Genomic DNA, 223,406 nt, shown 5'->3' with positions numbered 1-223,406 from the left:
CCGCCCGACGCCTTGGCATTGTGCATGGCCGTATCGGCATCGCGCATCAGGGCATGGAAATCCGCCCCGTCGCCGGGGAACAGCGCAATACCGATGGATGTCGTCACGAACAGCTGCTGCCCGTCAATGCCGAAGGGGCGCGACAGGCTGACCAGGATGGTCTCCGCCACGCGCGCCGCCATCTGCGGATCGGGCAGATCCTCCGCCACGATCAGGAATTCATCCGCACCTAAGCGCCCCACCGTGTCGGCGGCGCGCACGCAGGAACTGAGGCGCTGGGCGAGCGCGCGCAACAGCTTGTCGCCCGCCTGATGGCCCAGACTGTCATTGACCAGTTTGAACCGGTCGATATCCAGCAGCAGCACGGCCACGGTCGTGCCCTTGCGGCCGGCATGGGCCAGCGCATGCTGCAACCGGTCCTGCACCAGGGTGCGGTTGGGCAGGCCGGTCAGGGGGTCATGGGTGCTGACATACATCAGCTGTTCTTCGAACCGCTTGCGGTCCGACACGTCGGTCATGGTGCCGGTGAAGCGCAGCGGGCGACCGCTATCGTCACGGATGGCCTGGCCGCGGGCTTCGATCCAGACCCAGGACCCGTCGCGGTGACGCAGGCGGTAAAGCGACAGGTAATCGCCCACCTCCCCGTTCAGGTAACGCTCGATCTGGTTCTGGGCCATGTCCTTGTCATCGGGATGCAGCAGGCCGTCGAACAGCTTGTTGGCATACATCGCGTCGACCGCGTCATAGCCCAGCATCTCGATGAATTCAGGCGACCACCAATAGGTGCCCTTCGTATAGGAATTGTCGAATACGCCCGAACGGGTGGCGCGTACGGCCAGCTTCAGCCGCTCCTCGCTCTCGCGCAGCGCCTGTTCGCCGCGCTTGCGCTGGGTGATGTCCTGCACCACGCAGATCGCCGTGCGCCGGTCGCCCAGGCGCATCTGGCTGACGCCGAAGGCCATGGCGAACATTTCGCCGTTACGGCGGCGCCCTTGGATCTCGGCTCGGTTGTCGGGGCGCTGCTCCTCCTCCGATCGGCGCAGGCAGGCCATCAGGGCCACGGCCACGCGCGTCCAGTCCCGCTCCTCGATCAGCGTCACGAACGGCTGGCCCACCGCTTCCCCGTCGGCATAGCCGAACAGGTCCTCGGCGGCCTGGTTCATCGTCTCGATCCGCAGATCCTCGTCCAGCGTGATGATACCGTCGGCGACATTGTCCATGATGCCGGAGAGACGGGTTTCGCGCTCGCGCAGCGCCTGCTCGGCCCGCACCCGCTCCACCAGCGAATGATCGAACTGGACCAGCACCTCGTTGATGGTCTTGGCCAGCAGGCCCAGTTCATCATCCTCGTGCCGCTTGGGCACGGACAACAGCTTGTCGGCCGGGCGCATCGGGTTGATCTCCGCGATCACCGACGACATGCGCAGGAACGGCTTGGTCAGGGTGGAATAGAACATCACCACCAGGATCAGGGCCAGCGCCACCGTCCAGATGATGCCTGTGGACAGCACCACGCCCGAGCGGCGGAAGAATTCCTGGGCGATCAGGAACCGGTCAATGGAAACCCGCAGCTCCCCCACATTCTGGTTGTGGCGCTCGATCACCAGGGGAATCGAGAAGGTCTTCTCCACCGGCAGCAGCATCTCTGCCAGCCATTTCAGCTGTCCTTCTGCCTGGGGGCGTTCACGGGCGGCCAGCTGGTTGCCGAAATCCTCCAGAATGACGGCGCGATAGATGGGCTTATATTCGAACAGACCGGTGACGACGCGGTCGGCCAGCGCCTGGTCGAAGGAATAGGCGGACTCTGCCGCCGCCTCGCGCATGATCGACAGGACCTGGCGAACCAGCTGGTCGGACTGCCGCTCCATGTCCAGAAGGTCGATGGTGATCTGTGCCGTGGACAGGACCATGCCCAGCATCAAGGTAACGAGCGCAGTGTTGCGCGCCTGCTTGAAGGACAGGCGTTTGCGCAGCGGCACGCGCGCCACCGCAGCCGTCCCCGTGATCCCGCTTTCCGGCAGGATGTCCGTCTCGGCCTGTTCAGGCGGTAACGTCGCTTTCATCCACACCTTGCGCCCAACATCCCTGGCCAGGCCCCGCCGCCCTGCCCCGGATACCCCATCCGTGCGCCGGGATCGGCCATTGCCATCGGTCCCCGCACGTCTTGAAAGATAGTCTGCCTCTATGTGATTGGATATGACAATCCCTTTAGCTTGAGTGAGTTCAGAAGTGTAGGTCTGTGCGCTGGCAGCGTAAGGTCGGCATTATTCGCCCTTGCCGAAAATGGAGCAGACCCTGGCCTTGACGCTGATTTTGCGGGCTTCATGGTCGAATCGACGGGAGACGGACAATGCGCATCTTATTCCTGGGGGCCGGCGGGGTCGGCGGCTATTTCGGCGGCAGGTTGATGGAAGGTGGGGCCAACGTCACCTTTCTGGTGCGCCCCCGCCGCCAGGCGCAGCTGATGGAAAACTGGCTGCGGGTGGAAAGCCCGCACGGCAATATCCGCATCCCCGCCCAGACCGTGACCAGGCCGCGCAAGCCCTATGATCTGGTCGTCATGGCCTGCAAGGCCTGGGACCTGGACGCCGCGATCGAGAGCGTGATGCCCGCCATGGGGCCGGACAGCATCCTGATGCCGCTGCTGAACGGCGTGCGGCATTACCAGCGGCTGGATACCGCCTTCGGGGCGGAGCGCGTGCTGGGCGGGCTGTGCCACATTCCCATCACGCTGGACGACCAGGGGGTGGTCCGCCACCTGTCGACCATTCACAAGCTGGTGTTCGGCGCCCGTCATGAAAGCCAGCAGTCGATGGTAGATGCCCTGGCCGACGCTTTCCGCCCCACGGTCGTGGATTGGCATCGCTCCGACGACATCATGCTGGACCTGTGGGAGAAGTTCTTCTTCCTGGCCAGCCTGGCGGGCAGTACCTGCCTGATGCGCGGATCGATCGGGGCCATCAACCGCCAACCGGGCGGCACGGCGTTCATGCGGGCCCTGTTCGCCGAATGCGCCGCCGTGGCGACAGCCGAGGGTTACGCCCCGCGCACAGCATTGCTGGATGAATATGGCGGGCAGCTGACGGATAGGGCCAGCACCGTCAATGCCTCCATGGCTCGCGATGTGGGCCGCGGCGGGCGGACGGAGGCCGAACATATCCTGGGTGACATGGCGGCCCGCGCCCGTTCGCACGGGCTTTCCACCCCATTGCTGGACCTGGGTTTGCTGCACCTGCGCGTGCATGAGGAAGCCGTGGCGGCAAAAGGATAATTCCCGCACCCGTGCCGGGTTTTGCGGGCTTGCTGCCCCCCGCCCCCATCCGTTACGGTGGCGCACCTTCGCCGGCGTCAAGCCCTCCCGAAACAGAATGGGGGCCGCCGGCCAATTCGGACTGGGGGCACATGGACGCGTCAGCGCTGGGGACGTTTCTCCAATACCTCATCAATGGCCTCGCCCTGGGCGCCATTTATGGGTTGATCGCCATCGGATACACGATGGTGTACGGCATCATCCGCATGATTAATTTCGCCCATGGCGAGATCTACATGATCGGCGCCTTCGTGGCGGTCACCACCTTCTCCATCCTGTCGGCCGCCGGCGTAACCTCGGTGCCGCTGGCGCTGCTGCTGGTGCTGGTGATGGCCATCGCCTTTACCGCCGCCTATGGCTGGACGGTGGAGCGGGTGGCCTACCGCCCCCTGCGTGGCGCGCCGAAGCTGGCGCCGCTGATCAGCGCCATCGGCATGTCGATCCTTTTACAGAACTACGTCATGCAGACGCAGGGCGCGCGGCCCAAGCCGCTGGCACCCGTCATGAATGGCGGCGTGACGCTGTGGCAGGGCGACGGGTTCGCCGTCAATGTCTCCTATATCCAGCTATTCATCATCCTGTTGACCCTGGCCCTGATGGTCGGGTTCACCCAGTTGATCAACCGCACGGCACTCGGGCGGGCGCAGCGGGCGTGCGAGCAGGACCGGACCATGGCCGGTCTGCTGGGCATCAATGTCGATCGCACCATCAGCCTGACCTTCGTGATGGGCGCCGCCTTGGCCGCCGTGGCCGGCGTGCTGGTCACCATGTATTACGGCGTGATCGACTTCTATATCGGCTTCCTGGCGGGGATGAAGGCCTTCACCGCCGCCGTGCTGGGCGGTATCGGCAGCCTGCCGGGCGCCATGCTGGGCGGGTTGCTGATCGGGCTGATCGAGGCGTTTTTCACCGGGTACGTGTCCGGCGCCTACAAGGATGTCGCCTCCTTCTCCGTGCTGATCCTGGTGCTGGTCTTCCGGCCCACGGGCCTGCTGGGCCGCCCCGATATCGAGAAGGTGTGAGAATGGCGACGCCCATCCAAAACCATATCAAGGCGAGCCTCATCGCCGCCTTGGTCGCCATGGTGCTGGCCGTGCCCTTCATCGGCCTGCACACGATCTCCACCGACCAGGGGCTGGTGGTCCATACCCGCTGGGAATGGGTCTTCTGGTCCGGCCTGATCGTGCTGGCCGGCAGCCTGGTTCTGGCCATCGCGCGTGATGCGCTGGCCGCCCGCCGGGCTGCCAAGCCCAAGCTGGCCGCCGGGACCAAGCCCAAGCGCGACGACGCCCTGACGGCCAAACTGTCCAAGGGCTTCGCGATCGGCATCACGCTGTTCGCCGTCACCCTGCCCTTCATGCCGTTTTCCGACCGCTACATCATGGATGTCGGCACCACCGTGCTGATCTATGTGCTGCTGGGGATGGGGCTGAACGTCACGGTCGGGCTGGCCGGTCTGCTGGACCTTGGCTTCGTCGCCTTCTACGCCATCGGCGCCTACAGCTTCGCCATCCTGTCCACGACGCTTGGCTGGGGCTTCTGGGTCTGCCTGCCGCTGTCCGGTTTGATCGCGGCCCTGTTCGGCGCCCTGCTATCGATGCCCATCCTGCGCCTGCGCGGAGATTACCTGGCTATCGTCACCCTGGGCTTTGGGGAGATCACCCGCATCGTCATCCTGAACTGGCAGAGCTTCACCGGCGGCCCTGCCGGCATCAGCGGCGTTCCGCGCCCGTCGCTGTTCGGCCTCTCTTTCGACCGGCGTCCGCCGGAAGGCTTGACCAGCTTCCATGAAGTAACGGGGATTGCGTTCGCCACCGAACACCGGCTGATGTTCCTCTACCTGATCGCGCTGGCCCTGGTGCTGGTTGCTGCCTGGGTGATCAAGCGCCTGCGCGCCCTGCCCGTCGGCCGGGCGTGGGAGGCGCTGCGCGAGGATGAGATCGCCTGCCGGTCCCTGGGCATCAATCCGGTGGCCTCCAAGGTGTCGGCCTATGCCGTGGGCGGCATGATGGGCGGGTTTGCCGGCTGCTTCTTCGCTGCACGCCAGGGCTTCGTCTCGCCGGAAAGCTTCGGCTTCATCGAAAGCGCCCTGATCCTGGCCATCGTGGTGCTGGGCGGTATGGGCAGCCAGATCGGCGTGGTCATCGCCGCCTTGTTCATCGTGCTGCTGCCGGAAGTGGGTCGGGAATTCGCCGATTTCCGCATGATCGTGTTCGGCATCGCCATGATCGCCATCATGGTCTGGCGGCCGGGCGGACTGCTGTCCCAACGCGTGCCGACCATCCGCCTCTCCAGCCAGAAGGGAGAAGCGGCATGACCGACCAACCCCTGCTGTCCGTCACGGGCCTGACCATGCGGTTCGGCGGTCTGGTGGCCGTCGATGGCGTCAACCTGACGGCCGAAACCAACCAGATCACCGCCCTGATCGGCCCCAATGGGGCCGGCAAGACCACCATCTTCAACTGCCTGACCGGCTTTTATAAGCCGACCTCGGGTGAATTGTCCCTGAACCGGCCGGGCCACGCGCCGGTGTCGCTCCAGACCCTGGCCGGATATCAGGTGTCGCGCCATGGCGTGGTGCGCACCTTCCAGAATATCCGCCTGTTCCCGCGCATGACCGTGCTGGAGAACCTGCTGGTCGCCCAGCATGTGGGGCTTATGAAGAAGTCGGCCTTCGGTGTCGCCGGCCTGATCGGCCTGAAGGGCTGGCGCGCGGCCGAGAAGGAAGCCATCGACCGGGCCCGTTTCTGGATCGAACGCCTGGACCTGACATCGGTGGCGGATGAGGAGGCGGGCAACCTCTCCTACGGCGTGCAGCGCCGGGTGGAGATTGCGCGGGCCATGAACACCAACCCGCTGCTGCTTTGCCTGGATGAACCGGCCGCCGGCCTGAACCCGAAGGAGACCGGGGCGCTGGGTGACCTGCTGCGCGGCATCCGCGAACAGTTCGGCATCGGCATCCTGCTGATTGAGCATGATATGGGTCTGGTCATGGGCATCTCCGACCGCATCCATGTGGTCGAGTACGGCCGCAAGATCGCTGAGGGCACGCCAGAGCAGATCCGCAACGACGAGCGCGTGATCAAGGCCTATCTGGGCGAACCGGACGAGGAGGAATTGCCGCCCGTCGTGGCCCAGGACATCGCCGCTGGCGAAGGAGACCGGGCATGAGCCTGCTGCAACTGACGGGGGTCCGCACGAACTACGGCCCCATCGAGGCGCTGCGCGGCGTCGATGTGCGGGTGGAACAAGGCGAGATCGTCACCCTGATCGGCGCCAATGGTGCGGGCAAATCCACCCTGCTGATGACCATCTGCGGCCAGCCCAAGCCCGCATCCGGCACCATCACGTTCGACGGACAGGTCATCAACGACCTGCCCCCGCACGAGACGGCGAAGCTGGGCATCGCCCAGGTGCCGGAGGGGCGGCGCATCTTCCCACGCATGACGGTGTTCGAAAACCTGCAACTGGGTGCCACCCTGGGCAATCCGGCGCATTTCGACGAAGACGCCGCCTGGTGCCTGGACCTGTTCCCCATTCTGGCCAAGCGCCGGGACCAGCGGGCGGGCACCTTGTCGGGCGGGGAACAGCAGATGCTGGCCATCTCCCGCGCGCTGATGAGCCGGCCGCGCCTGCTGCTGCTGGATGAGCCGTCGCTGGGCCTGGCGCCCTTGATCATCCGCCGCATTTTCGATGTCATCGCCGAGTTGAACAGGACGCGCGGCATGACCATCCTGCTGGTCGAACAGAACGCCTATCACGCCCTGAAACTGGCCCACCGCGCCTATGTGCTGGCCCAGGGACAGGTGGTGCTGGAAGGCGGCGGGGCGGAGCTGCTGGCCAATCCGGAAGTACGGGCCGCGTATCTGGAGGGCGGATCGCACTGACGGGGGCGAACCAACAGCAATGCCACACACAAAAACCCGGCCATCCGTAAGGATGACCGGGCAAGGTCGGGAGTTGCCTCACAAGGGAGCGAGTAACCAGGAGGGCCTCGAAATCCTGAGGCCCCCCGTCACCCACACTCAGTAGCTGAACCGCACACCACCGAAGAAGCGGCGGCCGTTCTTATAAACAGCATAAGGAATGTCGGGATTGCCGACATACTGGTACTGCGTCTCGTCCAGCAGGTTCTGGGCCTGGGCGGTCAGCGCGATCTGGTCCGTCACATTCACGGTCAGCGACGCATCGAGCTGGTTATAGCTGTCATTGATCACCGACGTGGCGCGGTTGACCTCACGGAAATACTTGGAGCGGTAGGAGTAGGTCACCCGCGCGCTGAACATGTCGTCTTCATAGTACGGCGTCAGCGCGAAGGAATGTTTGGAGCTGAAGGGCAGGGCCACCGACGCGTCGGCCGTCTCGCTGTCGGCGAAGGTGTACGAGGCTTCGATACCGAAATTCTCGTAGAGATCACCGCGATAGGCCAGTTCGAAGCCCTTGATTTCCGCCGAGCCGCCATTGCGCGGACGGCTGACCTCGAAGGCCTGCGGGATGGTTGTGCCGCCGGGGTTGGTCAGCGGGTTGGTATCGGTGTTGATCAGCATCTCCGTGCCGGTGGCGCGATAGATGTAGGAGCCGATATCCTTGTAGAACAGCGTGGCCGACACCAGCGACACCTTGTCGAGATAATATTCGAGCGAGGCATCGAAGCTGTTGGCGCGGTACGGATCCAGGTCCGGGTTGCCGCCGCTGGCCGTGTGCAGGGTGTTGTTGGTCTCCAGGAAGGTCGACAGGTCGGCATAGTTGGCACGCGCCATGACGCGCGAACCGGACAGGCGCAGGATGGTCTTGTCATCCAGATCGAAGGTCAGGTTGATGCTGGGCAGGAAATCGTCATAGCTCTTGTTGAGCTTGATCGCCTGAATCTGGGAGGCCGGGACGATAGGCGGGCCGAACTGGCCACCCATCGTGTCGCGGCGACCTTCCGAGGTCTGGTCGGTATGGACATAGCGGACGCCGACATTGCCACGGAAGCCTTCCGTCTCGAAGCCCAGCTGGCCATAACCGGCCCAGATGTCTTCGGATACGGAGAATTGCGAGGGCAGATAATCGAAATAGGCGGCATCGACGAAGCCCGTGGCCGGGCGCGACAGGAACCATTCCTTCAGCTTCGACGCGCTGACGGTGTTCCAGTTCTTCATCGTGTCATTGACATTGATGCCACCCAGATAGCCCGACGGGGTCGAACCATCGACGAAGCCATCAACCGGCGTCGCCGCTCCATTGACGCGGCGCAGCTTGGCGTCCTGCGTGGTCTCATGCGTGCGATACTTGACGCCAAACTTCACCTCCGACAGCAGACCCCATTCCACGTCACGGGCGAAGTCGGCCTGGGCATAGGTCTCCTCGTCCGAGGTCGGCTGCTGGCGAAGCTGGGCAAAGCCCAGTGTGGTGCCGGCATTGCTGGTCGAGGGGATCTGCGGCGTCACGGACGCCAGGCCGTTGGTCCCGGAAATGTCGAAGCTGTAACCGACCAGCTGTTCGAACTCGCCAAAGTACTGCTGCTTGGTGCCGCCGGTGGACTTGGTGTAGCCGCCCTGGAAGCTGGCCTTGAACGCGTCGCCCGTATAGTCGAGCTTCAGGTCGGTGGCATAGGTCTCGATGGTGCTTTCACGCGCGATGGCGTCCAGCAGCATCAGGCCCGCCGTCGGCGTGCCGGCATTGGTATAGGAGCCGGAAACGACCACCCCGTCCTTGACCACGGCGTTGTTCGGCGTGCCCCGGAAATTGTTGAAGTAATAGCGGCTCTGGTTGAGATTATCGTAGGTGCCCTTGACATACAGGCCGGTGGCGTTGATTTCCAGATTGTCGCTGGGCTTGGCCTGGATGGCCAGGGTGCCGCCGGTACGCTCGCGCTTCTGTTCGAACAGGGCGGAGTTGATGACGTTGGGCATGATGGCCTTCTGGCCATTGGCCAGCGTCACCGTGGGATAGCCCAGGCTCTCGAACCCGTCGCGGCGGATATCCTGCTCCTGATGCGTGACCGAGGCCAGGACGCCGAAAGTGGAGCTGTCGTTGGACCAGGAGAACAAGCCCGAGGCGTTGGGCGACCCCTTGTCCGACCGGTCATTATAGGCATATTCCAGCGAAGCATTCAGCGTCAGCGGGTCCAGGTCCAGCGGACGGCGGGTGTGCAGGATCACGGTGCCGCCGATGGAGCCTTCGTCGATGCGGGCTTCCGGCGACTTGTAGACCTCCAACTGTCCGACCACTTCCGGCGCCAGCATGGCATAGTTGAAGGTGCGGCCCGGCGCATCCAGGATGAACCAGTCGGTCGACGCCACGGTCTGGCCGTTCAGCAGCGTGCGGTTCAGCGCCGGGTCGGTGCCGCGGATGGCCACGCGCTCGCCTTCACCAAAATCGCGATCGACCTGCACGCCCGGCAGGTGGGACAGGCTTTCCGCCACGTTCTTGTCCGGGAACTTGCCGATATCCTCGGCGGAGATGGCATCGACGATGGCGTCGGCAAAGCGCTTGGTGTTCAGCGACTGCACCAGGCTGGCGCGGATGCCGGTAACCACGATCTCTTCAATCTCACCGCCGCTGCTGCCGGCGGCCGGCGCGCCCTGCGCATGGGCCGTCGCGGCGATGGCCATCATGGCGATCGCGCTGGCGGTGCCGCGCATGAGCATCTTTTTGAACTGCATGACCTGTGCCTCCTCGAGTAAAGCCCTGTTCGCGTCGTGCCTTCGCGGTGTCGCTGGCACGGATCTCCGTTGCGGGTGGCCCGAAAATGTCGGGTTGGTCCCGGCTGGTGGGCTTCAGGAAAGCGGAATGCGGGATTTCCGAAAGGTCGGTTCCGGCAGAACGCCGAAAATGACGGAAAAAGACGGAATTTTGTTTCCGATTTCTGGTTGGAACTGTAACATTACATTGTCTCTGCTGGAGTCGCGGATCGATGAGGATGGTCAAATCCTTGTCGCGACGCGGCGGGCGGCACCTTGGCTCAGATCGGCTTGGTGAAGATGAACTTGCCCTTATAGTGCTGCCCCGGCACCTTGATGATGCTGGCGAATTCGGTGACAGCCCTGATGACCCCCGGCCAGGTGGCGACAAAATCGTCCCCCATCAGCGCACCACCGGGATTGAGCAATTCCCAATAGGCATGCAGTTCCCGTAGCACTTCCTCATAGGAATGGCCGGCGTCGAGATAGATCAGGTCGGCCTGGATCTGCTTCTTGATGAAATAACGCGCCGCATGCTCGCTGCTGATCGGAAAGGGCGTGATGGTATTCTGGAAGCCGGCATGGCAGACATTGGCCAGGAACTGGTAATACAGCGTCGGATATCCGTGCCTGTGGCCCAGATGGGGATAGTAATCCTCATTGATCCAATGTTCGGTGGACCCCAGGAACGTGTCGACGCAGACGATCTCCGCCTCGATCTCCAGCGGCTTCAACAGATTTGCCATGACGATGGCGGAACGGCCCTTCCAGGTCCCCACCTCCACGATGGTCTTCGGACGGTATGTCACGATGGCATGGGCGAAGATCTCATGATCGGAGCCCCAGCCCTGGACGTCCGATGGATAGGCCTGATAGTCGAATCCTTCATAGGGATCGACCGCATGGATCATCCGGGAAACGCGGGGACGGGACATGTCACACTCTTTCAGCCTGGCGTAGATGCTGCTTCATGCGGCCCAGCGCGACCGACAGCGCGTCGCGCTCCGCCGGGGGATCGCCGCAATGGCGCAACACATATTCGGCCGTGCGCACCACGTCGCGCCAACGCGGGTTGCGGGGCAGCGTTTCCACCAGCAGATATTTGTCCAGCGTGCGGGTCTGGAGCGAGGAACGGTCCATATAGACCCGCCACAGGCCGCTTTCCTCCGCCAGCTCGATCTTGCCCTTGCGCTTGGCCTTCTGCCAGTAATCCAGCGCCAGGGTCATCACGTCCACGATGCAGCGGCGGTACCCTTCATCGGCATCCAATGCCGCGGCATGGTCGCCCTCCTCACCATGGTCGTGATGCTCCGCCTCCTCCGCCACCGGGGCGGGGGTGGGAATCGGGGCCGGCTCCACCCGTTCGGGTAGGGTGGCTGGAACCGCCAAGGGCGGGGCCACATCCAACGGCGCCGAGGGGCCGATGGGCAGGGAGGCCGCATCCACGGGGGTGGGTGCAGGGTCACGCAAGGCGCGCATGAACAGGGCGATGGCACCGGCACCGGCCAATAGCAGCAGCCACTTTATATAAGAGAGGCCGCCCGCCAGCGTGCCCCCATCCGACAGCACCATATAGCGCCAGCCGCCATCCGCCAGCATGCTGGCATCCTGCTTTGTCCAGCCTTTCAGCCGGTCGGCGGCCGGCGCGCTGGCCACCATGTTGCCGGCGGGGTCCAGCAGGGCGAAGCCGATGCCGTCCTGGGCGATGCCGGCAAGCCGTTCCTGCACCGCGGCGATGGGCAGACGGAAGGCCACCACCCCTTCCACCGTGCCGTGGCGGACCACGGGCCGGCCCAGCAGCATGCCGTGGCTCTGGTCCAGCGGCAGCGGCTGGGTCAGCACCATCACCTGTTCGGGGCTTTGTGCCTGCGGAATGCGGCCCATCACCTCGCGGAACAGGCCGCCCAGGGCCGAATCCCGCTGCCGCGCGGCGGCCAGATCGGCGCCGAAGGCGGCATCCTTGCGCAAGGAATAGACGACGCGGCCGAACCGGTCGATCAGGTAGAGATCGTCGAAGACGGTGGAGGCCAGCAGGTCGCGGAAGCTGGCATGGAACCGGTCATGCACGGCGGCATAGGCGGTGAGTGCCGCGGGGATATCGGCCGGTGCCGCGTCGCCCGGCGGATATGCGGCGCGCAGGATGGCGGCCGCCCGCTCCGGATCGGGCGATATCTGCTGAAAGGCCGACGCGAACCCGTAATAGCGGCCCACGGAATAGCCGATGAAGCTGGTCGAGGCAAAGGCGGAGCTTTGGCTGCGGGCATTCTGGACCAGGGTGCCCAGTTCACGGTCCACGGTGCGGCTGGCATTGACGATCTGAATATCGACCTTGTCATCAACCGCCAGGGCCATGAAAAACAGCGACGCCACCAGCACAGCGACAAGGGGTCCGCCAAGTTTCAGGGCCGCCTTTACATCCAGTCTGGACAATCCCACCTTGCATGCCCCCTGGCGTCTTTTGTGCGCCTTGTGCTGTTCCATGGTTTTGGTGTGTTCACCAGGGACAATCGATGACATCCCCCGCACATGCACGCCACCATACCGTCAATTTCGTTGATCCGGCAAGGAGGGCTTGATCGGATCGGCGGGGCGGATCAAGGCTTTGCGCGAGCGTCGGGCATTCGCGCAACAGTCGCTGCCCCGCCCCCTTCCCCGACAATCCGTGCAAGGCAGGCATCATGGCTTCCCCCGCTTCGTCGCGGCCGCTGGCCGTCATCTTCGGCGCCCCCGACCCGGTGCTGAGTGCTGATCAGAAGGCCTTCTATCGCGATGCCGACCCGCTGGGCCTGATCCTGTTCAAGCGCAATTGCGAGAGCCCGGATCAGGTGCGCCGCCTGTGCGATGATTTCCGCACCGCCGTGGGCCGCGCCGATGCGCCCATCCTGATCGATTTCGAAGGGGGCGAGCATCAGCGCATGGAGCCGCCGGTCTGGCCCGCCTTCCCGGCGCCGGCCGCCTTCGGTCGCCTGTATGCAAAGGATGCGCTGGCCGGATTGCGGGCCACCCGCCTGAATGGCGCTGCCATCGGCAGCCTGCTGCGCCAGCACGGCGTGACGGTCGATTGCGCGCCGCTGGCCGACGTGCCGGTGGCCGGGGCCGACCCGGTGATCGGCGAACGCGCCTTCGGGACCGATCCGGAGACCGTGACGGTGTTGGCCCGGGCCTTCATGGATGGCATGGCGTCTGTCGGCGTCACGCCCATCATCAAGCACATCCCCGGCCACGGGCGGGCGCTCGTGGACAGCCATAAGGACCGGCCGTTCGTCGATACCGACTTGGGTGAGTTGGACCGCACGGATTTCCTGCCCTTTGCCCGACTGAACCGCACCGCGCCGTGGGCCATGGTCGCCCATGTCGTCTATACTGGCGTCGATGCGGACAACCCGGCAACCATCTCCAGAGACGCGGTTCAGAAGATCATCCGCGACCGCATCGGCTTCGACGGCGTCCTGATCTCCGACTGCATCTATATGGAAAGCCTGGGCGGCACGCTGGCCGAGCGTGCGGCCGCCGTGCAAGCGGCGGGCGTGGATATCGTGCTGTCCAGCCATGGCGATGTCGATGAATGGACGCCCATCGCCGCCGCGGTGAAGCCGCTGACCGACGCCGCGGCCTCCCGCCTGGCCCGGCCGTTGCCGCCGGCGGGGGCGCTGGTTGATGTGGATGCGGCGTTGACAGAAATCGCCGCCTTGCTGGCACTGGTGTGAAGCGTTTGAACAATTGGATGGGTTGTCGGGTAACAATCCATCCAATTGCTGTCAAAACCCCGCCGATAATGGCGGTGAACGACGAAATCAACGAAGTTGCGTGCTAGCCCTGTCGGGTCTGTCTGCCCGACAGTCGGTGCCAACGGAACAGGCTCGAAACAATGGGCCGGCCGGCAAACAGGGATTTACGGGATGAAGTTCTTGCGCACTCTGGCCGCACTCGCGGCCCTGCTGCCGGCGACGGCGGTTTCTACACAGGCGCTGGCCCAGGCAGCACCTGTGTTGAACCCGTCCACCGTCACCGTGGTGGCCAATTTCTCCACCGGCTGGGTGCGCAACTTCAATCCCTATAACGAGACGACGCGGCTCTATTCCGCGCGGGAATTCGCGTATGAGCCACTGATCATCTTCAACACCCTGCATAATGGCCGCCCGCATTACCGGCTGGCCACGGGGTACGATTTCTCCAAGGACCTGCTGAAGCTGACCTTCACCCTGCGCGACGGCGTGCAATGGTCTGACGGGCAGCCTTTCACGGCCAACGATGTCGTCTTCACCTATGAGATGCTGAAGCGGTACCGGGGCCTGGACACGCTCGACATCTGGGAACGCCTGGCGGCCGTGGAGGTGCTAGATGCCCATACGGTGGTCTTCACCCTGAAGCGGGTGAACGCCAACAGCCTGTTCGAGTTGGCGCGCATCCCGGTGGTGCCCAAACATATCTGGTCGAAGGTGGCGGACCCCGTCACCTTCACCAACCCCGATCCTGTGGGCACCGGCCCGATGACGGAGGTGCGGCGCTTCACCAACCAGCTTTATGTCCAGTGCCGCAACCCGCATTACTGGGACGCCGCCAGCCTGAAGGTCGATTGCCTTTCCTTCCCGCAGATCGGCAATAACGAACAGCTGCTGGCCGCCGCCCGCAATGGCAAGTTGGACTGGTTCGGCGCCTTCATGCCGGATATCGAGCGCACCTATGTTGCCGCCGATCCGGTGCATCACCGCTACTGGTTCCCGCCCGGCGGCACGGTGGCCGTGAACTTCAATTTCGACAGTCCGAATGTTGGCAATCGTGCCGCCTTCCGGAACGTGAATTTCCGCCGGGCCGTTTCCATGGCCATGGACCGCCGCGCCATCGTCGATATCGCCGGCTATGGCTATCCCATCGTTAATGAGTATGCCTCGGGCCTGGGCCGTCTCTATCAGGACTGGATGAACCAGGATGCCGAGCGCCAGTTCGGCAAGTTCGCCAAGTATGACAAGGATGGTGCCCGCGCGCTGCTGGCCGAAAGCGGCTTCCGCGATGTGGATGGCGACGGCTATGTCGACAATCCCGACGGCAAGCCCATCCGCTTCGACATATTGGCGCCCAATGGCTGGACCGACTGGGTCAACACCACGCAGTTGGTGGTCGAAGGGCTGAACGCCATCGGCATCAATGCGCGGGTATCGACGCCGGAGCCGGCCAGCTGGGCGCAGAAGCTGATCCAGGGCGATTATGACATGGCCATCAATGGCTATTTCACCGGTGAGACGCCGCACCGGTCCTACGATACCGGCTTCCATTCCCGCTTCAGCGGCAAGACCCGGTCCGCCCCCACCCGCTTCAACGATCCGGAACTGAACGCCGCCCTGGACGCGTTTGTCGCCACCATCGATCCCACTGAACAGCGCAAGGCGATGGACAAGGTGCAGATGATCCTGGCGGCCAACAGCCCCTATGTGCCGCTATTCAGCAATCCGATCTGGTACGAATACAACACCAAGCGCTTCAAGGGCTGGTTCAACGCCGATAATCCGGTGGCCCGGCCCGACGTGTTCGACGGCACGCCGGAGCGGCTTCTCCATCTGCTGGCCCTGGAGCCTGTGGATGGCGGCTGACCCATAGCGGCCGTCCGGCCCGCCATCGAACCCACATTCCCCGTCTTTTCAGCAGATCTTCGGTTTCGGGAGAGGACCCAACATGGCCTTTCTTCTCCGCCGGATCGGATTTTACATCGCCGCCTTCATCGTGGCCGCGACGTTCAATTTCCTGATCCCGCGCCTTATGCCCGGCAATCCGGTGGACATCATGTTCGCCCAGGCGGGCGGTACCCTGCCGCCCGAAGCTCTGGCCGCGCTGAAGGAGACCTTCGGCTTCATCGACCAGCCCTGGCCAGCGCAGTTCGCGACATACCTGAGGAGCGTCTTCACCTGGGACCTGGGCCTGTCGGTGAAGTTCCATCCGCTGACGGTGAATGAGGTGCTGTGGCGGGCCCTGCCCTGGACCTTGATGCTGGTCCTGACCTCATCACTGATTGCGTTCGCCATCGGCAGCTTGGCCGGTATCCTGGCCGCCTGGCGCCGGGGTGGGGCATTCGACAGTATCGGCGCGCCCATCGCGCTGATGATGCAGGCCATGCCGCCGCTGGTCACCTCCCTGTTGGCGCTCTTCATCTTCGCCATCCACTGGCAGGTATTCCCCACGGGGTATGCGTACGCGCCGGAGATCGATCCCGGCTTCAGCCTGGAATTCTTCTGTTCCGTCTTCGAACATGCCTTCCTGCCCATCGTCACCATGGCGCTGGCCCAGGTCGGCGGCTACCTGATCACCATGCGCAACAGCATGATTAACCTGCTGGGCGAGGATTATATCGTGCTGGGCACGGCCAAGGGCCTGTCCGACCGGCGCCTGCGCATGGCCTATGCCGCCCGCAACGCGCTCTTGCCCACGGTCACCAGCTTCGCCATGACGCTGGGCGCGGCGTTCGGCGGGGCGCTGGTGACGGAGGTGGTCTTCAACTATCCGGGCCTGGGCTACACCCTGTTCCAGGGGATCACGGCGCGCGATTATCCGCTGATCCAGGGCCAGTTGCTGATCATGACTCTGGCCATGCTGACCGCCAATTTCATCGCCGACGTGCTTTACGTCGCCCTCGACCCCCGTCTGCGGAAGGGCTGATCCATGCGCGGCCTGCTCAACACCCTGCTCGCCAACCGCAAGGCCGCCATCGGCGCCGCCATCGTGGGCATCTTCATCCTGATCGCCCTGGCCGCTCCCCTGGTGGCCCCGTTCGACATCAACCAGCGCGTGGCCAGCCCGCATGAAGCCCCATCGGTGGACCATGTCATGGGCGCCACCCGCATGGGCCGGGACGTGCTGTCCCAGACCATTCATGGCACGCAGACCAGTCTGATGGTGGGTTTCGCGGCCGGCCTGCTGGTCACGGTCATCGGCACGGCGGTGGGCGTCACCGCCGGATATTTCGGCGGCAAGGTGGATGAGGTGCTGAACCTGTTCACCAACATATCGCTCGTCATCCCCAACCTGCCGCTGATGCTGGTTCTGGCCGCCTTCATCGGCCAGACGGGACCCTTCGTCATCGCCCTGATCATTGGGCTGACCAGTTGGGGATGGGGGGCCCGCGTCACCCGCGCCCAGACGCTGAGCCTGCGCCAGCGCGACTATATCCTGGCCGCCGAAATGCTGGGGGAGCCGGCCTGGCGGGTGATCGCGTTCGAGCTGCTGCCCAACCTGATCTCCATCATCGGCTTCAACTTCATTGGCTCCATCCTCTATTCGGTGATTACCGAGGCGACGATGGAGTTCTTAGGCCTGGGCGATCCCATGGTCGTGTCCTGGGGCACCATGCTCTATCACGCGCAATCGACCTCGGCGCTGCAGGTGGGGGCGTGGTGGGAGATGGCAGCCCCCTGTCTGGCGCTGGTGATCTTCGGGTCGGGCCTGTCGCTGGTGAATTTCGCGGTGGACGAGATCGCCAATCCCCGACTGCGGACCTTGCGGGTACCGGCCAAGGTACTGGCGGCCCTGACCCGCACCAATACCAGCCAAGGGGGTCCGGCATGAGCGCGCCCATCCTGTCCGTCCGCGACCTCAGCGTCGATTACGCCACGCCCAACGGCCTGACCCGCGCCGTCAAAAACGTCACTTTCGACATTGGCGCCGGTGAAGTGCTTGGTTTGGCTGGAGAGTCCGGTTCCGGCAAAAGCACGGTCGCCTTTGCCATCGCCCGCCTGCACCGGCCGCCCGCCTTCATCACCGGCGGGTCGATCAGCCTGGCCGGCACCGATGTCCTGGCCCTGAATGACCGCGAATTGCGCTCCTGGCGCTGGCGCGACCTGTCGGTGGTGCTGCAAAGCGCCATGAACGCCCTGAACCCCGTGCTGCGCGTGTCAGCCCAGTTCGCCGACATGTTCAAGGCGCACGGGGTGAGGGACAGGGCGGAGATCCGAGCCCGCACCGCCGACCTGTTGACCATGGTCGGCATCAAGCCCGACCGTATGGCGGATTATCCGCACCAGTTCAGCGGCGGCATGCGCCAGCGCATCGTCATCGCCATGGCCCTGGCCTTGAAGCCCAAGCTGGTGGTGATGGATGAGCCGACCACGGCGCTGGACGTGGTGGTGCAACGGGAGTTGCTGGAGGAGGTGGCGTCGCTGCGCCACCGGCTGGGCTTCTCCGTCCTGTTCATCACCCATGATCTGGCGTTGATGAGCCAGTTCTGCGACCGGGTGGGGGTAATGCTGCGCGGGGAGTTGATCGAGCTGTCCACCCCCGACGCGATGATATCCTCCCCGCAGCAGGATTACACGCGCCGCCTTTGGGCCTCCATCCCGCCGCTGCATCCAAGACCCGGTGAGACGCTGGTGCGCATGAAGGAGACGCCGCAATGAACGGATTGCCGGAACCGGGCACCCGCCCCGTGCTGGAGGCCCGCGGCCTGACCATGCGCTTCGGGTCGTTCTGCGCGCTGGACAGCGCCGATTTCAGCCTCTATCCCGGCCGCGCTCTGGCGCTGGTGGGGGAAAGCGGATCGGGCAAGAGCACCTGCGCCAAGCTGCTGACCCATGTGCTGACCGCCACGTCCGGCCATATCTTCCATGCCGGTCGCGACGTGACCAGCCTGTCGGGCCGCAAGGCGCTGCTGGCCTATCGCTCGGCCGTGCAGATGGTATTTCAGGACCCGTTTGCCGCATTGAACCCCGCCCACAATGTCGAACACCATCTGACAAGGCCCCTGGCCCTGCACCGGCCCGACCTGTCCCCCGCCCAGCGTCGCGAGGCGGTGGCCGACCTGCTGCGCGCCGTGGACCTGGACCCGGCGGTGGCCGGCCCCAAATTCCCGCATGAGATGAGCGGCGGCCAGCGCCAGCGCGTCAACCTGGCCCGGGCGCTGGCCGTCAACCCGTCGGTGATCATCGCGGATGAGCCGACATCGATGCTGGACGTGTCCATCCGCCTGTCGGTGCTGGACACGTTCCGGGAGCTTAAACGCGAGCGCGGCATCGCCATGCTCTACATCACCCATGACATCGCCACCGCCCGGTATGTGGCGGAGGAGACGGCGGTGATCTTCCGCGGCCGCATCGTCGAACGCGGCCCCACGGCACAGGTGATCGACAGCCCCCGCCATCCCTACACCCGCCTGCTGCTGGCCGCCGTACCGGAAGTGGGCAGCCCGTTCGGCGCCGGCAACAGCCTGGCCCCGCTGGCCGCCCAGGTCCGCGAAAGCTGCGACAAGCCGGGGGAGTTGCGGGAGGTGGCGCCGGGCCATTGGGTGCGCGAGGCGGTATGATCGGTTAGAATGGGTGATCCAATCAGGAGACCATTCGATGTCGCTGGTGATCTATGGCCACCCCTTCTCCTCCTACACGCAGAAGGTGCTGATAGCGCTATATGAGAATGACACTCCGTTCGAGTTCCGCTGCCTCGGCCCCGACCATCCCGATATCGCGGCGGAATGGCGGAAGCGCTGGCCGATCGCCAAATTCCCGCTGCTGGTCGATGGCGAGCGGCAGTTGGCGGAAACCAGTGTCATCATCGAGTATCTGCACCTGAACCATCCCGGCCCTGTCCGCCTGCTACCCACCGATCCGATGGCAGCCCTGGATGTGCGTTTCATGGACCGGTTCTTCGACCAGCATGTGATGAACGCGGCCCAGCATGCCGTGGATGGCGCCCTGACCGGCGACCCGACCAAACGCCGCGACGGCATGGCCCTGGCGGTGGAAAAGCTGGACCGGGCCTATCCCTGGCTGGAGAAATACCTGGCCGGCCGCACCTGGGCCGTGGGCGAAACGTTCAGCATGGCCGATTGCGCCGCCGCCCCATCGCTGTTCTATGCCGACTGGACACACAAGATCGCAAAGGATTTCCCCAACCTGCTTGCCTATCGCGCCCGCCTGCTGGCCCGCCCATCCGTGGCCAAGGCGGTGGATGGTGGCCGTCCCTACCGCCACCTGTTCCCGCTGGGTGCACCGGACCGGGATTAGGGATCGGTATAGCTGTCCGGGAAATGCCGGCGCCAGAGATCGACCAGCCGCGGATCATGGTCCACCCGCTCCGCCACGGCGACAATGCCAGGCGCCACCTTGCGAATCTCATCCCGCCGGGGCCGCCAGCGGGTCATCATGGAGATGTAGAGGTCAAGCGCCGTCAGTTCGGGCGTGCCCAGCAGCCAGGACCCGGCCACCGGCCTCAACGCGGTCTCCATGGTCGCCCAGCAGAACAGGGTACGGTCGATGGTCGACTGCTTCAGTTCGGCCGCCGCCTTCTCCCCCTGGACCCAGCGGTCGGCGACATCGCCCACCGTGTACATGGGATAGATCGCGGCCGGCAGATAGACCAGCCAGCGCAGGAAGGTGGGCCGCAGCGGGTCACCCGGCCCCGGCCCCAGCAGGCCCGGATGCCGTTCCATCAGCCACAGCAGAATGGCCACCGATTCCGTCATCACCGTGCCGTCGGGCAGCACCAGGGTCGGCACCTGGGCCAGCGGATTGACCGCCTTCAGCGCGTCCACGGCGGGAGAGGCGGCCCAATATTCGGCTTCCACATATTCGTAATCTTCGCGCGCTAGGGTGAAGGCCGCTTCCACCACCGACGAACCGCAGCCCGCCGCACCGTACAGCACCGTTTTCCCCGCCATGATCGCCCCCATTCGGCACAGGATGCTAGATGGGAACATATCACGAACAATCCCGCAAGCACGCAGTGGGGCTACCCCGTGGATTAGCGCATTGCCCGATGCCGCCCCAGGTGTTAGACACGACGCCGTTTGCCCGTCACAATCCCTGGCCCTGAAGCCCCCGACCGGAGCCCCCGCCCATGACCGTTACCGTCACCCCGACGCTGACCCGCGAGGAATGGCTCGCCAAGGCCCAGACCCTGTCGGAGGCGCTGCCCTATATGCGCCGCTATGACGGCAAGATCATCGTGGTCAAGTATGGCGGCCACGCCATGGGCAACCCGGAACTGGCCCGCCAGTTCGCCAACGACATCGTGCTTTTGAAGCAGGTCGGCGCCTATCCGATCGTGGTGCATGGCGGCGGCCCGCAGATCGGCAAGCTGCTGGACCGGCTGCAGATCAAGTCGGAATTCATCGACGGCCTGCGCGTCACCGACAAGGAGACGATGGAGATCGCCGAGATGGTGCTGTCAGGCAGCATCAACAAGGAGATCGTGGCCCTGATCAACGATGCCGGCGGCGATGCCATCGGCCTGTCGGGTAAGGATGACGACCTGATCGAGGCGCGCAAGGCCACCCGCACCAAGCGCGACCCCGACAGCAATATCGAACGGGTGGTCGATCTGGGCTTCGTGGGCGAGCCGTTCCGCATCAACCCGCAGATCCTGCACAAGCTGCGCCATGCCGGCTTCATCCCCGTCATCGCCCCCATCGGCATCGGCGAGGATGGCCAGACCTATAATATCAACGCCGACACCGCCGCCGGCGCCATCGCCGCCGCCATCGACGCCTCGCGCCTGCTGCTGCTGACCGATGTGGCCGGCTTCCTGAACAAGCAGAAGGAACTGGTGCCGGAACTGTCGGTGTCGGAGGCGCGCACCGCCATCAATGATGGTACGGCCCTGGGCGGCATGATCCCCAAGCTGGAAACCTGCATCGACGCCGTGGTCGGCGGGGTGGAGGGCGCGGTGATCCTTGACGGGCGCGTCCCGCATGCCATCCTGCTGGAGATCTTCACCGAGGGCGGTGCCGGCACCCTGGTCGGCAAGAAGTAGCCCTTTGCCAACTTACCGACAGGTCGGGCTGATGGCGCGCATGCACCTGATCCATGGGCCGCAAGGGGCCGCCAAATCCGCCTATGCAAGGCAACTGGCGGCGGATCTGCCGGCCGTGCGCTTTTCCATCGATGAATGGATGTCGGCGCTGTTCGTGCCGGACATGGTGCCGCCGCTCGATATGGGCTGGCTGAACGAGCGGCTGGCGCGCTGCGAAACGCTGATCTGGGACATGGCGGGCGCCACCCTGCGCGCTGGTGGCGACGTGGTCATGGATCTGGGTTTCCTGCGCCGGGAACAGCGGGACACGGCCCGGCGGCGGGCGACCCTGCTGGGCTGCGACCTGCTGTTCCACATGCCCGACGGTCCGCGTGACGCGCGCTGGAGCCGTGTGGTGAAGCAGGCGGATTTCCCAGGCGACGAGGTGCCGGGACATGAGGGCCCGGCACCTGAGTTCGATCCGCCGAGTGCACACGAAATGGGCTGCGCGCATGCGGTCACCTTGTAGGTCAGGTCGAGCCGACGGCGAGCCCTGACCTACAACGGCGCCGCCGCCATCGCCGCCTTGTAGGCATCCACATAATGCCGAGCGCTGGCCGCCCAGGACACGTCGCGCGCCATGGCGGTCCGCTGAACCGCACGCCAGCGGTCCGTCTGCGGATGCAAAGCCAGCGCCCGGTCGATGGCGTTGATGAAAGACGGCACCGTGACGGGGCCGAAGGTGAAGCCGGTGGCGGTGCCATCGGACAGGGCGTCGTCGGTGCAGTCAGTCACCGTATCGGCCAGCCCGCCGACGCGCGACACCAGCGGCAGGGTGCCGTAGCGCAGGGCATACATCTGGGTCAGGCCGCAAGGTTCGAACCGCGACGGCACCATCAGCACGTCCACGCCCGCCTGCAACCGGTGCGACAACGCCTCGTCATAGCCCAGCACCAGCCCGACCCGCCCCGGATAATGCCGGGCCGCCCCGGCCAGCGCCTGTTCCAGCGCCGCCCCACCCGTGCCCAGCACGGCCAGTTGCGCCCCGCGCGCCACCAGATGCGGGATGGCCTGCACCACCAGGTCGATGCCCTTCTGGTCGGTCAGGCGGCTGACGATGCCGAACAAGGGGGCATGGATGTCGGGCGACAGGCCGAAGGCGCGCTGGATGTCGGCCTTGTTCGCCTCCTTGGCGGGCAGGGTGGCGGCATCGTACCGGGAACTGATCTGCGGGTCGCGGGCGGGGTCCCAGGCGGCTGTGTCGATACCGTTCAGAATGCCGTGCAGCACGTCGGCGCGGGCGCGCAGCAGCCCATCCATGCCGAAGCCGAAAATCTCCCCCTGGATTTCCGTGGCATAGGTCGGGCTGACCGTGGTCAGGCGGTCGGAATAGACGAGCGCCGCCTTCAGGAAGGACAGCTGGCTGTAGAATTCGAAGCCCTGCGGCGTGAACCCGTCCCAGGGCAGGCCCAGTGTCGGCACCGTTTCCGCCGGGTACAGGCCCTGGAAGGCCAGATTATGGATGGTGAACACCATGCCCGGCCGCTTGGCCCCCGCCAGCGGCCAGAGCGGGAAATGCAGATGGGCGGCGGCCAGACCGGCCTGCCAGTCATGGCCGTGCAGCACGTCGGGCTTCCACGCCCCCCGCCCCATGGCCCCATCGCCATCCAGCCCGATCAGCGCCGCCACCCGGCCCAAGGCGGCAAAGCGCAGATGATTGTCGGACCAATCCTTGCCGTCCGGCCCCAGGTATGGATTACCCTTGCGCCCGAAGAAGCTGGGGATGTCCAGGGCATAGACGGTGCCACCATCGACGCCGCGCCCCGAGACCAACCGCGCCGGGGCGGCGGATGGCAGACCGGGCAGGCCACGCAGGTCGCGCAGCAGCTTGATATTCTCCAGCCGCTCCAGCACGCCCGGATATCCGGGGATCAGCATGCGGACATCCACGCCCTCCGCCCGGAGTGCTGCCGGCAGGGCGCCGGCCACATCCCCCAGGCCACCGGTCTTCACATAGGGCAAGCATTCCGACGTGACGAAAAGAACGCGCATGATGGGGTCCGGGCTGTTGATCGGGGCGGCAACCGCCAGCTATGAGTGAACGTATCGCGGGCTTTCAGCAAGCGTGTCTTGATCGCCGCCGCAGACCTCACGCACGATCCCGCGCAGCCAGCGATGGGCCGGGTCGGCGTCCAGCCTTGGATGCCAGAGCAGCGACACGGTGACGGCCGCAATCTCGAATGGCAACGCGAACCCCACCATGCCGGTGCGCAGCACTGCCGTGTGCCGGGCCGATACGGTGGCCACCAGATCGCTGCCCCGCGCCACGGCCAATGCCCCTGCATAGCCCGCGACATAGGCCGCGATCCGCCGCTCCCGGCCCAGCGCCTCCAGCGCGGTATCGATCGGTCCCTTGTCCGGCCGGGCGCGGGTGACGGCGACATGTGCCGCCGCCGCATAATCCTGCACCGTCACGACACTGCCGGCCAGCGGATGGCCAGCCCGCACCACACCGATGAACCGGTCGCGGAACAGGGCATGGGCGCGCAGCTCCGGCCCCGTCTCCCGCCCGATGACGCCGGTTTCCAGATCGACGGTGCCGTCGCGTAGCGAGGCCGCATCCCGGTCGGGCTTGGCCATGAAACGCAGGCGGGCGCCGGGTGCGGCCCGGGCCACACGTGTGACCAGATCGGCGCCGAACGTCTCCACGAACCCGTCGCTGGCCCGCAGGGTGAACACCCGGTCCAGGCGGGCCAGGTCCAGCGACGCGGCCGGCCGCAGGGCGGCGTGGGCCTGTTCGACCAGGGGCCCGACCTGCCCCCGCAATTCCAGGGCGCGCGGCGTCGGCACCAGCCCCCTGCCCGCGCGCACCAGCAGCGGATCACCCGTCGCGTCGCGCAGCCGCGCCAGCGCCCGGCTCATGGCCGACGGGCTGAGACGCAGGCGGCGGGCAGCCCTGGCCACGCTGCCCTCCTCCAGCAGCACATCCAGGGTCACCAGCAGGTTCAGGTCGGGCGTGATCATGGGTGCCAAGCCTAACATAGATGGCGTTCGATGCACTATTTGAATGCAACCACTGCGTCTTCCGCCATGTCACCCGATGCCATAGCGTCGGCCAGGTGGATGACAGGGCGACGGAGCGGGCGATGGCAATGGACAATGATAGTGACAAGGGCGGCCGATGGGCCCTGCCCAGCCTGTCCCTTTCCATCCTGCTGTCAGCACTGGGCACCAGCATCGCCAATGTCGGCCTGCCCGCCATCGCCGATGGTCTGGATGTGCCGTTCGGGCAGGTGCAATGGGTGGTGCTCTCCTATCTGCTGGCCGTCACCACCCTGATCGTCGGGGCCGGCAAGCTGGGCGACCTGCTGGGGCGCCGTCGGCTGCTGCTGTCCGGCATGGGGCTGTTCACGATCGCCTCCGCCCTGTGCGGCATGGCGCCGTCGCTGAGCCTGCTGGTGGCCGCCCGCGGGCTGCAGGGGATGGGGGCGGCGATCATGATGGCCATGTCCATGGCCCTGGTTGGCGGCACGGTGGATCGGGCGCGGACGGGCCGCGCCATGGGGATGCTGGGGTCGATGTCCGCGGTCGGCACCGCGCTGGGCCCGTCGCTGGGCGGGATGATCATTGCGGTGACCGGCTGGCACGGGCTGTTCCTGGTCAATGTACCGCTGGGCCTGGCCGCCTTGGTGCTGATCCGCCGGCATGTGCCGGATGATGGGCGGGGCGCTGGCGGCGCGAAGGGCTTCGACCTCGCCGGCACGCTGCTGCTGGCGGCGGCCCTGGCTTCCTATGCGCTGGCCATGAGTGTGGGGAATGGAATGGGCGGATCGGGCGCGGCACTACTGACCGCATCGGTGCTGCTGGCCGGGCTGTTCGTGCTGTGGCAAAGGCGGGCGACAGTCCCGCTGCTGCACCTGTCGCTGTTTCGCGACGGGGGCCTGTGCGCAGGCCTGGCCGCCAATCTGCTGGTTTCCGCCGTGATGATGGCGATGCTGGTGGCGGGGCCCTTCTATCTGATGCGCGCCCTGGGGCTGTCACCGGCGGCGGCTGGATTGGCCCTGACCCTGGGGCCCTGCATCTCTGCCCTGGCCGGCATCCTGTCCGGCCGGGCCGTGGACCGGTTCGGCCCGGCGCGCATGGTACCAACGGGGCTGGCGGGGGTGGGCGCAGGCGGGCTGCTGCTGGCCGCCATTGGCACGCGCTGGGGGCTGCCGGGCTATCTGGCGCCCATCGCCGTGATGACCAGCGGTTACGCCCTGTTCCAGGCCGCCAACAATACCGACGTGATGGGCGGCCTTGCACCGGAGGGGCGCGGGCTGGTCTCCGGCCTGCTGAATCTGTCGCGCAATCTGGGCCTGATCACCGGGGCCGCAGCGCTGGGCCCCGTGTTCGCCCTGGCCACCGGCACACCCGACATGGCCGCGGCGGCACCGGATGTCGTGGAGACGGGGATCCGGGCGGCATTCCTGGTCTCGGGCGTGCTGGTCAGTGGGGCCATCGTTCCGGTCATCCTCATGCGGCGATGAAACGGATCACATCCTCCCATCGCCCGGCAATGGCGGTTCATTCGCCGCATTGCGCAGAAAGGGCAGCATGTCTTCCGGCTGTGATCCATGACCACGACGAGCCAGCAACTCCACCGCCATCTCGACAGCGCCAATCTTCTCCGCCACCGCGACGGCGATCCACTGGTTCAGTGATACACCATCTTCCTTCGCCAAACGCTGTGCGGCCGTCTTAACAGAGGCCGGCAACTTAAGCAGGTAAGAGGACTTGCTCATTGCATATGCTCCTTGATGACCAATCCAGGCGGAACAACCCGCAGGCCGAATCTTTCAGTCACGCCGGCAAAGTCGCGGACATTGTGGGTGATCAGCGCATCCGCCCGCCCATTAACCGCTGCCTCCAGCACCATTTCGTCGCCTGGATCACCCAGTTGCGGACGCCAGCGGAACCGCAACTCCACAGGCTCCGCCGCTGATGCAAAAGCGTTCAGGAACCGATCAACAGCATCCATATCGAAGCCGTGAACATGGCGCTGTTCGGGCCGCTTCAAGACTTCCTCATATTCGTAGAACAAGGCCGACGTCACCAAAGGCACCAATCGCCTCGTTGCCACGAGCGTAAGGACGGCGTTGCTGGCCCCGCTGGCGCTGCGCAGGGCAGCCGCCACCACATTAGTATCCAGCACCACCCGTCTTAGCATCATTCTATATATCTCCGGCGATATATCAAACCTTCTTGAACCATCACATTCGCGCCACCGGACAATCCATCCCCGCCGGGGAACGGGTGAAGATTTCCACGCCCTCCTCCGTCACGCCGACCGTATGTTCGAACTGCGCCGACAGCGACAGGTCGCGGGTGATGGTGGTCCAGCCATCGGGCAGGGTGCGTACGCCGGGACCACCCTGGTTGAACATCGGCTCGATGGTGAAGACCATGCCGGGCACCAGCATCATGCCTTTGCCGGGCTTGCCGAAATGCATCACGTCGGGCGCGTCGTGGAAGATGCGGCCGATGCCGTGGCCGACATAGTCGCGCACCGTGGAATAGCCGACAGCCTTTCCCACCTTCTCGATGGCGTTGCCGACATCGCCCAGGTGCCGGCCGGGCGCCACCTGCGCGATGCCGGCCATCATGGCGTCATAAGTGGTACAGACCAGATGGGCGGGTTTAGGCCCGACCTCCCCCACCAGATACATGCGGGACGTATCGCCGTACCAGCCATCGACGATGGCGGTGACATCGACATTGACGATGTCACCCGCCCTCAGCCGCATCCGGTCGGACGGGATGCCATGGTTGACGACATGGTTGGGCGAAATGCAGCAGGATGCCGGAAAGCCGTGATAGCCCAGCGTGGCCGGCACCGCCCCTTCCGCCCGCAGAAAAGCCTCCACCGCCGCATCGACCGCCGCCGTGGTGACACCGGGCTGCATCAAGGGCGCGATATGATCCAGGCAAGCCGCCGCCACGGCACCTGCACGATGCAGGGCCGCGAAGGCCGCCCTGCCATGCAGGGGGACCCGCCTGCCCAGCGGGTCCAGCACGAAACTGCCCGGATAGGTCTTCATCGCTTTTGCCCTACCTCAGTCGCCGGTGCCCCCATCCGGGGTCTTGGCTACGCCGCACGGGTGGCGCGGCGGCAGTCGCCGCCGACCCGGGTCCGGGCAATGAGGCTTGCCCGGACCCGGGGAGCATCACCCGATCAGCCCTTCAGCCGGTCCAGCATCTCCTGCGTGATCAGGACCACGCCATTTTCCGACCGGTAGAAGCGGCGCGCATCCTCATCCGCATTCTCACCCACCACCAGACCGGCGGGGATCAGGCAGCCACGATCGATGACCACCTTGGTCAGGCGCGCGTTCCGGTTGATCTCCACCTCCGGCAGGATGACGGCATCCGTCACCTCGCAATAGGAATGGACCCGCACCTTGTTGAACAGGATGGAACGGCGGATGACGGAACCCGACGTGATGCAGCCGGCTGACACCATGCTGTCCACCGCCATGCCGCGTCGTCCATCATCGTCGAACACGAACTTCGCAGGCGGCAGTTGTTCCTGATAGGTAAAGATCGGCCATTCCCGGTCATAGAGATCCAGGTCGGGTGAGACCTTGCACAGGTCCATGTTGGCTTCCCAATAGGCATCGACGGTGCCCACGTCACGCCAATAGGCCACGCCCGGCTGGGCGCGGTTGCGCACGCAGCTTTCGCTGAAATGATGGGCCATGACCTTGGCCGTCTTCACCAGATAGGGGATGATGTCCTTGCCGAAATCGCGCGAGGACGTCTGGTCCTTCGCGTCGCGTTCCAGATGGCTGTAGAGGAAATCGGCATTGAAGATGTAGATGCCCATGGAAGCCAGCGCCATGTCGGGCTTGCCCGGCATGGCGGGGGGATCGGCCGGCTTTTCCAGGAAGCTGACGATACGGTTGTCGCCATCGACATGCATGACGCCGAAGCCCGTCGCCTCCATCCTGGGCACCTCGATGCAGCCCACGGTCACGTCCGCGCCGGTGCGGATATGGCTGGCCAGCATGTTGGCGTAATCCATCTTGTAAATATGGTCGCCGGCCAGGATCAGCACGAACTCCGCCTTGTGCGAGCGCAGGATGTCCAGGTTCTGAAAAACGGCGTCGGCCGTGCCTTGGTACCAGCTCGTCTCATCAATACGCTGCTGGGCGGGCAGCAGGTCGATGAATTCCCCGATCTCACCACGCAGGAAATTCCAGCCGCGCTGCAGGTGGCGCAGCAGGGAATGCGACTTGTACTGGGTGATGACGGAGATGCGGCGGAAGCCGGAATTGATGCAGTTCGACAGGGCGAAATCGATGATGCGGAACTTGCCCCCGAAATGCACCGCCGGCTTGGCGCGGCGGTCGGTCAGCTGCTTCAGCCGGCTGCCGCGACCGCCCGCCAGGACCAGGGCAAGTGCATGTCGCGGCGCCTGCCGCAGGTCGCGGTCCAGACGCTGTTCGGACTGACTGGTCACCAATTCCCCATCCTCCCCGGATCTCGCATTGTGCCGGCCGCTTCGACCGGCGGCTATGTTGCATGGTGATGGTGTCATATGCGGAGCATCGGGTCACGCCTGGATACGTATGGAACGCCACCGATCCCGGGCAGGGCAGACAACGAAAAGGCGAAGGGGATGCACGCTATCCGTTCGGGCCTGGGTTACCGCATGCACCCGAATGTCTGCCTATTTTTTAATCTGTCACATTTTTAGCCGCTGAATCGGGGTGCCCCGAATGGTGCACCACCCAGCATTGCATTGTAAGTGAACGGTTTTTCCAGGAAAGTCGCCGGCAGAAACAGCACAATTTTTGTGCAAACAAGGTGATTCCGACCGGAGTCGCAGGGTGACTGCGTGGATTCCGGTCAGGCGCCTCTTCCCCTCTAATGTAGGGATTCCGCCGGATTTCGCAACGGCACGGACTTTGAATAAGGGATGCCCGGCGTGTGCGGCGGCCGGTCGGCCCCGTGCCCACAAGAATGGGGAGCCAGATGAATCGTATGTTGAAGACCCTTTTCGCGGCGTGCCTGGCATTGGTTCCGGGCGTGGCCCTCGCTCAGGACGCGGCACCGACCCCGACGCTGGACAGCGGCAATACCGCATGGCTGCTGACGTCGACGGCGCTGGTGCTGTTCATGACCATCCCTGGTCTGGCGCTGTTCTATGGCGGCATGGTCCGCAAGCTGAACGTCCTGACCATGGCGATGCAGAGCTTCGCCATCGCGGCCCTGGTCTCGGTGCTGTGGGTTGTTGTCGGTTTCAGCCTGGCCTTCGGTCCCGGCAATGCCTATATCGGTGACCTGAGCCGGGCCTTCCTGTCCGGCCTGGAAGTTGGCAGCCTTTCCGGCACCATTCCGGAATCGGTGTTCATCGCTTTCCAGATGACCTTTGCCATCATCACCCCGGCGCTGATCACCGGCGCCTTCGCTGACCGTATGAAGTTCTCGGCCCTGCTGCTGTTCACGGCACTGTGGTCCCTGCTCGTCTACAGCCCGGTCTGCCACTGGGTGTGGGGCGGCGGCTTCCTGATGGGCGATGGTGTGCTGGATTATGCCGGCGGCACCGTCGTTCACATCAATGCTGGCGTCGCCGGTCTGGTGGCCGCCATCATTCTGGGCAAGCGCAAGGGCTATGGCACGTCGGACATGAAGCCTCACAACCTGGTCCTGTCGCTGATCGGTGCCGCCATGCTGTGGGTGGGCTGGTTCGGCTTCAACGCCGGTTCCGCGGTTGCCGCTGATGGCCGTGCGGGTATGGCCTTGCTGGTGACGCAGGTCGCCGCCGCCACGGCTACGCTGGCCTGGGTGTTCGTGGAATGGGGTGTGAAGGGCAAGCCCTCCGTGCTGGGGGCTGTCTCTGGTGCTGTGGCCGGTCTGGTCGCCATCACCCCGGCTGCCGGCTTCGTCGGTGTTGATGGTGCACTGGGCATCGGCGTCGCCGCCGGCATCATCTGCTACTTCGCCTCCACGACGCTGAAGCATGCCTTGAAGTATGATGACAGCCTGGATGTCTGGGGTGTGCATGGTGTTGGCGGTATCGTCGGCGCCATCCTGACCGGTGTCTTCGCCAAGGCCGCCATCGGCGGGACCGCTGGCGCGCTGGAAGGCAATATCGGCCAGGTGTGGACGCAGCTCTGGGGCATCCTGGCCACTGTCGTCTGGTCCGCCGTTGCCACCGCCATCATCCTCTACGTCGTCAAGGCCATCACCGGCCTGCGCGTTGATGAGGATGCGGAACGTGACGGTCTGGATCTGGCTCTGCATGGCGAGAGCATCCAGTAAGGTCCTTCGGGCGAAAGCCTGAACATAAGACCGCCGCATCGGGCAACCGGTGCGGCGGTTTTGCTTTTGGGGGATGGATTGAAGCCCCTACGACTCCGTCATCCCGGCGAAAGGCGGGACCCAGGGGCCGCAGGATCAAACCTCGACGCTGCCTCTATCAACGCTGCTGAGAGGTCGGGCGCTTGGCCCCTGGGTCCCGGCTTTCGCCGGGATGACGGGAGAGGTGGTTCTCAACCCCTACCCCAACGTCAACACCACCTTGCCCGTCGCCTTGCGTCCCGACAAAAGGTGAAATGCCGTGGCATAGTCGGTCAGCGGCAAGGCGTGCGACACGTGGGGGCGCAGCTTGCCCTGCCCCCACAGGGCCAGCAACTCCATCAGGCTCTGGCCCAGGCGCTGCGGGTTGTGCTTGCGATAGGCCCCCCAGAACAGGCCCAGTACCGCACAGTTTTTGACCAGCAGCAGGTTGGCCGGCACCTGCGGGATGCGGCCCGCCGCATAGCCGATGGTGATGATGCGCCCGCACCAGGCCATGTTGCGCAGGGCGGCGTCGAAATAATCCCCGCCGACGGGATCGAACACCACATCCACACCCTTGGGCGCCAGTTCCTTCAACCGGGCCTTCAGGTCCTCGGCCGTGTAATCAATCACCTCATCCGCGCCATGCGCCTTCGCCACGGCCAGCTTCTCCGGTGAAGACGCGGCGGCGATGACCCGCGCGCCCATGGCCTTGCCGATCTCCACCGCCGTCAGCCCGACCCCGCCCGACGCACCCAGCACCAGCAGCGTCTCCCCCGCTTTCAGCTGCGCCCGGTCGGTCAACGCCAGATGGGAGGTGCCATAGGCCACGGGGAAGGCGGCAGCGGTGGTGAAGTCCATTTGGTCGGGAATGGGCAGGACGCCCGCCGTCTCCACCACCGTTTCCTCCCGGAAGGCGCCCTTGGCCGACAGGGCCATGACCCGCTGGCCGACCCTCAGGTGCCGCACCCCTTCGCCCAGTTCCGTCACGATACCGGCGCATTCCATGCCCGGCGTAAAGGGAAAGGGCGGCTTTTCCTGGTACTTGCCCTCGATGATCAGCGTGTCGGCGAAGTTCAGCGCCGCCGCCTTGACCGCGATCCGTACCTCCCCCGCCGAAAGATGCAGCGACGGCACATCCTCGATCGACAGCGTTTCCGGCGGGCCGAATGCTTTGCATTGCAGGGCCTTGGGCATGTCCATATTCCTCCCGTTGGTTCGTTCAAACAATTGTTTGAACTCTGGATCGGAAGGGGGATGCGGTCAAGGTCCGTCCTGCGTCATCTGCACCTGGATCGAAACAGGTTACCGCTTGATCCCCTCATCGGTCAGCACGACAACCGGATAGCCCCGATATTCCGCCGGGGCGCCATGGTCGGGCCCGGCCACGCGCAGGAAGATCTGCCCTTCGCCGATGCCGGTGCCCACGACCGGGCGGCCCGCGTCCGTCAGTTCCTTGAACAGGGTGCGGGCGGCGTCGGCCAGGGGATGCTTTTCGGGGGGCTGCGGATCGGTCATGGGGCTTTTGGGGTCCGGTCAAGTCGGCCGACACTCTGCCCCACCCTCATTGCCGGGTCCAGTCCCGCATTCCGGCCCCATGCGGCGCCGGCGGCCAAGGGCGTGATGCAACCGTACCCCAACCTCACCGCATAACAACCGTTCCATGCGTCCATGGCAAAACCATTGCGGCTGGCAAGGACGACTTTGGTCGCCGGTCCAAATCCTGTAACGGCGTTACGCGAGTTATGGTAACCGGTTACCATAAAAATGCTGATATCTTAACGGCTTATTCCCTGGGGCGATTCTGACGATCGGAAACGGAATTACCGGATTGCCGTTACAAAACCCGCTTTCCATGGCCTCGATCGATCCTTTCGCCCGATCAGGCACTTCCTTTCCATCCAGTGGGAATTGGCTTTGCGACCATGACGTGGTGGCCCTGGAAAGCTTCACAAAGATTACCGGATGCGTCATCGTGCGGCGGCATAATGATAGCCGGCATAATCCTGAAATGGAGCGCCGGCACCCTGGGTCGCCTGCCGAGACTTTAGGAACTTTCAAGAGGGGGAATCGGATCGAATGAAAATCGCCATTCCGAAGGAACGCCGGGCGCATGAGCTGCGGGTCGCAGCCACGCCCGACACTGTCCGCAAATATATCGGGCTCGGATTCGAGGTCGTGGTCGAGGCCGGGGCCGGCCTGGGGTCCGCCATCACCGACGAGGCCTTTACCGCCGCCGGCGCCAGCGTGGCACCGGATGTGACCAGCACGCTGTCGGGTGCCGACATCGTCCTGAAGGTGCAGCGTCCGCTGGCCGCCGGCGAAGGGGCCGTGGACGAGCTGGCCCTTATCAAGCCGGGTGCCATCCTGATCGCCGCGCTGTCGCCCTATGGCGTGCCGGAGACGGTGGCCGCCTATGCCAGCGCCAAGATCGACGCGTTTGCCATGGAGTTCATGCCGCGCATCACCCGCGCGCAGAGCATGGACATCCTGTCGAGCCAGTCGAACCTGGCCGGCTATCGCGCCGTGATCGAGGCCGCGAACGAGTTTGGTCGCGCCTTTCCGATGATGATGACTGCCGCCGGCACCGTCCCCCCCGCCCGCGCCCTGGTCATGGGCGCCGGCGTGGCGGGGCTGCAGGCCATCGCCACCGCCAAGCGCTTGGGCGCGGTGGTGTCGGCCACCGACGTGCGCCCGGCCACCAAGGAACAGGTGGAAAGCCTGGGCGGCACCTTCGTCGCGGTGATGGACGAGGAATTCCAGCAGGCCCAGACGGCCGGTGGCTATGCCAAGGAAATGTCCAAGGAGTATCAGGCCAAGCAGGCGGCCCTGATCGCCGAGACCATCAAGAAGCAGGACATCGTCATCACGACGGCCCTGATTCCCGGCCGCAAGGCGCCGGTGCTGATCACCGACGACATGCTGAAGACCATGAAGCAGGGGGCGATCCTGGTGGATCTGGCCTGCGAACAGGGGGGCAATGTCGAGGGTGCGGTGGCCGGCGAGGTGGTGGAGAAATATGGCGTGAAGATCGTGGGCCGCATCAACATGCCGGGCCGCATCGCCGTCGACGCCTCCGCCCTGTATGCCAAGAACCTGCTCAACTTCATCACACCGTTCGTCGACAAGGACGCCAAGGTGCTGAAGATGAACTGGGAGGATGACGTGGTGAAGGGCACGGGCCTGACCCGTGACGGCGCCGTGGTCCATCCGGCCTTCAACAAGCCCGCCGCCTGAGGAGCCACAAGATGATCCTTGCCAATGCGGACAGCGGCGCGGAGCTGCTGAACAACCTGGATGCCGCGCGCGACCAAGCGGTCCAGATGGCCAACAAGATTTCCATGCTGGAGGCGCAGCTGGCCAATGCCGGCGGCATGCCCTTCATCGTCATCGGCCTGACCGTCTTCGTCCTGGCCTGCTTCGTCGGCTATTATGTCGTCTGGAAGGTGACGCCGGCCCTACATTCCCCCCTGATGGCCGTGACCAACGCCGTGTCGTCGGTGATCATCGTCGGCGCCCTGATCGCCACGGGTGCCGCCGATAACGGCTTTTCCGCCCTGATGGGTTTCCTGGCCATCGTGCTGGCCAGCGTCAACATCTTCGGCGGCTTCATGGTCACGCAGCGCATGCTGGCCATGTACAAGAAGAAGGCGCCATCCGGCGCCGCCAAGAAGTGACCGGGGAGGAACCATACATGCTCGTCACCGCATCGCTTCTCTATCTCGTCTCCGGTGTGCTGTTCATCCTCGCCCTGCGTGGCCTGTCCAGCCCGGAAACCGCCCAGACCGGCAACCGCTTCGGCATGATCGGCATGGCGCTGGCCATCGTCACCACCCTGGTGGCGCTGCCGGCATTGACCGGCAAGTCGCTGGAGTTCACGCGTCTGCTGATGATCGTGGCCGGTATCGCCATCGGCGGTGCCGCCGGCATGGTCATCGCCAAGCGCATCCAGATGACGCAGCTGCCGCAGCTGGTCGCCGCCTTCCACAGCCTCGTTGGTCTGGCCGCCGTGTTCGTGGCCGGTGCCGCCTTCCATTCCCCGGAAAGCTTCAATATCGGTACGGCCGGCGACATCCATGTCGGCTCGCTGGTGGAGATGAGCCTGGGCGTGGCCATCGGCGCCATCACCTTCACCGGCTCCATCGTCGCCTTCCTGAAGCTGGATGGGCGGGTCAGCGGCAAGCCGCTGGTATTCTCCGGCCAGCACACGCTGAATGCCGGCCTGGGCATCGCGCTGGTCGTGCTGATCGTGCTGCTGTGCTTCACCCAGTCGCCGCTGCTGTTCTGGGTCATCGTCGCCCTGGCCTTGGCACTGGGCTTCCTGCTGATCCTGCCGATCGGCGGGGCCGACATGCCCGTGGTCGTGTCGATGCTGAACAGCTATTCCGGCTGGGCAGCGGCGGGCATCGGCTTCACGCTGCAGAATAATCTGCTGATCATCACCGGTTCGCTGGTCGGTGCCTCGGGCGCCATCCTGTCCTACATCATGTGTAAGGGCATGAACCGGTCGATCATCAACGTCATCCTGGGTGGCTTTGGCGGTGACGCCACCGCCGGTGCCGCCGCCGGTGGTGCCGCCATCGACCGCAGCTTCAAGGCCGGTTCCGCCGACGACGCCGCCTTTATCATGAAGAACGCGTCCAAGGTCATCGTGGTCCCCGGCTATGGCATGGCCGTGGCCCAGGCCCAGCACGCGCTGCGTGAAATGGGCGACCTGCTGAAGAAGGAAGGGGTGGAGGTGAAGTACGCCATCCATCCCGTCGCAGGCCGCATGCCCGGCCACATGAACGTGCTGCTGGCCGAAGCCAACGTGCCCTATGATGAAGTGTTCGAACTGGACGAGATCAACCGCGATTTCGGCCAGGCAGACGTGGCCTATGTCATCGGCGCCAACGACGTGACCAACCCCGCCGCCAAGACCGACACGGCCAGCCCGATCTATGGCATGCCGATCCTGGATGTGGAAAAGGCCAAGACCGTGCTGTTCATCAAGCGGTCGATGGGTGCCGGTTATGCCGGCGTGGAGAACGAACTGTTCTTCCGCCCCAACACCATGATGCTGCTGGGCGACGCCAAGAAGGTCACCGAGGAGATCGTGAAGAACCTGTCGGGCAGCGGGCACTGAGCCGCTGATTGACTGGGATTGAGGGAAGGGCCGCTCCGGTGACGGGGCGGCCCTTTTTGTTTGTCACCCCCCAAATGACATCGATAACAATTTTCATGCCAGAATCGGGCATCTGCCTCCGCCGCACGCGAATGACAGCAATCCATTTCCATAAAATGCCAGATAATTGACCTTAACCTTCCATTAAGGTAAACACCTCCTCAACACGAAGGTAGCGCTATCAGGGTCGTGCTCCGGCACCCGGCCCTCACGCGGCTTTCGCCATCCGGGGAAACAAATCGAAACAGGCATGTCACCGGCCCGATGCCGACGACTGTCCGCGCCCATCGGCAAGCCTGCCGGTGATGTGCTTTGCCTTGGCTTGCCCACCCATCGTCTTTTCAAATCCCGGCAGCCGGCAGCTGATTCCGGGGCTTGATCCGTTTGTCACAGGACCCTGCATGCTTTGCCTGAAAGTGGGCGCCACCTGCGCCGCCGACCCGCCAAGTTTCCATCTCAAGGACATGTTGGCCGGGCTGATCGGAAATCGCCAGCCGGGCGAAATCATCCTGGCCATTGACCCGGCCTTGCCGGCATTCCTGGCCGGGCCGGCGGCGGCGTTCGAACAGCTCCTGGCCGGGCTGCTGGACCGGAGCCTCAAGCAGGCTGGCGACGGGCCTGTACGGATCGTCGTCGAACAGATTGTCGCCCCTGTCATCAACATCCTTATGCATGTGAAGGCCGATACCGCCCTGCCGTCCGGTGATGGAGGAGAGGCCATGGCTCCTTTCCGCTCGATCGCTGCCGAACTGGGCGGTGTGCTGGGCATTTCGGTGCAGGAGGCCGGCACGACCCTGTGGGTTTCCCTGCCTCTGGGCGGCTCCGCCACCCCCTCGCCATCCTCTCCAGCCGACTGGGGAATGCCGGACTGGCGCCAGGATGTCTGGCCCGACATCGATCCGGCCATCCTGAATGTCAGCCGCTTGCTGGCTCCCTTCGGAGGTGCCGCGGACGAGGCCGGGAAGCTTTTGCAGCAGTTCCTGGCCGCCGTTCCGGCCCGCATCCTGGCCATCGACGCCGCCATGGCGCGGGCCCACTGGGCGGAAGCGGCGCAGATCGCCCAGCGTCTGAAGCACCGTGCCCAGGCGCTGGGCGCGGGCCGCCTGGCCATGGTTGCCGCCAATCTGGCGGACATGCTGGAGGATGGCCACCCGGAGATCGCCGCCATGCTGTTCCGCCTGCTGGACCCGATGCTGGCGGAGTTGCGGGAGGGGCTCAGCGGCTGGCTGGATGAAGACGGCGTGGACCGAGCCTGCGGCAAGGCGAAGTAATATCGTCAGTTGCGCTGATTTCCTGCAACACCGACAGTAAAACTGTCGCCAATTGACCTTGCACGCACGCCAACGTAAAATATTAACGACTGATGGATAGCGGCATCACAACCAGAAGGGGACATCCCTGTCCCGGATGCTGCCATGCCCAGTCACTGAACGGGAAGAAACAGATGAAAACCAAGTGGATTGCCGAGTTCATCGGCACATTGACCCTGGTCCTGTTCGGCTGCGGTGCCGCCGTGCTGGGCGGTGCCCATGTCGGCCAGTTGGGCATCGCGCTGGCCTTCGGCTTCGCCATCGTCGCCATGGCCTATGGCATCGGCCCGGTTTCCGGCTGCCATGTCAATCCGGCCGTCAGCCTGGGTGCCTTCGTCGCGGGCCGCATGGACCTGCGTTCCATGCTGATCTACTGGACGGCCCAGTTCGCGGGTGCCCTGGCTGGCGCAGCCATCCTGGCCACCATCGCCGGCAGCAGCGCCAGCCTGGGCCAGAATGGCTGGGGCGAAGGCTATCTGGGTGGTTTTCCCCTACAGGCCGCCGCCTTGTTCGAGGTGGTGATGACGGCCCTGTTCGTGATCGTCATCCTGGGCTCCACCGGCAAGGGTGCCGCCCCCGGCTTCGCGGGGCTCGCCATCGGCATCACGCTGGCCGTCATCCATATCGTCGGCATCCAGGTGACAGGCGTTTCTGTCAACCCGGCCCGCAGCGCTGGCCCGGCCCTGCTGGCCGGCGGGCAGGCCTTGGCCCAGCTCTGGCTGTTCCTGATTGCTCCGCTCGTGGGCGCCGTCATCGGGGCATTGGCATTCCGCTTGCGGGCGCTGGAGGATTGATCTGACAGGCGGGGAGGCGGCACCAGCCGCCCCCCACCCCAAACCTCAATGCCGGAAGTGCCGCATTCCGGTGAACACCATCGCCAGCCCACGCTCGTCCGCTGCCGCGATCACCTCCGCGTCGCGCATCGACCCACCCGGCTGGATCACTGCCGTCACGCCAGCGTCGGCGGCGGCCAGCAGGCCGTCGGCAAACGGGAAGAAGGCATCCGACGCCACGACCGACCCCTGGGTGCCGGCCTCGCTCAGGCCGGCGGCCTTGGCGGCGTCGGCGGATTTCCAGGCGGCGATGCGACTGCTGTCGACGCGGCTCATCTGACCGGCCCCGATGCCGACGGTGGCGCCGGCCTTGGCATAGACGATGGCGTTCGACTTCACATGCTTGCCCACGCGGAAGGCGAACAGCAGGTCGGCCAGTTCGGCCTCGGTCGGGGCGCGCTTGGTCACCACCTTCAGGTCGGTCTGGGTGATGCGGCCATTGTCGCGCGTCTGGACCAGATAGCCGCCGGAAACCGACTTCACGAACAGGCCCGGCTCAGCCGGGTTGGGCATGGAGCCGGTCAGCAGCACGCGCAGGTTCTTCTTGGTGGCCAGAAAGGCCTTGGCCGCGTCATCGGCGTCGGGCGCGATCACCACTTCGGCGAACAGCTTGGCAATCTGTTCGGCGGTCTCGGCGTCCAGGATGCGGTTCATGGCGATGATGCCGCCAAAGGCCGACACGGGGTCACAGGCCAGCGCACGCGTATAGGCATCCAGCAGATTGTCGCCCTCGGCCACACCGCAGGGATTGGCGTGCTTGATGATGGCGATGGCCGGACGCTCGAATTCCGACACCAGCTCAAACGCCGCATCCGTGTCGTTCAGGTTGTTGTAGGACAGTTCCTTGCCCTGCAGCTGCGTGGCCGTGGCGATGCCGGGACGCTGGTCGCCCGTCGTGTAGAACGCCGCCGACTGGTGCGGGTTCTCGCCATAGCGCAGGGTCTGACGCAGCTCACCGCCGAAGGTCAGGCGCTGGGGATAGTCCTGGCCCAGCTGGCCCGCGAACCAGCGGGAGATGGCGGCGTCATAGGCGCCGGTGCGGGCATAGGCCTTGGCGGCCAGGGTGCGGCGGAAAGCCAGGGCCGTCTGGCCGTCATTGGCCTCCAACTGGCTCAGCAACTCGGCATAGTCGGACGCGTCGGTGACCACGGCCACAAAATCATGGTTCTTGGCCGCACCGCGGATCAGGGACGGGCCGCCAATATCGATATTCTCGATACAGGTCTCGAAATCCGCGCCCTTGGCCACCGTCGCCTCGAACGGGTAGAGGTTCACGACGACCAGGTCGATGCCGGGGATGTCATGGGCCGACATGGCGTCCGTATGCGTGGGAAAGTCGCGGCGGGCCAGGATGCCGCCATGGATCTTGGGATGCAGGGTCTTCACCCGCCCGTCCATCATCTCCGGAAAGCCGGTATGGTCGGACACTTCCGTCACGGCAATCCCGGCATCGGCCAGCGCCTTGGCGGAGCCGCCCGTGGACAGGATATGCACGCCGCGCGCAGCCAGTGCCTTGCCCAGATCGATCAGGCCCGTCTTGTCGGAGATGGAGATGATGGCGCGGCGGATGGGGACGAGATCGATGCTCATGATGTTCTGATCCTGGCGGATGATGCGGGTGGATGTAAAAGAGCCGGGCCGATCCATCTGGACCGGCCCGGGGTGAAATGCCGATCTGGTCGGCCTAACTATCGATGTCGCTGCCTTCCCGGCGGAATCCCCATTTCACCAGGGTTTCGCCCAGTTGGGTCACGCCGCGCAGCACGATCTGGGTGGTCGGCCGCGGATCGGCGCCCTGGCCCAGATAGATGCTGTCGGTGGTTTCAATCTCCGCGCCCGTGGCCCGGAACTTCCACAGCGCACCGGACGGCAGCCGCAGCAGCAACGCCGCCTCATCCTCCAGCGTCGCCATGCGCACGCCGGGATGCAGGTGGAAGCGCACGGCGAATTCATGGCCCGGCGTGCCGGTCAGCTTGTCCTGTCCGCGCAGATCCTCGCCGCTTTCGGCCAGGAACAGGCGGCGGTGGTGGACGATGCCACCCCGGTCGAAATAGCCGTCATGATGGGCATCGACCAGCGTGCCCTCATCCCCGTCCTGGCGCAGGCATTGCACATCGCCGGGCCGGCGGGTCAGGCCGCCCTCCTCATTGATGCCGCTGGAATTGGTATCGTCGATGGCAAGGGTCGAATGCGCGGCCGTGGCGGCCAATGCCGCCCGCCACATACCCTGGTCGCCCGGATGGGCACCGCAATTCACCACCAGCCGTTCGCGCCCGATGCTCATCTCGAACGACAGGGTGCCGGCATGGGCATGCTCGTCCAGGCCCGGCATCGGCGGCACGCCGACATCCATCAGCACGCAGGTACGGCCGGCCGTAATGCGCTCAAACCCGATATGGGGCGTGGATTTCAGCGGCCGGCCGCGCGCATCCGCCTGGCCCAGCACCGTATCGATCAGCACCGCCTCGCCTTCCTGTGAGCCATTGAACAGGGCCAGGCTGCCATCGCCATGACGGAAGAAACGCAGGGTCGGGGTCATGCGGTCGATGGCATGCTGCAGCGCTTCCGGCACCTCCTCCCGCACCGCGCGAAAACAGCCGCGCATATCGATCAGGTGGCGCAGGACCAGCAGCTGGCTGGCTGGCGAATGTTCCACATGCCCGCCATCGGGCAGGATCTGCCGGGGCAATTCCCGGTTCAGCAGGACGCGGGCGCGGTCGGTGACACGGCCCAGGCCCGACAGGCACAGGCCGCCATAGACCATGCCCTTCAGCGCCCCCACCAGGGCAACACCCTTCAGGCGGCCGGGCACCGTATGTTCCAGATAGCGGACCTGGCGGGCCAGGCTGTCGAAGACACGGGCACGCAACTGGTCGTCGGCGCTGGCCAGGAAGAAATCATGCTGGCCGATCCAGGCGGCGACCCGGGTGGCCAGCACATCGGGCGCCCAGGCCACGGGATGCCAGCGCTTGCCGAACAGGTCCAGCCAATGGCTGACCAGAACGCGGGCCTGCCGGCGAGCCCCGTCGCCGCCCGTGGCGCGCAGATGGCGCAGCCAGTCGAAGCCATGCATTTCCGCCAGCCAGGGGGCGGACGCCCCCTCCTCCAGCCAGGGCGGCAATTCGCCGGAGAAGCTTTGGCCCGCGAAGCGGAAGCGGTTGTTCAGCAAGTCCTGGCCAAGATGGGCATCGCCCGGCCAGGGGTCAGGCGGGACCAGGGAAAGCTGCTGCGGCGCGGGGCCGGACAGGGCCATCATCTGGTACAGCCCGGTCGTGCGGTACCAGCCGCCACCACCCGGCTTGAACCTTTTATGCGCCATGCCCCCGGTCATACGGCGGGTCAACCGTTCTGGCCGCGCAGGGCGCGCATGTTGGTACCATAGGCGGACGGTCCGCCCACGAAGGTGGCCGTACCGGCCACCAGCACATCGGCACCAGCGGCGATGCACTGCTTCGCCGTCTCCACATTCACGCCGCCATCGACCTCCAGATCGATCTGCCGGCCGCCCTGGGCTTGCGACACGGCATTGATGCGGCGGCGCAACTCCGCGATCTTGTCCAGCTGCGAGGCGATGAAGCTCTGCCCACCGAAGCCGGGATTGACCGACATCACCAGCACCAGATCCAGGTCGCCCAGCAGGTAATCGACCATGGACAAGGGCGTGTGCGGGTTCAGCACGATGCCGGGTTTCTTGCCCAAGCTGCGGATCAGCTGCACCGTGCGATGCGGGTGGGCACCGGCTTCGGGATGGAAGCTGATGATGTCCGCACCGGCATCGGCGAAGCCCTGGATGAAGTTATCGACGGGCGCGATCATCAGATGCACGTCGAAGATCTTCTTCGTGTGCGGGCGCAGCGCCTTCACCACGGCCGGGCCGATGGTGATGTTGGGCACGAAATGACCGTCCATCACGTCGATATGGATGTAATCGGCACCCGCCTCATCGATGGCGCGCACCTCCTCACCCAGGCGGGCGAAATCGGCGGACAGGATGGACGGGGCGATCTTGATATGGTGCGTCATCATGACGGGTTGGTATCAACAAGCAGGCCCGCCGACAAGCCGGGTTCGGCGCATGAATGGCCGGTTCCGGGGACATGGCGCCATATGGACCCCTTGGCTATAATGATGGTTGACCCGCCATCACGTGGATCCACGGTTTCAGGCATGATGGACACCGGACCCGATAGAACTGCCATAGAGGCCCATGGCATCGCGAACATGGCCATCAGCCTTATCCAGACCGGGCGCGGGGACGAGGGGGTGCGGCTCTATTGCCGGCTTTTCACCACGCAGCGGCAGTTCGACATACCGGTGGGATTGCATGCGCGCATGTTGCGTGAGGCCGGGCACGACGTGGCGGCCACCGCCGTGCTGAACGGCGCGCTGTGTGCGGGGTGGGATATCGGCACCGGCCTGGGCCCGCTGTCGGCCCGCCGGCAGGAATATGAGACGCTGTTCGCTGCCGGCCTCGGCAATGCCGGCATGGTGAACAATTACCTGCTGCTGCTGGACCAGATGGGCGACAGTGGGGCGATCGCACCATGGACGGCGCATGATCCGCTGTTGCAATGTCATCATCTGCCCGGCGGCCGGCCGGATCTGGCACAGGCGTGCGCCGATCTGCTGGTCACGGCCGCGGAAGGCAGCGGGCATGAGGCCCAGCATAAATCCATCCGTGGCCTGCGCCGTATCCGCGATACGCATCGCCTGTCCGATCCGGTCCTCATCGACCTGCATGCCGCCCTGTCGGCCATGGCCCGGACCTATGCGCGATCGCTGGAAGACGCGGACCATCCCTATGCCCGCCTCTCGGCACCCGCTTTCTCCACCTATTCCTGGGGTGTCGTCTCCGACGGGGCGGGGCGCAATGTGCCGCATCACCATGGGGCGTGCTTCGTTGTGGCTGTCGCCTATCTGCGGATACCCCCCCAAACGGGGCGGGGAACCGGGGATTGCTGCCTGCATGTCGGAGCACCGGAGGGTGTGGCGGACCCGTCCGCCTGGCCCGCCACCGCCATCGCGCCCGAACCGGGCCTCGTCGTCCTGATGCCGGGCTATTTCTGCCACTGGACCCACCCCTATCCGGGCGGCGGTGCACGTGTGTCGCTCGCATGCAATTTCTGGGCGCCGCACCCGGCCGCGACCGGCTTTGTGCCTACCGACTGATGTAAAGCCATTGCAGCCCCTGGATCAGGCCCACGGGGAATGTGGTTTCGTGATAGGTGCCGGGGCTGATCTCCGACACCACCTCCAGCCCCGGATATTTGCGCCCGCGCAGGCGCTTTGCCATCTCCTGCTGGTCGGCCACCATGTCGCGATTGCTGTTGTACCTTGCATCACCGGTCTTCGCCGCCTCGAACGATCCCGTCGCCATATAGAGCTTGGCCTTCAAATCCTTGTTGGATTTGGCGAAATCGGCCTCCAGCTTCAGCAGGCGGTAATCCTGGAACCAGATGGATGGGCTGGTCAGGATGTAGCTGCTGAAATGCTGCGGCCGGGTGAACAGCACCCACAGGCCGAACAGCCCGCCATAGGACTGGCCCACCAGGGTGCGGCGGGCGGGGTCGATGCGGTAGGTCTTCTCGATCACCGGCATCGCTTCGGTCACCAGGAAATCCAGATAGGCGGGCGCCCCGCCCGACCCCGGCTGGCTGTCGCTGGCCCAAGGCGTCAGGTCGCGGCGGCGGGCATCGGCCGGCGGCTCGCCCGTGGCATTGGCGATGGCGACGATGATGAATTCCTCCAGCCGCTTCTGGCTGTGGCCCAGGGCGCTGATCCCGGTCGCGACGGGGAAGGTGTAGCCGCCATCGGTCATGTAGAGGACGGGATAGCGCTTGCCGGCATTCCTGGCATCGGCATAGCCGGGCGGCACCCGGACATAAAGGTCGAAGGACCGGCCCATTTTGGCACGGACCGTATGGACCGTGCTGCGTTCCATCTGATAGGCGGGCAGCGCATCCTGTGCCGGGCTGGGCGGGGCAGCGAACAACAGAGCGACGGCCAGAAACCAGATGAAACGCATACGCAATGTCCCCTTCGGGTTAGAACGCCACCGCCTGTCTACGAATTCCCCGGTTGCGCGGTCAAGGACCGATGGCGGCGGTTGGCAATGACGGCTGTGACGCCCAACCTCTGGCAATGACGCCGCATCGACGGTTGGCGCGGCGCCGGGGGTTTCTCTTTCAGCGGTTATCCAGTTGTGCCCGCACGGCCGCCAGACCGTAACGGGTGATGCGATAGGGGCCGCTGTTGGTGGAGCCGATCAGGCGCCGTCTCTTCAGCCTGGCGAAGACGGCCATGGTACAGTCCATCAGCAGCCAGCCGTCGCGCGTCAGGCATTCCACGCCCTGGATGTCGCGGTAGTCGGCTTCATTGCGGATCAGGTTGATGCGGCCACCCTGGGCCAATGCGTGCAGCGTCCGCTGCTCCGGCTTCGAGATATTCATGATCGGGATGTCGTCTTCCATTCAGCAACAAGGGCTGACGCGGCCATGCATGGCCACCGCAACGCGCGCGGCGAGCATGGGCTTCTGCGCAGACTGACCGGCCAAGGCGGCGGGTCAGCGGATGACGACAATCCCGGACATATACACTCCTGTCGAAGCGGGACCTAAAACCTATCCGAGGTCGGATTGGATATCAAGCCCCCAGCAGGCCCAGCGGCAGGATGCGCAGCGCATCACCCGGTCGCACCTGTGTCACCTCCTCCCCCAATTCCGCCAGCGCATCGGCCAGGGACAGGCGGCGCAGCATGGCCGCACCATCATCGGGATCGGCACGGGCCACGCCATCGGGCCCGATGGTGACGCGCAGATATTCCCGCCGCCCGCCCTTCTTGGCGTGGGCGAAGCCGGATGGGGCGGTCAGCCGCGGCAAGGGCTCCACCCCCATGCCCGACAGACGCTGGATCAGCGGCTGCACCAGCGCCAGGAAACTGACCAGCATGGCCACGGGATTGCCCGGCAATCCGGCGAAGGCGGCCGGGCCGACATGGCCCAGGGCCAGCGGCTTGCCAGGTTTCAGCGCCAATTTCCAGAATTCCAGCCCGCCCAGCCCCGCCACCACCGCCTTTACATGGTCGGCATCGCCGGACGACACGCCGCCGGAAGTGAGGATCAGGTCATGGGTGCAGGCCGCCCCATCCAGCCCGTCGCGGATGGCATCGGCATTATCGGCCAGGATGCCCAGGTCAGTGACCACGCAGCCCAGCCGGGCCAGCAGCCCGCGTAGCAGGGCACGGTTGCTGTCATAGATGCCGCCGGACGTCAGGGGTCTACCCGGCTCTGTCACCTCGTCCCCGGTGGAGAACAGGGCCACGCGCAGCGGCCGGTGCACGGTCAGGCGGTCCAGGCCCAGGCCCGCCGCCAGCGCCAGGTCGCGGGGGCCAAGGCGGCGACCAGCCTTCAGCGCCACTTGGCCCACCGCCACATCCTCTCCCTTGCGGCGCAGGTTGGCGCCGGCAGGCAGGCCGGCGGGCAGGCGGACAAGGGCGCCATCCACCACCGCATCCTCCTGCATCACCACCAGATCCAGATCGGGTGGCACCGGTGCGCCGGTGAAGATGCGCACGGCCGTGCCGGGCGGCGGGGCGGTGACATCGACGGCACCCGCGAACACCGGGCCGGCAACCGGCAGCACCCGGCCCAGATCTGACAGGCGCACCGCATAGCCATCCATGGCGCTGTTATCAAAGGGCGGCAGGTCCAGCGTGCTGACCACATCCGCCGCCAGCACCCGGTCCAGGGCCGTCACCAGCGAAATTTGTTCCGGTTCCGTAACGGATTTGAAGCGCGCCTCGATCAGCCGCAATGCCGCGTCCACGGTCAGCATTTTGAATTCGGCATCGAAACAATCGCCTTGGGCACTCATCCCCGGGCCCCCGTTATCCGCAGGATCAGGTCGGCGACGGCGTCGACATCATCCAGATCCAGAACGGGTAGCGAGCAATCGGGCAGGGCCGCATCACTGGCCACCGCCACGATGCGCGGGTCGTCAGGCCACAGCGGCGGCTTGCCGTTGGACGGGCGATGAACCTCCAGCTTGGGATGCGCGTCGCGCTTGAACCCTTCGACCAGCACCAGATCGACGGGCGACAGCTTGGTCAGCAGCTCGGCCAGCGTCGGCTCCGGCCCGCCCCGGTTCTCATGCATCAGCGCCCAGCGGTTGGCGGAGGCCACCAGCACCTCCTGCGCGCCGGCCATGCGGTGCACGTAACTGTCCTTGCCCGGCTGGTCGATGTCGAAGGCGTGATGGGCATGCTTGACGGTGGCCACGCTCAACCCGCGCGCCGACAAAGCCGGGATCAACCGGGCCATCAGGGTGGTCTTGCCGCTGCCGCTCCACCCGGCCAGACCGAACACATTGCGGGCAAGCTTCATGAACGCCTTCCCTGCGTTTCCTCCACATGCCGACCCTAGGCCGCCGGCACGCCCGGCGCAACCCCATGCGGCACAATGAAAAAGGGGCCGCCGAAGACCGGCGACCCCTTCTACCATTCCTTACAACACGTTGCGCTTACGGCGCCGCCCCTTCCAGCGACAGGGCCAGGAAGGTCTGCTCCCCACGCCGTTCGACCAGCAGCAGCACGGCCTTCTGGCCGGCCTGCTTGGCCTTGGCGACGCGGTCCTGCACATCGGTGGGGCTGGAAACGGGTTGCTGGCTGACCTCCAGCACCACGTCGCCGGGGCGCAGCTGGCGCGATTGCGGCGGGGCATTGGGGTTCACCTTGGTGATGACCACGCCCTTCACGCCCTCGGCCAGTTCGAACTGCTTGCGCAGGTCGGCGGTGATGGCGGAGACGGACAGGCCCAGCGCGTCCACCTGCTGCTGGGCAGCATCGGGGCCCTTCTGCTCCTCCTCCTGCCCTTCCTCCTCGGCCGCCGCAGCCTGATCCTCGGGGAACTCGGCGAGCGTCACGGCCACATTCTGCGCCGCCCCCTTGCGCGAGATGCCGACATTGACCTTGGTGCCCACCGGCGTGCCCGCCACCATGCGGGGCAGGGTGCGGTTGTTGGTCACTTCCTTGCCGTCGAAGGTCAGGATTACGTCGCCCGGCTTCAGGCCGGCGGCGGCGGCCGGGCTGCCATCGGTGACGGTGCCGACCAAAGCCCCCTTGTGATGGGCCAGGCCCATGCTCTCGGCGATTTCCGGCGTCACCGACTGGATCTGCACGCCCAGCCAGCCGCGGCGCACCTTGCCGGCCTTGCGGATTTCCTCGATCACCGTGCGGGCCATGCCGGACGGGATGGCAAAGCCGATACCGACGGAACCGCCGGTGCGGCTATAGATGGCGGAATTGATACCGACCACGTCGCCGGTCAGGTTGACCAGCGGACCACCGGAATTGCCCTGGTTGATGGCGGCATCGGTCTGGATGAAATCATCGAAGCGGCCGGCGCCGATGTCACGGGCCCGCGCCGACACGATGCCGGCCGTCACGGTGCCGCCCAGACCGAACGGATTGCCGATGGCCACAACCCAGTCGCCGACCTTGAGTGTATCGCTGTCACCCCATTTCAGGGCCGTCAGCTTGGCCTTGGTCTCCACCTTCAACAGGGCCAGGTCGGTTTCCTTGTCGGTACCGATCAGCTTGGCCTTCAACTCCGTCTGGTCGGCATCCTGGAAGATGACGGTGATCTCGTCCGCGCCTTCGATGACGTGATTGTTGGTGACGATATAGCCGGTGGCATCGATGATGAAGCCCGACCCCAGCGACTGCGCCTTGCGCGGGGCACCCTGCTGGCCCTGCTGCTGGCGCTCCAGGAAGTCGCGGAAGAACTCTTCCATCGGCGATCCGGGCGGGAAGTCCGGCATGGGCACGGCGCCGCGACCGCCCGGCTTGTTCTGGATGGTCTGGCTGGTCGAGATATTGACCACGGCCGGCAGGGTCTTCTCCGCCAGGGCCGAAAAGCTCTCCGGCGCGCCACGCTGGGCCAGCGCCGGGGGTGCGAATATCAGGGCGGCGGTCACCGCCAGCGCCGACAGCAGGCCGGCAACCCGGCTTTCCCGGACACTTTCCCGGACAGTGGCCACGGCAAGCACGCGGGCGGGACGGGAACGGAAGGCGTCGATCACGTCAATCTCCAGGGGCCGGTCATCCGCGCCACACCCGGGGCGCGTACCGGCGCACCGGCCCGGAGGGGCGCGCCGACAGCAGGGAATATAGGCTGTGAAACCCCGCCTTGCGAAGCATTCCTTCGTAACAGGCGGATGGTAGGGGGCGGAGAAGCGGTTCTACCCCCGGATCGCCGTCAGGGCGATGACACCCAGGATGGCCGCCCCCAGCCCGATCCGGCGCAGCAGGGCCGGTTCCATGCCGGTGATGCGGATCGCCATGTCACGCATGGAAGCGGGCGCGATGGCATAAAGCAGGCCCTCGATCACGAACACCAGGGCAAGTGCTGTCAGAAAGTCGGTCAAGATAGCGGCTTTCAGGAACCTGAACTCTTTTCGTCATCCCGGCGCAAGCCGGGACCCAGGGGCCGCAGGAACCTCCCTGTCAACAGCGTCGATCAACGCAGCTGGAAGGTCGGGCGTTTTGCCCCTGGGTCCCGGCTTTCGCCGGGATGACGAGGATGGTCAAAGGACGATCACGGGAAATATCAGCGCCGCGTCACACCGGCCGTGCCGTTGAAATAGCGGAAGAACTCGCTGTCCGGCGACAGGACCATCTGCGTGCTGTCGCCCTTCACCGCGGCCCGATAGGCTTCCAGCGAACGGTAGAACCCGTAGAATTCGGGGTTCTTGCCCGCGGATTCGGCCAGGATGCGGATGGCCTGGTTGTCGCCCTCGCCCCGCAGCACCTGGCTGTCGCGCTGGGCTTCGGCCAGGATGACGGTACGTTCGCGCTCGGCCCGGCTGCGGATCTGCTGGGCCTGCTCGTTACCCTGGGCGCGGGCCTCGCGGGCTTCGCGCTCACGCTCCGACCGCATGCGATCATACACCGCCTGGGAGGTGGCGTCGGGCAGGTCGGCGCGGCGGATGCGGACATCCACGATCTCCACGCCGAAGCGGGCGGCCTCCTGGTTCACCTGCGCCTTGATGTCCGACATCACCTTCACGCGCTCCTTGGAGAGCACGTTCAGCAAGGTGGAATTGCCCAGCACGCGGCGCAGGGCCGAATTCACCGTGGCGGCCAGACGCTGTTCGGCCACCACATCATTGCCGACCGACTGATAGAACTGCAACGGCGCGGTGATGCGATAGCGGGCGAAGGCATCGACCTCCAGCCGCTTCTGATCGGCCAGGATCACCTGTTCGACCGGCGGATCGACGTTCAGGACGCGGGCATCCAGCAGGATCACGTTCTGCACGAAGGGAATCTTCGCATGCAGGCCGGGTTCCTGGATGGTGCGTTTCCATTCACCGAACTGCAGCACCAGCGCCTGCTGCGTCTGCTTGACGGTGAACAGCGAGGCCGAGGCCAGGATGACGGTCGCGGCGGCGACGACGCCCAAGGCGACAAGTTTACGGTTCATATCCCGTCCCCCCTTACTGGCGTGGCGCCGCCGGCGTGGCCGGCGTCTGTTGGCGAAGCTGGTTGGTCAACTCGTTCAGCGGCAGGAACGGCACGACGCCGCCGCCCTTGCCCTGATCGATGATGATCTTGTTGGACCCGCCCAGCACTTCCTGCATCGTTTCCAGATACATGCGCCGCGCAGTAACCTCCGGCGACACGGTATAGGCCGACAGGACCTGGGAGAAGCGCTGCGCATCACCCTGGGCCAGGCTGACCACCTGCTCGCGATAGGCCGAAGCCTGCTGGATCAGCTGCTCCGCCTCGCCGCGGGCGCGGGGGATGATGTCGTTGCGATAGGCCTCGGCCTCGTTGCGCAGACGCTCGCGATCCTGACGGGCGCGCTGCACATCGTTGAACGCGTCCACTACGGGGGCGGGCGGATCGACCTTCTGCAACTGCACCTGGCTGATCTCGATACCCGACTGGTATTCGTCCAGCATGGTCTGCAGCAGCAGTTTGGTCTGCTGCTCGATATCCTGGCGGGCCTCGGTCAGCGCCGGCTGGATGTCGGTGCGGCCGATCACCTCGCGCATGGCGCTTTCGGCGGCCAATTGCACGGTCAGTTGCGGCTCGCGGATCTTGAACAGGAAGTTACCGGCATCCTTGATCACCCACAGGACGGTGAAGTCGATGTCGATGATATTCTCGTCACCGGTCAACATCAGACTTTCATCGACCACATCGCCACCCTGGCGGCGATTGTCGATGGCGGAGCGATAGCCGATCTCCAGCCGGTTGACGAGCGTCACCTTGGGCGTGTCCACCGTTTCGAACGGTGCGGGCAGGTGATAGCGCAGACCCGGCTGTTCGGTGCGCACATATTTGCCGAATCGCTGCACGACGCCCTGTTCGTCCGGCTCGATACGATAGATGCCCGACAGGCCCCACAGCACCGCCAGCGCCAGGACGCCCAGCATGATGCCCTTGCCGCCGCCCAGGCCGCCGGGCGTCATGCTCTTGAACCGCTCCTGGCCCTTGCGCAGCAAATCCTCCAGGTCCGGGCCGCCGGGCTGTTGCCCGCCGCCGCCCGGCGGACGACCCCACGGGTTGTTACCGCCGCCGTTGCCGCCGCCGCCCGGGGGCGAGCCCCACGGTCCGCCGCCATTGCCGCCGCCTTGATTGTTCCAGGGCATATTTCCGACCCTTTGGTGATTGGACGAACACGAAACTGCCAAACCGACAGGCCTGCCCGCAAGGACAGGACGCTTTCTAAGCACGCCACGCCACCCTATATATCGCGGCGCACGGTAGACAAGGCCCTTGGGCCCGCGGTCACCGCAGATATTGGGAATGAGACGGGGTTTTCAACCATGCCGATGGTCACAGAGGAACAGGTTCTGGCGGCACTGCGTTGCGTGAAGGACCCCGACAGGGGCGCCGACATCGTGACGCTGGGCATGATTTCAGGCCTGACCGTGAAAGGCGGCAACATCGCGTTCGCCGTGGAAGTGGACCCCGCCAGGGGTGCCGCCCTGGAACCGCTGCGCCAGGCGGCGGAAAAGGCCGTGGACACGCTGCCCGGCGTCACCTCGGTCACCGCCATGCTGACCGCCCACCGCGCGCCGCCCAAGCTGGGCGGCGGCGGGCATGATCATAAGGCTCATGATCATAAGGGCCACAGCCACGCCGCCCCGGCGGCGGCCCCGCCACCCCGCCCGGCCAAGATCGGCATTCCCGGCGTGCGCGCCATCATCGCGGTGGCATCGGGCAAGGGTGGGGTGGGCAAGTCCACCACCGCCGTCAACCTGGCCGTGGGCATGGCGGCCAATGGCCTGCGCGTGGGCCTGCTGGACGCCGACATCTACGGCCCGTCCCTGCCCCGCATGCTGGGCCTGTCGGGAAAGCCGGAGACGGTGGACGGCAAGGTGCTGAAGCCGCTGGTCGGCCATGGCGTCAAGGTCATGTCCATGGGCTTCCTGGTGGCGGAGGAGACGCCGATGGTCTGGCGCGGCCCCATGGTGATGGGCGCCATCCAGCAGATGCTGCGCGACGTGGCCTGGGGCGAGCTGGATGTGCTGGTGGTCGACATGCCGCCGGGCACCGGCGACGCGCAGCTGTCCCTGTCACAGAACGTGCCGCTGGCGGGGGCGGTCATCGTCTCCACGCCGCAGGACATCGCCTTGCTGGACGCGCGCAAGGGGCTGAACATGTTCCGGCGCGTGGACGTGCCCGTGCTGGGCATCGTGGAGAACATGTCCTATTTCTGCTGCCCCAATTGCGGCCACCGCAGCGACATTTTCAGCCATGGTGGCGCGCATGCCGAGGCGGACAAGTTGGGCGTGGATTTCCTGGGCGAGGTGCCGCTGGACATCGCCATCCGCGAGACCAGCGACGGCGGCACCCCCATCGTCACGGCACAGCCCGACAGCGAACACGCCAGGGTCTATCGCACCATCGCCGCCAAAGTCTGGGACAAGGTCAGCCTGGGCGGGGCGCGACCAGCGCCGCGGATCGTGATCGAGTAGCGATCAGCCTCGACATCACCGTTTGAAACACCCTGTCGCGCCAAGCTCGCCAAAAGACGGATTGCTGCACTGCGTATCGTGCAATGGATTTTTCCTTTCCGTCCGGGCGGGTATTTGGTACATAAACTGCGTGCTCCGGCGGAGGGCGGACAGGATGTATCAAGACGAACCAATCCGAGTTGCATATGCGTTTCGTGACGGCGCCCACTCCTTTCGGGCTGCCGATCCTCGCACGGGTGACGTCCAGGTTGCGCACGGCCTACCGGAAGTCGCCTATGATGAGGTAACGCGGACGCTGAGCGAGCGGGTTGCGGGTCGTGTTGGTGCCTATGCCCAGGCCCGTCCCCAGCTGGCGTTCAAGGAATTCTGGACATGGCTGCAGATGAACCCCATCGCGGCCATGCCGAACACCCCTTGCCATGTCGAGTTCGCTTGGGAAGTCCGACCCTGAACCCGACATGGTGAGTCGCCATGTAGGCGGTATGTGTATGGATTGCTGAACAACTGGCGCCCGGCCCCAATCCGGGCGCCATTTTTTTATTTCGGGCCTGGAGATCACTCCGGCCAGAAGCCATCATCGATCATCTGATCGTAGCTGTAGGGGCAGGTGGCCGGGAAGGTCTGACCGGAGAGACCCGTTTCGCGCTCCGCCGCGATCACGGCGTCGCCATAAGCCTCTTCGATCGATTCCGTCAGGCTGCCTTTCAGACTGGGGTTATCCTTCATGTGCCGTAGTAACTGCCGACGCTGTTCCTTGACGGTTAGTGTCCAGCTTCTACCGCGCAAACCCGGCTGGAACTGCCATTTCAGCAGATGGAACAGCAGAACGGCCAGCCGGTTGACCAACTCACGCTTTTCCGTGCGCCCCATGCTCTCGATCTCCTCGGCAATGTGGGCGATATCGGCGGCTGCCAATTTGCCGGCGCGCAGCAAGGCCGCCTGCTGGTTGGCCCAGGCATAGAAGTCGGTATCGTAGAGGCTCATGGTTCCCTCCCTGGCGACAGACCAGATTTGGGCAAGGTGGGGTTGCAGGGCAAGCGGAATCACCTGCCCCGCCGCCGTTATCTCTACCGCAGCGCCTGTTCCAGATCGGCGATCAGGTCGGCCACATCCTCCACCCCCACCGACAGGCGCACCAGGCCGTCATCGATGCCGATGGCGGCGCGCTGGTCGGCGGGGATGCTGGCATGGGTCATGATGGCCGGGTGTTCGATCAGGCTTTCCACCCCGCCCAGGCTTTCGGCCAGACTGAACAGCTCCGTCCGCTCCAGCATGCGGCGTGCCGGCTCCAGCCCGCCCTTCAGATGGATGGTCACCATGCCGCCGCCGGCCCGCATCTGGCGCCGGGCCAGATCATGCTGGGCATGGCTGGGCAGGTAGGGGTAGCGGACCTTGGCCACCGACGGATGCTTTTCCAGCCATTCGGCGATCTGGACGCCGTTCTGACTATGGCGCTCCATGCGCAGCGCCAAGGTCTTCAGGCTGCGCATCACCAGGAAACTGTCGAACGGCCCTTGGATGGCGCCGACAGCATTGTGCAGGAAGGCCAGACGGTCGGCGATCTCACCGGCTTCGCGCACCACGGCCACGCCGCCCACCATGTCGGAATGGCCGTTCAGATATTTGGTGGCCGAATGCACCACCACATCGAAGCCCAGTTCCAGCGGCCGCTGGATCCACGGGCTGGCAAAGGTATTGTCGGCGACGGAGATCAGGCCGCGCTTCCTGGCCAGCTGGGCCAAGGCCTCCAGATCCGCCAGCTTCAGCAGCGGGTTGGTCGGCGTCTCCACCCAGAGCATCCTGGTTTCCGGCCGGATGGCGGCTTCCACCGCCGCCAGGTCCGACAGATCGACCGTGCTCACCGTCAAACCGGCCGTGCGCGAGCGTACCCGGTGCAGCAGGCGGTAGGTGCCGCCATAGAGGTCGTCCGACGCGATGACATGCGCGCCAGCATCCAGCAGTTCCAGAATCGTCGCCTCCGCCGCCAGACCGGACGCAAAGGCATAGCCGCGATGGCCCGATTCCAGATCGGCGATGCAGGCCTCATACGCCATGCGCGTCGGGTTCTGGCTGCGGGCATATTCATAGCCCTTATGAACGCCGGGGCTTTCCTGCACGAAGGTGCTGGTGGCGTAGATCGGTACCATGATGGCACCGGTGGTGGGGTCGGGTTGCTGGCCGGCATGGATGGCGCGGGTGGCAAATCCCTGACGGTTAGGGCGGTCCTTCATGCTGAACATCCTCATGTTGTAAGCGCCCCACCTCTATCGGGTCGGGTCGTTGACAGCCTCGGCCAGCACTTCCTCCAGCCGGGCGATGAACTGGGCGATATGCAGCCCGTCGACCAGGCCGTGATGGGCCTGAACCGCGACGGGAAAATCCACACGGCCATCGGCATGGCGGAACTTGCCGATGGCGATATTGGGGATGGAGCAATCCCCGAACCGGGCCATGGGATGCTGGATCGATGTGAAGCGCAGCCAGGGCAGGCAAGTGCCGAAAATGTAATCCCGGCTGGTCAACGGCTTGATCCGCAGTTCCACGGCGTTGCGGGCCAGTTCCCGGTCGGCCAGATAATCCGTCAGGAAGGAATGGAAATCCGGCTGATAGGGGATGGTGGAGAAATTCAGGTTCTGGTCGCGGCCCAGCACCGTATAGGACAGGGTCAGGTCCTTGACCTCATTCAGCCGCCCTTCCATCAGGCGCAGGCGGAATTGCGGGATGTCCAGGCTGGCCCGGCCGATGGCATGCAGCACGCGAGCGAATGGCGGCACGCCGGCATCCTTCGCCGGGGCCACGAAATCCGGGCAATCAGCGACGGCGGCGATATTCACCGCCGGCTGGTCATAGCGGTCAAAAAGGGCGATCTGGCGGCTGCGGTCGATCAATGCCAAGGGCTCCCATGACGGGTTCCCGACCCGATCCGGGGCACTTAGTTTTCGGGGCTTGCGCCCGTCGGCTCCGCCAGAGCCCGGTTTGGATAACCGCGATGGGGTTCCGGGTCAAGCCGGCAGCAGCACCAGGCATGCCAGCGGCGGCAACGTGATCTCGGCACTGCAGGGCTGGCCGTCCCAAGGCAGGTTGTCGGCCTGGATCAGGCCGTCATTGCCGATACCGCTGCCGGCATAGGCGCCGGCATCGCTGTTCAGCGCCTCCCGCCACGCCCCGCCGAAGGGCAGGCCGACACGATAACGCTGGCGCGGCACAGGCGTGAAATTCAACACCGACACGGCCACCGCCCCCTCGCCAAAGCCATGCCGGCTATAGGCCAGCACGCTTTCATCGGCCGACCCGCCCTTGATCCAGCGGAAGCCTTCCGCCTCGCAGTCACGCTCATGCAGGGCCGGTGTGTCGCGGTAGAGCCGGTTCAGGTCGCGCACCAGATCGCGCACGCCGCGGTGCCAATGGCCGCCGGCATGGTCGTCCAGCAGATGCCAGTCCAGCTGCCCATCATGGTTCCATTCCCGCCCTTGCGCGAATTCCCCGCCCATGAACAGCAGCTTCTTGCCGGGATGGGTCCACATGAAGCCGAAATAGGCGCGCAGATTGGCGAATTTCTGCCAATCATCGCCCGGCATGCGGGCCAGCAGCGACCCCTTGCCATGCACGACCTCATCATGGCTGAGCGGCAGGATGAAATTTTCGGAAAACGCGTAGAGCAGGCCGAAGGTCAGGTCATTATGGTGATGACGGCGATGGATGGGATCCAGCTGCATATATTTCAACGTGTCATGCATCCAGCCCATGTTCCATTTGTACCCGAAGCCCAGGCCGCCGGCATGGGCCGGCTGCGACACGCCGGGCCAGGCGGTTGATTCCTCCGCGATGGTGATGGCGCCGCCGCCCTGCCCTTCCTCGGTCCCATAGACCAAGGCGTTCATGCGGCGCATGAAATCGATGGCTTCCAGGTTCTCCCGCCCGCCATGGCGGTTGGGAATCCATTCACCCTCCTTGCGGCTGTAATCCAGGTACAGCATGGAGGCGACGGCATCCACGCGCAGCCCGTCGACATGATAATGCCGCAGCCAGAACAGGGCATTGGCGATCAGGAAATTCGTCACCTCGTTGCGACCGAAATTATAGATCGCCGTGTTCCAGTCGGGGTGATAGCCCTGGCGTGGATCGGCATGATCGTAGAGATGCGATCCGTCGAACTGGTAGAGCCCGTGGGCATCGGTAGGGAAATGGCCGGGCACCCAATCGATGATCAGGCCGATATCCGCCTTGTGGCAGGCATCGACGAAGGCCTGGAAATCGGTGGGCGTGCCGAACCGCGACGTGGGCGCGAACAGGCCCAGCGCCTGATAGCCCCAGGATCCGTCGAACGGATGTTCATGCACCGGCATCACCTCGATATGGGTGAAGCCCATCTCCTGCACATAGGGCACCAGTTGTGCGGCCAGATCGCGCCAGCCGAGATAGCCGTCCTTGTCCGGCCGCCGCCAGGAACCGGGATGCACCTCATAGATCGAGATCGGCGCCGACCGTGCATTGCGGGCCGCGCGTTTGGCCAGCCAGTCGCCATCCTGCCAGGCATGATGGTCGATGCGGGCGACGATGGAGGCGGTGGAAGGCCGGAACTCCGCCGCCAGCGCATGCGGATCGGCCTTCAGTGGCAGCAAATGGCCATGGGCATCCAGCAATTCATACTTGTAATGCGCGCCCTCACCCACACCGGGGATGAATATCTCCCAGATGCCCGCGCCCATCCGCAGGCGCATCACATGGATGCGGCCATCCCAGCCATTGAAGTCACCCACGACGGAGACGCGCCGCGCGCTGGGCGCCCAGACGGCGAAGCGCACGCCGGCCACGCCGTCAATCACGTCCAGATGCGCGCCCAGCTTCTCATAGGACCGCCAATGCCTTCCCTCGCCCAGCAGATACTGGTCCATCTCCCCCAGCAGGGGCGGGAAGCGGTAGGGATCGTCGATGTCCCAGCTGTCCATCCCGCGCGTCAGGCGCAGGCGGTAACCGGCCGCCTGATCGGCATTCAGGGTGCCGGCGAAGAAGCCGTGGGAATCGAGCCTGGCCAGGTCCAGCCGCTCCAGCCCGTCGGGGCCGATTACCGTGACGCGGGTTGCATCGGGCCGGAATACCCGTAGCGCCACCCGCCCTGATCCATCATGCAGCGCATGCGGCCCCAGGATGGCGAAGACGTCGCCATGCGTCGCATGGGTGATGGCGGCGATCTCGGCGGCGGACGGGGTATGGGGCATGATGGGCCTGGGCTAGGGTGGAAGGCGTGAATTTACCATAGGTTGCCCATCCAGGCTTGGGAAGCGGGCAGCAGTATCAGCCGCCACCCCGCGTCCCCAACCGGCGATCGCGGATGGTCTTCTTCGACCGCGCCAGACTTTCGGCCAGGGTCACGCCCCGGCGCAGCGCGACCGCCACCTGCAGCACATCCAGCATGGCCAGATGCGCCAGGCGGCTGACCATGGGCGTATACATGCTGGTATCCTCCACCACGTCGACCAGCAGCGATACGGTGGCCTTTTCCGCCAGCGGCGAGCCGCCGGAGGTCAGCGCCACCACCTTGGCCCCGCTATCCAGCGCCAGATCGACAGACCGCAGCAATTCGCGCGTGCGGCCGGTATGGGAGATGACCAGGGCCGCGGCATTGGGGCCCAGCAGGGTGGCCGACATGGCCTGCACATGGAAATCGGTATAGGCGACGCAGGGAATGCCCAGACGGAAGAACTTGTTCTGCGCATCCATGGCCACCACGCCGGACGCGCCGAAGCCGTAGAATTCCATACGCTGCGCCTCGGTCAAAATACGCACCGCCTCTTCCAGCGCTTCCGGGTTGGTGTGGTTGCGCACGCGGGTCAAGGACGCGATGGAACGGTTCAGCACCTTGGCCGCCACATCCACCACGGCATCGTCGGGCCGCACCTCCTCATGCACATAGGGCGTGCCCGTGGCCAGATCCTGGGCCAGGCGCAGCTTGAAATCCTGAAAGCCGGCACAGCCGATGGACCGGCAGAAGCGCACCACCGTGGGCTGGCTGACCTGCGCCTCGCGCGCCACCTCCGCCACCGAGGCGTTGACCACGGAATGCGGGCGCTTCAGCACCACTTCGGCGATCTTCTGTTCGGACCGGCGCAAACCGGCCTGCATGCCGCGGATACGTTCAAGCACGTCGCGCGCTCCCCAAACCAGTTTACCTAAGTCTCGGTGATCGCAACCGATCACCGACCTCAATCGCCGGCGCCGCCGAACCAGTTCCCGATGAGGCAAACGCATCGGGAATTGGTATCAGCCGGTCGACAGGCCGTGTAAGGGAATTACACGAAATCCGCATGCTTTTGGCAAGGCTGCCATATCGGCGGTAACAGCGGGGCACCATTGCCCGCAGACCCTGGCCCGTTGCGTCACCGAAATGCTTCTTAAAGGGCAAAAGGCGTAGTAAAGTTACGCCGCAGCGCAGCATGCGGGTCAGAAACATGCGCGCCAATGCCGGAAATGCGGACAGTGTGCGTAGTCGCCCCTTGCCCTGATCGGTAATTCTGCTACATTCAAGGCAGAAGACGGCGCGGGACGCGCGCCGCCTGGGCCGGGAAACGGCCGGAAATCAAGGGACGGGCGGGCCGGGTGCCATGGCTGATGTGATGCAGGTGAACCCCTTCGACTATGTGGTGTTCGGCGGCACGGGCGATCTGGCCCTGCGCAAGCTGATGCCAGCACTCTATTACCGGGAGCGCGATCACCAGCTGACCGACGACAGCCGCATCATCGGCGTGTCGCGCACCGACCAGAACACGCCAGCCTTCCGCGCCCAGATCACCAAGGCGCTGGAACAGTTCGTCCCCGCCGAGGATATCGATACCGCCATCCTGGACCGGTTCCTGGGCCGCATCGCCTATGTGGCGCTGGACGCCACCAAGCCGGGCGGCAACTGGCCGCATCTGGCCGACGCGCTGAAGGATGGCGGGGACAAGGCCCGCGTCTTCTATCTGGCCACCTCTCCGGCCCTGTTCGGCGCCATCTGCCGCAACATCAAGGATGCCGGCCTGATCTGCCCCAAGACGCGCGTCGTGCTGGAAAAGCCCATCGGCAAGGATCAGGCCTCGGCCAATACGGTCAATAACGAGGTTGGGGCCATCTTCCAGGAAGAGCAGATCTTCCGCATCGATCATTATCTGGGCAAGGAATCGGTGCAGAACCTGATGGTGCTGCGCTTCGGCAATGCCCTGTTCGAACCGCTCTGGTCCGCCAACTATATCGACCATGTGCAGATCACGGTGGCGGAGAAGGTCGGCGTGGAAGGCCGCGCCGACTATTACGACAAGGCCGGCGCCCTGCGCGACATGGTGCAGAACCATTTCCTGCAGCTGCTCTGCCTTGTGGCGATGGAGCCGCCGTCGTCGCTGACGGAGGACATGATCCGCAATGAGAAGATCAAGGTGCTGCGCGCACTGCGCCCCATCACGTCGCAGGATGTGAAGTCGCGCACCGTGCGCGGCCAGTACCGCCAGGGTGCGATCGAGGGCAAGACGGTCCCCGGTTACGCCGAGGAACTGGGCAGCGCCTCCAACAACGAAACCTTCGTGGCCATCAAGGCAGAGGTGGATAATTGGCGCTGGGGCGGGGTTCCCTTCTATCTGCGCACCGGCAAGCGCATGCCCACCCGCTATTCGGAAATCGTCATCCAGTTCAAGGCCGTGCCGCACAATGTGTTCGGGCGTGGTGCGGGGGAGTTGACGGCCAACCGTCTGGTCATCCGCTTGCAGCCGGACGAGGGCGTGAACCTGTCGATCATGACCAAGGTGCCCGGCCCCGGCGGCCTGCGCCTGCGGTCGGTACCCCTCAACCTGTCCTATGCGGAGACGTTCAAGGACCGCTATCCGGATGCCTATGAACGGCTGCTGATGGACACGGTGCGCGGCAACCCGTCTTTGTTCATGCGCCGGGACGAGGTGGATGCCGCCTGGGCCTGGATCGACACCATCCAGAAGGGCTGGAAGGACACCGACCAGCCGGCCGAACCCTATCCCGCCGGAAGTTGGGGCCCCCTGTCGGCCGCCTTGCTGCTGGCCCGTGATGATCGGCGGTGGAACGATGCCGACTATTAACGAACATGCCGACAAGGCGGATCTGGTCACGGCGCTGGCCGACCATGTCGCGGGCGTGATCCGCGATGCGGTGGCAACCCATGGCCGCGCCTCGCTGGTCCTGTCCGGCGGCACGACGCCGGCCGACCTGTTCGCCCGGCTGGACACGCTCGACCTGCCCTGGGACAAGGTCTATCTGACCTTGTCGGATGAGCGCTGGGTGGATCTGGACGACCCGGCCAGCAACGAGGCCATGGTGCGCCGCACCCTGTCGGGAGCGGTGGCCAAGGGCGCCACGGTGGTGGGCCTGAAAAGCGTCGGTGCCACGCCCGCCGATGGCCTGGCCCGTACCAGCAGCCGGCTGGCCACCATGCCGCGCCCCTATGATCTGGTGCTGCTGGGCATGGGGGAAGATGCACATACGGCCAGCTTCTTCCCCGGTGCCACGGGCTTGTCCGAGGCGTTGAGCGGTGTGCTGGGACTGGCCGTGGTCGCCGTTACCCCGGCAGGGGCCGTGCCGGCGCGCATCACCCTGACACTGCCGGAATTGCTGCGCTCGCGTGCCATCGCCCTGCTGATCACGGGCGCGAAGAAGAAATCCGTCCTGGAGGCTGCGTTGCAGCCCGGCCCGGTCGAAGCGGCCCCCGTCCGCTCCGTCCTGCACCAGGACAAGGTACCCGTTTCCATCTGGTGGGCGCCCTGATCCCCGCAAGGGGCCCCCGAAAGAGGAAGTTTCGACCATGACACAGGACGCCATCCGCCGCGTCACCGACCGGATCATCGCCCGCAGCGAAGCCACACGGTCCAAATATCTGGAGCAGACCCGCGCCGCCCGTGGCAGCGGTCCGCGCCGCGGCACGCTGGCCTGTGGCAATCTGGCCCATGGCTTCGCCGCCTGCGGCCCGGACGACAAGGCCAAGCTGAAGTCGGGCACTGAGCCGAACATCGCCATCGTGTCGGCCTATAATGACATGCTGTCGGCGCATCAGCCGCTGGAACGCTATCCGGCCCTGATCAAGGATGCCGTGCGCAAGGTGGGGGCCGTGGCGCAGTTCGCCGGGGCCGTGCCCGCCATGTGCGACGGCGTCACCCAGGGTCAGGCCGGCATGGAACTGTCGCTGTTCTCCCGCGATGTCATCGCCATGTCGACGGCCATCGCCCTGTCGCACAACATGTTCGACTCAGCACTTTATCTGGGTGTCTGCGACAAGATCGTGCCGGGCCTGTTCATCGGCGCCCTGTCCTTCGGCCATCTGCCGGCGATCTTCGTACCGGCCGGGCCGATGACGTCGGGCCTGTCCAACCCGGAAAAGGCCAAGGTCCGGCAGCTCTATGCCGAGGGCAAGCTGGGCCGCGACGCGCTGCTGGAGGCGGAGTCGCAGAGCTACCATGGCCCCGGCACCTGCACCTTCTACGGCACCGCCAATTCCAACCAGATGCTGATGGAGATCATGGGCCTGCATCTGCCCGGCTCCAGCTTCATCAATCCCAACACGCCGCTACGCGACGCGCTGACCGTGGCGGCGGCCGAACGGGCCGTGAAGATTTCCGCGCTGGGCGATGAATATACCCCCATCTGCGACGTGATCGACGAGAAGGCCATCGTCAACGCCATCATCGGCCTGATGGCCACCGGCGGGTCCACCAACCATGCCATCCATCTGGTCGCCATGGCGGCGGCGGCGGGGATCAGCATCGACTGGCAGGATGTCAGCGACCTGTCATCCGCCGTGCCGCTGCTGGCCCGCGTCTATCCCAACGGCGTGGCCGATGTGAACCATTTCCACGCGGCCGGCGGCATGCAGTTCGTGATTTCCGAACTGCTGGACAATGGCCTGCTGCATGGCGACGTGAAGACCGTGGCCGGCGATGGCGGGCTGGAGCCCTATCGTCAGGACGCGTTCCTGGACAATTACGGTGTCGCCACCTGGCGCCCCGGCGTGAAGGAAAGTGCCGATACCAAGGTGCTGCGCCCCGCGACCGAACCGTTCGACAGCACGGGCGGCATGCGCCTGCTGTCGGGCAATCTGGGGCGCGGTGTCATCAAGGTGTCGGCGGTAAAGCCGGAACACCGGATCATCGAGGCGCCGGCCGCCGTGTTCGACAGCCAGGATGATCTGCAGGCCGCCTTCAAGGCTGGCAAGCTGAACCGCGACGTGATTGCCGTCGTCCGCTTCCAGGGCCCGCGCGCCAACGGCATGCCGGAACTGCACAAGCTGACCCCCGGCCTGGGCGTGTTGCAGGACAAGGGGTTCAAGGTGGCCCTGGTCACCGATGGCCGCATGTCGGGTGCCTCGGGCAAGGTGCCGGCCGCCATCCATATCACGCCGGAATGCCTGGCCGGCGGCCCGCTGGCCCGCGTGCAGGACGGCGACATCATCCGCCTGGATGCCGAAACCGGGGAATTGAACGTGCTGGTCGACGCGGCGGAATTCGCCGCCCGCACCGTCACCGTCCCCGACCTGTCCGGCAATGAATGGGGCATGGGCCGCAACCTGTTCGGGGCCTTCCGGGCATCCGCCCTGGGCGCCGAACAGGGCGGTTCCTGCTTCGCCGCACCCATCACCAACACCTGACCGGAACGACATGATGAGCATGGATATCGCCCAAATCGCCAGCCTGGCCCCGGTCATCCCGGTGATCATCATCGACCGGCTGGAAGATGCGCAGCCCCTGGCGGAGGCGCTGGTCGCCGGTGGCCTGCCCGTGCTGGAGGTGACCCTGCGATCGCCGGCAGCCCTGGAAGCCATCGCCATCATGGCCAAGGTGCCGGGTGCGGTGGTGGGTGCGGGCACGGTGATCGAGCCGTCGCAGGTGAAGCAGGTAGCCGATGCGGGTGCCAAGTTCATCGTCAGCCCCGGCACCTATCCGGCCCTGGTCGATGCGGTGCTGGATAGCGGCATCCCCTATCTGCCCGGCGTGGCGACGCCGGCGGAGATGATGTACCTGCTGTCGCGCGGCATCCGGCACCAGAAACTGTTCCCGGCCACCGTGGTGGGCGGCATCGACATGCTGAAGGCCGTGTCCTCGCCGCTGTCCCAGATCAAGTTCTGCCCCACGGGCGGTGTCGGTGCCGCCACGGCACCCGATTTCCTGGCCCTGCCCAACGTCATGTGCGTGGGCGGGTCGTGGGTGACGCCGGGCCATCTGGTCAAGGCCGGCGACTGGGCCGGCATCACCGCCCTGGCACGCGAGGCGGCGGCTCTGCCGCGCCGCGCCTGATCCCTTTACGGTCCTCTACGATCGCCGTTGTCCGGTCATTTCACGGCGATCGACCTTGTGGGCGGTTGGAGCAATCCAACCGCCCTCTTTTTTGGGCGACATCGACAGGGTAGTATTTCCCACTCCAAATACAGACCGACAGGTGATCTATGACCCCGTCGCTTTCCACCGGCACGATCGCCATCCGCTGCCGCGACATGGCAGCCTGCGTGCCCTTCTACCGCCATCTGCTGGGCAATGAGATCGCGTCGTTCAGCGACCATGACGCCGCCGGGCAGCCCTATCATATGGCCTGGTTTGCGCTGGCCGCCGGGGGACGCCTGGTCCTGACCGACGGACGGGATGGACTGCCGGAAGCGGGCCGGCAGGCAGCCCATCTGCTGACAACCGACCCGGCGGGGGAAGAGACACGGCTGCGTGGTCTGGGCATCCTGCCCGACCTGGCCACCCATGAGACGAAGGGCGGCCATGCCCTGGTCCTGACCGATCCGGAAGGCAACGAGATCATCATCGGCACGCCGGAGCGCCTGCCCGGAGAGGGCACGCGCCTGCCATTCTGACAATCCTTACGGATGCGGCAGGGGGATCCCATGCCGCACGGCCAGCGCCTTCATGATCGCAGCCCTTGTGCCGGCGAAGCGCAAGCCCCCATGCCGGCCCGTCTCCAGCCCATCATCGGCATCATCGCCGAAGATCAGCAACGGCAGGCCCTGGTTCTCCGCCCCCACCAGCGCCACGACCTCAGCCCTGGGACGCGGGAAATCGTGGCGGCGCAGCTCGATCTTCTCCAGCAGTTCCGGGAACCGGGCCAGCAGCCCCTCCATGAACATGCAGTCGGCGCAATAGAAGCGCTGGCCGGGATATTTCTCGTCGGGGAAATCGGGCGGCAGCAGATAGAGGATGTCGCGGGGCATGGGGCATCTCCGTTGGTCGTTGCCGGTTTCTATCATGGGACAAGCCTTGCCAACCACCCGCACCCGGTCCACATTGTTGCGAATGATTTGCGATTGGTGACAGGCGGCGGGATGAGTGAGCCGACGAGCAACCGCCGCTGGCGGCCCTTCTATATGGCGCTGGGCTATGTCTGCGTAGGCTTGGCCATGGCGGGTGCCGTGCTGCCCGTGCTGCCGACCACGCCGTTCCTGCTGGTGGCTTTGTGGGCCTATTTTCGCTCACATCCGGAGAAGGCGCAGAAGCTGCTGGACCATCCGCGCTGGGGGCCGCCCTTGCGCGACTGGCGCGAACAGGGCGCCATCCCCACGCGGGCGAAGATCGCCGCCGTTTCGGTGATGGCGCTGTCCTGGCTGATCGTGTTCTTCACGGCGACGAAGCCTTGGGTGCCCATCGTCGTGGGATTGACGCTGTGCTGCACCGCCACCTTCGTGGCGACGCGGCCGGCGCCGAAACGGGGAACGGGGGCGGCCTGAACCGCCCCCGCCATATTTATCCCGCCAGCAACCCGCGCAGCTGACGTCCGGCCACCGCCAGCATAGCGATGTCCAGCGCCGCGACACCGCGCAGGTCGGCCAGCAGGCTGTTGATCCGCTCCAGCGGGCCCTGACGCTGGGCTGCCCAGGCATCGAACGGGTCGCCGCCCGGATTCTGGGTCAGGACGCGCGCCGTCAGGCGGGCCTGCAGGTTGAACAGATCGTCCAGCGAGGCCGCAACCGCCTGGCGCTGCCAGTGATTGTCGGTCTTCACCTCCGCCGTGCGCGCCCGCAGATATTCCAGGCCCAGGCGGTCACCCAGGTCGAAATACAGGCTGGCCACGTCGGACGGGTCACGCCCCGCCTCCACCGCGATCTGGGCGATGTCGGTGGCGGCGGCCAGCAGCGGCAGGGCCGCCACGCGGCGGGCCAGATCGCCCGGCACCCCATCCTTGGACCAGTTGCCCGCCGTCTCCGCCAGCCATTTCAGGGCCGCCGGCGACAGCACGTCGGGCAAGTGACCCGTCAAATCATCCACCACCGGCGCCAGACGGGCGCATTCGGCCGCGATGTCCAGCGGATAGGAACCGTTGGCCAGGACCCAGGGCACCGCCCGGCGCATCAGCCGGCCGGTGAACAGCATCATCGCCGTCTGCACGGCGGCCGGCACCTTGGTATCCAGATCCTCCACCGCGTCCCACAGCCGGCGCAGGCCGAAGGCGTCGCGGACAATCAGATAGGCGCGAGCCACGTCGCCCTCGCTGCGGCCGGTCTGTTCCACCATCTCCCAGGTGAAGGTGGGGCCGACGCGGTTGACCATGCCGTTGGTGACGGCGGTGCAGATGATCTCCCGGCGCAGCTGGTGACGGCCCACGGCGTCGGGGAACTTCTCCTGCAAGGCCTTGGGGAAGTACCGCATCAGGTCGCGGCCGACGACGGGATCGTCGGGCAGGTCGGATGCCAGCAGCCGGTCATAGAGGTCGATCTTGGCATAGGCCAGCAGCACCGCCGTTTCCGGCCGCGTCAGGCCGCGCTTGGCATTGGCGCGGGACGCGATCTCCTCATCATCGGGCAGATACTCGATGGTGCGGGACAGCTTGCCGGCCTTTTCCATGGTGCGGGCGAAGCGGGCCTGATCCTCCAGCGTCTCCACGGAAATCGCCTGGGCGATGGTCAGGGCCTGGGTCTGCTTGTAATTGTCGGCCAGGACCAGTTCCGCCACCTCGTCCGTCATCTGGGCCAGCAGCACGTCGCGCTGTTCGCGCGTCATGCCGCCGCCATCCATGACGTCGCGCAGCAGAATCTTGATATTCACCTCATGGTCCGACGTGTCCACGCCGGCCGAATTGTCGATGGCGTCGGTATTGATCGACACGCCGGCCGTTGCTGCCTCGATACGGCCGCGCTGGGTGAAGCCCAGGTTCGCCCCCTCGCCCACCACCTTGGCCCGCAATTCGCGGCCCGACAGGCGGATAGCGTCGTTGGCCTTGTCGCCGGCATCGGCGTTGGTCTCATCCGACGACTTCACATAGGTGCCGATGCCGCCCAGCCACAGCAGTTCCACCTTGGCCTTCAGGATGGCGCGCATCAGTTCGGCCGGGGTCGCCCGCTCGCCCTGGATGTCCAGGATGGCGCGGATTTCCGTGGTCAGCGGGATGGACTTCGCCCCACGATCGAAGATGCCGCCACCAGCGGAGATCTTGGTGGCATCATAATCAGCCCAGGAGGAACGGGGCAGGTCGAACAGGCGCTTGCGCTCCGCCCAGCCCACGGCCGCATCCGGGGCGGGATCCACGAAGATGTGGCGATGGTCGAAGGCGGCGATCAGGCGGATATGTTTGGACAGCAGCATGCCGTTGCCGAACACGTCGCCCGACATGTCGCCCACACCGACGGTCGTGAAATCTTCGTTCTGGATATCCTTGCCCAGTTCGCGGAAATGGCGCTTCACCGCCTCCCACGCGCCGCGCGCGGTGATGCCCATGCCCTTGTGATCGTAACCGGCCGAGCCGCCCGAGGCGAAGGCATCGTCCAGCCAGAAGCCGTAATCGCGCGACACGCCGTTGGCGATGTCGCTGAACGTGGCCGTGCCCTTGTCGGCGGCGACGACCAGGTAAGGATCGTCACTGTCCAGCCGCACCACGTCGGCAGGCGGGATCACCGCGCCATTCTTCAGATTGTCGGTGATGTCCAGCAGGCCGCGCATCATCGTCTTGTAGCATTCGATGACTTCGGCCATCACCGCGTCGCGCCCGGCAGAGGCCGGCACGGGGTTCTTGACAATGAAGCCGCCCTTGCTGCCCACCGGCACGATCACCGCGTTCTTGACGATCTGCGCCTTGATCAGGCCCAGGATCTCGGTGCGGAAATCCTCCTTGCGGTCGGACCAGCGGATGCCGCCACGGGCCACCTTGCCGCCGCGCAGATGGATGGCCTCCACCCGCGGGCTATAGACCCAGATCTCCCGCCACGGGCGCGGCAGCGGCAGATCGTCGATGGACCCGCTGTCCAGCTTGAAGGAGACGTAGGACTTGGCCTTTCCGTCCGCACCCTTCTGGAAGAAGTTGGTGCGCAGGGTGGCGCGGATGATGTTCAGCATCCGGCGCAGGATGCGATCCTCATCCAGGTTGGTGACGGCGTCCAGCGCGTGGTCGATCTCCAGGATCAGGCCCTTGCGCTTGGTATCCACCTCATCCCGGCCCAGCTTGGCCAGCAATGCCGGATCATGGCTGGTGCGGAACAGGTCCAGCAGCAGGCGGGCGATCCTGGCGTGGGTGGCCAGGGTATTCTCGATATATTCCTGGCTGAAATCGAACTTGGCCTGCTTCAGGTACTTGGCATAGGCGCGGAACACCGTGACCTCGCGCCAATCCATGCCGGCCAGCAGGACCAGGCGGTTGAAGGCGTCGCTTTGCGCTTCCCCCGTCCAGACGCGCTGGAACGCATCCTCGAACGCCGCCTTCACCCGGTCCAGTTCCACGGCGCGGCCGTCGGCCGTGCGCATGTCGAAATCCTGCATGAAGATGTTGGCGGTCTCGCCGGGGAACTCCACCTCGAACGGCCCACCCTCGGCCAGGATGCGCAGGCCCAGATGTTCCAGCATGGGCAGGACGCGCGACAGCTCCACCGGGCCGCCGATCTGATAGACCTTGAAGAACAGCTGATGGGCTTCGGCCTCCACCGACCGGTGCAGGTTCAGCGCGATGCCGCCTTGGGCGATGATCTGTTCGATCCGGGCGATATCGACCACCGCCTCGTCCGGGCTATAGGCTTCCTGGTACGAGGCGGGCAAGGCGGCGTTGTATTTGCGGGCGAGCGCCAGGCCGGCAGCCTCCCCCTTATCCTCCACCAATGCCTGGGTCAGGCGGTCGCGCCAGCCGCGCGCCGCCTCGATCAACTGGCTTTCCAGCTCGCCCACATCCACTTCCGGCACCTTGCCGGGGGTCGTCTGCACGATCAGGTGGACGCGGGCCAGCACGCTTTCCGACAGCGAGACATTCACCTGGACGGAGGTGCCGTTATAGGCCTTCTCGATCAGGCCCTGCAGGCGCTTGCGCAGGTCGGTGTCGTACCGGTCGCGCGGCACATGGATCAGGGCGGAAACAAAGCGTTCGAACGGGTCCTTGCGCACGAACAGGGCCACGCGCTGGCGTTCCTGCAAATGCAGCACGCCCATGGCGATGTCGAACAGCTCGTCATCGCCGATCTGGAACAGCTCGTCGCGGGGATAGGTCTCCAGGATATGGACCAGCGCCTTGCCGTCATGGCCGCGATGGTCGAAGCCGGAACGTTCGATGACGCGGTTGACCTTCTGGCGCAGGAACGGGATATCGCGGGATGAGCGGTTATAGGCGGTGCTGGTGAACAGGCCGACGAACAGCCGCTCCCCGATCTCCTCCCCCGCCTCGTTGAACAGCTTGACCATGACCGCGTCCAGCGGCGCGCGGCGATGGACGGTGCTGTCCTTGTTGGCCTTGGTCACCATCATGAAGCGCGGCTGGCGCACGAAGGCCTTCACCTCCGGCGGCAGGGTGGAGAAATAGCGCAAACCGTCAAAGACGCTGACCTCGTCATTGCGCAGCAGGCCCAGCCCCTGCCCATGCTGGATATCCAGCGTCTCCTCATCCTTGTCGCGGCCCAGGCGGTATTCGCGGATACCAAGGAAGATGAAATGGTCCTCGTCCATCCAGCGCAGGAAGGCCAGTCCTTCCTCCCGCTCCTCTTCCGCCACCGGCCCGTACTGGCCATCGATGGTGTCGGTCAGGCGGGTGCGCATGGCCTGGAAATCGGTGACCGACGCCCGCACATCGGCCAGGACCCCGGCGATGCCGGCGCGGATGGCCTCCAGCTCATCGGCGCCGGTGCGCTGGTCGACCTCGATATGCATCACGGATTCCGCGATGGCATCGGCCGGCGCGTCGCCATTCTGCCAGATGGCGGTCAGGCGGCCATTGGCATCGCGGCTGACGCGGATTACCGGATGCACGATCAGGTGCACCGTCAGGCCGTGGCGGTTCAGCTCGGCCGAAACGCTGTCCACCAGGAAGGGCATGTCGTCATTGACGATCTCCACCACCGTATGATGGGCATGCCAGCCATCGGCATCGACACGCGGGTTCAGCACGCGGACCAGGGCCTCGCCCTTCTGCCGGGTGCCGCCGAACTGCAGGATGGCAATGGCCGCGCCATACAGCTCATCCGCGGTGGAGCGCAGCATGTCGTCGGGCGACACGTTGCGATAGAAGGCCCTGACGAAACCCTCGGCCAGGCCGGCCTTGTCCTTGGAAAGGCGTCCGCGCAGCTTGGCGACGACCTGTTCCACCAGCTCGGACTTACGCTGTTCGAGCTTGAACGCCATGGTGTATCTCCCGCAATGGACCGCATCTTGTCGGGGCGGTTGTGTGGCTGGATTTGCCCCGGCACGGTTTGCGGACCGTACCTTGCTCCTTTTATGTGACGGGAAAAAGGGGGGCGGGCAGTTCATTTGGACATCTGAAACTCTTATGCCGCCGACGGGCTGGCATACGGCATTCCATTGCTTTACAAGCGACTACGGCTTTGTTTTCGAAGCCGACCGCCCAAGACCGACCGACAGAGAGGACGAGAGCCCGCCCGTGCCCGTACCCGACTCGACAGTGCTGGGTCTGACCGCCGTCATCGTCGCCGTGACGGATGAGGTGCCGCGCGTGCTGGTGGTGCGGCGCATGACCCACAACCTGGCGACGCCGGAACAGCGCGATGCCACCGCCGGCCAGGACGCCCTACCCTTCGGTCCCTTCACCGCCGACCGCGACCGCACGCTGGAACAGGGTCTGCGCCGCTGGGTGGAGGAACAGACGGGCCTGCCGCTGCGCTATGTCGAACAGCTTTACACGTTCGGCGACAAGTACCGCGACCCGCGCGAGTTGGAGGGCGGGGCCCGCGTCGTCTCCGTCGGCTATATGGCGCTGGTGCAGGAAGCGCCGCTGTCGGGCAGCGGGGCGGCGGAATGGCACGACTGGTACGATTATTTCCCGTGGGAGGATTGGCGCGATGGCCGCCCGGCCCTGCTGACCCGCACCATCCTGCCCGCCCTGTCCCGCTGGATTGCGGCGGCGCCAGACCCCGCCATCGCCGCCGCCCGCGCCGAACGCGTCTCCACCACGTTTGCGGAGGAGGAGCTGTGGGACACCGAACGCGTGCTGGAACGCTATGAGCTGCTCTACAGCGCCGGGCTGGTGGAAGAGGCGCTGCGCGACCGCGCCATCCGCCAGCGCCTGGGCCTCAGTCTCGACAATGGCCATCTGAACGAACCCGATCTGGCGGCCCAGATGGGCACACCCATGGCCCAGGATAACCGCCGCATCCTGGCCGTGGCGCTGGGCCGGCTGCGGGGTAAGTTGAAATACCGCCCCCTGGTCTTCGACCTGCTGCCCCAGCTTTTCACCCTGTTCCGGTTGCAGCGGACGGTGGAGGCGCTGTCGGGCGTGCAACTGCACAAGCAGAATTTCCGCCGCCTGGTCCTGGCCGGCGGGCTGGTGGAGGCCACCGGATCGCAGGAGGCCCACACGGGCGGCCGCCCGGCGGAGCTGCACCGCTTCCGCCGCGACGTGCTGCGCGAACGTGTGGCGGCGGGCATCGGGCTGCCGCAGGTGCGGATGGTGGATTGATGATCGAGACCGACCGCCTGCTCCTGCGCCCCTGGCGCGACAGCGATCTGGATGTTCTCGCCGCCATCAATGGCGACCCGGCGGTCCATCAATGGCTGGGCGGCCCGATCAGCCGGGAAATGACCCAGGCCAGCATCGACCGGCAGCGCGGATACGAGCAGGCGCACGGATTCTGCTTCTGGGCCGCTTGTCTACGTGACAGCGGCACCCTGGTCGGCATGATCGGGTTACAGCCGGTGCGGTTCGAAGAACGGTTCACCCCGGCCGTGGATATCGGCTGGCGGCTGGGCTCTGCCTGGCACGGGCAGGGTCTGGCCAGCGAAGGGGCGAAGGCGGCGCTGGATTATGGGCTGCATGTCCTGCGCCTGCCCAACATCGTCTCCTTCACCGCCATTGGCAACAAGGCCAGCCGTGCCGTGATGGAACGGATCGGCATGGTCCATGATCCGGAAGGCGATTTCGACCACCTGTCCCTGGCGGCGGGCCATCCGCTGCGCCGGCATGTGCTGTACCGGGTGAAATAAACAACGCCCGGCAGCAGGTCACCCCGCTGCCGGGCGTTGGTTCCCAGCCAGGTCCTGGAACGGGGACCCCAATTTCAACACCATGCTACCCGCCTGTCGCCAACCGGTGGGGTTACCCAATATCCCCATGCATGTGCGATGAAATCTTTGCGAATCGCGTGCCAAGTGTAAAAACGGCCTCTGACAACGCTTTCCGACCACCCCGCCTCCCGGCATCTGCCCAATCAGGCGGCAGTGCCGTGCAAATGGGCAGCAGGATCAGCGCACCACGGGTACACGCGCGTCAGACTGCCAGAAGGACCAGCGCACACCCATGCCGACGCTGTAATTGGTCTTGTCGCGGAACAGGGGGCTGTCCTCATTGGCCGACCCGCCATAATAGCCGACCTGGGCAGCACCAAACACCAACAGCCGGTCATTGACCGGATAGGCCAGGCCCAGCGTGCTCTTGGTGCCGATATAGCCGTCATCGGCCTTGTAGGTACTGCGCGTCGCCGTGGCATAGGCGGCATCCACGCCATAGAAATAGTCGTTCACCCCGTCGAACCCGAAGACCGGCCCGATGGAGGCATAGCCCCGCAGCTTAGTCCCGCCCAGGGAGCGGTCGGACCAACTCAATTCCGGATTGATGCTGATGCCTTCATAATCGAACCCGATCAGACGGGTGGCGATGACGGCGCGCAGTTCCACGCCCAGATCGACCTGCACATCATCCTGCTTGGATCGGAAATGCCAGGTGGCCTTTGGCCCGGCTTCGATCAGCAGGTCCAGGTCGGGCATGCCCCGGCGGGCCTTGTTGTCCTTGCTGTCCACATCGAACGACCCATCCAGCCCGATATCCAGTTCCAGCCGCCCGCCCGCGAATTCCTGGCGGGCACGGATGAAACCGTCATCGCCGATGCGCAGATTGTCGCCGCGATAGATCAGGAAGGGCACGGGCAGCGCCTTGAACTGCCCTTCCGAGGCAGCAGGGTAATGGGCGACGTAGCCGCCGGCGGCCAGCACGCTGGCTTCCCACAACGGCGCCGTGTCGTTCGTCGTCTCCATCCCGAACAGGGCGGACTGGGCCATGGCGGGGCCGGACAGGGCCAGCAGGGTGGCGGCACAAACGGCAAGGCGACGGATCATCAGGGGTCAGCACCGGTCATGTTGCAGGGCGGCATAGCTCTATCGCATCGCCGCCCCCGCCGCCACTCCCACCAAGGGGCTATGTGCTGTCACCCACTGTATAGTGGTTATCGCCTCCCGGCGAAGGCCGGGGCCCAGGGCTCACAGGCTCACCCCGTTCCGCTCGCCCCCCAACCTTTACTTCTTGCCCTTGGTCATGAAGGCCTGGAAGGCGGCCATGGCTTCGGGCGAGCGCAGGCAGGCGCCGAAGATCTGGGCCTCCTTCTGCATGGTGGCCAGGATTTCCGCCTGACCGGGGCGCATCAGGGCCTTGGTCTGGCGCATGGCATTGACGGGCTTGGCGGCCAGTGCCTTGGCCTTGGCCAGCGCATGCGCCGCCAGGTCGGCAGAGGGCACGATGCCCGACAGGATGCCGGTGGCCAGCGCCTCATCGGCGCCCAGCGGTTCACCCAGCATCAGCATGCGGGCGGCCTGGGCATGGCCCATGGTGCGCGGCATCAGGATGGAACTGGCCGCTTCCGGCACCAGGCCCAGATCGACGAAGGGCACATGCAGGCGGGCGTCGGGTGCGGCATAGACCAGGTCGCAATGCAGCAGCATGGTGGTGCCCACACCCACCGCCATGCCCTCCACCGCGGCCACCAGCGGCAGCGGCGTGGTGGCGATGGCGAACAGGAACTGGAACACCGGCGCGTCATTGCTCGAGGGAGGGTTGGCCAGGAAATCGCCGATATCATTGCCACCCGTGAAGAACCCCCCCGCCCCCTGGAACAGTACGGCGCGGATGCCGGCATCCGGTGCGGTCTTCAGCGCCACGGCCATCGCCGAATACATGGCGGCGGTCAGGGCGTTGCGCTTATCGGCGCGGTTCAGGGTGATCGTGCGCACGCCATCAGCGTCGCTCACCAGCACATGATCGGTCATTCCGGGGTCCCCCTTGCCTGGATTATCGTTGGCCGACAGGACGCCCGAAGCGGCCGGTGCCGTCAAGGAAGAAAGCACGACCGTGCGGAAAGTAGGAGGGGGTTACTTCTTCTTGCCCTTGCGCGGTGCGCGCAACGCCGCCTCGAACGCGGCGCGGGCCCAGGGCAGCAGACTGTCCGCATCCTCCAGCGCCTCGGCCGGGGGCATGTGATAGTTCATCTTCCTGTCGGGCTGGTCGGCATAGGGGGCAAAAGCCGGCAGGCCCTGCGCCTCAAAGGTGGGACGGTTTTGCTCGTCGGTCTTCAGATACAGTTCCTCGCCCGCGATCAGGGCGAAATTCATCCCGTCGATCGACAGGCCCCAGCCGCCGAACATCGACCGCGCCACCACCGGCCCCAACGGTTCCATCAGCTCCAAGATATGGGCGACGAAAGGGGGTTGGGGGCGCGGTGCCATGGGCGGATCACTTCTTGCGGAAGGCGTCCAGGGCCACCACGGTGCCGCTGGGCTTGGGCTGGTCGTCACCGTCCCCGTCGGCCACCGGCGCATCGTCCGCCTGTTCCAACTCCGCCTCGACCTCCTCATCGACCAGCAGGTCGGGCATGTCGTCTGGCTGGAACTGCAGGACGAAATTCACCGACGGATCGGCGAAGGTGACAATGGTGATGAACGGCACCAGCAGCCGGCGCAGCACACCGCCAAAGCTGAGCGTCACGGAGAACCGGTCGTTTTCCACCGTCAGGTCATAGAATTGGTACTGCAGGACGATGGTCATCTCCGTCGGGTATTTGGCGCGGAGATAGTCGGGAATATCCACCCCATCGGCATCGGTGCGGAAGGTGATGTAGAAATGATGCTCACCGGGCAGCTGTCCGCCACGGTTCAAAACCTCACGCAGGGCCTGTCTGACGACGCCGCGCTTGGCGGCCTCGACCATGCGGTCATAGCGGAGCATTTCCTGCGACATCGGTACTCGAACCCCTGGCAACGAACATGACGGCACGACCCGTCCCCCATCGGCCCCACACAAGCCTATTACGAACGGAGAATCAAGCGTCGGGCGTAATTGGCAGCATTCCCGCATGCAGCCATGCGGGAAAAGGGGCCGTTCACGCAACAGCCCGCACAGGGGACATAATGAGCCGCATGGGAGCCGTTTCAGGCCGGCGACCGCCGGCCCGCCGCACGTGCGGCGTAAGCCCAAGCGGGCGGATGGCCGCGCCCGGCGCCTGAGGGATCAGAAATAAGGTGGGGGGATTCTGTTGCCCAGCTCCCCCCGGGCTGCGAACTAAGCTAACTGACTAACGCCCTTTAGGGGGAATTAGGCAGCCATGCGAAGGTCAGACGCCGAGTTATCGTTGGCATCTATAAGGTTTGACCCGATAACGGCGGTATCATGCCGAGGGAAGACTATGCCTTTATTACGCGCGTCGATCCTGTTTCGCCCCCATGAACCTTCAGCCGTCAGGCCGGAGGTGAATGGTGGAGGCGCCGGGTACCGCCCCCGGGTCCGCAACGTCTATTCCACACCGCGTTTATCCCCATAGTCGGGCGAACCCGACAAGGCACTATATAGGCGGTCGCGCGTCTGGTTTAAAGGGGTTTGTCACCCGGGCGTCAGGGAGCCCCCGCCGTACCGTTGGACCGCGGGTCGGCCCCGCCGCGCCATTGGCCAGTCATCTTGTCGATACCGTTCAGCTTGCCGCCGAAATCATCGACCTGCACCTGATGGCCCATGGCGCGCAGCGTGTCGGCCATGGCGCCTACCGACGTGCCTGCCTCTATACGCAGCACGTCGCCATTGCCCATGAAGGTGGGCAGGGCGATGGCCGCGCGTACATCCAGCTTCCAGTCCAGTACGCCGACGATGGCCTTGGCCGTCTGGGCGATGATGGTCGGCCCGCCGGCCGCCCCAATGGCCAGCACCGCCTGCCCGTTCTGGTCATAGACGATGGTGGGCGACATGGAACTGCGCGGGCGCTTGCCCGGCTCCACCCGGTTGGCGGTGGGCACCCCGTCCACATCGGGGATGAAGTTGAAATCCGTCAGCTCATTATTCAGGACATAGCCGTCGACGATGATGCCGGAGCCATAGATATCCTCGATGGTGGAGGTCATGGAGGCGACATTGCCCCATTCATCGGCGACCGAGAAATGGGTGGTGCCGGGGATCTCGTTATCCGGGATGTCCGACACGCGTGGCGCATCCTTGGGCGTGCCGGGCAGCGCCTTGGGCATGGCCTTCTTGCGCTCGATCAGCTTTGCCCGGTCCTTGATATAGGCGGGGTCGGTCAGCCCATCGACCGGCACCTTCACATGGTCGGGGTCGGCCAGCCATTTGGCCCGGTCGGCATAGGCCAGCCGCATCGATTCGCCCAGGATATGCCAGGCTTCCACGCTGTCCTTGCCCATGGCGGGAATGTCATAGCCTTCCATCTGCTTCAGGATGGTCAGCACCGCAATGCCACCGGAGGAGGGCGGACCCATGCCGCAGACGGTATAGACGCGATAGGTGCCGCAGACCGGCGGGCGCGATACGGCGCGATAGGCAGTCATGTCGTTGGCGGTTATCGCACTCGGATGACGGGGCGAGTTGGCCACCGCTGCGCGCAGCCGGTCGGCCGCCGGCCCCGTGTAGAAGGCATCCGCCCCCTGCTCCGCCACCAGGGTCAGCAGATCGGCCAGCTTGGGGTTCCTGATCACCGATCCCGCCGGCTTGGGCGTGCCGTCGGGCTGGTAGTAGAGTTCCTGCGCCTCTTTGGAGACCTTCAGCAGCGGCGTCTGTTCCGCTAGATACTTGACCATGCGCGGGGTCACGACATAGCCATCGCGCGCCAGCCGGATCGCCGGCTGGAACAAAGCCGTCCAGGGCAGCTTGCCATGGCGTTGATGGGCCAGTTCGATCAGGCGGATATTGCCCGGCACCCCGACGGAGAGGCCGCCCGAGCGGGCATCCTCATACTCCATCTCCTGGCCATTCTTCATGAACCGGTCGGGCCTGGCGGCGGCCGGCGCCTCCTCCCGCCCATCATAGCTGAACGTGTCCTTGCTGCCTGCCGGGTGGTACAGCATGAAGCCGCCGCCGCCGATGCCCGACGATTCCGGCTCCACCACCGTCAAGGCCAGCATCAGCGCCGCCGCCGCGTCCGCCGCCGATCCACCCTGGCGCAGGATTTCCCGTCCCGCATCGGTGGCGCGCGGATCGGCGGACGACACCATGGCCTTGCCCACGGGCAGCGCCGTGATCACCGCACTTTCCTTCTGCGCCCAGGCCCCCGTGGCGGGCAGGGTGGACAGGGCACTGGCAAGGCAGAGCGACAGGGCAAGGCAACGCAGGCGGGTCATCGCGGGTCATCTCCGGCCGGTCGAAAGGGTCGCCAGCTTCCCACGAAAATTACCGTCATCATACTGTAAAATATTGATTATTTGGTAGGCAGACTGCCATTGGAATGAGCGTACCTTCAGGCAGACGCCCCGGCAAAACGCTGCAATGCGGCCAACGCCTTGGGCCGTTCGGGCAGCACGATGTCCTTATGGATGCGGCCGACCACGGACTTGATCAGATCCGTCCTATTGAGCGCCGTAACCGCCATCAGCCTGTCGATCTCCTGTGACAGCGACGGGGAAATCTTCATGGACAGGCGCTTGCGGGGCGATTGCCCTTCAGCGGCGGGAAAGGCGTCGAGGAAGGATTGCCAGTCGGCCAACAGACCCGCCGCCCCTTCCTTCTCCGTGGCCGCACCATGAAGATAGTAGGTCAGCAGTGCCTTGCGGAAATCCGTCGATAGCAGCGGATTGATGCGGTAGGCGGCAAGATCGAGCGTTTCCAGATAGATGGCGGGCAACTGCGCCTCCAGCGGCACCGTGGAGCGTTCCCGTGCCGCCCGAATGGCGGGCGTGGATTGTGGCGGGACGGTCACCACGTCCCCGCACCGGTCGCACACCCCGACCAGAATATCGGGCACGCTGCCCTTGCCATCATCGAAGGGCACATCGCGATAATGGAAGCTGGTGGTGACCAGCCCATCACGCTGGCAAACCGCCCTGCCCCTCTCGCCCTCGACATAAAGCTTCACTGCCGCCTGCCTTCAGCGATGGACGCTGATGAATGTGGTATCCGGGTCAAGGAAGTAGAACTTTATGTACCGGCCGTTGCGCACAACCGTGTGGACCTGGATTTCCGCATGGGCATGGTGAGGGCTGGTGCGATGGTGGTTGCCGGTGGCGCCGGCAATCAGGTCATGCACGAAGCCCGCCGACACCTCGCCCATCGCCAGCTGGTTCTTGACCTCGATGCTGTTGCGCGCCTCATGCAGGAACCGGCCTTCGCGCAGATCACGCAAAACCCGGGCCTTGACCACGCGCCATCCCATCTTGGCTCCTATTATACGAGAATTATCGTATAATGCAAGACCATCACACCGCCACATCCGCCTTGATCGGCGGGTGTGGGTCGTACCCTTCGACCACAAAATCCTCGATCCGATAGCCGTCGATGCTGTCCGGCCGGCGGGCCAGGGTCAGGCGCGGCAGGGGGCGGGGGGCACGGGACAGTTGTTCGCGCGCCGCGTCCAGGTGGTTCATATAGAGATGCACGTCGCCGCCCATCCACACGAACTCACCCAGCCGCAGCCCCGCCTGCTGGGCCAGCATGGCCTGCAGCGCCACGGCCCCGGTCAGGTTGAAGGGCAGGCCCAGCAGCACGTCGCAACTGCGCTGATACATCAGCCCGTTCAGGCGGCCGTCGCTGGTCACATGGTACTGATAGACCATGTGGCAGGGCGGCAGGGCCATGCCGCCCAGTTCCGGCACGTTCCAGGCATGGAACAGCAGGCGGCGGCTGGCGGGCGTTTCCCGCAACCCCTTGATCAGGGTGGCGATCTGGTCATGTTCGCGCCCGTCGGGGCCCAGCCAGCGGCGCCATTGCTTGCCATAGACGGGGCCCAGCTCACCCCAGCGGGCGGCGAAGGCATCATCCTCGACAATGCGTTGTTCGAACGCGGCCTGGCTGATCTCCTCCCCCGTCTCCCGGCGGTATGTCGCCAGCGGCCAGTCGGTCCAGATGGTGACCTTGTCCTTCAGCAGCGGCTGGATATTGGTGCCGCCGGTCAGGAACCACAGCATCTCCTTGACCGCCATCTTCCAATAGACGCGCTTGGTGGTCAGGATCGGCACCGTTCCGTCCGACAGGTCGAAGCGCATCATCGACCCGAACAGCGACCGGGTACCGACACCGGTACGGTCCACGCGGGCATCGCCACGGGCCAGGATGTCGGCCATCAGGTCCAGATATTGCTGTTCGGGATGGCGCATCGACCGTCGGCTCCGGTTTCTCGGATATGCTGTGCAGGGCTGTTTTCATTAGCCCGCCCGGCGGTTAATGTCATCCACCCAACCGACCGGAGAGTTCCGTCTTGTTCATTTCCCTGATCGCCGCCGTCGCCCGTAACGGGGTCATCGGCCATGAAGGCCGCATGCCCTGGAAGCTGCCCAACGATCTGCGTTTCTTCAAGCAGGTGACCATGGGCAAGCCGGTGATCCTGGGCCGCAAGACGTGGGAGAGCTTCGGGTCGAAACCCCTGCCCGGCCGCCCGCACATCGTGCTGACCACCAACCGCGACTTCACGGCCGACGGCGCCATCGTGGTCCATGATCTGGACAGCGCCATCGAGACCGGCAAGCGCCTGGCGGAAGAGGCCGGGGTGGAGGAGGTGATGGTGATCGGCGGGGCGCAGATCTATGCCATGACCCTGGCCCTGGCCGACCGCGTCTATCTGACGGAAATCGCGGCCAGCCCGCCGGGCGACACCCATTTCCCCGATTTCGACCGCACCGCCTTCCTGGGCGAGGAGCTGGCGCTGCAGATGCCGGAAGGGCCCGACCGGCCGGCCTATCGCGTCACCCTGTTCCATCGGCGGTGATCCATGACGGACCTGCATCCCTGGCAGCAACAGACGCTGGATAGTGGATTGATGCTGGCGGCAGCGTCCGACATTGCCGTCGACGACCAGGAGCTGGTCCGCCAGACCCTGGCCACCATCGACAGCGTGCCGGTGGCGGAACGCGGGCATTACGGCAGCAATGACGGCAGCTGGACCGCCATCACGCTGATCGACATGCCCACCAGCTATGCCATACCGGCCGGCACCCCGACCCCTACCCTGGCCCATTTGCCGGTGCTGGATGGGATCATGGCCGGTTTGGGCGGAACCGCGCATGGTGCCTATATCCTGCGCCAGCCGCCCCACGGCATGCTGAAATGGCATTTCGACAATCAGGCCCTGCATCTGCCGTTCTGCCGGCTGTTGCTGACCGTTCAGGCCGCACCCGACGCCTTCACCTGGATCGGGCATGAGAAGGTGGCCTTCCCGCCCGGCACATTGTGGACCGGCGACTTTGCCTTCCCGCACCAGGTGGAAAATGCCACCGATCAGGACCGGTTGGTGATCGCGCTGGATTACATACCCACCGACACCGTCCGTGCCCATTTCCCGGCAGAACTTTATGCCGATCCGGATCGGCGTGCGGACCTAGCCGGCGAGGCCTGTGCTCATCTGACCCATTGGCGCTTTGCCCGGGCCTCCTGAACGACCCGCCGGCTCACGGAACCTTCTTGACCGATCGTTCGCTTTTCGCTTAATGTCTCCATCGGAGACTTCAAGACATGCTGAAAACCGTTCTTCCCCTGCTGTTCAAGGTGAGGCCCAAGATGGTCTATGACATGATCCGCCAGCAGATGGTGGGTTCCCTTCCCTTCGTGCGCCATTGCGGCATCGATCTGGTCAGTATTGGCGATGGCATCGCCGAGGCCAGGGTGACCGACCGGGCGGAGGTGGGGAACCATCTGGGCACACCCCATGCCGGCGTCATCTTCACGCTGGCCGAAACCGCCAGCGGTGGGGCGATGGCGGGGGCCATGGCGCCCGTGCTGATGAATGTGCGCCCCGTGGCGGCCCAGGCCACGATCCAGTTCCTGACCCTGGCCAAGGGTGATCTGCGGGCCACCGCCCGCACCGGCCGTCCTGGCGCGGAACTGCGGGCGGAGTTGGAGGCCGAGGGCAAGGTGCGCTTCCCCGTGGAGGTGGAGATCACCGACGCGGCCGGCAATCCGGTGTCGACGATGGTGGTGGAATGGTACGTCAGTCCCAAGCGGCCCTGACCACCACCCCGCCACGACGGGACAGCTTCCACCATGGCGACCTGCGGGCCGCATCCCTGGCGGCGGCATTGGTGATGGTGGAGGCGGACGGCCCCGACGCCCTGTCCTTGCGCGCCGTGGCGGCGGCCACGGGCGTGAACCACCGGGCGCTATATCGTCATTTCGCCGACAAGCACGAACTGACCCTGGCCCTGGCGGCGCAGGGATTCGATCGGCTGGCGATCGGCATTCAGGAGGGCTTCGATGCCGACGGCCGGCCCGGTGCGGGTCCGCTTTACCGTGCCTATGTCGATTTCGCGCTGGAGCGCCCGTCACTCTATGCCCTGATGTATGGCATCCCCGGCCAGGATTACCTGACCCAACCGACCCTGGCACCCTCGGTCGCCAAGGTGACGCGGCTGGCCGCACGCGCCTTCCGCCAGCCCGACGACCCGCCCGGCTTCAGCATCGCGCTGCGCGACCGGGTGATGCGGGCTTGGGGGGAGGTGCACGGGCTGTGCGACCTCTGGCGGCGGGGCGCGCTGCGGGCCCGCAATGCCGATGCGGCCAAGGACTATATCCTTGCTTTGCTGGCGCAATGATGCGCCCGCCACCTCTGCGCCAGGGGATAAGCCGACGCGACGGTTTGGCACTTCACGCCGGGCCGGTACCGGCTATCCTCCCCGCCCATGCAGCTGACGACCATCCCCGATGAAACCCTGCCCCAGGCGCTGAACAGCGTGGCCGCGAACTTGGCGCCCGGCAGCCTGACGGCCAAGGTGCTGGCCCGTATCGCCGCCACGCGCGATCTGGTGGCACTTGGCGTGGACACGGAAGAACACCGCGCAGCGGCCGTCGATCTGGCCCGCGCCTTCGGCATCGGCGTGATCGACGAGGCGCCGCAGGATGCCTTCTCCTATGATGGTCGGGCCATCCGCACCCGGTCGGAAGCCTATGTGCTGATCCATGAGGTGGCGCATTGGCTGGTCGCCCCGCCGGAACGGCGCGGGCTGATCGATTTCGGCCTGGGTGCCGGCCCGGAATCGGGCCGCGTCAACGAGGCCAACAGCGCCATCGCCGTGGACCAGCAGGCCCAGATCCGGGAAGAGGCGCTGGCCTCGCTTCTGGGCATCCTGTGGGAGGTGGAGTTGGGCCAGCCGGCCATCCTCGCCTTCCTGGAACAGAACTGGCTGGAAGGCTGGGATCGCCCGGCCTGCGCGCAGAATCTGGCCGACAATGTCGAACAGCTTTTCCAGGCGGGTTTGATCGCTGCGGATGGGCGGCCGTTTGCGCCGGAATCGTGCGTTGCGGGCGCCCGCGCCGCAGCTTGATGTCGTAATTCCACAAGCCCTTGCGGGGAAATCCAGGATGCGGTTCCCTGGTGGCAAAATCAATTGCCCCAGGGGGGATACCCATGTCCGCGACGCCCGCTTCGGCGCCTGCCATCCTGTCCATGATCGGCAACACCCCGATCGTCCGCATCACCCGTTTCGATACCGGCCCGTGCGAGCTGTATCTGAAGCTGGAGAACCAGAATCCCGGCGGCTCCATCAAGGACCGCATCGCGCTGAAGATGATCGAGGCGGCGGAGGCCGATGGCACGCTGGCCCCCGGCGGCACCGTGATCGAGGCGACGGCCGGCAATACCGGCCTGGGCTTGGCCCTGGTCTGCGCCGCCAAGGGCTATCGCCTGATCCTGGTCATCCCCGACAAGATGGCGACGGAGAAGATCAACAATCTCCGTGCCCTGGGTGCGCAGATCCATATCACCCGGTCGGACGTGGGAAAGGGGCACCCCGCCTATTACCAGGACATTGCCGAGCGCCTGTCGAATGAGATCCCCGGCAGCTTCTATGTCAACCAGTTCGCCAACCCGGCCAATCCCCGCGCGCATGAGGAATGGACGGGGCCGGAAATGTTCGCACAGATGGATGGCGATATCGATGCGGTGGTCTCCGGCATCGGGTCCGGCGGCACCTTCACCGGCCTGGGTGCCTTCTTCGCCAAGGCCAGCCCCAAGACGGAAATGGTGATCGGCGATCCCGCCGGCTCCATCATCGCCGATCTGGTGAACAAGGGCACGCATGACGAGCCCGGTTCCTGGGTGGTGGAAGGGGTGGGTGAGGATTTCGTGCCGCCCATCTGCGATCTCCAGTACGCCAAGGCCGCCTATTACGTCACCGATACCGAAAGCCTGAACGCCGCGCGCGACCTGCTGCGGCGGGAGGGCATCCTGGCCGGGTCGTCGTCGGGCACCCTGTTCGCCGCCGCCTTGAAATATTGCCGCGCCCAGACCACGAAGAAGCGCGTCGTCACCTTCGTCTGCGATACGGGCAACAAATACCTGTCGAAGATGTTCAATGACGCCTGGATGGAAGATCACGGCTTCACCCCGCGCGACCGGCACAACGACCTGCGCGACCTGATGACCCGCCGCTTCGACAAGGGCCAGGTGGTCACCGTCGGGCCGGAGGACACGCTGCTGACGGCGTACAAGCGCATGCGGATCAGCGACGTATCGCAGTTGCCCGTGATGGAGGGGGAGCGGGTGATCGGCATCCTGGATGAAAGCGACCTGCTGCTGCATGTCGAAAAGGACCCGGCCCGGTTCCGCGACAAGGTCTATACGGCCATGGTCAACCGGCTGGAAACCCTGCCCGTCACGGCGACCATGGCCGATCTGCGCGCCCTGTTCGACCGCAACATGGTGGCCATCATCATGGACGGCACTCTGTTCCTGGGCCTGCTGACCCGCACCGACGTGCTGAACCATCTGCGCCGGCAGTTGGGGTGATATCCGCTCGTAATGCTCTCCCCGTCATCCCAGCGAAAGCCGGGACGCAGGGGCCACAAGACAAACCTCGACGCTGCGTCGATCGAAGCTGCCGACAGGTCGGGTGCCTGGCCCCTGGGTCCCGGCTTTCGCCGGGATGACGAAACAGGGCTTATCTGCGAAACAATAACGGGCGCGGCCAACGGCAGCGCCCGTTATTGTTTCAACGCTCCCCAACACTCACATCGTCGTCTTGGTATCCAGCGCGTATCCCGCCGACCGGACGGTGCGGATCACGTCCTGCTCTTCCGTCTCGTTCAGCGCCTTGCGCAGGCGGCGGATATGCACGTCGACCGTCCGCAGCTCGACATAGACATCGTGGCCCCAGACGATGTCCAGCAGCTGCTCGCGCGAGAACACCCGGCCGGGATGCTGCATGAAATGGCGCAGCAGGGCGAATTCCTTGGGTCCCAGATGGATGTCGCGGCCGCCTCGGCGCACGCGGTGGGCGGCCAGATCCATGGAGATGTCGGAAAAGCGCAGCAGTTCCTCCGCCAGACCCGGCGAGGCGCGGCGCAGTACGGCGCGGATGCGGGCCACCAGTTCGGTGGGGCTGAACGGCTTGGACAGGTAATCGTCGGCACCGCTGTTCAGGCCACGCACCTTGTCCGCCTCCTCGCCCCGCGCCGTCAGCATGATGACCGGGGTCTCGCGGGTCTTGGGATTGCGGCGCAGCTGGCGGCAGACCTCCAGCCCGCTCATCAGCGGCAGCATCCAGTCCAGCAGGATCAGGTGCGGGCTGCGCTCGTCGGCCTGTAGCAGCGCTTCTTCCCCGTCACCGGCGGTGATGACCCGGAACCCTTCACGCTCCAGATTGTAGGTCAAAAGAGTGACGAGATCGGCTTCGTCTTCGACAACCAGGATCAGCGGCTTCAAGGCGGCGTTCATCGGTATCCCTGGGGGCTAGGCGGTTGCGGGCGGGGGCGATCAGCCCTCGCCCTCGGCCGGTTCGATGATGGTGAAGCTGGAATTATCGCCCTTGGGACGGGCACCGGTCAGCGGCTGGCCCTTGACCAGGAAATGCACCGTCTCGGCAATGTTGGTGGCATGGTCGCCGGCGCGTTCCAGGTTCTTGGCGATGAACAGCAGGTGCGTGCAGGGCGTGATGTTGCGCGGGTCTTCCATCATATAGGTCAGAACCTCGCGGAACAGGCTGGTATAGAGATCGTCCAGCTCCTCGTCCCGGTGCCAGGCGGCCACGGCCTTGTCGACATCGCGGTCGATATAGGCATCCAGCACATCCTTCAGCATCTCCTGCACCAGGCGGCCCATGCGCGGGATGGTCCCGGCGGGGCGCATGACCGGCAGCTGGGCCAGCGCGATGGAGCGCTTGGCGATATTGGCGGCATAATCGCCCGTGCGTTCCAGATCGGCGGAGATCTTCAGGGCGGCCAGCACCTCGCGCAGATCGACGCCCACCGGTGCACGCAGCGCCAGCATGCGGATGGCATCATGTTCGATCTGGCGCTCGAACTCGTCCAGCCGGGCGTCGCCCTGCATGACTTTGGTGGCGCCCTCAACATCGCGGCGGCCCACGGCCTGCACGGCCGCTTCCACCTGCGCCTCCACCACGCCGCCCATCTGGGCGATCTGGTTGGACAGGCGCTGCAATTCCGCCTCGAAGGACTTGACGGTATGTTCGGTCGGCGACATGGACGTGGGTCCTCGGATTGTGGGGCGGGTCGGCGATCACCCGCAGGTCAGGTCGAGCGGAGCGAGCCCTGACCTGCGGTGATAGGCATCAGCCATACCGACCGGTGATATAGCCCTGGGTGCGCTCGTCACGCGGGTTGGTGAAAATCTCTTCCGTGTCGCCCACTTCCACCAGGTCGCCCAGGTGGAAGAAGGCCGTGCGCTGGGAGACGCGGGCGGCCTGCTGCATGTTGTGGGTGACGATGGCGATGGTGAAGCTTTCGCGCAACTCGTCGATCAGCTCTTCGATATGCGCGGTGGCGATGGGGTCCAGGGCCGAGCAGGGCTCGTCCATCAGGATCACTTCCGGGCTGACGGCCACGGCGCGGGCGATGCACAGGCGCTGCTGCTGACCACCCGACAGGCCGGTACCCGGCTCCTGCAGGCGGTCCTTCACCTCGTTCCACAGGCCGGCGCGCTTCAGCGAGGTCTCGACGATTGCGTCGAACTCGTCCTTGCGGGTGGCCAGGCCGTGCAACTTGGGTCCGTAGGTGACATTCTCATAGATCGATTTCGGGAACGGGTTCGGCTTCTGGAACACCATCCCGACCCGGGCGCGCAGCTGCACCACGTCCAGCTTCGGATCATAGATGTCCTGACCATCCAGCAGGATCTGGCCTTCGACGCGGCAGATGTCGATCGTGTCGTTCATGCGGTTCAGGGTCCGCAGGAAGGTCGATTTGCCACAGCCCGAGGGGCCGATCATGGCCAGCACCTCGTTGCGGTAGATATCGACATTGACGCCGTGCAGGGCGCGCTTGGCGCCGTAATACACCTTCACGTCGCGGGCTGACACCTTCACCGTCTGGGTGGAGGCGGCTTGCACGGGCTTGTTCAAGGTCATGCTGTCCATTCTTACCACCGACGTTCGAATTTCTTGCGCAGCCAGATGGCGGCGCCGTTCATCATGATCAGGAAGGCCAGCAGCACGAGGATGGCGGCCGAGGTCAGTTCGACGAAGCCGCGCTCTGGCTTGTCCGACCACATGAAGATCTGCACGGGCATGACGGACGAGCTGTCCAGCAGGCTGTCCGGGGCCGAGGTGATGAAGGCGTTCATGCCGATCATCAGCAGCGGTGCCGTCTCACCCACGGCATGGGCCATGCCGATGATGGTGCCGGTCATGATGCCCGGCATGGCCAGCGGCAGCACATGGTGCAACACGGCCTGAAGCTTCGACGCGCCCATGCCCAGCGCCGCCTCCCGGATTGAGGGCGGAACGCCCTTCAGCGACGCGCGGCTGGCGATGATGATGGTGGGCAGCACCAGCAGGCCCAGCACCAGGCCGCCGACCAGCGGGGCCGAGCGCGGCATGCCGAAGAAGTTCAGGAACACCGCCAGACCCAGGAGACCGAACACGATGGAGGGCACGGCCGCCAGATTGTTGATATTGACCTCGATGATCTCGGTGAAGCGGTTCTTCGGCGCGAACTCTTCCAGATAGACCGCCGCCGCGACACCGATGGGCAGGGCCGTGAACAGGGTCACCGCCATGGTCAGCAAGGTACCGACGGCCGCCCCCAGCAGACCCGCCAGTTCGGGATAGTTGCTGTCGCTGGCCGTGAAGAAGGTGGTGTTGAAGGCCGTCCGCACGTCGCCGCGCTGTTCCAGCGTATCGAACCAGACCAGTTGCTTGTCGTTGATCGGCCGCTGCACCTCCGGCAGATCACGGTCGATGCCGCCCTTCATGATCTGGTTGATGCCGTCCGAGGCCGGCAGCCAGATCTCCACCGTCTGGCCGACCAGGGCCGGGTCCTTATCCAGCATCTTGCCAAGGCGCACGCCAGCCACCGGGCTGATCAGCCCGCGCACGTCGCGCTTCTCGATACGGCCGGTGACCTCGGGGAACTCCTTGTACAGGGCTTCGCTCACCAGGGTCTGGAAGGCACCGCGATCCCATTCGGCCGGGTTGCCGGTGCCCTGCGGATCGATGACGCTGGCATCGATGCTAACGGCCAGCTTCACTTCCGTCTGGAAGAAGGCCGAAGTGCCTTCCTTCAGCAGGGTGGACAAGAGGATGACCAGCATGGCGCAGGCGAAGACGATCGCCAGGATGCCATACAAGCGGAAGCGTCGTTCGGCGGCATAGCGCGCCTTCAGTCGCCTGGTTGCAATGTCGCCAGTGTGGAAGGACACGGGGAGGGCTGCCTGCATCGGCTCTGCGATCTCAGTCATATTTTTCCCGGTATTTCTGGACGATACGGAGGGCGACGACGTTCAGCGCCAGGGTCACCAGGAACAGGACCAGACCCAGGGCGAAGACCGACAGCGTCTTGGCACTGTCGAACTCCTGGTCGCCGACCAGAATGGACTTGATCTGCACGGTGACGGTGGTGACGCTGGCCAGCGGGTTCAACGTCAGGCTGGCCTGCAGACCGGCGGCCATCACCACGATCATCGTCTCGCCGATGGCGCGGCTGACGGCCAGTAGCAAGGCACCGACGACACCGGGCAGGGCCGCGGGCAGCACCACCTGTTTGATCGTCTCCGACTTGGTCGCCCCCAGGCCGTAGGACCCGTCGCGCAGCGACTGCGGCACGGCATTAATCACGTCGTCGGCCAGGGAGGAGACGAAGGGCACGATCATCACGCCCATCACGATGCCGGCGGCCAGCGCGCTCTGCGAGGAGATGGGGATGCCGAAGAAGGCGCCCAGGTCGCGGATGAACGGCGCCACGGTCAGGATGGCGAAGAAACCATAGACCACGGTGGGCACGCCGGCCAGGATCTCCAGTACCGGCTTCACCAGGCCGCGCACCCGCCGGGGGGCGTATTCGGACAGGTAGATGGCTGACATCAGGCCGACCGGGGCCGCCACCAGCATGGCGATGGTGGCGATCAGCAGCGTGCCGGTGAACAGTGGAATGGCACCGAAGGCCCCGGACGAGCCCGCCTGGTCGGCACGCATCGCCGTCTGCGGCGACCATTGCAGGCCGAACAGGAACTCCGTGATCGGCACCTTGGTGAAGAACCGGATGCTTTCGAACAGCAGCGACAGCACGATGCCAACCGTGGTCAGCACCGCGATGGTGGAGCAGATCACCAGCAGCGTGGTGACGATGCGTTCCACATTGTTGCGCGCCCGGAAAGCGGGGCTGATCTTCGACCAGGTGTAGGCCAGGGCGCCGCCGGCCAGCGCCACGACGGCACCGAACAGGGTCCAGTCCGACAGGCCGCGCAGCTGCGTCATATGCGACGCCGCCGGCTGGATGGCGTCGATGACGGCCGGATTCACATATTGCGCCTGCCCGATGGCCAGATTGCCGACATTGATCAGCAGCAACTGGCGGTGCGTCTGGGTCAGGGCAGAGGCGCCATCGGCGATGGAGGTCAGCAGCGTCTCCAGCTCGGCCGGCGCCAGCATGACGCGCGCCCAGGCCTCCAGCTGTTCCGGCGACATCGACGACAGCACGATCCAGTCCATGACGGCGCCACGCAACGCCACCCAGGCCAGGATCAGCACCAGGGCCGGAAGACCGGCCCAGAGCGCCATGTAGGAACCATAATAACTGGGGACGGAGTGCAGATTGGCGATGCGCCCGCCGGCAATTGCCACGGCCCTGTTGCGTCCCAGCCAGAATCCAGCCAGCGACAGGAACAACAGGACGGCAACGGTCAAAGTGACTGACATAGGTTTTAATCCGCCGCTGTCAGGGGGATCCGGTTGCACGGCAAACCGGCGGCATCAGGTCTGACACCGCCGGTTCCGCCATCTGCTTATACACCGGGTCGGCACGAGAGTCCGCGCCGACCCGGCTGCACATCACGACGCCGGCTTGGCCATCGGGGTCAGCTTCTGCGCGGCGGCTTCGGACATCTTGCGCTTGTCGGCCGGCAGCGGCACCAGGCCCTTGTCGGCCAGATAGCCTTCGTCGCCCATCGCACGCTCCGACGCGTACTCGGCCAGGAATTCCTTCAGGCCGGGGATCACGCCGAAATGCTGGTTCTTGAAGTAGACGAACAGCGGGCGGGAGATCGGGTACTGACCATTGGCGATGGTCTCGTACTTCGGCTCGATGCCGTTGACCGTCAGGCCGTGCAGCTTGTCCTGGTTCTCTTCCAGGTAGCTGTAGCCGAAGATGCCGAAGGCGTTCGGGTTGGCACCCAGACGCTGCACGATCACGTTATCGTTCTCGCCGGCTTCGACATAGGCGCCATCCTCACGGACGGTCTTGCAGACGGCGGCGTGACGGGTGGCGTCCAGGGCCTTGATGGCCGGGAATTCCTTGCAGCCCGGCTCCATCACCAGCTCGACCCAGGCGTCGCGGGTGCCGGACGTCGGCGGCGGGCCCAGAACTTCGATCTCGATCGCCGGCAGGGAGGCGTCGACATCCTTCCAGGTCTTGAAGGGGTTGGCGACGACCTGACCGTTGACTTCCACTTCCTTGGCCAGTGCGGCGAACAGCTGGGCCTTGGTCACGTTGAAGGGCTTGCCCTTCTTGGACTGGACGAAGCCGATACCGTCATAGCCGATCACCAGCTCGGTGATCTGCTCGACGCCGTTCTTCTGGCAGGTGTCGTACTCGCTGGCCTTCATGGCGCGCGAGGCACCGGTGGCGTCCGGGAAATCGGCGCCGATGCCGGAGCAGAACAGCTTCATGCCGCCGCCGGTGCCGGTGGACTCCAGGATCGGAGCGCCGAACTTCGTGGTCTGGCCGAAGCGCTCGACAACCGTGGAGGTGAAGGGGAACACCGTGGAGGAACCGACGATGCGGATCTGGTCGCGGGCGGCAGCGGCGCCGGCCAGGCCGACGAAGGAAACGGCGCCAAGGACGGCGGCGAGGACGAGCTTCTTGGTGGTCACGACAAGGGCCTCCGGTTATCTGGGCGGCACACCGAAGGGCGTGCGTCCTGTGACGCCGACCTTCATCATGTGTCCATGTCCCTGCTGGGTGCCGGGACCATAGCTGTGCTGAGAGACGCAAATACTACACCTGCGTTACAGTTCGATGACACCGCCCCCGGAAGATCACAGCGCGGGCTTGCGATACAGTCGCGTAACACATTGGCCGTTGGCAGCAGCCCCGGTGTCCTTCACCATTGAAATCACAGGATTATTTCACTTCTGCAAGGAGATGGACATGGGTTTTCCGGACAGGGGCCGGCGCAAGGCCGGAACGATTTCGCGGGCATTCGGTGCGCTGACCTGCGCAACAATCATGACAATGCCGGTGATGGGGCCGGTAATGGCCCAAAGCCATCCCGCCCAGACCGTGATGGAGGCGGACCGCGCCTTTGCCGCCCGCGCCAAACAGGTGGGGGCCGGCCAGGCCTTCATGGAATATGCCGAGGCGCGCGTGTCGATGCTGAACGACCCCGTACCGGGCACCGACAATGCCGACCTGGCCAGGATCTTCACCTCCGATCTGGAGATCGACTGGGCCCCGGTGGATGGTGCGGTGTCAGATGACGGCACCCTGGGCTATACCTGGGGCAAGGCCCGCTATTTCAAGGTAAAGTCCGATGGCACGAAGGAGGAGCTGCCGCCCTCACGCTATGTCACCATCTGGCGCAAGCAGAAGGACGGGTCGTGGAAGTTCCTGGCCGATGGCGGGCTGCATGCACCCGAGGCCAAGGCGTTCGCCGAGAAGAAGAGGGCCGCGGAGAGTAAATGAGGCTCAACCCGCCTCGCGCTTGCCCTCGACCGCCTTTACCGCCGGCAGGATGACGGTGAAGGTGCTGCCCTTGCCCACCTCGCTGTCGATGATCAGGCGGCCGCGGTGGCGGTTGACGATATGCTTCACGATGGCGAGCCCCAACCCGGTACCACCCAGCGCGCGCGACCGGGCCGGGTCCACGCGGTAGAATCGCTCCGTCAGGCGCGGCAGATGGGTGCGGGCGATGCCATCGCCGCGGTCGGTGACAGCCACCATGATGGCGGGCCCCCGCACGGCACCGGCCTTGCTGTTGACGGGGGCGGTGATCGCCACGGTCACTTCCGTCTGTTCCTTGCCATACTTGATGGCATTGTCGATCAGGTTCTGGAACACCTGGCTCAGCTGATCCTCATCCCCCACCACGGGCGGCAGGATATCCGGCTGTTCCAGGCGCAGCTTCACCTTGCGCGACGCCGCGCGCAGTTCCAGCGTCGCGGCCACATTGCGCACGATCTTGCCCACGTCCACTTCCATCGTGGGCGGACTGTGCTCATCCATCTCGATCCGCGAGAGGGACAGCAGATCGTTGACCAGCCGCGACATGCGGTTGGACTGGTCGAACATGATACCCAGGAAGCGCTCATGCGCTGCCGCGTCATCCTTGGCGGGACCGCGCAGCGTCTCAATGAAGCCGATCAGGGCCGCAAGCGGCGTGCGCAGCTCATGACTGGCATTGGCCACGAAATCGGCGCGCATCTGTTCGGACCGTTTCAGCAGGGTGATGTCATGCAGGGTCAGGAGCACCAGCGGCGGCCCGTCGCTGCCCGGCGGACGGAAGGGCTTCACCCGCGCCTGGAGCGTGCGCTCCACCGGCACCGGCAACAGCACCTCCACCGTCCGCGACGCGCCACCGGCCAGCACGGCATCGGCGGCTTCCAGCAGGCTGGGCGTGCGTACCGAACTGGCCAGGTCGCGGTCCAGCAGCCGGTCACCGAACAGATGGCAGGCGGCCTGATTGACGCGCCGCACCTCACGCCCCGGCCCCAGCAGGATGACGGGATCGTGCAACTGATCGATCACCGCCTCGAACAGGCCGGCGCGTCCCGCATCCCGGCTTTCCCGGTCCAGCCAGCCCTGATGGGCACGCGCCATGGCCGACGCGATGAATTCCGCCGTGATGCTGTCCAGGGCCGGCGGTGGCACGGGCGCGGCCGCCTCGCCCAGCAATTCGGCATAGTCGGTGAGACGGCGGGTGTCGGACTGGATCATGCGCAGGATGGCGACGGCCAGGACAACATTGACCAGCAGCGCCGGCAGCGCCACGATGGCATCGACATGGCCGGCCAGCAGCAAGGCCAGCAGGATCGACGCCGTTGGCCCCACCAGCGCCACCCCGATGATCACGAACCGGACCGGCCGCACCTCATACCAACGCATCGCAAACCACCGCCCGTTTTTTATCTTTCCCCTACCCGCCGCGGGGCGGGATCGGAGGAGATAACATTGCCGCAGGGCCGGGGTAACAGCATCACGGAAACTTAATAATTGAGCCCGACTGTGACGATTTCGCGTAGGTCAGGTCGAGCGCGATGCGCGAGCCCTGACAGAAAAGGCCTTCGACCCTTTACTGTCAGGGCCCAGGGCTGACGCCCTTCGACCTGACCTACGCCAACCCCTTACCGCGTCAGGCTGTCATGCGCCGCCATGATGGCCGCCGTGGTCAGCTCGCTCACCGTGGCGCCCATCTGGACCACCTGTACGGGCTTGTCCATGCCGATCAGCAGCGGGCCGATCAGGTTGCCGCCGCCGAACTTGTGCAGCAGCTTGGCGCCGATATTGGCGGCGTGCAGTGCGGGCATGATCAGCACATTGGCCGACCCCGACAGGCGCGCGAACGGGTAGAGCCGCTTCATCAATTCATAATCAAGGGCGGTGTCGGCCGACATCTCCCCGTCATATTCGAAATCGACCTTGCGCTTGTCCATCAGGGCCACGGCCTCACGCACATGGGCAGCGCGATCCCGCAAAGGCTGGCCGAAATTGCTGAAGGACAGGAAGGCCACGCGCGGTTCATGGCCCATCAGCCGGGCCATACGCGCCGACTGGATGGCGATATCGGCCAGCTGCTCCGGGCTGGGCCGCTCATGCACCGTGGTGTCGGAGATGAACACCGTGCGCTTACGGGTGGCCAGCACCGACAGGCCGAAGACGATATGGTCGGGCTGGGGATCGATGACCCGCTCGATATCCTCGTAACTGACCGCAAACGACCGGGTCAGGCCCGTCACCATGGCGTCGGCATCGCCCGTGGCCACCATGCAGGCGGCAAACACGTTGCGGTTCTGGTTGACCCAGCGCTGGCAGTCGCGATGCAGGCTGCCGCGGCGTTGCAGGCGGCGATAGAGGAAGTCGGTATAGCGCTCGATATTCGGCGCACCGAACTTGGCGTTCTGGATATCCAGCCCTTCCACCCCGGCCAGACCCAGGCTGGCCAGCTTCTCCTTCACCACATGCTCCCGCCCGATCAGGATCGGCTGACCGAACCCGCCGGTGCGATAGGCGATGGCCGCACGGATCGACCGCTCCTCCTCACCCTCCGCGAATACCACGCGGCGCGGGCTGCTGCGCAGCTTGTCGGCGATCAGCTGCAGGCTGTCAGCCGTGGGGTCCAGGCGCAGGCGCAGGGAGTGGCGGTATTCCTCCATATCGACGATGGGCTTGCGCGCCACACCGGTATCCATGGCCGCCTGGGCCACGGCGGCGGGGATGGTGGAGATCAGGCGCGGGTCGAAGGGCACGGGGATGATATATTCAGGGCCATAGCGCAGACGCCGGCCGGCATAGGCGGCATCCACCTCATCGGGCACATCCTCACGCGCCAAGGCTGCCAGCGCGCGGGCAGCGGCGATCTTCATCGTGTCGTTGATGGTGCTGGCCCGCACGTCCAGGGCACCGCGGAAGATATAGGGGAAGCCCAGGACATTGTTGACCTGGTTGGGATAATCCGACCGGCCGGTCGCCACGATGGCATCGTCGCGCACCTGGCGCACCTCCTCCGGGGTGATTTCCGGATCGGGATTGGCCAGGGCGAAGATGATGGGGTTCGCCGCCATGGACTTGACCATGGCGGGCGTCATCGCCCCCTTGGCCGACAGGCCCACGAACACGTCGGAGCCGGCGACCGCATCAGCCAGCGTGCGGGCATCGGTCACCACCGCGTGGGCCGATTTCCACTGGTTCATGCCCTCCGCCCGGCCCTTCCAGACCACACCCTTGGTATCGCACAGCGTGATGTTGCCATGGGGGATGCCCATGGATTTGAACAGTTCGGCGCACGCAATGGCCGCCGCACCGGCACCATTGATGACCAGCCTGGTCTCCTTGATATCGCGGCCGGTCATTTCCAGCGCGTTGAACAGGCCGGCGGCGGCGATGATGGCCGTGCCATGCTGATCATCATGGAAGACGGGGATGTCCATCAACTCGCGCAGGCGCTGTTCGATGATGAAGCAGTCCGGGGCCTTGATATCCTCCAGATTGATGCCGCCGAAGCTGGGACCCAGATAGCGGACGGAATTGATGAATTCCTCCACATCTCTTGTATCGACCTCCAGATCGATACCGTCCACGTCGGCGAAGCGCTTGAACAGGACGGCCTTGCCCTCCATCACCGGCTTCGACGCCAGGGCGCCCAGGTCACCCAGGCCCAGCACGGCGGTGCCGTTGGAGATGACGGCGACGATATTGCCCTTGGCCGTGTAATCATAGGCCGTGGACGGGTCGGCATGGATGCGCAGGCAGGGGATGGCCACGCCCGGCGAATAGGCCAGCGCCAGATCGCGCTGCGTCGCCATCGGCTTGGTGGGGGTGATTTCCAACTTGCCGGGGCGCCCGCTGCTGTGCAGCAACAGGGCTTCTTCCTCGGTAATGCGCTTGTCGATGCCGGCCATATCCCAACAATCCTCTTTATGTCCCGCCCAGCGCCCCCGCCGGTGCGGATTTTTACGTTGGGACGCATCGTAACGACCGAATGCTACCGTTTCCAGACCCATGACATTGCGAAAATGACGCAACAGCCGTCGGCGCGGGCTGTGACTTGCCTAGGACTGCACCGGGTGCGATAGTCGCGGTCATGGAACAGGCGGGCTCCATCTTCGATGACGTGGACGAGGTGCGTAAGGCCCGCGCCATCGAAGAGGCACGCGCCGACGTGGCCGCCGGGCGGGTTGTGCCGCACGCGGTGGTGGGCCCCTGGCTGCTGAAACTGGCCGATGCCCTGGAACGGGGCGAACCTTTGCCACCCACACCCCGATCCGGTGTGCCAAGGTGACCCTGGTCACCTGGACCTAAACCGCCATCGACGACCTGCAGGCCCATGCGGCCCATATCGCGCAGTTCAATCCCTATGCCGCCAGCCGCATCGTCCGGCCCTCTTCACCGCCGGCAACAGCCTCCCCCCCTTTCCCAAGCGTGGCAAGGCGCGGCCCGATGGCACACGGGAACTGGCGGTCGTGCATCCCTATATCCTGGTCAACGATGCGGCAGACGGCGAGGATGTCCGCATTCTGCGCGTCTGGCACGGGGCGCAGGATCGGGGATAGCGCAGACAAAAGCGCGCCCTCAAACCAGGATATTCAACACCGTGCCGCGCACGCCCGTGGCCAGGGGCTGGTTCACGCCCAGCGGCTGTGCCGTCAGACCGGCCTTGGCAGCCTCCTCCTGCGCCCGCTCAAAGGGCGATTGGTTGCCCTTGGCGGGGTCCAGGCCGCGCTTGGCCAGCGCCACGTCGGCGCAGCTTTCGCAGCGATATCCGTTGACCATTTCCATGGGTCCAGCATGACACGGAAGGGCGCTTTTGTCATGAACACCCCCTCGCCCGGTCTGCCCGCATGCACTATCTTCGCCAGCGACGTCCGATAAACGGGCGCATCGCAAAAGAGGCAAAAATGGCAGTTTCGGACATTGAGGCAAAAGCGGGCGGCGGCATTCTGGGGGTGATTGAACGGGTGGGGAACCGGTTGCCGGACCCGGCGACCCTGTTCCTGATCGCCATCATTATTCTTGTGGCGCTGTCGGCCATCCTGTCGGGCATGGGCGTGTCGGCCATCCATCCCGGTACCGGCAAGGAACTGGCGGCCACCAATCTTCTGTCGGCGGATTATATCCGCCGCTTCCTGACCGACCTGCCCACCATCTTCGCCAGCTTCCCGCCGCTGGCGGTGGTGCTGCTGTGCGTGATGGGCGTGGGCGTGGCGGAAAAGACCGGGTTGATTGGCGTCTCGCTGGGGGCCCTGGTGCGCGCCGTGCCGAAAAGCCTGCTGACCCTGATCGTGGTCTTTGCCGGGGTGCAGTCCAGCATGGCCACCGATGCCGGCTATGTCGTGCTGATCCCGCTGGCCGGCATGCTGTTCCACACATCCGGCCGCCATCCCATCGCCGGCATCGCGGCGGCCTTTGCCGGGGTGTCAGGGGGCTTTTCCTCCAACCTGCTGGTCACCTCGCTGGACCCGCTGTTGAGCGGGATCAGCCAGGCCGCCGCCCGCCTGGTCGATCCGAATTACGAGGTTCTCGCCACTTCCAACTGGTACCTGATGGCAGCCTTCGTGCCGCTGTTCACCCTCATTGGTACCATTGTCACCGAATGGCTGATCGAACCGCGTCTGATGCGCACGGCCCCGGTCGCTGCCGGCCTGACCGTCAATGTCGACACCATCAGCGCCGAACAGCAGACGAACGAGAAGCGTGGCCTGCGCTTCGCCGGTCTGGCGCTGCTGGCCATCGCGGGTCTGTTCGGCGTGGCCGTGGTGCCGGACGGCGCCATCCTGCGCGATGCCAATGGCACCGTGGAACCGTTCCTGCGCGGCATTGTGGCGGTTTTGTTCATCAGCTTCCTGACCATCGGCATCGCCTATGGCATCGGCGCGCGCATCATCCGCAATGACCGCGACGTGGTGAAGATGATGAGCCAGTCCATGTCCGACATGGGTGGCTATATCGTGCTGGCCTTCTGCTGTGCCGTCTTCATCGCCCTGTTCGGCTGGTCCAACCTGGGCGGCATCCTGGCCGTGAATGGGGCGGCCTTCCTGAAGGAGGCGGGGTTCACCGGCCTGCCGCTGCTGGTGGCCATCATCATCGTCTCGGCCCTGATCAATATCCTGATCGGCAGTGCATCGGCCAAATGGGCCATCCTGGGGCCGGTGATGGTGCCGATGCTGATGCTGCTGGGCATCACGCCGGAGGCGACGCAGGCCGCCTATCGCGTGGGGGACAGTTTCACTAACCCGATCACGCCGCTGCTGCCCTATTTCCCGCTGATCCTGATCATGTGCAAACGTTATGTGCCGACCTTCGGCATCGGGTCGCTGCTGGCCACCATGCTGCCGCTGGCCGTCTGGATGGGTGTCGGTGCGGTCGCCCTGTTCAGTGGCTGGTATATGCTGGGGCTGCCGCTGGGGCCGGGGTCCTTCGTCCATATGCCGGCGGGGTCCTGATGATCCCCGCACCCGACAGCTGGGTCACCCCCTGCCCGCCCGAACGCGGCGGTGGTCTGTGGGTGGAACCGGGCGGCTTCCATGTCGATCCGACCCGGCCTGTCGATCGCGCGGTGATCACCCATGGCCATTCCGACCATGCACGGCCAGGGCATGCACATGTCTTGGCCACGTCCGGCACGCTCGCCATCATGCGGGCGCGCTTGGGTGACGGGGCGGGGCTGTCGCAGCAGCCTTTGCCCTACCGCCAGCCGATCCGTATCGGGGAGGTGACGGTGAGGCTCGTTCCCGCCGGTCATGTCCTGGGGTCCGCACAGGTGGTGATGGAATGGCGGGGTAGCCGAATGGTGGTGTCGGGCGATTACAAGCGCCGCTTTGATCCCACCTGCGATCCCTTTGAGCCCGTGACCTGCGACGCCTTCATCACCGAGGCCACCTTTGGCCTGCCCGTCTTCCGGCATCCGCCGGTGGAAGGAGAGATCGCCCGCCTGCTGCACACGCTGTCGGTGTTTCCCGAACGCACCATCGTTGTCGGCTGCTATGCCCTGGGCAAGTGCCAGCGGCTGATCGCTGAACTGCGCCGGGCCGGTTATGACCAGCCGCTCTATCTGCATGGCGCGCACCTGCCGCTGTGCGCATTGTATGAGGAGCAAGGCGTGGCGCTGGGCGACTTGCGCCCCGCGACCGTCACCGATGCCTCTGCAATGCGCGGCGGCATCGTGCTGGCCCCGCCATCGGCCATGGCCGACAAATGGCTGCGCCGGATGCCGGACCCGTTGCCGGCCTATGCGTCGGGCTGGATGCGGGTTCGCGCCCGCGCCCGCCAGCATGGCATCGAATTGCCGCTGATCGTGTCCGACCATGCCGATTGGGACGAGTTGTGCCAGACGGTGAAGGACGTGGCACCGAGTGAGCTGTGGGTCACCCATGGCAGTGAGGAGGCGCTGGTCCATTGGGCCACGACGCAGGGGGTGAAGGCCAAGCCCCTGCATCTGGTCGGTTTCGGGGAGGAGGAGTGATGCAGCGTTTCGCCGCCCTGCTCGACGCCCTGGCCTATATGCCGTCGCGCAATGGCAAGCTGCGCCTGATCGCCGATTACCTGGACCATGCGCCCGATCCCGATCGGGGCTATGGGCTGGCCGCCCTGACCGGCGACCTGTCCTTCACGGCCGCCAAAGCCGGGATGATCAAGGAACTGGTGGCGACCCGCGTGGACCCGGCCCTGTTCGGCTGGTCCTATGATTTTGTCGGCGATCTGGCCGAAACCGTGGCCCTGATCTGGCCTGCCCCGCCCGGTATCAACCACCCGCCGCCGGGTTTGGCAGAGGTGGTGGAGGGCCTCGCCACCGCCAGGCGTGGCGCTGTACCCACCCTGCTGGAAGGTTGGCTAGACACACTGGACGCCACGGGCCGCTGGGCCCTGCTGAAACTGATCACCGGCGGCTTGCGCATCGGCGTGTCGGCCCGCATGGCCAAGACCGCCCTGGTCGACTGGGCCACGGCCCGGGGCGCTGAGGCCAGCGTCGAACAGGTGGAGGAGCTGTGGCACGGCCTCACCCCGCCCTATGCCCCCCTGTTCGACTGGCTGACGGGCAGGGCGGAGAAGCCGGGCGTGGCCAATACGGGCGGTTTCCGCCCCATGATGCTGGCCCACCCGCTGGAAGAAAGCGACATCCAGGCCCTGAACCAAGCCGATTACCGGGCTGAATGGAAATGGGACGGTATCCGGGTGCAACTGGTGGCGCGCGGCACACCCGACAATGCGCGTATCTACAGCCGCACCGGGGATGAAATCGCGGGCACCTTCCCCGATGTGGCGGCCCATATGGGCTTCCACGCTGTGCTGGACGGGGAGTTGCTGGTGGCCCGTGAGGGCCGCGTCGCCCCCTTCAATGATTTGCAGCAGCGCCTGAACCGCAAGCGGGTCACCGCCCCCATGCTGCGCGACTTCCCCGCCTGGGTGCGGCTTTACGATATGCTGTTCGACGGGGATGAGGATCTGCGGCCCTTGCCCTTCGATGAACGCCGCCGCCGGCTGGAGGACTGGTTCGCCCGTACGCGGCCGCCCTGCATGGACCTGTCCCCCCTGGTCGCCTTCACCGACTGGGACCATCTGACCCACCTGCGCCTGTCGGCCCGCGACGCGGGGGTGGAGGATGGGGCCATTGAGGGGCTGATGCTGAAGCGCGGCGACAGCCCCTATATTGGCGGCCGGCCCAAGGGTCCCTGGTTCAAATGGAAACGCGGACCGTTGACGGCGGATTGCGTGCTGATGTACGCCCAGCGCGGGCATGGCAAGCGGTCCAGCTTCTACAGCGATTACACGTTCGGCGCTTGGCGTGGGGAGCCGAATGCGGGCGGGGAGCTTGTGCCGGTCGGCAAGGCCTATTTCGGCTTCACCGACGTGGAACTGGTGGAGATCGACCGCTGGGTGCGCAACCATACCACCAACCGTTTCGGTCCCGTGCGGGAGGTGGCGCCCGGCCTGGTGTTCGAGGTGGCGTTCGACAGCGTCCACCGCTCCACCCGGCATAAGAGCGGCATCGCCATGCGCTTTCCCCGCATCGCGCGGCTGCGCTGGGACAAGCCGGCGGCAGAGGCCGACCGGCTGGAGATTTTGGAAAGGATGATGGGGACATGAAGCTGAAACGGGCCTATTCGGCCGAGCCCATATCGGATGAAACGGGCCGCCGCCTGAAGATGGGGCGCAACCGCACCCGCCTGATCGGCTTCATCGCCGCCTGTGCCGGCGCGCTGACGATCCCTCTGTGGATCGCCGGCATCGGCATGGGCTATTTCAAGCTAGAAGACAAGACCGTCACCGTCTTCCCCAAGCTGATGAGCGAGGAGGACGCCAAGGCCGACGCCAAGCGGATCGAAGAGGAACGCGCTGCCTTCCGCGAGAAGAAGGCGGCTGACGAAGCCGCAAAGAATTAGGGCGGGTCCGTTTTCCGAACCCGCCCTGCTTTGCTTACTTCAAAAACCCGCTGTCATAATCCGGCGAGGGGATTTCCAGATAGCGCAGGCGCTTCATCTCCCGCCGGCCCCGCGTTACCGTGTCCAGGATCAGGCCGCAGGTCAGCGACAGGAAGGACAGCAGGCCCAGGCCCGTGGCCAGCACGGCCGTGGGCAGGCGCGGCACCTGCCCCGTCTCGTAATAGGTGATGAACAGCGGCACGGCGATGATGATGGAAACCAGCGCCAGCAGCACCGACACCAGCCCGAAGGACTGCATCGGCCGCTCCTCCTTGATCAGCTTGCCGATCATCCACAGGATGCGGAACCCGTCGCGGAAGGTGGACAGCTTGGAGACCGAACCCGGGGCCCGGTCCTTGTAGGGCGTTTCCACCTCGCCCAGCGGCATGCTCATTTCCAGCGCATGCACCACCAGTTCCGTCTCGATCTCGAACCCGCCGGCCAGGACCGGGAAGCTTTTCACGAAACGGCGGGAGAAGACGCGGTAGCCGGACAGCAGATCATCGGTACGCTTGCCGAACACCATGGTGACCAGGGTGGTCAGCATGACATTGCCCAGCCGGTGGCCAGCACGGTAGGTCTCCCAGTCGGTGACGCGCGCGCCATTCACCATGTCCAGCTTCTCATCCAGAAGCTTGGCCACCAGCTTGCCGGCACTGGGCGCGTGATAGGTGTCGTCGCCATCGACCATCACATAGACGTCAGCTTCGATGTCGGCGAACATGCGGCGCACGACATTGCCCTTACCCTGCAACGGCTCCCGCCGGACCACGGCCCCGGCGGCCAGGGCGATCTCCGAGGTGCGATCCTTGGAGTTGTTGTCATAGACATAGATGGTGGCCGTGGGAAGGGCGGCCTTGAAGTCGCGCACGACGGCTTCAATGGACGCTTCCTCGTTATAGCAAGGCACCAGCACGGCAATGCGCGGGGCGGCCTGGATCACGTTTTCGGTCAGGGACATGGGATGATCGGGTCCGATTGGACAAAGGTTGGATGACAGACAGATAACACGAACAATCCGCGAAAGCTGCGGCGGAAACGCGGCGCTTTCATGTCCGTCGGTCTGGCGGGAATGTCAGAGCAGCTTGACCAGGGCGGCGGTCAGCGCGACCTGGCCGATCATCATCGGCAACAGCCACTTCAGCAGATCAGCCTTGAACTCCGCCAGTTCGGCCTTCAGGAAATTCTTGGTCACCAGATCGTCACGATCCGTCTCCCGACTGTCGCGCAGGACGTCGGTCACCACTTCGGCCTGTATGTCGGTGAAGCCGGCCTCTTTCAGCCGCTTCACCACGCGATGCGTATCCATGACCATCTGCATAGAATGCCACCCGACCTGCACTCTGACAATGTAGCGCAGGTGGGCGCTGCATCCAAGTGCAGGATCACTTATTGGTTGGCATAACCGTGATCTTTTGCAACCGACACAGCATAATCGGTTCATCCAGGTTGGACGTCACCAGCCCGCAATCGTCCATGTCGGCGGCCAGCCCGTAATGGGGAAGGATATGGTCGGCCGTCCAGACCTCCCAATGCGCCACCAGCCAGAAGATGTCGCCCTGGTGCGCGTCGATGCGGCCATGCATGGCGCGGTTCAGCAGGATGTCGCCATGGTCGGGATGGATGAAATAGCTGTGGATGCGCAGGAACGGCACATTCTTCGGGAAGCCGTAGGCCAGGAAGCTGGTCGGCGCATAGCCGGTCTGGATCACGATGGTATTGTCGGGATTGGGCAGATCGGGGATCGACACCTCCACGAACTTTTCCGAAAACGGCATGCGGGCCCAGGTGCCGGGCCGGGCGGTCACGGTGACCAAGGCCAGCAGGGCCAGGATGGCGATTCCCGCCACCCGGCGCGGCACGGGCCATAGGGCGATGGCGGCCACCACCACCAGCGGCGCCATCATCTCCAGCGGGATCAGGTAGCGATAGATGGCGAACAGCTTCAGCCAGGCCAGATAGGTCAGCGCACCTGCCGCCAGCAGATACAGAGCCGGGCGGAACGGCACCAGCGCGTCGCGCCTGGCGCCAAACCGCCCGGCCAGTGCCAGAACCGGGGTCAGCAGCAGGACCACGACCATCACCGGCACGCGCAGGTCGGTGAAGATGATCTCCCCCACCTTCTTGGGATCGACGGTCCAGGTGTAGGGAAAGATCAGGTTCTCCCAGAACCCGTGAGGCAGGAACTTGTCGTCGCGATAGGCCTCCGGCACGCCCCAGGGCGATTTGAAGACATCGTTGAAATAGGGGAACAGCGGGTTCTGGTACGTCGTCCACAGATGCCACATCCAATGGCCGGAGAAGATCGCCATGCCGGCGATGACGCCGATACCAAAGAAAAACGACAGGAACATCCGCCGCCAGAAGGTCCCCGCCACCGCCAGGAAGGCAAAGCACAGGCCCACCGCATAGGGCAGCGTCGGCTGCTTCAGCCCCACGGCGGACCCCACCAGCAGCCCGGCGATGAACACAATGGGAAAGGCCACCTTGGGCGCCCCACCCCAGACATCATCGGCGCGCGCCATGACCAGCCAGGCACTGCCCAGCACGAACAGGCTGATGACATTGTCATAGAAGGTGGTGCCCAACAGACCCATCTGGCCGGCGCCTGAGAAGCAGACCAGCGCCAGGGCCACCGCCGCCAGGGCCCGTGCACGGGCCCCCAGCACCGGCAGCAACAGCCAGGCGATCCCCGTCAGCGGCACCAGGTTCATCCCCTGCACCCAGGACAGGATGAAGGACACCGCGCGGGCCGGCAGGAACTGCGCCAGCCAATAGACCGGCAGGTCGAGGGTGGGGTTGTAGAAGCTGGCCACCTGCGCCGGCGCCACATCCTGCACCAGCTCCCTTCCTTCCAGGAAGGCCATGGCATTGTACCAATGGTAATTGCGCAGGTCCCAGTTCCCATCCTGGCCCAGGGTCAGCGAGTAGAAGGCGACCAGCAGCGGCAGGACGGCCAGCAGCGCCACGATCAGGGTACGGGAAGACAGACTTCGGGACATGGCGGGCCGGGATGGTGGTTAAGCTGTCCCGGTGATAAGCCCGCATCCGGGCGCAATCAAGGCGGGTTACGCAGCCCTTTCCTGAACGCGGGCTGAACAGCCCCTTCAGATCGCGTTCAGGTTCGCCGCGCTAGGGTCGCGAATGACGGCGGGCCCCCTTCATCGGGCCGGCCGCTTACCGACCCTGACAGGAGTTTTTTTCATGGCCCGCATCCAAGCGACCAGCCCGTTCGACGGCGGCTATCGTTTCACCCAGACCAATGGCGCCATCACCGCCATCCAGGAGATGGAGAAGGGTCGCTGGCAGAACGAGAAGATCGGCCGCCATGAAAGCTGGTCGGTCACCCAGGACGGCATCGTCAAGACCGAGACGGACCGAGACGGCACCGAGGTCACGCTCTATACCGACAGCAATGGCGATGGCGTGTTCTTCGAGGCCTATAGCTGGAGCCGCCCCATCGCCGGGTCGCCGGACGATGTCTACCGCTTCGGCTTCGCCAGAGACGGCCGCGTCACATCGATCCAGGAATGGGACGATGGCCGGTGGGAGACGGAGCGTCCCGACCGCAACGAGACCTGGCAGTTGCAGGATGGTCTGGTGGTGAAGACGGAGGTGGAGAAGGGCCGCGTCGAATGGACCGTCTTTGCCGACAGCAACAATGACGGCACCTGGACCGAACTGGCCGAGGGCCAGGGCAATCTGGACCTGGTGGGCATCAAGGGGCTACTGGCCGGGCTGACCGCCGACGGCCTGGCATATTGACCCCCGCACCCCGGCGACGGCATGTCGTCGCCGGGGTTTTCCCGCCCGCGGCCGCGCGGTACCATCCGTTCCCCACCATCGGAGCCCTCCCCCGCCCATGCGCCTGTTTCTGCTGTTGCCCCTTTGCCTGATGCTGGCGCTGGCCGGCACGCCGCATGTCTGGGCGGATGATGACGACGACGATGATGATGACCGCACCGACCATGAGCGCGCCCGCGCCGCGCTGGAGCGGGGCGAGATCATGTCGCTGCGCGACATCATGGGAATGGCGGAAGCGGCGTTCCCCGGCCGGCTGCTGGAGGTGGAACTGGAGACCAAGCATGGGCGCTTCGTCTATGATATCGAAATCCTGGCCGCCGACGGGCGGCTGATCGAACTTCTATATGACGCTGCCGACGGCAAGCTGCTGAAGGCCAAGGGGGCCGGCAAGGACCTGCTGAAGGGGGAGACGCGCTGATGCGCATCCTGGTGGCCGAAGATGACGCCAACCTGCGCCGACAGCTGATCCAGGCGCTGAACGAAGCCGGCTATGTGGCCGATGCCGCGCCCGACGGGGTGGAGGCCGCCTTCCTGGGGGAGACCGAGCCTTATGACGCCATCATCCTGGATCTGGGCCTACCCGGCCGCGATGGGCTGTCCGTGCTACGCGGCTGGCGGGTGGCGGGCAGGACCATGCCCGTCCTGATCCTGACAGCACGCGGCACTTGGCAGGAAAAGGTGGAGGGCATGGATGCCGGGGCCGACGATTACCTGGCCAAGCCATTCCGGATGGAGGAATTGCTGGCAAGGCTCCGCGCCCTGATCCGCCGGGCCGGCGGGCAGGCATCCCCGGCCCTGACCTGCGGCCCCGTCAGCCTGGACACGCGCACCGGCCGCGTCACCGTATCGGGACAGCCCATCACCCTGACCGCCCATGAACAGCGGGTCATGTCCTATCTGATGCACCATCAGGGCCGCGTCATCTCCCGCACGGAACTGACCGAGCATGTCTATGCCCAGGATTTCGACCGCGACAGCAACACGATCGAAGTGTTCATCGGCCGGCTGCGGCGCAAGCTGGGGGTGGGCGTGATCCATACCGAGCGGGGCCTGGGTTACCGGATGGACTCCGTCTGATGCGGCGCGGGTCACTGGGGCTGCGCCTGCTGGCCCTGGCCGCCATCTGGGTGACGCTGGCCCTGGCGGCTGCCGGCTGGCTGCTGACCGACATTTTCCGCAAGCATGCGGAGGCCGAAATGGCCCGCCATGCCGAATTGCATCTGGACGAGCTGACCGTGGCGCTGCGGCCGGGCCCCGATGGCCGTGTGGAGATGCCGCGCGACCTGTCCGATCCGCGATTCCAGCGCCCCCTGTCGGGCCTTTACTGGCAGGTCGGGGATGAACGCGGCGTGGCCTTGCGCTCCCGCTCGCTCTGGGATCAGCAGTTGCGTCCCGAAGGCCCGCTTCCCGATGATGGGGCCCTGCACCGGCGCATGGCCACGGGACCGGAGGGGGAGCCGCTGCTGGTCTGGTCGCGCCGCGTGCGCCTGCCGGATTCGGAAAGCCCTGTGGATGTCTCAGTCGCCGCCACGACAGCGGAGCTGGCGGCTTCCACCCGGCGGTTCGCCGAAGTGCTGGCTTTGTCGCTGGGCATCCTGGCGCTGGGCCTGCTGACGGCGGCCCTGGCGCAGGTACGGCTGGGCCTGGTGCCGCTGGACCGGCTGCGCCGGGCGCTGGCCGATCTACGCGCCGGCCGATCCACCCGCCTGCTCGGCGCCTTCCCGTCGGAGATACAGCCGCTGGCCGATGATCTGAACCAGCTTCTGGCCGACAATGCGGACATGGTGGAACGCGCCCGCACCCAGGCCGGCAACCTGGCCCATGCCCTGAAGACCCCGCTGACCATCATCGCCAACAGCGCCGGCAGCCTGTCGGACGTCACCGAATCGGCCCTGATCCAGGCGGAGGCGCAGCGCATGCGCCGGCAGATCGACCGCCACCTGACCCGTGCCCGTGCCGCCGCCATGGCCAAGGGGGCCGGCCTGCGCACGCCGGTACTGGGCACCTTGAACCCGCTGGCCCGCACCATCGCCCGCCTGCACCCCGACCGCGACATCACGGTGGTGCTGGATGGCGACGAAGCCCTGGCCTTCCGGGGGGAGGCGCAGGACCTGGCGGAGATGGCGGGGAACCTGCTGGACAATGCCGCCAAATGGTGTCGCAGCCAAGTGAAGGTGGCCGTGAACATGAAGGGACCCGATCACGTACGCATCGCGATAAGCGATGACGGGCCGGGCATCCCGGCAGCCGAACGCGCCGCCGCCCTGTCGCGGGGCGTACGCCTGGACGAAGCGGTGCCGGGTACCGGCCTGGGCCTAGCCATCGTCGACGATCTGGCCCGGCTCTATGGCGGGGAACTGGTGCTGGAGGAAGCGCCAGGGGGCGGGCTGCTGGCGGTGCTGCTGCTGCCCCGAGGTTGATCAGGCCAGCGGCACCGGCTCCGCCAGACGCGTCAGGAACGCGCGCAGTTCGGGGATGCCCAGGCCGGTTTCCGATGAGGTGGCCAGCACCTCCGGATGGGCGGCACCGTGGGTCTTCAGGGCCCCCGCCACCTGCTCGCGGATCTTCTCCACGGCACCGGGCCGCAGCGTGTCGGCCTTGGTCAGCACGATCTGATAGCCGACGGCTGTCTGGTCCATCATCTTCATGATGTCGATATCGTGCGGCTTCAGGCCATGGCGGGCATCGACCAGCACCAGCGAGCGCTTCAGGGTGACGCGGCCGCGCAGGTAGGCCTTGATGAAATCGACCCAGGCGGCCGACCGCTCCTTCGACACCTGGGCATAGCCGTAACCCGGCATATCCACCATGACCAGCCGCTGGCCCAGGTTGAAGAAATTCAGCTGCTGGGTGCGGCCCGGCGTCTGGCTGGTACGGGCCAGGGTCTTGCGGCCGGTCAGGGCATTGACCAGCGACGACTTGCCCACGTTCGACCGGCCGGCGAAGCACACTTCCGGCAGCACGGCCTCCGGCAGGGTGGTCGCGGCCTCAGCGCCCCAGAAGAAGTCGCATTCCTTGGCAAACAGCAGGCGCCCGGCCTCGATCTCCGCTTCGGACAGGTCGCCCATGAGGGAGGGGGTGATGGTCAGCGGCTTGGCCATGGGAACAACTCCTTACTTATACCTCGCGCCCTCAAGCGCCGGGCGCCGCCATCCGGCGGCTTGGCTCACGCCGCATGTGCGGCGGGCCGGCAGTCGCCGGCCTCTAACGGCAAGATGCCGTTGGTATGAAACGAAGGAACGCCCCCGGACCTTAGCCGGGGGCGTTCCTTCCAAACAAAACACAGACCGACTTTAAACCTGCCCCCAGGCCGGCGACCGCCGGCCCGCGGGCTCGTGCCCGCGTGAGCCAAGGCGGCGGAGCCGCCGCCCGGCGCCTGAGGGAACAAGCATCAAGTGGCCTTCACACCCATGCGGCGCATGATGAACCATTGCTGGGCGATGGACAGCAGGTTCGACCAGGTCCAGTAGATCACCAGGCCGGCCGGGAAGCTGGCCATCATGTAGGTGAAGACGAACGGCAGCAACATCATCACCCGCTGCTGCACCGGGTCCGGATTGGCCGGGTTCATCTTCTGCTGCAAATACATGGTCACGCCCATCAGCAGCGGCCAGACGCCGATATGCAGGAAGGTGGGCGGCGCCCAGGGGATCAGGCCGAACAGGTTGAACAGGTTCGTCGGATCGACGGCCGACAGGTCATGGATCCAGCCATAGAACGGCGCGTGGCGCATTTCGATGGTGACGTACAGCACCTTGTACAAGGCGAAGAACACGGGGATCTGCAAAAGGATGGGCAGGCAGCCGGCCAGCGGATTGGCCTTTTCCTCCCGGTACAGCTTCATGGTTTCCATGGACAGCTGTTCGCGGTTGTCGCCATACTTCTTCTTCAGCTCCTCCATCTTCGGCTGCAGCTTCTTCATCTTCGCAAATGCTTCGTACTGCTTGTTCGCGATGGGGAAGAAGGCCAGGCGCAGGAAGACGGTGAAGACCAGGATGGCGATGCCGAAATTGCCGATGGTGCGGCCCAGCCAGTCCAGGCCGTGGAAGAACGGCTTGGTCAGGAAATAGAACCAGCCCCAGTCCACGGCGTAGTCCAGGCTGTCGATTCCCAGCTTGTCGTTATAATCATTCAGCAGGCCGACGATCTTGGCGCCCGCGAACAGGCGATGGCTGGTCTCCGAGGACGCGCCCGCCGCGACGGTCACGGCCGGGGCCTTGTAATCGATCTGATAGACGTCGGTGGCGCCGCTATGCTGATGCAGGACGCGCATGTCGGTCTTCAGCGACTGATCCGGGATCAGGCCGACCAGCCAGTATTTGTCGGTGATGCCGATCCAGCCGCCGGTGCTGGACAGGTCGATGATTTTCCCGTCTTCCTTGAGGTCGGCGTACTTGTATTCCTTCAAGGTGCCATCGACGATGGCCAGCGGGCCTTCATGCAGGACGTAGGTGCCCTCCACCTTCGGCATGCCACGGCGCTGCACGAAGCCATAGGGGCTGAGTGCGACGGGTGCCCCCGTCTCGTTGCGCACGCGCTGCGTCACCGTGAACATGTAATTGGTATCGATAGCGAAGGTGCGCTCGAACACCAGGCCGGCGCCATTGTTCCAGGACAGGGTCACCGGGCTGTCGGGCGTCAGCGGGCCGCCGCTGGCCGCCCAGACCGTATCAGCCTTGGGCACGGCGACACTGTCGCCGGCATTGGCGGCAACCCAGCCGAACTCGGCGTAATAGGGATGCTCGGTGCCCACCGGCGCCAGCAGCACGACCTCCGGACTGTTCCAGTCCGGGGTGGTCTTGTACTTGGCGAGCGTCAGGTCATCGACACGGCCGCCGCGCAGGTTGATGGAACCGTGCAGGCTGGGGGTGGTGATGGCCACGCGGCCCGTCTCCGCCAGCACCGCGGTGCGGTCGCGCACCGCGGGCACGCCGCCGTCGGCGCCGATGCCGGGCGTGGCGCCGGGGATGGCCGGCGGCGCCTGCGTCACCTGCAGCGCCTGCTGGCGCTGGGCTTCCGCCTGCAGGGCCATCTGGCGCGGGCGTTCGTAGAAATAGTGGAACCCGAACAGGATCGCGATGGAGATCACGATGGTCAGGACAAGGTTCTTCTGATCGGTCATGGGTGCTTGGTCCAGGTTCCGCCGAATTCAATGGCCCGTTACATACCGGGGAGCGCCCGGTTGGTCACATGAAAACGGCGGGCGTTCAATGCCCGCCGCAACATTTCTCATTGCGCGCATGACCATGACGCGCGGGCGGCACGGGATCATACCCGTCCCCGCCCCAGGGATGGCAGCGCCCCAGGCGCCGCAATATCAGCCATCCGCCCCGCAAAGCTCCATGCGCCGCCAGGGCTTCCAGCGCGTAATGTGAGCATGAGGGGTGAAATCGGCACCGCGGCGGTCCCATCATCGGCCGCACGACCCACCGGTAGAAAAGCACAAGAGCCCGGAGCAGCCAGGCCGCCGGGCTCATGCTTCGTCAACCTTGACCGGGGGATTGACCGGGGGCGATAACGGCACCGATTCGGCCGCCGCCGGCTTTGCGGCCTTCCAGACCTTCAGTCGCTTCAGCGCCTGGGTCAGGTCGGCCTTCAGGTCGGCATAGGGCCGGCGCACCGTTTCCGCCCGCGCAATCAGCACCAGATCGTGCCCGGGGGCGGCATTGGGCGCCAGCACCTCGGCCAACGCCGCGCGCAGACGACGGCGGGCGCGGTTGCGTTCAACAGCCCCCCCCACCTTCTTGCTGGCTGTCAGGCCGATTCGGACCGCCGGCTCCCCGGCGTTGGGGTGCTGCCGCTCATCATGGGCGCGGACCTGAACGATCAGGCCCGGCGTGGCCCATTTGCGACGGGCGCCCGCGACAGCCAGGAATTCCGGCCGTCTGGTCAGGCGCCCCACCTTCGCTTTGGGGGGCGCCATGCCGGTATCCTCAGGCGCTCAGCTTCTTCCGGCCCTGGGCGCGGCGGCTGTTGATGATGTTACGGCCGGCAGCAGTGGCCATGCGGGCGCGGAAACCATGACGGCGGGCGCGCACGATCTTGGAGGGCTGAAAAGGACGCTTCACGGTACTTACTCCGGGATTGGATACTGAATTCGAAAACGAAGCGTGGCTTATAGTGGCGATGGGCCGATGAGTCAACCACGCTCGGGGACGCAGCCTGCAACCCAGGCACGCCGTCAGGGATGCAGCACCAGGCCCTTGGTGGCCTTCTCCACGCCCTTCCTGGGGCCGCGCAACCCGATGCCGACCCAGTCGGGCGCCGCCGGATCTTCGGCCAGGAAGCAGGCGCGGTTGTCCGCATCGTTGCCGGTGCGGAACATGCCCGCCACATAGGGTACCGTCAACAGCCCGCGTTCGCGTGCCACCCTTGCCGCCTGCGCCAGCCCTTCGCTGCCCGCCTGGAACACCAGCATGGGCTGGCCCAGCATGCGGCCATATTCCAGGCCGGCTGCATCAAGATAAGGCTCGCCCAGCGCGTCGGGCGCGCCGGCCGCGATGCCGCTGGCCAGGAAGGCGGCCACGTTCAGGCGCTGCCAGGGCAGAAGATCGTCGCGGATGATCAGGGCGACCTTGGTGTCGAACATCATGTCCCTCCGGTGATGGAGGGTCATGATGCGGACGCCACCCCGTCGCCGTCTGGAACATTTGTGCAGATCTGGCGGTATGCCGCTGGTGTGGTGCCATAGGCGCGGCGGAACCAGCGGCCCAGATGGCTCTGATCGGCAAACCCCACCGATGCCGCCACGTCGGCCGGCGCCTGCCCCGCCGCCAGCAGCGCCTTGGCCCGCTTCAGCCGCAATTGCACCAGATAGGCGTGCGGGGAGCGGCCGAACGCCTCGCGGAACTGCCGGTGCAGGCGGAACCGGTCGGTGCCGGCCAGACCTGCCAGTTCCTCCAGTCCGATATCATCGGCCATATGCTCATGCAGTGCGTCGCGCGCCACCCGTGCCGCCCGATGCGGGCGTAAGGTGGGATGTGGTTCCTGCCGCCACAACTCGGGCTGCCACAGCCGGCCCAGCAGCCGGTCCAGCGCCAGATCACGCGCCAGCCGCCCCTCCCGCCCATGCAGGGCGCGGAAGGCGGCGGCGATGTCGTGGCAAAGCCCCGCATCCGCCCATAGCGTCTGGCGGAAGCCCAGGGGTGCCAACGGCCCGGACAAGGCATCGCGGCGCGCCTGCACCCAGGGCAGCGGCAGATACAGCATCTGATAGGTGAAGCCCGTCGGCTCCGGACTGTGGCCATCATGGGGCTGGCCGGGTTCGATCAGGATGGCGCGGCCCGGGGTGCTGACCACCTGCTGGCGGCCACAGCGAAAGGACTGCACGCCCTGTTCGGTGACGCCCAGCAGCAATTCGTCATGGTCGTGCATGTCATAGGCATGGCCCGTGAAATGGGCCCGGATGCTCTCGATCCCCGTGCCGGAATCCCGCCGCAACTGGGCCCAGTCGCGGCCATGGGCGGGGGATGGGGCATTCATGTCGCCATCCCCCGCCCGGCACGCATCAGAAATCAGCCGGCGCTGCGATGCCGCTCTTGGCGAGCTGGCCCTTGATGGTGGCCTTCAGGCGTTCCAGCCCATCGGGGCTGAAGGCCTCGGCGCGGGCCACCAGTACGTCCTGGGTGTTGGACGCGCGCAGCAGCCACCAGCCATCGGCATTCTTCACGCGCACGCCGTCGATATCGTTGACCTCCGCCCCTTCGGCTGCGGCGTCTTCCTTGGCGCGGGCCTTGATCTCGTCCACGGCGGCGAACTTGCGCTCCTCGCTGACCTGGAAACGGATTTCCGGGGTGTTCAGCACCTCGGGCAGCTCGTCACGCAAGACCGACAGCTTGCCATGACGCGACACCAGTCCCAGCAGGCGGACACCGCAATAGAGCGCATCGTCGAAACCGTAATATTTGTCGGCGAAGAAGATGTGGCCCGACATCTCGCCGGCCAGCGGGCTGTTGGTCTCCGCCATCTTGGCCTTCAGCAGCGAATGGCCGGTCTTCCACATCAGCGGCTTGCCGCCCAGCTTGGCGATCTGGTCGAACAGCGTCTGGCTGGCCTTGACGTCGGCGATGATGGTGGCACCCGGATGTTCCTTCAGCACATCCTTGGAATAGATGGCCACCAGCTGGTCGCCCCAGACGATGCGGCCCTTCTCATCCACGGCACCGATACGGTCGGCGTCGCCGTCAAACGCGATGCCCAGGTCGGCCTTGAGTTCGGCGACCTTGTGGATGATGTCCTCAAGGTTCTCCGGGATGGTCGGGTCGGGATGGTGGTTGGGGAAATTGCCGTCGATATCATCGAACAGCAGCGTGTGCTTGCCCGGCAGCTTCTTGACCAGACGGCGCAGGATCTCGCCGGCGGCACCATTGCCATTGTCCCAGACGACGTTCAGGTCGTTCGTGCCGTCATAATCCTGGGCCAGCCGGTCGACATATTCGTCCTGGATATCCAGCGTCTCCTCGCTGCCCGTACCGGTGGCGAAATCGCCGGCCGCCGCGATCTTGCCGATCTCCAGGATCTGGCTGCCATAGAACGGCGCCTTGCCCAGCATCATCTTGAAGCCGTTATAGTCGGGCGGGTTGTGCGAGCCGGTGATCATCACGCCGCCATCCAGCTTCAGATGGCGAGTGGTGAAATACAGCATGGGCGTCGGGCCCAGGCCGATGCGCACCACATGCAGGCCGGTGGATTTCAGCCCCTCGACGGCGGCTGCCTCCAGGTCGGGCGAGGACAGGCGGCCATCATAGCCGATGGCCACCTTCTTGCCCCCGGCGCGCACCACCATGGTGCCGAATCCGCGGCCGATGGCGCGCGCATCGTCGGTGGTCAGCGTCTTTCCGATGATGCCGCGGATATCGTATTCGCGCAGGACCGTGGGGTGGAAATTATGCGCCAGGGTCATGATTCCGTCACCTGAACAAGGGTTGGTTAAGAGGTTTATGGGCGCAGCAAAGCACAAGCCGCGACCGCCCGCCAGCTTGTTGAACGGCCCGGACGGGGTAGCCTGGATCAACACGCACAGGTAGTGGCGCTCCCGGCATTACCGACCGCAGCCCAGCTCCCAAAACGCTTTATGCTGCGACCATGTTCCTTACCACCTCCGTTTCCCGTGCCGGCGGCAGACCGAACATGCGGCGATATTCACGCGTGAACTGCGACACGCTTTCATAGCCCACGGCAAAGGCGGCACTGCTGACCGTCACGCCATCGGCCAGCATGCGCCGCCGCGCCTCGATCAGGCGCAACTGCTTCTGGAACTGCAGGGGCGACAGCGAGGTGACGGTGCGGAAATGCTGATGGAACGACGAAGGGCTCATCCCCGCCACCGCCGCCAGCCTTTCCACCCGCAGCGGCTGGGCATAGTCGGCCCGCAGCAGCGCCACCGCACGGGCCACGCGGCCGGCATGGCTGTCGGGCCAGCCCAGGCGGCGGATCGCCTCCCCATGCCGGCTGGACAACAGCCAGTAATGCAGCTCCCGCACCAGGGGTGCATGCAGCACGGGCACCGACGCCGGCCGGTCCAGCAGCCGCATCAGGCGCAGGGCCACCTCCGCCACCTCGCCATCCGTGGGGTCGACACGAACGGGTCCGCCGTCCCCCTCCCCCGCTTCCCCCATCTGCGCCGCCAGTTCGGCGATGATGGCCATGTCCAGGTCCAGGACCAGGGACATGTAGGGCGCTGCCGCACTGGCCGTCGTGATCTGGCTGACGATGGGCACATCGGCAGTGATGAGTAAACTGTCGCCGGCACCGAAACTGAAGGTTTGCGCGCCCATCGTCACCTGCTTGGTCCCCTGCAGGACCAGACAGACGATCGGATGCTGGACGGCATGGACCAGCCCGCTGGGCGTGGTGGACCGGATGGTGGTCAGGCCGGCGATGGGGGTTCGGGCGATGCCGGTCTGATCGGCATGCGCCTCCACATAGCGCCGGACGGTCTGGAGAAGGGCGTCACTCATGGCCCGATCCTGCGCCATTCATCCCGATCGCGCAATTTCAGATTTGGAGGATTAGGCAAATAACACCCAGGTTCCGGCAACGACGCGAACCGGGGTGCGGGCTTATAAAGCCTTCATCGGCAACCGGGGCGGACCACAGCAGAAAGCCCCACGAAATGAAGGAGTTGCATCATGATCACGTTGATCACCGGCGCCAGCCGCGGCCTGGGCCGCAATACCGCGCTCGCCATCGCCGGCCAGGGCGGCGACGTCATCATCACCTATCACAGCCGCGGCGATGAGGCGGAAAAGGTTGTTGCGGAGATCGAAGCACTGGGCCGCAAGGCCGTCGCCCTGCAGCTCGATGTCGGGGCCGCCGCCACCTTCCCCGCCTTCGCCGAACGGCTGCGCGGGGCACTGCGCGAGACCTGGGGCCGGGACAGTTTCGACCATCTGGTCAACAATGCCGGCCATGGCGACCATGCCCTGATCGCGGAGACCACCGAGGCGCAGTTTGACAAGCTGGTCGATGTGCATTTCAAGGGCCCGTTCTTCCTGACCCAGGCGTTGCTGGGCCTGATCGCCGATGGCGGGCGCATCGTCAACCTGTCGTCGGGCCTGACGCGGGTGTCGGCGCCCGGCTGGGGCGCCTATGCCGCCGTGAAGGGGGCGATGGAGACGCTGACACTCTACATGGCCAAGGAACTGGGCGGCCGCGGCATCGCCGTCAACATCGTGGCCCCGGGCGCCATCGAGACCGATTTCTTCGGCGGGGCCGTGCGCGACACGCCGGAATTCAACAAGTTCTTCGCCGACATGACGGCGCTGGGCCGGGTTGGTGTGCCCGACGATATCGGCCCGATGATCGCGTCCCTGCTCTCCCCCGCCAACCGCTGGGTCACCGCACAGCGGATCGAGGTGTCGGGCGGTCAGGGGATTTGAGGGGGCGATGCCCCCTCAATGCGCCTCGCCCTTGGTCTTCTTCACCCGGCCCGGCCGGCCGACGCTGTGATAGGCGAAGCCGGCCATCTCCGCATCCTCCGGATTGAAAATGTTGCGCAAATCGACCAGCACCGGCGCCTTCATCAGTTTCAGCACGCGGGACAGGTTCAGCATGCGGAATTCGTTCCATTCCGTCAGGACCAGGGCGCAGTCGGCCCCATCCAGGGCGGCATAGGTATCCGCCGCCCATTCCACACCCGGCAGCAGCCGGCCCGCCTCATGCATGCCGGCCGGATCATAGGCCGCCACCGTGGCACCGGCCGCCTGCAAAGCCGGGATGATGTCCAGCGCCGGGGCGTCGCGCATATCGTCGGTATTGGGCTTGAAGGTCACGCCCAGCACACCGATGCGCTTGCCCGTCACCGACCCGCCGCAGGCGGCGACCACACGGGTTGCCATGGCTTTCTTGCGCTTGTCGTTGATGTCGACGACGGTTTCGATGATGCGCAGGGGGGAACCGTGATCCTGTGCCGTCTTCACCAGGGCGAGTGTGTCCTTGGGGAAGCAGGAGCCGCCATAGCCGGGACCGGGATGCAGGAACTTCTTGCCGATGCGGTTATCCAGGCCGATGCCCTTGGCCACGTCATGCACATCGGCCCCCACCTTCTCGCACAGGTCCGCCACCTCGTTGATGAAGGTGATCTTGGCGGCCAGGAAGGTGTTGGCGGCGTACTTGATCAGTTCCGACGTCTCCAGGCTGGTGAAGACCATCGGCGTCTCGATCAGGAACAGCGGGCGATACAGCGCCCGCATCACCTGGCGCGCCCGGTCGCTGTCGGTGCCGATCACCACGCGGTCGGGGCGCATGAAATCCTCGATGGCCGAACCCTCGCGCAGGAATTCCGGGTTGGACGCCACGTCGAAATCCGCCTCGGGCCTTGTCTTGCGGATGATGCGCGCCACCTCGCGGCCGGTACCCACCGGCACCGTGCTCTTGGTGACGATGACGGTGTAATCGTCGGGGTCGAGTGCCGCCGCGATCTCCGCCGCCGCCGCATAGACATAGGACAGGTCGGCATGGCCGTCGCCGCGCCTAGAGGGCGTACCCACCGCGATGAACACGGCGTCTGCCCCGGCCACGGCACTGGGCAGATCGGTGGTGAAGGACAGGCGCCCGGCCTTGGCGTTCTTTTCCACCAGGGCTTCCAGGCCGGGTTCATAGATGGGGATCTCCCCCCGCAGCAGCCGGTCGATCTTGCCCTGGTCCTTATCGACGCAGACCGTGTCCACGCCGAATTCGGAAAAACAGGCACCTGAAACGAGACCGACATAGCCGGTGCCGATGACGGCGATGCGCATCGGGAATCCCCCTACGAGAACAAAGCCTTCACGCCATAGCACAAACGACGCCGCATGGTCTTGCGTCCATGTGACGGTTCGATGATGGAGATGTTACGCCACCTTCTTCTTGTTGAAGAAGTCGCGCCGGGCCCAGGCGCGGAACGGATAGGCCAGCTGGCCCAGGAAACTGTCGGGCACGACATCCTTGCAGCCGATATCGACCGGCGGCTTGCGGTCGGACGGCAGGTGGCGGGTGCCGAACACCATGTCCCAGAGGATGAAATTCTCCCCATAGTTCACGTTGCCCTCTACGGGATCGCGGTTATGGTGCCAGCGATGCAGTTCCGGTGTGGAGAATACCCAGTTCAGCGGGCCGCAGCGCATGTCCACGTTACAATGGGTCAGGAAACCCACATAGGTGGTGATGGCCAGCACCCAGACGATGACATCCTTGGGCGCGCCGGCCAGCCCGGCGATGGTCAGCGCGAACGCCGTCTTCCACATACTGTCCAGGAAATGGAAGCGGCCGGTATTGACGATCCACAGCTTGGTGACGCTGTGATGGATGGCGTGCCAGTGCCAGATGGCGCGGAATTCGTGGGATGTGCGGTGCGCCCAATAGAGCCCGAATTCACCCAGGATCATGGCCAGCAGCACCTGGGCGGCCAGCGGCCAGTCGCCGGGCCAGAAACCCGACGCCGATGCCGGCCCCGCCTGTGCCAGCCCCAGCATGGCAACCGACGCGGCGACCACCTGACCCAGCCCCTTGTTCAGCACCGTGTGCGCGATGTCGTTCAGGAGCTGCCCGTCGCTCTTCATCCATTCCCGCTCGTACGGCATCACCCGTTCCAGGACCAGCAGCGCTACGGCCAGGCCGAAATAGGTCGCGTTGAAGGCCAGCACGGGATGGCCCACCTGCGTGCCGTACCAATAGCCGGCGATGCATATGGCCACCAGCAGCGGCCATAGCAGATGGGCGATCACGGCGCGCATCGATCTTCCTTTTGGCAAATTCCCATGGATGTATTGCCGTTTCGGCCGGGGTCGCGCAAGGTTCCGCGCGGTCGCAGGCAAAGTAAAGCAGGTTCAGGCAGCATGAAGATCGGTTTGGCATTGGGCAGCGGGGCGGCGCGCGGCTGGGCGCATGTCGGCGTGCTGCGCGCGTTCGCGGAATTCGGGCTGAAGCCCGACGTCATCGCCGGCACCTCGGTCGGCGCCCTGGTGGGGGCCGCCTATCTGACCGACCTGCTGGACGAGTTGCAGGAATATGCCCAGGGTTTCGGCATGCTGGACGCGCTGAAGCTGCTGGACGTCACCTTCTCGCGCGGCGGGCTGGTCAGCGTGGAGAAGGCCTATGAGCGGTTCCGCAATGAGCGAACCGACGTGCCCATCGAGTCGCTGCCCATCCCCTTCGCCGCCGTCGCCACCGACCTGTCGACGGGCAAGGAGGTCTGGCTGCGCGAGGGGCATTTGCTGGACGTGGTGCGTGCATCCGCCGCCATCCCCGGCATGTTCCCCGCCGTGCCGCATCAGAACATGTGGCTGGCCGATGGCGCCCTGGTGAATCCGGTGCCGGTGTCGCTGTGCCGGGCCTTAGGCGCCGAGGTGGTGATCGCCATCAACCTGAATGGCGACCTGTCGCAGATGCCGCGCCTGTCCAAGGCGCAGCTGGGCCCCGTCAATGTCTCCCTGCCCGAACATCCTGTGGATGTGGAGACGGAACCCGCCCCGGCACCGCGCCCCGTGCCCAAGCCGCTGGCCAAGCTGGCCGCCAAGCTGACGGAGGTGGGGGAGACGGCACGGCACCATTTCCACACCCATTTCACCAAGCCGCCGCGTGCTCCCGCCCCCGGCATCCTGGAGGTGATGGCCAGTTCCATCGACATCATGCAGGACCGCATCACCCGGTCGCGCCTGGCGGGGGAGCCGCCCGACGTGCTGATCACGCCCCGCATCGGCCATATCGGCATTCTGGAATTCGAGCGGGCGGAAGAACTGATCCAGCTGGGCTACACCGCCGCCATCGCCATGCGGCCGGCGGTGGAACTGGCCATGGTGCGATAGCGGCCCTGCAAAACCGCAAGATCGGTCGAGCGGGCGACAATGGACGCACGCTAGGGTCTGACGGGTCAGGGCCAGGTGGCCCTGACCCCCTACCCCAAAGGACCCCCATGACGCCGGCGCTTCAACGTCACCAGGCCCGGATGCAGCGGGTGCTGGATCATATCGACCAGCATCTGGATGAAGACCTTGATCTGGAGCGGTTGAGCGGCATCGCCGCCTACTCGAAATTCCATTTCCACCGGCAATTCACGGCCAGTTTCGGCCTGTCGCTGCACCGCTATATCCAGCTGAGCCGCCTGAAACGCGCCTCCTTCCGGCTGGCCTATCGCGCGGGGGACAGCGTGACGGCGATTGCCCTGGATGCGGGGTACGAGGCGCCGGACGCCTTCGCCCGCGCCTTCCGGCAACGGTTCCGGCAATCCCCTTCCGACTTCCGCAAATCGCCCGACTGGCAACCCTGGCTGGATGCCTTCGACCCGCTCGACCATGCACGGAGCCTGCTGATGCACCAAAGTTTCACGCCCGCCGACGTGACGATCCGCGACGTGCCGCCCACGCCCGTCGCCATCATCGAACATCGCGGCGACCCGGCCACCCTGGGCGCCAGCATCCAGCGCTTCATCGCCTGGCGTCGCGCCCACGGGCTGCATCCCGGCAACAGCCAGACCTTCAATGTCTGGCATTCCGAACGCCGACCGGACAACCCCGCCGATTACCATGTCGACCTGTGCGTCGGCACCGACCGCCCGATCCCGCCCGACGATCCGGCGGTCAAGCCCGGCCTGATCCCCGGCGGCCGCTGTGCCGTCCTGCGCGTCATGGGCCACACCCACAACCTCGAACCCGCCGCCCTCTACCTCTACCGCGACTGGCTCCCCGCCAGCGGCGAAGAAACCCGCGACTTCCCGCTCTACTGCCAGCGCCTGCGGTTCTTCCCGGAAGTACCGGAGCATGAGGCGGTGGCGGAGGTGTTTTTGCCGTTGCGGTAGAGTGGAAAGTGGGGGCCGGAACCGGACAGGCGGGTTTTCGCGCTTGGGGTATCGTTTCCGGACATTCCCGCCCGCCCTGCCGCCGTCACTTTCTATATCTCGGTCGTCTCCACCAGTTGCAGCGCATCTTCAACATCGACGCCCAGACCAAGATCGAGGCGTGGCGGCGGGCCTACACCCGTCCTCACACATCCCTGGGGTACCAGACGCCCGCCGAATTTGCTTCATCGGTCGGGGTTAACCCCGGCCGATGAAGCCGCGAGACTCTCAGTCCAACTGGTGTCGTTTCCGGGTCAGTGTCAATAAACCAGAGGTGCCTACTTACAGCTGGAAACAATCAGGGGAGCAGGTCAATCCAAAGAATGTGACTGACTCGATAGCATGTCATTTGGGAACCACCCCAACTTCCAGTCCTGGCGCCGCTTCTGCTGGCGCGTCGCCCGTCGTCTTTGGACAATGAATGCCAAACCAGGCGACATAGAGAGCGGGGAGGAAGACGAGCGTCAGCACCGTGGCCACGCCCAATCCTCCCATGATGGCATAGGCCATCGGCCCCCAGAACACAGTCGGGGCGATAGGGATCATCCCCAGGATGGCCGCCGCCGCCGTCAGCAGGATCGGGCGGAAACGGTGCATTGTCGCTTCGACGACCGCCTCCCAGGGATGGCGACCCTGGGCTTTCTCCGTTTCGATCTGGTCGATCAGGATGACGGAATTGCGGGCGATCATGCCGATCAGGGCCAGGACCCCCAGGATGGCCACGAAACCCATCGGCTTGCCCGATGCCATCAGGGCCGCCACCACACCGATGACGCCCAACGGCGCAACACTGAGCACCAGAAGCAGCCGGTTGAAGCTCCGCAACTGGATCATGAGCACCGTCAGCATCAGGAACAGCATCAACGGCACTACCGCCATGACCGACGCTTCGGCCTTGGCACTTTCCTCCACGCTGCCGCCAACCTTCACGGTATAGCCGTCGGGCAGCCCGGCATTGAACGCATCGATCTGCGGTGCCAGGGCATTGACGATGGTGGCGGGCAGCGCATCGGGGGTGACGTCGGCCTGCACCGTCAAGGTCGGTCGGCGATCGCGGCGCCAGATCAGCGGATATTCCTGACCATATTCCACGCTGGCCAACTGCCCCAGCGGCACGGTCCGACCGTTGGGCAGCGGCACCTGAAGGGTACGGATCGTGGCCGGTGACATGCGTTGCTCGGCCGAGGCGCGGGTCACCACGTCGATCATATAGATCCAGTCGCGGACCTGCGTGACCGTCGAGCCGGTGACCACAACGTTGATCGACTGCGCCAGGGCTTCGGAGCTGAGGCCCAGTAGGCGTGCCTGATCCTGATCGACGCGGATATTGACGGTGCGTGCCGGTTCCAGCCAGTCATAGTTCACTTTGCGGACATCGCGATGCGACGCCATGATTCCGGCCACCTTAAAGGCGATGTCACGCACCCGGTCTGGATCGGGGCCGCTGACCCGATATTGCAGGGGCCAGCCGACCGGCGGCCCCAGTTCCAGCGGATAGACCCGCGCCACCAGTTCCGGGAACTCCGCTTCCAGCACCTGTTCCAGGCGGGCCTTGACCTGACCCCGCTGTTCCAGCCCCTTGGTGACGACAACCAGCTGGGAGAAGTAATCATTGGGCAGTTGCGGGTCGAGCGGCAGGTAGAAGCGCACGGCGCCCCGGCCGGCATAGGTGCTCCAATGCGCCACGTCGGGATCGTTGGCCAGAACCTGATCCAGTCGTGCGGACACATCGCGGGTCGCCTGCGAGGAGGCGTTCTGCGGCAGTTTCAGATCGACCAGCAGCTCCGGCCGGTCAGACGCCGGGAAGAACTGCTGCGGAACATACTGCATGCCGGCCAGGGCCAGGGCGAACATCCCCAGCGTCGCGCCGATGGTGGTCCAGCGGGCACCCATGGCGGCCAGCAGCAGTCGGCGGAACAGCCGCATGATCGGACCAGGCGTGCCGTCATGGTGCTTCTTCGGTGCCTTCAGCATCCAGACGCCCAGCAGGGGTGAGAAAATGACCGCGACGAACCAGGAGACGACGAGGGCGATGGCGACAACGGCGAAGATGGAGAAAGTATATTCCCCGGCCATGCTGCGGGCAAAGCCGATGGGCACGAAGCCCGCCACCGTCACCAGCGTGCCGGAAAGCATCGGAAACGCGGTGGAAGTATAAGCGAAGGTGGCCGCCCGCTGCCTGGTGTCCCCCTGTTCCAGCCGATGCACCATGGTCTCCACCGTGATCATCGCGTCATCGACCAGCAGGCCGAGCGCGATGATCAGGGCGCCCAGGGAGATGCGCTGCAGATCGATACCGAAGAAGCTCATGGCCAGGAACACGACGGCCAGAACCAACGGGATCGACAGGGCCACCACGGCACCGGCGCGCATGCCCAGGGAAACAAAGCTGACAGCAAGCACGATGGCGACGGCTTCCCACAGCGCCTTCATGAACTCGTCAACCGCATGTTCCACCGTGGCCGGCTGTTCGGCTACCAGGACAGGCTCGATCCCCACGGGCAGTTCGGCCGTGATGGCCGTCATGGCCTGCTGAATATGATGTCCCAGTTCCAGGACATTGCCGCCATCGCGCATGGAAATGGCGAGGCCGATGGCCTCCTTGCCATTGACGCGGAAGATCGGCTGCGCCGGATCGGAGGGGCCCCGCCTCACGCTGGCAATGTCGCTCAGGGGCACGATCCGGCCATTGACCATGAAATTCACGGCCAGAATGTCCTTTTCAGATCGGAAGGCGCCGCTGACCCGGACCAGGATCTTTTCCTGCGCGGTTTCGACGATACCGGCCGGCGCCACGGCGTTCTGTGCCCGCAGCGCTGCGATGATGGCGGCGCGGTCGATGCCGAGGCCGACTAGGCGCTCGGTCGAGAACTCGACATAGATGCGCTCATCCTGGGCGCCCAGCATTTCCACCTTCGACACGTCCGGCTGTTCCAGCAGGCGTGACCGGACGGTATCGACATGGTCTTTCAGCTCGCGGTGGCTGAATCCATCGGCGGTGAAGGCATAGACGATGCCGAACGTGTCGCCGAACTCGTCATTGAAGCCCGGGCCGATGACACCTTGCGGCAATGCCCCGCGGATATCATCCACCTTCTTGCGCACCTGATACCAGATGTCCGGAACCTGGGCTGCAGGGGTGGAGCCTTTCAGATGGACAAAGACAGTCGACCGGCCGGCGGAGGTGTAGCTGCGCAGGTAATCCAGGCCCGGCGTTTCCTGCAATTTGCGCTCGATCCGCTCCGTCACCTGCTGCGACATGTCCGTAACGGAGGCGCCCGGCCATTGGGTCTGCACCACCATGGTCTTGATGGTGAAGGTCGGGTCCTCGTTGCGCCCCAGTTGCAGATAGGCACCGATACCGGCAATCAGGAAGGCCACCATGAAATAGGTGACCAGCGAACGGTTGCCGATCGCCCATTCGGAAAGATTGAAGCTTTTCATTTGGCATCTCCCGGCAAGCGGACCTTCTGGCCGGGATGCAGCGCCTGCACACCGGCGGTGACGACGATGTCGCCTGCTTCAAGCCCGCGTGCGACGATGATCGCGGCCGGGTCGTGGCGGGCGATCTGGACCGTGCGCAGGGCAACGGTAAAGGTCTGCGGTTCCACCACCCAGACGGCCGGCTGGCCTTCCGCACTGGTCAGGGCGCTGGCCGGCAGTTCCATGCCGGCGGGAGCCGGCAGAATCACGCGCCCGGTGACGGTGGCACCCAACCGCATGGCGGCAGGCGGATTGATCAGCCCGACCTTGACCGGATAGGTGCGTGTTGCCTCGTCAGCCTGGGGGGCGATCTCGCGCACGCGGCCCCGGGCCGTGATGCGCGGATCGTCCGCCAGCGTGATCTCCACATGGGGATCGGGTGGCGCCGTGCGGATCAGGTGGGCCGGAACGTCGAAGACGGCGTCGCGGCCGCCATGCTGTGCCACCTCCGCGATCATGCGTCCGGCGCCCACCACCTCGCCGGGCTCGGCGCCGATAGCGGTCACCGTACCGTCGGCGTCGGCCCGCAATTCGGTGAAGCTCAACTGCTCCTCGGCATTGCGCAGTTGGGCCCGTGCCGATTCCACGCGGGCTTCAGCGGTCAGCAGGGCCTGCTGCATCTGGTCGAACCGCGCCTTCGGTGAGAAACCGTCTGCCAGCAGCTTCTGCTGGCGCTCGAAATCGTTGCGGGCCTGAACCAGCTGGCCCTGCGCCGCCGAAAGGTCGGCCTTGGCCTGGCGCAGCAGGTTTCGCTGGATCTGCGCATCCAGCCGCCCGATCACCTGACCGGCGCGCACGCTATCCCCGACATTGACCATCCGCTCCAAAAGACGGCCATCGGTGCGGAAGGCAAGGCTGGTCTGCACCTCCGCCCGGATATGCCCGGTCAACGACAATGTCTCGCCCTCGGCTGGCTTCTCCACGGTGATGGCACGGACAGGGCGGACGGGGGCAGGCTGCGGCGTCTCTTCCCCGCAGCCGGACAGGCAGAGGGCCATAAGGCCTATCGCCGCCATGCGATGTGTGATCATGGACAATCTCCTTGGAATTTTGGGGAATGCTCGCCCTTGGCGGCGAAGGTGTAGATATTGACCGGTGAAGGACGTGGCTATTCTTCGCGGATGGCGATCAGGAAACGGTCAACCTCGGTTTTCAACCGCTCCGCCTGACGCGAAAGCTGGTCGGAGGCGTTCAGCACCTCCACAGCGGCGTTCCCGGTCTCGCCGGCGGCGTTCGACACGACGCCCACGGCCGAGGCAACAGCCAGGGCGCTGGCGGCGGCCTGATGCACGTTGCCATCAATTTCATTGGTGGCCGCCCGCTGCTCATCGACGGCGGCGGCGATGGCGCCGGTGTTGTCGCGGATACTGGCAATGACCTCGACCACATCCGACATGATGGTCGCCGTGGTTCCGGTCAGCGACTGGATATGGCCGATGCGGGCGCGGATGTCGTCGGTCGCCCGCGCTGTCTGGCCTGCCAGTTGCTTGACCTCATGCGCGACGACGGCAAAGCCCTTGCCGGCTTCCCCGGCGCGGGCGGCCTCGATGGTGGCGTTCAGGGCCAGCAGATTGGTCTGTCCCGCGATGCCGCTGATCAGCACGACGACCTCATCGATCTGGCGGGCCACGGCAACCAGATCTTCGACCGAGGCATTGCTGCGCCGAACATCGCTTATCGCCTGATCGGCGATGGCGGCGGAGTGTGATACCTGACCGGCGATGGCGGTGATGGACATGTTCAACTGGCCTGACGCGGCGGCCACACGCTGTACATTCTCAGACGCCCGTTCACCGGACAGGTTCGCCTTGCGGCTTTCATCGGCTGTCCGTTCCGCTGTCGTCGACAGGCTGCACGCGGAACCGCGCATGCGGGTGGTGGCTGCGACAAAGCCGTCAATGATGTCACTGACGCCGGCCTCGAAATTCCGTGCCAGCGTCACCATCGCGTTGCGGCGTTGCTCCGCCAGTTCCGCCGCACGGGCCTGGGCGACCTGCAGGGACTGTACCTGGCTCAACCCGTCGCGGAAAACGGCGAGGGATTCAACGATCGCCCTCAATTCGTCCCGACGTTCCAGACCCTTGATGTCGATCGTGGTGACGCCATCGGCCAGTCGGCGGGTGACACGGGCGATCTCCAGGATGGAGCGCACGGCACCGCTGGTTACCGCCACGTTCACACCCACGGTGCCGATCACGGCGATTGCCGTGGCCAGTGCGAACACCCAACTGATCCGATCTGCCGTCTGCTCAGACAGTACGGCCCGCTGCTGCGCGGCATCCTGTTCCGAAGCGACCAGGTTCGCCAGTTCATCATTCAGCGCGCGGAAATTGGCATCGAACGGTTGCAGAAAGGAGACCGTGGCGTTGAAGTCGATCATCAGCATCTTCGCCACCCAACGGACGGCGTCGCGATACTCACCCACTCGCAGGATCAGGGCATCGACGCGTGGCTTCTGCTCATCTGACGCGTGATGGTCGCGAAAACGCAGCAGATCGGTGGCGACCCCGTCGATCCGGCTATTGATCCGGGCCAGTTCCTGACCGGCGTCCAGAGTCTCGGTCCTGGCGCTGGTCAGGGCCAGCAGCCGATGCAGGCTGCCGTTGATTTCGAGCATGCCGTCGCGGCTGCTGGACAGGAGTTCGATCCCGGCCATGCTGTCATTGACCACATGGTGCAGGCTGGCCGATTGCTGGCGCAGGCTGAGGGAGCCGATGACAGCCAGCACCATCGTCATCAGCAGGGCGACGGTGGGGGCAACGCTGAACTTTACAGCGAAGGGCCAGTTTGCGACGCGGAGAAAGGGGGCGTGCATGACGTTTGTCCTTGGTGTCGGGCCGGCGGATCAAAATCTGACCGAGGCGCTCGCGTAGAGGCGGCGATCGACCGGAAAGGTCGGGGTCTGGGCCTGATGGGCCTGGTTCAATTGCTGCCCGGTCACGGCCAGCGTCACACCCTCGGCGATCTGGTAGCCGATGCGGGCATTGAGGGTGAGAAAGCTGCCGATACGTTCCGGTTGCGCCGCGCGCAGACCGATGCGGACATAGTCGACATAGGCGGACTGCCACCGGGCCTGCGCATCGACCTCCAAGGCGCCCACCGTGTAGCCGCCGCCGGCGGTTAGTTTATGACGTGGCGTGCCATTCGCGTGCCGCATCAATCCCAGCCCATCACCGGCACCGGGAGCTGCCATGAAATCATCATCGATGCTGATGGCGGCGTAGCTGGCATTCCAGCGGAAAGGCCCACTGGCGCCGGTCAGGGCGATCTCGCCGCCGACCGCATTGCTGTCGCCGATATTGGCGGCATAGCTGGTCTGGGCATCGGCAGCCACTGGCATGTTGACCGGGTTGCAAAGCAGGTCGCGGTTGGTCTGGTAGAACAGTGAAAACCGGATGGTGGACGCGATCGGATTGAGGCGATGGTCATAGCCAACCTCGTAATTCATCACCGATGCTGCGGTCAGGTGCGGATTGCCCAGAAAGGCGACACGACCATTTTTTGTTTCCAGCGTCGCCTGCATGCCCAGGTCGATCAGGCTTGGCGCCTGGATGCCGCGCGCCACCGCCAGTTTCAGGCTGTCATCCGCACTCAGCCGGTACACCAGCCCGGAATTGAAGCTGGGTTCCGTCAGATCGGCCGCGTCATAATCCGCCAGGGAATAGCGGTCATTGGCGGCGGACAATGTGCCGCTGTCGGTCAGCCGCAGGTGATCAAGGCGGAGCGAATGGCTCATGGCCAGCGAGGGTGTCAGTTGCCAGTTCCAGTTGGCGCTGGCGGCATAGACCTCGTATCCGATGGTACCGGCGAAGAATTGCCGGGATGAGCCCGAATTGTTGCGATATTCCAGGCCCAGCCGCAGCGTGTGGTCGGCTGCCGGTTTGAACTGGTCGCTGGCCTGCACGACATAGACGACATTGTTCATCGCGGTGGGGCCGGAGGATTGATGCACCTCGTTGCGATAGGCGGTCAGGCCCAACAGGCCGATTTCCGTGCCGGCGGCCAGGCCGGCCTTGACGGAATTGGTGCGGTATTTTTCGGACAGGGCGCCGGTGGTGCTGGCGGTATCGGCATAGCGTGCGGTACTGGCCGTGCCCTCCAGTGCGGCTTCCACCGTCGGGGCCAGTTTGAAGCGGCTATCCAGGGCGACCATGTCGCGTTCGGGCGTCATGACGGTCTTTTCGTTGCCAAAGCCGTCAGCCCGCTGCCGGGCGACAGACAGGCGGACGGCGCCGATCTGACCGATACGGGTGGTGACGCTGGCATCGGCCTCGACATGGTCGCCGGTCCCGCCGCGCACGGTGACCGTGCTGCTGTCGTCCAGCAGCGGGTCGTTGGTGATGATGTTGATCACCCCACCGACGGCGTTGAAGCCGAACAGGGCCGAGTTCGGTCCCCGGATTACCTCGATCTGACGGATATCCGCCAGATTGACCGGCAGTGTCGACCAGACCGTATACCCGTAGATGTCGTTATAGACCTGACGGCCATTGATCATCACCAGCAGGCGCGGGCTGAATTGCTGATTATAGCCGCGCACCGCCACCTCCGCATGACCGAAGCCGTAGCGGCGGACATCCAGACCGGCGGTAAAGGCCAGCATGTCCGGGATATTGTCCACACCGGACCGGCGGATATCGTCGGCGCTGATGATCTGCATATTCACCGGGGCGTCGGAGACCTTCTGTGGTGAACCGGTGGCCGAGGCCGTGACCGGCTCCCGGAACAGCCTTTCCATGCGGCTGTAGTCGATGGACTGGGCCGAGGCCGTGGTGGTCGCCGTAAGGGCGATGCCGGCCAGCAGGGCGGAGCGGAGTTTCATGGTGCAATCCTCAGGGGACACGGGCGGCGCGTGCTGGCGGCGTCAGATTTCGGAGATCATCATCTTGAAGGCCGGTGCGAAGCTGACCCCCGTGGCCTGTCCGGCCTCCTTGCTCACGGTGATCTTCACCACCGGGGCGGACTGCACCCCGATGGTGCAGACCCCGGTCCGCACCAGCGTCAGATCGGTGGTCAGGCACAGCATCTTGCGGCTGCGCACGGTGGCGGCAAGACGCGCCGCCTCGTCGCCCAGATCGCCGGTGACGAAGAACATGTCGACACTGGCGCCCTCGGCCTTGTCGAGAGGTACCGCCAGCGGCACCAGTGTCACATCATCAACCTTCAGACCGACGCCCAGCAGCCGTAGCAGTTCCTGCTGCTCGCTGGTCGAGGCGGCGCTGTCAGGGGCATAGATGATCCCGACCCGGACCGTGCCCATGAGGGGCCTTGTGGTGAAGCCCAGCACCGAGCCGGCAACCTGCACATCCTTGTCTGTTGCGGCGGCGAATGCGGCCCATGGCAGGGCGAATGCAAGCACGCCGGCAGCAAATGCAGCACGCAGCAGCATCGGCCTGTCCTTTCCAATCGATTGCGTGTTCGCCTTGACCAGCCATCGAGCGATGGCGATCCGCGTGGTTTCCATCTGCGAACACCAGAATGATTTATCAATTCTGATGATATCGTCAATATCGATGTAGTCCATTGTCTCCCCATTTGCCGATGGGGCAGACATGTGATAATGGCATTCATCGAAACTGATGATTTCATCGATCTTGAAGTGATTTCATTCGATGCGGCAGCCGGGCACGGAGTCCGGCCGGCCCTGGAGGCAGTGCAGATGACAGACAGGACACCGGAAATCGTGGCAGAGGCGGACCAGAAGCCGGTATCGCGGCGGGAACGTCGCCGTAACGACACGCGCGAGCGCCTGTTGAAGGCTGCTCTGGAGGTGATGGGCCGCAAGGGATTGGAAGCCACGACAGTGCAGGAGATCACCGATGCCGCCGATGTCGGCTTCGGTTCCTTCTACAATCATTTCCGCTCGAAGGAGGAAATCCACGCCGCCGTGATGGAGGGGCTGCTGGACCATTTTGGTGACGCGGTGGACCGGCGCATCGCCATCCTGAAGGACCCGGCGGAAATGGTCGCTGCCGCGATCCGATTGACCTTCCGCCAGTTGGCGGCCGAGCCTTCCTGGGCGGACTTCCTGCTGAACCAGCCCATCTCGGTTTCGCTGCTTGAACGGGGGCTTGGCCAGCGTTTCTCCCGCGACCTGCGGCAGGGAGCAGAGAGCGGTCGCTTCACATCACTGAATGGTGATGCTGGCATTCTCGCCGTCTGTGGCGCGGCGGTCGGCCTGCTGGCCGCGATGCGCGCTGGAAGGTTGGAAGAAGCAGCACCCGAGCAGGTTGCCCGGACCCTGCTGCGGCTGATCGGGCTGACGGATGTGGATGCCGCCGACATTGTCACCCGACCCTTGCCCTCCGCACTCATCGATTGAGCGTTGCCTTCCGGCGCTGTGCCGGCACGACCTGTAGCCGGAAAGGGCTGTCATCATGAAACTGCGGTGCGCCAACCTGTCCGCGCGTCTGTTCAACTGGAGTGTGGCGGGAAGCGTCGGTATCGCTCTGTATGAGGGGCTGGACTGGCTTCTTCAGCACTATTCCGGCCTTTCGCTGCACGCCATGATCCCTGGCTTTGTCCTTGGCGGCGCTGCTGCGGTCGGACTGTCGGCATCGGTCGGGGTGCAGCTCTATCAGCGTTCCAGCCGGTCATCGCTCAACAGCCAGGACCGGCACCGGTTGCAGGAAATCCATCAGGCGCTGGATGATGGTCAAATACGTCCCTATTTCCAGCCCGTCGTCGATCCGCGAACCGGCCATGTCGTGGCCGCGGAGGCCCTGGCCCGCTGGGTGGGTGCGGATGGCCGGCTGGTGCCGCCAGGGGACTTCATTCCGCTGACCGAACGGGCGGGCTGCACCGGACGGTTGACCCGTGTCATCGCCGAGGCGGCGGTGGAAGCCGCTGCCGGCTGGTATCAGGCCGGCCTGTCGGTGCCGGTCTCGGTCAATCTTTCAGCATTGGATTTGGCTGACCGGACGATCGGCATGAGCCTGGTGGCGATGTGCCGCGCACATGGGTTGCCGGAAGGGTTTCTGCGGGTGGAACTGACCGAAACACAAGCGGTCAACGACATTCCCCAGGCGCGGGCCATTCTGTCTGAACTGCGGGCGGCTGGCATCGGGGTGCTGGTGGACGATTTCGGCACCGGCTTTGCCTCCATGAGCATGCTGCATGACCTGCCCTTTTCCGGCCTGAAGATTGACCGGCAGTTCGTGCAGAACGTGCCGGCCGATCGGGCCTCCGCCGCCATTGTCCGGGCCAGCGTGGCCCTGGCCCGTCAACTTGGCCTGTCCGTTATCGCTGAAGGCGTGGAGGATCAGGCCACGGCGGTCTGGCTGCAACGGCAGGGCATCGATTTGCAACAGGGTTTTCTCTATTCGCCGGCCTTGCCGGCCCGTAAGTTGTTGACCTTCAGCGCGCGTGCCGATTGCCGTGTGGCGCAGAACGACGCCGTGGGGCTGCGTGCCGTTGGTGCCTGATCCATCGGCAGCCTGCATTGGGAAGGCGATTGTCCTCAGTCAGGCGTCGCCGTCATGTTCAGCAGAATGGAATCATCGGGCAGGGACAGGAGCGGGACCGGCCTGCCGGCAATTTCCACCGCCTCCGCCGGGTTCAATCCCAGGGCAATCATGACCGCCTTGACGAGGTCGACCGGATAATCCTGGCCAACATCCTCTTGCAGCACGCGGTAAGCCGCGGCGAGCACCGTGCCGGTCACAATATCAAATCCAAGTGCCACGGAACCGATGCTGAAGCGACCGGTCACCATCCCGTCACGCAGATCCCGGGGCAGGTAGTCGCTGACCAGATTATTTCCCGACAGGACCCGCATGCCCCCGCGCGCCATGTAGGCACACAGATGCGGATTGGCGCGGAAAAGCTCGAAGAAAAGCCGGATACCGGTGGCAATGCGCGCCGCCGGGTCCCGTTCCTCTCGAACAACCGGATCGACAAGTCGCATCAACTCGTCCGACAGGGCGCTGGACACCGCCACCAGCAGATCCTCGTTGGTGCGGAAATAATTATAGAAGGTTCCCCGCGACACGCCCGCGGTCCGGATCAGGTCGTCAATGACACTGGCGTCAATTCCCCGTTCGGCGAAAACCTGCAGCGCGCCCTGCACCAGGCGGGAGCGCATCCGCCCACGTCGCTGCGCCCCCACCCGGGGCCGGTGATCCGTTGCAACCATGTCCTCACATCCAATCAGACCCTGCATCCCCACATTATCACACAATCACCCCCTCGTTGGAATTTTCAAAATGGCGATTGTGTCATGTTGACAGTTATGTCATTTTGATGCTGAAAAAAATGCGGGCATCATCGATCCGCCACAATGTCACATCAGGGAGGGGCAGCATGGCTGACCTGAACATCTCATCGTCCGCCGTTGAAAGCTGGCCGGAAAGCCACGTGCCGGCTTGTATCCAGAAGCTGTCGCGCCCGGATGCGCTGGCGAGGGCCACGGGGTTGGCCTTTCTGCGCTTCCAGGTGCCGGATCTGGATCGGACATTGAAGTTTCTCACTGATTTCGGCATGACCCCCGTTGCGACAACGGCGGACCGGATCGTCATGCGGGGTGGTGGGTCCGCCCCCTGCCTGTATGTCGCGGAGCGTCACGCACGGCCGCGCTTCACGGGCGCGGTCTTTACGGTGGATGTTGATACCGATCTCGCCCGTCTGGCAGCACAGACCGGCGGACGCCGGCTGGCTTCGAGCGAAATTCCCGGTGGCGGTGAAGGGGTGGCCCTGATCGACCCCGCTGGCTTCGAGGTCTGGCTGATCCAGGGCTGGACGGCGGTCCCCCAACTGCCGATCCGCTCGCCCGTGCCGCAACCGATGAACATGCCTGCCCATCGCCCGCGGGTGAATGCCGGCATAAGGCCGGCGCTGCCGGCGGCCCCGGTGGTCCGGCTGGGTCACATGGTGCTGCAGGTGACCGACTTTCCCACCATGTCCGCCTGGTACATGCGGCATCTGGGTCTGATCCCCGGCGATGTGCAGTATCTGCCGGACGGCAGCACGGCGCTGACCTTCTTTCGGCTGAATCTCGGGGACGAGCCCGCCGACCACCACACCCTGGTCCTGGTGGGCGGTATCCAGAACGAGTTCGAGCATAGCGCTTACGAGATGATCGACCTGGATGCCATCGGCCAGCGCCAGCAACAATTGCTGGCCGGCCGGCATCGGCATATGTGGGGTATCGGCCGGCATGTGCTGGGCAGCCAGTTGTTCAATTACTGGAAGGACCCGGACGGGTTCCAGTTCGAACATTATACCGATGGCGATGTCTTCACCGCCGATTACGAACCCCGCTATTCCCCCTTCACCGCCGGCAGCATCTGGGCCTGGGGCCAGGACGCGCCGGCCGCCATGCGCGGCAAGCCCTCCCTGTCGATGATCTGGCGGGTGGTCAGGGCTGTGGTCAGCGGCCGGGTGCCGCTGGCCCGGCTGAAGCTGATGGGCGCGGCCCTGTCCCGGCCCGCGCGCCCCTGGTTGTAACGCCGGCGCCGTTGCGCCGCATATGCCTGAGGATTCTTCACCATGAGTCTTGCCGTCGTTCGATACGAGCGCGCCGGCCGCGCATTCTGGGGCGCCCTGTTCGGCACCCGCATCGCGGAACTGACTGCCGAATTCACCAGCACCGGCGACCTGCTGCGCCATGGTAAGGCCCAATTGCGGTCCCTGCGCCCCGACGCAGCATCCATTCCCCTGTCGGCAGTCCGGTTGCTGTCGCCGATAACGGCCAACCAGCAGGTCATCTGCCAGGGCATCAATTATGAAAGCCATGTCCGTGAGTCCGGACTGGACCCGGCCAACATCCCCTTCAACCTGTTCTTCCGCAAGGCCAGTTCCAGCCTGTGCGGGGCGTGCGATCCGGTGATCCGCCCCGCCCATGTGCGCCTGCTGGACTATGAGCTGGAGTTGGGGCTGGTGGTCTGTCGCGACATCTCCGGGCCGGTTGATCCTGGCCCCCACCATCTGTCGGACGTTCTGGCCGGCATCACCATCCACAACGACATTTCCGCCCGCGACGTGCAATTGCCGCAGGGCCAGTTCTACAAGGGCAAGAGCTATCGCAGCTTCGGCCCCACGGGTCCCGTGCTGCTGCTGCTGGACCCGGAGGAATGGTGCAACTGGCCGAAACTCCGTCTGCGCCTCAGCGTGAACGGGGAAGTCCGGCAGGACGCGCTGGCGGGGGAAATGCTGCACCGTCCCGACCGGACCCTGGCGGAACTGTCCGACCTTCAGGATCTTCAGGCCGGAGATCTGATCGCCACGGGCACGCCGGCCGGCTGTGCCGCCCGGGCTCCCGGCCGGCTGACCATGTTCATCATGCGGCATTTCCTGTCCGAGGCGACCAAATGGAAGCTGTTCATCGGCAAGGGCCTGTCCAATCCCCGCTACCTGAAGCCGGGGGATGAGATGCGCGCCAGCATCCGCACGGATGATGGCGCGATTGACCTGGGCGAGCAGGTCAACCTCATCCGGGCCCCCTGACCCGCGCGCGAAGGAGATGCCGGCCATGAGCACCCTTGTTCCTTCTTCCGTCGATGTGCTGATCTGCGGCTTCGGGCCGGTGGGGGCGACATTGGCCAATCTCCTGGGCCGGCACGGTGTGTCCACCCTGGTGATCGACAGGGCCACGGACATTTTTGCAGCACCACGGGCCATCGCCCTGGATAACGAGGCCCTGCGCATCCTGCAGATGGCGGGGCTGGAGGATGGTGCCTTCGCCACCGTCGCCATCCCGCGGGTGCGCATGCGGTCGCCTCTCTACGGACTGTTCGCCTGCGCGCAGACCAGCGGGGCCACGGATGGCCACCCCAACCTTGTCACCTTCTTCCAGCCTGAACTGGAACGGGCGTTGCGCGACCGGCTTGATGGCCATCCATCCGTCGCCATCGCCACCGGGATGGAGTTGCTGGACTTTTCCCGCGGTGATGACGGCGTGGCGGCGCGGTTGCGGTCCGTGAACGGCGGCGACCCACAGACGGTCAGGGCCCGTTTCCTGATCGGGGCCGACGGGGCCGCATCGACCGTGCGGCACCTTCTGGACATTCCGTTTAAGGGCGAAACCTTCGTTCAGGACTGGCTGGTGGTCGATGCCAAAGGGGTGCCGACGCCCATTGATGATGTGGAGTTCCTGTGCGATCCGCGCCGGCCAGGGCCGCACATGGTGGCCCCCGGTGGCCGACAGCGCTGGGAATTCATGCTGAAACCCGGTGAGACCCGCGCGGAAATGGAAGATCCCACCATGGTCCGCCGGCTGCTGCGGCCCTGGGTGGGGGATGGGGAGGTGGAGATCGAGCGTACCGCCGTCTATCGCTTTCATGCCCGCATCGCACAACATTTTTCCGATGGACCGGTCTTCCTGGTCGGTGACGCCGCCCATATCACCCCGCCCTTCGCCGGGCAGGGACTGGTGGCCGGCCTGCGCGACGTGGCCAATCTGGCCTGGAAACTGGCCTGGGTGCTGAAGGGCCGGGCGGCGGCGGAGATCCTTGACAGCTACGACCAGGAACGCCGACCGCATGCCAGAAGCATCATCAATCTTGCCCGGCTGATGGGGCGGCTGATCATGCCGCAAAGCCATGCGGTGGCGCTGCTGCTGCATGGGGCCGTGCTGCTGGTCCGGCAGGTGCCGGGGCTGCGGCGCTATATCGACAAGCTGGAAATCAAACCGCCCCACCACTTCAAACGGGGACTTTTCCTGCAAGGACGTGGTCCGGCCCCGCTGACCTGTGGCTGGTTGCTGCCCCAGGGCTGGTTACGGACGGTCGCTGGCGGCCCCGTGGTGGCCGGCGATGAGGCGCTGGGCCAGGACATGGTGCTGCTGGGGTTCGGTGCGGACCCGGCTTCCGTTCTGACATCGGATCAGTCCCGTCGCTGGGCCGCTTTCGGTGGAAAGACAGCGTTCATCGTTGCGCGGGGGGCGGCGAGTATGGCAGCGCCCGGTGGCTGGGAAGATGTGTCCGGAACCCTGATTCCCGGCCGTGCAGATGGCTGGGTGGCGATCATACGTCCGGATCGGACCATCGCCGCCGCAGGTCCGTTGTCGGCGGCCGGTGCGCTGGTGGACGATTTACTGCACCTGTGCGGGGCGCCTGCTTTGACGCAAGCAGCAGCAAGTCCGGCCCGGGCCGTGGCCTGAACCAGGCTGTCCGCATTTTGTGACATGCAACGGATCGGCAACTCGGCCGATCCGAAAGGAGTTTTGACGCTCTCAATCAACATCCAAACAGGGGAATAAAAATAATGTTCAAGGGAGGACTTTACCTGCGTTCAACCACCTGCCTGGTGGCCGGCACCCTGATGGCCTCTCCGGCATTGCCGGTCCTGGCCGCAGAGGCCGACCCGCCAATGCTGGAAGAAGTGATCGTCACCGCCCGCAAACGGACGGAAAAGCTGCTGGACATCCCGGCGTCGGTGGCGGCGGTGACCATGGAGACCCTGGCCGAGGCCGGGATCAAGAACATGGGCGACCTGCAATTCAAGGTCCCCAACTTCACCCTGGCGGAAAGCCCGATCGGCACCTCCATCGGCATCCGGGGCATCTATTCCGGCATCAACCAGGGGTTCGAGCAGTCGGTCGGCACCTATATCGACGGATTGTCCTATGGCCGTGCCCAGCAGGCACGAGCCCCCTTCCTGGACGTGGAACGGGTGGAAGTGCTGCGGGGACCGCAATCGATCCTGTTCGGCAAGAGCGCCATCGCCGGCGCGCTCAACATCACCACGGCCCAACCCAAATCGACCGCCGGCGGCTATGTGCGGCTCGCCTATGAGCCGGATACCGACGGGTTTGAAGCAACATCCGCCATCACCGGCCCGATCACCGAGAATGTGCGCCTGCGCATCGCCGGTCGATACAACCGCACCGACGGTTATATGCACAACGCGACACTGGACCGGCCGGAGGTGCAGCGGGAGGACTGGCAGGTCCGTGGCACCCTGGCCGCCGATCTCGGCGAGCGGCTGACGCTGACCCTCAAGGCCGAAACCGGTCGCTTCGACGCCACGGGCCGGGAGACGGAGATCATCGGCGAAACGGCGGCGCTGCTGCCTTCGGCCAATCCGCTATCGACCTTCGTCAATGGTCTGACCTATGCGGAAATTCTGACAGGCGGTGGTGCCGTTCCCGTCAATGCCCGCATCGCCGCCGTCAATGCCGCCACCGGCATGCAATTGCAGACCTTGCCCACCGCCGGCAGTGCCACACGTGACGCCGTCCGCAACGATGTCCGGTCCGCCAATGGCGACAGCAGCAGCAACGATGCCCAGACATATCTGCTGCGGGCCGACTGGGACGCGGGCTTCGCCACCCTGACGGCGATCAGCGGCCTGACCCGCTTCAGCTATGACGAAGAATGCGACTGCGATTTCACCGGAGCCCCCCTGCTGGACGCGCCGCAGGCGGAAAGCTACCGGCAGTACAGTCAGGAGATCCGGTTGGTCTCCAACGGCGGAGAGAGCCTGGACTACATCGTTGGCGGCTATTTCCAGCATTCCAGCGACGATTATCGCAGCAGCGTCCGGATCACCGGCGCTTCGCCCCTGGTCCCCCTGGTCTACAACCAGGGTTATGGTGCTGCGTTCGAGGCGGCGGCGGCGTCCTGGCTGGCGGCCCATCCCGGTGATGCCGCCGGCGCGGTCGTGGCGGGCCGGGCGGCAGGTGGCATGGGGGGCAGTGCGGGACCCGCCCTGGCCGGAACGCAATCGACCAGCCGGGCGCGGGTGACCGCCGATCAATGGTCTCTGTTCGGCCAGGCCACCTGGCATGCCACCGACCGTCTGCGGGCGACCGTCGGCGCCCGGTTGAACCATGAGACCAAGGATGGTGAACGGTCCAGCCGGATCACCGACCAGAACAGAGTGCCACTGACCGGTCAGCAGGCGTTGCTGGCCCCACTGGCCTATGCCGGCCTGCTGGGCATCACCACGGAGAATCTCCTGGCGGTCTCCCGATCCGGCGTGCCGGGCGTGGCAGAGGCGGCCACGCAGGCGCTGGCTGGCCTGGGCACATTGCCCGTGACCGGCACCCTGTCCAAGACCCGCCTCACGCCATCGATCAGCGCGCAATATCATCTGACGCCCGATGACATGGTCTATGTCTCCTGGGTGATGGGGGCGAAATCAGGTGGCTTCGACTATCGCGCCAACAACCGGGGTGCAGCGGCCAGCATGACCCAGTCTTTCCGCTTCGGGGAGGAAAAGGCCCGCACCTGGGAGGCGGGGATGAAGTCGCGTCTGTGGAATGGGCGGGCGGAGGTCAATCTCGGCGCCTTCCACACCGACTATGAGGACCTGCAGGTCTCCATCTTCGACGGGCTGCTGGGCTTCAATGTCGGCAACGCGGCGGCGGCCACGGTCAAGGGCCTGGAAATGGACGGGCGTATGGCCCTGGGGGGCGGCCTGTCGGCCCATGGTTCCTTTGCCTGGACCGATTTTCGTTTCGACAGTTTCCCCAACGGGCAATGCTATCCGGGGCAGACACCGAACGGACCGGCGGCTGATCGCGGCTTCTGCAGCTATGCCGGCAAGACCAACCAGTTCGTTCCCGACTATTCCGGATCGGCCGGCCTGTCCTATCTGCGCGATCTTGGCTCTTCGCTGATGTTCAACGGATCGGCGGATGTGTTCTTCACCGGTCGCTACCACACCTCGCCGTCCCTCGACCCCGATCTGATACAGCCCGCCTATGCCCGCCTGGATGTCCGGCTGGGCCTGTCGGACGCGGATGATACGTGGGAGGGTGCGGTGTTGGTCCGCAACCTGACGAACCAGCGCTCCATGACCTTCGCCGACACCACGCCGCTCAGCTATGGCGTGTTCGGTGCCCGCAGCGCCTTCGCCTATTTCGCACAGGCGCGCAGCGTAACTGTGCAGGCCAGGGTGAATTTCTGAACCTTAGGCCGGAACCATCCTCGGTCGGGTGGTTCCGGCCCGACCGCCATTCACAAGGCATCGACCGTCACGGTCAGGGGCAAGGTGCCCACGGCGTCCCGGACAGCGGGCAGTGCGGCCGCCGGGCTGGAGACGCGGACGCTGAAACGCCCGTTCGCCTCCGACACCGCCGTGATCTCGCCTTCCAGACTTTCCCAGGCCAGCACCCGCTCCACCATTCGGCGTGCCAGATCCAGGCGCAGCGATGGCTTGTGGATCTTGCCCACGGGCGTAACCGGCATGGTATCGATGATTTCAATCCGCACCGGACAGGCTGCCCGCTCGGGAATACCGGCACGGGCGAAGGCCAGGACTTCCTCCGGGTCGAGCGTGACACCCGTGCGGGGCGTTACATAGGCCACGGGCAATTCACCGGCATAGGCATCTGGCTGACCAATGGCCGCCGTCAGCGCGACACCGGGATGGGCGGCCACCCCCTCCTCGATCACCTGCGGATCGATATTGTGCCCCCCCCGGATGATCAGGTCCTTGGACCGGCCCGTCAGCCAGAGATAGCCATCGGCATCGAAACGTCCCAGATCGCCGGTATCGAACCAGCCACCTTCATACCAGCAGCCCTCATTGTCGCGGGGGTCCAGATATCCGGGAAACAGGTTGGGGCCGCGGATGACAATCCGCCCGGCTTCGCCCGTGGCACAGTCGCTCAGGCCGCCATCGGCATTCAGCCGCACGCAGCGGACCTCCTGATAGGGCAGCGGCAGACCGACGGAGCCCGACCGCCGCTCCCCATGGCGGGGATTGACGGAGGTGACGCAGGTGCCCTCTGTCTGACCATAGCCTTCCCTGATGGCGATGCCGGTGGCCTCCTCAAAGCGCTGGAACAGTTCCAACGGCAAGGGTGCGGCACCACAGACCACCTCGCGCAGGGTCGTTGCGACGCCGGGATCGCGCGGCTGATCGAGCAGAGCCGCCAGGATGGTCGGCACGGCGCTGAAACTGGTGGCGCCCACCTGGGCGGCGATGGTCCAGAAATTGGCGATCACGGCCTTGTCGCGGTACCCGCCGGCCGTCAGCAACAATACCCGCGCGCCACCGGCGAAGGCAGACAGACCCGTGACAATCACGGCATTCACATGGAACAGCGGCAGCCCGGACAGGATGACGTCGCTGGCGCCGAATTGGCTCTGCTCTGCCAGGATGCGGGCCTGAAAAGCCTGGTTGCGGTGGGTCTGGATGGCGACTTTCGGCGCCCCCGTGGTGCCGCCCGTCATGAAGCAGGCAGCAGGGTCTTCAGGGTCGATGATGCGACCGCTGACCAGCCTGTCCATCGGTTCCGCCGCCAGCAATGTATGAAAATCGTATCTGGGCGGCATCGATGCATCGGCATCGCCCGGCCCCCCGACCGCGACCAGCGCCGTCAGTCCGGGAACAAGGTCGGCAACCCGCAGCGCCTTCTCCCATAATTCCAGCGACAGGGCGGGACCGGCGGTGACCAGGATGCGCGCGCCGATGCGGGTCAGCAGACCGGCGATCTGGGAGGGTTCCAGCAAGGGATTGACCGGAGCTGCCACACCGGCAGCTTCCGCCCCCCAGATGGTCAGGTGAGTCTCGATCAGGTTGGGCAGCAGTACAGCCACCGGCGCCTCCAGACCCGCGCCCAGTCTGGTGAAGGCATTGGCAGCCTGGGTGACACGCGTGAAGAGTTGGCGATAGCTCAGTTCGACCTTGGGCCCCGTATCGCTTGCATGGGCCAGGAAGCCCAGCGCGGGCCGGTCACCGAACCGGTCGGCCGCATCGCGCAACAGGCCATAGGTCGTCCAGTCTGTGGCCAGCGACAACCAGGACACGGTCTCCATGGAACCGGTCATCGCCAATGTGGAAACGGCGCGACGGACAAGCATGAGCGTTTCTCCCAACTCAAGATTTGATGATCAATTTATCAGATTTGATGTTTTAGTCAATTACCGCCGGCACAGACGCTGGCGGTGCCGCCTCTTGGGGACGACCCGAACGGGGATGGCGCCGGCTTCACGCAGGCGATGCATGACGAGATGACAAGCTGGCGGAGTACCCGGTGTCGAAGAGGTTGATCACCCTCCCGGCAAGGGGCTACGCGGGTGTCAGCACCGGGGCTGAACGCGCCGTGCGCGGGCTTTCGCCGAAGGCTGCCCTAAAACTGCTGCTGAAATGGGCGCTGGAACTGAAGCCGCACGCGTAGGCGATGTCGGTGACCGACCTGTCGGCCTGCTGCGGGTCCAGCAACATGCGCCGGGCCAGTTCCAGCCGCTCCTGCCTGATATAATCGCACAAGCTGCCGGCCTCGGCGCTGAACAGCTTGTGCAGATAGCGTACCGATACGCCCAGATCGCGGGCGATGCGCTGCGGCCCCAGGGTCGGTGCCGTCAGGTGTTTGCGGATGTATCTTTTTACCTGCTGCCGGTTGGCCAGGCGCAGTGCCGGTTCGTCCGCCTCGCGGTCGATGGGCCGGGCGAAGCTGAGGCAGACCAGATCCATCAACTGACGGCTGAGGCGCCGGAATTCAATCTCCGACAGATGCGGGGCCTGGCTGACCAGACTATGCAGGAAATCATGGGTGACGCGACCGATCCCGTCGCCGAAATTGGCCGGTCGCACGCAGACATCCTGTGGGTTGATCAGCCGCTCCTCCAGACTGGATTTCGGGATGAAGAAATAGGAGGTAAGGTTGTTGCCCAGCTTGTGCTGGCGGTAATGTTCATCCGGATCGACCAGGGTCAGGCTGCCCGGCACACACAGATGCTCCCGCCCGAATTGGGAAATGGCCTGTGTACCCTGGATGGGGGCATAGACCGCATAGAACTCCGCCGCCCTTCGTTGGATGGACCGGAAGGTACGGCGCAATTGCGATACGCCGCCCTGCGTGTCGAACCGGGCCAGACCAAAACCATCGACGGTGGCCATATAGGCATCCACCGCGAAGGGGTCGTCGCCGACATTGTCGAATTCGAACGGGCAGATGCGGCGGGAGACGAAGTCGCCCCAGGCTTCCAGACCACCGGCCCCGCTGCCTGGCCGCAGGCTGATCTGACTATTGATCACCATGGTACACCATTGGTGGGCTGCCTCCCGTGCAGCATTCTGCTTTTTTTATAGGTTCTCACAGGCTCCGGCTGGCGACAATGGCGTGTTGACGCCCTTGTCGGAACCGGCGCCCAACATTCAGGCATAACGGTCGCGCCAGATCTCTCGCAGCAGCGCCTTGTTGATCTTGCCTGTTGCTGCCAGGGGCACGCTCTCCACCAACTCCACGGCATCGGGCACCCACCATGTCGCGACCTTGCCCTTCAGGTAGTCCCGCAATGCTGCGGTATCGGGCGGATGGTCGGCATCCGACGGCTTGACCAGCAACAACGGGCGCTCCGACCATTGATGATGGGCGACACCGATGACGGCGGCGATCTCCACCCCCGGAAAGCCCATGGCAGCGTTTTCCAGATCGATGGAGGAAATCCATTCGCCGCCCGATTTGATCAGGTCCTTGGCCCGATCGACGATCTGCATATAGCCGTACCGGTCGATGGTGGCGATGTCGCCGGTATCGAACCAGCCTTCGGCGTCCAGGATCGGCTCATCGCGGCGGAAATAGGCCTTGGCAACCCAGGGGCCACGCACCAGCAATCGACCGGCCGACACGCCATCATGCGGCTGCAGGCGGCCGTCCGGTCCCTTCAGGCACAGTTCCACGCCAAAGCATGGCCGTCCCTGTTTGCAGGCCAGATCCAGCCGCCCCTCGCGGTCCAGGTGGCGGGTGGCCAGCACCGGCCGGTTGATCGTGCCCAGCGGATTCAACTCGGTCATGCCCCAGGCGTGAAGCACGGACACGCCGTAGCGGCGCAGGAAGGTTTCCACCATGCTGCGCGGCACGGCGGCCCCGCCGATCAGGACCTCCTCCATGCAGCCCAGCCCGCCCCCCGTGCGGGTCAAGTGGTTCAACAGGTTGCTCCACACCGTCGGCACGGCGGCGGATTGGGTCACCTCCTCCTCCAGGATGAGGTTCTGCAAGCTTTCGCCGCCCAGATGCGGTCCCGGCAGCACCATGCGGGCCCCGACCATGGGGATGGCATAGACCAGGCCCCAGGCATTGGCATGGAACATCGGCACGGCCACCAGCACGGAGGACAGGGCCGACAGGCCGAAGGCATCGGCACCGTTCATGGCGTAGGCCATCAGGATGTTGGACCGGTGGCTGTACAGCACGCCCTTGGGATCGCCCGTCGTGCCGGATGTGTAGCACAGCGCCGCCGCCTGATCCTCCGGCAGTGACGGCCAGTCAAGATGCTGACTGGCCGCTTGCAGCAAGGTCTCGTAGCACAGCGGTTGCTTGAGCCCCGTCTGCGGAACCTCATCCGGTTCGCACAGGATGATGACGGCCTCGATTGTCTCCAGCCGGTCCTGTATCGCCTCCAGCAGGGTCAGGAAACTGGTATCGACCAGCAGCAGGCGCGCCCCGCCATGATTGATGATATGGACAATCTGTTCGGGATGCAGGCGCGGATTGACAGTGTGGCAGATGGCGCCGATACCGGCAATGGCATACCACGCCTCCAGGTGGCGATGGGTGTTCCAGGCCAGGGTGGCGATCCGGTCATCCGCGCCGATGCCCAGGCCCAGCAGGCTATTGGCCAGCCGCTTGGTACGGGCCAGCACCTCCTGATATCCGAAACGGTGTGTCCTGCCATCCACCGTCCGGGAGACGATCTGCCCGTCACCGTGGAAGCGGGCGGCATGTTCCAGGATCTGTGCCAGGTTGAGTTCGTGATGCTGCATCAAGCCAAGCATGGCCATGGCCTCCGGTCAGGTGGACACGAGGCCCCCATGCGCCAAGGCGGCGGGAGCTTCGCGTCCGGCAGGGTCAGAAATCCAGGGTCGCTTCGACGCCGACGATGCGGCCCTTGGATAGCGGCGAGAAGGTGGCATTGGCAAAGAAGGGCAACTGCGTATCGCCGCCGAATGTCACCTCGTCCAGCAGGTTCTTGCCATAGAGCGACAGGGTCAGCTGGTCCTCCCAGGTGGTCAGCGACAGGCTGGCATCCACCATTTCCGCCCCGTTCAGGCGACCCCGGTTATTGTCCGTATAGAAGGACTTGTCGCGGTGGCTCCAGTTGGCCCGCAGGGTGACCATGCCAATCCCGTCCACATCCCGGTCGAAAGTGAAGCCGGCACCATAGGTCCAGGGCGCCAGGCGCGGCAGCTTCAAAGCCAGGTCGGCGGCATTGACCAACCGGTCGCCCGTCAGGTCGAACTTGACCTTGTCATATTCGCCCTTGGTGTAACCCAGCGTGGCACTGAGCAGCAGGCCATCGGCGACAAGTGCCTGCAGGTCGGCCTCCACGCCCCAGATGGTGGCGTCGGCGGTGTTGCGGATGATCTGCACGACGCCGGCGGTGGCGTCGGCCAGATTGACCTCGCGCTGCATGTCGCTGACATCATTGTAGAAGATGGCCGTGTTGAACCGGACATGATTGTCCAGCAGGTCGGACTTCATGCTGACCTCGTAGCTGTTCTGGCTTTCTTCGTCGAACGGGCCGGGCGCGGCGGTGGGCGAGGTGTTGCGCATGTTGTAGCCGCCGCTGCGGAAACCCTTGGTCCAGAAGCCATAGAGCAGGACATCGTCATTGGCCTTCCATTCCAGGCCCAGCTTCGGGGTGATGTTGTCCCAGGTCTGCTTGTCCAGAAAGTCGAAGGCGCAGACGCCCTTCACGTCGCAGGCCCCGGCGGGCAACTGGTCGATGCTGGGGGTAGCCGGACCGGGCCGCAGGGTGCCGATGCGGATATCCTTCTTTTCATAGCTGTAGCGCAGACCCGTGGTCAGGGTCACGGCATCGGACAGGCCGATATCCGCCGAGCCGAACACACCATAGGCGCTGCTGTCCTGCACGCCGCCACCATAGAGATAGCGCGCACCGTTCAGCAGAGCGCGGTTTTCCTGATAAGTCAGATCCTGCTGGAAATAATAAAGGCCGGTGGTCACCTCGACATTGCCGAAACTGCCGGCATAGCGCAGCTCGTTGCTGATCTGGTCCTGGTCGGTATCCAGTGAGGCATGAAACAGCGTCTGCGGTGAGGCATCAATATCCACCAGGTTGCGCTGCTTCATCTCGCGCCAGGCCAGGATATTGGTGATGACACCATCACCGAGGCCCACCCGCCAATTGCCCTCCGCGATGGCGTGATTCCATTTCAGGTCGTTGTAGCCGGGCAGGTTGATGGAGAAATCGAAACTGTCGCGGCTGTACAGGCCGTGGTTCTGGCCCGGCGGGCCGTCGCCCTCCTGGTCGCCATGTTCGTACCGCAGGACGATATCGACATCATCCGCCGGTTCCCAGGCCAGCGACGGGCGAATGACCGTCATCTTCGACCGGCCGAAATTATCGTCACCGTTGAACAGGTTCTCGAAATACCCATCATCATCATTGTGATAGATGGCGATCTTGGCCGCCAGCCCGCTGTCGCCCAGCGGGCCGGACAGGGTGGCGCCGACCGTCTTGTTCAGTCCGCTTTCCACCGACAGCTTGGCCGATGCCTCCACCTCTTCCAGGTTGGGGCGTTTGGTGCGGATCAGCACGGCACCGCCCGTGACGTTGCGGCCATAGAGCGTGCCTTGCGGACCGCGCAGCACCTCCACGCCTTCCAGGTCGAACAGGTCGAAGACAACGCCGGCATTGACGCCCAGATACATGCCATCGACGAAGACGCCGACGGTCGGCTCGATCGACGGGATCGAACTGTTGATGCCCAGGCCGCGGATGGAGAAGTTGGCGACACCCTTGGCTGTGCCGACATCGTCCAGACTGACATTGGGCAGACCGAAGCTGAGGCTGGACAGGTCGCGGACATGCAGGGCTTCCAACTGTTCCTCGCCGAAGGCCGAGATGGAGATGGACGTGTCCTGCGCCGCCTCGGCATTGGCGCGTTTGCGGGCCGTGACGATGATCTCGTCCAGCATCGCCGCCGCGGCCCCCTCGGTCTGCGCGATGGCCGGTGCGACCGGCAGCAGCGCCAGCAGCCCGACCATCGACACCGAACGGACCAAGCCCCGGGACATTTTGGCAATCATGCTTCCCTCCCTGTATTTTGATTTTGCGGTGCCGGGTTTTCCCGGTCACCGGCGGCGACTCCTCCCGCATTGCCAAGAGTATGGGTCCCGGGCAGACGGGTCTTTCGCCAGAGCGCACGGTTGTTACATCCGCGTGCACAGCAACGCATTTATCTGTCGGATAGACCGGCAGAGGTCTGTGGATCAGGAAACCCGTTCCAGAAAGGCACCGATGGCCTTGCTTGCCGCCGGTTCGGTCAGTTCCGGTGCGTGGCCCACATCCGGCACCTGCACATATTCCATGCCCGGCGCATGGCGGCGCATGCGTGCCACGATGGACGGCGTGATCAGGTCGGAAATGCCGCCATGCACCAGCAGTACCGGCCGCCGCCGCGCCAGCCGCCGGAACAGCAGCCAGGCCAGCAGCGATTGCGCGCCCGTGATGCCCTTTTCGATGGGTTTCACGATGGCCGCGTCATAGTCCGGAACAGGCCGTCCGTCCGCTCCCTCGCGAAAGCTCCGCCGTGCCATCCGGGACCAGTCCGCCGGCCCATAATGGGGAAATGCCGGCCCCATGATGTGGGCGATCCGGGCTTGGGCACCCGCCCAGTCGGCAATCTCCATGGGCTTGCCGGCATAGCTCTTGATCCGGGCGATGCCGGCCGGATCAAGGGAGGGGCCGATATCGTTCAGGATGGCCGCCGCTACGGCCCTCGACCGCCGTGCGGCGACCATCATGGTGATCAGCCCCCCCATGGATGTGCCCAGGAAGACGGCCCGTCCGATGCCCAGCCCGTCCATCATCTCCAGCACGTCGCGGGCATAGACCGGCGGGACGTAGTTCATCGGCTGCGGATCGCGGGCCGACCGCCCGCGCCCCCGCACATCCAGGGCCAGCACCCGTCGCCCCTGGCCCGCGATCCAGGGCGCGACATCCTCAAAATCCAGTGAATTGCGCGTCAGCCCGTGTAGGCAGATCACGGGCAGCCGTGCATCGCCGCCGACACCCACATAGTCGCGCGCAAACAGCAACAACCCATCGGAGGAGCGCCAATGGCGCATGGCGGGTTCGGTCATCCTGTTTCTCCCTCGGTTCCGTCCTTGGACATGGCGAATATCCCTCCCGCGTGCCCACAGACGCGCGGGACGGGCCTCCATCAGAACCGGGCTTCCGCCGTGACCTTGAATGTTCGTGGCGGACCATAGAAACCGATGACCGACTGACCGAAGCCGATGGACGGGAAATTATACCCACCGGTGCGATAGCGCGTGTCCGTCAGGTTGCGACCATAGAGACCGACACGATAGCGCTCATCAGCGGACATCCAGGTAACGCCGACATCGACCAGTTGATAGGCGTCCTGGTCGATGGCGGGCACCGGCGTCTCGAACAGGTTCACGGCACTGCGGAAGGAGAAGGCAGGCACGATGGCCAGCGTGCCGGCATCGCCAAGGTCCCTTGTGTAGGTCAGCGACAGGTTGCCATTCCATTTTGGCGTGTTCTGGAACCGACGCAGGTCTGCCACATCGACATAGGTCCGGCTGGCCAGATCAAAGACCAGGAACTCCTTGAACCTTGCATCGATGTAACCCAGGGACAGGCCCGCCATCAGGTCGGGCGCCAGCAAGGCCGTCGCCTCGATCTCCGCACCCTTGATACGGCTGTCGCCGACATTGTCGACGAAGCTGACCACGCCGGTATTGGTCAGGTTGGGCACCTGCGTCGTTACCTGCTGGCCGGAATAGTCGGTGTAGAAGACCGAGGCGTTGATGCGCAGCCGGTCCTCCATGAAATCACCCTTCACGCCCAATTCGAAGGAATCCACGATTTCCGGATCATAGCCTTGGACCGTGTCGGGCGTGGCGGTGGCATCGCCGCGCATGTCGAAACCGCCGGATTTGAACCCCCGGCTATAGGCGGCATAGAGGTTGACATCGTCACTGGCAGCGAAGGTGGCACTTACCCGTGGCGTGAATTCGGAGAAGCTGCGGTCATTGGTATAATTGGTCAGGACCTGCGGCACGTTAAACGGCGCCGGTAGCACCGGCACATAGGGCTTCACCAATGGACTGCCGATCGTACCGAAATAGTTGGCCTTGAAGACCACGGCATCCTTGTGGTCCCTGGTCCAGCGGGCGCCGGCCGACAGTTTCCACCGCTCTGCCAGATCGTAGCTGGCATCGCCGAACAAGGCGAAGCTGCCGGTATCGACGGAACCGGAGGTGAGTTGCGTCAGCGCCGTGCCCGCCGTCGGGTTCGGTACCGGGATGGCAGGATTGGCCACCAGTCCACGGCCCAGGACCGTGTCGAACTGGCCGCTGGCCCGGGCATCCATGTAATAGGCGCCGAACACGCCCTGCAGGCGTCCGGTATTCACCTGGGCCTGCAATTCCTGGCTGAACTGCCGGTCCTCATAAACCTTGCCACCGGCCACGATGTCCAGGTAGGGCTGCGGCAACCCGTCGAAATCAATACCGGCCCCGCTTGTATAGCCATCACGATAGGCGGTGATGGATTTGACGGTCAGCGTGTCCGTCGCCTCCCATTCACCGGATAGCGATACACCCTGGGTCACCACCTTGTTGTCGCTGCCCAGTCCGGCGCGGGTATCGTAGCGGCCAGGCAGGATGGCTGCTTGGCTGTTGGGTTCCAGCACCTCCCGCCGGCCATGGTTGGCGTTGGACTTGTCGACCAGCCGGTCCGCCGACAGGCGGAAGAACAGGGCATCGCCCGGTGTCAACTCGATTGACAGTCGGCCGGCCAGCATATCCTTGTCGTAATGTTCGGTACCGGTCGTGATGTTCTTGCCATAGCCATCGCGCGAATACAGGGCGACGGCACCGCCAACCGACAGTTTGTCGGTCAGGGGCAAGGCGCCGGACGCAACGGCGTTGCGTTCATTATAGGACCCGATCTCCGCCCTTGCCGTCAGGCGGGGCTCGTCACCCAGGCGGCGGGTGACATACTTGATGGCGCCGCCGATGGTGTTGCGCCCATAGAGCGTGCCCTGCGGGCCGCGCAGCACCTCGATCCGGTCAATGTCATAGATGTCCAGCACAGCACCCTGAGGCCGGGCAATGTAGACATCATCGACATAAAGCCCGACGCCCGGCTCGAAGCCCCAGAGCGGGTCCTGCTGGCCGATACCGCGGATGAAGGCGGTCAGGGTGGAATTGGAGCCGCGCGCCACCTGGAAGGTGACATTCGGCGTGGAACGTTGCAAGGCCGTGATGTCCGGCGCCCCCTGCTGCTCCAGCGTGTCGGCCGTGAAGGCGGTGACGGCGATGGGCACATCCTGCAGGTTTTCAGCCCGCCGCCGGGCGGTGACCACGATTTCTTCCAGCATTACGCCTGTCGCCGCACCCTCAGCTGCCGTTTGCGCCACGGCGGCACCGCCGGGCAGCAACGCGGCCAGTGCCGCCCCGATGAGCAAGGTTGGGCGCAGGGCACCCCTGTTGGCAATCATCCTATCCTCCCAGATTATATATGCGCCATTGTTCAGCGCTTGATGAACAATGTATGAATGTACCCAATGCAGACGGAAGTCAACATTGTTCATCAATTGATGAACAATCCGACAAGAGTGATGAACATGGACGAGGTGATCGACAATCAGCAGCGACAGAGCGCCCGGCCCGAGACGGGCCGGGCCGGCAGCCGCGCACGCCGGCACAAGGCGGCAGCCACCGATGGTCCGGGCCAATCCAAGAAGGACCTGAAAAGCCAGGAGCGCCGGACACTGCTGCTCGACGCGGCGGAGGAACTGTTCTCACAGCACGGGTTCTACGGCGTCACGGTGCGCAATGTGGCCGATGCCGTGGGCGTGGACTCCGCCTTGGTCCATTATTATTTCGGGACGAAGCGCGAGTTGTTCGACGCCGTGTTGACGCGCCGCGCGGAACCGATCAACACCGCCCGTCTGCTTTCGATGGAACGGTACGAAGCGGAACAGGGAGATGCGGTCACCGTGGAAGGGGCCGTGCGCGCCTTCCTGGAACCGATTTTCGACGTCAACCGGCGCGGCGAACCGGGCTGGAAGAATTTCAGTGCCCTGGTCGCCCTGGTCAATAACAGCCGGGGGTGGGGCGGCGAGACCATGAGCCGGCATTTCGACCCTGTCATCCACCGCCTGCTGGACCTGATCGCCCGCGCCTTGCCCGGTGCGCGGCGAGAGGATCTCTATTGGGGCTATCAGATGCTCTCAGGCTCGCTGCTGATCATCCAGGCTGCCACCGGGCGCCTGGAATTGCTCTCCGGCGGCCTGTGCCGCTCCGACGATGTGGACGCTTATGCCGAACGCATGATCCGCTATGCCGCCGCTGGGTTCAGGGAGGTACATGCCTATTCCCGGGAAGTAGCGCACCCGGTTGACTGATCACGCCGCCTGCGGCCGGCGAACCATAGGCGGCTCCGGGACACCGGTGATGCTGCGCTTCCTATCCCGCAAGACTATAAATCGCCGGTGTGCTTCTTCTAAGGCGTCGCAAAAGTTCCGCTTTCCGGCATGGATGATTCCGTCTTTAAGGGCCGTTGGGCGCAAAGCAGTATCACCGCCCCCATCGGGCATGCGCATCATGATCCAGACCCAGAAGCTCTCCACCAACGACCGCAGTCCGGCGGTGCGGGTGCCGGCGGCCCTTCGGTTCGGGGCAAAGGGAATGTCCATCCGGCGCCCCCTCCCCCGCGACGGGCGCCATCATCGGGCCGCGCAAGCTGGCGGAGTGGGCCATCGGGTGCTGGCCAGGACAGGGGCGGAGCCGCCTCGGCACGGGTGCGAACCCGCGCTAATTGCTGACTTCTCACCCTCTCCGTGCCATACTGCCCTGGTAAACGTCACCCTTCTGCGCCCACCCCGCCCGCATTCGGAGCCAGCCGCACGTGCGCTCTGAAACAACGGGTGTTTTTCTGTTTCACCATGTTGCATTTGACCCGACCATTCGGAGGTGGCGACCACCGGCCTCTGAAACACACCCCTTTCCTGTGTTGCATGATGTTGCGTTGGCGCCATCCATTCGGAGCCAACCCACCATCCTCTCCGAATGATCCCGATCCCGGACCCGGTTGACACCACCTCAACCGGCCCATACCAGCAGCCGGCTTTGGCGACGGGGAGGCGTGACCTGGGTCCCCGGAGCAGGCATCATGGCGGGAAATTGATCGGGAGGCCCTTCCATGCTGCTCTATGACGATGCCATCGCCCCTACGCCGCGACGGGTGCGCATGTTCCTGGCCGAAAAGGGGGTGGAGATCCCCCGCCGGCCGGTGATCATCGGCAAGGGGGAGCATCTGTCGCCCGACTATCGGGCACTGGTACCCAGCGGGCGGGTGCCGGCCCTGGCGCTGGATGACGGCACGGTGATCTGCGAAAGCGTGGCCATCTGCCGCTATATCGAGGAACTGCATCCCGAGCCCAACCTGATGGGCCGTGACGCCAAGGAACGGGCCATCATCGAGATGTGGCAGCGGCGGATGGAGTTCGAGCTGCTGCTGCCCTTTGCCGGGGTGTTCCGCCACACCCATCCCAAGATGGCGGCGCTGGAATGCCAGGTCCCGGCCTATGCCGACGCGCAGAAGCCGCAGGCCGAGAAACGCCTGGGGCAGCTGGATCGCGACCTGGGCGTCACCGGTTTCGTAGCGGGCGACCGGTTCACCATCGCCGATATCACCGCCTTCACGACATTGAGCTTCTTTCCACGCCTGTGCGGCATCGTCATCGATGAGACGCTGCCCAATATCCGGCGCTGGCTGGCGGATGTCGGGGCGCGGCCCAGCGCGGCGGCGTGATACAATGGTCATGTCTTTTGACCATTGTATCGGCGGCGACCGCCGCCGCGCGGCTCGTGCCGCGTAGCCAAGCCCCGGAGGGGCGCCGGCGATTGAGACGAAGGAAAGCAACCCTATCCGGGTATGCCGATCGGGTAGGCACTTGAAATGCGGCCATAATTTGCCCCGGGTAAAGGCATTTTCTTAACGACTTCCCGCTAGACATTGATAATCATCGCCTTTAGCTTGGCGGGAAAGCGAGACATCCGGCGTATTCGAAGGGGGTTGGGGCATGGCGTTCACGACGGTCTGGCGGCGTTCGACGGCCCATTCCCGCAAGATGGTGACAGCTGTCGCCCTGGCGGCCCTGGTGGCCGTCGCCACCCCCGTCGCGGCCCTGGCCAAATATGCCTCCATCGTCATTGATGCCAAGACCGGCGAGGTCCTGCACGAGGCCAGCGCCGATACCCGCAATTTCCCGGCCAGCATGACCAAGATGATGACCCTGCATCTGGTCTTCGATGCGCTGGATGCCGGCAAGATCCGCCTGACCCAGCCCCTGCCCGTCTCCCAGCATGCCTCCAACATGGAACCCAGCAAGCTGGGCCTGCGGCCGGGCGAAACGGTCACGGCGGAGCAGTGCATCCAGGCCCTGGTCACCAAGTCGGCCAATGATTGCGCCGTGGTCCTGGCCGAAGCGCTGGGCGGCACGGAGGCGAAGTTCGCCAATATGATGACCAACCGGGCGCGCCAGCTGGGCATGACCCGCACCACCTTTCGCAACGCTTCCGGTCTTCCCAATGCCGGGCAGCTGTCGACGGCCCGTGATTTCGCGCGGCTGGCGCAGAGCCTGATCTATGACCATGCCAAATATTACCCGTATTTCTCCACCACCTCCTTCACCTACAAGGGGGCTGTCCACCGCAACCATAACCGGCTGATGGCCCGGTATGAGGGGATGGACGGGCTGAAGACCGGCTATATCCGCGCCTCGGGCTTCAATCTGGCGGCCTCGGCCGTGCGCGACGGGCGGCGGCTGATCGGCATCGTGTTTGGCGGCCAGACCGGCACCTGGCGCGACAACCATATGGCCGACCTGCTGGACGACGCCTTCTCCGGCAAGCGCGCCGCCCCGATGCTGGTGGCCAGCAACCAGTCCAAGCAGCCGGCCAAGGCCAAGACCCGGGCCAAGCCGGCCGCACCGGCGGAAACCATGGTCGCTGCCGTGTCGGACAGCATCATCGGCACCGCCAACGCCGCCCCGGCCATGGCCGTCGCCGGCAGCGTCCCGACGTCGCGGGCCAATGGCGGCTGGGCCATCCAGGTCGGTGCCTTCAACGACAAGGGCCAGAGCCAGCGGGCCGTGAACCAGGCCACGCAGAAGGCCGGCACCCTGCTGGATGCCGCCACCCCGCACCTGATGGAAGTGTCCACGGCCCGCGGCACGCTGTACCGCGCCCGCCTGACCGGCCTGGACGAGAAGACGGCGCGCCGTGCCTGCGCCCAACTGTCCAAGTCTGGCCAGAACTGCCTGACCCTGCCGCCGGCGGGTTTGTGACACGGCACTTTATGCTGTCTCTGCGATGCGGCCCGCCCCTCCGGCGGGCCGCTTTCGCTTGGCGCACACTTCATGGCCATTGACGGCGGCGGTGACTCGTCATAGAGCAAATCCCGTTAACCAATTTCCAACGCTGGATCGGGCATGGATGCGCAGACGATTGCCATCGTCGAGGATGACGGCGAGGTCAGGGACATGCTGGCCGAATTCCTGGCCGGCCAGGGGTTCGGCATCATCACCGCCTGCGACGGCGCCAGTTTTCGCGCCCATATGGCGGAAAGGCGGCCGGATCTGGTGATCCTGGATATCGGCCTGCCGGATGATCATGGCTATACGCTTATGGAATGGCTGCGCGGGCGTGGGGTGGACAGCCCGCCCATCATTATCGTCACCGGCGCCACCAGCCCCCGCGACCGCAGCGCCGGGCTGGACTTAGGCGCGGACGACTATATCTGCAAGCCGTTCGACATGGGGGAGCTGCTGTCGCGGGTGCGCGCCGTCCTGCGCCGCGCCGCGCCGCGTCCGCCGGAACCGGCCGCCTCGGACTTGCATATCCGCTTCGGCCCCTGGCTGCTGAAGCGCGACGACAGGGTGCTGGTGCATGTGCCGGACGAGCGGATCGTGGATCTGACGGCCATGGAATTCGACCTGCTGTCGGTCATGGTGCAGCGGCCGCTTCAGGTGCTGAGCCGGGACGAGCTGCTGCAACTGGCCCATACCCGCCGGGCCGAACCGTTCGACCGCGCCATCGATGTGCGCATCACCCGGCTGCGCAAGAAGATCGAGATCAACCCCAACCATCCCGGATATATCCGCACCATCCGCGGCACGGGCTATATGTTCCATCCGGAAGGGGAAGTGTAGGAAGGCGGATCAGGCCGCGAACGCCGCGCGCAGAACCTGTTTCAGCGGTTCCCAGGCCACCAGCGCCTCGCACTCGGCCAGGGTCGCCCACCGGGCATCCAGCGCATCGTCGGCCGGCACGGGATCACCTGACACCCAGTCGGCCGTGACGTCCACGATGGTATAGTGGAACCGCAGCACGCCCTCGGCGTCGCGCACGATATTGTCCACGGCGGTCAGGATGGACCGGGCACGGGCCGTGATGCCGGTTTCCTCCCTCACTTCCCGCTCCGCCGCTTCGAACAGCGTCTCCCCCAGTTCCTGGCTGCCGCCGGGCAGCGACCATTCACCATAGCCGGGTGGCTTGCCACGCCTGATCAGCAGCACCTGCCCGTCCTTCCAGACGAGGCAGCCGACGCCGACGCGCGGATGGGTGGGGGCGGGATGGGGCATGGTGTTTTCCGGTGAAAAGATTGATGATCGTCCATATCGCTTGACCCGCATCAAGGCGCGGGACAACGGGACGATCCTATCCTGAGGCTGGATGCAAGACGGAGGGGATTTGCGACATGGCGACCATCACCTTGATCCAGGGCCATCCCGACGCGGGCAACGGCCATCTGCTTGACCTGCTGGCCGATGCCTATCTGGATGGGGCGGCGGCCGGTGGGCACACGGCCGAACTGCTGCGCCTGAACGCGCTGACCTTCCCCCTGATCCGATCCAAGCAGGATTGGGAGGAAGGTGAGGTGCCACCCGATATCCAGGCGGCACAGGCGGCCATCCTGTCGGCGACCCATCTGGTCTTTCTGTTCCCGCTCTGGCTGGGTGATGTACCGGCCCTGATGAAGGCCTTCCTGGAACAGGTGGCGCGCCCGTCCTTCCTGCTGGCGGAACCAGACAAGGGCTTCGCCAGTCCCCGCCGGCTGTCCGGGCGCAGCACGCGCAGCATCGTCACCATGGGGATGCCAGCCTTGCTGTACCGGCTGTACTTCCTGTCGCATGGGGTGCGCAGCTTCAAACGTAACGTATTGGGCTTCGCCGGGCTGGGGCCGAATGCCGACACGCTGATCGGCATGGTGGAAAACATGCCCAGGGAAAGGCGAGATCGGCTGGTGACACGCATGGAGGCGTTGGGCCGGGCGGGGGCGTGATCCTCCCGCCGATCCCACACTCAAACCCGGCGCAGCATCCGCTGAGCCGAGCGGGCAAGGCGCATCAAGGTGGGGTTGTCATAGATCGCCACCTTCAGCCGGGCCATCATGTCCGCCCGCAAGCTGTATTCAGGCTGATTGGCGAAGTACCGATAGGGACCGTCCTCTGTGAAGGCAACCCAATCCTTGGCGAGAAACAGGTTTCCGAAGGCCATGCCTTCCGGCAGGTAATGCGCGGTCAGCGACTTGCGCGACAGGGCCGGGTCCTGGGTCGGAAGCGCGCCATGGATGGTGCGGGAATTCCAGATGATGACGTCGCCCTTGCGCATCTCGGGCGCATCCACAGCCTCCGGATGACTGTCGACATGCCGCTTCATCAAAGCCAGCCAAGTGTCATGGCGCAATGATCGCAGGTCGTCATGCAGCTTCATCTCATGCGTGCCGCTCATCAAATAGAAACGGCCCGCTTCTGCGGGAATATCCTCCAGGGCGATCCAGGCGGCGGCCAACTGGCCATTGGGCACGCTGTCCAGATACCACCAATCCTGATGCGGCGGGGTGGCGGCGTTCTTGTCGAACAGCATTGACTGCATCAGGTCCAGGCTGCGATGGCCCGTCGCCTCCGCCAGCGCCGCCTTCAATGCGGGATCGAACAGGATGTTCAGAACGCCCTGGCGGACCCGGGGTACGCGCTTGTAATGGTGCGGATCGAGAAAGGAATTGGTGACGTGGCCGTGCGCATCGATGCGATTCGGCTCATACCGGTTGGTGTTCTGCCGAAAGAACCTGGAAGCGCTCTGCAGGAGGTCTTCCGCGTAGACTGCCATCAATGTATCGATAAGCGCCGGATCAACCAGACCGGGCACCTTCACCCAGCCATCACGGCGGTACTGGTCGGCCAATGCCATGCTGACTGTCCCCAAGAAGGCATGGTGGGGCCGCTCCGCAGCCCCACCTGGTCCCAATCAATACATGTGCTGACCGCCATTGATGGACAGGGTCGAGCCGGTGATGAACCCGCCCTCGTCCGCCACCAGGAACAGCACGCCGCGGGCGATCTCCGAGGCCTGGCCCAGGCGGCCCACCGGCACCTTGGCGACGATTTTTTCCAGCACATTGGGCGGCACGGCGCGGACCATGTCGGTATCGATATAGCCGGGCGCGATGGCGTTGACCGTGATGCCTTTGGCGGCCCCTTCCTGGGCCAGGGCCTTGGTGAAGCCATGGATGCCCGACTTGGCGGCGGCATAGTTCACCTGGCCATACTGGCCGGCCTGGCCGTTGATGGAGCCGATATTGACGATGCGGCCGAAATTGCGCTCCCGCATGCCGTCGATCACGGCGCGGCAGGTGTTGAAGCAACTGGACAGGTTGGTCTGGATGACGGCGTTCCACTGCTCGAAATTCATGCGGTGCATGACGCCGTCGCGGGTGATACCGGCATTATTGACCAGCACCTCGACCGGACCCAGCTCCGCCTCGATCTGCGCCACTGATGCCTTCACGGCGTCGAAGTCCGACACGTCGAACTTGTAGGCCTTGATGCCCGTGCGTTCGGTGAATTCGGCGGCAGCCTGATCGTTGCCGCCATAGTTCGCGGCGACGATATAGCCGGCATCCTTCAGCGCGACCGAAATCGCCTCGCCGATGCCGCGCGTGCCACCCGTCACCAATGCCACTCGTGCCATTTGTTTCCCCCGTTGGTTTGGCCTTCGGCCTGCTGAAAATAACTGAATGATATACTAACGGCGTTGCGTCGCCTTGACGTGCCTCAGGGGTCCGCACCCTGAAAGCGAACGGGGGTGCTTTTGGCACCCCCGCTGAAACGTGGCCTCAGTCGCGCTCGACACACAGCGCGACGCCCATGCCGCCGCCGATGCACAGGGTCGCCAGCCCCTTCTTGGCATCGCGTCGGATCATCTCATGCAGCAGCGTGACCAGCACGCGGGCGCCCGAGGCGCCGATCGGGTGACCCAGCGCGATGGCGCCGCCATTGACATTGACCTTGGCCGGATCGAAGCCCAGGTCGCGGTTGACCGCGATGGCCTGGGCCGCGAACGCCTCATTCGCCTCGATCAGGTCCAGCTGGTCCACCGACCAGCCCGCCTTGCGCAGCGCCTCGCGGCTGGCCGGGATGGGGCCGGTGCCCATGATCGACGGGTCGACGCCGGCCGTAGCCCAGGACGCGATGCGGGCCAACGGGGCCACGCCGCGCTTGGCGGCATTGTCGCCGCGCATCAGCACCAGGGCTGCTGCCCCGTCATTGATGCCCGACGCGTTGCCGGCGGTGACCGAACCGTCCTTCTTGAAGGCCGGGCGCAGCTTGGCCAGGGTCTCAGGCGTGGTGCCATGCTTGGGATATTCATCGCTGTCGACGATCACGTCGCCCTTGCGGCCGGCGACGGTGACGGCGGCGATCTCATCCTTGAAGCGGCCTTCCTTCTGGGCGGCCTCGGCCTTATTCTGGGAGCCGGCAGCGAACGCGTCCTGTTCCTCACGCGTGATGCCATACTTGGCGGCCACGTTCTCCGCCGTCTGGCCCATATGATAGCCGTTGAAGGCGTCCCAGAGGCCGTCCTTGATCATGGTGTCGATCATGGCGGCGTCACCCATCTTGGTGCCGCCGCGCAGGAACAGGCTGTGGGGTGACAGGCTCATGCTCTCCTGCCCGCCGGCCACCACCACATCAGTATCGCCCAGCAGCAGCGACTGGTAACCCAGGGCCACGGCGCGCAGGCCGGAGCCGCAGATCTGGTTGATGGCATAGGCGGTGCGGGCGGCCGGGATGCCGGCGGCGATGGCGGCCTGGCGGGCCGGATTCTGGCCCAGGCCGGCGGTCAGCACATGACCCAGCACCACTTCCGAAACCTCGGCCGCGTCGGTCTTGGCACGCTCCAGTGCGGCGCGGATGGCCACTTCGCCCAGCTTGTGCGCGGGCACGGACCCGAGCGCGCCGCTGAACGCGCCGATCGGGGTGCGGGCCGCACCGGCAATTACCACTTCGACCATGGTTCGTCTCCTCAAACGTGTCGGGTCCGGTGTCGGCCCCGGCTTGTCGCCATCACGAGGGCAAGCTTAGGCGGAAGCGGCGGGGGCGTGCAAGCAACGGGTCCACACCAGCCCTGACACAACCGCATTATTGCGCTGCATCATGCTCAGGTCTTCCCGGACTGACCCGCGGGAAGACCAGGGTGAACAGGGCCCCGCCCTGCGGTGCCGCCGCCACGCGCACCGTACCGCCCATGCGCACGGTGACAATATTGTAAAGAAGGTGGAGGCCCAGGCCCGATCCGCCGGTGCCGCGACGGGTGGTGAAGAAGGGTTCGAAGATGCGGGGCCAGAGGTCGCGGGGAATGCCTTGCCCATCGTCGCTATAGGCCAGTTCCACCATGTCATCATCCAGCAGCCGGGCCGCCAGGCGCAGGGTGCCGTCACGCCGATCGTCCGGATAGGCATGCATGATGGAATTGATCACCAGATTGGTGATGATCTGGGCCATGGCGCCGGGATGGCCATCCATCTCGACCCCGTCCGGCACCGCCATTTCCACCTTGTGGCCGGCATGGCGGATGCGGGGCGCCAGGCTGGCCAGCACCTCCGCCACATAGGCCCGCAAATCATAGGGGCGGCGGGCGTCAGACGACTGGTCCACCGCCACTTCCTTGAAAGACTGGATCAGCTCCGCCGCACGGGTGGCGTTCTTCTCGATCAGGGTGGCCAGTTCGTCCACCACCGACAGATATTCGTCGAAGGTCGAACGCCGCAGCTGCCCGTCGGCCGCCAGGGCCAGGATGCGCGCCGTCTCCGTCCGCAACTGGGAAGCACCGGTGACCGCCAGCCCCACAGGCGTATTCACCTCATGCGCCACGCCGGCCACCATCGACCCCAGGCTGGCCATCTTTTCCTGCAAAATCATCTGTGACTGGGTTTCGCGCAGGTCGACCAGGGTCTTTTCCGCGGCCACCTGTGCCTGCTCGGCCCGCCGCCGCCCCTCAATCGCCGCATCGCGGGCCTGTTGCAGCATGCGCCGCGTCTTGGTGCGGGCCGACTGCGCCGACAGGTTGGCCAGGACCAGCAGCACCAAGGCGGTCAGCAGGAAGGCGAATCGGCTGTGGATGTCGGCCGGGGCATCGCCGACATGCAACTGCCAGACATAAGTGCCGGCAATGACGGCCAGGAAGCCGGTAAAGAAGAACAGGATGGCGCGGTTGCCGCCGAAATTGCCGGTCGTCGCCACTCCTGTCAGGAACAGCGGCACCAGGGGCGAGGCCACGCCGCCCGTGTAATGCAGCAGGATGGCGATCAGGCAGAGACCTGCGAGATTGTTGGCAATGGTCACCTGATGGAAACGGCCCGACAGCCGCACCGTGACCAGATTGCCGCCGACCAGCAGCGCGTAGGCGGCCCAAGCCAGACTGACCGGATCAAACGGTCCCTCATTCACCGCCCAGATGCCATAAAGCACCAGGATTCCGACCAGGATCAACAGGGTGATGCGGATGAAGGCGCGGGCGCGCAGCAGTTGCTTTTCGTCGAATCCATGGGCGCGCATTGCGGCGGGAAGGAACAGGTCCGTCGCCGCGCGCAAGGCCTTTGCCGGCCATAACCGCCAGCTTTCCGCGCCCATGCGCCCGCCCTCCGACCGTCGGTTTCCCTCATATCAGGCTGGCCGAAGTCCAGTAAAAGCTCAATGGGTTAAGCAGCTTCGTCGCGTAAAATTTACACGTCTGCAACTTATTGTGTAGTCCCTCAGGCGCCGGACGCCGCCATCCGGCGGCTTGGCTCGCGGCGCACGAGCGCCGGGCCGGCGGTCGCCGGCCTGATTGTGTTGTTCCCTGGAGGCGCCGGGCGCCGCCATCCGGCGGCTTGGGCTTACGCCGCACGAGCGCCGGGCCGGCGGTCGCCGGCCTGATTGTGTTGTTCCCTGGAAGCACCGGGTGCCGCCTTACGACGGCACCACCAGCCGCCAGACATCGACCAGCGACGCGCGGCCCCGCAGCGAGAAGGCGCCGATCGGGGTCAGCGGCATGTCCACGGTGCAGGAGCCTGCGGCCCGCACCGTGTCGTCGCTGACCAGCACGACATAGCATTCGTCGCCCATCATCTCCCCGCCCAGCGCCTCCAGCCTTGCGGCGGTATTCACCGTATCGCCGACAATGGTGTAGTTGATGCGGGTTGCCGCCCCGATATTACCGACGATGACCGGGCCGGAATGCACACCCACGCGCAGGCAGACGGGCGGCAGGCCGGCGGCCTGGGCCTCCTCCGCCTCCTCCTTCACCACCTGCGCGATGGACAGGGCGGCGCGCAGGGCGCGGGACGCATGGTCGGGCTGTTCGTCGGGTGCACCCCAGAAGGCCATGACGGCATCGCCGATGAACTTGTCCACCGTGCCGCCCTCCGCCTCGATGCAGGCGGCGATGCGGGTGAAATGGCGGTTCAGCCAGTCGGCCGTGTCCTGCGGCGACATCTTCTCCGCCATGGCGGAGAAACCCTTGATATCGGTGAACAACACCGTCACCTCCCGCTCCTCCGACGGGATTTCCGACTGGGCGCCGTCGCGGCGGATCAGGCGCAGGACCAGCGACTTGGGCACATAGGTCTCGAACCAGCGCAGGCCGCTGACCATGGCGTTGAAGGCAGCGGCGGCATCCGCCACCTCGCGGAACCGGCTGTCGGGCAGGCGCGGCACATTCTGGAAATCCAGGTCGCGCAGGGCCACGGCGGCACCCGACAGCAGGCGGATGCGCCGGCTGATCATCTTGCCCACCAGCATGGCGGCCAGGACCGAGGCGATCAGGATGAAGAAGCCGACGACCAGCAGATGCTGGAACCGTTCCAACTCGCGGTCCACATCCTCCTCCCGCATCACCACGACCAGGGTGAAGGGATGCTCGCCATAATCGGAAATAGTGCGCAGCAGATAGAAATAGTCGATGCCATCCACCTCCGCCTGACGGAACTGCAGGTCGCTGCGCCGTTCGTCCAGGCTGGTTTCAACCTTCTTGCCCTCGTTCCATTTGGCCAGCTTGGTGCCCACCCCGTCCGGTCCGACGACGGACCAGATGGCGGTCGCCACGGGATCGCCCACCTCCTCCAAGGTTGGCAAGGGTGGGCGGTCCTTGACCTTGGAGAAGTCGAACTTGCGTTCAGCCAGGGCCGGGTGGGCCAGGACATAATGATCGTCGAACAGGATGAAGCTGGTCAGGTCGTCATCGCGGTCGGCATCGCGCAGGAAGCGCGACAGGCCATTGAAGCCCACCACCGAGGCGATGGCGCCGAGGAACTGCCCGTCGCGGCGCAGCGGCCCCTGCACGGGCATCACTGTCGTTTCGATCTCCTCCGCCCAAACGGGGTCGACCCAATGGGCCGACCCGGTCCGCAGCACATCCGCCAGGATCTTCGCCGCGTCGTCCGCCTGTTCCATGGACAGGGATGTGCCGGTATCACCCGCGCGGGCGGCACCGATCATCCGGGTGTCGCCATCAGCACGCACGATGCCGATTCCGGCCACCTGCGGCGTAGCGGCCAGCGCCCCCCGGACAACCAACTTCAGTCGTTCGGTATCGTCGATCGACACCTGGCCGGTGGCCAGCATGTTGGTCAGGTAATCGACCTGGTTGCGGGCCGGGTCCAACTGGGCACGCACCCGCGCTTCGGCCATGTTCATGGCCAGTTCGGCCTTGTCGGCCAGAAGGTTGTAGGTGTTGCGGCCCGATGTCTGGACACCCAGCCAGAAGACGCTGGCCACGGCCACCAGCATCAGCCCGCCCAGGCCCAAGGTCAGGACCACGGCAATGGGTAGACGCATCCGGCCCTTGCGGGCCGTCGTCTCTTCACAAGCGGGAAGGGTCAGCAGGTTCTTCATGGGCGCCGGAGGGTACAGGAGCGTCGGTCAGCCGGCAACCACCGGCCCCCCGTCACCCCTCGATAATGGTCTTCACCCACAGGCCGGGCCGGGGCTCGGTGCCGGGCGGGATGTTGTTCAGGACGCGGAACCGTTCCTCGCCATGATCCTTCAGCGGCTGGGCGGCCACGAAGCCGGCCACCGTCTGTCCCGGCTTCACCTGCACCACCTTGATCCGATAGGGTTTCAGGCTGGTCTTTTCCGTGGCGGTCAGGCGGCGGAAGCCCTGGACCGTGCCCATGAAGCCGCCATCCAGCCGTTCCGCCCGATCCCAGGGCGCCGTCAGAAGGAAGCGGTAATAGCGGCCGTTGTTGCCCGCGATGGCGACCAGCCGGGCGAAGACGGGACCGTTCTGACCCGACAGGCGGGTGATGGCAGTGGCCCCAGGTTGCCCATCAATGGTCAGGGGGCGGGCATCGGCCAGCGGCGCCCCCTTGGCCCAGACAGTGGCGATGTAATCACCAGCGCTGTAGGCGCCCTGGGCCGGCGCGTCGGAGAACACGATCTGCGACCCATCCGGACCCAGACCGATGACCGCCTGATCGCTGTTCAGCAACCGAAAGCCGTCCGGCACCTCGAACCTTATGCCCAGCCCGGTATGGGCAAAGACCCGGCCCCGCACAAAGCCGTGGGCCGGGCTGTCGCCATAGATCATGCCGTCAATGGCCCGCATGTAATCTTCATTACGGATCAGATAGCTGGCACCGGGCGTCAGCGACGCGGCGGCCGATGCCCGTTCCGCCCGGTCACCCGTGGGCGGATGGGTCTGGAGATAGCTGAACCGGTCGGCCTTGCCCGGCTGCCCGGCCAACAGCGCCTCCAGTTGCGCATGGCGTCCCATGGAGGAGAGGAACCCCGCCATTTCGCGGGGATCATAGCCGGCGGCCGTCATGTAGCGGATGCCCAAATTGTCGGCCTGGAGTTCCTGGCCGCGCGAGAAGCTGGCCAATGCTGCCTGTGCGCCCTGCTGCGCCAATTGTCCGGCCCCCTGGCCCAGGAAGATGCCGGCCAGCACCGCCCCGCCCTGGGCCAGGACGCCGCGGCCATAGCGGTCGGCGGAATGGCGGGCGGTGACATGGCCGATCTCATGCCCGACCACGCCGGCCAGTTCCGCCTCGCTATTGGCCAGCGCCATCAGGCCGCGACTGACATAGACATAGCCGCCGGGCAGGGCGAAGGCATTGACGATGGGGCTGTCCAGCACGGTGAAAGTATAGCGGGTGCTGGCGATCTCCGTCTTCGCCGCAAGCGACTGGCCCAGCTTGTCGACATAGGCCTGCAGCCTGGCATCCTCATACCGGCCGCCAAATTCCTTCAGCATTTCCGGATGTTGCTGGGCGCCGATGGCGGCTTCCTTCTCCGGCGGCATCAGGCCCGTCAACTGCCGGTCGCCCGTGACCGGGTTGGTCGAGCAAGCGGCGAGATAAAGCGGCAGCAGCAGCGGCAGCAGGCGACGGGTCATGGTGTTCCCTTCCCGTTTCAGGCGGTTGCAACCGCCCTTATGCCAAAGCCAGGCCCATCAAGGGAAGTCATCCGGTAGGGGTCAGCCTTTGGCGCGGCTCAGTTCCACGGTCATGAATTCCAGGCGCCTTGCCACGTCGCGCAGCATGGGCAGGGCGATGCGGGGAAACTCCTCCATCAGCCGGAAGAAGCCGTCGCGGCCGATGCGCAGGGTACCCACCGGTCCCACGGCGAAGGCGGTCGCCATGCGCGGCCGGTCGCAGAGGATGGAGACCTCCCCGATGATGCCGCTGCCGGCGAAGGTACCCAGGTCGATCGGCCCGCCGGGCGTGTCGATCACCATATCGACGCGGCCGTCCAGGATCACATAGGCGGCATCCGATTCCTCGCCCTGGCGGAACAGGGCGTCGCCATCCTTGAAACAGGCGGTCTCGCTGGTGAAGGCCAGCAGTTTCAACTGCGGCGTCTCCACATCCTTGAACAGGGGCAGGCGCCGGAGCGCCTCGACCTGCGCGGTCAGGCTGGCGATCATGTTTCACCTCCCTGCGGCGCCGGTTTTGCGAGGTGGCACCTTGTTGTCATAGTGGTGCAACATCACGGCCCCGCTGTCCAGCCCCACACCCAATGTCCCTGCCCCGCCATCCCCACCCCATCCTGTTCCGGGCTCAGCCGATGCGGCCGGGCGAGGCGGCGGCACGGCTGGACATGGCGGAAAGCCTGGCGGCAGGCGGAGAGGCGGTGATGCTGGCCTGGGGCGGAATGGCGCCGACGGGGGCGATACCGGCGGGCGTGACGCTGTGGCCGCTGCCGCCGGCGCGGGCGGATGAGGGGACGCCGGGTCTGATCCTGGATGCAGACGGGCGGATGGCCGATCCGGCCTGGAAGAAGCGGCGGGCGGCGGTGCTGCTGGCCCTGTTCGCGGGCATGAAACCGCGCCTGATCGTGCTGGATGCGGCGGGGCCCGGCTTCCGCTTCGAACTGGAGCCGCTGACGGGGATGGCGCGGCGACGGATGCCGGCGCCGGAGATACGGGTCTGGCCGTAACGCAAAATGCCGGGCGGGAGGCCCCCCGCCCGGCGCCTGAGGGTGCTGGGAAATGACGTCAAACGATATCGATCACCAGCTTGCCCTGGGCCTTACCCTCCTCCAGCCGCGTATGGGCGGCACCGACATCGGCCAGGGTGAAACGGGTGGGGTCGACCAGCGGTCGCAGCGTACCCGCCACCTTGCGCAGCACCTGGCCCTGATGCACCCGGTCGATGGCGAAGCCATGGTCATGCAGCATGGGCAGCAGCATGAAGACCACATGCAGGCTCAGCCCCTTGCCATGCATGGGCGACAGGTCGGCGCTATAGCCGGCAACAATGGTCACCACCTGACCGTTGAAGCGGGCGGCGGCGAAGCTGGTGGCGATGTCGCTGCCGCCCGTGGCATCCAGCACGATATCGAAGCCGGCACCGCCGGTCAGGCGGGCCACATAGGCCTCCACCGATTCGGTCTTGTAATTCACCACCTCGTCCGCCCCCAGCGACCGGGCCAGGTCGGCCTTGGCGTCGGATGACACGGTGGTGGTGACATGGGCACCCCGGGCCTTGGCGATCTGGATGGCGACATGGCCAACCCCGCCGGCCCCGCCATGGATCAGCACCTTGTCCCCCGGCCTCACCCGCGCCCGGTCCACCAGCGCCTCCCAAGCCGTCAGGGTGACCAGCGGCAAGGCGGCAGCATCGCGCAGCGACATGCCTGCCGGGGCGGGGGCCAGCAGGCGGGCGTCGGCCGCCACATATTCGGCATAGGTACCCTGGAGCCCCGTCACGCCGCCCACGCAGCCATACACCGCCTGTCCCACGTCGAACCCCGTCACGCCCTCACCCAGTGCCACCACCGTACCGGCCATGTCGCAGCCCAGGATGCCCGGCAGGGCTGGGGCGATGGCGCGGCCATTCTTGCGGATCTTGGTATCGACCGGGTTGACGCTGGCGGCATGGATTTTCACCAGCACCTGGCCAGGGCCGGCCACGGGCGTGGGAACCTCCGCCAGCTTGAAATTCTCCACGCCGCCGAAATCCGTCAGCAACAACGCCTTCATCTTGGTCTCTCCATCCATCGGTGCGGGGCATCGCCCCGTTCATGAGGACAGGATGGGCTTGACGGATGAATTACGGAAACGAATTATATTGATCGAGATGATCAAGGATTTTGATGATGTCTTCCCATGGTACCGACCTGGATATCGACGCGCTGCGCGCCTTCGTGGCCATCATCGACCATGACGGGTTCACGGCCGCCGCAGAGCGGCTGCACCGCACGCAATCGGCGATCAGCATGAAGATCAAGCGGCTGGAGACGGTGCTGGGCCGAGCCCTGTTCGACCGTACGGGGCGTGCCATGACCCTGACGGCGGAGGGGGAATTGCTGCTGTCCTACGCGCGCCGGATGCTGGCCTTGAATGACGAGACGGTGGCGCGGCTGCTGGCCCCCGATGCGTCGGGCCTGGTGCGGTTCGGGGTGGCGGAATATTTCGCGCCGGAGCAACTGCCCCTGCTGCTGGCCCGCTTCCGCCGCGCCCATCCGCGCGTGCGGCTGGAGGTTTCCGTGGGCCTGGGCAGCGACATGGTGCAGGAGATCGTCGACGGCCGGCTGGACGTGGTCATCGCCAAGCGCAACGAGACGGGGCCGCAGGGGCGCTTCCTGTGGCGCGAACCCGTGGTGTGGGTGGCGGCTTCCGACTGGCGCCATGACGCCGGCGACGGACCGTTGCCGCTGTGCCTGCTGCCCGACCCCTGCATCTATCGCACCCGCGCCGTGGCCGCCCTGGACCGGATGGGCTGGCCCTGGGGCACCACCTATGCCAGCGGGTCGTTCATGGCGGTGCGGGCGGCGGCCCTGGCCGGGCTGGGCGTGACCTGCCTGGGTGCGGGCGCCCTGGTGCCGGGCCTGCGCGTGCTGGGCCCGGCGGAAGGGTTCCCGGCGTTGGAGCCGGTGGAAACGGCAGTGTTCGGGGAGGAACGGGCCAAGGACGGCCCGATCCAACCCCTGATCGACTTCCTGGTACGCGAGGTACAGGCCATCGCCCTGCCGCCCGTGGCCCAGGCGGCTTGATCACGCCTTCTCCGGCAACACCACCACGCCATCCTCGTCGCTATAGACCCACTGGCCGGGGATGAAGGTACAGTCGCCGAAAGCAACGGTCACATCCGCCTCCCCCGCTCCGGTCTTGGCACTTTTCAACGGGTTGGTGCCAAGCGCCTTCACGCCCAGGGGCAGGTCACCGATGGCGACGCTGTCGCGGATGACGCCATTGACGATGATCCCGGCCCAGCCACTCTTCACGGCCAGGGCGGCGATGATGTCGCCGACCAGGGCCGATGCCAGCGACCCGCCGCCATCGACCACCAGCACGGCACCGTCGCCGGGTGTGGACAGGATCGATTTCAGCAGGGCGTTGTCGCGATGGCAGCGCACGGTGCGGATGGGTCCGGCAAAGCGGGCATGACCGCCCAGATTGCGCAATTGCAGGGAACAGCTGGCGATCACGGCTTCATGTGCATCGACCAGATCGGCGGTAGCGAAATCCATCGTTCGGTTCCTCCGGGCTCGGGTAGAAAGGGCGCTTTACGGCGTCAGAGTACCCGGTTCCGTTCCCCTGTCCATGCTGGCGCGACCGATCACCACACGGTCGCGGCCCTGCGCCTTGGCAACGTAAAGCGCCTTGTCGGCCAGGGCCATCATCGCCTCCACCGTCGGGGCCTCCGGCCCATGGGTGGCGATGCCGACGCTGACGGTCGCAGTCACCGACATTTCCCCGTCCGTCACCGGCGTAGCGGCCAGCAATGCCCGCAGTCGCTCGGCCAGCTGTGCGGCGGCGTAGGCGTTGGTTTCCGGCATCAGCACCACGAACTCCTCGCCACCCACCCGGGCGAACAGGTCGGTCTGGCGCAGATTGGCGCGGCCCAGGTCGGCCAATGCGCGCAGCACCTTGTCACCGAACGGGTGGCCATAGCGGTCATTGATGGCCTTGAACTGATCCAGATCCAGGATCATCAGCGACAAGGGCCGGTTGAAGCGCCGGGCGCGCTCCACCTCCCCCTTGGCCTCATCCTCCAGCCGGCGGCGGTTGGCAACGCCGGTCAGCGGATCAATATGCGCTTGTTCCTCCAGCTTCAGTTCCAGCCGGAACCCGTAACGGGCCGTGCGCTCCAGCGCCAGGGCCAGGATGCCGGAGGCGAAGACGCCGGTACCCACGAAGGCCAGCACATTGAACAGCGCGAACCCTTCCACCCCCTTCAGCAGCAGCAGCGCCACGACCACCGCGAAGCCGGGCAGGTTCAACAAGGGCACCTGCCGCGCCCGCGTCACCACCACCGCCGACACGGTGGGGAACAGGGCCAGCCCGGCCGGGCCATAAAGGAACCCGTCCTTCAGCAGATATTGGCTGAGCGCGATGGAGACGGTGCCCGATGACACGGCCAGCATGCCGATCCAGCGCAGTTCCGTGGGCGTCGACCGCGTGCGTAGCAGCTTCCAGGCGCACCACAGCATGATGATGGTGCCGGAGCCGCGGATGATCAGGCAGGCCAGGAATTGCGTCGGGTCCAGCAGCCAGTCCCACAGCAGGAAGCTGAACATGGCCAGGGCGCCGATGGCGACCGGCGCCAGCAGGGCATCGTTCAGGCGCGAGGCCCGCCAGACGTCGAAACGCCTTTCCGTGGCCTCGTCGAAACTCGGCAAAAGGAAACCCATCCCCCCACCCGGCCCTTGATTGAAAGGGCTTCTCGCTGTTTCTCTGCTAGGATGATGTTGCGCCAACACCCTTGGGTTGACAACCCGCTGCAGAGGCCATCCCGGATCCGGATTTTCGAACGATCGGACGAAAATCGCGATTGAATCGAACGCGCGTTTGAATGATGCTGGCGCCCAATGATCCAAAACGTATCAAGGGGAGGATGACATGTCCGACGCGATCAACCGCCACTGGCTGCTGCTGGACCGTCCCAAGGGCGGCAATTTCAGCGAGGTTCTATCCCTGCGCGAGGAGGCGGCCCCCCATGCGGGCGAGGGCCAGATCCGGGTGCGCACGGTCTATCTGTCGCTGGATCCGACCAATGCGGTGTGGATGCAATATGACAGCTACCTGCCGGCCGTGCCGCTGAACACCACCATGCGCGGCCTGGTACTGGGCGTGGTGGACCAGTCCAACCATGCCAAGTTCAAGGTCGGCGACATCGTCACCGGCATGGGTGCCTGGGCCGATTATGTCGTGGCCGACGGCGCCTCCTTCGGGCGGGTGCCCAATATTCCGGGCCTGCCGCTGCTGGCCTATATGGGTCCGCTGGGCATGACCGGGGCCACCGCCTATTTCGGCCTGCTGGATGTGGGCCGGCCGAAGGAGGGGGAGACGGTCGTGGTCTCCGCCGCTGCCGGGGCCGTGGGATCGCTGGTCGGCCAGATCGCCAAGCTGAAGGGCTGCCGCGCCGTCGGCATCGCCGGCTCGGCCGACAAATGCGCCTGGCTGACCGGTGAGCTGGGCTATGACGCCGCCGTGAATTACAAGGAGAAGGGTTGGCAGAAGGCGCTGAAGAACGCCGTGCCCAATGGCATCGACATCTATTTCGAGAATGTCGGCGGCGAGATCGCTGAGGCCGCGCTGAGCCTGCTGAACATCAAGGGCCGCATCCCGTTCTGCGGCGCCATCAGCCAGTATAATGCCACCGAGCCGCCGACCGGCCTGCGCAACCTGTCCGTCCTGGTCAGCCGCCGGGCCCGGATGGAAGGCTTCCTGGTGCTCGATTACGCACCGCGCATGGCGGAGATGTATGCCGAGATGGGGCCATGGCTGGCCGAGGGCAAGATCAAGTGGAAGGTCGAGCTGGACCAGGGGCTGGAAAACACCCTCACCTCCTTCGCCAAGCTGTTCAGCGGCGGCAACACCGGCAAGCTGGCCTTGCAGGTGTCGGACGAGCCGGCGCGATAAGGGCTGGGCATTTACCTTCTCCCTCCCCCCATGGAGGGAGAAGGTTTCCCTATTCCGCATCCCCCTGCCGCCCGGGCGCCGCCACCTGGAACGCCTCCAAGGTCTGGCAATGGGCGTCGATGGAAACCAGCTTGGGATAGGCCGCCAGATCCACCCCGAATCGCCGGGCGTTGAACATCTGCGGCACCAGGCACAGGTCGGCGAAGGTCGGGACCCCGCCCATGCAGAAATCCGGACCCTGGACCATCCGCTCCAGGGCCGCGAACCCCTCCGCCGTCCAGTGGGCGATCCAGGCCTTCACGCCCTCTTCCCCCTGGCCCAAGGGGCCGCGCAGATAGTTCAGGACCCGCAGATTGTTCAGCGGATGCAGGTCCGCCACCACGGCCAGCGCCATGGCCCGCACCTTCGCTCGTGACGCGGGATCGGCCGGCAGCAGGGCTGGTGTCGGGTGCCTTTCCTCCAGATATTCCAGGATGGCCAGCGATTGCGGGATCACAGCGTCGCCATCGACCAGGGTCGGCACCAGCCCCTGCGGGTTGATATCCCGGTAGGCCTGCCCCTTCTGCTGCCCGCCATCCTTCAGCAGATGGACATAGGCCGGGTGCCATTCGATGCCCTTCCATGCCAGCGCGATGCGGACGCGATAGGCGGCGGACGATCGGAAATAGGTGTGGAGCTGCATCTCTGGTATCACCGGCCAGGGGTTGAAGGGGGAGAAGGGCCATGGCCCGTCCGTTGGAAGGCAGGATAGCACTGGTCACCGGCGCCTCGCGCGGCATCGGTGCGGCCATCGCCGAACGGCTGGCCCGTGATGGCGCCGATGTGGCCATCCATTACGGATCGCACCGGCAATCGGCGGAAGCATTGGCCGACCGCTGCCGCGCGGACCATGGCGTGCGCGCCCAAGTCTTCCAGGCGGATCTGGCCGACCTGTCGGATACGGGCGGGGCCGTTGCCCTGTTCACCGCCGTGACCGCAGCGCTGGGCGTGCCCGACATCGTGGTCAACAATGCCGGCACCGGCCGCTTCGCCCCCATCCAGGAGATCAAGGCCCAGGAACTGGCCCAGGTCCTGGCCGTGAATGCCGCCGCACCGCTGCTGCTGGCACGCGAAGCGGCGAAGGCGATGAGGCGCGGCGGGCGCATCATCAATATCGGCAGCGTCATCACCGACATGCCCGTGGGGCTGCGGTCGGTCTATGCCGCGTCCAAGGGGGCTGTGCATGCCATGACCGGCGTGCTGGCGCAGGAACTGGGGCCATTGGGCATCAATATCAACACGGTGGCCCCTGGTGTGACGGCCACCGACCGGTTCAAATCCGGCGACCGGTCGCGCGAGGGGGAGATCACCAAACGCACCGCCCTGGGCCGCATCGGCGAACCCGACGACATCGCCAACGTGGTCGTCTGGCTGGCCGGGCCGGATGCGGCCTGGATCACGGGTGAGGTGATCCGGGCCAGCGGCGGGTTGCGGGGACTTTAAGCTTCGTATTTCCGCACCGTCTGATCGATGGCACCGAACACGGAGCGGCCGTCCTTGTCCTGCATCTCGATCCGCACCCGGTCGCCGAAGCGCAGGAAGGGGGTGGTGGGCTTGCCGTCGCGGATGGTCTCGATGGTCCGGATTTCCGCGATGCAGCTATAGCCCAGGCCCCCCTCGGCCACCGGCCGCCCGGCCCCGCCATCCGGGTCCTTGTTGGACACCGTACCCGACCCGATGATGGTGCCGGCCGACAGCGGCCGCGTCTTGGCGGCGTGTGCGATCAGGGTGGGGAAGTCGAAGGTCATGTCGACCCCGGCATTGGGCTTGCCGAAGGGCTGGCCGTTGATCGATGACAGCAGCGCCAGATGCAGCCTGCCGCCATCCCAGGCGTCACCCAGGCTGTCGGGCGTCACCGCCACAGGGCTGAAGGCGCTGCTGGGCTTGGACTGGAAGAAGCCAAAACCCTTGCCCAGCTCGTTGGGGATCAGGCCGCGAAGTGACACATCATTGACCAGCATCACCAGCCTTATATGCGCTCTGGCCTGTTCCGGCGTCACACCCATGGGCACATCGCCGGTGACCACGGCCACCTCGCCTTCCAGGTCGATGCCATAGGCCTCGTCCGCCATCAGGATCGGGTCATGCGGCGACAGGAAACTGTCGGACCCGCCCTGATACATCAGCGGATCGGTCCAGAAGCTGGGCGGCATCTCGGCATTGCGGGCCTTCCGCACCAATTCCACATGGTTCACATAGGCCGACCCGTCCGCCCATTGATAGGCGCGGGGCAACGGGCTGGCACAGTCGGTCTCATCGAACGGCTGTCCATCGATCTCACTGCCATTCAGCTTCGCGGCCACGGCCGCCAGCGCAGGGGCGACGCTGTCCCAATGGTCGAGCGCCTGTTGCAGGGTCAGCGCGATCTCCGGCACGGCCACATAGCGGGAAAGGTCGTCGGACACCACGACCAGACGGCCATCACGGCCCTGTTGCAGGGAGGCGAGTTTCATGGGGGAACTCCAATAGGGTAATTTTCGTGGGCAGCGAGCTTTAAGGCTTCACCCGCCAGCTGTCGGCATAGGCATGGTTCTCCACGCCGTCGGGCATCCCCGCCACCTCCAGCGCGTCGCGGGTATCGACCATCACGGCATATTCGTCCGTGGCCGGCTTGGTCTGCACCAGCATCTTGCCCAGCGCCTTGGGGTGGGGCCCATGGGTGAAGCCGGACGGGTGGAAGGTCATCATGCCGGCCTTGATATTGTCGCGGCTGAAGAAGTCGCCGGCATGGTAGAACAGCACCTCATCGTAATCGTCGTTATTATGGAAGAACGGAATCTTGATGGCGCCCTCGTCCGTCTCGAACGGGCGCGGGGCGAAGGTGCAGACGACGAAACGGTTGGCGACGAAGGTGGTGTGGGCGCTGGGCGGCAGGTGATAGCGGTGGCTCATCAGCGGCCGCACATCCTTGACGTTCAGCCGCACCGGTGCCAGATCGCCCTTCCAGCCCACGGCATCCAGCGGATTGAACGGATAGGTGACCGTACTGATCGCGCCGCGCCGCTTGACCAGCACGCGCCAGGAACTGCCGGGGCCGGTATCGGCCTGCTGGTCCAGGAAGGCCTTGTCGATCTTCGGCGTGTCCAGGATGGCGGGGTCGAACACCGCATGCGGGCCGACGATGCCGCGGTCGGGCAACTGGTAGATCGATCCCGTGGCCTCGATCAGCAGCGCCGTCACCGGCCGGGCCGGGACGAGGCGCCACATGGTACCGCGGGGCAGCACGACATAATCGCCGGCCGTCACGCTCAGATGACCATAGTCGCAGAATAGGTCGCCATCGCCCTCATGCACGAAGATCAGGTCGTCGCCATCGCCATTGCGGGCCAGATGGTCCATGGGTTTGTTGCAGTGCCACATGCGCATGCGGCAATGGGCGTTGAACAGCACCTCCTTCGCCGCCCACGGCCCCTCCGACATGCCTTCGATCAACTGGTTCAGGTCGAAGGCGCGCGGGCGCAGCGGACCTTCCCAGCTGGTCCAGCCGGTGGGCGCGTTGCGATGATACATATGGGTCGCCGGGCCAAAGAAACCTTCCCGGCCCAGTTCCCGTTCGAACGTGCCGGGCGGCAGGTCGGCATGGGCCTGGCGCGAGGCATCGCCCTCGATCCTTGGGAAAGAAATGTACCGGCGCATGGGTGTCCTCCCACCTGTTTCGAATATCGTTTCACTTGAAACGAATATGCCGGATCACAGAGCCTCTTGCAAGTCCGCTGTGCACAGGCCACCCTTGGTCCATGCTCGACCTTGATGATTTCCTGCCCTATCGCCTGAACGTCCTGGCCAAGCGCGTCAGCCGCGAGCTGGCGCGCCGGTATGAGGCGCAGTTCGGCATCTCCATCCCCGAATGGCGCGTGATGGCCATCCTGGGGCGTGAACAGCCCTTGTCCTCCAACGACATCGTGGAACGCTCCGCCATGGACAAGGCCAAGGTCAGCCGGGCGGTGACCTCCCTGGTGGAGGCGGGGCTGCTGTCGCGCGACACGCACCCGTCGGACCAGCGGCTGCTGCGCCTGTCCTTCACGCCGGCCGGGCGGACACTTTACGACAGGATCGCGCCCCTGGCGCTGGAATGGCAGCAGCGCTGGCTGAACTGCCTGGACGAGGGCGAACTGGCACAGTTCAAGGCCTTGTCGGGAAAGCTGGAGATACAGCTGGAACAGCTGGCACGGGACGTTTTGTGACAGGATTGCCCATCCTTACGGCAACTTGGAAAATTGTCGCGATTGTCCCCGTTACGGGGTTGTTTCATCGCGGTAATGAATGCTTAACTGCTTGACATGAAAGGGGCCGGTTTCGGACCATCGGCCCTGGTTGAACAGGGGAATTACAGACAATGAGCCTTCGCCTTCAGGGGGCGGCCGCCATGGCCGCAGCACTCCTTGCCTTCACCGCCGCCCCGGTCCTGGCCGGGCCCACCTTGGACGCGGTCAAGAGCAAGGGACAGCTGACCTGCGGCGTGAATACCGGCCTTCCCGGCTTCTCCAGCCCCGACAGCCAGGGCAAGTGGACGGGCCTGGACGTGGATGTGTGCAAGGCCGTGGCCGCCGCCATCCTGAATGACACCGCCAAGATCCGTTATACCCCCCTGTCGGCGCAGCAGCGCCTGACCGCCCTGCAATCGGGCGAAATCGACCTGCTGGTGCGCAACACCACCTGGTCGCTGACCCGCGACGCCCAGGGCCTGGATTACGCCCCCGTCGTCTATTATGACGGCCAGGGCCTGATGGTGGCGAAAAGCCTGGGGGTGACCAGTGCCAAGCAGTTGGACGGCGCCACCGTCTGTGTGCAGCCGGGCACCACCACCGAGCTGAATCTGGCCGACTGGTTCCGCGCCCACAACCTGTCCTTCAAGCCCGTGGTGATCGAGGCGCTGGACGAGGTGAATGCCGCCTTCTTCTCCGGCCGCTGCGACGTGCTGACCACCGACATTTCCGGCCTGGCCGGCGTGCGCGCCTCGGTTGCCTCCAACCCCGATGATTTCATCATCCTGCCGGAAGTGATGTCGAAGGAACCGCTGGCCCCCGTGGTGCGCCATGGCGACAACCAGTGGCGCGACATCGTCAGCTGGACCATCTACGCCCTGATCGAGGCGGAGGAGAAGGGCATCACCCAGGCCAATGTCGATGCCAAGCTGAAGGATGTGGACCCGGCGGTGCAGCGCCTGCTGGGCGCACAGGGCGACCTGGGTCCGGGCCTGGGGCTGGACAAGGCCTGGGCCTATCGGGCCATCAAGGCCGTGGGCAATTACGGCGAGATCTTCGAGCGCAATATCGGCAAGAAGACGCCGCTGAAGCTGGACCGCGGCCTGAACGCGCTGTGGACCAATGGCGGGCTGATGTACGCCCCGCCCGTCCGCTGACGCTGACCCGATCGCCGGAACCGGATACCATATGACGGATCGCCAAGCGCCCGCCCATCCCAAGGCCGCCCCCCCGCCGGGGCATGCGACCTTTCACCTGTCCATCAACAATCCCGTGGTCCGCGCCATTCTGTGGCAGGTCGTGCTGGGCCTGGCCGTCGTGCTGGTCGGCTGGTTCCTGGTGGGCAACACCATGGACAATCTGGCGCGTCTGTCCATTGCATCGGGGTTCGGCTTCCTGGACCGGGAGGCCGGGTTCCAGGTCGGTGAAAGCCTGATCGCGTTCGGACCGCAGGACCATTATTCCAAGGCTTTCTTGGTCGGCATCCTCAACACCCTGAAAATCTCCGGCATCGGCATCATCTTGGCCACGCTCCTGGGCGTGATCCTGGGCGTTGCGCGGCTGTCGTCGAACTGGATGGTGGCCCGCATCGCCGCCTTTTATGTGGAGACGGTGCGCAACATTCCGCTGCTGCTGCAACTGTTCCTCTGGTACGCGCTGCTGACCGAGGGGTTGCCGGGCCCGCGTCAGGCGTTCGAGCCGATGCCGGGCGTCTTCCTGTCCAATCGCGGGCTGAAGCTGCCGGCCCCGGCCGATGATCCGATCTGGGCCTGGGTCGCGGCGATCTTCGGTCTGGGCGTCATCCTCACCCTGATCATCGCCGCCTGGAACAACAAGCGTCAGGCGGCGACGGGCAGGCGCTTGTCCATGCTGCCTATCGGACTGGGGCTGACCGCAGGTCTGCCGATCCTGGTACTGCTGGCCGGCGGGGGCGGGGCCATCGACATGCCTGTGCTTCAGGGCTTCAATTTTCGCGGCGGCATGACCTTGTCGCCGGAATTCGCAGCCCTGCTGTTCGGCCTGGTCATCTACACCGCCGCCTTCATCGGGGAGATCGTGCGGTCAGGCATCCTGGCGGTGCCGAAGGGCCAGACGGAGGCGGCGACCGCGCTGGGCCTGACGCGGGGGCAGCTGCTGCGCCTCGTCATCCTGCCGCAGGCGCTGCGCGTGATCATCCCGCCCACCACCAGCCAGTATCTGAACCTGACGAAGAACAGCTCCCTGGCCGTAGCCATCGGCTACCCCGACTTCGTCTCTATCGCCAACACCACCATCAACCAGACGGGTCAGGCGGTGGAGGGTGTGCTGTCGATCATGGCGGCCTACCTGATCATCAGTCTCAGCCTGTCCTTCCTGATGAACTGGTACAACAGCCGTGTGGCGCTGGTGGAGCGGTGAGATGAGCGTGATCCAGCCCCCCCAAGACCGCGCCGCCCCCGTCCGCCCCAATCAGGGGCCGGTCGCCTGGGCGCGCGCCAACCTGTTCTCCACCTGGTACAACGCGCTGCTGACCCTGGCGATCGTCTGGCTGCTGGTCCGCGCCGTTCCCGGCCTGATCGACTGGGCCCTGGTCAAGGCCAGCTGGTCGGGCGATGCGGCCGCCTGCCGTGCCGCCGGCGGGGCCTGTTGGGCCTTCCTGGCGGAGAAATGGCGCTTCATCCTGTTCGGCACCTTCCCGGACGATCAGCATTGGCGCCCGACGCTCGCCATCCTGTCGATGATCGCCACCCTGGTCGTATCGGCCGACCGGCGCATGTGGAGCCGGCCGCTGCTCTATATCTGGGGTGCCGGTCTGGGTTTGTCGGCGCTGCTGATGTTCGGCGGCGTGCTGGGCATGGATTATGTACCGACGGAACTGTGGGGTGGGCTGCCGCTGACCCTGACGCTGTCCATCGTCGGGCTGGTGGCCAGCTTCCCGCTGGGCGTGCTGCTGGCGCTGGGCCGGACCTCTGACCTGCCGGTGATGCGCAGCCTGTCGATCATCTATATCGAACTGGTGCGCGGCGTCCCGCTGATCTCCATCCTGTTCATGGCCTCGGTCATGCTGCCATTGTTCCTGCCGGCGGGTGTCTCCATCGACAAGGTGCTGCGCGCCCTGATCGGCATCTGTCTGTTCTCCGCGGCTTACGTGGCGGAGGTGGTCCGCGCCGGATTGCAGGCCATTCCCAAGGGGCAAGTGGAGGCGGCCCAGGCCCTGGGCCTGGGCTATTGGCAGCGCCAGCGCCTGATCATCCTGCCCCAGGCCCTGTCGCTGGTGATCCCACCGCTGGTCAATTCCTTCATCGCCAGTTTCAAGGATACCAGCCTGGTCATCGTCATCGGCCTGCTGGACTTGTTGTCCACCGCCAAGTCGGCCCTGACGGATCCGGCCTGGCGCGGCTTCTACAAGGAGGCCTATCTGTTCGTCGGCGTGATCTATCTGCTGTTCTGCTACGCGCTCTCCCGCTACAGCCGGCATCTGGAGACCGTCCTTGGGCAGGGGAGGCGGCGGTGATAGGCTGGAAGCCCGTGTTTGCCCTTGATCAGCGAGAGCCGCCATGAGCCAGCCTGTTGAGAAGCTTGTCTTGGACGAGGAGACCATCCGTCGGCGTCAGGAGAAACTGGAGGCCTTGCGTCGGGAGATTCAGAAGGGAATCGATAGCGGCGATGCCGGTCCCCTGGATGCTGAACGGATCAAGGCGCTAGCTCGGGCAAGGCGGAATGCCAGAGGTTAGGCTCTCCGCCGAAGCAGCGGACGATATGCTGGACCTCTGGGATTACATCTCTGACCGCAACAGTATCAGTGTCGCTGATCGGATTGTGGATCGGATCACCGAAGCAGCGACCAAATATGCACGGTACCCGGAGATGGGGCGCAATCGATCCGACCTGCGGCCAAGTTTGCGCTTTTTTCCAGTCTCATCGTTCAATGTCTATTACCGCCCCATCCCCACCGGCATCATCATCGATCGTATCCTCCACGCCGCGCAAGATATCGACACGGAGTTTTCTGAATGACGCCTGAGCCCATCATCGAACTGCGCGGCCTCAACAAGTGGTACGGCGCCTTCCATGTGCTGCGCGACGTCAACCTGTCGGTCGCCAAGGGGGAGCGGATCGTGATCTGCGGGCCGTCCGGGTCCGGCAAGTCCACGACCATCCGCTGTATCAACCGGCTGGAGGAACACCAAGCCGGCGACATCATCGTGAAGGGCGTGCCGCTGGACGATGATGTCCGCCATGTGGAGAGCATCCGCCGCGATGTCGGCATGGTGTTCCAGCAGTTCAACCTGTTCCCGCATCTGACCGTGCTGGAAAACTGTATCCTGGCGCCGATGTGGGTGAAGAAGCTGCCGCGCGCCGAGGCTGAGGCCAAGGCCCGACAGCTTCTGGAGCGCGTGCGCATCCCCGAGCAGGCGGATAAATATCCCGGCCAGTTGTCAGGTGGGCAGCAGCAGCGTGTGGCCATTGCCCGCGCGCTCTGCATGGACCCGACCATCATGCTGTTCGACGAGCCGACCAGTGCCCTGGACCCCGAGATGGTCAAGGAGGTGCTGGACGTGATGAGCGACCTGGCCGCGTCGGGCATGACCATGCTGGTCGTCACCCACGAGATGGGCTTCGCGCGCCGCATGGCCGATCGCGTGGTGTTCATGGACAAGGGCGAGATCGTAGAGGTCGCTCCGCCCGATCAGTTCTTCGACAATCCGCAGAACGACCGCACCCGCACGTTCCTGGGCCAAGTGCTAAGCCATTGAGCGCGACCTGGCCGGAATTCGGGCAAGCGGCGCTATGGCGCACCCACAGGCGCATTGAAACATCGCCTCCGATCCGCCATTTTTATCGGTGAACATTGTTCCGATGGCGAAGGGTTTCCTCTCGCCACCCGTATAAGCATGCAGGGGCGGTGCGGCCGGCGGCACGGTACATGGCCGGTAATGCAAAGTGTCAAGGAGCGTTGGTCATGAAGTTCACATCGAAAACGACCATCCGGAGCCTCATCGCTGCCGGTGCGCTGCTGGGGCTTTCCGCCTGCGCCAACCCGCAGGCCGATCAGGCCGCCTATGCCCAGACGGCCTTTGTCGGCATGCCCAAGCAGTTCCTGCTGACCTGCGCCGGCGTGCCGACCCGCAGTGCCACGGTCGACAATGTCGACTATTACACCTACACATCGGAACGGCTGGTGACGACGCCGTCCCCCGGCCCGCGCTTCAGCGCCGCCTTCGGCTATCACCGCCCCTGGTCGCCCTGGTACGGCTGGGGCATGGGCTTCGACGATTATCCGGAAACGGAAACCCGTGACTGTCAGGCCACCTTCACCCTGAAGGACGGCGTCGTGCAGCGCATCGTCTATAACAGCGCCAGCGATGGGCAGTCGGCGCGACTGGGCCAGTGCTACCGCATCGTTGAGAACTGCCTGGCCATGGTGCCGCAGCAGCAGGGACAGCCGAAGTAAGCGACGTAAGCATCGCAAAAGCCTGATGCGTGAAGGGGGGCGTCGGTTCACCGGCGCCCCCCCTTCGGTTTGCTCTCGCCCCTCAGACGATCCTGTGTTCCGGCACGCCCCAATGGTGGCAGGCGACGAAATGGGCTTGGGCCTTCTCCTCCAGCACGGGGGTCTGCCGGGCACAGATGTCGGTGGCCTTTGGGCATCGTGTGCGGAAGACGCATCCCGAGGGCGGGTTCATGGGGCTGGGCAGATCGCCGCCCAGCACGATGCGTTCCTTGTTCTTCTCCACATCCGGGTCCGGCACCGGCACGGCGGAAATCAGGGCCTGGGTATAGGGGTGCAGGGGGGCGGCATAGATGGCGTCGCGGTCGGCGATCTCCATAACCTTGCCCAGATACAGCACCATGACCCGGTGGCTGACATGGCGGACCACCGACAGATCGTGGCTGATGAACAGCAGCGACAGGCCCATTTCCTGCTGCAGATCCATCAGCAGATTGACGATCTGCGCCTGGATCGACACGTCCAGGGCCGATACCGGCTCGTCGCAGACCACCATCTTCGGCTTCAGGATCATGGCGCGCGCAATGCCGATGCGCTGGCACTGCCCGCCGGAAAATTCGTGCGGATAGCGGTTGATCATCTGCGGCAGCAGGCCGACCTTGGCCATCATCTCCTTGACCAGGGCCTTGCGTTCGTCCTTGGACAGTTTGGGGCGATAGACGGTCAGCGGCTCGGCGATAATGTCGCCGATGGTCATGCGCGGGTTCAAGCTGGCCAGCGGGTCCTGGAAGACGATCTGCATCTCCTCCCGCTTCTGGCGCACCATTTCCGCGCCCACGCCGGTCAGGTCGGTGCCCATGAACAGCACTTGGCCGTCGGTGGGCTTGATCAGTTGCAGGACGGCGCGGCCCAGCGTGGATTTGCCACAGCCGCTTTCGCCCACGATGCCCAGCGTCTCGCCCTCGGCAAGCGTGAAGGACACACCGTCCACGGCCTTCAAGGGCGTGTAGCGGCCGATCAGCAGGCCACCGGTGCGGATGGGGAAATGGACCTTCAGGTCCGACACACGGAGCAGTTCCTTGGTCATCGGTTCTCTCCGGCGGGTCAGACGACGGCCAGCGACGGGGCCGCCGGGTCGGTCACGGGATTCTGGAGGCTGACCAGATGGCAGGCCTTGGCATGGCCAGGCGCAACCGCGCGCAGCAAGGGCAGTTCGGCCACGCAACGCTCATGCACGAAGTCGCAGCGTTCCTGGAACGGACAGCCCTTGGGCAGGCGCTGCAGGTTCGGCGGCTGGCCGGGAATGGCGTAGAGCGTGTCCGACCGCACCTCCGTCAGGCGCGGCATGGAGGCGAGCAGGCCGGCAGCGTAAGGGTGGGCGGGGGAATAGAAGATGTCCCGCACCGTGCCGGTTTCCATGAACCGCCCGCCATACATGACCTGCACCTTGTCGCACAGGCCGGCGACGGTACCCAGATCATGGGTGATCAGCACGATGGCGGCCCGGGTCACATTCTTCAGGTCGGCCATCAGGTCCAGGATTTGCGCTTGCACCGTCACATCCAGCGCCGTCGTCGGCTCATCGGCGATCAGCAGTTCCGGCTCGCACAGCAGCGCCATGGCGATCATGATGCGCTGGCGCATGCCGCCCGACAGCTCGTGCGGATACTGAGCCAGACGGCGGGCGGCCTCGGGGATACGCACCAGATTCAGCATCTCCAGGGCGCGCTTGACGGCCTGGCTCTCGCTCATGCCCTTGTGCTGGACCAGCACCTCGGTCATCTGTCTGCCGATGCGCAGATGCGGGGTCAGGCCGGTCATGCTGTCCTGAAAGATCATGGCGATCTTGTCGCCGCGGATCTTGTTCAGGTCCTTGACCGGCATGCCCACCAGCTCGGTGCCGCGATACTTCGCCGATCCCATGGTGCGGCCGTTGCGGGCCAGTAGGCCCATCACCGACATGAACAGCTGGCTCTTGCCCGACCCGCTCTCGCCCACGATGCCGACGCATTCGCCGGCGTTCACGTCGAAGGACACGCCATTGACGGCCGAAACCTCGCCATCGGGCGTGGCGAAGCGGACCTGGAGGTCGCGGACTTCCAAAATTGCGGTCATATCCAGCGTTCCTCAGCGATCCTTGGGGTCCAGCGCATCGCGCAGGCCGTCACCGATGAAATTGAAGCAGAACAGCGTCACCGCCAGGAACAATGCCGGGAAGACCAGCATATGCGGGGCATTCTCCATCTGCGCCGCCCCTTCGGAGATCAGCACGCCCCAGCTGGTCATCGGTTCCTGCACGCCCAACCCTAAGAAGGACAGGAAGCTTTCCACCAGGATGACGACGGGCACCAGCAGGGTCACGAACACGATGACCGGGCCGATGACATTGGGGATGATGTGGCGGCGGATGATGTTGGGCGTGGAGACGCCGGCGGCGCGGGCCGCCTCGATATATTCCTTGCGCTTCACCGACAGGGTCTGGCCGCGCACGATGCGCGCCATGGTCAGCCATTCGACACAGCCGATGGCCGCGAACACCAGGATGATGTGCCGGCCGAACACCACCACCAGGATGATGACGAAGAACATCAGCGGCATGGAATAGAGCACATCGACGATGCGCATCATGATGCTGTCGATACGCCCGCCGAAGAACCCGGCCACCGCGCCATAGGCCACGCCGATCACCAGCGCCACCAGCGTGGTCACCACGCCCACCGCCAGCGACACCTTGGCACCGTACAGCGTGCGGATGAACAGGTCGCGGCCATTGGCATCGGTGCCGAACCAGTGGCTGCCCTCCAACTGCGGTCCCACGCCGATATAGTCCCAATAGACCTCGTCATAGGCATGCGGGCTCAGGAAATCGGCAAACACCGCCATGAAGGTGATGATCCCCAGCACCACCATGCTGGCCACCGCCATCTTGTTGGCAAACAGACGCCGACGCGCATCCTGCCACAGGGAACGGCCTTGGATCTCTTCGCCCGCCTTTTCGATCAGCGCGGCCCGGTTGGCCCCGCCGGTGATGTCTTGAACCATCGTCGTTCGCTCTTTCCCTACGGCACTATTCTGCGGCCTGGACCTGCGACCGCTGCCAAAGCTGCGTACAGGGGATTTCCATCAGGTCCGACCAATGCAGGTCGTACCCGTACTCACCAACTGTCACCTGGTCGAACCGGGCCGGGTTCTCCCGGATTGGCGCGAAGATGTCATAGCGGTCGATGATGTCGGCAATATCGACGACCGATATCTGTCCAACGTCCCATTCCAGCCGCACCTTGAAGCCCGGCAGAGTGGTAACGGATTTGATCCGGGGTGTACGCATCCCATCACCTCCTTGTCGGGTTCAGGGCCTGGAACATGGCCAGGATAACATCCTGGTTGGCCCGCGCCCATTGCATCAACGCGTCCGGCACCCCCGTCAGTGTCCCGCCCAACGGCTGAAAGCTGACGGCATGCACGATCACGTCATGGTCGGGACCGATGATGTGAAAATGGGGCGGGGGATGGTCGCCCGGTCCATAGACCGACAATTTCCATTTCCCTTCCCGCCGCAATGTCGGCATCAACGTCCCTCCCGTCGTTTACTCCCAGCCGCAGCTCTTGCCCGCGTTCTGCTTGTCCAGCCATTCCTTCAGCGGCGCGAAATAGGCCAGCATGGCCGATGCGTCCATCTGTTCGGTGCCGGTGAAAGCCTTCAGCGCCTCGGGCCAGGGCTTGGAAGCGCCCATTTCCAGCATGGCGTTGAAGCGCTTGCCCACCTCGGCGTTGCCGGCGATGGAGCAGCGATGCAGCGGACCGGTGAAGCCGGCCTGATCACAGGCGGCCTTGTGGAACTGGAACTGCAGCACATGCGCCAGGAAATAGCGCACATAGGGCACGCTGGTCGGCACATGGTTCTTGGCACCGGGGTCGAAATCGGCCTCTGTGCGCTCGATCGGGGCAGCCACGCCCTGATACTTGGTGCGCAGTTCCCACCAGGCCTTGTTGTAGTCTTCCGGCTTGATATTGCCGTTGAAGACGTTCCAGCGCCACTTGTCGATCAACAGGCCGAAGGGCAGGAAGGCCACCTTGTCCAGCGCCATGTTCAGCAGCTGCGGCACGTCGCCATCGGCACTCGGCTCCTTGTCCAGCAGGCCCAGCTTGACCAGGTAACCCGGCGTCACCGACAGGGCGATGAAATCGCCAATGGCCTCGTGGAAGCCATCATTGGCACCATTGCGGAACAGGGTCGTCTGGTTCTTGTAGGCGCGCTGGTAGAAATTATGGCCCAGCTCATGATGCAGGGTCTGGAAATCGTCGCCATTGACCTTCGTGCACATCTTGATGCGGATATCGTCCTTGTCATCGATATCCCAGGCCGACGCATGGCACACCACCTCGCGGTCGCGCGGGCGGGTGATCTGCGAGCGTTCCCAGAAGGTCTGGGGCAGCGCCTCAAAGCCCAGGCCGGTGAAGAAACCTTCCGCCGACTTGGTCATCTTGATCGGATCGTAGCCGGCCTTGGTCAGCAGGGCCGTGACGTCGACATTCTGGGCCGCTTGCTTGGGCGCCATCAGGTCATAGACATTGCCCCAGGCCTGCGCCCACATATTGCCCAGCAGATGCGCCGGGATCGGCTTGTCCTGCGGCACCACATCGGTGCCATAGGTCTCGCCCAGCTTGGTGCGGGCATAGCAGTGCAGGCCGGTATAAAGCGGCTTCACCTGTTCCCACAGCCGGTCGGCCTCCGCCTCGAACGCCTCGGGCGCCATTTCATAGCCGCTGCGCCACAGGGTGCCCGTGTCGGGCATGCCCAGTTCCTTGGCGCCGATATTGGCCACTTCCACCTGACGCTGGTATAGCGGCTTCATTGGCTGGGCCACCTTGTGCCAGCCGGTCCACAGGCGCTTCAGTTCCTTCTCGTCGCGCGAGGTGCGGAAGATGTCGTCGATCTCGTCCAGCGTCTTGCAATCGCTGCCATCGTCGCGGCAGACCTTGCCGGTGGCGTAAAGCTCACCCAGCTTGGCGTCCAGCTCCGCCAGTTCCTTGTTCAGGGCCGGGTCGGACGGGGACGGCAGGGCCGTTTCCCCGCGCAGCAGGTTCAGCTTGCGCGCCACATCCTGCGGCAGGTCCAGGCCCACGAAGCGCTTGCTCTCCGCCGTCAGCCTTGCGACCAGTGCCGAATAGGCGGCGTTGCTATCGGCGGCGATGGCCAGCGTGTCGGGCGTGATATAGGTATTCTGCACCCAGGCGATGCGGGAACCCTTCTCCCGCGCCACGCCCAGTTCGGCCTCCGCCTTGGCGATGAAGGCTGTCGCCTCCTCCACCGTGGGCTTGGCGGCCTGCTTGTCGGCCGGCTGCCCACAGGCCGACAGCAACATCATGGCGCCAAGGGCGACGCCGGCACGCAAGTTGAGGGTGATGCGCATGGTTCCCTGTCCTTACCTGTTGTTCTTCAGTTTGGATCAGTCGTAGCGGACGCGCGGGTCCATCAGGCCATAGACCAGATCGACGGCGAGATTCATCAGCACGATCAGGCTGCCATAGGTGATGACGGTGCCCATCACCAGCGTGTAGTCGCGATTGATCGCACCCTGAACGAAATAGCGCCCGATACCCGGCAGGCCGAAAATCTGCTCGATCACCACCGATCCCGTCACCAGCCCGGCGATGGCCGGCCCCAGATAGGAGATGACGGGCAGCAGCGCCGCGCGCAGCGTGTGGCGGGTGATGATCAGATGTTCGGGCAGACCCTTGGCATGGGCGGTGCGCACGAAGTTCGACCGCAGCACCTCCACCATGCCGCCACGCGTCAGGCGGCTGATGATGGCGATCTGCGGCAGCGACAGGGCCACTACCGGCAGGATCAGGTTGCGGAACGACCCGTCGCCCAGGCCCGCCACCGGCAGCAGCCCCAGATAGATGCCGAACACCAGGGTCAGCAGCGGCGCCATCACGAAGTTCGGGATGGTGATGCCGACCATCGCCACACCCATGATGGAATAGTCGGTCCTGGTGTTCTGGCGCATGGCGGCCAGGATGCCCAGCGTGCAGCCGATCAGCACCGCCAGCGTGATCGCCGACAGGCCAAGCTTGAGGGACACCGGAAAGCCAGTGCCGATCAGTTCGGAGACGGAAAAGTCCTTATAGGTGAAGGAGGGGCCGAAATCGCCCTGCACCGCATTGCCCAGATAGATCAGGAACTGCTGCCAGACCGGCTTGTCCAGGTTATAGGCCGCCTTCAGGTTGGCCTCGATCTCCGGCGGCAGCACGCGTTCGCTGTCGAACGGGCCGCCGGGGGCCGAATGCATCAGGAAGAACGACAGGGCCACGATCACCAGCAATGTCGGGATCGCTTCCAGCAGGCGCCGGACGGTGTAAGACAGCATCGATAAGGGTCCCTCTATCGCGCCTTCGCCCCTGCATGGTAGCAGCCATGCAACGAACGCATCCCGCGCTGACGGCATGACATCTCTGTGAAAAATGAGCCCCTGTCAACCGTGCCCGGGCAAAAGAGATATTATTTCAAATTTGCTGTACCGCGCGGGCCATTCACCAATTCGGATGGGCCGGGTTGGGAAACTTTTGGGCATCTTAACGCGGCTGCTGTAGCGTCAGCTTCTTGGGGATACGCTGAAATGTTGTGAGTGGGGGTCGCATGAGTGCCGACAGGGGCGAAGGCAATGGCACAACTCGGATTGCCGTCATTCGGGCAAGCGTCATTACCTGCCTGTACGCCTTGGTGCTCTACCTTGCCATTTATGTGGAAAGCGGGCTTCTTTACTTCATCGTCGGCCTTCTGGTGACGCCTTTCTGTATCTGCTCTCTCTACCTCTCGATCGCCGACCCTCAAGGCCTATGGCCGCCGCGCCGCGCCTTCGCACATTGCTTCTGGCTGATGGCGGTAGTCCTGCTGGGCACGATCCTACTGTTCCACGAGGGGACGGTATGCGTGGTGATGGCGGCGCCGATATTCATGTCCATGGGATTTGCGGCCATCCCGTTTATCCGCTCATTTTCTCCGTGGCCAGGAGCACGACGATTGCCGTTGCTGATGCTGGTCCTGCCGTTGGTTGGCATGCCAGTAGAACGGCAGGCAGTATATCCGGTACGGGAGGAGCATGTGCGTACCGTCGTGGATATCCATGCACCGCCGGCGCTGGTCTGGGACCACACCGTGGAGATACGCGATATCGCCACGTCAGAGCGTATCGCCAGCTTTAGCCATAGTTTTGTCGGCCTACCCGGCCCTGTGGATGCGCGGATGGACGGCGTTGGCGTTGGTGCGGTCCGGCATCTACGGTGGCAGGAGGGCGTGTACTTCCAGGAAATCGTGACGGAGTGGCAGCCGGGGCAATTGCTGGCCTGGGAGTTCCGCTTCCAGCCAGACTCGATCCCCAAACATATTGAATCCCATGTGCGCGTGGACGCTGACTATCTGCGTATCCAGAACGGGCGCTATGAACTTCTGCCCTTGCCCGATGGCGGCACACGGGTCACGCTGATCACCAGCTATGAAATGGCTACCCCGTTCAACGATTACAGCGCGTGGTGGGGACAGATATTCCTGAACGATTTTCACGAAGCGGTCCTGCATATCATCAAGGGCCGCGCAGAAAAGGCGGCTTTGGCCGCGGTAACGACCGCACCCAATTAAGATCGTTTCGCAACAAGCCCTGAATACAGCCCGATCTGTACAAAAATCGGGGGCTGATCCCCTCAACCTGCCCTTTCCCCGCACCGCAAAAAGCGTTACACCACGCACCGAAACGCCATCCAGGCAGATCAACGGTCCCGGACGCTGGAGCCGGGGCGAGATACGGTCTGCCGTTTACCCCGCGACCCCGTTGGAGGAGTCACCCCCCGATGTCCACGTTCACCGGCCACGACAGCCTGAAGACCCGCCGCACGCTTACCGTCGGCGGCAAGTCCGTTGATTATTTCAGCATTCCCGAAGCGGAGAAGGCCGGCCTGGGCGACGTGTCGCGCCTGCCCTTCTCGATGAAGGTGCTGCTGGAAAACCTGCTGCGCTTCGAAGATGGGCGCACGGTGAGCGTTGACGATGTCAAGGCCGTGGCCCAGTGGCTGGTCGATAAGCGGTCCGACCGCGAGATCGCCTATCGCCCGGCCCGCGTGCTGATGCAGGATTTCACGGGCGTGCCCGCCGTCTGCGATCTGGCCGCGATGCGTGAGGCCATGGTAGCCCTGGGTGGTGATCCGACCAAGATCAACCCGCTGACCCCCGTCGATCTGGTTATCGACCATTCGGTGATGGTGGACAGCTTCGGCACGCCCCAGGCGTTCGACGAGAATGTCGAGCTGGAATTCCAGCGCAATGGCGAGCGGTACGAGTTCCTGCGCTGGGGCCAGAAGGCGTTCAACAATTTCCGCGTGGTCCCGCCGGGCACCGGCATCTGCCATCAGGTGAACCTGGAATATCTGGCCCAGACCGTCTGGACCGATACCGATCAGAGCGGCGCCACCGTCGCCTATCCGGACACGCTGGTCGGCACCGATAGCCACACCACCATGGTCAACGGCATGGCCGTGCTGGGCTGGGGCGTGGGCGGTATCGAGGCGGAAGCAGCGATGCTGGGCCAACCGATCTCCATGCTGATCCCGGAAGTTGTCGGCTTCAAGCTGACCGGCAAGCTGCGGGAGGGGGCGACCGCCACTGATCTGGTGCTGACCGTCACCCAGATGCTGCGCAAGAAGAAGGTGGTGGGCAAGTTCGTCGAGTTCTACGGCCCCGGCCTGGACGCGCTGACCCTGGCCGATCGCGCGACGATCGCCAACATGGCCCCGGAATATGGCGCCACCTGCGGCATTTTCCCGATCGACGCCGAGACCATCCGCTTCCTGCACTTCACGGGCCGCGACGCCGACCGCGTGGCGCTGGTGGAAGCATACGCCAAGGCCCAGGGCATGTGGCGCGATGCGTCCTCGCCCGACCCGGTCTTCACCGACACGCTGGAGCTGGAGCTGGGTTCGGTGGAGCCGTCGCTGGCTGGCCCGAAGCGTCCGCAGGACCGGGTTTTGCTGTCCAGCGTCACCAAGGAATTCGGTGAATTCCTGGCCACCGACGTTGCCGGCCGCCCCGTCAGCCAGCCGACCGATGTCGCCGGTGCCGATTACAAGCTGGATCACGGCCATGTCGTGATCGCCGCCATCACCAGCTGCACCAACACCTCCAACCCGTCGGTGCTGTTCGCTGCCGGTCTGGTGGCCAAGAAGGCGGTGGAGCTGGGCCTGAAGACCAAGCCGTGGGTGAAGCCGTCGCTGGCCCCTGGGTCCCAGGTCGTCACCGACTATCTGAACGCCGCCGGCCTGTCGACCTACCTGGATCAGTTGGGCTTCAATCTGGTCGGCTATGGCTGCACCACCTGCATCGGCAATTCCGGCCCGCTGCCGGACCCCATCGCCGCCGCCGTGGATGCGGGCAAGCTGACCGTCGCCTCCGTCCTGTCCGGCAACCGTAATTTCGAGGGCCGCGTCTCCCCGCAGGTCCGCGCCAACTATCTGGCCTCCCCGCCGCTGGTGGTGGCCTATGCCCTGGCCGGCACCCTGCACCTGGATATCTCCAAGGACCCGATCGGCACCGGCAAGGATGGCCAGCCCGTCTATCTGAAGGACATCTGGCCCACGAACAAGGAGATCGAGGACACGATTTCCCAGTTCCTGACGCGCGAAATGTTCGTCAGCCGCTATGCCAACGTGTTCCTGGGGCCGGAGCAGTGGCAGAAGATCAAGACCGTCGAGGGCATGACCTATCAGTGGGACGAGAAGTCGACCTACGCCAAGCGTCCGCCGCTGTTCGACGGCATCACCATGACGCCGGGCGACGTGTCGGACGTGAAGGGTGCCCGCGCGCTCGCCATCCTGGGCGACAGCATCACCACCGACCATATCTCGCCTGCCGGCAACATCAAGAAGGCCAGCCCGGCCGGTGAGTACCTGCTGTCGCACGACGTCATCGTCGCCGACTTCAACAGCTATGGCGCCCGCCGTGGCAACCATGAAGTCATGATGCGCGGCACCTTCGCCAATATCCGCATCAAGAACGAGATGCTGGACGGCGTCGAAGGCGGCCTGACCAAGTATGTCCCCACGGGCGAGGTCATGCCGATCTACAATGCCTCGATGAAGTACCAGGCCGAGGGCACGCCGCTGGTGGTGTTCGCCGGCCAGGAATATGGCACGGGTTCGTCGCGCGACTGGGCCGCCAAGGGCACCCGCCTGCTGGGCGTGCGCGCCGTGGTGGCCGAGAGCTTCGAGCGTATCCACCGGTCCAATCTGGTCGGCATGGGCATCCTGCCGCTCCAGTACCCGGCCGGCGTCACCCGCCACACCCTGAAGCTGGACGGTTCGGAGACCTTCGACATCGAGGGCGTGGAAGCCGGCCTGTCGCCGCACATGGACCTGAAGCTGACCATCACCCGCGCCGACGGGTCGACGGAAGTGGTCAACCTGTTCTGCCGTATCGATACGCTGGACGAGGTCGACTATTTCAAGAATGGCGGCATCTTGCAGTACGTGCTGCGCAACCTCGCCGCACCGGCAGCGGCGGAGTAATATAAACACTATGGGAGCATTACGCTTCCTATAGGGGTATTTTAGAGCAATGCAAAAGGCCAACGGGCGTGACCCGTTGGCCTTTTTGTTTTATGCTACAATCACCCCTGGCAGCCTCAAATATTTCTAGTGTGAGGTCGAGATGAACTTAGAGACTAGCATAAATGAAGATTTGTGGAAGGCGATCCGTCACAATATAGAGACAAGAAATTTTACGGGTGCCATCCAAGATTCTATGTATTATCTAAGTGAAATAATTAGACAGAAATCCGGTGCCGACGGAGATGGGGTGAATTTGATTTCAGAGGCATTTAATGTTAATAAGCCATTAATTAAAATATCAAAAATGCAAACAGAAACAGAAAAAAACCAACAACGGGGATTTGAAAGTATATGTAGAGGAATGTATATGTTCATTAGAAATCCGCGAAGTCATGAAAAGTTCAACGACTCTGAAGCTGACTGCAGATCAGTGGTAATTTTCATTGACTACATAGCGCGTCAAATTGATGGTGCGAAGTCCAAAGTATCTATTGAAGATGTTATGGATAAAATATTAGATAAGCATTTTGTTGATAATTATGATTACGCCAGTTTAGTAATAGATGAAATACCGAAAAAGCAATTATATGACTTATTTATCGTGCTTGTTCGTGCGCGTGATCAGTGGCACGGGGGAGTAAAGCACGTTCTGCAAGCTATACTACATAGGCTCGATAGCGAACAAGCAAATGATTTCCATAAGCATCTCTCAGATGTTATCTCCCAAGAAGATGCCTCCGGTATTCTGCGGATGGTTAGAAGCGTCGATGCAGGCATGATAAATAACATTACGAAGGCATCAAAGCTAAGAATGGAAAATATTATTATAAAGTCACTCAAAATTGGAGAGATGGTCGGTAATAAATCTACATCCTGTAACCAAGATGGAGTTCTCGCTACTTGGTGTGGTCACCTTATTGGAAATTTTCTGATGAAAAATCAGCTTGTTGATACTATAGTATGCTCAATAGAATCAAAAAATACAAATAAACATAAGTATATTATTAAATATATATTACCACATATTTTTAAACTCGAAGCTGGTCATATAGCAAAGATTGCAAAATCAGCACTTTTAATGATGCAAAATGGATATGAAGACTTTTATATTTACTTCACAAAGAATATGTCGATAAGAAAACACTCGGGAGAATTATTAACGACACTGGCTATTACCGCCTTCAAAAAAATACATCCATCTGATCCAGGAGATGACATTCCATTTTGAAGTATGGTCCTGCCGCAATACCGCCGCCTGCGCCAGAATGCGACGCTGGCATCACCTTGGGCGTCGCCAATTACGTGCTGTCAGAAAACGCGCCGGATGGGGGGGCAGCAGTCGCGAGCATCGCATCGGGTGCTGGCAGTTAGAATGTAAGTTTTCCCCAGTCACCCAGAACCACGCCATCTCCCATCATCACCCGCTACACCCAAGGATTGATCAGCGGAACCTCCGTCGCCGCGAAATCCGCGACGTTCCGCGTCACAACCCCCATTCCATGATGCAGTGCCGTGGCCGCGATCAGGGCGTCGCGGTCGCTGCGTGGGTCGGGGACATGCAGGCGGGCGCAGCGTAGGGCGATGGCTTCATCAATCGGCAAGGTCCGGGCGGAGAATTCTGGCCGCACAATCCCATCGACCCATTGGCGCAGGATACTGGCCTGCCGACTATCCCGCCGTTCGACGCGCAGGATGCCGATCTCCAGTTCCATCAGTGTGATCACGGAGATGAAAAAGCTGTTGGCATCCCGGTCCGCCAACCACGCCGTCACATTGGCATCGGCACAGCCGTCGCCCAGCTTTCGCAGCTCCGAAATGACATTCGTATCCAGGAGATACATCAGGAAAGGTCCGCCGGGCGTGACCTTATATCCGCCTTGGGGGGATCAAACGCGATCTCCGACAGGCCGGGCATGGACAGTGCCTGCACCAGGGTGCGGCCCGGTGCCGTACCGCTCAGGCGCTGATACTCGGTATAGGACAGCAGCACGAAGGCCGGTTTGCCCCGGTCAGTGATGATGACGGGGTTCTGCGTGGCGGCGCGCTTCGCCTTGCCTAAATCCTGGTTCAGTTCCCGGCTGGATACGGTCGTGACAGCCATCGCGTACCTCCTGCCCATAATGTATGCACGTTACTACGTTTCCGGCCAATCGCCAAGCCGGGGGTTCAAGTCGATCTAGGGGGCTACCCCCACCACGCCCCGCTCCTCACTGAACCGGATTCCCGCCTCCTGCAGGCAGGTGACCAGCTTGCCCATCGTCCTACCTTGGGGTCGGTTCTCGCCATTCTCGAAAGCGATCACGGTGCGCATGGTGATACCGGCCCGCTTGCCCAGTTCTTCCTGGGTCCAGCCCAGCAGGCCGCGTGCGGCCCGGCACTGGGCGGGTGTGATCTCCAAGGATGGCGGGGCGGCGGGGGGCATGCTTGACAGGAACCTATATTTCTCATAATTTGTGAGAAACGGGTTACCCCGTGCCCCAACAATATCGGCTACGTCCCGCTCATGGAAGGGCGGGGTGGGAAAGGTGCGTCATGACGGTGTCGCCGGAAGTGATGCGGTGGGTGCGGGCGCTGGAGGAGGCGGAGCGTCGGCCCACGGGGATCAGTGATGACGAGGCCGGCGCCCTGGCCGAGCGGCGGGAAAGGCTGGTGCGCTGTCTGGCCGTGGAGCCGAACCGGACCCCGGCCGATGCCGCCGCCAAGCTCGCCATCCTCTGCCGTCGCCTGCGCCAGGACGCCACCCCGGCCTCTCCCTGGAGCGTGGCCAATTATCTGCTGGCGGAAAGCGCGCGGGACGGGTGGCCGGGGTGAAACGCGGGTCGGGTCGGGCCGCGCATGAAAGTCCCGGGCCGGACATGCTATACACTCCGCATGCAAGACAAACTCCCCCTCTCCGTCTTCATCATCGCCCTGAACGAGGCCGACCGCATCGGCCCCGTGATCCGGGCCGTCCGCGACTGGGTGGACGAGGTGCTGGTGGTGGATAGCGGCAGCAGCGACGGGACCCAGGAGCTGGTCCGGTCGCTGGGGGCCAGGGTCATCCACAATGACTGGCCCGGCTATGGCCCGCAGAAGCGGTTTGCCGAGGAACAGTGCCGGCATGACTGGCTGTTGAACCTGGATGCGGACGAGGTGCCGGTGCCGGAACTGGAAGGAGCGGTGCGGGCGCTGTTCGCCGACGGCGGCACGCCCGCACTCCAGGGATACCGCATCCAGACCGTGATGGCCCTGCCCCATCAGCAGCGGCCGCACCCCTTCGCGCCCCGGCACAATTACATCCGCCTCTATGACCGACGCCATGGCCGCTTTGCCGACAGCGCCACCCATGACGCGGTGGAAATGCACAGCGGCGCGGTGGGCCGCCTGTCGCCCATCATCGTGCATTATTCCATCCGCAGCCATGGCGACCTGATCGCCAAGCTGAACCGCTATTCCACGGCCCAAGCCGAGGAGATCGTGGCGCGGGGCAAGGGGCGGCGCTATGGGGCGTTGCGTTCCATGACGGAATTTCCCGTCAACCTGTTCCGGTACTTCTTTCTGAAGGGCTATTGGGTCTTCGGGCTCTATGGTCTGGAACTGGCAGCCATCATCGCCTTTTTCCGCTTCGCCCGCATCGCCAAGGTGCGGGAAATTTTGCAGCGCACCCCTTGAAGGTCACAAAGCGCGTCTTACATCTGCGTCGATCCGGGCCCCTCTGGCAGCCAAGGCGTTGGCTGCGATGTCGGATAGAACCTTCGTCGCTGACGCAAGCACTCGGCTGATCTATTGGAGGCGCTCCTATGGAGTTTCTCGCCGCGATCATGCTTGAGCCGGTTCTGGGCAAGGCCCTCTGGCTCTGGCTGGTCTTCATTTCCATCGTTATTGCTCTTCTGGTCTTCGACCTTGGTGTTCTGAACAAGAACGACCATGAGATCGGCGTGCGGGAGAGCCTTGTGCTGTCCGCCCTCTATATTGCCATCGCGGCGGCCTTTGGCGCCTGGGTCTGGTGGTATCTGGGGCCCACGCCGGGCATGCAATATTTCACGGGCTTTGCGCTGGAAAAGGCGCTGGCCATGGATAACGTCTTCGTTATCTCCCTGATTTTCGGCTATTTCGCCATTCCGCGCCTGTATCAGCACCGGGTGCTGTTCTGGGGCATCCTGGGCGTGATCGTGCTACGCGGCATCATGATCGGTCTGGGTGCCGCGCTGGTGACGGAGTTCGATTGGCTGCTCTATATCTTCGGCGGCTTCCTGATCCTGACCGGCGTGAAGATGCTGTTCATGGGCGACAAGGAACAGTCCATGGACGACAATGCCATGGTCCGCTTCCTGCGTCGGCGCATGCGCGTCACCAACGACCTGCACGGCAACGCCTTCTTCGTGAAGCAGCCAGACCCCGTCACGGGCAAGATCGTGCGCTGGGCCACGCCGTTGTTCCTTGCCCTGCTGATGGTGGAGTTTGCCGACATCGTGTTCGCGGTGGACAGCGTGCCCGCCATCTTCGCCATCACCACCGACCCGTTCATCGTCTATACCAGCAATATCTTCGCCATCCTGGGTCTGCGCGCGCTGTACTTCGCGCTGGCCGCCATGGTCCACCGCTTCCATTACCTGAAATACGCGCTTGCGGTCGTGCTGGTGTTCATCGGGGGCAAGATTTTCTGGAACCAGATCTATGGCAAGCTCGACCCGGCCATCTCGCTCTCGGTGACTTTCGGTCTGCTGGCCACCGGCGTGCTCTACTCGCTGTACAAGACGCGCGGCGATAAGCAGCCGGCGTAAGGCCGCCGGCTACACCATCTCCGTCACCAGCTTGCCTAGCAGCACCCCGGCAAAGCTGTTCAGATCGTCGGCCGTGCGGACAAAGGACCCGCGGCCGACGATCACATTTTCCGCATAATAGGTCTCCAGCCAGTCATACTCATTGAGGATGGCCAGCGCGTTCACCGTGACATTGGCCCCGGCGGCATAGCCCCTGGCCGAACGCGGGTCGATGCCGGCATTGCTGAACCCGTTCGACACGATGTCCATCGTGCGCTTCGACGTGCTGTAGGGTGCCGCGTCCAGCAGGGCCACGGCCTGCACCACGGCACTGCCCAGCGCCGTGGCACCGCCCATGAACACGCCGGGTGCGGCGTCGATGGTGTCGGCGAAGCTCTCACAATCGGCACCACTCTTCAGCACCCGCCAAGGCACCAGGGTGGTCAGGGTCTCCGGCCCCGCGAACTGCGCCAGCATGACGGCGATGCCGTTGCCGCCACGGCTGATCGCCGCTTCCACGGCCTTGTGCCGGAAGGCGGCGGCATGGCCGCGCAACTGGAAATCCAACAGACCCCGGTCGATGCTGGCCGAAGCATCCACAGCCAGCAGCAAGGCCGCGTCCACGGGCGGGGGTGCGGCCAGGGCGGCGGGGACGGAAGGCAGGGCGGCAAGGCCCGCCAGGATGGATCGACGCGAAAGCAGGGTCACGTGTGGGCTCGGGGCCTCCGCCCGGAAAGCGTCAGGCGCCCTCAACCAAGGGCGTGGCGCAGTATCTTGACCATCAGTGTGGGCAGGGCCTCGTCGCCCAGCGCGTCCGGGGCGACCCAGACCAGATCCTGCCCGCCACCGGCACCGGCAGCATTGCCCGTCACCACGCCAATCTCGAACTCGAAATGGGTGAAAGTATGACGGACCTGACCGGGCAGCGGCCGCCAGTCGATACCAGCCAAGGGGGCGTGGCTGCGGGACGCGGCCAGGGCGGGCATGGGGGCGGCCTCCCACGGCGTGGTCGGCACCTCCATCATGCCGCCCAGCAGCCCCTTTTCCGGCCGGCGGCGCAGCGCCACATACCCACGCGCATCGGTCAGGACGAAGGCCAGGGCCCGGCGCACGGGCTTGGCGGCCTTGGCCGTCTTGGCCGGCAGTTCCTCGGCGATGCCCTGCCGGCGGGCCAGACACGGGTCCGCCCAGGGGCAGAGGATGCAACGCGGCTTGCGCGGCGCGCAGATGGTGGCGCCCAGGTCGAACAGGGCCTGGGTGTAATCGCCGGGCCGGCGGTCGGGCACCAGGGCCGCGGCATGGGCACGCAAGGTCGGCTTCGATCCGGGCAGCGGCGCGGTGACGGCATGCAGGCGAGCCATCACCCGCTCGACATTGCCATCCATGGCGGTGGCGGGCTTGTCAAAGGCGATGGCCAGGATGGCGGCGGCCGTATAGGTACCGATGCCGGGCAGGGACAGCAGCCCCTCCTCGGTATCGGGGAAATGCCCGCCATGGTCTTTGGCCACCGCGACGGCGCATTTATGCAGGTTGCGGGCGCGCGCGTAATAGCCCAGCCCCGCCCAGGCGCGCAGCACATCGTCCAGGTCGGCCGCCGCCAGGGCGGTGACGGTCGGCCAACGTTCCAGGAAGTTCTGGAAATAGGGGCCGACGGTGGCCACCGTCGTCTGCTGCAACATGATCTCCGACAGCCAGACGCGGTAGGGATCGGCCGGTTCCCCCGGTGCGAAACGCCAGGGAAGGGTGCGACGGTGCCGGTCGTACCAGGCCAGCAACAGGCCGGGCAGCAAGCCTGGCTGGTCAGCGTCGCCGCGATCTGCTTTGATGCCGATATTCCTGGAGACGCTCATGAACAACCCCGGTGGTTTCGGCCCGCAACGGCTTGGACGGACATTGAACAGCATTGCTGGCAAGGCGCTGGGCAAGGACGGCATGGCCTTTGGTGCCTTGCTGACCGACTGGGCCGCCATCGTCGGCGGGCGCCTGGCGGAACAGACGGCGCCGCTGAAGCTGGCCTTCCCCGCCGGCCGGCGGGAGAATGCCGTGCTGCATGTCCGGGTGTCCAGTGCCGCTGCATTGCTGGTCCAGCATGAAGAGCCGCAGATCCTGGAACGGATCAATTCCTTCATGGGCTGGCGGGCCGTGGCGCGGCTGAAACTGGTGCATACCGGGCCGGTCCTGCCGCAGAAAAGCTATGCCTTGAAGCCGGTGAAGCGGCTGGACCCGGTCAAGGAAAAGGAACTGGCCGCCGCTGTGGAGCCCATCGAGAACGAGGAATTGCGCGCGGTGCTGGAGCGGCTGGGCCGGGCGGTTGTGGGGTAGCGCGCCAGGCATTGTTGGCCTATAATGCCAACATGGAAGCGACCTTGATCGTCAGGCGGCGTTTGGCCTTCGCCGAGCGGGATTTTGCCGAGATGGTGGTCTGGGCCCTGCCGGTGCCCGTGCCACCCACGACGCATGGGTTCAAGTACCGGCTGGTCTATATCGTCGATGGACGGCGTGTCCTGGGGTTCGACAATGAGCGTGGCAAGGGCGACCACCGCCATGACGGCGATCGGGAAATACCCTATGCATTCAGGGACATAGACGGATTGTTGGCGGATTTCGTCCAAGCCGTCGAGGAATGGAGGAAGGCCCATGGAAAAGACTGACATCCATGTCGGCGCCAGCCTGCGTGACGTGGCGGCGGACGTCGCCGCCGCCTGGAAAGCCGCCGCCACCGGGCATCCACAGCCGGCCAGCGACCGCATCCTGTTCCGTGATTGGGACGCGCTTTATGCCGTGCTGACGCCCAAGCGCATGGAACTGCTCCGCCATCTGCGGGCACAGCCGGCCGACAGCCTTCGGGCCCTGGCCCGTGCCCTGGGACGTGATGTGAAACGAGTGCACCAGGATGTGATGGCCCTGGCCGAACTGGGCCTGATCGACCGGGATGAAGCGACGGGCCACCTGTCCAGCAAGGTGGATGAGATCACCTCCACCATCCGAATCGCGACCTGAAAGCAAAACGCCCCGGTACCTTGGCGGCAGCGGGGCGTTTCCACATCAAACCGACGACGCCGATCAGACGGCCAGCGCGTCCTCGGCGTCCAGCACGGTGGCGACGGCGTGGATGACGGCGGCGATGCGCACGACATCCTGGACATTCTCCTTGGTCGCCCCCTTCTGGATCACTTCATGCTCGTGGGCGTCGATGCACATGCCGCAGCCATTGACGGCGCTGGCGGCCAAGGACCACAGCTCGAAATCCACCTTGGACGCGCCGGGATTGGCGATGATGTTCATGCGCAGGCGGGCCGGCATCTTGGAATATTCCTTGTTATCGGCCAGATGCACGAAGCGGTAATAGATGTTGTTCATGCCCATGATGGCGCCGGCGGCCTTGGCGGCCGTCAGGTTCTGGGCGTCCAGGTGAGCGGCGGCATCGGCGACGATGGCCTTGGTCACCTCGGCATTGCGGCTGGCATAGGCCGCGGCGATGGCCGTGCCCCAGGCCTGCAGCGGCGACAGGGAAGAGGTGGTCAGCACCGAGCCCAGGTTCAGCTTCAGATCCTTGGCATAGTCGGGCAGGCGCGACTTCAGCGCGTCGATGGACATGGTTTCATCTCCGGTCAGGGATTGAGGTCATGACGTCGGGCGCGGCGCGATGGGCCGGTGCGCGGGACGGTCAGGTTTTGAAAGGTGACGGCGCCTGCGTAATGGCGGCGGCCGGTCGAACGGCGGGGGGTGACGCCGGTATCAGGCCCTTCACCGGCCAAGGCGAAGGGAGTGATGGGCGCCCCTATGATCGGGGGGATCAGGGCGCCCATCGTCAAAGGTCAGCGATCGCGGGCGGATCAGCCGACCTTCAGCACGTCCTCGCCCTTCTGCCAATTGCAGGGGCACAGCTCGTCGGTCTGCAGGGCGTCCAGGGTGCGCAGCACTTCCTGAACATTGCGGCCGACCGACAGGTCATGGACGGAGGCGAAGCGGATGATGCCCTCCGGATCGACGATGAAGGTGGCGCGCAGGGCCACGCCCTCGTTCTTGTCCAGAACGCCCAGGCCGGCAGACAGCTCGCGCTTCACGTCGGCCAGCATCGGGAACGGCAGGTCCTTCAGGTCGGCATGGTTCTGGCGCCAGGCCAGGTGCACGAACTCCGTATCGATCGAGGCGCCCAGCACCTGGGCGTCGCGGTCCGCGAAGTCGCCGTTCAGCTTGCCGAAGGCGGCGATCTCGGTCGGGCACACGAAGGTGAAATCCTTCGGCCAGAAGAACACGACCAGCCACTTGCCCTTATAGGTGTCGTTGTTGATCGTCGTGAAGGCGGACTTGATGTCCGTGGAAACGGTGGCCTTCAGGTCGAACGCGGGGAACTTATCGCCAACGGTCAGCATAGGTGCAACTCCACTTTATAGGTTGGTTAATGATGCGGTGCCAGAAACAGGCCCCGGCCGATACAGCTATCGGCCTGATGCGTCGCAGATATGTAGGTATCGCACCGCAAAATCCAATCGCATCTTCCGACTGCCGTCATAGGATGAACCAATGAACCCGGCGAACATCACCCTTCGGCAGTTGCGTTATCTCGTGGCCCTGGCCGACACGCTCCATTTCGGGCGCGCGGCGTCGGCCTGCCATGTTTCCCAGCCTTCCTTGTCTGCGCAGATACAGCAGCTGGAGGAAATGCTGGGTTCCACCCTGGTGGAACGCACCAAGCACCGGGTGCTGCTGACGCCCGCCGGAGAGGATGCGGTGGAGCGGGCACGCGCCATCCTGGGCCAGGTGGACGATCTGTCGCAGGCCGTGCGCGCCTCGGGCCGGCCCCTGTCGGGCGCCTTGCGCATGGGTGTCATTCCCACCAGCGGGCCTTATCTGTTGCCCCGCGTCCTGCCGGCGCTGCGTGCGTCATATCCGGAGCTGAAGCTTTACCTGCGCGAGGATCTGACCGAGCGGCTGCTGGACCGGCTGCGCGGCGGTGACCTGGATATGGCGCTGCTGGCCCTGCCGGTGACGGAACCGGGGGTGGAACAACTGCCCCTCTATACCGAGCCTTTCCTGGTCGCATTGCCCCGTGGCCACCGGCTGGACAATGCCGACACGGTGGAAGAAGGCGAACTGGCGAATGAAAAGCTGCTGCTGCTGGAAGATGGGCACTGCTTCCGCGATCAGGCACTGGATGTCTGTGCCCTGTCGGGGGCACAGGCCGGTGATGGATTCACTGGCACCTCACTGACAACCCTGGTGGAGATGGTGGCGGGCGGGCTGGGCCTGACACTGTTGCCGGCATTGGCCGCCCCGTCGCTGGCCGCCAACGATCAGGTGGGACTGCGGCGATTCGCGTATCCGGCGCCGACGCGCACCATGGCCCTGGTCTGGCGGCGTGGCAGCCCGCGCAGCGGTGACATCCGTCGCCTGGCCGAAGTGATCACCAAGCACCTGCCCGAAGGCGCGCAGGCGGTTCGTTAACCGGGACTTGCCGTCCGGCATCGTAACGCCCATTCTTAAAAGGTGCGTCCCGATCGGCGGGGCGATCGCCACGGATACGGCCTCGTGACCATCGACCGGTTGCTTGTCCTGTTGCTGAGCCTGTCCTTCCTGCTGCTGGCACCGCCCGCGGCAGCGCATGACCACGGCCAAGTGGCGGCACCGGCCGTCCTGTCCGAACCGAAGGGGGAGAAGCCCTCCCCCGGCCCGGCACCTTCCCCTGACGATGCCGCACTTTTCCTGCTGACCGCTGCGCCGGAGGCACCTGCTCCGGCCGGTACCGACGATAGCGGCAGCCATGATGGCTTGGCGCTGCCGGCCGCTACCCTCCTGCCCTGCACCCTGCACGCCGATCATCGGCCATCATCCACCGGGCCTGCCGATACGCACCAGCATCGTACCCGCCCCTGGGCGACCGGCCCCCCGCGCGCCTGACAGCACCTGCCGCTCCGGCTGGGACGGCTTAATTTGTCTATTCTCCATACATCTTTGCTTTCATTCATGAATTTGAATGAATATGCCGTTCTATTGGCATTTTGAAAGTAAAACTAGTCACGATTATTTGTGTTATTAAAAATAATGTTTGACGAAGCGCTCTAAATCCCTCAATCTTCTTCCGTCCTGTCATCATTCATGCAGGATCCAACTGCCAAGACTTTAAAACCCGCCCTTGTTCATGCAAGGGCGGGCTTTTTTCGTTCCCCATCGCCAGCGCCCCGGCCCCGTGATAAGAACGGCTGAAATAGGGGCGAAGGGGTATTCGCAAATGGAAATGTTTTTCGAGGTCTCGTTCTGGAACGCCCTCTGGCAGGTGATCCTGATCGATATCGTGCTGGCCGGTGACAATGCCATCGTCGTGGGCCTGGCGGCTGCCGGCGTGGCGGCGTCGCACCGTGCCAAGGTGATCTTCTGGGGTATCGCCGCGGCCGTCGTGCTGCGCATCATTTTCGCCCTGCTGACCACGCAGCTGTTGCAGATCGTCGGCCTGACACTGGCCGGCGGCATCCTGCTGCTCTGGGTCTGCTGGAAGATGTGGCGTGAGATTCGCCAGCACAAACAGGAAGATCTGGGGGCCGAGGTCGCGGACGAGGCGGTGCACCCCGAGGGCGCCAACCCCGACGCCGAGGCGCTGCCGAAGGGCGGCACCAAGACGGTGCGCCAAGCCATCATCCAGATCGTCATCGCCGACGTATCCATGTCGCTGGACAATGTGCTGGCCGTCGCCGGTGCCGCACATGAGCATCCGGAAGTGCTGATCCTGGGTCTGGCCCTGTCGGTGGCCTTCATGGGTGCCGCGGCCACGGCTATCGCCAAGCTGCTGGCCAAGTTCCACTGGATCGCCTATCTGGGCCTGGCTGTAATCTTCTATGTCGCCATCAAGATGATCATCGATGGCTGGCACCAGGTGGCGCCCGTCGTGTCCGGCTTCGTCGGGTAAAGAACGAAGGGGCGTTGCCGATGGCGACGCCCCTTTCGCTCATTCCGCCGCCAACACGCGCGGCAGCTTGAAGATGACGTTCTCCGTCGCGGTCACCACTTCCTCCACCGTGACGGTGAAGCGCTCGCGCAAGCTATCCAGCACCTCATCCACCAGCACTTCCGGCGCCGAGGCGCCAGCCGTGATGCCGAGTGTGCGGACTTTTTCAAGCCGACTCCAATCGATCTGGGAAGCACGCTGCACCAGCATGGCCCGGCTGCAGCCATGGGCCCGCGCCACCTCCACCAGCCGCACGGAATTGGATGAATTGGGCGCCCCCAGCACCAGCAGCGCATCGGCGCGGGGGGCTATCGCCTTCACCGCCCCCTGGCGATTGGTGGTCGCGTAGCAGATATCTTCCCGCTTCGGGCCGGAGATGGCGGGAAACCGCTCACGCAGCGCATCGACAATGGCGCCGGTATCGTCCACGGAAAGCGTGGTCTGGGTGGCAAAGGCCAGGTTGTCCGGGTCGTCCACCGTCAGCGTCGCCACATCCTCCACCGTTTCCACCAGCTTGACCACACCTGCGGGCAATTGGCCGATGGTACCTACCACCTCCGGATGGCCGGCATGGCCGATCAGCAGGACGGTGCGCCCCGCCTCGTGGTGGTGCTCCGCCTCACGATGCACCTTTGACACCAGGGGGCAGGTGGCATCGACATAGATCATATTGCGGCGCTGCGCCTCGGCCGGGATGGCCTTGGGCACACCATGGGCGGAAAAGACGACGGGCCGGTCGTCCGGCACCTCGTCCAGTTCCTTCACGAAAACCGCCCCCTTCGCCTCCAGGCTTTCCACCACGAAACGGTTATGCACGATCTCATGCCGGACATAGACGGGGGCGCCGAACTTTTTCAGCGCGACCTCCACAATCTGGATGGCACGGTCCACCCCGGCGCAGAAGCCGCGCGGGGCCGCAAGCAGGACGTTCAACGGCGGCAAAGGGGTGGAGACGGCGTTATTCTCGGCCATGATGATGGGAGTGTCCCTGTCGATACGTGTCAGCCTCGGGGGCCACGCTTGCGCGGCCGGATGCCCACCTATATTGTCGCAACCCGGCGCGTGGGAAGGTGCTGCCATTCTTAAGACATGGTCACCGCCCAATCAGTCCCGGTAATGGAAGTGAACGGACCTTTGATGACCAGCCCCATGATGAGCACCCAGCCCGACCATAGCCCGGTTTCCCCGGCCAGGAAAGCCGCCCGCCGTTGGACCCTGGCCGCCGTTGCGGGCATGGGCATGCTGACCTTGGCCGGCTGCGCCGAGAATGACGCGATGGTCGCCGGCTGCCCCAATGTCGGCGTCCTGCGCGATGCCGGCACGCTGCGCACGGACCAGGGGGTCGCCATCCTGTCGGGCATCCTGGCCAATTGCGGCTATGACGATACATCCGTCACCGTCGCCGCCAACCTGATGATCACCGGCCGCGCGAATGAGGGGGCTTCCGGCGGGTCGATCCCCGTCACCTATTTCGTGGCGGTCACCGACCCCAATCGCAACATCATCTCCAAGAAGAGCTTCTCCACCGCCGTGCCGACCGGCAGCGACATCCAAGAAACGCTGACCCAGGTCATCCCGGTGCCCAAAACCATGGATGCCCGCTGGTATGAGGTGCTGGTCGGCTTCCAGTTGACGCCGGAGCAGGTGGCCGCCAACCGGGCGACCAACGAAGGCCGGTAAAGTCCTCTGCGGAGTACCCATTGACATGGGCGCCGGGAAGCGTAGGTTGGCGCCGCAAAGCCATTGACCCCATGCGGGAGAGACCGGCGCCCTGGCGACAGGGTGGCCGGCGCCGAAGGAGCAACCGCCCCCGGAAACTCTCAGGCAAAAGGACCGCGAAGGGTAGGCGCATCTGGAAAGCAGGCGGGTCCGGGATACCGGGCCGACAGCCCACCGACGGAGTAAGTGGACGCCGAATGGCGCCGCGAATCTCTCAGGGGCCAGGACAGAGGGGGGCAACCGCCGCGGGGACGATCTCCGTGACGGGTGAACTCTGTCCTGATGGGAGTGCCCCGCCTTGGGTGACACCAGCCTGCTGCGTACGCCGCTTTATGATCTGCATGTCGAACGGGGCGCCAGGATGGTGCCGTTCGCCGGTTATGACATGCCGGTCCAGTATCCACTGGGCGTGCTGAAGGAACATCTACACACCCGTGCCCGTGCCGGCCTGTTCGATGTGTCCCATATGGGGCAGGTCCGCCTGCGCGGCCCCGATATCGACAGCGTCATCAAGGCGCTGGAAGCGATGGTGCCGGGCGATATCGCCGCCTTGGCGCCGGGCCGCATCCGCTACACCATGTTCACGAATGATGCCGGCGGCATCCTGGATGACCTGATGGTCACGCGGTTTGAAGACCACCTTTATGTGGTGATCAATGCCGGCTGCAAGACCGAAGACCTGGCCCATCTGCGCGCCAATCTCCCCGCCGACATCACCATTGATTACCTGGGCGACGATGCCGGCCTGCTGGCCCTGCAGGGCCCGGAAGCGGCGTCCGTCATGGCCCGCCTGCTGCCCGAAGCGGCAAGCATGGGCTTCATGAGCGCGCGGGCCGCCAAGATCGGCGTCATGCCGGTGCAGATCAGCCGGTCGGGCTATACCGGTGAGGACGGGTATGAGATCAGCGTCGGTGCGACGGATGCCGAAAGGCTGGCCCGCCTGATCCTGGACCAGGATGGGGTGGAGGCGATCGGGCTGGGTGCCCGCGATTCGCTGCGCCTGGAGGCTGGCCTGTGCCTCTATGGCCATGACATCGACACGACCACCAGCCCGATTGAAGCCGCCCTGAACTGGACGATCTCCAAGCGGCGCCGGACCGAGGGCGGCTTCCCCGGTGCTGCCGTGGTGCAGGCGCAACTGGCCGGCGGCCCCGCCCGCAAGCGGGTCGGCATCCTGCCGGAAGGCAAGGCACCCGCCCGCGAACATACCGAAATCCAGGATCTGTCCGGCAACCGCATCGGGGAAATCACCAGCGGCGGCTTTGGTCCGACCGCCGGCGGCCCCGTGGCCATGGGCTATGTCGATGCCGGATCCGCCGCTGTCGGCACGCCGGTTCAACTGATCGTGCGCGGCAAGGCGCTGCCGGCCAAGGTCGCCGCCATGCCCTTCGCGCCGCACCGTTATTTCAAGGGCTGAAGCCCTCCCAACGTTACCCCCAAACGAAAGACCGACCCATGACCATCCGTTTCACCAAGGACCATGAGTGGATCAAGCTGGACGGCGGCGTCGCCACCGTCGGCATCACCGACTATGCCCAGAACGCGCTCGGCGATGTGGTGTTCGTCGAGGTGCCGGACGCCGGCAAGGTGCTGGAGCAAGGCAAGGATGCCGCCGTGGTCGAATCGGTGAAGGCCGCTTCGGAGATTTACGCCCCTGTCGATGGCACCGTTCTGGAAGGCAATGCCGCCCTGGGCGATGACCCGTCGCTGGTCAACACCGCGCCGGAAGGTGACGGCTGGTTCTTCAAGATGACCATCAAGGACATGACGCAGTTCGAGGCGCTGATGGATCAGGACGCCTACAAGTCCTTCACCGAGGGGCTGTGATGCGTTACCTGCCGCTGACCGATGCCGACCGTTCGTCCATGCTGGCCACCATCGGGGTGGACAGCATGGATGCCCTGTTCCGTGATGTGCCCGACCACGCCAAGCTGCCGGGCAAGATCGCCGGCCTGCCTGACCATCAGGGCGAACTGGAGGTAGAACGCCACCTGTCGCGCCTGGCCGCCAAGAATGTCACGGCGTCCTCCGTGCCGTTCTTCGTGGGGGCCGGTGCCTACAAGCACCATGTGCCGGCCTCGGTCGACCAGATCCTGCTGCGGGGCGAGTTCCTGACCAGCTACACCCCGTATCAGCCGGAAGTGACGCAGGGCACGCTTCAGTACCTGTTCGAATTCCAGACCCAGGTTGCGCTGCTGACCGGCATGGATGTGGCCAACGCCTCCATGTATGACGGGGCGACCGGTACGGCCGAAGCCGTGCTGATGGCCGCCCGCGTCAATAAGCGCAACAAGGTCATCCTGTCCGGCGGCCTGCATCCGCATTACCGCGAAGTGGTGGAAACCACCTGCGGCGTCATGGGCATGGATATCCGCGCCCAAGCGCCGGACTGGAAGAATGCCGAGGATCTGGCCGCCTTGCTGGATGGCGAGACTTCTGCCGTCGTCGTTCAGACCCCGTCGCTGTTCGGCCATCTGCGCGACTTCACCACCCTGTGCGATGCCGCCCGGGCCCGGGGCGTGATGGTCATCGTGGTGGTGACGGAGGTTGTGTCGCTGGGCCTGCTGCCGTCGCCGGGTTCCATGGGCGCCGACATCGTGGTGTGCGAAGGCCAGAGCATCGGCAATGGCCTGAATTTCGGCGGTCCCTATGTCGGCCTGTTCGCCACCCGCGACAAATATGTGCGCCAGATGCCGGGCCGCCTGTGCGGTCAGACCGTGGATGCCGATGGCAAGCGCGGTTTCGTGCTGACGCTCTCGACGCGGGAACAGCATATCCGCCGCGAAAAGGCGACGTCGAACATCTGCACGAACTCCGGCTTGTGTGCGCTCGCCTTCACCATCCACCTGTCGCTGCTGGGCGAGCAGGGGCTGGTGCAACTGGCCCGCATCAATCACGCCAACGCCGTGACGCTGGCCGATAAGCTGTCCGCCGTGAAGGGTGTCAGCGTCGTCAATGACGGGTTCTTCAACGAATTCACGGTGAAGCTGCCCAAGAAGGCGGCGAAGGTCGTGTCCAAGCTGGCGGCCAGGGACATCCTGGCCGGCGTGCCGGTCAGCCGCCTGTACCCGGATGTGGAAGGGCTGGACGATCTGCTGCTGATCGCCGCGACGGAGATCAACAGCGTGGAAGATATGGACGCGCTGGTGCGCGGTCTGGAGGAGGTTCTCTGATGGCCATGAACAATCAGGGTCGCGACAGCACCCCCCATTCCGTGTCGGTCACGGGCGACGTTGTCACCTTCACCGGCAACAAGGCGCTGCTGCAGGAAGAAGCGCTGATCTTCGAACTGGACAATCAAGGTGCCGTGGGCGTCGATCTGCCGGAACCGGTGACGACCAAGACCCGGCTGGGTGGCCTGTCCCCCCGCGCCGGTGTCGGCCTGCCGCAACTGTCGGAACCCGACGTGGTGCGGCATTACACGCGCTTGTCGCAGAAGAACTTTGCCATCGACACGACCATGTACCCGCTGGGGTCGTGCACGATGAAGCATAACCCGCGCTTGAACGAGAAGATGGCCCGCCTGCCGGGCTTCGGCGACATCCACCCGCTGCAGCCGGTCGAAACCGTGCAGGGCGCGCTGGAACTGATCGATCAGTTGGCCCATTGGCTGAAGACCCTGACCGGCATGCCGGCGGTTGCCATGTCGCCGGGGGCCGGTGCCCATGGCGAACTGTGCGGCCTGATGGCCATCCATGCAGCATTGGATGCGCGGGGCGAAAGCCATCGCCGCCGCGTGCTGGTACCTGAATCGGCGCATGGCACCAACCCGGCCACCGCCGCCTTCTGCGGCTTCACCGTGGACACGATCCCGGCGGAAGAGAATGGCCGCGTCAGTGTGGAGGCCGTTAAGGCCAAGCTGGGCGATGATGTCGCCTGCATCATGCTGACCAACCCCAATACCTGCGGCCTGTTCGAACCGCAGATCCGGGAGATCGCCGACGCTGTGCATGCGGCCGGCGGCTATTTCTACTGCGACGGGGCGAACTACAACGCCATCGTCGGGCGCGTGCGCCCCGCCGATCTGGGCGTGGACGCCATGCATATCAACCTGCACAAGACCTTCTCCACCCCGCATGGCGGTGGCGGTCCGGGTTCCGGCCCGGTGGTCCTGTCCGACGCCCTGGCCCCCTTCGCCCCTCTGCCCTTCGTGGTGCATGGCAAGGACGGCTTTACCCTGGTCGAACATTCCAAGGATGCCGGTGAAGCCAAGCCCTTCGGCCGCCTGAAGGGCTTCCATGGCCAGATGGGCATGTTCGTGCGGGCGCTGTCCTACATGCTGTCGCATGGGGCCGATGGGCTGCGGCAGGTGGCGTCGGACGCCGTCCTGAACGCCAACTATGTGCTGGCCAGCCTGAAGGATGTGATGTCGGCGTCGTTCGAGGGGCCGTGCATGCATGAGGCGCTGTTCGATGACCGCTTCCTGAAGGGCACCGGCGTTACGCCGCTGGACTTCGCCAAGGCGATGATCGACGAGGGTTATCATCCGATGACCATGTATTTCCCCCTGGTGGTCCATGGCGCCCTGCTGATCGAGCCGACGGAGACCGAAAGCAAGCGCACGCTGGATCAGTTCATCGGCACGATGCGGCATCTGGCGGAAAAGGCCAAAGCAGGCGATCTGGCCCACTTCCAGGCCGCCCCGCGCCTGACGCCGCGCAAGCGCCTGGACGAAACCCAGGCGGCCCGCAAGCCGGTGCTGCGCTGGGTGAAGCCCGTCGCACTGTTAGCGCAGGCGGCGGAATAATCATACCAATGGCGGCTGGCAAAAACCCCACGAGGTCTTCGCCAGCCGTTTTTGCATTGCATTTGTTTCACGCATACGAAGTCATCGCGTGATTTGTGTTGCGGGCCCGAGTATAGTCGGCACCCATGCGATTTTCGTTATCGCGCCTGGTGCGCTCCTTGCCGGTTTTCATCGCTTTCCTGGCCCCTTGCGCCGGGTTCACCGAAGTGTGCGCCCGCGAACTGACGCAGGCCGAACGCGCCCGCCCCATCGTCATCGCATCCGACCCCTGGTGCCCCTATGCCTGCGATCCCGACGCGGATGGGCGTGAGGGCTATATGGTTGATCTGACGCGCGAGATTTTTGAAGAACTTGGCTTGAAGGTTGAATATCGCATCGTCAACTTTGCCACGATGAAGCGCATGGCCAAGGATGGCAGCGCTACCGCCCTGCCCGGCATGGGTTCAACCATGGATGGCGCGGTTGTGCTGCCGGCATTGGCCCAGGGCAATTCGGCCAATGCCGTGGCGATGTCCCGCGCACATACCTTCACCTATGCCAAGCCGCAGGACCTGGAACGGTTCCGCCTGGGCGTGATCAAGGATTACGACTATGGCGGCCTGTTACAGGAGTATGTAGACCAGAATATCCAGAATCCGGAACGGATTGTCGTTCTGAGTGGCTTCGGTTATTCGCATCTGGTGCAGGGATTGCGGATGTTGACGGCGGGCCGGCTGGACATGCTGATGGACGATCATAACGTCCTGCGCTGGCAGGTCCGCCGCCTGGGGCTGGATCAGCAGGTGGTGGCGGTATCGTTGAAGGATGATGCCGACCTGTTCGTCGGATTCTCCCAGAACGATCCCCGTTCCCCGGAACTGGCCCGGATCATGGCGGAAGGCACCCACCGCCTGCGCAACAATGGCAGGCTGGCCGCCATCATGCGCAATTACGGGCTGGAGGAACTGGCCTCCCTGCTTTCCAACTGATTTTCATCGCCAAGGGGGGCGGGTTTTCTCTACCCTTGTGCCCACCCGAATGATCGGGCCATGGAAGGGGTGCTGGGGCGATGACGGATGGGTTGCCGGTTGTTCTGCATGTCGGCTGCGGCGTGGCGAACCCCGCCAAGCTGCCGGAGATGTTTTTTGCTCCTGGGCAATGGCGCGAACTGCGCTATGACATCGATCCCGACGTGGAACCCGATATCATCGGCACCATCACCGACATGACCAATATCGCTACGGCGTCGGTGGATGCCGTCTGGTCTTCGCACAATGTCGAACATCTCTATCCGCATGAAGTGCCGGTGGCGCTGGCGGAATTTCGCCGTGTGCTGAAGCCGGGCGCCTTTGCCCTGATCACCCTGCCCGACCTGCAGCAGGTGGCGGAACTGGTTGCCACCGGCAATCTGGAGGGACCGGCCTATGAGTCGCCGGCCGGCCCCATCGCCGCCATCGACATCCTTTATGGCTGGCGCGCACCGATCGCCAGGGGCAACCATTACATGGCCCACAAGACCGGTTTCGTGCAGAGCACTCTGCAAAGAGCCATGGATGATGCGGGATTCGTGGGCACGCAAGTGCTGCGCGACGGGCACTTCGCCCTATGGGCAAAGGGCTACGCGCCGCTGGCATAAACCGGAAGGCATCATGAAATCGGGCAATTCCGTCCTCTCCTCCTACGGCACCACCATTTTCGAGGTGATGTCGCGTCTGGCCGACCAGCACAAGGCCATCAACCTGGGCCAGGGCTTCCCCGACGGCAACGGTCCGCCGGACGTGGTGGAAGCCGCAGCCGCCTATCTGACCGAGGGCTGGAACCAGTATCCGCCCATGCCGGGCCTGCCATCCTTGCGTCAGGCCCTGGCGGCGCATAATGCCCGCTTCTACGGGCTGGATGTGGATTGGGCGACCCAGACGCTGGTGACCAGTGGGGCCACGGAGGCGCTGGCCGCCTGCCTGTTCGGTCTGCTGGAACCGGGCGACGAGGTGGTTCTGTTCCAGCCGCTCTATGACAGCTATGTCCCCATCATCCGCCGCGCCGGCGCCATCCCGCGCTTCGTCAGCCTGAAGGCACCGGACTGGTCGTTCACGGCGCAAGATCTGGACGCAGCCTTCAGCGACAGGACAAAGCTGCTCCTGATCAACAACCCGCAGAACCCGGCCGGCAAGGTCTGGGACCGCGCGGAGCTGGAATTGCTGGCCAGCCGCGTCATCGCCCATGACGCAATGGCGCTCTGCGACGAGGTCTATGAGCATCTGGTGTTCGACGGTCGCAAACATATCCCGCTGATGTCCCTGCCCGGCATGCGCGAACGCACGCTGCGCATCGGTTCGGCGGGCAAGACCTTCTCGCTGACCGGCTGGAAGGTGGGTTATGTCACGGCACCGGCCGCCCTGCTGGGCCCGGTGATCAAGGCCCATCAGTTCCTGACCTTCACCACGCCGCCCAATCTGCAGCATGCCGTGGCCATCGGGCTGTCCAAGGAGGATGGCTATTTCGCGGGCCTAGCCGACGATATGGCAAGGCGGCGGGACCGCCTCTCTGCCGGTTTGGCAGCGGCTGGCCTGAAGGTCCTGCCCTGCGCCGGCACCTATTTCCTGACCGTCGATCTGGCGGCCAGCGGCATCGATGAGGATGACAAGGCCTTCTGCCGCCGCCTGACCGAACAGGTGGGTGTGGCCGCCATCCCCATCAGCGCCTTTTTCGAGGTGGACGCCCCCACGCACCTGGCCCGATTCTGCTTCTGCAAGCGGGACGAGGTGCTGGACGAGGCGATCCGGCGGCTGGGCAAGGGGATCGGGTGAGGGATCAACCCTCCCCCAACTCCTCCACCCCATCCTTGGACAGCCTGAACACCTTGTCCTGCGGCACCGGCAGGCAGCAGGCGGTTTCCTGGTCCTGGCCTGCATAATGGCCGCGCAGGATGCGCCCGCTCATGCCGTGGGAGATGGCGATGGTGGGCCTGTCCACGTCGGCCACGAAGCCCAGCAGGCGCGCCAGCACGCCGTCATAGCGCTCCCCACCCGGGGCATGGAACTGCCAGCCATAGGGGCCGTGCGCCTCCAGCCAGGGGTTGGCAGCCTCCACCTCCCGCCGTGTCATCCCCTCCCAGTCGCCGAACGAAACCTCGGCCAGACGCGCATCCAGGCTGACGGGCAGATCCAGGTGGCGGTTGATGATGCGCGTCGTCTCCTGCGTGCGGCCCAGCGGGCTGGAGACCAGCCGCACCGCATCGCGCCAATCGGGAATGGCCTGGACCAGCCGCAGCAGGATACGCCCCACCAGATCGGCCTGCGCCCGGCCCAACTCGGTCAGGTCGCTGTCCATCTGGCCCTGGCAACGGGCCTCCACGTTCCAATGGGTCTGGCCATGACGGACCAGCAGGATGGGGTGGCCGGCGATGATCCGGCGGTCAAGCATCATGTCCATGGATCAAGGCCACTTCACTTCGGGCGGCAGGCTCATCAGGATGGCCTCGATATTCCCGCCGGTCTTCAGACCGAACAGGGTGCCGCGGTCATGCAGCAGGTTGAACTCGACATAGCGGCCGCGGCGAACCAGCTGATGCTCGCGCTGTGCGGCCGTCCAGGGGGCAAGCATGCGCCGCGCCACGATGCGGGGATACACATCCAGGAACGCCTCTCCCACCGCGCGGGTAAAGGCGAAATCGGCCGCCCAGTCGCCGGTATCCAGCTGGTCATAGAAGATGCCGCCCACGCCGCGCGGCTCGTTACGATGCGGCAGGAAGAAATAGCGGTCACACCATTCCTTGAACCGCGCGTAATAGTCGCCGCCATGCGCGTCGCAGGCCGCCTTCAGGGCGGCGTGGAATTCCGCCTTGTCCTGTTCGGTCTCCAGCCCTTCCAGGAACATCGGCGTCAGGTCGGCGCCGCCGCCGAACCAGTTCTGGCTGGTCACCAGCATGCGGGTATTCATGTGAACGGCGGGTACCAGCGGGCTGCGCATATGGGCCACCAGACTGATGCCGCTGGCCCAAAAATGCCCATCGTCGCCGGCACCGGTGATGGCGCCCCGGAATTCGGGGGAGAAGGTGCCATGGACGGTGGACACATTCACCCCCACCTTCTCGAACACCCGGCCCTTCATGATGCCCATGACGCCGCCGCCGCCGTCGGTGCCATCATGGTTGGGGCGGTCCCATGCCTTGCGCTCAAACCGTCCCGGCGGCAGGTCCGCGTGCGGGCCCGATGCCAACTCGTCTTCCAGCGTCTCGAACGCGGCGCAGATCCGATCACGCAGCAATTCAAACCAGGCGCGGGCCTGGGCTTTGCGGTCGTCCAGAATCTCCGGGGTGGGAAGGGGGGTGGGCATCGGCGAATCCGGCAAGGGGAATACTGGGATCAAGGTTTAACCCGAAGCACCCGTGCTTGGAATGGCTGTTTCGTCCGCACGGCTTCCGACCTGCCGCAATACCTCGCCCAGCACCATGGCGGCGGCGATGGCCACGTTCAGCGAACGGGTGCCCGGCCGCATGGGGATCAGCACCCGCAGGTCCGCCACCGCATGCACATCGTCCGGCACACCCGCACTTTCCCGGCCCAGCAGCAGGATATCATCGGGGTGGTAGGCGACGTCCGTATAGGGCACGGCCCCGCGGGTGGTCAGCAGCACCAGACGACCCCGGCGCTGGGCCTGAAAGGCGGTCCAGCTGACATGGCGGCTCACGTCCGCATGGTCGGCATAATCCATGACGGAGCGCTTCATGCGCTTGTCGTCCAGGATGAAGCCGCAGGGCTCGATAATGTCCAACCCGACGCCGGTACAGGCGCCCAGGCGCATCAGGGTGCCGGCATTCTGGGGAATGTCGGGCTGGTAAAGGGCAAGGCGGGGCAAAGGCGATCTCGTAGGTCAGGTCGAGCCGGAGGCGAGCCCTGACAGGCGACAATGCGACGGGATGTCAGGGCTCGGCATTCGCCTCGACCTGACCTACGGCATCAGGTGTTACGTCAGCACATCCAGGAACATGCCGCGGCGATAGCGGGCGGGCAGGCGCAGCATGCCATCCACGATCAGCGCCGCCAGTTCCTTGGCGTTGGGCCAGCGGTTGCCGGGCCGGCCCATGGGGATGGGGCGCCCACCGGGACCACTGACGGCCAGCACGCTGCGCCGCCCGCCGCCTTCGATGGCAGAGCCACCCAGACCCGTGGGGCCGGTGGACGTGGGGTTCATGCGCGTATCGACCATGGCATGCCTGCTGCGGTTGCACTGGATTGCTGAGGCCGGAGTCTATAAGGAATGGGGCGTTGAGGAAAGTGTGCATGCGTATGGGCGCATGGCGGACTTGCCGGTGCTTTCTGGGCCCCATGGGCTTGACTCTGCACCACCCCTCGTTTATCAACGCGGCTTCGTTGGCCGGGGACCGCCCTGGCCGGCAAGGTCAGTTTCGTCTCAAGGTCGGCCCCGGTGCGTCGTTTCCGTGGCCGCCAGCAGCATAGAGAATAGGTGTTCCATGTCCCGCAAGTGCGCCGTGACCGGCAAGGGTGTGCAGACCGGTAACAACGTGTCCCACGCCAACAACAAGTCCCGCCGGCGCTTCCTGCCGAACCTGCAGGAAACCTCGCTGATGTCCGACGCGCTGGGCCGCATGGTCCGCCTGCGCCTGTCGACCAACGGCATCCGCACGATCGAGCATAAGGGTGGCCTGGACGCCGCCCTGCTGGACATCGCCGACACCAAGCTGGACGTCGATGCCCGCAAGGTGAAGAAGCAGATCCAGAAGGTGCTGGCCGCCAAGACCGCCGCCTGATCGGCGTCTTTCGGTTCCAGTATCGCTGCTGACGGTATCGTCGGCCCCGCGAGACACCCGTTCGGGTCGTTTCGCGGGGCCGCTGCCGTTTGCAGCAACTCTCTTAACAAGCCCGCTGTCCGGGACCCTTCCCCATGTCGCTCTCGCCCGCCGATCTGATCGCCTTTCTGAACGGGGTGCCGCCAGAGGCGTTGCTGCTGTTCCAGGCCTTGTTCTGCTTCGGCGTCATACTGCTGATGACCAGGCTGTTCGGCGCGCCGGGCCTCTATCTCTACATCGCCACCGCCGTCATCGCGGCGAATGTGGAGGTGCTGAAGGCCGTGCAGTTCGGTTTCTATGACCATCCGGTGGCCATGGGCACGGTGCTGTTCGGATCGACATATCTGGCCACCGACATCCTGACCGAACATTACGGGCGGGACGCGGCGCGCAAGGCGGTGTTCCTGGGCTTTGCCGCCTATCTGCTGTTCACGATCTTCATGATCCTGACCCTGGGCTTCCGCCCCATGAGCGCGGAACAGGCGGGCACGGACATGGGCTGGGCCCTGCCCATGCAGGACCATATCGCCGCCTTGTTCACCCCCGCCCCGGCCCTGTTCGCGGCCGGCATGACGGCCTATCTGACCAGCCAGTTGTTCGATGTCTGGGTCTATCAGCGCATCCGGGGTGCGACCGGCGACCGGCACCTGTGGCTGCGCAACAATGGCAGCACGATGCTGTCGGCCCTGGTCGACAATGTGATCTTCAGCGTCCTGGCCTGGGTGGTGTTCGCGCCGGACCCGGTGGGTTGGGAGGCGCTGCTCTATACCTATATATTGGGCACCTACGGCATGCGCGTCGTGCTGTCGCTGCTGGACACGCCCTTCATGTACCTGTCGCGGCGCATGGTGCGGCGGATTGGCGGATTACCGGTATAGGGATCAATCTTCCGGCTGGCGATCCATGAAGGCGGCGGGCGGCACCCAGGTTTCACCGATCCAGCGGTTGCCCCAGCGGCAAAGGTCCTGAAGTACCGGCAGCAGCGCCCTTCCCATCTCGGTCAGTTCATAGAGATAGCGCTTGGGGTGCGCCTCATAGAGTCGGGAGCGGACGAGCCCCTGAATCTCCATCCGCTTCAGGCGGCTGGCCAGGACAGAGGTCGTGATCCCTTCCGGCGATGTCAGAAACTCCCCGAACCGGCTCTTGCCATTGATCAGGTCACGGACGATCAGCAATGTCCAACGGTCTCCCAGAATGTCGAGGGACGACGCGATGGGGCAGCCGGAGCGACGTTGCTCCCCCAATGCGGGTTCATTCAAGATCGCACTCTCCATTCGTCACTTGCAAAACACAAGTCGCTCATCCACCCTGTGACTTGTGTTTTGCAAGGTACCATTAATGCCCCGCTTCAGGAGGAATGATTGAGCGCGTTGCCGATTACCGCCACCTGTGCGGCATTGTTCGCCTTCATGGTTACCGCCCTGGGCTTTCTCGTTTCGCTACGACGGGTTGCCATCGGTGGCGTCAGCTTCGGCGATGGCGGGGATATGCCCCTGCGACGCCGCGTGCGGGCGCATGGCAATTTCGTCGAATACGCCCCGCTCGCCCTGATCTGTTTGGGCCTGCTGGAAGCTTCGGGCATGTCAATGCCGGTGGTTGTCGGGATCGCGACCAGCTTCGCCATCACCCGTCTGCTGCACGCAGCCGGCATGTTGCTGACCGACATGCCGGCCCCACGGGCCATCGCCATGATGATACAGCACGTGACCTTCCTGGCCTGTGCCGCCGGGCTTCTGGTGCAGATTTTCCGCTGATGCAGTGCGGATGGCGGCCAGCCATTCGCTGCCGCTTCTGTACAAACCCGCCAAATTTCGCCAATACCCATAGGCAGCAAGGGCGGCCGCTTGACGCGCCCCCCATCCTTACCGACCTGAAAGTTCCCGTTCCCGATGTCCATCTCCTATCCCGGCTTCTCCTTCGACATCACCCACCGTGACCTGGCCGGCAGCAAGGCCCGGATCGGCACGTTGTCCACGCCGCATGGCGCCATCCAGACGCCGAATTTCATTTTCTGCGGCACCAAGGCGGCCATCAAGGGCCTGACCACGGAGCAGATGCGCGACGAGAAGACCGACATCATCCTGGCCAACACCTATCATCTGATGATCCAGCCGGGCGCCGACATCGTCGCCAGGTTGGGGGGCCTGCACAAGATGATGAACTGGCATGGGCCGATGCTGACCGATAGCGGCGGGTACCAGATTTTCGCCATGGGCCATGGGTCGGTCGCGGATGAGGTGAAGGGGCGGCGGACGACGACGCGCGAGAAGACCCTGCTGAAGATCACTGAGGAGGGGGCGACCTTCCGGTCCTATACCAACGGGGAAAAGCTGTTCCTGACGCCGGAGAAGAGCATCGATATCCAGCGCAAGCTGGGCCCGGATTTTGTCGTGCAGCTGGATGAATGCACGCCCTTCCATGTGGACCGGAAATACACCGCGCGGTCGATGAAGATGTCGCACCGCTGGGGCGACCGGTCGCTGGCGGCGTTCAAGGAGTTTGGCGGCATCTCGGCCAATGGTCTGCCGCAGGCCATGTATGGCATCGTCCAGGGCGGGGTCTATCCGGACCTGCGCAAGGAGAGTGCGGAGATCGTCGCATCCCAGGATTTCTTCGCCACCGCCGTCGGCGGCTGCCTGGGGGCGACGCGGGAGCAGATGCATGAGGTAGTGGGCATGGCCATGGCGCATGTGCATCCCACCCGGCCCGTCCATCTTCTCGGTATCGGCGGCATTGTCGATATTTTCGAAGGCGTGGCGCTGGGCATCGACACGTTCGACTGTGTCAGCCCGACGCGAATCGCCCGCCACGGCTGGGCCCTGGCGCCCGGTGTGAAAGGGGAGCGGTTGAACATGCGCAATGCCCGGTTCAAGGATGATGACGGCCCCATCGATCCCGACTGCGGCTGTTATGCCTGCCGTACGGCCAGCCGTGGTTATGTCCACCACCTGCTGAAGGCGGAGGAGATGCTGGGCATGCAGCTGCTGACAATGCACAATGTCCACACCATGAACCGCCTGATGCGCGACGTGCGTGCGGCCATCCAGACGGGCACCCTGGCCGAGGCGCGGCGCAAATGGGTGTGGCAGCCAGGGGATAGCGAATGAACCCGCCGGCCAGTGGCAGCAATGCGGCGTCCGCCATCGTGGCCGGCCTGTCGGCCGTGGTGGACGAGCATCTGCGCTGGCTGACGCTATGGCACAAGGCCGCCCTGTTCCCCCGCGATAATGGCCAGACGGGGCCGGAGGCGGCCCCCGAACCATCGGGATTCGCCACCTGGGTGGTGCGGGTGAAAAAGGGCAGCGTGGCGCACCAGCCCGCCTTCGACCGGCTGGTGCAGCTGCATGACCAGCTGCACCGCATGGGCCGCCTGACCCTGATGCGGGCGGCGGAGGGCGATGTACCGGATTACGGCACCTACAGTGCCGTGCTGGAACGGTTCGAGGAATTCATCCAGCAATGCCGGCGCATCGAGCGGGCGCTGTCGGTGGCCGGAAGCGGCATCGACATGCTGACGGGCCTGCGCAACCGCACCGGCCTGGCCGATGAGGTGGCGCGCGAACTGGCGCGCTTCGCCCGCACCGGCCAGCCCTTCTGTGTGGCCTTGTGCGACCTGGACAAGTTCAAGTCGGTCAACGACACCTATGGCCATGAGGCGGGCGACCGCGTGCTGGTGGCGGCAGCCGGCTGCCTGACCCGCGGTATCCGCGCCATCGATGAGGCCTTCCGCATGGGGGGTGAGGAAATCCTGATCCTCCTGAAGGAAACGTCGCTGCCGGAGTCGCTGCTGGTGCTGGAAAGGCTGCGGGCCGATCTGGCGGCCAACCCGGTGCAACTGGCCGACGGGCAGGTGCTGCGTGTCACCGCCAGCTTCGGGGCGGCGGAGGCGGCGGCGGGCCTTAGCGTGGACGCGCTGGTCGACCGGGCCGACCAGGCGCTCTATGCCGCCAAGCATGGCGGCCGGAACAGGGTGGAAGCGTGGATGCCTCCCCCTATCCCCTGACTATTTCCCCTGAACCATGTTCCCCTGATCGATGAGAATCGCCGGGAACATGTTGGTCCGGATACTCTTGTCCAGTTCGACATCCAGGTCACCGGCCAGGTCGCGGACCAGGTCCAGCATGGTCTTTTCCCGCTGGGCCAGGGTCACATCCTCCGCCACGGTAGTGGCACGGGCGACGGTGGCCGACACGGCACCGGTGACGCCGCGCGCCGTGTCCTCCACCGAGATCTCGACCTGGATCTTGCCTTCATATTTCTGCGACTGATCCTTGGTGAACCAGCCCTTGATGCCCTTGGTCGTCTTCAGGTCCAGTTCAACGATCGATGCATCGCGGATGATCACCCGGGCCTTGCCCTGCGACCCGCCGGCCTTAAGGCACGCGCTGGCCCAAAGGCGCACAGCGTCCGACGGGGTCACGGGGATTTCGTGATCGACATTGGGTGGCTGCATCGGCGGGGAATAGCGGCTTTCCACATCAATGCTGGCGACATCCAGCACGATGGGATCCCGGCCGGAGAAATCCACGCCGGCCGACTGGGCGGCGGCAGGCAAGGCGGCCAGCAGCGGGGCGGCCAGGGCGATCGTCAGCAGCGAACGGCGCAGCATGATGGCTTCCTGTTATCATTGTGAATGGCACGGGACGGCAGCATCGCCCCGCGCCATGGCGGATTCATGGCGCGCATCCTGCCTGTCGATTGGGCAATCGGCAAGTGTGCGGCGCGGAAGACGGGTATCGTCAAGCCAGCGTGTCGATGGCGCTGCGTTCCATGTCATCCTGGGTGCGGATGAGGGCCAGATTGGCCTGGAAGGCGCGCAGGGAACTGATCTGGTCCACCCGTTCGGCCACCGGATCGACATTGGGGGCCGCCACCAGCCCATCCGCATTCGCATTGGGGCTGTCGGGCTGGTATTCGGGGATATAGGCGGGCGTGGTGGGCCGCGCCACGGCACGGGTGCCCTGCCCCTGGCCATTGGCACCGGTCACAGCGACCTGTCCGATGCTCTGCGGTTGATAGGCCTGTGTCTGGCCGGGCTGCACGGTGCCGTCCGCCGCCGGGATGGCACCCGTGCTGCGCTGGTTAGCCACGTTGCTGGCGCTGCCGGCCAAACGCTGCGTCTGGGCCAGGGCGCCAGACAGGGCCGTACCGATGCTGCCGATGGACATGGTTCCACCTCTCTCCCTCACCGCCGATCTTCGCGCCGAAAGGCCGGAGGGGCAAGCACGGGAAAGGATAGCCCGCAAAAGCAACGACCGGCCCCCGATGAGGAGGGCCGGCCGCGCCTGGACCACTTGGACTTGTGATAGGCGAAGGCGGGATAAGGCCCGCCCTCCCCCTTATCAGAACGCGTAGGTCAGCGTGGCGACGAAACGGCCATCGCCCAGCGGAGCGGCGCCCTTGACGTCGGTGTCGGTGTACTTCAGATCGACCGTGAACGGCTCCAGCTTGACGGCAACGCCGCCCTGGTAGTCCTGGTAGCTGGCGCCACCACCCAGTTCGTTGAAGCCGATGGCGCCATAGACGGAGATATTATCCGTCACAGCCACCGAGGCGCCGCCCGCGAAGTACCAGGCATCGGTGCTGACGCCGTAGAATTCCGGCGAGTAATAGACCTTGCCGGTCACCGTGACCTTGTCGATGGCGTAGGCCAGATCCAGGCCGAACTCGAAATAGTCCAGGTCGGCGGAACCGTCGGCGCCCGGATAGGTGTAGTAGTAGCCACCGACCGTATAGGTCAGGTTATCGACGCTGTTCGTGTAGCCGGCGATCAGATCGACCTCGATATCGGTGTCAAAGCCGAGATCGACATTCGAGCCCCAGGCGGACACGAAGAAGCCGCTCTCATGGCTGGCGGTCAGGCCGGCCTGGAAGGCGGGGTCGCTGTCGGTCTGGCTGTAGCCGCGGAACACATAGTCGTTGGTGATCGCAGCGGTGCCGGAGAAAGAGAAGGGAGCGTCTTCAGCCTGCGCAGCAGCAACGCCGCCCAGCATGGCAAGAGCGACCGCGGTGGAGGAGAGCAACCGGGAGAAACGCATGAACCACTCCTTATGAGGCATTTATGGTTGGGGTCCTTGCATCATTCAGCAATTCTGATGCCACGAACGACACGGACCAAGCTTCGAACGGATTATGGGGGTTTCCAACCCGATCGCCTATAAGCTGCGGATGCTGCTGTGCAACATTCCCCCGGGGTGTTGCAAAAAAAATACGCAGTGGCGTGAATGGTGCACAAAATTCCATCAACTGGCCACAAAAATGCCACAAGCCGCCCTTCCGGGGCGGCTTGTGCGGTACTTACAGTTACCAAAAGGGCCGGCAGGATCAGATATAATAGGCGTGCAGCGGCGAGAAGCCGTTGAAATTCACCGCCGAATAGGTGGTGGTGTAGGCACCCGTGGCCATGATCGTCACCTTGTCGCCGATCTTCAGCGAGGTCGGCAGGCGGTAATCCGCCTTTTCATACAGCACATCGGCGCTGTCGCAGGTAGGTCCCGCCAGGATCACCGGTTCGGCGGGACCGTCGCGGTCCGTCTGGATCGGATACTGGATGGCCTCGTCCATGGTCTCGGCCAGACCACCGAACTTGCCGATATCCAGATAGACCCAGCGCTTGTCGTCATTGGCCGACTTGCGGGAGATCAGCACGACTTCCGACTGGATGATGCCGGCATTGCCCACCATGCCGCGACCCGGTTCGATGATCGTCTCGGGCAGACGGTTGCCGAAATGACGGCGCAGGCTGTCATTGATTGCCTCGCCATAGGCCTGGCTGGAAGGCACGTCTTTCAAATAGCGGGTGGGGAAGCCGCCGCCCATATTCACCATCGACAGGACCACGCCCTGCTCCTCGCAGCCGCGGAAAATCGCGGCGGCAGTGGACAGCGCGATGTCCCACTGCTTCAGGTCGCGCTGCTGGCTGCCGACATGAAAGGAAACGCCATAGGGACGGACATTCATCGTCGATGCCTGGATCAGCAGGTCGCGGGCCATGTCCGGCTCACAGCCGAACTTGCGCGACAGGGGCCAGTCGGCCCCTTCGCCCGAGGTCAGGATGCGGCAGAAGACACGGGCACCCGGCGCATGCTCGGCGATCTTCTCCAACTCCTCGATGCTGTCGAAAGCGAACAGGTCGATGCCCAGTTGATGCGCCGCACGGATATCAGCAGCCTTCTTGATGGTGTTGCCGAAAGAGATGCGGTCGGGCGTGGCGCCGGCTTCCAGGCAATACTGAATCTCCGGAACGGACGCCGTATCGAAGCAGGAGCCGTTCTCCACCAGCAGGCGCAGGATCGCCGGCGCCGGGTTGGCCTTCACGGCATAGAAGATGCGGCTGTCGGGCATGGCGGTCGCCAGCTTGCCGTAATTGTCGGCAACGACGTCCAGGTCCACGACTAGGCAGGGGGTCGCAGGCGTCTGTTCAGCGAAGAATCGGGCGATCTTCTCGGTCATCGTGGACTCCGAGGCGGCATAATGCGGATGATGTGGGGTGAAAGGCTTTATGCCGGACCCGATCGGGGTCCGGTTCCGCCCAAGCGTGCCGTAAACGCGGCCGGCCCAGGCGGGTCAGATACTGGTCATGACGCCAGGAAGGATCGCCGCCCAATGGCAAAGGGCGCGATCAGACGAATAGGAAAGGGAGGACGCAAGCCGCCCCCCGACAACAACAACAACCATCGTAGCCTCCAATTCGCCGCCTTTTTTAAGGGACGGACGAGGATACGCGTTACGTCGTTGCATAACCCCACCGGGTCGACGGCTCCGCCCTGTCTTGAAAATGACAGCCGGGCGGGTGTGGGGGCCATAGGCACGTGCGCTGCGATAAGCGGCTATATAGGGCCGACTGCCTGACGGCGAAAGCGGTTTTTTATGTCGGGATCATGAAATTGCGCATAGGTCGGCTGTCCCCAGCACAAATCACATTTTCGCCACTTTCACGTCCGACTTTGGTCATGCGGGACTTCCATCTTGCACCTGGGAAACGCCAAGGCGTTTGAGACACCCCGTCTTGGCGGACTTTCCAGACCCCATATGGAACGTCCGTCCGCACCAGTCGATCCTGCCCCGGATCGACATCATTTACGGCCACCGCAAAAGCCCCCCGCGGTGGCCGTTTCTTTGTCTGGAATTTATAGCCATTGCGCAGCCATTTCTGGCATTTTGGCCGCCACTTCCATTGCGCCATGCCAGGAGCCGTCCCCCGTGAACCAGGGCCAGACCAGTCCCGCCGCACCGGGCCTTGCCGCCCATCGCCTGACCTGCCTGCGCGGGGAACGGGTGGTGTTCAGCGACCTGGATTTCACCCTGTCACCCGGCGGTGCCCTGCTGCTGCTGGGCCCCAATGGCAGCGGCAAGTCCAGCCTACTGCGCCTGCTGGCCGGGCTGTCCCATCCCTTTTCCGGCGCCCTGACCTGGAACGGTGCCGACATCGCCCAGGATCCCGACGCCCACCGGGCCCGCCTGCGCTATGCCGGACACCTGGATGCCGTCAAGCCGACCCTGACCGCGCTGGAGAATCTGTCGACCTGGGCCGGGTTGGACGGGTTGCCCGATCCGGAGGACCGGGCTGAAAAGGCACTGGAGGCATTGGCCATGGACCATGTGGCCGACATGCCGGGCCGATATTTGTCGGCGGGCCAGAAGAAGCGCGTCAACCTGGCCCGTCTGGCCCTGGCACCCGCCAGGCTGGCCCCGCTCTGGCTGCTGGACGAACCGGCGACGGCGCTGGACCGCGATTCGATCGACCGGCTGGCGGGCCTGATCACCGCCCATCGCATCCAGGGCGGTATGGTCGTGCTGTCCACCCACAGCGATCTGGACGTGGCCGGCGCCGTCACCTTGAACCTGGCTGATTTCGGAGCCGCCGCCGACGATGCCGCCGAAGAAGAGGAAGCGGGAGCCCCGGCATGAGGGGCTTCCTGCGGCTGTTGCGCCGCGACCTGCGCCTGGCCCTGCGCCAGGGAGCGGACGCGGCCATGGCGGTGCTGTTTTTCGTGCTCTGCGTCATCATGTTCCCCTTTGGCATCGGGCCGGAACCGGGGGTGCTGTCGCGCATCGCGCCAGGGGTCATCCTGGTGGCAGCACTCCTGGCCTCGCTCTTGTCGCTGGACCGGCTGTTCCAGGCGGATCACGAGGATGGATCCCTGGAGTTGCTGTCGCTGGCGTCACTGCCGTTGGAAGCGGTGGCGGCGGCCAAGATCCTGGCCCATTGGCTGGTCACCGGCCTGCCGCTGATCCTGGCCGCCCCGCTGCTGGCGCTGTTTTTGAACCTGTCCGGCGATGGATTCCCCATCCTGCTGGGCACGCTGCTGCTGGTCACCCCGCTTTTAAGCCTGATTGGCGGGATCGGAGCGGGATTGACGTTGGGGGCACGCAGGGGCGGGGTGCTTCTGCCTTTACTTGTGCTTCCCCTTTACATCCCGGCGCTGATCTTCGCCGCAGCATCCATCGATTCGGTTTTGACGGGACAGTCGGCGCGCCCGCACCTGCTGTTACTATCGGGACTTCTGGCCGGGGCCCTGCCGCTGGCACCCTGGGCGGCGGCCGCATCGCTGCGGGCCGCCCTTGAATAGATCGCCCGGAGGCAGGCGGGCCGGGCCTTTGCCTTTGGATGGTTGCATATCCGTTTGGCCTACATCATTGGCGATTCATGGCTTGCCCGAAAGATGTGCATCCCTTAAATTCCCCCCACCGGCGCCCAGTGCCGGCCAGGCGGACCCAAATGTTCGCCCAAGTCAAAACCGATCCGGGTTCCGGCACTGCCGGAGAAGCCCGCGGTCGGTAGCACGGCATTTGACAGCACGGCATGGTGACGGGGGGCGGCTTGCTGGGTTTTTTCATGCGCAGCGAACGGGTCATCATCGTCGATGATGACAAGATCCGGTCGGTGACCATCGGTCCCGGACAGCGGCTGCGTCCGGCATTGCTGGCTGCCGCTGCCCTGTCCGGCATGCTGATGGCCAGTGCCGGCTGGATGGTTACCGCCTTCGCCCTGCATGATAGCCGCGACAGCATCTTCCAGGTCGACCAGGGCGCCCAGAATCTGGCCATCCAGTTGGCCGACAGCCGTGATCAGCTGTCCCGCGTGGCCGGCGACCTGGACCGGGCTCGCGAGGCGCTGGATGCCGCCATGACGGAGGAGGCGCAGTCCCGTGCCCGTATCGATGCCGCCATGGCCGTTCTGACCAATGCGGAAAAGGACGGATCGAAGACGCCACGCCAGTTGCTGACCGCCGTGCGCAACGAACTGGCGCCACTGCGCATCGGTCCGGATGAAGGTGGCAGCCATCTGCGCGCCGCCCAGGAGTCGCTTCAACTCGTCACCGATGTCAGCCAGCAGGCCGCGTCGCGCCGCGCCCAGGTTGCCATCGCGGCCCTGTCACTGGCGCTGGAGGAGGCGGAAGCCGCCCCCGGCCAAGCACAGCCCACACTGACCCTGGCCACCGACGGGCTGGCGCGCGCGCTGGCCGAAGCCCAAGCCCAGGCACGACGGGCCCAGGCGGAAGCGGAGGCAGCCTGGACCGAACGCAACGAAATGGCGGCTCAACT

The 223,406-nt window shown here is 64.9% G+C and carries 213 protein-coding genes, 1 other RNA gene and 1 riboswitch (2 of these 215 cut by a window edge); of the genes, 101 read left to right on the top strand and 113 right to left on the bottom strand.

Features of this window, described 5'->3' with window-relative positions; all coding sequences use genetic code 11:
* Positions 1-2,063 carry the 5' portion of an EAL domain-containing protein gene (locus AC1Q7F_RS03290; RefSeq protein WP_492503756.1) on the bottom strand. 838 nt of this gene lie to the left of the window's left edge, so only the first 2,063 of its 2,901 coding nucleotides appear in the window; its start codon is at positions 2,061-2,063; its stop codon lies beyond the left edge, outside the window.
* A 287-nt stretch (positions 2,064-2,350) separates the two neighbouring features.
* On the opposite strand from AC1Q7F_RS03290, the gene AC1Q7F_RS03285 reads away from it, so the two are divergent.
* The 5 genes from AC1Q7F_RS03285 (at position 2,351) to AC1Q7F_RS03265 (ending at position 7,197) form a co-directional block, all read left to right on the top strand.
* Entirely contained in the window at positions 2,351-3,271 is a 921-nt protein-coding gene (locus tag AC1Q7F_RS03285) for a ketopantoate reductase family protein (protein ID WP_492503754.1), read from the top strand.
* A gap of 131 nt (positions 3,272-3,402) precedes the next feature.
* Entirely contained in the window at positions 3,403-4,332 is a 930-nt protein-coding gene (locus tag AC1Q7F_RS03280) for an ABC transporter permease subunit (protein WP_492503752.1), read from the top strand.
* Between the two features lie 2 nt (positions 4,333-4,334).
* On the top strand, positions 4,335-5,627 hold the full coding sequence (gene livM, locus AC1Q7F_RS03275) for a high-affinity branched-chain amino acid ABC transporter permease LivM (protein WP_492503750.1): 1,293 nt from the start codon (positions 4,335-4,337) through the stop codon (positions 5,625-5,627).
* Complete coding sequence (gene livG, locus AC1Q7F_RS03270) at positions 5,624-6,481, top strand: high-affinity branched-chain amino acid ABC transporter ATP-binding protein LivG (RefSeq protein WP_492503748.1); 858 nt, start codon at positions 5,624-5,626, stop codon at positions 6,479-6,481. The genes livM and livG overlap by 4 nt, the downstream gene beginning before the upstream one ends.
* Positions 6,478-7,197: an ABC transporter ATP-binding protein gene (locus AC1Q7F_RS03265; protein ID WP_492503746.1), complete on the top strand. Its 720-nt coding sequence runs from the start codon at positions 6,478-6,480 to the stop codon at positions 7,195-7,197. The genes livG and AC1Q7F_RS03265 overlap by 4 nt, the downstream gene beginning before the upstream one ends.
* Before the next feature lie 138 nt (positions 7,198-7,335).
* Here the strand turns inward: AC1Q7F_RS03265 and AC1Q7F_RS03260 are convergent, their stop codons facing one another.
* From AC1Q7F_RS03260 to AC1Q7F_RS03250, 3 genes are all read right to left on the bottom strand, one after another.
* Positions 7,336-9,960 (bottom strand): TonB-dependent receptor, encoded by a 2,625-nt coding sequence (locus AC1Q7F_RS03260; RefSeq protein WP_492503744.1) that lies wholly within the window; start codon positions 9,958-9,960, stop codon positions 7,336-7,338.
* 299 nt (positions 9,961-10,259) lie between these two features.
* Positions 10,260-10,913, bottom strand: coding sequence for a class I SAM-dependent methyltransferase (locus tag AC1Q7F_RS03255; RefSeq protein WP_492503742.1), 654 nt, complete (start codon positions 10,911-10,913; stop codon positions 10,260-10,262).
* A 1-nt stretch (position 10,914) separates the two neighbouring features.
* Positions 10,915-12,414, bottom strand: coding sequence for a hypothetical protein (locus tag AC1Q7F_RS03250; RefSeq protein ID WP_492503740.1), 1,500 nt, complete (start codon positions 12,412-12,414; stop codon positions 10,915-10,917).
* A gap of 242 nt (positions 12,415-12,656) precedes the next feature.
* Here AC1Q7F_RS03250 and AC1Q7F_RS03245 point away from each other — a divergent pair, with 242 nt between their 5' ends.
* The 7 genes from AC1Q7F_RS03245 to AC1Q7F_RS03215 all read left to right on the top strand — a co-directional run bounded on the left by AC1Q7F_RS03245 (position 12,657) and on the right by AC1Q7F_RS03215 (position 19,958).
* Positions 12,657-13,685, top strand: coding sequence for a glycoside hydrolase family 3 N-terminal domain-containing protein (locus AC1Q7F_RS03245; RefSeq protein WP_492503738.1), 1,029 nt, complete (start codon positions 12,657-12,659; stop codon positions 13,683-13,685).
* A 192-nt stretch (positions 13,686-13,877) separates the two neighbouring features.
* Entirely contained in the window at positions 13,878-15,566 is a 1,689-nt protein-coding gene (locus AC1Q7F_RS03240) for an ABC transporter substrate-binding protein (RefSeq protein ID WP_492503737.1), read from the top strand.
* Between the two features lie 82 nt (positions 15,567-15,648).
* A complete protein-coding gene (locus tag AC1Q7F_RS03235) occupies positions 15,649-16,626 on the top strand; it encodes an ABC transporter permease (protein WP_492503735.1) in 978 nt (325 codons plus the stop codon).
* Positions 16,627-16,629: 3 nt separating this feature from the next.
* Entirely contained in the window at positions 16,630-17,532 is a 903-nt protein-coding gene (locus AC1Q7F_RS03230; protein ID WP_492503733.1) for an ABC transporter permease, read from the top strand.
* Complete coding sequence (locus AC1Q7F_RS03225) at positions 17,529-18,359, top strand: ABC transporter ATP-binding protein (protein WP_492503731.1); 831 nt, start codon at positions 17,529-17,531, stop codon at positions 18,357-18,359. Before AC1Q7F_RS03230 ends, AC1Q7F_RS03225 begins: the two co-directional genes overlap by 4 nt.
* On the top strand, positions 18,356-19,261 hold the full coding sequence (locus tag AC1Q7F_RS03220) for an ABC transporter ATP-binding protein (protein ID WP_492503729.1): 906 nt from the start codon (positions 18,356-18,358) through the stop codon (positions 19,259-19,261). The genes AC1Q7F_RS03225 and AC1Q7F_RS03220 overlap by 4 nt, the downstream gene beginning before the upstream one ends.
* Positions 19,262-19,298: 37 nt before the next feature.
* The gene (locus AC1Q7F_RS03215; protein ID WP_492503727.1) at positions 19,299-19,958 is read left to right on the top strand and encodes a glutathione S-transferase family protein; all 660 of its coding nucleotides are present in this window, start codon (positions 19,299-19,301) and stop codon (positions 19,956-19,958) included.
* Here the strand turns inward: AC1Q7F_RS03215 and AC1Q7F_RS03210 are convergent.
* Complete coding sequence (locus AC1Q7F_RS03210) at positions 19,955-20,611, bottom strand: glutathione S-transferase family protein (RefSeq protein WP_492503725.1); 657 nt, start codon at positions 20,609-20,611, stop codon at positions 19,955-19,957. The two genes, AC1Q7F_RS03215 and AC1Q7F_RS03210, sit on opposite strands and share 4 nt — an antisense overlap.
* 179 nt (positions 20,612-20,790) lie before the next feature.
* On the opposite strand from AC1Q7F_RS03210, the gene argB reads away from it, so the two are divergent.
* Together argB and AC1Q7F_RS03200 are read left to right on the top strand one after the other, a co-directional pair.
* Positions 20,791-21,705 carry an acetylglutamate kinase gene (gene argB, locus AC1Q7F_RS03205; protein WP_492503723.1) on the top strand — a complete coding sequence of 305 codons (915 nt, stop codon included), beginning with the start codon at positions 20,791-20,793 and terminating at the stop codon, positions 21,703-21,705.
* A 31-nt stretch (positions 21,706-21,736) separates the two neighbouring features.
* Positions 21,737-22,213: a P-loop nucleotide/nucleoside kinase family protein gene (locus AC1Q7F_RS03200; RefSeq protein WP_492503721.1), complete on the top strand. Its 477-nt coding sequence runs from the start codon at positions 21,737-21,739 to the stop codon at positions 22,211-22,213.
* 29 nt (positions 22,214-22,242) lie between these two features.
* Here the strand turns inward: AC1Q7F_RS03200 and glgA are convergent, their stop codons facing one another.
* Positions 22,243-23,736: a glycogen synthase GlgA gene (glgA, locus tag AC1Q7F_RS03195; protein WP_492503719.1), complete on the bottom strand. Its 1,494-nt coding sequence runs from the start codon at positions 23,734-23,736 to the stop codon at positions 22,243-22,245.
* Between the two features lie 39 nt (positions 23,737-23,775).
* Complete coding sequence (locus AC1Q7F_RS03190) at positions 23,776-24,708, bottom strand: LysR family transcriptional regulator (protein WP_492503717.1); 933 nt, start codon at positions 24,706-24,708, stop codon at positions 23,776-23,778.
* Positions 24,709-24,830: 122 nt separating this feature from the next.
* Between AC1Q7F_RS03190 and AC1Q7F_RS03185 the strand changes: the two genes are divergently transcribed.
* Entirely contained in the window at positions 24,831-26,213 is a 1,383-nt protein-coding gene (locus AC1Q7F_RS03185; RefSeq protein WP_492503715.1) for an MFS transporter, read from the top strand.
* Between the two features lie 6 nt (positions 26,214-26,219).
* Here AC1Q7F_RS03185 and AC1Q7F_RS03180 read toward each other — a convergent pair whose 3' ends face one another.
* From AC1Q7F_RS03180 to glgC, 4 genes are all read right to left on the bottom strand, one after another.
* Positions 26,220-26,468, bottom strand: a complete 249-nt coding sequence (locus AC1Q7F_RS03180) for a pilus assembly protein HicB (RefSeq protein WP_492503713.1) — start codon at positions 26,466-26,468, stop codon at positions 26,220-26,222.
* Positions 26,465-26,893, bottom strand: a complete 429-nt coding sequence (locus AC1Q7F_RS03175; RefSeq protein ID WP_492503712.1) for a putative toxin-antitoxin system toxin component, PIN family — start codon at positions 26,891-26,893, stop codon at positions 26,465-26,467. Before AC1Q7F_RS03175 ends, AC1Q7F_RS03180 begins: the two co-directional genes overlap by 4 nt.
* A gap of 43 nt (positions 26,894-26,936) precedes the next feature.
* A complete protein-coding gene (gene map, locus AC1Q7F_RS03170; protein WP_492503710.1) occupies positions 26,937-27,764 on the bottom strand; it encodes a type I methionyl aminopeptidase in 828 nt (275 codons plus the stop codon).
* A gap of 134 nt (positions 27,765-27,898) precedes the next feature.
* Entirely contained in the window at positions 27,899-29,188 is a 1,290-nt protein-coding gene (glgC, locus tag AC1Q7F_RS03165; protein ID WP_492503708.1) for a glucose-1-phosphate adenylyltransferase, read from the bottom strand.
* Positions 29,189-29,700: 512 nt separating this feature from the next.
* Between glgC and AC1Q7F_RS03160 the strand changes: the two genes are divergently transcribed.
* Positions 29,701-30,990, top strand: coding sequence for an ammonium transporter (locus AC1Q7F_RS03160; protein WP_492503706.1), 1,290 nt, complete (start codon positions 29,701-29,703; stop codon positions 30,988-30,990).
* A gap of 237 nt (positions 30,991-31,227) precedes the next feature.
* Here the strand turns inward: AC1Q7F_RS03160 and AC1Q7F_RS03155 are convergent, their stop codons facing one another.
* Positions 31,228-32,205, bottom strand: a complete 978-nt coding sequence (locus AC1Q7F_RS03155; protein WP_492503704.1) for an NADPH:quinone oxidoreductase family protein — start codon at positions 32,203-32,205, stop codon at positions 31,228-31,230.
* Positions 32,206-32,313: 108 nt separating this feature from the next.
* The gene (locus AC1Q7F_RS03150; RefSeq protein WP_492503703.1) at positions 32,314-32,526 is read right to left on the bottom strand and encodes a hypothetical protein; all 213 of its coding nucleotides are present in this window, start codon (positions 32,524-32,526) and stop codon (positions 32,314-32,316) included.
* Between the two features lie 561 nt (positions 32,527-33,087).
* Between AC1Q7F_RS03150 and AC1Q7F_RS03145 the strand changes: the two genes are divergently transcribed.
* The 5 genes from AC1Q7F_RS03145 (at position 33,088) to AC1Q7F_RS03125 (ending at position 38,276) form a co-directional block, all read left to right on the top strand.
* A complete protein-coding gene (locus AC1Q7F_RS03145; RefSeq protein ID WP_492503701.1) occupies positions 33,088-34,245 on the top strand; it encodes a Re/Si-specific NAD(P)(+) transhydrogenase subunit alpha in 1,158 nt (385 codons plus the stop codon).
* 11 nt (positions 34,246-34,256) lie between these two features.
* Positions 34,257-34,685, top strand: a complete 429-nt coding sequence (locus AC1Q7F_RS03140) for an NAD(P) transhydrogenase subunit alpha part 2 (RefSeq protein ID WP_492503699.1) — start codon at positions 34,257-34,259, stop codon at positions 34,683-34,685.
* 17 nt (positions 34,686-34,702) lie between these two features.
* A complete protein-coding gene (locus tag AC1Q7F_RS03135; protein WP_492503697.1) occupies positions 34,703-36,133 on the top strand; it encodes an NAD(P)(+) transhydrogenase (Re/Si-specific) subunit beta in 1,431 nt (476 codons plus the stop codon).
* Positions 36,134-36,573: 440 nt separating this feature from the next.
* Positions 36,574-37,443: an Hpt domain-containing protein gene (locus tag AC1Q7F_RS03130; protein ID WP_492503695.1), complete on the top strand. Its 870-nt coding sequence runs from the start codon at positions 36,574-36,576 to the stop codon at positions 37,441-37,443.
* A 173-nt stretch (positions 37,444-37,616) separates the two neighbouring features.
* Entirely contained in the window at positions 37,617-38,276 is a 660-nt protein-coding gene (locus tag AC1Q7F_RS03125; protein WP_492503693.1) for an aquaporin, read from the top strand.
* Between the two features lie 45 nt (positions 38,277-38,321).
* Here the strand turns inward: AC1Q7F_RS03125 and purH are convergent, their stop codons facing one another.
* The 3 genes from purH to rpe all read right to left on the bottom strand — a co-directional run bounded on the left by purH (position 38,322) and on the right by rpe (position 42,341).
* On the bottom strand, positions 38,322-39,905 hold the full coding sequence (purH, locus tag AC1Q7F_RS03120) for a bifunctional phosphoribosylaminoimidazolecarboxamide formyltransferase/IMP cyclohydrolase (RefSeq protein ID WP_492503691.1): 1,584 nt from the start codon (positions 39,903-39,905) through the stop codon (positions 38,322-38,324).
* Between the two features lie 94 nt (positions 39,906-39,999).
* Positions 40,000-41,634 carry a heparinase II/III family protein gene (locus tag AC1Q7F_RS03115; RefSeq protein WP_492503689.1) on the bottom strand — a complete coding sequence of 545 codons (1,635 nt, stop codon included), beginning with the start codon at positions 41,632-41,634 and terminating at the stop codon, positions 40,000-40,002.
* A gap of 20 nt (positions 41,635-41,654) precedes the next feature.
* Positions 41,655-42,341 (bottom strand): ribulose-phosphate 3-epimerase, encoded by a 687-nt coding sequence (rpe, locus tag AC1Q7F_RS03110; protein ID WP_492503687.1) that lies wholly within the window; start codon positions 42,339-42,341, stop codon positions 41,655-41,657.
* A gap of 195 nt (positions 42,342-42,536) precedes the next feature.
* On the opposite strand from rpe, the gene AC1Q7F_RS03105 reads away from it, so the two are divergent.
* Positions 42,537-43,484: a putative 2OG-Fe(II) oxygenase gene (locus AC1Q7F_RS03105; RefSeq protein WP_492503685.1), complete on the top strand. Its 948-nt coding sequence runs from the start codon at positions 42,537-42,539 to the stop codon at positions 43,482-43,484.
* On the opposite strand, the gene AC1Q7F_RS03100 is transcribed toward AC1Q7F_RS03105, so the two are convergent.
* The 8 genes from AC1Q7F_RS03100 to hflK form a co-directional block, all read right to left on the bottom strand.
* The gene (locus AC1Q7F_RS03100; RefSeq protein ID WP_492503683.1) at positions 43,474-44,340 is read right to left on the bottom strand and encodes an alpha/beta hydrolase; all 867 of its coding nucleotides are present in this window, start codon (positions 44,338-44,340) and stop codon (positions 43,474-43,476) included. The two genes, AC1Q7F_RS03105 and AC1Q7F_RS03100, sit on opposite strands and share 11 nt — an antisense overlap.
* A gap of 160 nt (positions 44,341-44,500) precedes the next feature.
* Positions 44,501-44,764, bottom strand: a complete 264-nt coding sequence (locus AC1Q7F_RS03095; protein ID WP_492503682.1) for a YjhX family toxin — start codon at positions 44,762-44,764, stop codon at positions 44,501-44,503.
* Between the two features lie 193 nt (positions 44,765-44,957).
* The gene (locus tag AC1Q7F_RS03090) at positions 44,958-46,187 is read right to left on the bottom strand and encodes a molybdopterin molybdotransferase MoeA (RefSeq protein WP_492503680.1); all 1,230 of its coding nucleotides are present in this window, start codon (positions 46,185-46,187) and stop codon (positions 44,958-44,960) included.
* Complete coding sequence (gene mobB, locus AC1Q7F_RS03085) at positions 46,184-46,696, bottom strand: molybdopterin-guanine dinucleotide biosynthesis protein B (RefSeq protein ID WP_492503678.1); 513 nt, start codon at positions 46,694-46,696, stop codon at positions 46,184-46,186. Before mobB ends, AC1Q7F_RS03090 begins: the two co-directional genes overlap by 4 nt.
* 136 nt (positions 46,697-46,832) lie before the next feature.
* Positions 46,833-48,392, bottom strand: a complete 1,560-nt coding sequence (locus AC1Q7F_RS03080; protein WP_492503676.1) for a DegQ family serine endoprotease — start codon at positions 48,390-48,392, stop codon at positions 46,833-46,835.
* A 159-nt stretch (positions 48,393-48,551) separates the two neighbouring features.
* Entirely contained in the window at positions 48,552-48,737 is a 186-nt protein-coding gene (locus AC1Q7F_RS03075) for a DUF2065 domain-containing protein (protein ID WP_492503674.1), read from the bottom strand.
* 182 nt (positions 48,738-48,919) lie between these two features.
* Positions 48,920-49,795 (bottom strand): protease modulator HflC, encoded by an 876-nt coding sequence (gene hflC / locus AC1Q7F_RS03070; RefSeq protein ID WP_492503672.1) that lies wholly within the window; start codon positions 49,793-49,795, stop codon positions 48,920-48,922.
* Between the two features lie 13 nt (positions 49,796-49,808).
* Positions 49,809-50,969 carry an FtsH protease activity modulator HflK gene (gene hflK, locus AC1Q7F_RS03065; protein WP_492503670.1) on the bottom strand — a complete coding sequence of 387 codons (1,161 nt, stop codon included), beginning with the start codon at positions 50,967-50,969 and terminating at the stop codon, positions 49,809-49,811.
* Positions 50,970-51,146: 177 nt separating this feature from the next.
* Between hflK and apbC the strand changes: the two genes are divergently transcribed.
* Entirely contained in the window at positions 51,147-52,301 is a 1,155-nt protein-coding gene (gene apbC / locus AC1Q7F_RS03060; RefSeq protein WP_492503668.1) for an iron-sulfur cluster carrier protein ApbC, read from the top strand.
* Between the two features lie 555 nt (positions 52,302-52,856).
* On the opposite strand, the gene AC1Q7F_RS03055 is transcribed toward apbC, so the two are convergent.
* The 5 genes from AC1Q7F_RS03055 to hexR all read right to left on the bottom strand — a co-directional run bounded on the left by AC1Q7F_RS03055 (position 52,857) and on the right by hexR (position 58,445).
* The gene (locus tag AC1Q7F_RS03055; RefSeq protein ID WP_492503666.1) at positions 52,857-53,285 is read right to left on the bottom strand and encodes a DUF29 domain-containing protein; all 429 of its coding nucleotides are present in this window, start codon (positions 53,283-53,285) and stop codon (positions 52,857-52,859) included.
* Between the two features lie 83 nt (positions 53,286-53,368).
* Positions 53,369-54,532, bottom strand: a complete 1,164-nt coding sequence (locus AC1Q7F_RS03050; protein ID WP_492503664.1) for a cystathionine gamma-synthase — start codon at positions 54,530-54,532, stop codon at positions 53,369-53,371.
* A 33-nt stretch (positions 54,533-54,565) separates the two neighbouring features.
* Complete coding sequence (locus tag AC1Q7F_RS03045) at positions 54,566-55,189, bottom strand: CatA-like O-acetyltransferase (protein WP_492503662.1); 624 nt, start codon at positions 55,187-55,189, stop codon at positions 54,566-54,568.
* Positions 55,190-55,303: 114 nt separating this feature from the next.
* The gene (gene glgB / locus AC1Q7F_RS03040; protein ID WP_492503660.1) at positions 55,304-57,520 is read right to left on the bottom strand and encodes a 1,4-alpha-glucan branching protein GlgB; all 2,217 of its coding nucleotides are present in this window, start codon (positions 57,518-57,520) and stop codon (positions 55,304-55,306) included.
* Between the two features lie 76 nt (positions 57,521-57,596).
* Positions 57,597-58,445 carry a transcriptional regulator HexR gene (hexR, locus tag AC1Q7F_RS03035; RefSeq protein WP_492503658.1) on the bottom strand — a complete coding sequence of 283 codons (849 nt, stop codon included), beginning with the start codon at positions 58,443-58,445 and terminating at the stop codon, positions 57,597-57,599.
* 458 nt (positions 58,446-58,903) lie between these two features.
* Here hexR and zwf point away from each other — a divergent pair, with 458 nt between their 5' ends.
* The 5 genes from zwf (at position 58,904) to AC1Q7F_RS03010 (ending at position 64,140) form a co-directional block, all read left to right on the top strand.
* Positions 58,904-60,379 (top strand): glucose-6-phosphate dehydrogenase, encoded by a 1,476-nt coding sequence (gene zwf, locus AC1Q7F_RS03030; RefSeq protein WP_492503656.1) that lies wholly within the window; start codon positions 58,904-58,906, stop codon positions 60,377-60,379.
* On the top strand, positions 60,366-61,061 hold the full coding sequence (gene pgl / locus AC1Q7F_RS03025) for a 6-phosphogluconolactonase (RefSeq protein ID WP_492503654.1): 696 nt from the start codon (positions 60,366-60,368) through the stop codon (positions 61,059-61,061). The genes zwf and pgl overlap by 14 nt, the downstream gene beginning before the upstream one ends.
* Before the next feature lie 37 nt (positions 61,062-61,098).
* On the top strand, positions 61,099-62,934 hold the full coding sequence (gene edd / locus AC1Q7F_RS03020) for a phosphogluconate dehydratase (protein WP_492503652.1): 1,836 nt from the start codon (positions 61,099-61,101) through the stop codon (positions 62,932-62,934).
* 13 nt (positions 62,935-62,947) lie between these two features.
* A complete protein-coding gene (locus AC1Q7F_RS03015; protein ID WP_492503650.1) occupies positions 62,948-63,580 on the top strand; it encodes a bifunctional 4-hydroxy-2-oxoglutarate aldolase/2-dehydro-3-deoxy-phosphogluconate aldolase in 633 nt (210 codons plus the stop codon).
* Between the two features lie 149 nt (positions 63,581-63,729).
* Positions 63,730-64,140: a VOC family protein gene (locus AC1Q7F_RS03010; RefSeq protein WP_492503648.1), complete on the top strand. Its 411-nt coding sequence runs from the start codon at positions 63,730-63,732 to the stop codon at positions 64,138-64,140.
* 6 nt (positions 64,141-64,146) lie between these two features.
* On the opposite strand, the gene AC1Q7F_RS03005 is transcribed toward AC1Q7F_RS03010, so the two are convergent.
* On the bottom strand, positions 64,147-64,494 hold the full coding sequence (locus tag AC1Q7F_RS03005) for a DUF3088 domain-containing protein (RefSeq protein WP_492503647.1): 348 nt from the start codon (positions 64,492-64,494) through the stop codon (positions 64,147-64,149).
* Positions 64,495-64,605: 111 nt separating this feature from the next.
* On the opposite strand from AC1Q7F_RS03005, the gene AC1Q7F_RS03000 reads away from it, so the two are divergent.
* On the top strand, positions 64,606-65,007 hold the full coding sequence (locus tag AC1Q7F_RS03000; RefSeq protein WP_492503645.1) for a YbaN family protein: 402 nt from the start codon (positions 64,606-64,608) through the stop codon (positions 65,005-65,007).
* 16 nt (positions 65,008-65,023) lie between these two features.
* Here the strand turns inward: AC1Q7F_RS03000 and AC1Q7F_RS02995 are convergent, their stop codons facing one another.
* A complete protein-coding gene (locus tag AC1Q7F_RS02995) occupies positions 65,024-69,865 on the bottom strand; it encodes an NAD-glutamate dehydrogenase (RefSeq protein ID WP_492503643.1) in 4,842 nt (1,613 codons plus the stop codon).
* 256 nt (positions 69,866-70,121) lie between these two features.
* Between AC1Q7F_RS02995 and AC1Q7F_RS02990 the strand changes: the two genes are divergently transcribed.
* Together AC1Q7F_RS02990 and AC1Q7F_RS02985 are read left to right on the top strand one after the other, a co-directional pair.
* Positions 70,122-71,156 carry an NrtR DNA-binding winged helix domain-containing protein gene (locus AC1Q7F_RS02990; protein ID WP_492503641.1) on the top strand — a complete coding sequence of 345 codons (1,035 nt, stop codon included), beginning with the start codon at positions 70,122-70,124 and terminating at the stop codon, positions 71,154-71,156.
* Entirely contained in the window at positions 71,156-71,680 is a 525-nt protein-coding gene (locus AC1Q7F_RS02985) for a GNAT family N-acetyltransferase (protein WP_492503639.1), read from the top strand. Before AC1Q7F_RS02990 ends, AC1Q7F_RS02985 begins: the two co-directional genes overlap by 1 nt.
* Before the next feature lie 258 nt (positions 71,681-71,938).
* Here AC1Q7F_RS02985 and AC1Q7F_RS02980 read toward each other — a convergent pair whose 3' ends face one another.
* The 9 genes from AC1Q7F_RS02980 to AC1Q7F_RS02940 all read right to left on the bottom strand — a co-directional run bounded on the left by AC1Q7F_RS02980 (position 71,939) and on the right by AC1Q7F_RS02940 (position 79,045).
* The gene (locus AC1Q7F_RS02980) at positions 71,939-72,808 is read right to left on the bottom strand and encodes a MipA/OmpV family protein (protein ID WP_492503637.1); all 870 of its coding nucleotides are present in this window, start codon (positions 72,806-72,808) and stop codon (positions 71,939-71,941) included.
* A gap of 177 nt (positions 72,809-72,985) precedes the next feature.
* Positions 72,986-73,732, bottom strand: coding sequence for an enoyl-CoA hydratase-related protein (locus AC1Q7F_RS02975; protein ID WP_492503636.1), 747 nt, complete (start codon positions 73,730-73,732; stop codon positions 72,986-72,988).
* A 102-nt stretch (positions 73,733-73,834) separates the two neighbouring features.
* Positions 73,835-74,188 (bottom strand): TfoX/Sxy family protein, encoded by a 354-nt coding sequence (locus AC1Q7F_RS02970; protein ID WP_492503634.1) that lies wholly within the window; start codon positions 74,186-74,188, stop codon positions 73,835-73,837.
* Between the two features lie 7 nt (positions 74,189-74,195).
* Positions 74,196-74,699, bottom strand: a complete 504-nt coding sequence (locus AC1Q7F_RS02965) for an SspB family protein (RefSeq protein WP_492503632.1) — start codon at positions 74,697-74,699, stop codon at positions 74,196-74,198.
* Positions 74,700-74,979: 280 nt separating this feature from the next.
* Positions 74,980-75,334: a transfer-messenger RNA gene (ssrA, locus tag AC1Q7F_RS02960) on the bottom strand.
* Between the two features lie 15 nt (positions 75,335-75,349).
* Positions 75,350-77,077 carry a gamma-glutamyltransferase gene (gene ggt / locus AC1Q7F_RS02955; protein WP_492503630.1) on the bottom strand — a complete coding sequence of 576 codons (1,728 nt, stop codon included), beginning with the start codon at positions 77,075-77,077 and terminating at the stop codon, positions 75,350-75,352.
* Between the two features lie 116 nt (positions 77,078-77,193).
* Complete coding sequence (locus AC1Q7F_RS02950) at positions 77,194-77,808, bottom strand: hypothetical protein (RefSeq protein WP_492503628.1); 615 nt, start codon at positions 77,806-77,808, stop codon at positions 77,194-77,196.
* 12 nt (positions 77,809-77,820) lie between these two features.
* Positions 77,821-78,105, bottom strand: a complete 285-nt coding sequence (locus AC1Q7F_RS02945) for a hypothetical protein (protein ID WP_492503627.1) — start codon at positions 78,103-78,105, stop codon at positions 77,821-77,823.
* Positions 78,106-78,148: 43 nt separating this feature from the next.
* Complete coding sequence (locus AC1Q7F_RS02940; protein WP_492503625.1) at positions 78,149-79,045, bottom strand: thymidylate synthase; 897 nt, start codon at positions 79,043-79,045, stop codon at positions 78,149-78,151.
* A gap of 101 nt (positions 79,046-79,146) precedes the next feature.
* Here AC1Q7F_RS02940 and AC1Q7F_RS02935 point away from each other — a divergent pair, with 101 nt between their 5' ends.
* From AC1Q7F_RS02935 to AC1Q7F_RS02910, 6 genes are all read left to right on the top strand, one after another.
* Complete coding sequence (locus tag AC1Q7F_RS02935; protein ID WP_492503623.1) at positions 79,147-79,653, top strand: dihydrofolate reductase; 507 nt, start codon at positions 79,147-79,149, stop codon at positions 79,651-79,653.
* Between the two features lie 3 nt (positions 79,654-79,656).
* Positions 79,657-80,319, top strand: coding sequence for an aspartyl/asparaginyl beta-hydroxylase domain-containing protein (locus tag AC1Q7F_RS02930; RefSeq protein WP_492503621.1), 663 nt, complete (start codon positions 79,657-79,659; stop codon positions 80,317-80,319).
* Positions 80,320-80,396: 77 nt separating this feature from the next.
* Entirely contained in the window at positions 80,397-80,891 is a 495-nt protein-coding gene (locus tag AC1Q7F_RS02925; protein ID WP_492503619.1) for a PaaI family thioesterase, read from the top strand.
* Positions 80,864-81,472: a TetR/AcrR family transcriptional regulator gene (locus tag AC1Q7F_RS02920; RefSeq protein WP_492503617.1), complete on the top strand. Its 609-nt coding sequence runs from the start codon at positions 80,864-80,866 to the stop codon at positions 81,470-81,472. Before AC1Q7F_RS02925 ends, AC1Q7F_RS02920 begins: the two co-directional genes overlap by 28 nt.
* A gap of 87 nt (positions 81,473-81,559) precedes the next feature.
* On the top strand, positions 81,560-82,201 hold the full coding sequence (locus AC1Q7F_RS02915; RefSeq protein ID WP_492503615.1) for an elongation factor P hydroxylase: 642 nt from the start codon (positions 81,560-81,562) through the stop codon (positions 82,199-82,201).
* An 83-nt stretch (positions 82,202-82,284) separates the two neighbouring features.
* Positions 82,285-83,664 carry a pyridoxal-phosphate dependent enzyme gene (locus AC1Q7F_RS02910; RefSeq protein ID WP_492503613.1) on the top strand — a complete coding sequence of 460 codons (1,380 nt, stop codon included), beginning with the start codon at positions 82,285-82,287 and terminating at the stop codon, positions 83,662-83,664.
* 219 nt (positions 83,665-83,883) lie between these two features.
* Here AC1Q7F_RS02910 and phoB read toward each other — a convergent pair whose 3' ends face one another.
* From phoB to AC1Q7F_RS02880, 6 genes are all read right to left on the bottom strand, one after another.
* Entirely contained in the window at positions 83,884-84,591 is a 708-nt protein-coding gene (phoB, locus tag AC1Q7F_RS02905) for a phosphate regulon transcriptional regulator PhoB (RefSeq protein ID WP_492503611.1), read from the bottom strand.
* A gap of 39 nt (positions 84,592-84,630) precedes the next feature.
* Entirely contained in the window at positions 84,631-85,356 is a 726-nt protein-coding gene (gene phoU / locus AC1Q7F_RS02900) for a phosphate signaling complex protein PhoU (RefSeq protein ID WP_492503609.1), read from the bottom strand.
* Positions 85,357-85,444: 88 nt separating this feature from the next.
* Entirely contained in the window at positions 85,445-86,248 is an 804-nt protein-coding gene (gene pstB / locus AC1Q7F_RS02895; RefSeq protein ID WP_492503608.1) for a phosphate ABC transporter ATP-binding protein PstB, read from the bottom strand.
* Between the two features lie 2 nt (positions 86,249-86,250).
* Positions 86,251-87,570, bottom strand: a complete 1,320-nt coding sequence (pstA, locus tag AC1Q7F_RS02890) for a phosphate ABC transporter permease PstA (protein ID WP_492503606.1) — start codon at positions 87,568-87,570, stop codon at positions 86,251-86,253.
* Positions 87,563-89,026 carry a phosphate ABC transporter permease subunit PstC gene (gene pstC / locus AC1Q7F_RS02885; protein ID WP_492503604.1) on the bottom strand — a complete coding sequence of 488 codons (1,464 nt, stop codon included), beginning with the start codon at positions 89,024-89,026 and terminating at the stop codon, positions 87,563-87,565. The genes pstA and pstC overlap by 8 nt, the downstream gene beginning before the upstream one ends.
* A gap of 132 nt (positions 89,027-89,158) precedes the next feature.
* Positions 89,159-90,199, bottom strand: coding sequence for a substrate-binding domain-containing protein (locus tag AC1Q7F_RS02880; protein WP_492503602.1), 1,041 nt, complete (start codon positions 90,197-90,199; stop codon positions 89,159-89,161).
* A gap of 382 nt (positions 90,200-90,581) precedes the next feature.
* Here AC1Q7F_RS02880 and AC1Q7F_RS02875 point away from each other — a divergent pair, with 382 nt between their 5' ends.
* Complete coding sequence (locus AC1Q7F_RS02875) at positions 90,582-91,010, top strand: Cif family virulence factor (protein WP_492503600.1); 429 nt, start codon at positions 90,582-90,584, stop codon at positions 91,008-91,010.
* 3 nt (positions 91,011-91,013) lie between these two features.
* Here AC1Q7F_RS02875 and AC1Q7F_RS02870 read toward each other — a convergent pair whose 3' ends face one another.
* The gene (locus AC1Q7F_RS02870) at positions 91,014-92,429 is read right to left on the bottom strand and encodes an ATP-binding protein (RefSeq protein WP_492503598.1); all 1,416 of its coding nucleotides are present in this window, start codon (positions 92,427-92,429) and stop codon (positions 91,014-91,016) included.
* Positions 92,430-92,668: 239 nt separating this feature from the next.
* Positions 92,669-94,942 (bottom strand): NADP-dependent malic enzyme, encoded by a 2,274-nt coding sequence (locus tag AC1Q7F_RS02865; RefSeq protein WP_492503596.1) that lies wholly within the window; start codon positions 94,940-94,942, stop codon positions 92,669-92,671.
* Positions 94,943-95,124: 182 nt separating this feature from the next.
* Between AC1Q7F_RS02865 and AC1Q7F_RS02860 the strand changes: the two genes are divergently transcribed.
* Both AC1Q7F_RS02860 and AC1Q7F_RS02855 read left to right on the top strand, forming a co-directional pair.
* Positions 95,125-95,322: a hypothetical protein gene (locus AC1Q7F_RS02860; RefSeq protein WP_492503594.1), complete on the top strand. Its 198-nt coding sequence runs from the start codon at positions 95,125-95,127 to the stop codon at positions 95,320-95,322.
* Entirely contained in the window at positions 95,264-95,593 is a 330-nt protein-coding gene (locus tag AC1Q7F_RS02855; RefSeq protein WP_492503592.1) for a type II toxin-antitoxin system RelE/ParE family toxin, read from the top strand. Before AC1Q7F_RS02860 ends, AC1Q7F_RS02855 begins: the two co-directional genes overlap by 59 nt.
* A gap of 19 nt (positions 95,594-95,612) precedes the next feature.
* Here AC1Q7F_RS02855 and AC1Q7F_RS02850 read toward each other — a convergent pair whose 3' ends face one another.
* Complete coding sequence (locus AC1Q7F_RS02850) at positions 95,613-95,813, bottom strand: hypothetical protein (protein ID WP_492503590.1); 201 nt, start codon at positions 95,811-95,813, stop codon at positions 95,613-95,615.
* Between the two features lie 125 nt (positions 95,814-95,938).
* Between AC1Q7F_RS02850 and AC1Q7F_RS02845 the strand changes: the two genes are divergently transcribed.
* From AC1Q7F_RS02845 to AC1Q7F_RS02830, 4 genes are read left to right on the top strand one after another with little or no spacing between them, the layout of a single operon-like run.
* Positions 95,939-97,483 (top strand): AbgT family transporter, encoded by a 1,545-nt coding sequence (locus AC1Q7F_RS02845; RefSeq protein ID WP_492503589.1) that lies wholly within the window; start codon positions 95,939-95,941, stop codon positions 97,481-97,483.
* Positions 97,483-98,502, top strand: coding sequence for a ligase-associated DNA damage response exonuclease (locus AC1Q7F_RS02840; RefSeq protein WP_492503587.1), 1,020 nt, complete (start codon positions 97,483-97,485; stop codon positions 98,500-98,502). Before AC1Q7F_RS02845 ends, AC1Q7F_RS02840 begins: the two co-directional genes overlap by 1 nt.
* Positions 98,502-100,124: a cisplatin damage response ATP-dependent DNA ligase gene (locus tag AC1Q7F_RS02835; RefSeq protein ID WP_492503585.1), complete on the top strand. Its 1,623-nt coding sequence runs from the start codon at positions 98,502-98,504 to the stop codon at positions 100,122-100,124. The genes AC1Q7F_RS02840 and AC1Q7F_RS02835 overlap by 1 nt, the downstream gene beginning before the upstream one ends.
* The gene (locus AC1Q7F_RS02830) at positions 100,121-100,420 is read left to right on the top strand and encodes a hypothetical protein (RefSeq protein WP_492503583.1); all 300 of its coding nucleotides are present in this window, start codon (positions 100,121-100,123) and stop codon (positions 100,418-100,420) included. Before AC1Q7F_RS02835 ends, AC1Q7F_RS02830 begins: the two co-directional genes overlap by 4 nt.
* Before the next feature lie 34 nt (positions 100,421-100,454).
* On the opposite strand, the gene AC1Q7F_RS02825 is transcribed toward AC1Q7F_RS02830, so the two are convergent.
* The 3 genes from AC1Q7F_RS02825 to AC1Q7F_RS02815 form a co-directional block, all read right to left on the bottom strand.
* Positions 100,455-101,420, bottom strand: a complete 966-nt coding sequence (locus AC1Q7F_RS02825; RefSeq protein ID WP_492503581.1) for a glycosyltransferase family 2 protein — start codon at positions 101,418-101,420, stop codon at positions 100,455-100,457.
* 114 nt (positions 101,421-101,534) lie between these two features.
* Complete coding sequence (locus AC1Q7F_RS02820) at positions 101,535-101,768, bottom strand: hypothetical protein (protein WP_492503579.1); 234 nt, start codon at positions 101,766-101,768, stop codon at positions 101,535-101,537.
* Positions 101,769-101,844: 76 nt separating this feature from the next.
* On the bottom strand, positions 101,845-103,461 hold the full coding sequence (locus AC1Q7F_RS02815; protein WP_492503577.1) for a hypothetical protein: 1,617 nt from the start codon (positions 103,459-103,461) through the stop codon (positions 101,845-101,847).
* Between the two features lie 202 nt (positions 103,462-103,663).
* Here AC1Q7F_RS02815 and AC1Q7F_RS02810 point away from each other — a divergent pair, with 202 nt between their 5' ends.
* From AC1Q7F_RS02810 to AC1Q7F_RS02795, 4 genes are all read left to right on the top strand, one after another.
* A complete protein-coding gene (locus AC1Q7F_RS02810; protein WP_492503575.1) occupies positions 103,664-104,224 on the top strand; it encodes a hypothetical protein in 561 nt (186 codons plus the stop codon).
* A 97-nt stretch (positions 104,225-104,321) separates the two neighbouring features.
* On the top strand, positions 104,322-104,681 hold the full coding sequence (locus tag AC1Q7F_RS02805) for a PepSY domain-containing protein (protein WP_492503573.1): 360 nt from the start codon (positions 104,322-104,324) through the stop codon (positions 104,679-104,681).
* The gene (locus tag AC1Q7F_RS02800) at positions 104,681-105,340 is read left to right on the top strand and encodes a response regulator transcription factor (protein WP_492503571.1); all 660 of its coding nucleotides are present in this window, start codon (positions 104,681-104,683) and stop codon (positions 105,338-105,340) included. The genes AC1Q7F_RS02805 and AC1Q7F_RS02800 overlap by 1 nt, the downstream gene beginning before the upstream one ends.
* A complete protein-coding gene (locus AC1Q7F_RS02795; RefSeq protein ID WP_492503569.1) occupies positions 105,340-106,683 on the top strand; it encodes a sensor histidine kinase in 1,344 nt (447 codons plus the stop codon). The genes AC1Q7F_RS02800 and AC1Q7F_RS02795 overlap by 1 nt, the downstream gene beginning before the upstream one ends.
* Here the strand turns inward: AC1Q7F_RS02795 and yihA are convergent, their stop codons facing one another.
* The 9 genes from yihA to AC1Q7F_RS02750 form a co-directional block, all read right to left on the bottom strand.
* Positions 106,684-107,364 carry a ribosome biogenesis GTP-binding protein YihA/YsxC gene (yihA, locus tag AC1Q7F_RS02790; RefSeq protein WP_492503567.1) on the bottom strand — a complete coding sequence of 227 codons (681 nt, stop codon included), beginning with the start codon at positions 107,362-107,364 and terminating at the stop codon, positions 106,684-106,686.
* A gap of 290 nt (positions 107,365-107,654) precedes the next feature.
* Complete coding sequence (gene yidC, locus AC1Q7F_RS02785; RefSeq protein ID WP_492503565.1) at positions 107,655-109,385, bottom strand: membrane protein insertase YidC; 1,731 nt, start codon at positions 109,383-109,385, stop codon at positions 107,655-107,657.
* Positions 109,386-109,470: 85 nt separating this feature from the next.
* Entirely contained in the window at positions 109,471-109,740 is a 270-nt protein-coding gene (gene yidD, locus AC1Q7F_RS02780) for a membrane protein insertion efficiency factor YidD (RefSeq protein WP_492503563.1), read from the bottom strand.
* The gene (gene rnpA, locus AC1Q7F_RS02775; RefSeq protein ID WP_492503561.1) at positions 109,737-110,186 is read right to left on the bottom strand and encodes a ribonuclease P protein component; all 450 of its coding nucleotides are present in this window, start codon (positions 110,184-110,186) and stop codon (positions 109,737-109,739) included. The genes yidD and rnpA overlap by 4 nt, the downstream gene beginning before the upstream one ends.
* Positions 110,187-110,196: 10 nt before the next feature.
* Entirely contained in the window at positions 110,197-110,331 is a 135-nt protein-coding gene (rpmH, locus tag AC1Q7F_RS02770) for a 50S ribosomal protein L34 (protein WP_492503559.1), read from the bottom strand.
* Between the two features lie 113 nt (positions 110,332-110,444).
* Positions 110,445-110,852 carry a DUF2000 family protein gene (locus AC1Q7F_RS02765; protein ID WP_492503557.1) on the bottom strand — a complete coding sequence of 136 codons (408 nt, stop codon included), beginning with the start codon at positions 110,850-110,852 and terminating at the stop codon, positions 110,445-110,447.
* Between the two features lie 23 nt (positions 110,853-110,875).
* On the bottom strand, positions 110,876-111,745 hold the full coding sequence (locus AC1Q7F_RS02760; RefSeq protein ID WP_492503555.1) for an AraC family transcriptional regulator: 870 nt from the start codon (positions 111,743-111,745) through the stop codon (positions 110,876-110,878).
* A gap of 25 nt (positions 111,746-111,770) precedes the next feature.
* On the bottom strand, positions 111,771-113,165 hold the full coding sequence (pgmG, locus tag AC1Q7F_RS02755; RefSeq protein ID WP_492503553.1) for a phosphoglucomutase/phosphomannomutase PgmG: 1,395 nt from the start codon (positions 113,163-113,165) through the stop codon (positions 111,771-111,773).
* A 169-nt stretch (positions 113,166-113,334) separates the two neighbouring features.
* Positions 113,335-114,222 (bottom strand): AraC family transcriptional regulator, encoded by an 888-nt coding sequence (locus AC1Q7F_RS02750; RefSeq protein WP_492503551.1) that lies wholly within the window; start codon positions 114,220-114,222, stop codon positions 113,335-113,337.
* Between the two features lie 171 nt (positions 114,223-114,393).
* Between AC1Q7F_RS02750 and AC1Q7F_RS02745 the strand changes: the two genes are divergently transcribed.
* Positions 114,394-115,143, top strand: a complete 750-nt coding sequence (locus tag AC1Q7F_RS02745; protein WP_492503549.1) for an SDR family NAD(P)-dependent oxidoreductase — start codon at positions 114,394-114,396, stop codon at positions 115,141-115,143.
* Positions 115,144-115,158: 15 nt separating this feature from the next.
* On the opposite strand, the gene AC1Q7F_RS02740 is transcribed toward AC1Q7F_RS02745, so the two are convergent.
* Positions 115,159-116,502, bottom strand: coding sequence for a UDP-glucose dehydrogenase family protein (locus AC1Q7F_RS02740; RefSeq protein WP_492503547.1), 1,344 nt, complete (start codon positions 116,500-116,502; stop codon positions 115,159-115,161).
* Positions 116,503-116,595: 93 nt separating this feature from the next.
* Positions 116,596-117,477 (bottom strand): sterol desaturase family protein, encoded by an 882-nt coding sequence (locus AC1Q7F_RS02735; RefSeq protein ID WP_492503545.1) that lies wholly within the window; start codon positions 117,475-117,477, stop codon positions 116,596-116,598.
* A gap of 102 nt (positions 117,478-117,579) precedes the next feature.
* On the opposite strand from AC1Q7F_RS02735, the gene AC1Q7F_RS02730 reads away from it, so the two are divergent.
* On the top strand, positions 117,580-118,548 hold the full coding sequence (locus AC1Q7F_RS02730) for a patatin-like phospholipase family protein (RefSeq protein WP_492503543.1): 969 nt from the start codon (positions 117,580-117,582) through the stop codon (positions 118,546-118,548).
* A 107-nt stretch (positions 118,549-118,655) separates the two neighbouring features.
* Positions 118,656-119,537, top strand: coding sequence for an AraC family transcriptional regulator (locus AC1Q7F_RS02725; protein ID WP_492503541.1), 882 nt, complete (start codon positions 118,656-118,658; stop codon positions 119,535-119,537).
* A gap of 384 nt (positions 119,538-119,921) precedes the next feature.
* Here the strand turns inward: AC1Q7F_RS02725 and AC1Q7F_RS02720 are convergent, their stop codons facing one another.
* The 5 genes from AC1Q7F_RS02720 to AC1Q7F_RS02700 all read right to left on the bottom strand — a co-directional run bounded on the left by AC1Q7F_RS02720 (position 119,922) and on the right by AC1Q7F_RS02700 (position 128,583).
* A complete protein-coding gene (locus AC1Q7F_RS02720; RefSeq protein WP_492503539.1) occupies positions 119,922-123,020 on the bottom strand; it encodes an efflux RND transporter permease subunit in 3,099 nt (1,032 codons plus the stop codon).
* Positions 123,017-124,090 carry an efflux RND transporter periplasmic adaptor subunit gene (locus tag AC1Q7F_RS02715; protein ID WP_492503537.1) on the bottom strand — a complete coding sequence of 358 codons (1,074 nt, stop codon included), beginning with the start codon at positions 124,088-124,090 and terminating at the stop codon, positions 123,017-123,019. Before AC1Q7F_RS02715 ends, AC1Q7F_RS02720 begins: the two co-directional genes overlap by 4 nt.
* A 77-nt stretch (positions 124,091-124,167) precedes the next feature.
* Positions 124,168-125,874 carry a methyl-accepting chemotaxis protein gene (locus tag AC1Q7F_RS02710; protein WP_492503535.1) on the bottom strand — a complete coding sequence of 569 codons (1,707 nt, stop codon included), beginning with the start codon at positions 125,872-125,874 and terminating at the stop codon, positions 124,168-124,170.
* 30 nt (positions 125,875-125,904) lie between these two features.
* Positions 125,905-127,881, bottom strand: coding sequence for a TonB-dependent receptor plug domain-containing protein (locus AC1Q7F_RS02705; RefSeq protein ID WP_492503533.1), 1,977 nt, complete (start codon positions 127,879-127,881; stop codon positions 125,905-125,907).
* A gap of 42 nt (positions 127,882-127,923) precedes the next feature.
* On the bottom strand, positions 127,924-128,583 hold the full coding sequence (locus AC1Q7F_RS02700; protein ID WP_492503531.1) for a hypothetical protein: 660 nt from the start codon (positions 128,581-128,583) through the stop codon (positions 127,924-127,926).
* A 135-nt stretch (positions 128,584-128,718) separates the two neighbouring features.
* Here AC1Q7F_RS02700 and AC1Q7F_RS02695 point away from each other — a divergent pair, with 135 nt between their 5' ends.
* Together AC1Q7F_RS02695 and AC1Q7F_RS02690 are read left to right on the top strand one after the other, a co-directional pair.
* A complete protein-coding gene (locus AC1Q7F_RS02695) occupies positions 128,719-129,381 on the top strand; it encodes a TetR/AcrR family transcriptional regulator (protein WP_492503529.1) in 663 nt (220 codons plus the stop codon).
* Positions 129,382-129,436: 55 nt separating this feature from the next.
* On the top strand, positions 129,437-130,483 hold the full coding sequence (locus AC1Q7F_RS02690) for an EAL domain-containing protein (RefSeq protein ID WP_492503527.1): 1,047 nt from the start codon (positions 129,437-129,439) through the stop codon (positions 130,481-130,483).
* A 35-nt stretch (positions 130,484-130,518) separates the two neighbouring features.
* On the opposite strand, the gene AC1Q7F_RS02685 is transcribed toward AC1Q7F_RS02690, so the two are convergent.
* On the bottom strand, positions 130,519-131,127 hold the full coding sequence (locus AC1Q7F_RS02685) for a TetR/AcrR family transcriptional regulator (protein WP_492503525.1): 609 nt from the start codon (positions 131,125-131,127) through the stop codon (positions 130,519-130,521).
* 233 nt (positions 131,128-131,360) lie between these two features.
* Here AC1Q7F_RS02685 and AC1Q7F_RS02680 point away from each other — a divergent pair, with 233 nt between their 5' ends.
* The 4 genes from AC1Q7F_RS02680 to AC1Q7F_RS02665 all read left to right on the top strand — a co-directional run bounded on the left by AC1Q7F_RS02680 (position 131,361) and on the right by AC1Q7F_RS02665 (position 137,909).
* Positions 131,361-132,503 (top strand): VOC family protein, encoded by a 1,143-nt coding sequence (locus tag AC1Q7F_RS02680; protein ID WP_492503523.1) that lies wholly within the window; start codon positions 131,361-131,363, stop codon positions 132,501-132,503.
* A 42-nt stretch (positions 132,504-132,545) separates the two neighbouring features.
* A complete protein-coding gene (locus AC1Q7F_RS02675; protein ID WP_492503521.1) occupies positions 132,546-133,502 on the top strand; it encodes a fumarylacetoacetate hydrolase family protein in 957 nt (318 codons plus the stop codon).
* 25 nt (positions 133,503-133,527) lie between these two features.
* The gene (locus tag AC1Q7F_RS02670) at positions 133,528-135,156 is read left to right on the top strand and encodes a bifunctional 3-(3-hydroxy-phenyl)propionate/3-hydroxycinnamic acid hydroxylase (RefSeq protein WP_492503519.1); all 1,629 of its coding nucleotides are present in this window, start codon (positions 133,528-133,530) and stop codon (positions 135,154-135,156) included.
* A 104-nt stretch (positions 135,157-135,260) separates the two neighbouring features.
* A complete protein-coding gene (locus AC1Q7F_RS02665) occupies positions 135,261-137,909 on the top strand; it encodes a TonB-dependent receptor (RefSeq protein ID WP_492503517.1) in 2,649 nt (882 codons plus the stop codon).
* Positions 137,910-137,959: 50 nt separating this feature from the next.
* Here the strand turns inward: AC1Q7F_RS02665 and AC1Q7F_RS02660 are convergent, their stop codons facing one another.
* From AC1Q7F_RS02660 to AC1Q7F_RS02635, 6 genes are all read right to left on the bottom strand, one after another.
* Positions 137,960-139,810 carry an acyl-CoA synthetase gene (locus AC1Q7F_RS02660; protein ID WP_492503515.1) on the bottom strand — a complete coding sequence of 617 codons (1,851 nt, stop codon included), beginning with the start codon at positions 139,808-139,810 and terminating at the stop codon, positions 137,960-137,962.
* Positions 139,811-140,018: 208 nt separating this feature from the next.
* Positions 140,019-140,990 (bottom strand): helix-turn-helix domain-containing protein, encoded by a 972-nt coding sequence (locus AC1Q7F_RS02655; protein WP_492503513.1) that lies wholly within the window; start codon positions 140,988-140,990, stop codon positions 140,019-140,021.
* A gap of 117 nt (positions 140,991-141,107) precedes the next feature.
* Positions 141,108-142,727: a long-chain fatty acid--CoA ligase gene (locus AC1Q7F_RS02650; RefSeq protein ID WP_492503511.1), complete on the bottom strand. Its 1,620-nt coding sequence runs from the start codon at positions 142,725-142,727 to the stop codon at positions 141,108-141,110.
* A gap of 73 nt (positions 142,728-142,800) precedes the next feature.
* Positions 142,801-145,005 carry a TonB-dependent receptor gene (locus AC1Q7F_RS02645; protein ID WP_492503509.1) on the bottom strand — a complete coding sequence of 735 codons (2,205 nt, stop codon included), beginning with the start codon at positions 145,003-145,005 and terminating at the stop codon, positions 142,801-142,803.
* A 183-nt stretch (positions 145,006-145,188) separates the two neighbouring features.
* Positions 145,189-146,061 carry an alpha/beta fold hydrolase gene (locus tag AC1Q7F_RS02640; RefSeq protein WP_492503507.1) on the bottom strand — a complete coding sequence of 291 codons (873 nt, stop codon included), beginning with the start codon at positions 146,059-146,061 and terminating at the stop codon, positions 145,189-145,191.
* A gap of 80 nt (positions 146,062-146,141) precedes the next feature.
* The gene (locus AC1Q7F_RS02635; protein WP_492503505.1) at positions 146,142-148,451 is read right to left on the bottom strand and encodes a TonB-dependent receptor; all 2,310 of its coding nucleotides are present in this window, start codon (positions 148,449-148,451) and stop codon (positions 146,142-146,144) included.
* 126 nt (positions 148,452-148,577) lie between these two features.
* On the opposite strand from AC1Q7F_RS02635, the gene AC1Q7F_RS02630 reads away from it, so the two are divergent.
* The 4 genes from AC1Q7F_RS02630 to AC1Q7F_RS02615 all read left to right on the top strand — a co-directional run bounded on the left by AC1Q7F_RS02630 (position 148,578) and on the right by AC1Q7F_RS02615 (position 153,170).
* Complete coding sequence (locus AC1Q7F_RS02630) at positions 148,578-149,360, top strand: TetR/AcrR family transcriptional regulator (protein ID WP_492503503.1); 783 nt, start codon at positions 148,578-148,580, stop codon at positions 149,358-149,360.
* Positions 149,361-150,157: 797 nt separating this feature from the next.
* The gene (locus tag AC1Q7F_RS02625) at positions 150,158-150,769 is read left to right on the top strand and encodes a glutathione S-transferase family protein (protein WP_492503501.1); all 612 of its coding nucleotides are present in this window, start codon (positions 150,158-150,160) and stop codon (positions 150,767-150,769) included.
* A 271-nt stretch (positions 150,770-151,040) separates the two neighbouring features.
* Positions 151,041-152,306, top strand: coding sequence for a D-alanyl-D-alanine carboxypeptidase (locus AC1Q7F_RS02620; protein WP_492503499.1), 1,266 nt, complete (start codon positions 151,041-151,043; stop codon positions 152,304-152,306).
* Between the two features lie 144 nt (positions 152,307-152,450).
* Positions 152,451-153,170, top strand: coding sequence for a response regulator transcription factor (locus tag AC1Q7F_RS02615; protein ID WP_492503497.1), 720 nt, complete (start codon positions 152,451-152,453; stop codon positions 153,168-153,170).
* Positions 153,171-153,179: 9 nt separating this feature from the next.
* Here the strand turns inward: AC1Q7F_RS02615 and AC1Q7F_RS02610 are convergent, their stop codons facing one another.
* Entirely contained in the window at positions 153,180-153,602 is a 423-nt protein-coding gene (locus AC1Q7F_RS02610; protein WP_492503495.1) for an NUDIX hydrolase, read from the bottom strand.
* 116 nt (positions 153,603-153,718) lie between these two features.
* Between AC1Q7F_RS02610 and AC1Q7F_RS02605 the strand changes: the two genes are divergently transcribed.
* Positions 153,719-154,303 carry an NAD(P)H-dependent oxidoreductase gene (locus tag AC1Q7F_RS02605; RefSeq protein ID WP_492503493.1) on the top strand — a complete coding sequence of 195 codons (585 nt, stop codon included), beginning with the start codon at positions 153,719-153,721 and terminating at the stop codon, positions 154,301-154,303.
* 20 nt (positions 154,304-154,323) lie between these two features.
* Here the strand turns inward: AC1Q7F_RS02605 and AC1Q7F_RS02600 are convergent, their stop codons facing one another.
* From AC1Q7F_RS02600 to AC1Q7F_RS02570, 7 genes are all read right to left on the bottom strand, one after another.
* Positions 154,324-155,211 carry a phytanoyl-CoA dioxygenase family protein gene (locus AC1Q7F_RS02600; protein WP_492503491.1) on the bottom strand — a complete coding sequence of 296 codons (888 nt, stop codon included), beginning with the start codon at positions 155,209-155,211 and terminating at the stop codon, positions 154,324-154,326.
* A gap of 57 nt (positions 155,212-155,268) precedes the next feature.
* On the bottom strand, positions 155,269-155,991 hold the full coding sequence (gene phbB, locus AC1Q7F_RS02595) for an acetoacetyl-CoA reductase (RefSeq protein WP_492503489.1): 723 nt from the start codon (positions 155,989-155,991) through the stop codon (positions 155,269-155,271).
* Positions 155,992-156,136: 145 nt separating this feature from the next.
* Entirely contained in the window at positions 156,137-157,312 is a 1,176-nt protein-coding gene (locus tag AC1Q7F_RS02590; RefSeq protein ID WP_492503487.1) for an acetyl-CoA C-acetyltransferase, read from the bottom strand.
* Between the two features lie 127 nt (positions 157,313-157,439).
* Positions 157,440-158,930: a sensor histidine kinase gene (locus tag AC1Q7F_RS02585; protein WP_492503485.1), complete on the bottom strand. Its 1,491-nt coding sequence runs from the start codon at positions 158,928-158,930 to the stop codon at positions 157,440-157,442.
* Positions 158,931-159,248: 318 nt separating this feature from the next.
* Positions 159,249-161,171, bottom strand: a complete 1,923-nt coding sequence (locus tag AC1Q7F_RS02580; protein WP_492503483.1) for an adenylate/guanylate cyclase domain-containing protein — start codon at positions 161,169-161,171, stop codon at positions 159,249-159,251.
* Between the two features lie 52 nt (positions 161,172-161,223).
* Positions 161,224-162,672 carry a M48 family metalloprotease gene (locus AC1Q7F_RS02575; protein WP_492503481.1) on the bottom strand — a complete coding sequence of 483 codons (1,449 nt, stop codon included), beginning with the start codon at positions 162,670-162,672 and terminating at the stop codon, positions 161,224-161,226.
* An 81-nt stretch (positions 162,673-162,753) separates the two neighbouring features.
* Positions 162,754-163,203 (bottom strand): cyclic nucleotide-binding domain-containing protein, encoded by a 450-nt coding sequence (locus AC1Q7F_RS02570; protein WP_492503479.1) that lies wholly within the window; start codon positions 163,201-163,203, stop codon positions 162,754-162,756.
* Positions 163,204-163,295: 92 nt separating this feature from the next.
* Between AC1Q7F_RS02570 and AC1Q7F_RS02565 the strand changes: the two genes are divergently transcribed.
* On the top strand, positions 163,296-163,715 hold the full coding sequence (locus AC1Q7F_RS02565; protein ID WP_492503477.1) for a hypothetical protein: 420 nt from the start codon (positions 163,296-163,298) through the stop codon (positions 163,713-163,715).
* A gap of 58 nt (positions 163,716-163,773) precedes the next feature.
* On the opposite strand, the gene AC1Q7F_RS02560 is transcribed toward AC1Q7F_RS02565, so the two are convergent.
* Positions 163,774-164,760 (bottom strand): zinc-dependent alcohol dehydrogenase family protein, encoded by a 987-nt coding sequence (locus tag AC1Q7F_RS02560; RefSeq protein WP_492503475.1) that lies wholly within the window; start codon positions 164,758-164,760, stop codon positions 163,774-163,776.
* 116 nt (positions 164,761-164,876) lie between these two features.
* Between AC1Q7F_RS02560 and AC1Q7F_RS02555 the strand changes: the two genes are divergently transcribed.
* Entirely contained in the window at positions 164,877-165,773 is an 897-nt protein-coding gene (locus AC1Q7F_RS02555) for a LysR substrate-binding domain-containing protein (RefSeq protein WP_492503473.1), read from the top strand.
* On the opposite strand, the gene rraA is transcribed toward AC1Q7F_RS02555, so the two are convergent.
* A complete protein-coding gene (rraA, locus tag AC1Q7F_RS02550) occupies positions 165,774-166,250 on the bottom strand; it encodes a ribonuclease E activity regulator RraA (protein WP_492503471.1) in 477 nt (158 codons plus the stop codon).
* 36 nt (positions 166,251-166,286) lie between these two features.
* A complete protein-coding gene (locus AC1Q7F_RS02545; RefSeq protein WP_492503469.1) occupies positions 166,287-167,414 on the bottom strand; it encodes a GGDEF domain-containing protein in 1,128 nt (375 codons plus the stop codon).
* Positions 167,415-167,622: 208 nt separating this feature from the next.
* Here AC1Q7F_RS02545 and AC1Q7F_RS02540 point away from each other — a divergent pair, with 208 nt between their 5' ends.
* Complete coding sequence (locus AC1Q7F_RS02540) at positions 167,623-168,645, top strand: NADP-dependent oxidoreductase (protein WP_492503467.1); 1,023 nt, start codon at positions 167,623-167,625, stop codon at positions 168,643-168,645.
* Between the two features lie 49 nt (positions 168,646-168,694).
* Here the strand turns inward: AC1Q7F_RS02540 and maiA are convergent, their stop codons facing one another.
* The gene (maiA, locus tag AC1Q7F_RS02535; RefSeq protein ID WP_492503465.1) at positions 168,695-169,327 is read right to left on the bottom strand and encodes a maleylacetoacetate isomerase; all 633 of its coding nucleotides are present in this window, start codon (positions 169,325-169,327) and stop codon (positions 168,695-168,697) included.
* A 41-nt stretch (positions 169,328-169,368) separates the two neighbouring features.
* Between maiA and AC1Q7F_RS02530 the strand changes: the two genes are divergently transcribed.
* Positions 169,369-170,127, top strand: a complete 759-nt coding sequence (locus AC1Q7F_RS02530; RefSeq protein WP_492503463.1) for an SDR family oxidoreductase — start codon at positions 169,369-169,371, stop codon at positions 170,125-170,127.
* Here AC1Q7F_RS02530 and AC1Q7F_RS02525 read toward each other — a convergent pair.
* Both AC1Q7F_RS02525 and AC1Q7F_RS02520 read right to left on the bottom strand, forming a co-directional pair.
* Positions 170,124-171,137: a fumarylacetoacetate hydrolase family protein gene (locus tag AC1Q7F_RS02525; RefSeq protein ID WP_492503461.1), complete on the bottom strand. Its 1,014-nt coding sequence runs from the start codon at positions 171,135-171,137 to the stop codon at positions 170,124-170,126. The genes AC1Q7F_RS02530 and AC1Q7F_RS02525 overlap by 4 nt on opposite strands.
* 40 nt (positions 171,138-171,177) lie before the next feature.
* Positions 171,178-172,320, bottom strand: a complete 1,143-nt coding sequence (locus AC1Q7F_RS02520) for a homogentisate 1,2-dioxygenase (protein ID WP_492503459.1) — start codon at positions 172,318-172,320, stop codon at positions 171,178-171,180.
* 101 nt (positions 172,321-172,421) lie between these two features.
* Between AC1Q7F_RS02520 and AC1Q7F_RS02515 the strand changes: the two genes are divergently transcribed.
* From AC1Q7F_RS02515 to AC1Q7F_RS02485, 7 genes are all read left to right on the top strand, one after another.
* On the top strand, positions 172,422-172,868 hold the full coding sequence (locus AC1Q7F_RS02515) for a MarR family winged helix-turn-helix transcriptional regulator (RefSeq protein WP_492503457.1): 447 nt from the start codon (positions 172,422-172,424) through the stop codon (positions 172,866-172,868).
* Positions 172,869-173,020: 152 nt separating this feature from the next.
* A complete protein-coding gene (locus tag AC1Q7F_RS02510; RefSeq protein WP_492503455.1) occupies positions 173,021-174,046 on the top strand; it encodes an amino acid ABC transporter substrate-binding protein in 1,026 nt (341 codons plus the stop codon).
* 31 nt (positions 174,047-174,077) lie between these two features.
* Complete coding sequence (locus AC1Q7F_RS02505) at positions 174,078-175,286, top strand: amino acid ABC transporter permease (protein WP_492503453.1); 1,209 nt, start codon at positions 174,078-174,080, stop codon at positions 175,284-175,286.
* A 1-nt stretch (position 175,287) separates the two neighbouring features.
* The gene (locus tag AC1Q7F_RS02500; RefSeq protein ID WP_492503451.1) at positions 175,288-176,382 is read left to right on the top strand and encodes an amino acid ABC transporter permease; all 1,095 of its coding nucleotides are present in this window, start codon (positions 175,288-175,290) and stop codon (positions 176,380-176,382) included.
* Positions 176,383-176,588: 206 nt separating this feature from the next.
* Positions 176,589-176,885, top strand: coding sequence for a type II toxin-antitoxin system RelE/ParE family toxin (locus AC1Q7F_RS02495; RefSeq protein WP_492503449.1), 297 nt, complete (start codon positions 176,589-176,591; stop codon positions 176,883-176,885).
* Positions 176,882-177,625, top strand: a complete 744-nt coding sequence (locus AC1Q7F_RS02490) for an amino acid ABC transporter ATP-binding protein (RefSeq protein WP_492503447.1) — start codon at positions 176,882-176,884, stop codon at positions 177,623-177,625. The genes AC1Q7F_RS02495 and AC1Q7F_RS02490 overlap by 4 nt, the downstream gene beginning before the upstream one ends.
* Positions 177,626-177,831: 206 nt before the next feature.
* Entirely contained in the window at positions 177,832-178,323 is a 492-nt protein-coding gene (locus AC1Q7F_RS02485; RefSeq protein ID WP_492503445.1) for a hypothetical protein, read from the top strand.
* Positions 178,324-178,405: 82 nt separating this feature from the next.
* Here the strand turns inward: AC1Q7F_RS02485 and AC1Q7F_RS02480 are convergent, their stop codons facing one another.
* Genes AC1Q7F_RS02480 through oppB form a run of 7 tightly spaced genes read right to left on the bottom strand, consistent with a single transcriptional unit; the run spans position 178,406 to position 184,694 of the window.
* Positions 178,406-179,407: an ABC transporter ATP-binding protein gene (locus AC1Q7F_RS02480; RefSeq protein ID WP_492503443.1), complete on the bottom strand. Its 1,002-nt coding sequence runs from the start codon at positions 179,405-179,407 to the stop codon at positions 178,406-178,408.
* Positions 179,408-179,424: 17 nt separating this feature from the next.
* Positions 179,425-180,435, bottom strand: coding sequence for an ABC transporter ATP-binding protein (locus tag AC1Q7F_RS02475; protein ID WP_492503441.1), 1,011 nt, complete (start codon positions 180,433-180,435; stop codon positions 179,425-179,427).
* A 12-nt stretch (positions 180,436-180,447) separates the two neighbouring features.
* Positions 180,448-181,362 carry an ABC transporter permease subunit gene (locus AC1Q7F_RS02470; protein WP_492503439.1) on the bottom strand — a complete coding sequence of 305 codons (915 nt, stop codon included), beginning with the start codon at positions 181,360-181,362 and terminating at the stop codon, positions 180,448-180,450.
* 25 nt (positions 181,363-181,387) lie between these two features.
* Entirely contained in the window at positions 181,388-181,648 is a 261-nt protein-coding gene (locus AC1Q7F_RS02465; protein ID WP_492503437.1) for a DUF2442 domain-containing protein, read from the bottom strand.
* 4 nt (positions 181,649-181,652) lie between these two features.
* Positions 181,653-181,889, bottom strand: a complete 237-nt coding sequence (locus AC1Q7F_RS02460) for a DUF4160 domain-containing protein (RefSeq protein ID WP_492503435.1) — start codon at positions 181,887-181,889, stop codon at positions 181,653-181,655.
* Positions 181,890-181,907: 18 nt separating this feature from the next.
* Positions 181,908-183,734 (bottom strand): M2 family metallopeptidase, encoded by a 1,827-nt coding sequence (locus AC1Q7F_RS02455; RefSeq protein ID WP_492503433.1) that lies wholly within the window; start codon positions 183,732-183,734, stop codon positions 181,908-181,910.
* A gap of 36 nt (positions 183,735-183,770) precedes the next feature.
* Positions 183,771-184,694: an oligopeptide ABC transporter permease OppB gene (gene oppB / locus AC1Q7F_RS02450; RefSeq protein WP_492503432.1), complete on the bottom strand. Its 924-nt coding sequence runs from the start codon at positions 184,692-184,694 to the stop codon at positions 183,771-183,773.
* Positions 184,695-184,963: 269 nt separating this feature from the next.
* Between oppB and AC1Q7F_RS02445 the strand changes: the two genes are divergently transcribed.
* From AC1Q7F_RS02445 to AC1Q7F_RS02435, 3 genes are all read left to right on the top strand, one after another.
* A complete protein-coding gene (locus AC1Q7F_RS02445; protein WP_492503430.1) occupies positions 184,964-185,962 on the top strand; it encodes an SRPBCC family protein in 999 nt (332 codons plus the stop codon).
* A 209-nt stretch (positions 185,963-186,171) separates the two neighbouring features.
* The gene (acnA, locus tag AC1Q7F_RS02440) at positions 186,172-188,877 is read left to right on the top strand and encodes an aconitate hydratase AcnA (RefSeq protein WP_492503428.1); all 2,706 of its coding nucleotides are present in this window, start codon (positions 186,172-186,174) and stop codon (positions 188,875-188,877) included.
* A gap of 142 nt (positions 188,878-189,019) precedes the next feature.
* Positions 189,020-190,147, top strand: coding sequence for a TIGR02391 family protein (locus AC1Q7F_RS02435; RefSeq protein WP_492503426.1), 1,128 nt, complete (start codon positions 189,020-189,022; stop codon positions 190,145-190,147).
* A 196-nt stretch (positions 190,148-190,343) separates the two neighbouring features.
* Here the strand turns inward: AC1Q7F_RS02435 and AC1Q7F_RS02430 are convergent, their stop codons facing one another.
* The 3 genes from AC1Q7F_RS02430 to AC1Q7F_RS02420 form a co-directional block, all read right to left on the bottom strand.
* Complete coding sequence (locus AC1Q7F_RS02430) at positions 190,344-190,760, bottom strand: type II toxin-antitoxin system VapC family toxin (protein ID WP_492503425.1); 417 nt, start codon at positions 190,758-190,760, stop codon at positions 190,344-190,346.
* The gene (locus AC1Q7F_RS02425; protein WP_492503423.1) at positions 190,760-191,020 is read right to left on the bottom strand and encodes a type II toxin-antitoxin system Phd/YefM family antitoxin; all 261 of its coding nucleotides are present in this window, start codon (positions 191,018-191,020) and stop codon (positions 190,760-190,762) included. The genes AC1Q7F_RS02430 and AC1Q7F_RS02425 overlap by 1 nt, the downstream gene beginning before the upstream one ends.
* Positions 191,021-191,095: 75 nt before the next feature.
* Positions 191,096-191,341, bottom strand: a complete 246-nt coding sequence (locus AC1Q7F_RS02420; protein ID WP_492503422.1) for a helix-turn-helix domain-containing protein — start codon at positions 191,339-191,341, stop codon at positions 191,096-191,098.
* A 110-nt stretch (positions 191,342-191,451) separates the two neighbouring features.
* Between AC1Q7F_RS02420 and AC1Q7F_RS02415 the strand changes: the two genes are divergently transcribed.
* The 3 genes from AC1Q7F_RS02415 (at position 191,452) to AC1Q7F_RS02405 (ending at position 193,682) form a co-directional block, all read left to right on the top strand.
* Positions 191,452-191,730, top strand: coding sequence for a hypothetical protein (locus tag AC1Q7F_RS02415; protein WP_492503420.1), 279 nt, complete (start codon positions 191,452-191,454; stop codon positions 191,728-191,730).
* A gap of 60 nt (positions 191,731-191,790) precedes the next feature.
* Positions 191,791-192,570: a glycosyltransferase family 2 protein gene (locus AC1Q7F_RS02410; RefSeq protein WP_492503418.1), complete on the top strand. Its 780-nt coding sequence runs from the start codon at positions 191,791-191,793 to the stop codon at positions 192,568-192,570.
* Positions 192,571-192,698: 128 nt separating this feature from the next.
* Positions 192,699-193,682, top strand: a complete 984-nt coding sequence (locus tag AC1Q7F_RS02405) for a TerC family protein (protein WP_492503416.1) — start codon at positions 192,699-192,701, stop codon at positions 193,680-193,682.
* 9 nt (positions 193,683-193,691) lie between these two features.
* Here the strand turns inward: AC1Q7F_RS02405 and AC1Q7F_RS02400 are convergent, their stop codons facing one another.
* Complete coding sequence (locus AC1Q7F_RS02400; protein ID WP_492503414.1) at positions 193,692-194,369, bottom strand: DUF1194 domain-containing protein; 678 nt, start codon at positions 194,367-194,369, stop codon at positions 193,692-193,694.
* 41 nt (positions 194,370-194,410) lie between these two features.
* A complete protein-coding gene (gene mutY, locus AC1Q7F_RS02395; protein WP_492503412.1) occupies positions 194,411-195,511 on the bottom strand; it encodes an A/G-specific adenine glycosylase in 1,101 nt (366 codons plus the stop codon).
* On the opposite strand from mutY, the gene AC1Q7F_RS02390 reads away from it, so the two are divergent.
* Genes AC1Q7F_RS02390 through AC1Q7F_RS02380 form a run of 3 tightly spaced genes read left to right on the top strand, consistent with a single transcriptional unit; the run spans position 195,510 to position 196,661 of the window.
* A complete protein-coding gene (locus tag AC1Q7F_RS02390) occupies positions 195,510-195,983 on the top strand; it encodes a DUF721 domain-containing protein (RefSeq protein ID WP_492503410.1) in 474 nt (157 codons plus the stop codon). The two genes, mutY and AC1Q7F_RS02390, sit on opposite strands and share 2 nt — an antisense overlap.
* Before the next feature lie 32 nt (positions 195,984-196,015).
* Positions 196,016-196,312, top strand: a complete 297-nt coding sequence (locus AC1Q7F_RS02385; protein ID WP_492503408.1) for a toxin-antitoxin system TumE family protein — start codon at positions 196,016-196,018, stop codon at positions 196,310-196,312.
* Entirely contained in the window at positions 196,299-196,661 is a 363-nt protein-coding gene (locus tag AC1Q7F_RS02380; RefSeq protein ID WP_492503406.1) for an HVO_A0114 family putative DNA-binding protein, read from the top strand. The genes AC1Q7F_RS02385 and AC1Q7F_RS02380 overlap by 14 nt, the downstream gene beginning before the upstream one ends.
* A gap of 63 nt (positions 196,662-196,724) precedes the next feature.
* On the opposite strand, the gene ahpD is transcribed toward AC1Q7F_RS02380, so the two are convergent.
* The gene (gene ahpD, locus AC1Q7F_RS02375) at positions 196,725-197,258 is read right to left on the bottom strand and encodes an alkylhydroperoxidase, AhpD family (protein WP_492503405.1); all 534 of its coding nucleotides are present in this window, start codon (positions 197,256-197,258) and stop codon (positions 196,725-196,727) included.
* 239 nt (positions 197,259-197,497) lie between these two features.
* Positions 197,498-198,037, bottom strand: coding sequence for a peroxiredoxin (locus tag AC1Q7F_RS02370; protein WP_094454183.1), 540 nt, complete (start codon positions 198,035-198,037; stop codon positions 197,498-197,500).
* Between the two features lie 151 nt (positions 198,038-198,188).
* Between AC1Q7F_RS02370 and AC1Q7F_RS02365 the strand changes: the two genes are divergently transcribed.
* The 3 genes from AC1Q7F_RS02365 (at position 198,189) to AC1Q7F_RS02355 (ending at position 200,565) form a co-directional block, all read left to right on the top strand.
* A complete protein-coding gene (locus AC1Q7F_RS02365; RefSeq protein ID WP_492503402.1) occupies positions 198,189-199,109 on the top strand; it encodes a LysR substrate-binding domain-containing protein in 921 nt (306 codons plus the stop codon).
* Positions 199,110-199,193: 84 nt separating this feature from the next.
* Positions 199,194-199,562, top strand: a complete 369-nt coding sequence (locus AC1Q7F_RS02360; RefSeq protein WP_492503401.1) for a hypothetical protein — start codon at positions 199,194-199,196, stop codon at positions 199,560-199,562.
* Between the two features lie 331 nt (positions 199,563-199,893).
* Positions 199,894-200,565: a TerC family protein gene (locus AC1Q7F_RS02355; protein ID WP_492503399.1), complete on the top strand. Its 672-nt coding sequence runs from the start codon at positions 199,894-199,896 to the stop codon at positions 200,563-200,565.
* Positions 200,566-200,604: 39 nt separating this feature from the next.
* Here the strand turns inward: AC1Q7F_RS02355 and ispH are convergent, their stop codons facing one another.
* Positions 200,605-201,576, bottom strand: a complete 972-nt coding sequence (ispH, locus tag AC1Q7F_RS02350) for a 4-hydroxy-3-methylbut-2-enyl diphosphate reductase (RefSeq protein WP_492503397.1) — start codon at positions 201,574-201,576, stop codon at positions 200,605-200,607.
* 165 nt (positions 201,577-201,741) lie between these two features.
* Here ispH and AC1Q7F_RS02345 point away from each other — a divergent pair, with 165 nt between their 5' ends.
* The 8 genes from AC1Q7F_RS02345 (at position 201,742) to AC1Q7F_RS02310 (ending at position 209,856) form a co-directional block, all read left to right on the top strand.
* Positions 201,742-202,284, top strand: coding sequence for a hypothetical protein (locus tag AC1Q7F_RS02345; RefSeq protein ID WP_492503395.1), 543 nt, complete (start codon positions 201,742-201,744; stop codon positions 202,282-202,284).
* A gap of 64 nt (positions 202,285-202,348) precedes the next feature.
* Positions 202,349-202,450, top strand: a riboswitch (glycine riboswitch).
* Positions 202,451-202,621: 171 nt separating this feature from the next.
* A complete protein-coding gene (gcvT, locus tag AC1Q7F_RS02340; protein ID WP_492503393.1) occupies positions 202,622-203,740 on the top strand; it encodes a glycine cleavage system aminomethyltransferase GcvT in 1,119 nt (372 codons plus the stop codon).
* Between the two features lie 38 nt (positions 203,741-203,778).
* Positions 203,779-204,150 (top strand): glycine cleavage system protein GcvH, encoded by a 372-nt coding sequence (gene gcvH / locus AC1Q7F_RS02335; RefSeq protein ID WP_492503391.1) that lies wholly within the window; start codon positions 203,779-203,781, stop codon positions 204,148-204,150.
* Positions 204,150-205,496 (top strand): aminomethyl-transferring glycine dehydrogenase subunit GcvPA, encoded by a 1,347-nt coding sequence (gene gcvPA / locus AC1Q7F_RS02330; protein WP_492503389.1) that lies wholly within the window; start codon positions 204,150-204,152, stop codon positions 205,494-205,496. The genes gcvH and gcvPA overlap by 1 nt, the downstream gene beginning before the upstream one ends.
* A 5-nt stretch (positions 205,497-205,501) precedes the next feature.
* Positions 205,502-207,070, top strand: coding sequence for an aminomethyl-transferring glycine dehydrogenase subunit GcvPB (gene gcvPB / locus AC1Q7F_RS02325; protein WP_492503891.1), 1,569 nt, complete (start codon positions 205,502-205,504; stop codon positions 207,068-207,070).
* 158 nt (positions 207,071-207,228) lie between these two features.
* Positions 207,229-208,038, top strand: a complete 810-nt coding sequence (locus tag AC1Q7F_RS02320) for a substrate-binding periplasmic protein (RefSeq protein WP_492503387.1) — start codon at positions 207,229-207,231, stop codon at positions 208,036-208,038.
* 80 nt (positions 208,039-208,118) lie between these two features.
* A complete protein-coding gene (locus AC1Q7F_RS02315; protein WP_492503385.1) occupies positions 208,119-208,685 on the top strand; it encodes a class I SAM-dependent methyltransferase in 567 nt (188 codons plus the stop codon).
* A 13-nt stretch (positions 208,686-208,698) separates the two neighbouring features.
* Complete coding sequence (locus tag AC1Q7F_RS02310) at positions 208,699-209,856, top strand: aminotransferase (protein WP_492503383.1); 1,158 nt, start codon at positions 208,699-208,701, stop codon at positions 209,854-209,856.
* A 4-nt stretch (positions 209,857-209,860) separates the two neighbouring features.
* Here AC1Q7F_RS02310 and AC1Q7F_RS02305 read toward each other — a convergent pair whose 3' ends face one another.
* The 4 genes from AC1Q7F_RS02305 to AC1Q7F_RS02290 all read right to left on the bottom strand — a co-directional run bounded on the left by AC1Q7F_RS02305 (position 209,861) and on the right by AC1Q7F_RS02290 (position 212,257).
* Positions 209,861-210,481 carry a histidine phosphatase family protein gene (locus AC1Q7F_RS02305; RefSeq protein ID WP_492503381.1) on the bottom strand — a complete coding sequence of 207 codons (621 nt, stop codon included), beginning with the start codon at positions 210,479-210,481 and terminating at the stop codon, positions 209,861-209,863.
* A gap of 3 nt (positions 210,482-210,484) precedes the next feature.
* Positions 210,485-211,384 (bottom strand): oxygen-dependent coproporphyrinogen oxidase, encoded by a 900-nt coding sequence (gene hemF / locus AC1Q7F_RS02300; protein ID WP_492503379.1) that lies wholly within the window; start codon positions 211,382-211,384, stop codon positions 210,485-210,487.
* Positions 211,385-211,420: 36 nt separating this feature from the next.
* Positions 211,421-211,906, bottom strand: coding sequence for a tRNA (cytidine(34)-2'-O)-methyltransferase (locus AC1Q7F_RS02295; RefSeq protein ID WP_492503377.1), 486 nt, complete (start codon positions 211,904-211,906; stop codon positions 211,421-211,423).
* Positions 211,907-212,014: 108 nt separating this feature from the next.
* Positions 212,015-212,257, bottom strand: a complete 243-nt coding sequence (locus AC1Q7F_RS02290; protein WP_492503375.1) for a hypothetical protein — start codon at positions 212,255-212,257, stop codon at positions 212,015-212,017.
* A gap of 265 nt (positions 212,258-212,522) precedes the next feature.
* On the opposite strand from AC1Q7F_RS02290, the gene rpmB reads away from it, so the two are divergent.
* On the top strand, positions 212,523-212,819 hold the full coding sequence (gene rpmB / locus AC1Q7F_RS02285) for a 50S ribosomal protein L28 (RefSeq protein ID WP_421899068.1): 297 nt from the start codon (positions 212,523-212,525) through the stop codon (positions 212,817-212,819).
* Between the two features lie 134 nt (positions 212,820-212,953).
* On the top strand, positions 212,954-213,736 hold the full coding sequence (locus tag AC1Q7F_RS02280; RefSeq protein WP_492503373.1) for a queuosine precursor transporter: 783 nt from the start codon (positions 212,954-212,956) through the stop codon (positions 213,734-213,736).
* Positions 213,737-213,739: 3 nt separating this feature from the next.
* Here the strand turns inward: AC1Q7F_RS02280 and AC1Q7F_RS02275 are convergent, their stop codons facing one another.
* Complete coding sequence (locus tag AC1Q7F_RS02275; RefSeq protein WP_492503371.1) at positions 213,740-214,117, bottom strand: winged helix-turn-helix transcriptional regulator; 378 nt, start codon at positions 214,115-214,117, stop codon at positions 213,740-213,742.
* A gap of 102 nt (positions 214,118-214,219) precedes the next feature.
* Here AC1Q7F_RS02275 and AC1Q7F_RS02270 point away from each other — a divergent pair, with 102 nt between their 5' ends.
* The 3 genes from AC1Q7F_RS02270 to AC1Q7F_RS02260 all read left to right on the top strand — a co-directional run bounded on the left by AC1Q7F_RS02270 (position 214,220) and on the right by AC1Q7F_RS02260 (position 216,861).
* The gene (locus AC1Q7F_RS02270) at positions 214,220-214,612 is read left to right on the top strand and encodes an MAPEG family protein (RefSeq protein ID WP_492503369.1); all 393 of its coding nucleotides are present in this window, start codon (positions 214,220-214,222) and stop codon (positions 214,610-214,612) included.
* Between the two features lie 135 nt (positions 214,613-214,747).
* Positions 214,748-215,965 carry a tRNA guanosine(34) transglycosylase Tgt gene (tgt, locus tag AC1Q7F_RS02265; protein ID WP_492503367.1) on the top strand — a complete coding sequence of 406 codons (1,218 nt, stop codon included), beginning with the start codon at positions 214,748-214,750 and terminating at the stop codon, positions 215,963-215,965.
* Entirely contained in the window at positions 215,962-216,861 is a 900-nt protein-coding gene (locus AC1Q7F_RS02260) for a diguanylate cyclase (protein WP_492503365.1), read from the top strand. The genes tgt and AC1Q7F_RS02260 overlap by 4 nt, the downstream gene beginning before the upstream one ends.
* Here the strand turns inward: AC1Q7F_RS02260 and AC1Q7F_RS02255 are convergent, their stop codons facing one another.
* The 4 genes from AC1Q7F_RS02255 to AC1Q7F_RS02240 all read right to left on the bottom strand — a co-directional run bounded on the left by AC1Q7F_RS02255 (position 216,862) and on the right by AC1Q7F_RS02240 (position 220,310).
* Positions 216,862-217,467 (bottom strand): hypothetical protein, encoded by a 606-nt coding sequence (locus AC1Q7F_RS02255; RefSeq protein WP_492503363.1) that lies wholly within the window; start codon positions 217,465-217,467, stop codon positions 216,862-216,864.
* A gap of 130 nt (positions 217,468-217,597) precedes the next feature.
* Positions 217,598-218,026 (bottom strand): flagellar basal body rod protein FlgC, encoded by a 429-nt coding sequence (locus AC1Q7F_RS02250; protein ID WP_492503362.1) that lies wholly within the window; start codon positions 218,024-218,026, stop codon positions 217,598-217,600.
* Between the two features lie 174 nt (positions 218,027-218,200).
* Positions 218,201-218,896: a TorF family putative porin gene (locus tag AC1Q7F_RS02245; RefSeq protein ID WP_492503360.1), complete on the bottom strand. Its 696-nt coding sequence runs from the start codon at positions 218,894-218,896 to the stop codon at positions 218,201-218,203.
* Between the two features lie 286 nt (positions 218,897-219,182).
* Complete coding sequence (locus AC1Q7F_RS02240) at positions 219,183-220,310, bottom strand: type III PLP-dependent enzyme (RefSeq protein WP_492503358.1); 1,128 nt, start codon at positions 220,308-220,310, stop codon at positions 219,183-219,185.
* Positions 220,311-221,060: 750 nt separating this feature from the next.
* Here AC1Q7F_RS02240 and ccmA point away from each other — a divergent pair.
* The 3 genes from ccmA to AC1Q7F_RS02225 form a co-directional block, all read left to right on the top strand.
* Complete coding sequence (ccmA, locus tag AC1Q7F_RS02235) at positions 221,061-221,768, top strand: heme ABC exporter ATP-binding protein CcmA (protein ID WP_492503356.1); 708 nt, start codon at positions 221,061-221,063, stop codon at positions 221,766-221,768.
* Positions 221,765-222,430, top strand: coding sequence for a heme exporter protein CcmB (gene ccmB / locus AC1Q7F_RS02230; protein ID WP_492503355.1), 666 nt, complete (start codon positions 221,765-221,767; stop codon positions 222,428-222,430). The genes ccmA and ccmB overlap by 4 nt, the downstream gene beginning before the upstream one ends.
* Before the next feature lie 266 nt (positions 222,431-222,696).
* A protein-coding gene (locus AC1Q7F_RS02225) for a peptidoglycan DD-metalloendopeptidase family protein (protein ID WP_492503353.1) crosses the window boundary here: on the top strand, positions 222,697-223,406 show its 5' portion. The gene runs 709 nt beyond the window's last position; 710 of the gene's 1,419 nt are visible here — the first part of the coding sequence; its start codon is at positions 222,697-222,699; its stop codon lies beyond the right edge, outside the window.

Source organism: Niveispirillum sp. GW835-FHT14G11 (assembly GCF_058793615.1).
This window is presented reverse-complemented; position numbering and strand designations above follow the sequence as displayed.

What these genes read in the sequence shown, in the direction of transcription:
- AC1Q7F_RS03285 (WP_492503754.1), top strand. Translation starts at nt 2,351, where the DNA reads ATGCGCATCTTATTCCTGGGGGCCGGCGGGGTCGGCGGCTATTTCGGC.
- AC1Q7F_RS03280 (WP_492503752.1), top strand. Translation starts at nt 3,403, where the DNA reads ATGGACGCGTCAGCGCTGGGGACGTTTCTCCAATACCTCATCAATGGC.
- livM (WP_492503750.1), top strand. Translation starts at nt 4,335, where the DNA reads ATGGCGACGCCCATCCAAAACCATATCAAGGCGAGCCTCATCGCCGCC.
- livG (WP_492503748.1), top strand. Translation starts at nt 5,624, where the DNA reads ATGACCGACCAACCCCTGCTGTCCGTCACGGGCCTGACCATGCGGTTC.
- AC1Q7F_RS03265 (WP_492503746.1), top strand. Translation starts at nt 6,478, where the DNA reads ATGAGCCTGCTGCAACTGACGGGGGTCCGCACGAACTACGGCCCCATC.
- AC1Q7F_RS03260 (WP_492503744.1), bottom strand. Translation starts at nt 9,960, where the DNA reads ATGCAGTTCAAAAAGATGCTCATGCGCGGCACCGCCAGCGCGATCGCC.
- AC1Q7F_RS03255 (WP_492503742.1), bottom strand. Translation starts at nt 10,913, where the DNA reads ATGTCCCGTCCCCGCGTTTCCCGGATGATCCATGCGGTCGATCCCTAT.
- AC1Q7F_RS03245 (WP_492503738.1), top strand. Translation starts at nt 12,657, where the DNA reads ATGGCTTCCCCCGCTTCGTCGCGGCCGCTGGCCGTCATCTTCGGCGCC.
- AC1Q7F_RS03240 (WP_492503737.1), top strand. Translation starts at nt 13,878, where the DNA reads ATGAAGTTCTTGCGCACTCTGGCCGCACTCGCGGCCCTGCTGCCGGCG.
- AC1Q7F_RS03235 (WP_492503735.1), top strand. Translation starts at nt 15,649, where the DNA reads ATGGCCTTTCTTCTCCGCCGGATCGGATTTTACATCGCCGCCTTCATC.
- AC1Q7F_RS03230 (WP_492503733.1), top strand. Translation starts at nt 16,630, where the DNA reads ATGCGCGGCCTGCTCAACACCCTGCTCGCCAACCGCAAGGCCGCCATC.
- AC1Q7F_RS03225 (WP_492503731.1), top strand. Translation starts at nt 17,529, where the DNA reads ATGAGCGCGCCCATCCTGTCCGTCCGCGACCTCAGCGTCGATTACGCC.
- AC1Q7F_RS03220 (WP_492503729.1), top strand. Translation starts at nt 18,356, where the DNA reads ATGAACGGATTGCCGGAACCGGGCACCCGCCCCGTGCTGGAGGCCCGC.
- AC1Q7F_RS03215 (WP_492503727.1), top strand. Translation starts at nt 19,299, where the DNA reads ATGTCGCTGGTGATCTATGGCCACCCCTTCTCCTCCTACACGCAGAAG.
- AC1Q7F_RS03210 (WP_492503725.1), bottom strand. Translation starts at nt 20,611, where the DNA reads ATGGCGGGGAAAACGGTGCTGTACGGTGCGGCGGGCTGCGGTTCGTCG.
- argB (WP_492503723.1), top strand. Translation starts at nt 20,791, where the DNA reads ATGACCGTTACCGTCACCCCGACGCTGACCCGCGAGGAATGGCTCGCC.
- AC1Q7F_RS03200 (WP_492503721.1), top strand. Translation starts at nt 21,737, where the DNA reads ATGGCGCGCATGCACCTGATCCATGGGCCGCAAGGGGCCGCCAAATCC.
- glgA (WP_492503719.1), bottom strand. Translation starts at nt 23,736, where the DNA reads ATGCGCGTTCTTTTCGTCACGTCGGAATGCTTGCCCTATGTGAAGACC.
- AC1Q7F_RS03190 (WP_492503717.1), bottom strand. Translation starts at nt 24,708, where the DNA reads ATGATCACGCCCGACCTGAACCTGCTGGTGACCCTGGATGTGCTGCTG.
- AC1Q7F_RS03185 (WP_492503715.1), top strand. Translation starts at nt 24,831, where the DNA reads ATGGCAATGGACAATGATAGTGACAAGGGCGGCCGATGGGCCCTGCCC.
- AC1Q7F_RS03180 (WP_492503713.1), bottom strand. Translation starts at nt 26,468, where the DNA reads ATGAGCAAGTCCTCTTACCTGCTTAAGTTGCCGGCCTCTGTTAAGACG.
- AC1Q7F_RS03175 (WP_492503712.1), bottom strand. Translation starts at nt 26,893, where the DNA reads ATGCTAAGACGGGTGGTGCTGGATACTAATGTGGTGGCGGCTGCCCTG.
- map (WP_492503710.1), bottom strand. Translation starts at nt 27,764, where the DNA reads ATGAAGACCTATCCGGGCAGTTTCGTGCTGGACCCGCTGGGCAGGCGG.
- AC1Q7F_RS03160 (WP_492503706.1), top strand. Translation starts at nt 29,701, where the DNA reads ATGAATCGTATGTTGAAGACCCTTTTCGCGGCGTGCCTGGCATTGGTT.
- AC1Q7F_RS03155 (WP_492503704.1), bottom strand. Translation starts at nt 32,205, where the DNA reads ATGCCCAAGGCCCTGCAATGCAAAGCATTCGGCCCGCCGGAAACGCTG.
- AC1Q7F_RS03150 (WP_492503703.1), bottom strand. Translation starts at nt 32,526, where the DNA reads ATGACCGATCCGCAGCCCCCCGAAAAGCATCCCCTGGCCGACGCCGCC.
- AC1Q7F_RS03145 (WP_492503701.1), top strand. Translation starts at nt 33,088, where the DNA reads ATGAAAATCGCCATTCCGAAGGAACGCCGGGCGCATGAGCTGCGGGTC.
- AC1Q7F_RS03140 (WP_492503699.1), top strand. Translation starts at nt 34,257, where the DNA reads ATGATCCTTGCCAATGCGGACAGCGGCGCGGAGCTGCTGAACAACCTG.
- AC1Q7F_RS03135 (WP_492503697.1), top strand. Translation starts at nt 34,703, where the DNA reads ATGCTCGTCACCGCATCGCTTCTCTATCTCGTCTCCGGTGTGCTGTTC.
- AC1Q7F_RS03130 (WP_492503695.1), top strand. Translation starts at nt 36,574, where the DNA reads ATGCTTTGCCTGAAAGTGGGCGCCACCTGCGCCGCCGACCCGCCAAGT.
- AC1Q7F_RS03125 (WP_492503693.1), top strand. Translation starts at nt 37,617, where the DNA reads ATGAAAACCAAGTGGATTGCCGAGTTCATCGGCACATTGACCCTGGTC.
- purH (WP_492503691.1), bottom strand. Translation starts at nt 39,905, where the DNA reads ATGAGCATCGATCTCGTCCCCATCCGCCGCGCCATCATCTCCATCTCC.
- AC1Q7F_RS03115 (WP_492503689.1), bottom strand. Translation starts at nt 41,634, where the DNA reads ATGGCGCATAAAAGGTTCAAGCCGGGTGGTGGCGGCTGGTACCGCACG.
- rpe (WP_492503687.1), bottom strand. Translation starts at nt 42,341, where the DNA reads ATGATGACGCACCATATCAAGATCGCCCCGTCCATCCTGTCCGCCGAT.
- AC1Q7F_RS03105 (WP_492503685.1), top strand. Translation starts at nt 42,537, where the DNA reads ATGGCCATCAGCCTTATCCAGACCGGGCGCGGGGACGAGGGGGTGCGG.
- AC1Q7F_RS03100 (WP_492503683.1), bottom strand. Translation starts at nt 44,340, where the DNA reads ATGCGTTTCATCTGGTTTCTGGCCGTCGCTCTGTTGTTCGCTGCCCCG.
- AC1Q7F_RS03095 (WP_492503682.1), bottom strand. Translation starts at nt 44,764, where the DNA reads ATGAATATCTCGAAGCCGGAGCAGCGGACGCTGCACGCATTGGCCCAG.
- AC1Q7F_RS03090 (WP_492503680.1), bottom strand. Translation starts at nt 46,187, where the DNA reads ATGAGTGCCCAAGGCGATTGTTTCGATGCCGAATTCAAAATGCTGACC.
- mobB (WP_492503678.1), bottom strand. Translation starts at nt 46,696, where the DNA reads ATGAAGCTTGCCCGCAATGTGTTCGGTCTGGCCGGGTGGAGCGGCAGC.
- hflC (WP_492503672.1), bottom strand. Translation starts at nt 49,795, where the DNA reads ATGAACCGTAAACTTGTCGCCTTGGGCGTCGTCGCCGCCGCGACCGTC.
- hflK (WP_492503670.1), bottom strand. Translation starts at nt 50,969, where the DNA reads ATGCCCTGGAACAATCAAGGCGGCGGCAATGGCGGCGGACCGTGGGGC.
- apbC (WP_492503668.1), top strand. Translation starts at nt 51,147, where the DNA reads ATGCCGATGGTCACAGAGGAACAGGTTCTGGCGGCACTGCGTTGCGTG.
- AC1Q7F_RS03055 (WP_492503666.1), bottom strand. Translation starts at nt 53,285, where the DNA reads ATGAGCCTCTACGATACCGACTTCTATGCCTGGGCCAACCAGCAGGCG.
- AC1Q7F_RS03050 (WP_492503664.1), bottom strand. Translation starts at nt 54,532, where the DNA reads ATGAAGGACCGCCCTAACCGTCAGGGATTTGCCACCCGCGCCATCCAT.
- glgB (WP_492503660.1), bottom strand. Translation starts at nt 57,520, where the DNA reads ATGCCCCATACCCCGTCCGCCGCCGAGATCGCCGCCATCACCCATGCG.
- zwf (WP_492503656.1), top strand. Translation starts at nt 58,904, where the DNA reads ATGGCTGATGTGATGCAGGTGAACCCCTTCGACTATGTGGTGTTCGGC.
- pgl (WP_492503654.1), top strand. Translation starts at nt 60,366, where the DNA reads ATGCCGACTATTAACGAACATGCCGACAAGGCGGATCTGGTCACGGCG.
- edd (WP_492503652.1), top strand. Translation starts at nt 61,099, where the DNA reads ATGACACAGGACGCCATCCGCCGCGTCACCGACCGGATCATCGCCCGC.
- AC1Q7F_RS03015 (WP_492503650.1), top strand. Translation starts at nt 62,948, where the DNA reads ATGAGCATGGATATCGCCCAAATCGCCAGCCTGGCCCCGGTCATCCCG.
- AC1Q7F_RS03010 (WP_492503648.1), top strand. Translation starts at nt 63,730, where the DNA reads ATGACCCCGTCGCTTTCCACCGGCACGATCGCCATCCGCTGCCGCGAC.
- AC1Q7F_RS03005 (WP_492503647.1), bottom strand. Translation starts at nt 64,494, where the DNA reads ATGCCCCGCGACATCCTCTATCTGCTGCCGCCCGATTTCCCCGACGAG.
- AC1Q7F_RS03000 (WP_492503645.1), top strand. Translation starts at nt 64,606, where the DNA reads ATGAGTGAGCCGACGAGCAACCGCCGCTGGCGGCCCTTCTATATGGCG.
- AC1Q7F_RS02995 (WP_492503643.1), bottom strand. Translation starts at nt 69,865, where the DNA reads ATGGCGTTCAAGCTCGAACAGCGTAAGTCCGAGCTGGTGGAACAGGTC.
- AC1Q7F_RS02985 (WP_492503639.1), top strand. Translation starts at nt 71,156, where the DNA reads ATGATCGAGACCGACCGCCTGCTCCTGCGCCCCTGGCGCGACAGCGAT.
- AC1Q7F_RS02980 (WP_492503637.1), bottom strand. Translation starts at nt 72,808, where the DNA reads ATGATCCGTCGCCTTGCCGTTTGTGCCGCCACCCTGCTGGCCCTGTCC.
- AC1Q7F_RS02975 (WP_492503636.1), bottom strand. Translation starts at nt 73,732, where the DNA reads ATGACCGATCATGTGCTGGTGAGCGACGCTGATGGCGTGCGCACGATC.
- AC1Q7F_RS02970 (WP_492503634.1), bottom strand. Translation starts at nt 74,188, where the DNA reads ATGGCACCGCGCCCCCAACCCCCTTTCGTCGCCCATATCTTGGAGCTG.
- AC1Q7F_RS02965 (WP_492503632.1), bottom strand. Translation starts at nt 74,699, where the DNA reads ATGTCGCAGGAAATGCTCCGCTATGACCGCATGGTCGAGGCCGCCAAG.
- ggt (WP_492503630.1), bottom strand. Translation starts at nt 77,077, where the DNA reads ATGACCCGCCTGCGTTGCCTTGCCCTGTCGCTCTGCCTTGCCAGTGCC.
- AC1Q7F_RS02945 (WP_492503627.1), bottom strand. Translation starts at nt 78,105, where the DNA reads ATGGGATGGCGCGTGGTCAAGGCCCGGGTTTTGCGTGATCTGCGCGAA.
- AC1Q7F_RS02940 (WP_492503625.1), bottom strand. Translation starts at nt 79,045, where the DNA reads ATGCGCCATCCCGAACAGCAATATCTGGACCTGATGGCCGACATCCTG.
- AC1Q7F_RS02930 (WP_492503621.1), top strand. Translation starts at nt 79,657, where the DNA reads ATGACGGACCTGCATCCCTGGCAGCAACAGACGCTGGATAGTGGATTG.
- AC1Q7F_RS02925 (WP_492503619.1), top strand. Translation starts at nt 80,397, where the DNA reads ATGCTGAAAACCGTTCTTCCCCTGCTGTTCAAGGTGAGGCCCAAGATG.
- AC1Q7F_RS02920 (WP_492503617.1), top strand. Translation starts at nt 80,864, where the DNA reads ATGGTACGTCAGTCCCAAGCGGCCCTGACCACCACCCCGCCACGACGG.
- AC1Q7F_RS02915 (WP_492503615.1), top strand. Translation starts at nt 81,560, where the DNA reads ATGCAGCTGACGACCATCCCCGATGAAACCCTGCCCCAGGCGCTGAAC.
- AC1Q7F_RS02910 (WP_492503613.1), top strand. Translation starts at nt 82,285, where the DNA reads ATGTCCGCGACGCCCGCTTCGGCGCCTGCCATCCTGTCCATGATCGGC.
- phoB (WP_492503611.1), bottom strand. Translation starts at nt 84,591, where the DNA reads ATGAACGCCGCCTTGAAGCCGCTGATCCTGGTTGTCGAAGACGAAGCC.
- phoU (WP_492503609.1), bottom strand. Translation starts at nt 85,356, where the DNA reads ATGTCGCCGACCGAACATACCGTCAAGTCCTTCGAGGCGGAATTGCAG.
- pstB (WP_492503608.1), bottom strand. Translation starts at nt 86,248, where the DNA reads ATGGACAGCATGACCTTGAACAAGCCCGTGCAAGCCGCCTCCACCCAG.
- pstA (WP_492503606.1), bottom strand. Translation starts at nt 87,570, where the DNA reads ATGACTGAGATCGCAGAGCCGATGCAGGCAGCCCTCCCCGTGTCCTTC.
- pstC (WP_492503604.1), bottom strand. Translation starts at nt 89,026, where the DNA reads ATGTCAGTCACTTTGACCGTTGCCGTCCTGTTGTTCCTGTCGCTGGCT.
- AC1Q7F_RS02875 (WP_492503600.1), top strand. Translation starts at nt 90,582, where the DNA reads ATGGCCCAAAGCCATCCCGCCCAGACCGTGATGGAGGCGGACCGCGCC.
- AC1Q7F_RS02870 (WP_492503598.1), bottom strand. Translation starts at nt 92,429, where the DNA reads ATGCGTTGGTATGAGGTGCGGCCGGTCCGGTTCGTGATCATCGGGGTG.
- AC1Q7F_RS02865 (WP_492503596.1), bottom strand. Translation starts at nt 94,942, where the DNA reads ATGGCCGGCATCGACAAGCGCATTACCGAGGAAGAAGCCCTGTTGCTG.
- AC1Q7F_RS02860 (WP_492503594.1), top strand. Translation starts at nt 95,125, where the DNA reads ATGGAACAGGCGGGCTCCATCTTCGATGACGTGGACGAGGTGCGTAAG.
- AC1Q7F_RS02855 (WP_492503592.1), top strand. Translation starts at nt 95,264, where the DNA reads ATGCCCTGGAACGGGGCGAACCTTTGCCACCCACACCCCGATCCGGTG.
- AC1Q7F_RS02850 (WP_492503590.1), bottom strand. Translation starts at nt 95,813, where the DNA reads ATGGTCAACGGATATCGCTGCGAAAGCTGCGCCGACGTGGCGCTGGCC.
- AC1Q7F_RS02845 (WP_492503589.1), top strand. Translation starts at nt 95,939, where the DNA reads ATGGCAGTTTCGGACATTGAGGCAAAAGCGGGCGGCGGCATTCTGGGG.
- AC1Q7F_RS02840 (WP_492503587.1), top strand. Translation starts at nt 97,483, where the DNA reads ATGATCCCCGCACCCGACAGCTGGGTCACCCCCTGCCCGCCCGAACGC.
- AC1Q7F_RS02835 (WP_492503585.1), top strand. Translation starts at nt 98,502, where the DNA reads ATGCAGCGTTTCGCCGCCCTGCTCGACGCCCTGGCCTATATGCCGTCG.
- AC1Q7F_RS02830 (WP_492503583.1), top strand. Translation starts at nt 100,121, where the DNA reads ATGAAGCTGAAACGGGCCTATTCGGCCGAGCCCATATCGGATGAAACG.
- AC1Q7F_RS02825 (WP_492503581.1), bottom strand. Translation starts at nt 101,420, where the DNA reads ATGTCCCTGACCGAAAACGTGATCCAGGCCGCCCCGCGCATTGCCGTG.
- AC1Q7F_RS02820 (WP_492503579.1), bottom strand. Translation starts at nt 101,768, where the DNA reads ATGGATACGCATCGCGTGGTGAAGCGGCTGAAAGAGGCCGGCTTCACC.
- AC1Q7F_RS02815 (WP_492503577.1), bottom strand. Translation starts at nt 103,461, where the DNA reads ATGTCCCGAAGTCTGTCTTCCCGTACCCTGATCGTGGCGCTGCTGGCC.
- AC1Q7F_RS02810 (WP_492503575.1), top strand. Translation starts at nt 103,664, where the DNA reads ATGGCCCGCATCCAAGCGACCAGCCCGTTCGACGGCGGCTATCGTTTC.
- AC1Q7F_RS02805 (WP_492503573.1), top strand. Translation starts at nt 104,322, where the DNA reads ATGCGCCTGTTTCTGCTGTTGCCCCTTTGCCTGATGCTGGCGCTGGCC.
- AC1Q7F_RS02800 (WP_492503571.1), top strand. Translation starts at nt 104,681, where the DNA reads ATGCGCATCCTGGTGGCCGAAGATGACGCCAACCTGCGCCGACAGCTG.
- AC1Q7F_RS02795 (WP_492503569.1), top strand. Translation starts at nt 105,340, where the DNA reads ATGCGGCGCGGGTCACTGGGGCTGCGCCTGCTGGCCCTGGCCGCCATC.
- yihA (WP_492503567.1), bottom strand. Translation starts at nt 107,364, where the DNA reads ATGGCCAAGCCGCTGACCATCACCCCCTCCCTCATGGGCGACCTGTCC.
- yidC (WP_492503565.1), bottom strand. Translation starts at nt 109,385, where the DNA reads ATGACCGATCAGAAGAACCTTGTCCTGACCATCGTGATCTCCATCGCG.
- yidD (WP_492503563.1), bottom strand. Translation starts at nt 109,740, where the DNA reads ATGAGCCCGGCGGCCTGGCTGCTCCGGGCTCTTGTGCTTTTCTACCGG.
- rnpA (WP_492503561.1), bottom strand. Translation starts at nt 110,186, where the DNA reads ATGGCGCCCCCCAAAGCGAAGGTGGGGCGCCTGACCAGACGGCCGGAA.
- AC1Q7F_RS02765 (WP_492503557.1), bottom strand. Translation starts at nt 110,852, where the DNA reads ATGTTCGACACCAAGGTCGCCCTGATCATCCGCGACGATCTTCTGCCC.
- AC1Q7F_RS02760 (WP_492503555.1), bottom strand. Translation starts at nt 111,745, where the DNA reads ATGAATGCCCCATCCCCCGCCCATGGCCGCGACTGGGCCCAGTTGCGG.
- pgmG (WP_492503553.1), bottom strand. Translation starts at nt 113,165, where the DNA reads ATGACCCTGGCGCATAATTTCCACCCCACGGTCCTGCGCGAATACGAT.
- AC1Q7F_RS02750 (WP_492503551.1), bottom strand. Translation starts at nt 114,222, where the DNA reads ATGAGTGACGCCCTTCTCCAGACCGTCCGGCGCTATGTGGAGGCGCAT.
- AC1Q7F_RS02745 (WP_492503549.1), top strand. Translation starts at nt 114,394, where the DNA reads ATGATCACGTTGATCACCGGCGCCAGCCGCGGCCTGGGCCGCAATACC.
- AC1Q7F_RS02740 (WP_492503547.1), bottom strand. Translation starts at nt 116,502, where the DNA reads ATGCGCATCGCCGTCATCGGCACCGGCTATGTCGGTCTCGTTTCAGGT.
- AC1Q7F_RS02735 (WP_492503545.1), bottom strand. Translation starts at nt 117,477, where the DNA reads ATGCGCGCCGTGATCGCCCATCTGCTATGGCCGCTGCTGGTGGCCATA.
- AC1Q7F_RS02730 (WP_492503543.1), top strand. Translation starts at nt 117,580, where the DNA reads ATGAAGATCGGTTTGGCATTGGGCAGCGGGGCGGCGCGCGGCTGGGCG.
- AC1Q7F_RS02725 (WP_492503541.1), top strand. Translation starts at nt 118,656, where the DNA reads ATGACGCCGGCGCTTCAACGTCACCAGGCCCGGATGCAGCGGGTGCTG.
- AC1Q7F_RS02720 (WP_492503539.1), bottom strand. Translation starts at nt 123,020, where the DNA reads ATGAAAAGCTTCAATCTTTCCGAATGGGCGATCGGCAACCGTTCGCTG.
- AC1Q7F_RS02715 (WP_492503537.1), bottom strand. Translation starts at nt 124,090, where the DNA reads ATGATCACACATCGCATGGCGGCGATAGGCCTTATGGCCCTCTGCCTG.
- AC1Q7F_RS02710 (WP_492503535.1), bottom strand. Translation starts at nt 125,874, where the DNA reads ATGCACGCCCCCTTTCTCCGCGTCGCAAACTGGCCCTTCGCTGTAAAG.
- AC1Q7F_RS02705 (WP_492503533.1), bottom strand. Translation starts at nt 127,881, where the DNA reads ATGAAACTCCGCTCCGCCCTGCTGGCCGGCATCGCCCTTACGGCGACC.
- AC1Q7F_RS02700 (WP_492503531.1), bottom strand. Translation starts at nt 128,583, where the DNA reads ATGGACTACATCGATATTGACGATATCATCAGAATTGATAAATCATTC.
- AC1Q7F_RS02695 (WP_492503529.1), top strand. Translation starts at nt 128,719, where the DNA reads ATGACAGACAGGACACCGGAAATCGTGGCAGAGGCGGACCAGAAGCCG.
- AC1Q7F_RS02690 (WP_492503527.1), top strand. Translation starts at nt 129,437, where the DNA reads ATGAAACTGCGGTGCGCCAACCTGTCCGCGCGTCTGTTCAACTGGAGT.
- AC1Q7F_RS02680 (WP_492503523.1), top strand. Translation starts at nt 131,361, where the DNA reads ATGGCTGACCTGAACATCTCATCGTCCGCCGTTGAAAGCTGGCCGGAA.
- AC1Q7F_RS02675 (WP_492503521.1), top strand. Translation starts at nt 132,546, where the DNA reads ATGAGTCTTGCCGTCGTTCGATACGAGCGCGCCGGCCGCGCATTCTGG.
- AC1Q7F_RS02670 (WP_492503519.1), top strand. Translation starts at nt 133,528, where the DNA reads ATGAGCACCCTTGTTCCTTCTTCCGTCGATGTGCTGATCTGCGGCTTC.
- AC1Q7F_RS02665 (WP_492503517.1), top strand. Translation starts at nt 135,261, where the DNA reads ATGTTCAAGGGAGGACTTTACCTGCGTTCAACCACCTGCCTGGTGGCC.
- AC1Q7F_RS02660 (WP_492503515.1), bottom strand. Translation starts at nt 139,810, where the DNA reads ATGCTTGTCCGTCGCGCCGTTTCCACATTGGCGATGACCGGTTCCATG.
- AC1Q7F_RS02655 (WP_492503513.1), bottom strand. Translation starts at nt 140,990, where the DNA reads ATGGTGATCAATAGTCAGATCAGCCTGCGGCCAGGCAGCGGGGCCGGT.
- AC1Q7F_RS02650 (WP_492503511.1), bottom strand. Translation starts at nt 142,727, where the DNA reads ATGCTTGGCTTGATGCAGCATCACGAACTCAACCTGGCACAGATCCTG.
- AC1Q7F_RS02645 (WP_492503509.1), bottom strand. Translation starts at nt 145,005, where the DNA reads ATGATTGCCAAAATGTCCCGGGGCTTGGTCCGTTCGGTGTCGATGGTC.
- AC1Q7F_RS02640 (WP_492503507.1), bottom strand. Translation starts at nt 146,061, where the DNA reads ATGACCGAACCCGCCATGCGCCATTGGCGCTCCTCCGATGGGTTGTTG.
- AC1Q7F_RS02635 (WP_492503505.1), bottom strand. Translation starts at nt 148,451, where the DNA reads ATGATTGCCAACAGGGGTGCCCTGCGCCCAACCTTGCTCATCGGGGCG.
- AC1Q7F_RS02630 (WP_492503503.1), top strand. Translation starts at nt 148,578, where the DNA reads ATGGACGAGGTGATCGACAATCAGCAGCGACAGAGCGCCCGGCCCGAG.
- AC1Q7F_RS02625 (WP_492503501.1), top strand. Translation starts at nt 150,158, where the DNA reads ATGCTGCTCTATGACGATGCCATCGCCCCTACGCCGCGACGGGTGCGC.
- AC1Q7F_RS02620 (WP_492503499.1), top strand. Translation starts at nt 151,041, where the DNA reads ATGGCGTTCACGACGGTCTGGCGGCGTTCGACGGCCCATTCCCGCAAG.
- AC1Q7F_RS02615 (WP_492503497.1), top strand. Translation starts at nt 152,451, where the DNA reads ATGGATGCGCAGACGATTGCCATCGTCGAGGATGACGGCGAGGTCAGG.
- AC1Q7F_RS02610 (WP_492503495.1), bottom strand. Translation starts at nt 153,602, where the DNA reads ATGCCCCATCCCGCCCCCACCCATCCGCGCGTCGGCGTCGGCTGCCTC.
- AC1Q7F_RS02605 (WP_492503493.1), top strand. Translation starts at nt 153,719, where the DNA reads ATGGCGACCATCACCTTGATCCAGGGCCATCCCGACGCGGGCAACGGC.
- AC1Q7F_RS02600 (WP_492503491.1), bottom strand. Translation starts at nt 155,211, where the DNA reads ATGGCATTGGCCGACCAGTACCGCCGTGATGGCTGGGTGAAGGTGCCC.
- phbB (WP_492503489.1), bottom strand. Translation starts at nt 155,991, where the DNA reads ATGGCACGAGTGGCATTGGTGACGGGTGGCACGCGCGGCATCGGCGAG.
- AC1Q7F_RS02590 (WP_492503487.1), bottom strand. Translation starts at nt 157,312, where the DNA reads ATGGTCGAAGTGGTAATTGCCGGTGCGGCCCGCACCCCGATCGGCGCG.
- AC1Q7F_RS02585 (WP_492503485.1), bottom strand. Translation starts at nt 158,930, where the DNA reads ATGGGCGCGGAAAGCTGGCGGTTATGGCCGGCAAAGGCCTTGCGCGCG.
- AC1Q7F_RS02580 (WP_492503483.1), bottom strand. Translation starts at nt 161,171, where the DNA reads ATGAAGAACCTGCTGACCCTTCCCGCTTGTGAAGAGACGACGGCCCGC.
- AC1Q7F_RS02575 (WP_492503481.1), bottom strand. Translation starts at nt 162,672, where the DNA reads ATGACCCGTCGCCTGCTGCCGCTGCTGCTGCCGCTTTATCTCGCCGCT.
- AC1Q7F_RS02570 (WP_492503479.1), bottom strand. Translation starts at nt 163,203, where the DNA reads ATGATCGCCAGCCTGACCGCGCAGGTCGAGGCGCTCCGGCGCCTGCCC.
- AC1Q7F_RS02565 (WP_492503477.1), top strand. Translation starts at nt 163,296, where the DNA reads ATGTCCCTGCCCCGCCATCCCCACCCCATCCTGTTCCGGGCTCAGCCG.
- AC1Q7F_RS02560 (WP_492503475.1), bottom strand. Translation starts at nt 164,760, where the DNA reads ATGAAGGCGTTGTTGCTGACGGATTTCGGCGGCGTGGAGAATTTCAAG.
- AC1Q7F_RS02555 (WP_492503473.1), top strand. Translation starts at nt 164,877, where the DNA reads ATGTCTTCCCATGGTACCGACCTGGATATCGACGCGCTGCGCGCCTTC.
- rraA (WP_492503471.1), bottom strand. Translation starts at nt 166,250, where the DNA reads ATGGATTTCGCTACCGCCGATCTGGTCGATGCACATGAAGCCGTGATC.
- AC1Q7F_RS02545 (WP_492503469.1), bottom strand. Translation starts at nt 167,414, where the DNA reads ATGGGTTTCCTTTTGCCGAGTTTCGACGAGGCCACGGAAAGGCGTTTC.
- AC1Q7F_RS02540 (WP_492503467.1), top strand. Translation starts at nt 167,623, where the DNA reads ATGTCCGACGCGATCAACCGCCACTGGCTGCTGCTGGACCGTCCCAAG.
- maiA (WP_492503465.1), bottom strand. Translation starts at nt 169,327, where the DNA reads ATGCAGCTCCACACCTATTTCCGATCGTCCGCCGCCTATCGCGTCCGC.
- AC1Q7F_RS02530 (WP_492503463.1), top strand. Translation starts at nt 169,369, where the DNA reads ATGGCCCGTCCGTTGGAAGGCAGGATAGCACTGGTCACCGGCGCCTCG.
- AC1Q7F_RS02525 (WP_492503461.1), bottom strand. Translation starts at nt 171,137, where the DNA reads ATGAAACTCGCCTCCCTGCAACAGGGCCGTGATGGCCGTCTGGTCGTG.
- AC1Q7F_RS02520 (WP_492503459.1), bottom strand. Translation starts at nt 172,320, where the DNA reads ATGCGCCGGTACATTTCTTTCCCAAGGATCGAGGGCGATGCCTCGCGC.
- AC1Q7F_RS02515 (WP_492503457.1), top strand. Translation starts at nt 172,422, where the DNA reads ATGCTCGACCTTGATGATTTCCTGCCCTATCGCCTGAACGTCCTGGCC.
- AC1Q7F_RS02510 (WP_492503455.1), top strand. Translation starts at nt 173,021, where the DNA reads ATGAGCCTTCGCCTTCAGGGGGCGGCCGCCATGGCCGCAGCACTCCTT.
- AC1Q7F_RS02505 (WP_492503453.1), top strand. Translation starts at nt 174,078, where the DNA reads ATGACGGATCGCCAAGCGCCCGCCCATCCCAAGGCCGCCCCCCCGCCG.
- AC1Q7F_RS02500 (WP_492503451.1), top strand. Translation starts at nt 175,288, where the DNA reads ATGAGCGTGATCCAGCCCCCCCAAGACCGCGCCGCCCCCGTCCGCCCC.
- AC1Q7F_RS02495 (WP_492503449.1), top strand. Translation starts at nt 176,589, where the DNA reads ATGCCAGAGGTTAGGCTCTCCGCCGAAGCAGCGGACGATATGCTGGAC.
- AC1Q7F_RS02490 (WP_492503447.1), top strand. Translation starts at nt 176,882, where the DNA reads ATGACGCCTGAGCCCATCATCGAACTGCGCGGCCTCAACAAGTGGTAC.
- AC1Q7F_RS02485 (WP_492503445.1), top strand. Translation starts at nt 177,832, where the DNA reads ATGAAGTTCACATCGAAAACGACCATCCGGAGCCTCATCGCTGCCGGT.
- AC1Q7F_RS02480 (WP_492503443.1), bottom strand. Translation starts at nt 179,407, where the DNA reads ATGACCAAGGAACTGCTCCGTGTGTCGGACCTGAAGGTCCATTTCCCC.
- AC1Q7F_RS02475 (WP_492503441.1), bottom strand. Translation starts at nt 180,435, where the DNA reads ATGACCGCAATTTTGGAAGTCCGCGACCTCCAGGTCCGCTTCGCCACG.
- AC1Q7F_RS02470 (WP_492503439.1), bottom strand. Translation starts at nt 181,362, where the DNA reads ATGGTTCAAGACATCACCGGCGGGGCCAACCGGGCCGCGCTGATCGAA.
- AC1Q7F_RS02465 (WP_492503437.1), bottom strand. Translation starts at nt 181,648, where the DNA reads ATGCGTACACCCCGGATCAAATCCGTTACCACTCTGCCGGGCTTCAAG.
- AC1Q7F_RS02460 (WP_492503435.1), bottom strand. Translation starts at nt 181,889, where the DNA reads ATGCCGACATTGCGGCGGGAAGGGAAATGGAAATTGTCGGTCTATGGA.
- AC1Q7F_RS02455 (WP_492503433.1), bottom strand. Translation starts at nt 183,734, where the DNA reads ATGCGCATCACCCTCAACTTGCGTGCCGGCGTCGCCCTTGGCGCCATG.
- oppB (WP_492503432.1), bottom strand. Translation starts at nt 184,694, where the DNA reads ATGCTGTCTTACACCGTCCGGCGCCTGCTGGAAGCGATCCCGACATTG.
- AC1Q7F_RS02445 (WP_492503430.1), top strand. Translation starts at nt 184,964, where the DNA reads ATGAGTGCCGACAGGGGCGAAGGCAATGGCACAACTCGGATTGCCGTC.
- acnA (WP_492503428.1), top strand. Translation starts at nt 186,172, where the DNA reads ATGTCCACGTTCACCGGCCACGACAGCCTGAAGACCCGCCGCACGCTT.
- AC1Q7F_RS02435 (WP_492503426.1), top strand. Translation starts at nt 189,020, where the DNA reads ATGAACTTAGAGACTAGCATAAATGAAGATTTGTGGAAGGCGATCCGT.
- AC1Q7F_RS02430 (WP_492503425.1), bottom strand. Translation starts at nt 190,760, where the DNA reads ATGTATCTCCTGGATACGAATGTCATTTCGGAGCTGCGAAAGCTGGGC.
- AC1Q7F_RS02425 (WP_492503423.1), bottom strand. Translation starts at nt 191,020, where the DNA reads ATGGCTGTCACGACCGTATCCAGCCGGGAACTGAACCAGGATTTAGGC.
- AC1Q7F_RS02420 (WP_492503422.1), bottom strand. Translation starts at nt 191,341, where the DNA reads ATGCCCCCCGCCGCCCCGCCATCCTTGGAGATCACACCCGCCCAGTGC.
- AC1Q7F_RS02415 (WP_492503420.1), top strand. Translation starts at nt 191,452, where the DNA reads ATGACGGTGTCGCCGGAAGTGATGCGGTGGGTGCGGGCGCTGGAGGAG.
- AC1Q7F_RS02410 (WP_492503418.1), top strand. Translation starts at nt 191,791, where the DNA reads ATGCAAGACAAACTCCCCCTCTCCGTCTTCATCATCGCCCTGAACGAG.
- AC1Q7F_RS02405 (WP_492503416.1), top strand. Translation starts at nt 192,699, where the DNA reads ATGGAGTTTCTCGCCGCGATCATGCTTGAGCCGGTTCTGGGCAAGGCC.
- AC1Q7F_RS02390 (WP_492503410.1), top strand. Translation starts at nt 195,510, where the DNA reads ATGAACAACCCCGGTGGTTTCGGCCCGCAACGGCTTGGACGGACATTG.
- mutY (WP_492503412.1), bottom strand. Translation starts at nt 195,511, where the DNA reads ATGAGCGTCTCCAGGAATATCGGCATCAAAGCAGATCGCGGCGACGCT.
- AC1Q7F_RS02385 (WP_492503408.1), top strand. Translation starts at nt 196,016, where the DNA reads ATGGAAGCGACCTTGATCGTCAGGCGGCGTTTGGCCTTCGCCGAGCGG.
- AC1Q7F_RS02380 (WP_492503406.1), top strand. Translation starts at nt 196,299, where the DNA reads ATGGAAAAGACTGACATCCATGTCGGCGCCAGCCTGCGTGACGTGGCG.
- ahpD (WP_492503405.1), bottom strand. Translation starts at nt 197,258, where the DNA reads ATGTCCATCGACGCGCTGAAGTCGCGCCTGCCCGACTATGCCAAGGAT.
- AC1Q7F_RS02370 (WP_094454183.1), bottom strand. Translation starts at nt 198,037, where the DNA reads ATGCTGACCGTTGGCGATAAGTTCCCCGCGTTCGACCTGAAGGCCACC.
- AC1Q7F_RS02365 (WP_492503402.1), top strand. Translation starts at nt 198,189, where the DNA reads ATGAACCCGGCGAACATCACCCTTCGGCAGTTGCGTTATCTCGTGGCC.
- AC1Q7F_RS02355 (WP_492503399.1), top strand. Translation starts at nt 199,894, where the DNA reads ATGGAAATGTTTTTCGAGGTCTCGTTCTGGAACGCCCTCTGGCAGGTG.
- ispH (WP_492503397.1), bottom strand. Translation starts at nt 201,576, where the DNA reads ATGGCCGAGAATAACGCCGTCTCCACCCCTTTGCCGCCGTTGAACGTC.
- AC1Q7F_RS02345 (WP_492503395.1), top strand. Translation starts at nt 201,742, where the DNA reads ATGACCAGCCCCATGATGAGCACCCAGCCCGACCATAGCCCGGTTTCC.
- gcvH (WP_492503391.1), top strand. Translation starts at nt 203,779, where the DNA reads ATGACCATCCGTTTCACCAAGGACCATGAGTGGATCAAGCTGGACGGC.
- gcvPA (WP_492503389.1), top strand. Translation starts at nt 204,150, where the DNA reads ATGCGTTACCTGCCGCTGACCGATGCCGACCGTTCGTCCATGCTGGCC.
- gcvPB (WP_492503891.1), top strand. Translation starts at nt 205,502, where the DNA reads ATGAACAATCAGGGTCGCGACAGCACCCCCCATTCCGTGTCGGTCACG.
- AC1Q7F_RS02315 (WP_492503385.1), top strand. Translation starts at nt 208,119, where the DNA reads ATGACGGATGGGTTGCCGGTTGTTCTGCATGTCGGCTGCGGCGTGGCG.
- AC1Q7F_RS02310 (WP_492503383.1), top strand. Translation starts at nt 208,699, where the DNA reads ATGAAATCGGGCAATTCCGTCCTCTCCTCCTACGGCACCACCATTTTC.
- AC1Q7F_RS02305 (WP_492503381.1), bottom strand. Translation starts at nt 210,481, where the DNA reads ATGGACATGATGCTTGACCGCCGGATCATCGCCGGCCACCCCATCCTG.
- hemF (WP_492503379.1), bottom strand. Translation starts at nt 211,384, where the DNA reads ATGCCCACCCCCCTTCCCACCCCGGAGATTCTGGACGACCGCAAAGCC.
- AC1Q7F_RS02290 (WP_492503375.1), bottom strand. Translation starts at nt 212,257, where the DNA reads ATGGTCGATACGCGCATGAACCCCACGTCCACCGGCCCCACGGGTCTG.
- rpmB (WP_421899068.1), top strand. Translation starts at nt 212,523, where the DNA reads ATGTCCCGCAAGTGCGCCGTGACCGGCAAGGGTGTGCAGACCGGTAAC.
- AC1Q7F_RS02280 (WP_492503373.1), top strand. Translation starts at nt 212,954, where the DNA reads ATGTCGCTCTCGCCCGCCGATCTGATCGCCTTTCTGAACGGGGTGCCG.
- tgt (WP_492503367.1), top strand. Translation starts at nt 214,748, where the DNA reads ATGTCCATCTCCTATCCCGGCTTCTCCTTCGACATCACCCACCGTGAC.
- AC1Q7F_RS02260 (WP_492503365.1), top strand. Translation starts at nt 215,962, where the DNA reads ATGAACCCGCCGGCCAGTGGCAGCAATGCGGCGTCCGCCATCGTGGCC.
- AC1Q7F_RS02255 (WP_492503363.1), bottom strand. Translation starts at nt 217,467, where the DNA reads ATGCTGCGCCGTTCGCTGCTGACGATCGCCCTGGCCGCCCCGCTGCTG.
- AC1Q7F_RS02250 (WP_492503362.1), bottom strand. Translation starts at nt 218,026, where the DNA reads ATGTCCATCGGCAGCATCGGTACGGCCCTGTCTGGCGCCCTGGCCCAG.
- AC1Q7F_RS02245 (WP_492503360.1), bottom strand. Translation starts at nt 218,896, where the DNA reads ATGCGTTTCTCCCGGTTGCTCTCCTCCACCGCGGTCGCTCTTGCCATG.
- AC1Q7F_RS02240 (WP_492503358.1), bottom strand. Translation starts at nt 220,310, where the DNA reads ATGACCGAGAAGATCGCCCGATTCTTCGCTGAACAGACGCCTGCGACC.
- ccmB (WP_492503355.1), top strand. Translation starts at nt 221,765, where the DNA reads ATGAGGGGCTTCCTGCGGCTGTTGCGCCGCGACCTGCGCCTGGCCCTG.